Source organism: Pseudomonas sp. MBLB4136, from assembly GCF_051904765.1.
Classification (GTDB): domain Bacteria; phylum Pseudomonadota; class Gammaproteobacteria; order Pseudomonadales; family Pseudomonadaceae; genus Aquipseudomonas.
On the sequence record NZ_CP196713.1, the window covers coordinates 4,620,368 to 4,815,009 of the forward strand.

The following is a 194,642-nucleotide window of genomic DNA, read 5'->3' on the forward strand; positions in this document are numbered from 1 at the left end:
TTTCGGCGTTACGGGTTGCGGACCTTGTCCAGCACCGCGAGCTGGCGGGTGGCGCCGAGGACCAGGCCATAACTGAGCTTGTCGTAGGTGCGGAACACCATCAGCAGGCCGGCGCGCTCATCGGGAATCTTCACCGATTCGCCGGTCACCCGGTCGCGCACGGTTTCGCCGGTCTTGTACACGGCCAACACGTTGCCCACTTCCAGGCCGTCGCGGGCGCCCTTGTTCAGGGTAACCACATCGAACTGACCGATCTGGGTGACGCCACGCGGCACGTCGAGAATCAGGCCGCGAACTTCGCGGGACGGCTCGCTCGGCATGAAGGTGGAATTGATCGCCCGCTCCTCGGTGGGGAACAGGCGGTCGCCGAGGCGCACTTCCTGGGTCGAGCGGGTCAGGGTCATGGTGCCGATGTCGCCTTCCTCGGCGACGATCTCACCGCCGCCGATGTCGTCGGCGTTGATCCCGAGGAACTCCTGGGTCTCCGGGTCGATATAGGTCTTGCCCTGACGGAAGATGCCGTACACCGGGGCGTTTTCGTCGAACTGGCCACGGGCATAGACGCGATCGCCGGCGCCGCTGACCACGCGCTCGGCGTTGCCGGCGACCACATAGGGCGCGCTCTGGAACTGTTCCGGGTTATCGACGATGCGGTTGCTCAGCAGGAAGCTGTTGATCGCCTCCAGCGGAATGGTTGGAATGGCTTCGGCCATCGGCGTGACGCGCACCTTCGGCGACAGCTTGATGGTGCCGCGCGACTCGCCGCGGTTGAGCATCAGGCGCGGCTGACCGTCGACGTAGACCAGGCTGAGCTCGTCGCCAGGGTAGATCAGATGAGGGTTTTCCACCTGCGGGTTGGCGTGCCAGATTTCCGGCCACTTCCACGGCTGACTGAGGAATCGACCGGAAATATCCCAGAGGGTATCGCCTTTGACCACGGTGTAGCGGTCGGGGTGGCCCTCCTTGAGTTGCACTTCCGCCTGGGCCAAGCCACCTGCGGCCAGCAGCAGCAGGGCGAGTAGTGATTTCCTCATACAGTGAATCCCTTTATCATGTGTCTTCACGTGGAGCGCCCTGGCGCCGCGACTGAAACCCAGTGAAACAGCGGCTTGAAGCCGTTTTTCAATGCTGCTCATCATCTTAGCAGCGGATTTTGACTTTATTCCACAAGTGCATCACAAACGCATATGGCGATCCTAAACATCCTCGAATTTCCCGATCCGCGCCTGCGTACCATCGCCAAGCCGGTGGATGTGGTCGACGACGCCCTGCGTCAGCTGATCGACGACATGTTCGAAACCATGTACGAAGCCCCGGGCATCGGCCTCGCCGCGACCCAGGTCAACGTGCACAAGCGCGTGGTGGTGATAGACCTGTCCGAAGACAAGTCCGAGCCGCGGGTCTTCATCAACCCCGAGTTCGAGCCGCTGACCGACGAGATGGACCAGTACCAGGAAGGCTGCCTGTCGGTACCCGGCTTCTACGAGAACGTCGACCGCCCGCAGAAGGTCAAGATCAGGGCGCTGGACCGCGACGGCAAGCCCTACGAACTGATCGCCGAAGGCCTGCTGGCGGTGTGCATCCAGCACGAGTGCGACCACCTCAACGGCAAGCTGTTCGTCGACTACCTGTCTACCCTCAAGCGTGACCGCATCAAGAAGAAACTGGAAAAGCAACATCGCCAGCGGGCGTGAGCCTCCACCTGTATAAAGGCTTGCTGCGGCAAGCCTTTTTCTTTAGCGAGACCCCATGACTGAAGCACTGCGCATCGTCTTCGCCGGTACCCCGGAATTCGCCGCCGAGCACCTCAAGGCCCTGCTCGACACCCGCCACCAGATCATCGCGGTCTACAGCCAGCCCGACCGCCCGGCCGGTCGCGGACAGAAGCTCACGCCCAGTCCGGTCAAGCAGCTGGCGCTGCAGCATGAGATTCCCGTCTACCAGCCGCTGTCGCTGCGCGACCCGGCGGCCCAGGCCGAGCTGGCCGCGCTCGAGCCCGACCTGATGGTGGTGGTGGCCTACGGCCTGATCCTGCCCCAGGTGGTGCTCGACACACCACGCCTGGGCTGCATCAACAGCCATGCCTCGCTGCTGCCGCGCTGGCGCGGCGCGGCGCCGATCCAGCGCGCCATCGAGGCCGGCGACAGCGAGAGCGGGGTGACCGTGATGCAGATGGAGGCCGGCCTGGACACCGGGCCGATGCTGCTCAAGGTCAGCACCGCCATCGGCGCGGACGACAGCGGCGGCAGCCTGCACGACCGCCTAGCCGCCCTCGGCCCCCGGGCGGTGATCGAGGCCATCGACGGCCTGGCCGCCGGCACCCTGATTGGCGAGGTGCAGGACGATGGCCTGGCCACCTACGCGCACAAGCTGAACAAGGACGAGGCGCGCCTCGACTGGACGCGTCCGGCAGAGGAGCTGGAACGCCTTATCCGCGCCTTCAATCCCTGGCCGATCTGCCACAGCACCCTCGATGGTGCGCCGCTCAAGGTGCTCGCCGCACAGCGGGCAGACGGGCAGGGCGCAGCGGGGCAGGTGCTCGCCGCCGACAGGGACGGCCTGACGGTCGCCTGCGGCAGCGGCGCACTGCGCCTGACCCGCCTGCAGCTGCCGGGCGGCAAGGCCCTGGCCTTCGCCGACCTGTACAACAGCCGACGCGAGCAGTTCGCCCCCGGCAAGGTGCTGCTGTGATGAGGGCCGGGGCATGAACCCGCGCCTGGCCGCCGCCCGCGCCCTGGCCGCCGTGCTCAACGGCAAGGCCTCCCTGGGCAGCAGCCTGCCGCAGCAGCTGGACCGGGTCGAGCCGCGCGACCGCGGTCTGACCCAGGACCTGGCATTCGGCACCGCCCGCTGGCAGCCGCGCCTGGCCCTGCTGGCCGAGAAGCTGCTGCAGAAGCCCTTCAAGGCCGCCGATCGTGATGTCGAGGCGCTGCTGCTGATCGGCCTGTACCAGCTGTTCTACACGCGCATTCCGCCCCATGCGGCGATTGGCGAGACGGTGGCCTGCGTCGACAAGCTGAAGAAGTCCTCGCTCAAGGGCCTGCTCAATGCCGTGCTGCGCCGCGCCCAGCGCGAGGGCGAACAACTGCTGGCCGAGCTGGAACGCGATCCGGTGGTACGCACCGCCCACCCGCGCTGGTTGCAGAAAGCCCTCAAGGCCCACTGGCCGGAACACTGGGAAGCCATCTGCGCGGCCAACAACGCCCACCCGCCACTGATCCTGCGGGTCAACCGGCGCCATGGCCGCCGCGATGACTACCTGGCCGAATTGCGCGCGGCGGGGGTCGAAGCCGAGCCCTGCGCCTTCAGTCAGGACGGTATCCGCCTGCTGCAGGCCTGCGACGTGACCGGCCTTCCGGGCTTCGCCGAGGGCCGGGTCAGCGTGCAGGACGAAGCCGCCCAGCTGGCCGCAGAATTGCTCGAACTGGCCCCCGGCCAGCGCGTGCTGGACGCCTGCTGCGCCCCGGGCGGCAAGACCTGCCACCTGCTCGAGACCCAGCCGCAACTGGCCGCGGTGGTGGCGGTGGACCTCGAAGAGAAGCGTCTGGTGCGGGTGCGCGAGAACCTCGTCCGGCTCAGCCTGCAGGCCGAACTGATCGCCGCCGATGCGCGCGCGGTCGATGCCTGGTGGGACGGCCAGGCCTTCCAGCGCATCCTGCTGGATGCCCCCTGTTCGGCCACCGGGGTGATTCGCCGCCATCCGGACATCAAGCTGACCCGCCAGGCCGAGGACATCCCCGCCCTGGCCCAGCTGCAGGGCGATCTGCTGGACGCGCTGTGGCCGACCCTGGCGGTCGGCGGCATCCTGCTCTACGCCACCTGCTCGACACTGCCCACGGAGAACACCGAGGTGATCGCCGGCTTTCTCGCCCGCACGCCCGGTGCCCGCGAGCTGGATATCGCCGGGCCATTCGGCCTGAAACAACCCCATGGCCGCCAGCTGCTCGCCCAGGCAGAGGGTCATGACGGTTTCTACTATGCCAAGCTGATCAAGATCGCCGCCGATCGCGGCTGAGGAACAGAGCGGATGAAGATCATCATTCTCGGCGCCGGCCAGGTCGGTGGCACCCTGGCCGAACACCTCGCCAGCGAGGCCAACGACATCACCGTGGTGGACACCGACAGCGACCGCCTGCGTCAGCTCGGCGACCGCCTGGACATTCGCACCGTGCAGGGCCGCGGCTCCTTTCCCGCGGTGCTGCGCCAGGCCGGGGCGGAGGACGCCGACATGCTGGTGGCGGTGACCAACAGCGACGAAGTCAACATGATCGCCTGCCAGGTGGCCTACACCCTGTTCCACACCCCGACCAAGATCGCCCGGGTGCGCGAGGCCGCCTACCTGTCGCGCAGCGGCCTGTTCAACAACGAGTCGATCCCGGTCGACGTGCTGATCAGCCCGGAACAGGTGGTGACCAACTACATCAAGCGCCTGATCGAATACCCCGGTGCCCTGCAGGTGATCGACTTCGCCGAGGGCAAGGCCCAGCTGGTGGCGGTCAAGGCCTACTATGGAGGGCCGCTGGTCGGTCAGCAGCTGCGCCAGCTGCGCGAACACATGCCCAACGTGGATACCCGGGTGGCGGCGATCTTCCGCCGCAACCGGCCGATCATGCCCAAGGGCGACACGGTGATCGAGGCCGACGACGAGGTGTTCTTCATCGCCGCCAAGGCCCATATCCGCGCGGTGATGAGCGAGATGCGCCGCCTGGAGAACAGCTACAAGCGGGTGGTGATCGCCGGCGGTGGGCATATTGGCGAGCGCCTGGCCGAGGCCATCGAGAGCCGCTACCAGGTGAAGATCATCGAGATGAACCCGGCCCGCTGCCGCTACCTGTCGGAGAGCCTGGACAGCACCATCGTGCTGCAGGGCAGCGCCTCCGACCGCGACCTGCTGGTGGAGGAGAACATCAACGATGCCGACATCTTCCTCGCCCTGACCAACGACGACGAGGCCAATATCATGTCCTCGCTGCTGGCCAAGCGCCTCGGCGCGCGCAAGGTGATGACCATCATCAACAACCCGGCCTACGTCGACCTGGTCCAGGGCGGCGAGATCGACATCGCCATCAGCCCGCAGCTGGCCACCATCGGCACCCTGCTGACCCATGTGCGCCGCGGCGATATCGAGAGCGTGCACTCGCTGCGCCGCGGTGCGGCGGAGGCCATCGAGGCGATCGCCCATGGCGATGCCAAGTCGAGCAAGGTGGTCGGTCGCGCCATCGAGGAAATCGCCCTGCCGCCGGGCACTACCATCGGCGCGATCATCCGCGACGAAGAGGTGCTGATCGCCCACGACGACACGGTGATCGAGTCCGGCGACCACGTGATCCTGTTCCTGGTCGACAAGAAATACATCCGCGATGCCGAAAGCCTGTTCCAGGTCGGACTAACCTTTTTCTAAGAGCCACCGCTGGCACGGTCCTCGGTCCACCTGCAAACAGGAGTCACCATGCTGGAATCCCTGGAAAAGATGCTCGCGCAAGGCATGGACAACGCCCTGCTGCGTTTCGGCCTGGGCAAGGGCTACCTGGATGCGGGCGAATTTGCCCGCGCCGCCCAGCACTTCCAGCGCTGCGTGGAATTCGATGCGAACTATTCGGCGGCCTGGAAGCTGCTGGGCAAGGCGCACCTGGAACTGGGTGACCGGGCGGCCGCCGAGCACGCCTGGCAGCAGGGCATCGCCGCGGCCCAGAACCACGGCGACAAGCAGGCGGAGAAGGAGATGACGGTGTTCCTCAAGCGCTTGCAGCGCCAGGCTCCGTCGGACTGAGCCTCAGTCCTCGACGAAACGCAGGCCCACGCCCTCGCTGTCCACGCGCATCACTTCCATCTGCAGCACCGGCGCCTCGATCGGCAGGTCCTGGACCTGTCCGGTGACCCGGGTGCCCGCCTCCAGACTGGCCAGCTGCGGGTGCTTGACGTAGACCCCTCCGTCGGAGAGATCGCGGGTCTGCGCCACCAGCTCGCCGAAGCTCGGGTGACAGATCTTGATCCGGCATTTCATCGACGTACGAATATGTTGGCGCTGGCTGGGCATGGATGCGGCAATCCTAGGCAAGGGTTCTAAGGTTAATAGCGCAAGTTGCCGGCCAAGCCCAGTGGGGTCGAGAGAAAAACCGCCATCGCGGGTCGATTTCCGCCGCTTCCCAGGGATGACACGGCTAGTACCACTTCTGCTCGCCGTCCGGGCGCTTCTTGAAGCGCTTCATGCTCCACATGTACTGGCTCGGATAGGCGCGCACGTAGCGCTCGATCACCGCGCTCATGGCGGCCACGCCTTCCTCGACGTTCTCGCTGTACATGCCCTCGGGCGCAGCCTCGAGGATGACCTTGTAGCCGCTGCCATCGGCCAGGCGCAGCGCGTGCAGGAACACCCCCCGGGCCTTGCCGCCGGCGAGCATACCGGGCACGAACTTGCTGGTCAGGGTCGGCACGCCGAAGAAGGGTACGAATACACCGGATGACCGGCTCGGCTCCGGATCGGCGGGAATACCCACGGCACCGCCGCGGCGCACCTCCTTGATGACGCTGAGGATGCCCTCCTTGGTCGAGGGCGCCACGCGGTTGCCCATCTGGACCCGCTGCCGGGCCAGCAGCTCGTCCACCGCCTTGAGCTTGGGCGGGCGGTAGAAGATGACCGGCTTGCACTGCGCGCAGTAGAAGTGATTGAGCACTTCCCAGTTGCCCAGGTGACTGGTGATGCCGACCACGCCCTTGCCGGACGCCAGGGCCTGCTGCAGCACCTCCAGGCCCTCGACCTCGCGCACCAGGGCCAGGGACTTGTGCGCCGGCCAGACCCAGGCGCAGGCGCTTTCGGTGAGGGTCTTGCCGATGCCCGTCAGGGTGTCGCGCAACAGGCGCTGGTGGCCGGCCGCATCCAGCTCGGGAAAGCACTTGCTCAGGTTGAGGCTGGCGACGCGGCGTGAGCCGTTGGGCAGTTTCCACATCAGCCAGCCGATAGTGGCGCCCAGGCCTTGCACGGCGCGCCAGGGCAACAGTGCCAGCAGGTGCAGAAAGCCCACCACCAACGCTCCTTTGAGCTTCTCCACAGGCAACTCCCGAAAATCGCAAAGCGCCTATTGTAACCAGGCTGCGGTCCGCCTTGCAGGCGGCAGCTGCTGGGCGCGGCCACGTTGCCGCCTGAGCGCCGCTACCGAGGCGGTGAGTTGGCGATCAGCACCGGGTAGCGGTCGCAGTCGGTGGTGTGGTCCATGACCATGCCGGCGGCCTGCATATAGGCGTAGCAGATGGTCGGCCCGACGAAGGTGAAGCCGGCCTTCTTCAGCGCCCGGCTCATGGCCTCGGCCTCGGCGGTGACGGCCGGCACCTGACTGCGCGCACTGAAATGGTTGACCTTCGGTGCGCCGCCGACGAAGGACCAGAGCAGCCCCACCGGGTCCTCCAGCATCAGCCAGGCCTGGGCATTCTGCCGCACGGCCCTGAGCTTGAGGCGGTTGCGGATGATCCCCGGGTCCTGCATCAGGGCCTCGATCTCCTCGTCGCTCAGCTGCGCCAGGCGCTCGGCGTCGAAACCGAACAGCACCTGGCGGTAGCGGGCGCGCTTCTTCAGCACGGTGATCCACGACAGGCCGGCCTGGAAGCCTTCCAGCAGCAACAGCTCGAACAGGGCCTGGGGATCGCGTTGCGGCCCCCCCCATTCCTGGTCGTGATAGGCCTGGTAGAGGGGGTCTTCGGTGCACCAGAAGCAGCGTGGCATAGGGCCTTCCCGGGCGGCGGAGGCCGCCAGGATTGGGGTATACTCCCGCCCTTTCTGTCGCAGCCTCAACAGGTGAATTTTTCGTGAGCCAGACTACGCCTGCCGTGCGCACCTTCCAAGACCTGATCCTCACCCTGCAGCAGTACTGGGCCGAGCAGGGCTGCGTGGTGCTGCAGCCCTACGATATGGAAGTGGGCGCCGGCACCTTCCACACCGCCACCTTCCTGCGCGCCGTCGGCCCGGAAACCTGGAACGCCGCCTACGTGCAACCCAGCCGCCGCCCCACCGACGGCCGCTACGGCGAGAACCCCAACCGCCTGCAGCATTACTACCAGTTCCAGGTGGTCTTGAAGCCCAATCCGGAGAACTTCCAGGAGCTCTACCTGGGCTCGCTGGCAGCCATCGGCATCGACCCGCTGGTGCACGACATCCGCTTCGTCGAGGACAACTGGGAATCGCCGACCCTGGGCGCCTGGGGCCTGGGCTGGGAGATCTGGCTCAACGGCATGGAAGTTACCCAGTTCACCTACTTCCAGCAGGTCGGCGGCATCGAGTGCTACCCGGTGACCGGCGAGATCACCTACGGCCTGGAGCGCCTGGCCATGTACATCCAGGGCGTGGATTCGGTGTACGACCTGGTGTGGACCGACGGCCCGTTCGGCAAGGTCACTTACGGCGATGTGTTCCACCAGAACGAGGTGGAGCAGTCCACCTACAACTTCGAGCACGCCAACGTCGACAAGTTGTTCGAACTGTTCGACTTCTACGAAAGCGAAGCCAACCGCCTGATCGAGCTGGAGTTGCCGCTGCCGACCTACGAGATGGTGCTCAAGGCCTCGCACACCTTCAACCTGCTCGACGCCCGCCGCGCCATCTCGGTGACCGAACGCCAGCGCTACATCCTGCGCGTGCGCACCCTGGCCCGCTCCGTGGCCCAGAGCTACCTGCATGCGCGACGCAAACTCGGCTTCCCCATGGCCACCCCCGAACTGCGTGACGAAGTACTGGCCAAGCTGGAGGCTGCAGAATGAGTGCATTGGATTTCCTCGTCGAACTGGGCACCGAAGAGCTGCCGCCGAAAGCCCTGAAGAGCCTCGGCGAGGCTTTCCTCGCCGGCATCGAGAAAGGCCTCAAGGCCGCCGGCCTGGACTACCAGGCCAGCCGCTTCTACGCCGCGCCGCGCCGCCTGGCCGTGCAGATCGACCAGCTGGCGACCCAGCAGCCCGATCGCAGCAACACCCTCGACGGCCCGCCGCTGCAGGCCGCCTTCAACGCCGAAGGCCAGCCGACCCAGGCGGCCCTGGGCTTCGCCAAGAAGTGCGGGGTGGAGCTGGAGCAGATCGACCGCAGCGGCCCCAAGCTGCGCTATACCCAGCGCATTCCCGGGCAACCGGCCAGCGCCCTGCTGCCGGCGATCGTCGAAGCCTCGCTGAACGAGCTGCCGATTCCCAAGCGCATGCGCTGGGCGGCGCGCCGCGACGAGTTCGTGCGCCCGACCCAGTGGCTGGTGATGCTGTTCGGCGACAACGTGATCGATTGCGAAATCCTCGCCCAGAAGGCCGGCCGCGAATCCCGCGGCCATCGCTTCCACAGTCCAAGCAAGGTACGCATCAGCACGCCGGCCACCTATCTGGAAGACCTGCGCAGCGCCTACGTGCTGGCCGATTTCGCCGAGCGTCGCGAGCTGATCGCCCAGCGTATTGCCGAGCTGGCTGCTGAGCAGCAGGGTACGGCGATCGTCCCGGCGGGCCTGCTCGATGAAGTCAGCGCCCTGGTCGAATGGCCGGTGCCGCTGGTCTGCGCCTTCGAGGAACGCTTCCTCGAGGTGCCCCAGGAGGCGCTGATCACCACCATGCAGGACAACCAGAAGTACTTCTGCCTGCTGGACGCCAACGGCAAGTTGCTGCCGCGCTTCATCACCGTGGCCAACGTCGAGAGCAAGGACCCGGCGCAGATCATCAGCGGCAACGAGAAGGTGGTGCGCCCGCGCCTGACCGATGCCGAGTTCTTCTTCAAGCAGGACCAGAAGCACAAGCTGGAGCACTTCAACCATCGCCTGGCCGGCGTGGTGTTCCAGGCCCAGCTCGGCTCGGTCTACGATAAGGCCCAGCGGGTATCGAAGCTCGCCGCCTTCATCGCCGAGAGGGTCGGCGGCGACGCCGAGCGCGCGGCGCGCGCCGGCATCCTCTGCAAGTGCGACCTGGCCAGCGAGATGGTCGGCGAGTTCCCCGAGATGCAGGGCATCGCCGGCTACTACTACGCTAAGCATGACGGCGAGGCCGAAGACGTCGCCCTGGCGCTGAACGAGCAGTACATGCCGCGTGGCGCCGGCGCCGAGTTGCCGAGCACCCTCACCGGCGCCGCGGTGGCCCTGGCCGACAAGCTCGACACCCTGGTCGGCATCTTCGGCATCGGCATGCTGCCCACCGGTAGCAAGGACCCCTACGCCCTGCGTCGCGCGGCCTTGGGCGTGCTGCGTATCCTCATCGACAAGGGCCTGGACCTGGACCTGAACGAGGCCGTGACGTTCGCCATCGAGCAGTTCGGCGACAAGGTCAAGGCAGAAGGCCTGGCCGCCCAGGTGCAGGACTTCGTCTTCGACCGCCTGCGCGCGCGCTACGAGGACGAAGGCGTCGACGTCGCCGTGTACCAGTCGGTACGCGCCCTCAGCCCCAGCGCGCCGCTGGACTTCGACCAGCGCGTGCAGGCGGTCCAGGCCTTCCGCGCACGCAGCGAGGCCGAGGCCCTGGCCGCGGCGAACAAGCGCGTGTCCAACCTGCTGAGCAAGTTCGACGGCCAGGTTCCCGCCCAGGTCGACGCCACGCTGCTGCAGGAACCGGCCGAACAGGCGCTGGCCGCTGCCGTGGCGCAGGCCGAACAGGCGGTGCTGCCGATGGCCGCCGCGCGCTGCTACCGCGAAGCCCTGGAGCAGCTGGCCAGCCTGCGCGAGCCGGTGGACAGCTTCTTCGAGGCGGTGCTGGTGAATGCCGACGACACGGCCGTGCGGGCCAACCGCTACGCCCTGCTGGCGCGCCTGCGCGGGCTGTTCCTCGGCGTGGCCGATATCTCCGTGCTGGGCTGAAGCCCGGTCAAGACGGAACAGGGCGCCAGTCGGCAGGCCATGGGTCTGCCGACTGGCATCCGCGCTCATCAGCTCGAAGCGACCGATATGAAATTGCTGATTCTCGACCGCGACGGCGTCATCAATCACGACTCCGACGCCTACATCAAGAGCCTCGAGGAATGGATTCCCCTGCCCGGGGCCATAGAGGCGATCGCCCGCCTGTCCAAGGCCGGCTGGACCGTGGCCGTGGCCACCAACCAGTCCGGTCTGGCCCGCGGCTATTACGACCTGGCGACCCTGAACGCCATGCACGCGCGCCTGCGCCAGCTGGTGGCGGAGCAGGGCGGCGAGCTGGGCCTGGTCGTCCATTGCCCGCACGGTCCGGACGACGGCTGCGACTGCCGCAAGCCAAAGCCCGGTATGCTCCGTACCATTGCCGAGCATTACCAGGTTTCGCTGGCCGGCGTATGGTTCGTCGGCGACAGCAGCGGTGACCTCGACGCCGCCCGCGCCGTCGATTGTCAGCCCGTACTGGTCAAGACAGGCAAGGGCGAACGTACCCTGGCCAAGACCTTGCCAGCGGGAACTATGGTATTCGAGGATATTGCGGCGGTCGCCGAACACCTCCTCTCCTGATAACGCAGGCTCCGACCTGCCACGGTAAAAGCCTCTATGTCGCCAGTGCAGTCCGCTAGAACCGCCCTTTTTTACCTGCTGCTGGCGCTAAGCGCCTGCTTCTGGTGCATCCTCAGCATGTTCATCGCGCCATTCCTGCCGTTCCGCGCGCGCTACCGCTTCGTCAACCAGACCTGGTGCCGCTTTGCCGTCTGGCTGGCCAAGGTGCTGGTCGGCATTCGCTACGAGGTCAAAGGCCGGGAGAACATCCCGCAGCAGCCGTGCGTGATTCTGGCCAAGCACCAGAGCACCTGGGAGACCTTCTTCCTCTCCGCGTTGTTCGAGCCGCTCAGCCAGGTGCTCAAGCGGGAGTTGCTGCACATACCGTTCTTCGGCTGGGCCATGGCCATGCTCAGCCCCATTGCGATCGATCGAAGCAACCCCAAGGCGGCCCTCAAGCAGCTCGCCAAGCAGGGCCATGAGCGCCTGCAGCAGGGCGCCTGGGTGCTGATCTTCCCGGAAGGCACGCGCATTCCCGCCGGCCAGATCGGCAAGTTCTCACGGGGCGGCGCGGCGCTGGCGGTCAATGCCGAACTGCCGGTGCTGCCGGTTGCGCACAACGCCGGTGAGTTCTGGCCCAAGGAAGGCTGGAGCAAGACGCCAGGCACCATTCAGGTGGTGTTCGGGCCGCTGATGCACGCAGAAGGGAGCGGGCCACGGGCCATTGCCGAACTCAATGACCGCGCCTTCGCCTGGGTCGCCCAGACTCAACGCGAGATCGGCGCCCTGAGCACCGATACCACGCCAAGCGAGCCCGTCGAATCCGCCTGAGCGAAATGTGGATAAGCTGTGGGTAAATAACTCGACTGGTCACCAGATTGTTATGTAACAAGCTGATTAATAAGTAATTTATTCGATCAGGCGAATTTTCTATTTTGGTGAGTAAGTTTCCCAGGCGTAAAAAAACCGGCCAGTTTGGCCGGTTTTTTTTGCGTCGGTGCAACTGAAATACGCAGGCGCCAACAAAGCCGGAAGTTTGTTCCGGAAAACAAAGAACCCGCCGAAGCGGGTTCTTTCCTGACCATTCGACATCCTGTCGGCGCATCCTAGCGATGGTCAATCATCCTTGATTCCGAGCGAATCCTTCGCTCAGTGGATGGGTATAGATTAGTGGCGACCGCGGCGGGGAGATAGCGCCAAACGTCCCCCGTCCATGTAAGCCATTGGCTATTCAGCCGGGCGCAAGACACTCTGCAGTTGGTTTCGCCGGCCTCACTCTACGTTACGGCAATTCCAGGAGCTCCGGGGTAGGGGGATTCTCACGGGGGTCAGCATGTCGATGGCTGCTATCACCTTTAGGTCTACCACTTGCGATTTCAGTCGCGGGGATCACTCAGCCGGTGATAGTGCTTCTATCTCAATGGTGAAACCAGGGTATCCATACGGTCGGCATTGAGCCGGTGTCACGGCTGTAGTGACTTGAGGGCGGTTGAAGTGTTGCCCATAGCAAACCGAGGCGGACCTGGAGGCTGGGGAGCGGCGCTGAAGGACAGGCTCCACGAAATACTGGCGGCTACTCCCTCTCCCGTCAGAAAACGCTAGTGGCAGCTCCATAAAGAGCCGCGAGCTACTCGACCTGTAATCGGCGCTCACACTCGCCGAGGAACGGCTGAACCGGTACCTGTGCCTATCGGACACTTTCCAGCAGGAAAGCCATTCACGCAGCCTGCACTGCGGCTCTTAAACATGTATGGCCTACCCCCACGAAGTGGACTACTACGACCCAGCCGCCAGGTCCATGCGGGTTAATTTGGTCCACCCGGGTTGCGACGGTGCACTTATCGCTGTCTGTAACGGCACACACCTAAGTAGGCGCCTGACGGACCTGGCCGGTGACCTCGAAAGACGACGCTTGGACTAAATTGGCTCGAAGCGGCCTGGCTATGTAATCTGCCGCAGTCCGCCGGGCGGACTCGCCTGTCACTGTATTCCCCAACGAACATCGGCCCAGGCAAGCGATCTCGTCTCGCGGCGATCGCTAGAGCCCGGAGAAGCGCTCCCTGCGCACATCCGCGCGCTGCACGGTATTGCCGAGCAATAAAAAGGTTCTTCGCGGACTCTGGGGAAAGAGCGAGTTGACAGTCAGGGAAATGGGTAGATTGGCAGTCGCCAAACACACCAACTCCCAGTCCCTGCTGTCGCCGTGCATCCTATTGATCTTGCCGCTTTCTGGCCAGGCTACGAGGTCGTCGCCTGCCGCCCCGCCGCTGAAAACACCCTGCTGATTGAGCTGGAGCCCCAGGCCAACCGGCTACCCCAGTGTGGGCGCTGTGGCCAGCCCTGTCCGTTGATCCACGAACGGCGCATGCGCCAGGTGCGTGACCGTGACCTGCTGGATCGGCGTGTTGTTCTGCAGTTACCCGTGCGCCGCGTCGACTGCCTGACCTGTGGACGCGTGACCGAGCGGATCGACTGGTTGGGACCGGCCGCACGCCTGACTCGGCGCTTGCAGATCTGGCTCGAAGGCCTGTTGCAGCTCTTGCCGATAAGCCATGTCAGTCGCCTGACCGGCTTGCACTGGCACACCCTCAAGGCCATCGACAAGCGTCGATTGGAAGCCGCAGTGGGCGCCTTCGAGCCCGCTGACGTGCGGCGCTTGGTGATGGACGAGTTCGCCCTGCACAAGGGCCATCGCTACGCCACGGTGATCATGGATGCCGAGCGAACCCGCGTGCTGTGGGTCGGGCACGGCAACAGCCGCGAGGCTGTTCGGCCGTTCTTCGAGCTGCTTGGCGAGCGCTGCCAGCAGATCGAGGCGGTGGCGATGGACATGAACACGGCCTTCGACCTGGAGGTGAAGCGCCATTGCCCGCGGGCCGAGGTGGTGTACGACCTGTTCCATGTGGTGGCGCGCTACGGCCGCGAGGTGATCGACCGTATCCGCGTCGACCAGGCCAACCTGCTACGGCATGACAAACCGGCGCGCCAAGTGGTCAAGAGCAGTCGCTGGTTGCTGCTGCGCAACCGGGCCAACCTCAAGAGCGAGCAGGCGGTGCAGTTGCAGGAGCTGCTGCAAGCCAATCAATCACTGGCCACCGTCTACCTGCTCAAGGATGCGCTCAAGGACATCTGGTACGCGCCCGGCGTCTGGGAGGGCTGGCGGCGCTGGCGGGACTGGCAACGGCACGTCCGGGACAGTAGCCTGGCGCCGCTGCAGCGCTTCGCCAAGAACCTCAGGCGTTACCTCCGCGGCATCCTCGCCAGTGCCCGCTTCCCGATGCACACCAGCGTGCTGGAGGGGGTGAACAACCGCATCAAGGTCATCAAGCGCATGGCCTATGGCTTCCGCGACTCGGACTACTTCTTCCTGAAAATCAAGGCCGCCTTCCCCGGGAAAGTGCGATGAACCAATAAAAACCCGGCTCAAGGCCGGGTTTTTATACTCATCGCACGAGAACTAGTGCTCAGTGATAGGACTCAGACGTCGAGGTTGGACACCGCCAGGGCGTTGGTCTCGATGAAGTCGCGGCGCGGTTCGACTTCGTCGCCCATCAGGGTATTGAAGATCTGGTCCGCGGCAATCGCGTCCTCGATACGCACCTTGAGCATGCGCCGGACTTCCGGATCCATGGTGGTTTCCCACAACTGGTCAGGGTTCATCTCGCCGAGGCCCTTATAGCGCTGAATGCTGTGGCGCTTGGTGCTCTCGGTCATCAGCCAGCCCAACGCGTCCTTGAAGGTGCTCACCGGCTTCTTGCGCTCGCCACGCTGCACATAGGCGCCTTCCTCGAGCAGATTGTTCAGCTGCTCGCCCAGGCTGGTGACCGTCTTGTAGTCGTTGCTGGAGAAGAAGTCGCGGTTGAAGGTGATATAGCTCGAGTTGCCGTGGGAGATCAGCTCCACCTCCGGCAGCCACAGGTGGCGCTCGTGGTCTTCGCGCAGGCTGGTCTTGTAGACCAGACCGGATTTCTCCATGGTCTTCAGGCGTGCGGCGAACAGCTCCAGCCAGGCCTGCATCGCGTCCTTGTCGGCCAGTTGCTCCAGACTTACCGCCGGCAGGTAGACAAAATGCTCGGTCAGTTCCTGCGGGTACAGGCGCGACAGGCGCTTGAGAGTCTTCATCACGGTGCGGTAGTCGCTGACCAGGCGCTCCAGGGCCTCGCCGGACAGGCCGGGGGCGCTCTCATTGACGTGCAGGCTGGCGTCCTCCAGGGCCGACTGGGTCATGTATTCCTCCATGGCCTCGTCGTCCTTGATGTACTGCTCCTGCTTGCCCCGCTTGACCTTGTACAGCGGCGGCTGGGCGATGTAGATGTAGCCACGCTCGACCAGTTCCGGCAGCTGACGGAAGAAGAAGGTCAGAAGCAGGGTGCGGATGTGCGAACCATCGACGTCAGCATCGGTCATGATGATGATGTTGTGGTAGCGCAGCTTGTCGATGTTGTATTCCTCGCGGCCGATGCCACAGCCCAGGGCGGTGATCAGGGTGCCGACTTCCTGGGAGGAAATCATCTTGTCGAAGCGCGCCTTCTCGACGTTGAGGATCTTGCCCTTGAGCGGCAGGATCGCCTGGGTCTTGCGGTTGCGCCCCTGCTTGGCCGAGCCGCCCGCGGAGTCACCCTCCACTATGTAGAGTTCGGAGAGCGCCGGGTCCTTTTCCTGGCAGTCGGCCAGCTTGCCGGGCAGACCGGCGATGTCCAGGGCGCCCTTGCGGCGGGTCATTTCGCGGGCCTTGCGCGCCGCCTCACGGGCGCGGGCGGCGTCGATCATCTTGCCGACCACGGCCTTGGCTTCGTTGGGGTTCTCCAGGAGGAACTCGGAGAAGTACTTGCCCATTTCCTGTTCGACCGCGGTCTTCACCTCGGAGGAGACCAGCTTGTCCTTGGTCTGCGAACTGAACTTGGGGTCCGGGACCTTCACCGAGATGATCGCGGTGAGGCCTTCGCGGGCATCGTCACCGGTGGTGGAAATCTTGTGCTTCTTGGCCAAGCCTTCCTGCTCGATATAGGCATTCAGGTTGCGCGTCAGTGCCGAGCGGAAGCCGGCCAGGTGGGTACCGCCATCGCGCTGCGGAATGTTGTTGGTGAAGCACAACAGGTTCTCGTTGAAGCTGTCGTTCCACTGCAAGGCGACTTCGACACCGACCCCGTCATCGCGCTGCACGCTGAAGTGGAACACCTGGTTGACGGTGGACTTGTTGATGTTCAGGTACTCGACGAAGGCGCGCAGACCACCCTCGTACTTGAACAACTCCTCCTTGCCGGTGCGCTCGTCCTTGAGGACGATGCCCACCCCGGAGTTGAGGAAGGACAGTTCGCGCAGGCGCTTGGCGAGGATGTCCCAGCTGAAATGAATGTTGTGGAAGGTTTCTTCCGAAGGGCGGAAGTGGATCTGGGTGCCGGTGCCGTCGGTATCGCCCACGGCCGCGAGCGGAGCCTGGGGTACACCATGAACATAGGTCTGCTCCCAGATCTTGCCGTGACGGCGAATGGTCAGGATCAGTTCCTTGGACAGCGCGTTGACCACCGAGACCCCCACGCCGTGCAGGCCCCCGGAGACCTTGTAGCTGTTGTCGTCGAACTTACCACCGGCGTGCAGCACGGTCATGATCACTTCGGCGGCAGAGACCCCCTCATCCTTGTGGATGTCCACCGGAATGCCACGACCGTTGTCGCGCACACTGATGGATTCATCCGGGTGGATGGTGATGGTGATCTCGCTGCAATGGCCGGCGAGCGCTTCGTCGATCGAGTTGTCGACCACCTCGAAGACCATATGGTGCAGCCCACTGCCATCGTCGGTATCGCCGATGTACATACCAGGTCGCTTGCGTACGGCATCCAGGCCCTTCAGAACCTTGATGTTATTGGAGTCGTACGTTTGGTTTTCGCTCATGCCTTCACTCCCGGTGGTCGTGGGTCTGGGTGATGCCGCCATGTTCCACGTGGAACATGGCAACCGGCGTATCCGTGCGCCAGCCTTCCCTCAACAATTCATGGTCTACACAGGTGATGAACACCTGGCAGTACAAATCTTCCAATAAACGGCAAAGCGCGCGACGGTGCTGCTCGTCCAGTTCTGACGGCAAGTCATCCACCAGATAGATGCACTGGCCGCGCTTGGCCTGATCAACCAAATGGCCCTGAGCGATGCGCAGGGCGCAGACAACCAACTTCTGCTGGCCACGGGACAAGATATCCGCGGCATTATGGGCGCCCAGCCGCAACCTGAGATCGGCGCGCTGCGGGCCGGATTGCGTATGCCCGATCTGCTGATCGCGGGGCAGGGAAGTGGCCAGTACCCGACTCAGCTCACGCTCCTTGTCCCAGCCCCGGTAGTAGCTGAGTGTCAGTCCCTGTAGCTCGACTAACTCATTCAGCACTCGCTCGAACACCGGCTTGAGCAGTTGAATATAGGCTCGCCGATAGCCGTCGATCTCATCGCTGGCCAGGCACAGTTCGCGGTCCCAGGCCGCCTGCGAAGCGGCGTCAAGTGTACCATGCCGCAGCCATGAGTTCCGCTGCCGCAGGGCCTTCTGCAGCCTCTGCCAGGCCCCCAGGAAGCGAGGTTCCACGTGGAACACCCCCCAGTCGAGAAACTGTCGACGAACCTTGGGCGCCCCCTCCAGCAAGCGAAAACTGTCCGGATTAATCAGCTGCAGCGGCAGCGCATCGGCCAGTTGCGCGGCGCTGCGGGCACTCTCGCCGTCGATGCGTATCTGCAGCTCACCCTGACGATCACGGGACACGCCCAGGTTGCACAACCGGCCATCAGCCTGCTGGACCTGGCCGAACACGGTGCAGGTTGGTTGCTCGTACTGGATCAGCGGCAGCAGCCGATTGCTGCGGAAGGAACGGGCCAGGCCCAGCAGATGAATGGCCTCGAGCAAGCTGGTCTTGCCGCTGCCGTTGGCGCCGTGAAGGATATTGATGCGAGGGGAGGGGGAGAGGGTCACCGGGTGCAGGTTGCGCACCGCGGTGACCGTGACGCGGGTCAGGGACATTTAAGAGCTACAGGCGCATCGGCATCACGACGTAGGAGGAGTCGTCGTTGTCGGCCTCCTGAACCAGCGCACTGCTGTTGGCATCGGAGAGAATCAGGCGCACCTGCTCGGTGGTCATCACGCCGAGCACGTCCAGCAGATAGCTGACGTTGAAGCCGATCTCCAGGGCGCTGCCGTTATAGTCGACGGCGATTTCCTCCTCGGCCTCTTCCTGCTCCGGGTTGTTGGCCTGGATCTTCAGCAGGCCCGCGGCCAACTGCAGGCGGATGCCCCGATACTTCTCGTTGGACAGAATCGCAGTGCGGCTGAAGGCCTCACGCAGCCCCTGGCGGTCGGCCACCACCAGCTTGTCACCGCCGCGCGGCAACACGCGCTCGTAGTCCGGGAACTTGCCGTCTACCAGCTTGGAGGTGAAGGTGAACTCGCCGGTGGTGGCGCGGATATGGTTCTGCCCGAGCACCACGCTGACGCTGCCATCCTGCTCGGTGAGCAGACGCGCCAACTCCAGAATTCCCTTGCGCGGCACGATGACCTGGTGACGCTCGACCTGCTCGATCGCCGCCTCCATGGAGCACATCGCCAGACGATGACCGTCGGTTGCCACCGCGCGCAGCACGCCGCTCTGCACCTCCAGAAGCATGCCGTTGAGGTAATAGCGCACGTCCTGCTGGGCCATGGCGAAGCTGGTCCGCTCGATCAGGCGGCGCAGCTTGCTCTGCACCAGGCTGAAGGTCAGCGAACCCGGACCTTCCTCGACCGTGGGGAAATCGTTGGCCGGCAGGGTGGACAGGGTGAACCGGCTGCGGCCAGCCTTGACCAGCAGCTTCTGCTCGTCGACCCGAATGTCGATCAACGCATCGCTCGGCAGGCTCTTGCAGATATCCATCAGCTTGCGCGCCGGCACGGTGATCTCGCCCGGTTCGGCGGCATCTTCCAGGGTGACCCGGCCGACCAGTTCGACTTCCAGGTCGGTGCCGGTCAGCGAAAGCTGCTGGCCTTCGACGACCAGCAACACGTTGGACAATACCGGCAAGGTCTGGCGACGTTCCACGACGCCGGCGACCAGTTGCAGCGGTTTCAACAGGGCTTCTCGTTGAATGGTGAAATGCATGGTCTAGTCCCTTGCCTAGTGGAAATGCGTAATTAAGTGGTCAGTGTACGCAGCAGATTCTTGTAGTCCTCGCGGATATCCGCGTCGGATTCCCTAAGTTCAGCAATCTTACGGCATGCGTGCAATACAGTGGTGTGATCGCGGCCGCCGAAGGCATCGCCGATCTCCGGCAGGCTGTGGTTGGTCAGCTCCTTCGACAGCGCCATGGCCACCTGTCGTGGGCGTGCCACCGAACGCGAGCGGCGCTTGGACAGCAGGTCGGAAATCTTGATCTTGTAATACTCGGCCACCGTGCGCTGGATGTTGTCGATGCTGACCAGCTTGTCCTGCAGGGCCAGCAGATCCTTCAGCGATTCACGGATCAGCTCGATGGTGATGTCCCGGCCCATGAAGTGGGAATGGGCGATCACCCGCTTCAGCGCCCCTTCCAGTTCGCGCACATTGGAACGGATGCGCTGGGCGATGAAGAACGCGGCGTCATGCGGCAGGTCGACCTTGGCCTGGTCGGCCTTCTTCATCAGGATGGCCACCCGGGTTTCCAGCTCGGGCGGTTCCACCGCGACGGTCAGGCCCCAGCCGAAGCGCGACTTCAAACGTTCCTCGAGCCCTTCGATCTCCTTCGGGTAGCGATCGCTGGTGAGGATCACCTGCTGACCGCCTTCGAGCAGGGCGTTGAAGGTATGGAAGAACTCCTCCTGGGAGCGCTCCTTCTTGGCGAAGAACTGGATGTCATCGATCAGCAGGGCATCCACCGAGCGGTAGAAACGCTTGAACTCGTTGATCGCGTTGAGCTGCAACGCCTTGACCATGTCGGCGACGAAGCGCTCCGAGTGCAGGTAGACCACCTTGGCATTGGGGTTCTTGGCCAGCAAATGGTTACCCACCGCATGCATCAGGTGGGTCTTGCCCAGACCCACGCCGCCGTAAAGGAACAATGGGTTGTAGCCGTGCTTCGGATTATCGGCAACCTGCCAGGCCGCCGCTCGGGCCAGCTGGTTGGACTTGCCCTCGACGAAGTTATCGAAGGTGAAGGTGCGGTTCAGGTAGCTGGTGTGCTTGAGCGCCCCCTCGACCTGCACCGTGCGCTCGCTGCGTACCGGCTGCTGGACCGCCGTGGACTGCGCCATGCTATCGAACTTCGCCCGCGACGGCGGCTCGACTGCCGCTGGATTGACCGGCGGCGGATTGACCGGCACAGGGCTGGCCGCCACTGCGCTGGCTGGCTGCCGAATGCTGGCGCCGCCCGCCGCAACTCGTGGAGCCGCGGAGCGCTTGCTACCTATTAATAAGGAAAGCGCCGGCACCAGGCCGTTGGTCCGTTCTGCCAACAGCTCGAGCAGACGGCCCAGGTACTTCTCATTGACCCAATCGAGCACGAAACGGTTCGGTGCATAGACACGAAGCTCGTCGCCTTCGGCTTCGACCTGCAGTGGACGGATCCAGGTGTTGAATTGCTGAGCAGGCAGTTCATCGCGCAGAAGCTCCACGCACTGCTGCCAAAGTTCCACGGACACGGATATCCCCTAAGTCGTAAGGCGGTGAGGCAAAAACAGCGCCCATTGTAGCCGCCGGGGCACGAGTTATCCACATGAAAGCGTCGAGCGAGTCAACCAAATCAGGCGCTTGCGCCCGTTCCTGGAAAAGTAAAACACGCTCCTGAAGTCTGTGGATAACCGCAACGGAAACCAGCGGACAACCCCAGGGATAACCCATGGTATAAGTCGCCTGTGGATAACCAGGCATTCCACCCCCAGCTTATCCGCGCCAAACGCACAGGCCCAGCACCGTTTTCTGACAGACTTACTCCAGCGCGAAGCCCGCTAATCCAGGGGCTTAGAAGCGCTTATCCACAGATGACGGGTGTCCTAATCATTACAAACACTTCTAAACATCTTTAAATATTCTCTTCTTTATATTTCTTCTGATCGGAAGAAAGCCTGGTTGGAAATTGACCTGCCCCCCGGCTTTCTCTACAATCGCCGGTCTCTTAAAACCGGGGCCATTCCGGCCCGTCGACGACCACCAGGTACCGCACCATGAAACGCACTTTCCAACCCAGCACCATCAAGCGCGCTCGCACCCACGGCTTCCGTGCCCGTATGGCCACCAAGAACGGTCGCGCAGTCCTGTCGCGTCGTCGCGCCAAAGGCCGCAAGCGTCTGGCCGTCTAAGCATTCTGTCTTGTGGTGAGTCGAGGCTTCGGTCGGGAAAAGCGTCTGCTAACTCCCCGCCAGTTCAAGGCAGTCTTCGACTCCCCCAGCGGCAAGGCTCCGGGCAGAAATGTCCTGCTGCTCGCGCGCAACAACGAGCTCGATCATCCCCGTCTGGGTCTGGTGATCGGCAAGAAGAGCGTCAAGCTCGCGGTTGAGCGCAATCGCCTGAAACGCCAGATCCGCGAATCGTTCCGCCTCAACCAGGACAACCTGGCAGGCTGGGACATCGTGGTGGTTGCGCGTAAAGGCTTGGGCGATCTGCAGAATGCCGAACTGGCTCAACAGTTCGGCAAGCTCTGGAAGCGTCTGGCACGCAACCAACCCGGCCAGCAGGCCAATGCCCAACCCGGGGTGAACGACGGTCCCCATGCGTAAACTGGCTTTAGCTTCAATCCAGTTCTACCGCTACGCCATTAGCCCGCTGATGGCCAACCACTGTCGTTTCTATCCCAGCTGTTCTTGCTACGCGCAGGAAGCCATCGAGCATCATGGTCTTCTGCGTGGTGGCTGGCTGACCCTGCGTCGGCTCGGTCGCTGTCACCCGTGGAATCCCGGTGGCTACGACCCGGTACCCCTCTCGAATACCTCCCGTTCCTCTTCGATGGCCGAATAATCATGGATATTCAACGCACGATCCTGATCGTCGCCCTGGCAATCGTGTCCTATATGATGGTTCTCCAGTGGAACCAGGACTACGGCCAAGCTGCCCTGCCGACTCAGACCGCCACATCCAGCAGCAGCGTACCGGGCCTGCCGGAAACGGCTGCGGCCACCAGCAGTGACGACGTGCCGACGGCTGGCACCGAGGTCAGCGAACCGAGCGTGATCAGCAGCCCGGTCAGCGAAGAGCTGATCCGGGTCAAGACCGACGTGCTGGACCTGTCCATCGACCCGCGCGGCGGTGACGTGGTGCAGCTGCATCTGCTGCAGTACCCGCGTCGCCAGGATCGCCCGGATGTCCCGTTTCAGCTGTTCGACAACGGCGGCGAGCGCCTGTACCTGGCCCAGAGCGGCCTGACCGGCGCCAACGGCCCCGATGCGCGCGCCAGCGGCCGACCGCTGTACAACAGCGAGCAGCGCGAGTACCGCATGGCGGAGGATCAGGACCAGCTGGTCGTAGAACTGCAGTTCAGCGAAGCCGGGGTCAACTACACCAAGCGCTTCACCTTTGAACGCGGCCAGTACGACCTGAACGTCAGCTATCTGATCGATAACCAGAGTGCCCAGGCCTGGACCGGCAACCTGTTCGCCCAGCTCAAGCGCGACGACAGCGGTGACCCATCCTCGAGCACCGCTACCGGCACCGCCACCTACCTGGGTGCCGCGCTCTGGACCAAGGAAAAGCCCTACACCAAGGTGTCGACGGGCGACATGGACGACAAGAACCTGCGCGAAACGGTGACCGGCGGCTGGATCGCCTGGCTGCAGCACTATTTCGTCACCGCCTGGGTCCCGGCGAAGGACAGCACCAACCTGGTGCAGACCCGCAAGGACAGTCAAGGTAACTACATCATCGGCTTCACCGGCCCGGCGTTGAACGTCCCGGCCGGCGCCAGTGCCGAGACCAGCGCGATCCTCTACGCCGGCCCGAAGACCCAGGAAAACCTCGAGGCGTTGTCGCCGGGCCTGGACCTGACCGTCGACTACGGCATCCTCTGGTTCCTCGCCAAGCCGATCTTCTGGCTGCTCGGCCATATCCATGACCTGCTGGGCAACTGGGGCTGGTCGATCATCGTCCTGACCATCATCATCAAGCTGGCGTTCTTCCCGCTGTCGGCCGCCAGCTACAAGTCGATGGCGCGCATGCGTGCGGTATCGCCCAAGCTGCAGGCGCTGAAGGAGCAGTTTGGCGACGACCGCCAGAAGATGTCCCAGGCGATGATGGAGCTGTACAAGAAGGAAAAGATCAATCCGCTGGGCGGCTGCCTGCCGATCCTGGTGCAGATGCCGGTTTTCCTGGCCCTCTACTGGGTGCTCCTGGAAAGCGTGGAAATGCGCCAGGCCCCTTGGATGCTGTGGATCACCGACCTGTCGATCAAGGACCCCTTCTTCATCCTGCCGATCATCATGGGCGCCACCATGTTCATCCAGCAGCAGCTCAACCCGACGCCGCCGGATCCGATGCAGGCCAGGGTGATGAAGATGATGCCGATCATCTTCACCTTCTTCTTCCTCTGGTTCCCCGCCGGTCTGGTGCTGTACTGGGTGGTCAACAACGTCCTGTCGATCGGCCAGCAGTGGTACATTACCCGCAAGATCGAAGCCGCGAGCAAGGCCGCTGCCGCCTGACCGCCCCAGCTTCTGAGCGCTAAACAAGACGCCCCCGCAGTGGGGCGTCTTGCTATCCAGCATTCGGAGTCCAGCATGCAAACAGCCCGTGAAACCATTGCCGCCGTCGCCACCGCTCAAGGACGGGGCGGAGTCGGCATCGTGCGCGTCTCCGGCCCGCTGGCGGAGCAGATCGCCCTGACCATCTGCCAACGCCAGCTGCAGCCGCGCTATGCCCACTACGGCGCGTTCTACGCCGGCCCCGAGCAACTGATCGACGAAGGCCTGGCGCTGTACTTTCCGGGCCCGAACTCCTTTACCGGTGAGGATGTACTCGAACTGCAGGGACATGGCGGCCCCGTGGTGCTGGACCTGCTGCTGCGTCGCTGCGTGGAACTCGGCGCGCGCCTGGCCCGGCCCGGCGAGTTCAGCGAACGGGCCTTCCTCAACGACAAACTCGACCTGGCCCAGGCCGAGGCCATCGCCGATCTGATCGAGGCCAGCTCCGAACAGGCCGCGCGCAACGCCCTGCGCTCGCTGCAAGGGGAGTTTTCCCGGCGCATCCACGCCCTCACCGAACGCCTGATCCAGCTGCGCATCTATGTCGAGGCCGCCATCGACTTCCCCGAGGAGGAAATCGACTTCCTCGCCGACGGTCATGTCCTGGCGCTGTTGCAGGGCGTGCGCGAAGACTTATCCACAGTACTGCGCGAGGCCGGTCAGGGTGCGTTGCTGCGCGACGGCATGACCGTGGTGATCGCCGGCCGGCCCAACGCCGGCAAGTCGAGCCTGCTCAACGCCCTGGCCGGCCGCGAGGCGGCCATCGTCACCGAGATCGCCGGCACCACCCGCGACGTGCTGCGCGAACACATCCACATCGACGGCATGCCCCTGCACGTGGTCGATACCGCCGGCCTGCGGGATACCGAGGACCAAGTCGAACGGATCGGCGTGGAGCGCGCGCTGAAGGCCATAGCCGAGGCCGACCGGATACTGCTGATGGTCGATGCCACCGCACCGGAGGCTGCCGACCCCTTCGCCCTCTGGCCGGAGTTTCTCGATCGCCGCCCGGATCCGGCCAGGGTCACCCTGATCCGCAACAAGGCCGACCTGTCTGGCGAACCGGTGGCGCTGGACGTCTGCGACGACGGCCATGTGACCCTCAGCCTGTCGGCCAAGTCCGGTACCGGCCTGGAACTGCTACGCGACCACCTGAAGGCCTGCATGGGCTATGAGCAGACCGCAGAGAGCGGCTTCAGTGCCCGCCGCCGCCACCTCGAGGCCCTGCGTCAGGCCGCCGCCAGTCTCGATCACGGCCACGCCCAACTGACCCTGGCCGGGGCCGGGGAACTGCTGGCCGAAGACCTGCGCCAGGCTCAGCACGCCCTTGGCGAGATCACCGGGGCCTTCAGCTCGGACGAGCTGCTCGGACGGATCTTCTCCAGCTTCTGCATCGGCAAATAGCGCCCCCAGCGCTTCGCCAGGCGTCACCATCCAATCCTTTTCCCCACTGCGGCGCTTTTGCGTCGCAGGGCTTTTGCCTGCGCGCGAGTCGCCGAAACGGCAATCCACAGGCCACCTAAGCCCTGTGGAAAACTGCCCTTGAGCCCGGTCGATAACCCGGTCACAAAACTGAGGACAAACCGGCCTGTGTATAACTATCACTTTGATCCACAGGTTGAGCCCAGCTCTCCCACCGCCTGCTGACCGGAATGGCACAGTCTTATACATCGCTCAATACAGCGTGCGACTAAGCCTGGCGCCATCTATCCACAGAAAAGCTCTTCATAAGTAATAAACATAAAAACAAAGCTTTATAAAAATTCATTCATATATTCTTTATTAACCGACCCGATTCCTCTCCCCCGCCGGGTTGGCTATTTTTTGTGCAAAAGGCTTCTTTCAGCCCGGCTAACTGCCTATACTTGCCGGCTTTCCAGCTTTTCGACCCAAAAGCCCCCCAAATTCTCAACAGGCACGAGGTGCGTGGTGGATTTCCCTTCCCGTTTTCAGGTGATAGTCATCGGCGGCGGCCATGCCGGTACCGAGGCGGCGCTGGCCGCGGCGCGCATGGGCGTGAAAACCCTGCTGCTGACCCACAACGTGGAAACCCTCGGGCAGATGAGCTGCAACCCGGCCATCGGCGGCATCGGCAAGAGCCACCTGGTCAAGGAAATCGACGCCCTCGGCGGGGCCATGGCCCAAGCCACCGACCGCGGTGGCATCCAGTTTCGCGTGCTCAACAGCCGCAAGGGCCCGGCGGTGCGCGCTACCCGTGCCCAAGCCGACCGCGTGCTGTACAAGGCGGCCATTCGCGAAACGCTGGAAAACCAGGCCAACCTGTGGATATTTCAACAGGCGGCGGACGACCTCATCGTCGAGCAGGATGAGGTCAAGGGCGTAGTTACCCAGATGGGCCTGCGTTTTCTCGCCGATTCGGTGGTTTTGACTACCGGAACCTTCCTCGGCGGACTTATCCACATCGGCATGCAGAACTATTCCGGCGGCCGCGCCGGCGATCCACCCTCGATCGCCCTGGCCCGACGCTTGCGCGAATTGCCGCTGCGGGTCGGTCGTCTGAAGACCGGCACCCCGCCGCGCATCGACGGCCGCAGCGTGGACTTCTCGGTGATGACCGAACAGCCCGGCGATACCCCGACGCCGCTGATGTCCTTCCTCGGCAAGGCGCAACAGCAGCCGCGGCAGATCAGCTGCTGGATCACCCATACCAATGCGCGCACCCACGAGATCATCGCCGCCAACCTCGATCGCTCGCCGATGTACTCCGGCATGATCGAAGGCATCGGGCCGCGCTACTGCCCGTCGATCGAAGACAAGATCCACCGCTTCGCCGACAAGGACAGCCACCAGGTGTTCATCGAGCCCGAGGGCCTGACCACCCACGAGCTGTACCCCAACGGTATCTCCACCTCGCTGCCGTTCGACGTGCAGCTGCAGGTGGTGCGCTCCATCCGCGGCATGGAGAACGCCCATATCGTCCGTCCTGGCTACGCCATCGAGTACGACTATTTCGATCCCCGCGACCTCAAGTACAGCCTGGAGACCAAGGTGATCGGCGGACTGTTCTTCGCCGGCCAGATCAACGGCACCACCGGCTACGAAGAAGCCGGTGCCCAGGGCCTGCTGGCCGGCGCCAACGCCGCGCTACGGGCCCAGGGCAAGGACAGCTGGTGTCCACGACGCGACGAGGCCTACCTCGGCGTGCTGGTCGACGACCTGATCACCCTGGGCACCCAGGAGCCCTACCGCATGTTCACCTCGCGCGCCGAGTACCGGCTGATCCTGCGCGAGGACAACGCCGACCTGCGCCTGACCGCCAAGGGCCGTGAGCTTGGCCTGGTGGACGACGAGCGCTGGGCCGCCTTCGACGCCAAGCGCGAAGGCATTGCCCGGGAAGAACAGCGCCTGAAGAGCACCTGGGTGCGGCCGAGCACCCCCCAGGGCGAGGCCATCGCCGCGCGCTTCGGTACCCCGCTGAGCCACGAATACAACCTGCTCAACCTGCTCAGCCGCCCGGAAATCGATTACGCCGGTCTGGTCGAGCTGACCGGCGGCGGCGCCGAAGATCCGCAGGTCGCCGAGCAGGTGGAGATCAAGACCAAGTACGCCGGCTATATCGACCGTCAGCAGGAAGAAATCGCCCGGCTGCGCGCCAGCGAAGACGTGCAACTGCCGGCCGACATCGACTACTCGAGCATTTCCGGCCTGTCCAAGGAGATCCAGCACAAGCTCGGTGAGACCCGGCCGCAGACCCTCGGTCAGGCTTCGCGGATCCCCGGGGTGACTCCGGCGGCGATCTCGTTGCTGCTGATCCACCTGAAGAAACGCAACGCCGGCCGCCAGTTGGAGCACAATGCCTGATGCAAGTGGTCACCCATCGCCATGCCGAAGAACTGGCCCAGGGCGCCCGCGAGCTAGGCGTCGAACTGTCCGCGGCGCAGCAGGAGCAACTGCTCGCCTACCTGGCCCTGCTGATCAAGTGGAACAAGGCCTACAACCTCACCGCCGTGCGCGATCCCGATGAAATGGTCTCGCGTCACCTGCTCGACAGCCTCAGCGTGGTGCCCTTCGTCGCCGAGGCCGGGGACAGCTGGCTGGATGTCGGCAGTGGCGGCGGCATGCCGGGCATTCCCCTGGCCATCCTGTTTCCTGAGCGCCGCTTCACCCTGCTCGACTCCAATGGCAAGAAGACCCGCTTCCTCACCCAGGTGAAGCTCGAGCTCAAGCTAGCCAACCTGGAAGTTATCCACAGCCGGGTGGAGGCCTACCGGCCGCAGCAGCCATTCGCCGGTATCTGTTCGCGGGCCTTCAGCGCTTTGGAAGATTTCGCCAACTGGACCCGCCACCTCGGCGACGAGCAGACCCGCTGGCTGGCGATGAAGGGCGTGCACCCGGACGACGAGTTGCAGGCATTGCCGCAGGACTTCCGTCTCGCCGCCACCGAGGTGCTCAAGGTTCCCGGTTGCCAAGGTCAGCGCCATCTGTTGATACTGCGGCGCTCGGTCTAGGGGGAACGGCAGATGGCTAAAGTATTCGCAATCGCTAACCAGAAAGGCGGCGTGGGCAAGACCACCACCTGCATCAATCTGGCCGCCTCGCTGGTGGCGACCAAGCGCCGCGTGCTGCTGATCGACCTCGACCCCCAGGGCAACGCCACCATGGGCAGCGGCGTGGACAAGCACGGTCTGGAGCACTCGATCTACGACGTGCTGATCGGCGAATGCGATGTGGCCGAGGCCATGCAGCTCTCCGAGCACGGCGGCTACCAGCTGCTGCCGGCCAACCGCGACCTGACCGCCGCCGAGGTTGCGCTGCTGGAAATGAAGATGAAGGAGAGTCGCCTGCGCTACGCCCTGGCGCCGATCCGCGAGAACTACGACTACATCCTCATCGACTGCCCGCCGGCGCTGTCCATGCTCACGGTCAACGCCCTGGTCGCCGCCGATGGGGTGATCATCCCCATGCAGTGCGAGTACTACGCCCTAGAGGGGCTCAGCGACCTGGTCAACAGTATCCAGCGCATCGCCCAGATGCTCAATCCGAGCCTGAAGATCGAAGGCCTGCTGCGCACCATGTACGACCCGCGCATCAGCCTGACCAACGACGTTTCGGCGCAGCTCAAGGATCACTTCGCCGACCAGCTGTACCAGACCGTGATCCCGCGCAATGTGCGCCTGGCCGAAGCGCCGAGCTTCGGCATGCCGGCGCTGGTATACGACAAGCAATCCCGTGGAGCCATCGCCTACCTGGCCTTGGCCGGCGAACTGGTTCGCCGTCAGCGCGCCAGCGCCCACACCGCAACCGCATAAGGAATTCCGCATGGCCGCCAAGAAACGAGGGCTAGGACGAGGCCTGGACGCCCTGCTGGGGGGGACCAGCGTCAACGCCTTGCAGGAGGAAGCCGTCCGGGCCGACAGCCAGGAGCTGCAGCACCTGCCGTTGGACCTGATCCAGCGCGGCAAGTACCAGCCGCGTCGCGACATGGACCCCACTGCCCTGGAGGAACTGGCCCAGTCGATCAAGGCCCAGGGTGTGATGCAGCCGATCGTGGTGCGGCCGATCGATGGCGGACGCTACGAGATTGTCGCCGGCGAACGCCGCTGGCGCGCCTGCCACCAGGCCGGGCTGGAGCGGATTCCGGCGATGGTCCGCGAGCTGCCGGACGAGGCCGCCATCGCCATGGCGCTGATCGAGAACATTCAGCGCGAAGACCTCAACCCGATCGAGGAAGCCGTGGCCCTGCAGCGCCTGCAGCAGGAGTTCCAACTGACCCAGCAGCAAGTGGCCGAGGCCGTCGGCAAGTCGCGCGTGACCATCACCAACCTGCTGCGCCTGATTGCCCTGCCGGAAGAGATCAAGACCCTGCTCGCCCACGGCGATCTGGAGATGGGCCACGCCCGTGCGTTGCTGGGCCTGCCCGCCGAGCAGCAGGTCGCCGGGGCGCGACATGTTGTCGCACGCGGACTCACCGTGCGCCAGACCGAGGCACTGGTCAGGCAGTGGCTGAACACCCAGGAAAAAACTGTCGAGAAGGTCAAGCCCGATCCGGACATCAGCCGCCTCGAACAGCGTCTGGCTGAACGCCTGGGCTCGCCGGTGCAGATCAAGCATGGGCAGAAGGGCAAGGGACAACTGGTTATCCGCTACAACTCGCTCGACGAGTTGCAAGGTGTGCTGGCCCACATTCGCTGAAACATTTGCAGGTGTAACGAGTAGTCGGAAATCACTGCCGAAGGTTGAATGGGGGGGGAACCACCCCTATACTCTGCGCGCATTTCGTCGGCACAAAGTATGCCAAGTCATTGATTGTTTTGGCGCTGACGCCAGAGGTCCGCTTCCAGGAACAGAACACGATGGATGCTCGCACGCCGAATCGCCTGCCCTTCCATCGTCTACCGGTAATCCCGGTGCTGGTGGCGCAACTGGTCGTCGCATCGCTCGCCGCTGCCGTGTTGTGGCAATGGCGTGGCCCGGTGGCCGGTTACTCTGGGCTGTTAGGTGGCCTGATTGCCTGGCTGCCGAACCTGTATTTTGCCCACAAGGCGTTCCGGTTTGCCGGGGCTCGGGCGGCTCAAGCCATCGTCCGGTCGTTTTATGCCGGTGAGGCGGGCAAATTGATTCTGACGGCAGTGCTGTTTGCGCTGACGTTCGCAGGCGTGAAGCCATTGGAAGCGCTGGCGGTATTCGGCGTGTTCCTCCTGACCCAGGTGGTCAACTGGTTCGCGCCCCTGCTGTTGAAAACAAGACTTTTTAGACCTTAGGGCGTTTGAGGCAAACATGGCAGAACAAACCGCTTCGGGCTATATCCAGCACCACCTGCAAAACCTGACCTTCGGTCAGCACCCGGTGAACGGCTGGAGCTTTGCCCACACCGCACAGGAAGCCAAAGAAATGGGTTTCTGGGCCTTCCACGTGGATACCCTCGGCTGGTCCGTCGTCTTGGGCCTGCTGTTTGTCCTGTTGTTCCGTATGGCGGCCAAGCGGGCGACCAGCGGTCAACCCGGCGGCCTGCAGAACTTCGTCGAAGTGCTGGTGGAGTTCGTCGACAACAGCGTCAAGGAAACCTTCCACGGGCGTAACCCGCTGATTGCCCCTCTGGCTCTGACCATCTTCGTCTGGGTCTTCCTGATGAACTTCATGGACTTGATCCCGGTCGACTGGCTGCCGATGGCCGCCGCCAAGATCTCGGGTGACAGCCACCTGTTCTTCCGCGTGGTGCCGACCACCGACCCGAATGCCACCCTGGGCCTGGCGTTCTCGGTGTTCGCCTTGATCATCTTTTACAGCATCAAGGTCAAGGGTATCGGCGGCTTCCTCGGCGAACTGACTCTGCACCCGTTCGGCAGCAAGAACGTGCTGGTCCAGGCTCTGCTGGTGCCGGTCAACTTCTTGCTCGAGTTCGTGACCCTGATCGCCAAGCCGATTTCCTTGGCCTTGCGTCTGTTCGGCAACCTCTACGCCGGCGAATTGATCTTCATCCTGATCGCCGTGGTGTTCAGCGCCGGCTGGCTGCTGGGTGCCTTCGGTATCGTCCTGCACTGGGCCTGGGCTGTGTTCCACATCCTGATCATCACCCTGCAGGCGTTCATCTTCATGATGCTGACCATCGTCTATCTGTCGATGGCGCACGAAGACAACCACTAATAGCGCTTAGGCCCCCGCAGCCAGCTCCCGAATGGGAGGCGGCTGCAGGGCCGGTGATGTCGGTGGAAGCCCGCGAGGGCATGCTGCAAACGATTTAGCTTTACCGCTCTACCTTAGAAACCTTAACCAATACGACATAAAAGTCGGGAGGAAAAATGGAAACTGTAGTTGGTCTGACCGCGATCGCTGTTGCTCTGCTGATTGGCCTGGGTGCCCTGGGTACCGCCATTGGCTTCGGCCTGCTGGGCGGCAAGTTCCTGGAAGGCGCTGCGCGTCAGCCGGAAATGGTTCCGATGCTGCAAGTGAAAATGTTCATCGTCGCCGGTCTGCTCGACGCCGTGACCATGATCGGTGTTGGTATCGCACTGTTCTTCACCTTCGCGAACCCCTTCGTTGGTCAAATTGCAGGCTAATCACTCGATCTCTCGAGTGATTTGGTTTGACGGACAACGAACGAGCGAGGTGTTGGCGTGAACATTAATGCAACCCTGATTGGCCAGTCCGTTGCCTTCTTCATCTTCGTGCTGTTCTGCATGAAGTACGTGTGGCCTCCGGTCATTACGGCTTTGCAGGAGCGTCAGAAGAAGATTGCAGATGGACTGGACGCTGCCAACCGTGCGGCTCGTGACCTGGAGTTGGCCCATGAAAAAGTGGCCCAACAACTGCGCGAAGCCAAAACCCAGGCAGCCGAGATCATCGAGCAGGCCAAGAAACGCGGTACCCAGATCGTCGACGAAGCCCGTGAACAGGCCCGTGTCGAAGCTGACCGCGTGAAGGCTCAGGCTCAGGCCGAGATCGAACAGGAACTGAACAGTGTCAAAGACGCCTTGCGCGCCCAAGTGGGCAGCCTGGCGGTCAGCGGCGCCGAGAAGATCCTGAGCGTATCCATCGACCAAAACGCGCATGCGGAGCTGGTTAACAAACTGGCAGCCGAAATTTAAGCGAGGGCGCGATCATGGCAGAACTGACCACGCTGGCCCGACCTTACGCTAAGGCTGCCTTCGAGTACGCCCAGGCCCACCTGCAGCTGGCCAATTGGTCAGCCATGCTCGGCCTGGCGTCTGCAGTGTCGCAAGACGACACCCTGCAGCGCGTGCTCAAGGCCCCGCGTCTGACGAGTACAGAAAAGGCCACCACCTTTATCGAGGTGTGTGGTGACAAGTTCGACGCCCAGGTACGCAATTTCATCCACGTCCTAGCCGAAAACGATCGCCTGGCCCTGTTGCCGGAGATCGTCGAGCTGTTCGAGCTTTACAAGGCCGAGCAGGAGAAGACGGTTGACGTGGATGTCACCAGTGCCTTCGCATTGAGCGATGAACAGCAAGACAAACTCGCCAAGGTTCTCAGTGCACGGCTCGGCCGAGAAGTGCGTCTGCACGCCGCGGAGGACGCCGCCCTGATCGGTGGTGTCGTCATTCGCGCCGGCGACCTGGTTATCGATGGCTCAGTTCGCGGCAAGATCGCGAAGCTGGCCGAAGCATTGAAATCTTGAGTTTGAAGGGGCAGCAGAGCTATGCAGCAACTCAATCCTTCCGAAATTAGTGAAATCATCAAGGGACGTATCGAGAAACTCGACGTCTCTTCCCAAGCCCGCAACGAAGGCACCGTCGTCAGCGTTTCCGACGGCATCGTGCGCATTCACGGTCTCGCCGATGTGATGTACGGCGAAATGATCGAGTTCCCGGGCGGCGTCTTCGGCATGGCACTGAACCTGGAGCAGGACTCCGTCGGTGCCGTTGTGTTGGGTGCTTACACCAGCCTGGCCGAAGGCATGAGCGCCAAGTGCACCGGTCGCATCCTGGAAGTTCCGGTTGGTCCGGAACTGCTGGGCCGTGTGGTCGATGCCCTGGGCAACCCGATCGACGGCAAAGGCCCGCTCAACAACGTCGCCACCGACGCGGTTGAAAAGGTTGCACCGGGCGTGATCTGGCGTAAGTCGGTCGACCAGCCGGTACAGACCGGTTACAAGTCGGTTGACGCCATGATCCCGGTAGGCCGTGGCCAGCGTGAGCTGATCATCGGTGACCGTCAGATCGGTAAGACCGCCCTGGCCGTCGACGCCATCATCAACCAGAAAGACAGCGGCATCCGCTGCGTCTATGTGGCCATCGGTCAGAAGCAGTCGACCATCGCCAACGTGGTACGCAAGCTGGAAGAGAACGGCGCCCTGGCCAACACCATCGTCGTGGCCGCCTCCGCTTCCGAATCCGCTGCACTGCAGTTCATCGCACCGTACGCCGGTTGCACCATGGGCGAGTACTTCCGCGACCGCGGCGAAGACGCGCTGATCGTGTATGACGATCTGTCCAAGCAGGCCGTGGCCTACCGCCAGATCTCCCTGCTGCTGCGTCGTCCGCCAGGCCGTGAAGCCTACCCGGGTGACGTGTTCTATCTCCACAGCCGTCTGCTGGAGCGCGCCTCGCGCGTTTCCGAAGAGTATGTCGAGAAGTTCACCAACGGCGAAGTGAAAGGCAAGACCGGTTCCCTGACCGCCCTGCCGATCATCGAAACCCAGGCTGGCGACGTTTCCGCGTTCGTTCCGACCAACGTGATCTCGATCACCGACGGTCAGATCTTCCTGGAATCGGCCATGTTCAACTCGGGTATCCGTCCGGCCGTCAACGCCGGTATCTCGGTATCCCGCGTCGGTGGTGCAGCCCAGACCAAGATCATCAAGAAGCTCTCCGGTGGTATCCGTACCGCCCTGGCTCAGTACCGTGAACTGGCGGCCTTCGCCCAGTTCGCTTCTGACCTGGACGAAGCCACCCGCAAGCAGCTCGAGCATGGTCAGCGCGTCACCGAGCTGATGAAGCAGAAGCAGTACGCGCCGATGTCCATCGCTGACATGTCGCTGTCGCTGTATGCCGCCGACCGTGGTTTCCTGCGGGACATCGAAGTCGCCAAAGTCGGCGCTTTCGAGCAGGCCCTGATCGCTTACTTCAACCGGGATCACGCCGCTCTGCTGGCGAAGATCAACGAGAAGGGTGACTTCAACGACGACATCGATGCCCAGCTCAAAGCCGGTATCGAGAAGTTCAAGGCCACCCAAACCTGGTAAGCCGCAGCGGGGGCCTCGGGGCCCCCGCCTGCTAACCCGATAGGTGTCAAATGGCAGGCGCAAAAGAGATTCGCAGCAAGATTGCGAGCATCAAAAGCACGCAGAAGATCACCAGCGCCATGGAAAAGGTGGCGGTCAGCAAAATGCGCAGGGCTCAACAGCGCATGGCGTCGAGCCGTCCCTATGCGGAGCGTATCCGCCAGGTCATCGGTCATCTGGCCAACGCCAACCCGGAGTACCGGCACCCGTTCATGATCGACCGCGAAATCAAGCGCGTCGGTTATGTGGTGGTGAGTTCGGACCGGGGTCTGTGCGGTGGCCTGAATACCAACCTGTTCAAGGCTCTGGTCAAGGACATGGCGAGCAATCGCGAGCGCGGCGTGGAGATCGATCTCTGCGTGATTGGCAGCAAGGGTGCGGCTTTCTTCCGCAACTTTGGTGGCAACGTAGTCGCTGCGATCAGCCACCTGGGCGAAGAACCGTCGATCAATGATCTGATCGGCAGCGTCAAGGTGATGCTCGATGCGTACCTCGAGGGTCGCATCGACCGTTTGTCCGTGGTCTCGAACAAGTTCATCAATACCATGACGCAACAGCCGACAGTGGAGCAGTTGATTCCGCTGGTGGCGACTCCGGATGAAGAACTCAAGCACCACTGGGACTACCTGTACGAACCCGACGCCAAGGAGCTGCTGGACGGCTTGATGGTGCGTTACGTGGAGTCGCAGGTGTACCAGGCGGTGGTCGAGAACAACGCGGCCGAGCAGGCTGCGCGGATGATCGCGATGAAGAACGCCACCGACAACGCCGGTGACCTGATCAGCGATTTGCAGCTGATCTACAACAAGGCGCGTCAGGCAGCGATCACCCAAGAGATTTCGGAAATCGTCGGCGGCGCTGCCGCGGTTTAAGAACGGTTCAAATATTCAGAGGAACCAAAGATGAGTAGCGGACGTATCGTTCAAATCATCGGCGCCGTTATCGACGTGGAATTCCCGCGTGATCAGGTGCCGAGTGTTTATGAAGCGTTGAAAGTAGTCGGCGCTGAAACCACCCTGGAAGTTCAGCAGCAGCTGGGCGACGGCGTGGTACGTACCATTGCGATGGGTTCGACCGAAGGCCTCAAGCGTGGCCTGGACGTCGGCAGCACTGGCAAGGCCATCTCCGTACCGGTCGGTAAAGCGACCCTGGGCCGGATCATGGACGTGCTGGGCAACCCGATCGACGAAGCCGGTCCGATCGGCGAAGAAGAGCAGTGGGAAATCCACCGTCCTGCGCCGTCCTATGCCGAGCAGGCAGGCTCCAACGAGCTGCTGGAAACCGGCATCAAGGTTATCGACCTGGTTTGCCCGTTCGCCAAGGGTGGTAAGGTCGGTCTGTTCGGTGGTGCCGGTGTCGGCAAGACCGTAAACATGATGGAACTGATCCGTAACATCGCCATCGAGCACAGCGGTTATTCCGTGTTCGCTGGTGTGGGTGAGCGTACTCGTGAGGGTAACGACTTCTACCACGAGATGAAGGATTCCAACGTTCTCGACAAGGTAGCCCTGGTCTACGGTCAGATGAACGAGCCGCCAGGCAACCGTCTGCGCGTGGCACTGACCGGCCTGACCATGGCCGAGAAGTTCCGTGACGAAGGCCGTGACGTACTGTTGTTCGTCGACAACATCTACCGTTACACCCTGGCCGGTACCGAAGTATCCGCACTGCTCGGCCGTATGCCGTCGGCGGTGGGTTACCAGCCGACCCTGGCCGAGGAAATGGGCGTCCTGCAGGAGCGCATCACCTCCACCAAGAAGGGCTCGATCACCTCGATCCAGGCGGTATACGTACCGGCGGACGACCTGACCGACCCGAGCCCGGCGACCACCTTCGCCCACCTGGACGCCACCGTGGTACTGTCCCGTGACATCGCCTCGCTGGGTATCTACCCGGCCGTCGATCCGCTGGACTCCACCAGCCGTCAGCTCGACCCGCTGGTGATCGGCCAGGAGCACTACGACACCGCTCGCGGCGTGCAGTACGTGCTGCAGCGTTACAAGGAACTGAAGGACATCATCGCGATCCTCGGCATGGACGAACTGTCCGAAGCGGATAAGCAACTGGTATCCCGCGCCCGTAAGATCCAGCGCTTCCTGTCCCAGCCGTTCTTCGTGGCCGAGGTCTTCACCGGCTCGCCAGGCAAGTACGTCTCCCTGAAGGACACCATCGCTGGTTTCAGCGGTATCCTGAAAGGCGACTACGACCACCTGCCGGAGCAGGCGTTCTACATGGTCGGCGGCATCGAAGAAGCCATCGAGAAAGCGAAGAAACTGTAATCACCCCATGCGCCTGGCAACGGGCGCATCAGGCTGTGGATAAAGTGTTATCCACAGCCTGTAATGTGAGGCAAGCGTATGGCTATGACAGTCCATTGCGATATCGTCAGCGCAGAAGCGGAAATCTTCTCCGGTCTGGTGGAGATGGTGATCGCGCACGGCAACCTGGGTGATCTTGGTATCGCTCCGGGCCACGCGCCGCTGATCACCGACCTCAAGCCGGGCCCGATCCGTGTGGTAAAGCAGGGTGGCGAAGAGGAGGTGTATTACATCTCCGGCGGCTTCCTGGAAGTGCAGCCGAACATGGTCAAGGTTCTCGCCGACACCGTGCAGCGCGCCGCCGACCTGGACGAAGCCTCTGCCCTGGAAGCCGTCAAGGCGGCCGAGAAGGCTTTGCACGAACAGGGTGCCGAGTTCGACTACGGCTCCGCCGCAGCACGTCTGGCCGAGGCCGCAGCTCAGCTGCGCACCGTCCAGCAGCTGCGCAAGAAGTTCGGCGGCAGCTGATTCCGCCAGGCTTCATCGCAAGTCAGTAAAAGGGTAGCCTTGGCTACCCTTTTTCTTTTCCGTCATTCCTGGATCAGCCCCGCCCATGTCTCTCGATATCGTCATCCTCGCCGCTGGCCAAGGCACCCGCATGCGTTCCGCCTTGCCGAAAGTCCTGCATCCGGTCGCCGGCAAGTCCATGCTCGGCCACGTCATCGACACCGCGCGGGCGCTGTCGCCGCAGGGCATCCATGTGGTGATCGGCCATGGCGCCGAGACCGTGCGTGAGCGCCTGGCGGCGGACGACCTGAACTTCGTCCTGCAGCGCGAACAACTCGGCACCGGCCATGCGGTGGCCCAGGCGCTGCCGGCGTTGTCCGCCGAGCGGGTGCTGATCCTCTACGGCGACGTACCGCTGATCGAGCAGGCCACCCTGGAGCGTCTGCTGCAGAAGGTCGGCGACGATCAGTTGGCCCTGCTCACCGTCGACCTCAACGACCCCACCGGCTACGGCCGCATCGTTCGCGACGCCAGCGGCGCGGTGCAGGCGATCGTCGAGCACAAGGACGCCACGCCCGAGCAGCGGCAGATCTGCGAAGGCAACACCGGCATTGTCGCGGTCCCCGGTGCGCGCCTGGGCGAATGGCTGGGGCGGTTGTCCAACAGCAATGCCCAGGGCGAGTACTACCTGACCGACGTGATCGCCATGGCGGTCGCCGACGGTCTGCCGGTGGCCACCGAGCAGCCGTTGGACGCGATGGAGGTGCAGGGCGCCAACGACCGCATCCAGCTGGCCGAGCTGGAGCGTCACTACCAGCGGCGCGCCGCGCGCCAGCTGATGGCCCAGGGCGTGACCCTGCGCGACCCGGCGCGTTTCGACCTGCGCGGCGAGGTCACGGTCGGTCGCGACGTGCTAGTCGACATCAACGTGATTCTCGAAGGCCGGGTGGCGATCGAAGACGGTGTTGAGATTGGGCCGAACTGCGTGATCAAGGACAGCGTTCTGCGCAGGGGCTCGATCGTCAAGGCCAACAGCCACCTGGACGGCGCCGAGCTTGGCGAGGGTGCCGACTGCGGACCCTTCGCCCGCCTGCGTCCAGGCGCCATCCTCGGCGCCAGGGCCCATGTCGGCAACTTCGTCGAGCTGAAGAACGCCGTGCTGGGTGAGGGCGCCAAGGCCGGTCACCTGAGCTATCTGGGCGATGCGGAGATCGGCGCGCGCAGCAACATCGGCGCCGGCACCATCACCTGCAACTACGACGGCGCCAACAAGTTCCGCACCCTGATGGGCGAGGACGTGTTCATCGGTTCCAACAGCGCCCTGGTGGCCCCGGTTTCCCTCGGCGATCGTGCCACCACCGGCGCCGGTTCGGTGATCACCGGCGACGTGCCGGCCGACAGCCTCGCGGTGGGCCGGGCCAAGCAACGCAATATCGACGGCTGGAAGCGACCGACCAAGCGCAAGGGCTGAGTGCCGGAGGAGGCAAGGATGCCGTTACGCAAAGCATGGGTAGGGGTGGCGGCTGCGCTGCTGTGGGCTGGTCTGCCGGAATGGCCCCGAATTCCGGTGGAGGGTGCCGGCCCCCGGGACTGGAACGCGCAGACCTTCTGGTACGAACCCTGGGGCCGCTCCGGTGTGCACAAGGGCATCGATATCTTCGCCAAGCCCGGCACCGCGGTACGTTCTGCCAGCTATGGGGTGGTGCTGTACCGTGGTGAGCTCGAGCGCGGCGGCAAGGTGATCCTCGCCCTCGGGCCGAAGTGGCACATTCACTACTATGCGCATCTGCAAGCCTATGACGTCTATCCTGGGCAGCCGCTGCTTGGTGGCACTTACCTGGGCAGGGTCGGCGACAGCGGCAATGCGCGGGGTAAGCCTGCGCATCTGCACTATTCAGTGGTCAGCCTGCTGCCGTTGCCATGGCGAATGGACGATACGACCCAGGGTTGGAAGAAGATGTTCTACCTCGACCCCAACCAGGTCCTGTCGCGCGTCGAACGATGACCCGGCCCGGGATTCCGCCATTTGCCCATCTCGAGCTTGACGCAAAAGCTTCGTTAGGTTTTGATTCGCGCCATTAACTTTCGAATCGAAACTTATCCATGTCGAAGCGCAACACCCCGCAGCGTCGCCACGCCATCCTCGCCCTGCTCGCCGAGCAGGGCGAGGTCAGTGTCGACGAGCTGGCCAGAGCCTTCGCCACCTCGGAGGTGACCATCCGCAAGGATCTCGCCGCCCTGGAGAAGAACGGCCTGCTGCTGCGCCGCTATGGCGGTGCGGTGCCGATGCCCCAGGAGCTCATAGGCGAGGGCGGTCAGCCGGTCTCCCGCTACAAGCAGGCCATCGCCCGCGCCGGCGTGGCGCGTATTCGCGAGCACGCGCGGATCATCATCGACAGTGGCACCACCACCGCGGCGATGATTCCCGAGCTGGGACACAAGCCCGGTCTGGTGGTGATGACCAACTCGCTGAACGTGGCCAACGCCCTGCGCGATCTCGAGCATGAGCCGGTGCTGCTGATGACCGGGGGAACCTGGGACCCCCATTCCGAGTCCTTTCAGGGACAGGTCGCCGAGCAGGTGCTGCGCTCCTATGATTTCGACCAGCTGTTCATCGGCGCCGACGGCATCGACCTGGTACGGGGCACCACTACCTTCAACGAACTGCTGGGGCTTTCGCGGGTCATGGCCGAGGTCGCCCGCGAGGTCATCGTCATGGTCGAGAGCGACAAGATCGGCCGCAAGATTCCCAACCTGGAGCTGCCCTGGAGCAGCGTCCATACCCTGATCACCGACGAGCGCCTCGCTGCCGAGGCCCGTGAACAACTATTGGCGCGCGGGATCAAGCTGATCTGCGCAGCCGTGGAAGGCTAAGGAGAGAACACTATGTGTGGCATCGTAGGCGCCGTCGCCGAACGCAACATCACCGCCGTGCTGGTCGAGGGCCTCAAGCGCCTGGAATACCGTGGCTATGACAGCGCCGGCGTGGCGTTGCTCAACGATCAGGGCCAGCTCGAGCGCCGCCGCCGGGTGGGCAAGGTCAGCGAGCTGGAGCAGGCGCTGGCCGCCGAGCCCCTGGCCGGTCGCCTGGGCATCGCCCACACCCGCTGGGCCACTCATGGGGCGCCGAGCGAGAAGAATGCCCACCCGCACTTCTCCGGCAGCGAGCTGGCGGTGGTGCACAACGGTATCATCGAGAATCACGAGGAGCTGCGTGCCCAGCTCAAGGGCCTGGGCTATGTGTTCAGCTCGGACACCGACACCGAGGTCATCGTCCACCTGCTCGACCACAAGCTGAAGAGCCAGCCGGACCTCACCGCGGCGCTCAAGGACGCGGTCAAGGACCTGCACGGCGCCTACGGCCTGGCGGTCATCAGTGCCAAGCAGCCGGACCGCCTGCTCGCCGCCCGCAGTGGCAGCCCCCTGGTGATCGGCCTGGGCCTGGGCGAGAATTTCCTGGCCTCCGACCAGCTTGCGCTGCGCCAGGTGACCGACCGCTTCATGTACCTGGAAGAGGGCGACATCGCCGAGATCCGCCGCGATTCGGTGCAGATCTGGACGGTCGATGGCCAGCCGGTGCAGCGCGAGAGCGTGCAGTACCACGAGGGCGCCGAGGCGGCCGACAAGGGCGAATACCGCCACTTCATGCTCAAGGAAATCCACGAGCAGCCCAAGGTGGTGCAGCGCACCCTGGAAGGCCGCCTGGCCGCCGATCATGTGCTGACCCAGGCCTTCGGTCCCCAGGCCGCCGAGCTGTTCGCCAAGGTGCGCAATGTGCAGATCGTCGCCTGCGGCACCAGCTACCACGCCGGCATGGTCGCCCGTTACTGGCTCGAGGCGCTGGCCGGCGTGCCCTGCCAGATCGAGGTGGCCAGCGAGTTCCGCTACCGCAAGGTGGTGGTGCAGCCCGACACGCTGTTCGTCAGCATCTCCCAGTCCGGCGAGACGGCCGATACCCTGGCCGCGCTGCGCAACGCCAAGGGCCTGAGCCCGGAGCAGGGTGGCTACCTGGCCAGCCTGGCGATCTGCAACGTCGGCATCAGTTCCCTGGTGCGCGAGTCCGACCTGACCCTGCTGACCCAGGCCGGACCGGAGATCGGCGTGGCCTCGACCAAGGCCTTCACCACCCAGCTGGTGGCCCTGCTGCTGCTGACCCTGGCCCTGGGCCGGGTGCGTGGCACCCTCGATCCGCAGCTGGAGGCCGAGCTGGTCGAAGAGCTGCGTCGCCTGCCGACCCGGCTCGGCGAAGCCCTGGCCATGGACACGGTGGTGGAGAAGGTTTCCGAACACTTCGCCGAGAAGCACCACACGCTGTTCCTCGGCCGCGGCGCGCAGTACCCGGTGGCCATGGAGGGGGCGCTCAAGCTCAAGGAGATCAGCTACATCCACGCCGAAGCCTACCCGGCCGGCGAACTCAAGCACGGCCCGTTGGCGCTGGTCGACAGTGACATGCCGGTGGTCACGGTGGCGCCGAATGACGAACTGCTGGAGAAGCTCAAGTCCAACCTGCAGGAAGTGCGTGCGCGCGGCGGCGAGCTGATCGTCTTCGCCGATGAACAGGCGGGCATGAGCAATGGCGAGGGCACCCATGTGGTGAACATGCCGCACATCCACGAGGTGCTGGCGCCGATCCTCTACACCATTCCGCTGCAGCTGCTGTCGTACCACGTCGCCGTGCTCAAGGGCACCGACGTCGACCAGCCGCGCAACCTGGCGAAAAGCGTGACGGTGGAGTAGGGCGAGTCGACTGAGGGGCTGTCGAACGTCGAGGACGGCCAGCCGGCTGGAGTAGGAGAGTTATCGTTAGCACTGGCCGAGCACAGTCTTCCGCGGTTTCATTCCACCGGGATGCGCTCGGTTTGCTCAGGAAGGTTGTCGAACCCAGGTGATGGGCAACTCATCGGTCGTTTCAGACGTCATTCCGATGAGTTGCGCCGTCATCAGCGGTCGAAGCCGGCTTATTTGACTCCCATACGGCGCAGGGCCGCAGGTTGGAACTCGCTCTTGGACGTTCTGACACCAAACTGGATGGGATGCTGGGCATCTACCAGCAGTCCGTAGATCAGGTAGCGCGCGCTGTTCAGGTCGTAAATCGCCTCCCCGGCATACCAGGGCACGTCGGCGTAATGGAACTGCACGTGGAACCCCTCGGAGAATCGCCACAGCTCGCCGCGGTTGTCGTATTGCTCGGCCAGGGCGATCTGCCAGGTGTCCTCATCGAGGTAGAACACGCGCTTGCTGTAGATGTGGCGCATGCCGGGCTTGAGTTTGCCGACTACCTTCCACACCCGGTGCTTCTCGTAGCGGGTCAGGTTCTGGTTGACATGACCCTTGCCGGCGACATCGGCGACCGTAAGCGATTGGTCGGTCAGGCGGAAGTTGTTGTAGGGAATGTAGATTTCCTCTTTGCCTTCCAGCGTCCAGTCGTAGCGATCCGGCGAGCCGATATACATGTCGGCGTTATCCGAAGTGCGCAGACCGTCCGCCGCAGTGCCGGGGCCGTCGTAGGCAACCTGCGGTGCGCGCCGCACCCGGCGCTGACCGGCGTTGTACATCCAGGCCAGGCGCGGCTGTTCCACCTGATTGACGGTTTCATGAACCAGCAGGATGCTGCCGGCCAGGCGCGACGGGGCGAGTACGGCCTGGCGGGCGAAGAACAGGACGTTCTTGTCATCGACCTCGTCATAGCCATCGAGTTTTTCCGGCCAGGCGGCTTCCTCCTTGATCCTGACTTCGCTGAATCTGCCATTGGCCTGGGTGATGACCTGCAACTGATCGCGGACCAGGCTGCCCCCCCGGTAGCGCATGAAGTGGTTCCAGATGGCCTCGACACCACTCTTCGGCTCGGGGAAGGGGTAGTAGCCCCTGTAGCCCTCCACCCCGTTGCTGTCGGCGCTCAACTTTGCGTGGCGCGCGTTGTACCTGGCGGCCTCCAGCACGGACTCAGGTAGCGCAGCCGTACGGTGGGTCGGATAGACATCGATAAAGTAGCTGTCCGGGTAGCGCTGCAGCATGGCGATCTGGCCATCGGTCAGATGACCCTTATGCGCCTGGTAGTTTTCCGGGGTAATGCGCAGCAGCGAGGACTCGTTGGCAAACGGATCGGACAGTTCGGCGCCGGCTACTTTGAGTCCACCGTTCCAGGCGGGGATCGAGCCGTCGGCGTTAGCCGCTACTTCAGCGCCCAGCGCGGTCAGTTCCTGCCCATGAGCAGCCCCAGTGCCGAGCAACAGCAAAGCAAGCAAGATTGTATTTTTCATCTTATTTCACCTGCAGTTCATCAATCTTCGCCGTGGCCAGTTTCAGATAGCTCGGGCTAATCCCAGCGGATATCTGTTGGGCATAGGAAAACCAGCTGTAGGCAAATTGCGCGTGCTGCAAGGCAAGCTGCTTATCGCTGTTCGCCGCATGCAGGTGACACTCGCCGGCGGTAATGGCCATGCTGCTGCTGATCAGTTCCTTATCAATTTCATTGGTAAGGCAGAGGTGTTCGACTTGCTCTTGATTTGCTGAGGCGTAACCCACGAGGGACGCCGTGATGACGGCCACGAGGCCGAAAGGCCAGATTCTGCTCATGTCGATCGCTCCAAAATTTGACTTGCGGTGCGCTTGGTTTCATCATGAAACCATAAAGATCCTAGGTTCTGTAATAGAACCGGTCAAGGCATTTTTGTGCCTTGTAAAATTCCTTATATTTTTTAGGTAGTTAGGTGATTTTCCATGGAGCGAGTGAGCTTTGAGGGGCGGAATTGTTCGCTGGCAAGGTCGCTGGATGTGCTGGGCGACTGGTGGAATGTGCTGATCGTCAGGGAGGCGCTATGGGGCACCTGCAAGTTCGATGACTTCCAGCGCAACCTGGGCATGTCCAAGAGCATCCTATCCAAGCGCCTCAAGCTGCTGCTCGAGCATGAGGTTCTACGCAAAGACAACCGGGGCGGCAGCGTCGACTATTCCCTCACCGATAAAGGACGGGAAATCAACGCGATAATCGTCAGCATGCTGCAGTGGGGGGACCGCTGGTATCCACACGCCGAGGGGCCGCCAGTGGTGCTCGTCAACAAGAGGACCAGGTCACCGCTGTCTCCAGTCAAGTTCTATGACCAGGACGGCGAAGAAGTGGGCGTGAGCGACATCGGCATCTGCGCCGGCCCGGGCGCGGATGCAGAAACGCGGGAAAGAGTGCGGCAAATACACCAGAAACACGCACTTTGATAAAAACCTCTCAGGGCGATTGCCGCGAGTACACGCCGACTCGACGCGAGCGGCGACTGATCCCACCAAGGACGCAAGGCGCCCGGCCGCTCTGGTTTGGAGGCGGCTCATGGCGCGACCCCGGCGGCGTTTCGCTTCGCTGAATCGCCGGGAGTGAGCGCACGAGGACTGGTTTGCCCGAGCGCACCTTGTAACGCCGCAGCGTGAGCGAACTCTAGTCCTCTACCGGTGGCCAGTAGCCTGATCCACCGGCCAAACCAGTCCACTCGAGGATCACTTCATGAATACCAAGACCACCGCCACCGGCGCCGCCCTGGCTTTCGCCGCCGCTACTTTGTTCGCCGGTCTGACCAGCACCGTCGCCGTGGCCGAAGAGGCACAGATTCATTGCTACGGCGTCAATGCCTGCAAGGGCCAGAACGACTGCAAGACCGCCAGCAACGCCTGCAAGGGCCAGGGTTCGTGCAAGGGCCAGGGCTTCAAGACCATGACCCTGGCCGAGTGCAACCTTGCCAAGGGCCGCGTAGGCGAGTGAGTGATGGGGCCGGCCGGGCGGCCGGCCCTTTTGCTCCGCACCACAGCCGCAAGGCCGATGAGCAACTAGGCTGTCTGAACGTTCTGCGCGGAGAGCCTGTAATGGGATTGCTGAGTTTCCTGGGGCGGGCCATGGGGCAGCCTGGCAACCCGGTGCCAGATGGCGAGGCCCGGGCGCAAGTGCTGGCCAGCCTGCTGGCGATGGCCTGGGTGGTGGAGGCCCGCGACCCCTATACCGGCGGGCACTTGTGGCGGGTGTCGCGGTTTGCCGAGCTGCTGGCGCGTCAGGCCGGCCTGGCCGAGGCCGAGACCGCGCGGGTCAGCCTCGGCGGCTTTCTTCATGACCTCGGTAAGATCGGGATTCCCGATGCGATCTTGAACAAGCGCGCGCGACTCAGCGAGGAGGAGTACGCGGTGATCAAGACCCACCCGGAGGTCGGCTTCCGCATGCTGCACGGCCACCCCTTGGCCGGGCTGGTCAGCGACGCGGTACGCCTGCACCACGAAACCCCGGATGGCCGTGGCTACCCGCTCGGCCTCAAGGGCAACGAGATTCCGCCGATGGCGCGCATCGTCGGCATTGGCGACGCCTTCGACGCCATGACCAGCAGCCGCCCCTATCGGGTCGGCATGCCGGTGGAACAGGCCCTGGGCATCATCGAGGCGAACCTTGGCCGGCAGTTCGACGCCGAACTGGGCGCCCGTTTCGTCCAGTTGGGCCGCGCCGGTGCGCTCGATCACATAGTCGGGCACAGCGACCTGGGCATTCCCCTGCAGACCTGCATCATGTGCGGACCGACCCTGGTCCAGCGCCGCGGGCAGCAGGCCGGCGAACACCTGTATTGCCGTTCCTGCGGCGGCGAGTATCGCCTCGAGGTCGGCGCCGATGAGCGCCTGCAGGCCAAGCCGACCGGTGCCCAGGGCGGCCCGGCCGAGCTCGCGCCGGTGGCCGACGAGCAATTGATCGGCGAGCTGGTGCAGGCTACAGCCCGGCAGGTGCTGAGCCTGGACTCCGGCGCGCCGTCTCGATAATTCCGTCGCCGGTTTGTAACGGTGCCGAGCGCGCCGACTCTAAAAAATGTCGGCCCGGATCCCGTCGTACCGGGCCGAGCTATCCCACCACCGGAGGATCACCAGCATGTCCATCAAGACCACCGCCGCCGGCGCCGCCCTGGCGCTCGCCGCCGCCGGCCTGTTCGCCAGTCTGCCGACCCTGGTCATGGCCGAGGAGGCCATGGTCAACTGCTACGGTGTCAACGCCTGCAAGGGCCAGAACGACTGCAAGACCGCCAACAACGCGTGCAAGGGCCAAGGTTCGTGCAAGGGACAGGGTTTCAAGAGCATGACCCTGGCCGAGTGCACCCAGGCCGGTGGTACAGTCGGCGAGTGAATGGGATAGGGCGGCCCCGGCCGGGTCGCCCGGATCCTGCCAGCAAAGGAGTTCGGCATGTCCACTGATGCAGCTTGCCTGGGCTTCGGCCTGGGTCTGCGCCCCCCCTATTACCAGCAGATCGTCGAGCAGCGTCCGCCGGTCGACTGGTTCGAGATCGTCACCGAGAATTTCCTGGTCGAGGGTGGCAAGCCGCTCTATTACCTGGACGCCATCGGCGAGCACTACCCGCTGGTCATGCACGGCGTATCGCTGTCGATCGGCGGCCCCCACCCGCTGGATCGTGACTACCTGCAACGCCTCAAGCAGCTGGCGCAGCGGGTCAATCCCGCCTGGATCTCCGATCACCTGTGCTGGAGCCGTGGCAGCGCCCACCAGCTGCATGACCTGCTGCCGCTGCCCTTTACCGAGGAGAGCCTGCAGCACGTCGCCGCGCGGGTGCGCCAGGTGCAGGACGTGATCGAACGGCCGCTGGTGCTGGAGAACGTCTCCAGCTACCTGCGCAGCGCCGACGACCAGTTCAGCGAATGGCAGTTCCTCGCCGCGCTGAGCGAGCTGAGCGGCTGCGAACTGCTGCTCGACGTCAACAACGTCTACGTCAGCGCGCGTAACCATGGTTTCGAGCCCTGGGACTTCATCAGCGGCCTGCCGCCGCAGCGCATTCGCCAGCTGCACCTGGCCGGGCACAGCGACTATGGCAGCTACCTGATCGACACCCATGACCAGCCGGTGGCCGACCCGGTCTGGCAGTTGTACCAGCGCGCCCTGCGCCATCTCGGGCCGGTCGCGACCCTGCTCGAGCGCGACGATCACTACCCACCGCTGGCGGAGTTGCTCGACGAACTGGGCAAGGCCCGCGTCGTCGCCGCCGAGGCCCTGGAGGCTGCGCCGTTATGCGACTGAACGACTGGCAGCGGGAAATCGAGGGCTACCTGCTCGGCGCCGATCCCAGGCCCGGCCCGGCCTTGCGCGCCAGCCTGCGTGGCAGTCCGGCGTTGGACGCCGAGCAAGGCCTGGCGATCTATCACAACGCCTATCGGGCCCGCCTGCTCGAAGCCCTGCGCGGGGACTACGGCGCCCTGCACGGCTGGCTCGGCGACGAGGAATTCGACGCCCTGGCCCAGGCCTACATAGACCGTCATCCCTCCCGGCACTTCAGCCTGCGCTGGCTGGGCGAGCGCCTGGGCGAGTTTATCGACGGCCACCTGGTGCCGGAGCAGGCCGCGCCGCTCGGCGAACTGGCGCGCCTGGAGTGGGCCTTCACCCTGGCCTTCGATGCGCCGGCAGGCGAGCCCCTGACCCTGGAGCAGATGGCCGGGCTGGCGCCCGAGGACTGGCCCGCCCTGCAGGTGCGCCTGCTGCCCAGCGTGCAATGGCGGGTCTGTCGCTTCAACAGCCTGGCGATCTGGCGCGCGCACAAGGAGCAGGCCGATTTCCCCGGCAGCCTGGAGTTGCCCCAGGCCCAGGTCTGCCTGATCTGGCGGCACGGCCTGATCAGCCACTACCGCAGCCTCGGCCCGGCCGAGGAGGCCGCCCTGCAGGGCATGGCGATCGAGGGCTGGAGCTTCGCCGAACTCTGCGAGCAGCTCGGCGAGTTCGGCGACAACGCGCCCCTGCAGGCCGCCAGCTGGCTGCGTCAGTGGCTGCAGGACGGGCTGCTGCGGCGGCATGGCCGATAGCCAGCTTTTGGGGAACCGATGGCCTGACTGGGCAGTCTTCTGAACTACTCTTTCCAGTGATCTGGAGAGGAGGAAGGTGTCCATGCTCGCCTATCTGCCGGCAACCCTGCGTGACCTGCAACTGCCCTTGCGCCTGCGCCTGTGGGACGGCAAGCAGATCGATCTGGGCCCCGAGCCACGGGTCACCCTGGTGGTCAAGGACCCGAGCCTGGTGACGCAGCTGGCCCATCCGAGCCTGGACGCCCTGGGTGGCGCCTACGTCGAGGGGCGCATCGACCTGGAAGGGCCGATCAGCGAGGTAATCGCCGTCGGCGATGCCCTCAGCCAGGCGCTGATCGGCGATGAGGCATCGGCCGAGCCGGAGTTCCAGCCCCACGACAAGGACACCGATGCCGCAGCGATCAGCTACCACTACGACCTGTCCAACGACTTCTACGGGCTCTGGCTGGACCGCGAACTGGTCTACTCCTGCGCCTATTTCGAGACCGGCACCGAAGACATCCACCAGGCGCAACAGGCCAAGTTGCGCCACCTGTGTCGCAAGCTGCGCCTGCGCCCGGGCGAGCGGCTGCTGGATGTCGGCTGCGGCTGGGGCGGCCTGGCGCGCTTCGCCGCCCGCGAGTTCGGCGTCGAGGTGTACGGCATCACCCTCAGCAAGGCGCAGCTGGAGCTGGCCCGCCAGCGGGTCGAGGCCGAGGGCCTGGGCAAGCAGGTGCAACTGGAACTGCTGGACTACCGCGACCTGCCCCAGGACGGCCGTTTCGACAAGGTGGTCAGCGTCGGCATGTTCGAACACGTCGGCCACGCCAACCTGGCGCTCTATTGCCAGCGCCTGTTCGGCGCGGTGAAGAGTGGCGGCCTGGTGATGAACCACGGCATCACGTCCCGCTACACCGACGGCCGGCCGGTGGCCCGCGGTGGCGGCGAGTTCATCGACCGCTACGTGTTCCCCGAGGGCGAACTGCCGCACCTGGCCACCATGACCGCGCGGATCAGCGAGGCGGGCCTGGAGGTGGTCGATGTGGAGAGCCTGCGCCTGCACTATGCGCGCACCCTGGATCACTGGAGCGCACGCCTGGAGGCGCAGTTGGACCAGGCGGCGCGGCTGGTGCCGGAACAGGCGCTGCGTATCTGGCGCCTGTACCTGGCCGGTTGCGCCTATGGCTTCGCCCACGGCTGGATGAACCTGCACCAGATCCTCGCGGTCAAGCCGCACGCCGATGGCAGTCACGATTTGCCCTGGACCCGCGCCGACCTGTATCGCTGACAGGTCGGGTTGTTGCCGGTCGCCGCCGGGGCCAGGTCTGGCTGGCGGCGAAAGCAACGGGTGCAGTACGGGCCCATGGCCCTGCACCGCTGCCGTGCGCTTTGCCTTACCATGCCGGCATTGCCCCGAACCGAGCCGTGCATGCCCGCCTTCCTCCTGCGTTATCGCGTCGTCCTGATCGTTGCGCTGATCCTCCTCGGCCTGTCCGCCAGCATCTGGCTGGCCGGGCGCTATGCCGAGCGGCGCGCCTGGGAGGAGCGCAGCGGCGAGGCCCGCGGCCAGCTGCAGCTGTATGCCCAGTCGATCCACACCCTGGTCGAGCGTTTCCGCTCGGTGCCCGAGGTGCTGGCCCTGGACAGCGACATCAAGTCGCTGCTGCGCGCGCCGAGCGACCGCCTGTTGCGCGGGCGTCTCAATCAGCGCCTGGAGCAGCTCAACGCCGCCGCCGGCTCCAACGTGCTGTACCTGCTCGACCAGCGCGGCGACACCCTGGCGGCGAGCAACTGGCGCGACTGGACCAGTTTCGTCGGCAACAACTACGCCTTTCGCCCCTATTTCCAGGATGCCCTGCGCCAGTCGGCCGGGCGCTATTTCGCGGTCGGCGTGACCACCGGGATTCCCGGCTATTTCCTCTCCCACGTGGTACGCGACGACGATGGCGGAGTGCTCGGGGTGCTGGTGGTCAAGCTGGAGCTGGAGGAGCTGCAGCGCGAGTGGGCCGCCCAGCCCGGGGTGCTGCTGGTCGCCGACAGCTATGGGGTGGTGATCCTCAGCAATCGTCCGGCCTGGCGCTTCCGTGCCCTGCAGGCCTTGAGCGATCAGGACCGAGCGGAGCTGGTGGAGGTGCGCAAGTACGCCGAGCAGGCGCTCCAGCCCTTGCCCAGCGAGCTGCGCCGGACGATCGACGCCGCCGCCGAGTGGCGCCGGGTGAGCGGGCCGGAGGGGCCTCGCGACTACCTCTGGCAGAGCCTGACGCTGGCCGAGGATGAGTGGACCCTGCACCTGCTGGTCGAGCCGCAGACCCTGGTCGACAGCGTGCGTAGCTATCGCCTGGCCGCCGCCGGGGTGTGGATGACCCTGGCCTTCCTCCTGCTCTATCTCGCCCAGCGCCGCAAGAACCAGCGTCTGCAGGCGGGCATCCGCGAGCGCCTGGAGCGCGAGGTGACGCTGCGCACCGCGGAGCTGCGCGAAGCCCAGGAAGGTCTGGTGCACGCGGCGAAGATGGCCGCCCTGGGGCAGATGTCGGCGGCCATGGCCCATGAGATTAACCAGCCGCTGACCGCCATGCAGATGCAGCTGGGCAGCCTGCGCCTGTTGCTCGACAGCGGCCGCCAGGCCGATGTGCGCGAGGGCCTGCAGCGCATCGACGGCCTGCTGCAGCGCATGGCCGGGCTCACCGGCCACCTGAAGACCTTCGCCCGCAAGAGCCCGGCCGGCCTCAGCGAGCGCCTGCGTCTGAGCGAGGTGCTCGAGCAGGCCCTGCAGCTGCTGGCGCCGCGTCTGCGTAACGAAGGCGTGGAGCTGCGCCGCGAGATCGACGCCAGCGTGCAGGTGCTGGGCGACGCCATCCGCCTCGAGCAGGTGCTGCTCAACCTGCTGCACAACGCCCTGGACGCCATGGCCGGTGTCGACAAGCGGGTGCTCAGCCTGGCGCTGCAGCGTGATGGCGAGCACTGCCTGTTGCGGGTCGCCGACAGCGGCGGTGGCATTGCCAGCGAGCACCTGGGCCATGTGTTCGAGCCGTTCTTCACCACCAAGCCGGTGGGCCAGGGCCTGGGCCTGGGGCTGGCGGTGTCCTATGGCATCGTCCGCGAACTGGGCGGCAGCCTGGAGGCGGCGAACCACGCCGAGGGCGCGCTGTTCACCCTGCGCCTGCCGCTGGCCCCCGCGCCTTAGCCGGGCCTTTGCGGCTGCGAGGCAACCGGCCTGCGCGATACACTGGAACCATGGACTGAGGAGGCGTGATGAGCGGTCAGGTAATAGTGGTCGATGACGAGGCGGCGATCCGCGAGGCGGTGCAGCAGTGGCTGGAGCTGTCCGGCTTTCGCGTGCAGAGCTGCGCCAGCGCGGAGCAGGCCCTGGCCCTGGTCGACCGCGACTTTCCCGGGGTGCTGGTCAGCGATGTGCGCATGCCCGGCAGCGACGGCCTGCAGCTGCTCGACAAGCTGGTGGCGCTGGACCGCGACCTGCCGGTGATCCTGGTCACCGGCCACGGCGATGTGCCGATGGCGGTGCAGGCCCTGCGCAACGGTGCCTACGATTTCATCGAGAAACCCTTTACCCCCGAGCGCCTGCTCGACAGCGTGCGCCGCGCCCTGGACAAGCGTCGCCTGGTCTGCGAGAACCGCCAGCTGCGCCAGCAGTTCGCCTTCAAGGACAGCATCGAGGGACAGTTGCTCGGCATGTCCAAGCCGATGGAAAACCTGCGCCGGCAGATTCTCGAGCTGGCCGCCACCTCGGTCAACATCCTCATTCGCGGCGATACCGGCAGCGGCAAGGAGCGGGTCGCCCGCTGCCTGCACGACTTCAGCGCGCGCGCCGGCAAGCCCTTCGTCGCCCTCAACTGCGCGGCCATTCCGGAGAACCTGTTCGAGAGCGAGCTGTTCGGCCACGAGAGTGGTGCCTTCACCGGCGCCCAGGGCAAGCGCATCGGCCGCATCGAGCATGCCGACGGCGGCACGTTGTTCCTCGACGAGATCGAGAGCCTGCCGCTGGCCCAGCAGGTCAAGCTGCTGCGCGTGCTGCAGGAGAAGACCCTGGAGCGCCTCGGCTCGAACAAGAGCATCCGCGTCGATTTGCGGGTGATCAGCGCGGTCAAGCCGGACCTGATGGACGAGGTGCGCGCGGGGCGGTTTCGCGAGGACCTGTACTACCGGCTGAACGTGGCGACCCTGCGCATCCCGCCGCTGCGCGAGCGGCGCGAGGACATCCCCCTGCTGTTCGAGCACTTCGCCCGCCAGGCGGCGCTGCGCAACGGCCGCGAGGCACCGGCGCTGGCGCCGGGCGAGCTGGCCAAGCTGCTCGGCCACGACTGGCCGGGCAACGTGCGCGAGCTGATCAACGCCGCCGAGCGCCACGCCCTGGGCCTCAGCACGGCGGAGGCGGAGGGCGGGGCGCAGTCCCTGGCCGAGCAGATGGAGGCCTTCGAGGCCCAGTGCCTGCACAACGCGCTGTTGCGCTGTCAGGGCAATATCACCCAGGTCATGGCCCTGCTGCAGCTGCCGCGGCGCACCCTCAACGAGAAGATGCAACGACACGGCCTGCAGCGCAGCAGCTATCGGCCAGCCGGCAGCCCCGACGACGAATAGGCAATTTTCCGCCTATTATCGGTTATGAATGGGCGGAAAGTTGCTTGTCTATCCCGCGTTGTTTGGGCTTGACCCCTCTATTACGGGGCTTTCCTGCCCTGGCACGCTACCTGCTATAGCTCTTGTCAGCCACGCGCCTCTGCAAGCGCGGGCGACCATAAGAAAGACAAGAGGTCAGCCAATGAACCGCCACTGCCGCTCCGCGAGCCTGTCTCGTCCCGCTGTTCCGCGCCTCCTCTTGTGCACCAGGCCCAGGCCCGGTGTCGGCGATTGCCGCTTTCGCGAAATCCGCTAGTCCCCGGACGGGCCCCGAAGCTGCGGCGGACGGGCATCGTCTACAGTGAAAACTCTGCACAAGTCATAACAACGACGGAGATTCTTCCATGCGATTGACCAAGCGTTTCAGCCTGTTCGCCGCTGCTGCGGCCCTGACTGCCAGCACCGCGGTGCTCGCCGCACCGACCTTCATCAACATCCTCACTGGCGGCACCAGCGGTGTGTACTACCCGATCGGCGTCGGCCTGTCGCAGCTGTACAGCAACGGCATCGAAGGCGCCAAGACCTCGGTGCAGGCGACCAAGGCCTCGGTGGAGAACCTCAACCTGCTGCAGCAAGGGCGTGGCGAGCTGGCCCTGGCCCTGGGCGACTCGGTCGCCGACGCCTGGACAGGTGTGGAGGACGCCGGCTTCAAGACGCCGCTGAAGAAGCTGCGGGCAATCGCCGCCACCTACCCGAACTACATCCAGATCGTCGCCAGCCAGGAGTCGGGCATCACCAGCCTGGAAGACCTCAAGGGCAAGCGCATCTCCGTCGGCGCGCCGAAGTCCGGCACCGAGCTGAACGCCCGCGCCATCTTCGAGGCCGCCGGCCTGAGCTATGAGGACATGGGCAAGGTCGAGTTCCTGCCCTACGCCGAGTCGGTCGAGCTGATCAAGAACCGCCAGCTGGATGCCACCCTGCAGTCCTCGGGCCTGGGCATGGCGGCGATCCGCGACCTGGCCGCGACCCTGCCGATCACCTTCGTCGCCATCCCGGGCGAAGTGACCGCGAAGATCGGCAACGCCGCCTACCAGGCCGCCGCCATTCCCGCCGGCACCTATGACGGCCAGGACGACGATGTCCCGACAGTGGCTATCACCAACATCCTGGTCAGCCACGAGGGCGTGTCCGACGAGGTTGCCTACCAGATGACCAAGCTGATGTTCGACAACCTCGAGCGCCTGGGCACCGCCCACTCCGCGGCCCAGGACATCAAGCTGGAAACTGCGGCGAAGAACCTGCCGATCCCGCTGCACCCGGGTGCCGAGCGCTTCTACAAGGAAGTCGGCGCGCTGTAAGCCACACCGGCGAACGAACGGTCGCCCTGGCGGCGGCCGTCCGTTCGCCCGCTGGTTCTCCACAGAGACGCTAGTAAAACCAGCGTGGCGGCCCGTTTCGCCGGCGGCCGCTTAGGCAGCTGCCGAGCGGCGGCGCGCCGCGTCCACGGCAGGTTTTGCTAGCGACTCTTCCGCTTTATCGATGTTGTATTGAGGGCGTGACCTCCATGAGTGAACACAACCAAGGCCTTGCTGCGCGTCCGGGCGACTGGCCGAAGGCGCTTTTTTACGTGGCGTTGCTGTTCTCCAGCTTCCAGATCATCACTGCCGCCTTCCACCCGGTATCCAGCCAGATCCTGCGCGCGGTGCACGTGGGCTTCCTGCTGCTGGTGGTGTTTCTCAGCTTTCCCGCCGATGGCAAGGACAAGCCCTGGCAACCCCTGGCCTGGCTGCTCGGCCTGGCCGGCATGGCCACCGCGGGCTATCAATGGTACTTCGAGGCCGATCTGATCCAGCGCTCCGGCGACCTGACCGACATGGACATGGTCATCGGCCTGACGCTGACGGTGCTGGTGTTCGAGGCGGCGCGCCGGGTGATGGGCATCGCCCTGCCGCTTATCTGCGGCCTGTTCCTCGCCTACGGCCTGTTCGGCCAGTACCTGCCGGGCGACCTGGCGCACCGCGGCTACGGCCTGGACCAGATCGTCAACCAGCTGTCCTTCGGCACCGAGGGCTTCTATGGCACCCCGACCTATGTGTCGGCCACCTACATCTTCCTGTTCATCCTGTTCGGCGCCTTCCTCGAGCAGGCCGGGATGATCAAGCTGTTCACCGACTTCGCCATGGGCCTGTTCGGCCACAAGCTCGGCGGCCCGGCCAAGGTCTCGGTGGTGTCGTCGGCGCTGATGGGCACCATCACCGGCTCCGGCGTGGCCAACGTGGTCACCACCGGCCAGTTCACCATTCCGCTGATGAAGCGTTTCGGCTACCGCGCGGCCTTCGCCGGCGGCGTCGAGGCCACCTCGAGCATGGGCAGCCAGATCATGCCGCCGATCATGGGCGCGGTGGCGTTCATCATGGCCGAGACCATCAACGTGCCATTCTTCGAGGTGGCCAAGGCCGCCCTGGTGCCGGCGCTGCTGTACTTCGGCTCGGTGTTCTGGATGGTTCACCTGGAGGCCAAGCGGGCCAACCTGCAGGGCCTGCCGAAAGCCGAGTGCCCCGATCCCTGGGCGGCGGTCAAGGCGCGCTGGTTCCTGCTGATCCCGCTGTTCATCCTGATCTACCTGCTGTTCACCGGGCGCACCCCGCTGTTCTCCGGGATGGTCGGCCTGTCGCTGACCGCCATCGTCATCCTCGGCTCGGCGATCATCCTGCGGGTGTCCTCGTTCGGCCTGCGCATGGCCTTCTGGATCGCCCTGGGCCTGCTCTGTGCCGGCTTCTTCCAGCTCGGCATCGGCGTGGTGTTCGCCGTGGTCGCGTTGCTGGTGGCGGTCTGCTGGTTCATCAAGGGCGGCCGCGACACCCTGGTCATCTGCCTGCACGCGCTGGTCGAAGGCGCACGCCATGCGGTGCCGGTGGGTATCGCCTGCGCCCTGGTGGGGGTGATCATCGGCGTGGTGTCGCTGACCGGGGTGGCCTCGACCTTCGCCGGCTATATCCTGGCCATCGGCCAGGACAACCTGTTCCTCTCGCTGATCCTCACCATGCTCACCTGCCTGGTGCTGGGCATGGGCATCCCGACCATCCCCAACTACATCATCACCAGCTCGATCGCCGCGCCGGCCCTGCTGGAGCTGGGCGTGCCGCTGATCGTCTCGCACATGTTCGTCTTCTACTTCGGCATCATGGCCGACCTCACCCCGCCGGTGGCCCTGGCCTGCTTCGCCGCCGCGCCGATTGCCAAGGAGAAGGGCCTGAAGATCAGCCTGTGGGCCATCCGCATCGCCATCGCCGGCTTCGTCGTGCCGTTCATGGCGGTCTACGACCCGGCGCTGATGCTGCAAGGCAGCGGCGGCTGGCTGGCGACCCTGTACATCCTGTTCAAGGCGGCCGTGGCGATCGGCCTGTGGGGCGCGGTGTTCACCGGCTTCCTGCAGTGCAAGATGCCCTGGTGGGAGCGCGCGCTGGGCTTCGCCGCCGGTGCCAGCCTGATCCTCGCCACGCCGATGAGCGATGAGATCGGCTTCGCCCTGGCCGTGCTGTTCCTCGCCGTGCATTTCTGGCGCGGTCGCCGCGTCCAGGCGGCCGCCGCGTGATCGGGCTGTGCATGGGCTTGGCCGGGGCGATCTGGGCCGAACTGCCGGTTCCGGCGTTCACCCTGGCCTGGCGGCACAGCATCGAGAAGATTCGCTGGGAAGAGGATTACCGCGTCGCCGCCGAGGGCTTGTTGCTCGGCGAGGCGCGGGTCAAGGGTTCGGGCGCCGGCATGGAGATTCCTGCCGATGCCGAACTGCATGAGGGCAGCTGGCACTACCGCCGCCAGTTACCGCCCCTGCAACCGCTGCGCCTGGGGCGAACCCCCGAGGCAGGGGATTACCAACTGTGTTTCGACCAGCGTTGTCACCCAATGAGTGACTGGCTCGGCCCGCCACAAGCGAGCCAGCCGGCGTTGGAACTCTGGAGCTGTGAGCTCGGCTCCCCCTTGTCCCCGATGGACAAGGGCCAGGGCAACGGCTGAGGCCGCGCCCGCTCCCCGCGCCACAAGCGCGGGCTGCTGCAAGAGGAGAACCCCCAGTTGGCCTGGCCACTGGGGGTTTTGTTCGTCTGCAGCTTGCTGAACGGCCCTGCCGGGGTGCTCAATCGATCTCGTACTTGGCCTTGAGCCGTTGCACCAGCTGCGGCTGCTGCTGCAGGAAGCGGTCGAAGGCGGCGATCACCTCCGGGTGCAGGCGGCTGGACAGGTAATAGTCGCCGTCGACATGGGGCAGTCCGGGGTCGAACCGCAATGCGTCCTCCGCCAGGCCGGCGGCGCGCAGCGCCAGGCGCGCTACCCGTGGATTGAGGTAGATCGCATCGACCCGGCCGCTGGCCGCCATGCGCAGCAGCGAGTCGATGTGATTGCTCTGCGTCAGGCTCATGTGCCCGCCTTCGATGTCCGCCAGGTACGGCCAGGGGGTGAAACCCAGCTGGGTGCCGAGCCGGCGTATCCGCGCCTTGCCCAGGCCGACGTGGGCGGACAGCACCATCACGCCGTCGGTATAAGGCGCCACGGCCTGGCTGTAGTGGACCCGGTGGCCCTGCTTCTGCCGGGATTTCCAGTGCGGGTGATCGGGGAACTTGAAGTCCAGTTTGCCGGCCAGGTAGTCGCCGAGCAGGCGCTTGACCGGCAGCGCCACGTAGGTGAACTGGTGGCCCTGGTCGGCGGCGAAGGCGTCCAGCAGTTCGCGGGCGTAGCCCCGGTACTGGCCGTCTTCGACGGTGAAGTAGGGCAGGTAGGGCTGGCGCTCGACGCCCACGCGGTATTGTTCGGCATGCAGCGCAGTGGCGCCGGCCAACAGACTGAAGCAGAAGATGACCGGCAGGCGGAAGTTCATCGGCAGCGACTCGTTGAGACTCCGTAATGCAAAGCTCGCGACTCAGCACTAACCATAGCCAGTGACGCCGGCCTTCGGGTTTTTTCTGTCGGCCTAGAGTATCGGCGAGATCAGCCGCGCCACGCGCATGGCCAGGCGCTGCAGGTGGCGCACCTTGTGGCGGTCGGCCCGGACCAGCTCGCGCGAGCGGGAGAAATCCGCCTCGAGCATCTGCGCGACCTGGCTGGCGAAGGCGTCGTCGACGGTGAGCAGGGTGATCTCGAAGTTCAGGCGGAACGAGCGGTTGTCCAGGTTGGCGCTGCCGATGGCGCAGGCGCCCTGGTCGATCAGCATGACCTTCTGGTGGAGGAACCCTGGCAGGTAGCGGAACACCCGGACCCCGGCGCGCAGCGCCTCGAAGGCGTACAGGCTGGAGGCGGCATAGACCACCCGGTGGTCGGGGCGCGCCGGCAACAGGATGCGCACGTCGACGCCGCGCAGCACGGCCAGGCGCAGGGCGCTGAACAGGGCCTCGTCGGGCACGAAGTAGGGGCTGGTGATCCAGATCCGTTCGCGCGCGGCGTGGATCGCCTCGACGAACAGCAGCGAGCCGGTTTCCTGGGGGTCGGCCGGGCCGCTGGTGATCAGCTGGCAGAGCATGCCGCTGCTCGGGTAGGCCTCGGGCAGCAGCAGTGGCGGAATCTGCCGGGTGGCCCAGAACCAGTCCTCGGCGAAGGACTCCTGCAGGCAGGCGACTACCGGGCCGCGCACCTCGACGTGGGTATCGCGCCAGGGAGCCAGTGGTGGCTTGCATCCAAGGTATTCGTCGCCGACATTGAGGCCGCCGAGAAAGCCGCGCTCGCCGTCCACCACCACCACCTTGCGGTGATTGCGGAAGTTCAGCTGAAAGCGGTTGAACAGCCCGCCGCGGGTGGGGAAGGCATGGATCTGCACGCCGGCGCTGCGCAGGCTGTCGATGTAGTGGCGGGGCAGGGCGTGGCTGCCGATGCCGTCATACAGGATGTACACCCGCACCCCGGCGTGCGCGCGCTCCAGCAATCGCTCATGCAGGCGCCGGCCGAGGGCGTCGTCGCGGACGATGAAGAACTGCAGGAGGATCACCTGGCGGGCCTCGGCCAGGGCGGCGAAGATCGCCGTGAAGGTCGCCTCGCCGTCGATCAGCAGCTGCACCTGGTTGTTCGCCAGGCAGGGCATTGAGCCCAGGCGCGGCAGCGCACGCAGGCGGCGGAAGGCCTTGGAGGCGCGGGCGGTGATGGCCTCCTCGACCCAGGGCCGCCAGTTCAGCACGGCGATGGCGCTGTGCATCTCCTGGTCGGCCAGGCGCCGGGCCTTGATATAGGCATCGAAGCGGCTGCGGCCGAACACCAGATAGGGCAGCAGGGTCAGGTAGGGCATGAAGAACAGCGATACCGCCCAGGCGATGGCCCCCTGGGCGGTGCGCACGGTGAACACCGCGTGGATCGCAGCCAGTACGCCGAGCGTATGGATCGCGGCGAGCAGATAGGTTAGCAGGTGGGGGATGCCAAGGTCCGTGAGCATGCGCATTCCTGTGCGGCAGAAGCCGCGGTAAAGCAGGCCAGTCACAGCGTGCAGTGTCGCATCAACCGGGGGCCAGGCGGCAAGATCTGACGCCTGCGCCTAGGGGCGTGCCGCGTTCGGACCGGCAGGGTGTCGGCTGGGCTGTTACGCTTATGGGCAGCCGAGCTGAAAATCGGTCGAAACGTGCAGGGCGCAGGTCAGTGTTTGCGTCTATCTGCGAGTCAAACAAAAAAGGAGCACGTCACATGGCAAAAGATCCTGCGCAGGGTAAAGCCCCGCCAGCAGAGAGCCTGGATAGCATTCCAGCCCCGACCGGGGCGGCGAACCTGATCGACACCGACTATGTCATCGGCCAGGACAACATCAAGGGTCGCTTCCTCTTCAACCTGGACATCCATGGCAAGGTGTTCACCATCTCGGCGCTGCTCAGCGTGCTGTTCGTGGTCCTGACCCTGGCCCTGCAGAGCGAGGTCGAGCCGCTGTTCACCGCCCTGCGCAACTGGCTGACCAGCAACCTGGCCTGGTTCTTCCTCGGTTCGGCGAACATCTTCGTGCTGCTGTGCGTCGGCCTGATCCTCTCGCCGCTGGGCCGGGTGCGCCTGGGTGGCAAGGAAGCCACCCCGGACTACTCCTACAGTGGCTGGTTCGCCATGTTGTTCGCCGCCGGCATGGGCATCGGCCTGATGTTCTATGGCGTGGCCGAGCCGATGTCGCACTACGGCTCGGCCCTGGGCGGTGTCAGCGTCGGCGAGGACGGTGTCCGCACCGACTGGGCGCCCCTGGGTGCCGCGGCCGGCGATGAGCAGGCCGCCGCCAGCCTGAGCATGGCCGCCACCATCTTCCACTGGGGCCTGCATCCCTGGGCGATCTACGCCATCGTCGCCTTGTCGCTGGCCCTGTTCTCCTTCAACAAGGGCCTGCCGCTGAGCATCCGTTCGATCTTCTATCCGCTGCTCGGCGAGCGGGTCTGGGGCTGGCCGGGGCACCTCATCGACATTCTGGCCGTGCTGGCCACGCTGTTCGGTCTGGCCACCTCCCTCGGCATCGGCGCGCAGCAGGCATCGGCCGGGCTGGAGTATCTGTTCGGCATCCAGTCCAACGACACCAGCATGGTGTTGCTGGTGGTGGGTATCACCGCGATCGCCCTGGTCTCGGTGATGGCCGGCCTGGACAAGGGGGTCAAGCGCCTGTCGGAAATCAACATGGTGCTGGCGGCGCTGCTGCTGCTGTTCATCATCGTGGTCGGTCCGACCCTGGCGATCCTCACCGGCTTCTTCAGCAACCTGGGCAGCTACCTGGTCAACCTGCCAGCCCTGTCCAACCCGATCGGCCGCGAAGACGCCAACTTCAGCCAGGGCTGGACCGCCTTCTACTGGGCCTGGTGGATCAGCTGGTCGCCGTTCGTTGGCATGTTCATCGCCCGCGTCAGTCGCGGCCGCAGCGTGCGCGAATTCCTCATCGCGGTGCTGCTGGTGCCTTCGCTGGTGTCGGTGCTGTGGATGACCGCCTTCGGCGGCACGGCGCTCAGCCAGCTGCTCGGTGACGGCTTCACCGGGGTGCAGGACGCGGCGCTGGAGCTGAAGATGTTCGCCATGTTCGGCGAGCTGCCGCTGACCGAGATCAGCTCCTTCGTCGGTATCGTCCTGGTGATCGTGTTCTTCGTCACCTCGTCGGACTCCGGCTCCCTGGTGATCGATACCATCACAGCCGGCGGCAAGGTCAATGCGCCGGTGCCGCAGCGCGCCTTCTGGGCGATTCTGGAGGGTGTGGTGGCCATCGCCCTGCTGCTCGGCGGTGGCCTGGTGGCCCTGCAGGCGATGGCGGTCTCCGCCGGATTCCCCTTCACCATCGTGCTGCTGGTCGGCTGTATCTCCATCGTCAAGGGACTGATGTCCGAGCCGCGCTAAGCGCGTCGTTCAGACCGGCTGTAGTGAAGAAGGCGTGCCCGTTCGCGGGCACGCCTTTTTTCATTGCCAGAGTTCGCCGACCGCGATGCGCTCTGCATCCATTCGCGCCACCTGGGCCTGCAGCAGCTCGGCGGTGGCCAGGGCATCGGTCAGCGCATGGTGCGCCTGGTACAGCGGCAGGCCGTAGCGCAGGCGGCTGTCGGCCAGACGGATCGACACGGGCTTGCGGCCCATCATCCGGTCCAGCCAGCCGGGCCGATGCTTGCCGCGGTGCAGCCGGGCCTCCAGCTGCATGGTGTCGATCAGCGGAAAATGCAGGCCTTCGCCGACCAGCTGGCGCATGGCCTGATCGAGAAAGCCGCGTTCGATAGGTTGGTAGTGCACCACCATCACCTTGCCGGCCATGACGGCCAGCAGTTCGTCGAACACGCTGGCCAGCGGCGGTGCGTCGCGGATGTCCGAATGGGTGATGTGATGGAAGGTCACCGACTGGCTGCTCAGCTCGCACGCCGGCTTGACCACCCAGTAGCGCGCCTGGCCGCAGCGGATGCGCCGCAGGTTGAACGGCACCAGGCCGAGGCTGACAATCGAATCGCGCTGGCTGTCCAGGCCGGTGGTTTCCACGTCCAGGGCCAGCAGAGGTACATCTTCCAGCGGCGTATCCGCGCTTACGGTGCCTGCCTTATAGAAGCGCGATAGCCGTTCATCACGGGTTTTGGCCGCGAGTTCGCCGAGGATGTTCTGCCAGTCGGGGATGCTCGATTTGCCGTCCCTGAGCAGGGTGCCTGGCAGGCTCACAGTGGCCGCCCCGATTCCTGTCCCGGATAGCGGAAGCGCAGGAACTTCTGCGCATTGCTCAGCACCTGGAAGGCCGACTTGAGGCTGTGCCGGTCGGCGGCGGAGATGTGCTCCGGCTCGATGTAGTTGTCCGGCTCGCGGCCTTCCTGAATGTCCATGGCCTGGTGGCGAATGCGCACGATGGAGAGAAACTCCAGGGCATAGCGCAGCTGGGTGATGGCCTCTTCGGTCAGCAGCTTGGTTTCCCCGATGGCATCCAGACGTTCCAACGAGTTCTGCGCCTTGGAGCCGCAGGCCAGGGCATGCACGCGGATCAGGTCGGTCAACGGCGCGGTGCCGCGGCCCTTGAGGTTGATGATGTTGTTCTGCTGGCCGTCCTTTTCCATCACGAAGGTGCGGAAGAAACCCAGCGGCGGCGTGCGGTTGAGGGCGTTGCGCGCCAGGCTGGCGAGGAACAGCGGGTTGTTGCTGGCCTTCTCCGCCAGCAGCGTCTTCAGGCTTTCGGCCAGCGCGGCCTCGCCAAAAACGCTGTCCAGGTCGAAGAAGATGCAGGCATTGAGCAGGGTTTCCGGGTTGGGGCGTTCGATCCACTGGGTGAAATAGCCCTTCCACACCCGCAGCGGCTGACGCCATTTCGGGTTGGTGGCCATGATCCCGCCCTTGCAATAGCTGTGGCCGCAGGCCGCCAGGCCGTCGCTGACGAAGGTCGCCAGCTTGAGGAAATACTCGTCGTGCACCCGCGGGTCGAAGCGGTTGTCCAGCACCAGGGCGTTGTCCTGGTCGGTGACGATCAGCTGCTCATCCCGGGCCATCGAGCCCAGCGCCAGGAAGCAATAGGGCACCGGAGGCGGGCCGAACTCCTGCTCGGCCAGTTCCAGCAGGCGCTGGGTCAGGCTGCGGCCGATGCCGGACATGGCGCTGCCGATCATATGGGCGTTGGCCTGCTCGTTGACCAGGCGCAGGAAGGTTGCGCGCAGATCCGGCAGCAGTCCCTGCAGCTCCGCCACCGACTGCCGGTTGAAGATGTTGTTGACCAGGTACAGGCTGCTCTGGGATTCGTAGCGGATGATGTCGGAGAGGTTGATCACCCCGACCGGTCGCTGGCGGTGCACCACCGGCAGGTGATGGATGTTGTTGCGCAGCATGCACAGCATCGCCTCGAACACCGAATCCTCGGCCTGGATGGTGATCGGGTCGGGTGACATCACCTGGTCCACCGGCGTGTCCAGGGCCAGGCCCTCGGCCAGTACCCGGGTGCGCAGGTCGCGGTCGGTGGTGATGCCGGCCATGACCTGGGGCGGGCCGCTGTCGCCGGCGGCCTTGGTGCCGAAGATCACCAGGGAGGAGACGCCGTGCTCTGTCATCATCCGCGCGGCGTCCTGCACCGAGGTGCCCAGGGGCACGCTGACGGTGCGCCGGGTGATCAGTTTGCGCACCTCCGTACTCATCAGCTCGGTGGCGTTGCCCTGGGGCGCCTCGCGCGGCTTCAGGCGTGACACGCCCTCGGCTTCGACGAAGTCGGCGAAGGCGTCATTGGCCTCGCAGAGCTGTTCGAACATGGCGCCGGGGATGAAGTAGATCAGGCTGTCTTCGATGGCGCGGGCCGGCAGGCGCACCTTGTGCCCGCGCAGCAGGCCGAACTGGCCGAACACTTCGCCCTCGGCCAGGCGGTTGTACAGTTCGCCGTTGCGCCGGTAGATCTCCACCGCGCCGCTGCGGATGTAGTGCAGATCCTCGATCGGCGCACCGTAGCTGAGGATGTCGCTGCCGGCCTTGAAGTAGCCGACCTCCACCTGGCGGGCGATCTCGTCGAGGGTTTCCTCCGGCAGCGCATCGAAGGGCGCATGGCGGCTCAGGTGGTCGCGGATATCGATCAGTTCGACCTGCATGTCGTCCTCATGGCGGTGGCCTGCGGGTACGGATTGATGGCCGATTAACGGATCGACCCGCGGGGCGCGTCTGTGGGTGTCTCCTGGCGCGGTTTTCCGGTGGCCGGGGGCACCAGCCTATCGCAGAACGCCGGACCCTGCGCGCGTCTCAGGCCTGGGAGCGACAAGAGTGGCGCATCGCCAGCAGTTCCACGTGAAACCCACCCGGATGCTGAGGTCGCTGAGTGCTGGATCGGACTGCCGTGCGTCGTGAGCGTGGGTTGATCACGGCGCAAGCCTAGGCTGCACGCATTGTCAGTCGATAACGTCTCATTCAAGATAATGTTATGTTATAACTTTTGTTTCTTCGTTGGCCGATTCGCTGTGCGGGTCGTTCGTCATCGTCACTGAACAGGAGTCCCCGCTATGCCTCAACGGCTACCCGTAACCGTGCTGTCCGGCTTTCTCGGTGCCGGCAAGAGCACCCTGCTCAACCATGTGTTGAGGAACCGCGAGGGGCTCAAGGTCGCGGTGATCGTCAACGATATGAGTGAGATCAATATCGATGGCCGCGAGGTCCAGCGCGATGTCAGCCTGAGCCGCGCCGAGGAGCGGCTGGTGGAGATGAGCAACGGCTGCATCTGCTGCACGTTGCGTGAAGACCTGCTCGAGGAAGTCGCGCGGCTGGCGGCTGAGGGACGCTTCGACTATCTGCTGATCGAATCCACCGGCATCTCCGAGCCCTTGCCGGTGGCCGAGACCTTCATCTTCCGCGACGAGCAGGGTCGCAGCCTGGCCGACCAGGCGCGTCTGGACACCCTGGTCACCGTGGTCGACGGGATGAATTTTCTGCGCGACTACCATGAGGCCGAAGACCTGGCCAGCCGTGGCGAAACCCTCGGCGAGGAGGACCAGCGTTCGATCACCGACCTGCTGATCGAGCAGGTGGAGTTCGCCGATGTCATCCTGATCAGCAAGATCGACCTGATCAGCCAGGCCGAACGTGAAGAGCTGACGGCCATCCTGCGCAGCCTCAATGCCCATGCCGAGGTGCATGCGATGAGCATGGGCGCGGTGCCCTTGGACAAGGTCCTCAACACCGGGCGCTTCGATTTCGAGCGCGCGGCCCAGGCGCCTGGCTGGCTCAAGGAACTGCGCGGCGAGCACGTGCCGGAAAGCCAGGAGTACGGCATCGTCTCCAGCGCCTACCGTGCGCGTCGTCCGTTCCACCCGCAGCGCTTCTTCGACTTCATCGGCCGCGAGTGGAGCAATGGCCGGCTGTTGCGCTCCAAGGGCTTCTTCTGGCTGGCCAGCAAGCCGCGCGAGGCCGGCAGCTGGTCCCAGGCCGGCGGCCTGATGCGCCACGGTTTTGCCGGGCGCTGGTGGCGCTTCGTGCCGAAAAGCCAGTGGCCGGAGGATGAACAGGGGCTGCAGGCGATCATGCAGAACTGGCAGGCGGATGTCGGCGATTGTCGCCAGGAGCTGGTGTTCATCGGCCAGCACATCGACTTCGCCCGGCTGCATGCCGAGCTGGACGCCTGCCTGCTCGACGACACGGAAATGGCCCAGGGCGAGCAGGCCTGGACCAGCCTAGCGGACCCCTTCGGTCCCTGGGTCGAGGAGGACGCCGCCTGATGCATGCGCTCCTGTATCGACAGCCGCCCACCCAGATGCTCGGCGAGCAGCTGGAGGTGCTCACCGAAGTGCTGCGCGACGAGGTCAACCTGGCGATCTGGCAGCGTCGCCTGCCGGCGCAGATCGCCGACTTCGCCGGCCTGCTGCTGGCCCAGGGGCATGCCCTGGGGCAGACCTTGGTCCTCGACCTGGCGACCAGCGAGAGCCAGCCCGAGCTGACCGGCCTGCTTGCCGAGTACAGCGACCTGCCGGGCCAGGCCGCCTGTCTGGCCGATATTGCCTGGCTGGTCGGCGCCTTCGCCTGCCTGTTCGATGCCAGGCGCATCGGCCTGCGCCTGCGTGCGCTGGATCGGGCGATGTGCCCGCGCTTTCACGTCGACCATGTGCCCGTACGGCTGATTACCAGCTATGCGGGGCCGGGCAGTCAGTGGCTGGCGGAAGGGGCAATGCTGCGCCAGCGGCTGGGCGATCCCAACGCGGAGCCGCAGGACCCGGCGCTGATCAACGGCAGCCAGGCCGGGCATGTGCTGTTGGCCAAGGGCGAGAAATGGTCGGGTAACGAGGGCCGTGGCCTGATCCACCGCTCGCCGCAGCCGCTCGGTGGCGAGCGTCGGCTGCTGCTGACCCTGGACTGGCTGGCGTAGTCGGGCCGGCCTTTAGCGGGCCATCCATACGCCCTTGTTCTGCCCTTCGCAGAAGGGCTTGAGGTAGGTGGCGTCGCTGCTCACGCCGTAGTAGTGGATATCCTGCTGGTAGGGGGTGCCGCCGACCCTGGCGTTGCGGCAGACGCCGAAGGCGCCCATTGGGCACTGCTCGACGAAGGCCACTTCGACCTTCTGCCCCTTGAGCTGGGGCTGGCAGAAGCCGTTGCGAAACAGCTGCGGCGGGATGCTGCGGTTCTGCTGGCAAACCTTGACGTCCAGGCGCTCGGCCTGGCTGTGGATGACGCAGGCCTCGCCCCAGGCCAGGGTGGACAGGGCGCAGAGGCTCAGCAGCGCTAGACGACGCATCGAATGAACTCCCGGTGAAGATGCCGGCGACTCTAGCACGACGTCTTTTGCGCGTCTGCGCAGCACGCCGGGGCTTCTCCTCCCGGCCCTTTGACCGCACCATAGGCCCATGCTGAAGCACATCCCCACGCACCTGATCGGCGGCCCCCTGGGGGCCGGCAAGACCAGCCTGATTCGCCAGCTGCTGGCGCAGCGGCCGGCCCATGAACGCTGGGCGGTGCTGATCAATGAATTCGGCCAGATCGGCCTGGATGCCGCCCTGCTGGAAACCGACGCCCTGGGCGTGGCCCTCGGCGAGGTGGCCGGCGGCTGCCTGTGCTGCGTCAACGGCGTGCCCTTCCAGGTCGGCCTGGGGCGCCTGCTGCGCAAGGCCCGGCCGCAGCGCCTGCTGATCGAGCCCTCCGGCCTCGGCCATCCGGTGCAACTCCTCGAACAACTGCGCCAGCCGCCCTGGGCCGGCGTCCTGGCCGTGCAGCCGCCGGTGCTGGTGCTGGACGCAGCGGCGCTGGCCGCCGGTCAGGCCCTGGCGGACAGCCAGCAGGCGGCGCTGGCCAGTACCGGGCTGTTGCTGCTGAACAAGGCCGAGGGCCTGGACGAGGCGGCCAGGGCGCGGGTGCTCGCCGGGCTACCCGCTTGCGCGTTGCACTGGACCAGCCAGGCGGCGCTGGACCTGGCGCAGTTGCCCGGATATGCCCGCGAGGTGTCGGATGGCGGCGATCTGGCGGGATTGCCGGAAGCGTCTGCGCCGCTGCCCCGCATCTGGCGCACGCCTGCCGAGCCGATCTGCCAGGTCCAGGCGCTGCCCGAGGGTTGGAGTATCGGCTGGTCCTGGCACCCGAGCCAGCGCTTCGCTCAGCGCGCCGTGCAACAGTGGCTGGCGACCCTGTCCTGGCGCCGCGCCAAGCTGGTGCTGCACAGCGACGCCGGCTGGTGCTCGGCCAACGCCCTGGACGGTCAGCCGCTGCGCTGGCAGGCCAGCGCCTGGCGCAAGGACTCGCGCCTGGAGCTGATCTTCGCCGCGGCCCAGGACGCCGACGCGCTGCGTCAGGCCATGGCCGCCTGCAGGCGCTAGTGTCCCTCGGCCTGCCCTTTGAGCAGAACCAATTGGTCATTCGCGCCGGCCTGATAAGCTTGCCCGTCGTTCCCACAGCCGAATACCGCCATGCATCTAGAGTCCTGGTCCCACGCCTGTTCCGCCGGTTTCACCCTGCGTGGCTGGAACAGCCCGCCCTCGGGCAAGCCGCTGCTGCACTTCCTGCATGGCAACGGCTATTGCGGGCGGGTCTATGAGCCGCTGCTGGAACGCCTGGCCGAGGATTTCGACCTGTGGCTGTGCGATGTGCAGGGGCATGGCGACAGCGACCACGGTGGCCGCTTCCACGGCTGGAACCGCAGCGCCGAGCTGGCCCTGGAGGCTTTCGCCGCCGGGCGTGAGCAGTTTGCCGATGTGCCGGCCTTCGCCGCCGGGCACAGCTTCGGCGGCGTGCTGACCGGCCTGATGCTGGCCCAGCAGCCACAGCTGTTCCAGCGCGCCGTGCTGCTCGATCCGGTGCTGTTCACCCCGGCGATGATCGGCGTCATGGCGCTGTCCGATGTGGTCGGCCTGAGTCAGCGCAACACCCTGGCCAGCAAGGCGCGCAAGCGGCGCCAAAAGTGGCCGGATCGTCTCGCCGCCCATGCCGCCCTGCACGGCCGCGGCATGTTTCGCGGCTGGACCGAGGCGGCGTTCGAGGCCTATATCAACCATGCCCTGCGCGACACCGAGGACGGCGTCGAGTTGAAATGCCGGTCGAGCCGCGAGGCGGACATCTTCGCCTCCTTCCCCAAGCGCCTGTGGCCGTCGCTGGCCAGGGTGGTGACGCCGACCCAGGTGCTCTATGGCCAGGACAGCTATCCCTTCGTCGCCAAGTCGGTGGCGCGCTGGTGCGCCAGCAATGCCCATGTCCACGCCCAGGTGGTCCAGGGCGGCCACTGCTTCATGCAGGAGCAGCCCGATGACAGCGCCGAGCGGATGCGGGCGTTTCTCCAGGCGGCGGGATAGGCGTTGCACGGAACCGGGCCGATCTGGTGCTGTCCAGGCTGGACCCAAACGAAAGGAAGCGATGATGAAACGGATACTGTGCGGCCTCCTACTGGCGCTTGCCGGCCAGGTCCAGGCCATGGATTGGCGGGACAGCCCGGCGGTCGCCGAGGCCTTTGCCCGTGCCGGGGTGACCGGCACCTTCGTGCTCCATGAGGTCGGCAGCGAGCGCTGGCGGGGGCACAACCGACAGCGTGCGCTGACCCGCTACAGTCCGGCCTCGACCTTCAAGATTGCCCATACCCTGATCGGTCTCGACACCGGCGTGGTCAGCGGTTTGGAGGAGGTCTTTCCTTTCGACGGCAAACCCAAGTTCCTCAAGAGCTGGGAGAAGGACATGGGCCTGCGCGAGGCGCTCAAGGTCTCCAATGTGTCGGTCTACCAGGCACTGGCGCGGCGTATCGGTCTGGCGCGCATGCGCAGTCGGGTCGCAGCGCTGGACTATGGCAACGGCGAGATCGGCAACCAGGTCGATCAGTTCTGGCTGCGCGGGCCGCTGGCCATCAGCGCGGTGGAGCAGGCCCGCTTTCTAGCCCGCCTGGTTCAGGACCAGCTGCCCGTTACCCCAGCCATCCAGGCCCAGGTGCGGGACATCAGCCTGCTCGAGCAGGGTCCGGATTGGCGGCTGTACGGCAAGACCGGCTGGGCCACGTCGGGCGATCCCGACATCGGCTGGTGGGTCGGCTGGGTGGAGCAGCAGGGCCGGCGCTACAGCTTTGCCCTGAATATCGACACCCATTGCGACGCTGATCTGCCCACGCGGATCGAGCTGGGCAAGGCCAGCCTGCGGCTGTTCAAGCTGCTCTAGAGCCCTGGGCCCCTGTCAGTGCTCGCGCTCGCGGCGCCAGCGCTCCAGGTCGATCACCTGCGGATTGTCGGTCGGCGGTGCGCTGAACGGATGGGGTTCCAGTTCGATGCGCCCCAGGTGCTGGCCGAACATGACGATGCTGCCGACATGGCGCTGTTCGCCGGTGACGGTGAACTCGAAGCCATAGACCCGTGCCAGGCGCTTGCGACCGCGGGCATCGGCCAGCAGGGTGATTTTGCGCAGGGCGACATTGTCGTCGAGTAGCTCGACCTCGACCTTCGCGCAGTGCTGCTTGACCAGCGCCAGGGCGCGCTCGCGCAGGCCGTGGGCGTGCCACAGCCAGGCGCCGGCCGTGGCCAGCAGCATCAGGACGAAGATATTGCCGAGGGTCAGCATGGTGAACTCCAGGTAGCCGCGGGCTTCGGCCGCGGTTAGCCCGCATTCTGCCAGGGTGCCGGGGTGGCTGTCTTGGCCGTGGCCTCAGTCCTCGTCCTTCAGCTCCTGGTAGCGCTGCTCCAGCTCCTGGCGAATCGCCCGGCGCTGCCGGCCCTGGGCGAAGCGCCGCTGTTCCTCGGCACCCTGGGGCTGGCGTGGCGGCACAGGGGTGGGTTTGCCCTTGTCGTCGACGGCGACCATGGTGAAGAAGCAGCTGTTGGTGTGGCGTACCGAGCGCTGGCGAATATTCTCGGTGACCACCTTGATGCCGATTTCCATGGAGCTGCGCCCGGTGTAGTTGACCGAGGCGAGGAAGGTCACCAGCTCGCCGACGTGGATCGGCTCGCGGAAGGTCACCTGGTCCACCGACAGGGTCACCACGTAGCAGCCGGCATAGCGGCTGGCGCAGGCGTAGGCGACCTCGTCGAGGTACTTGAGCAGGGTGCCGCCGTGCACGTTGCCGGAAAAATTGGCCATGTCCGGGGTCATCAGTACGGTCATCGACAGCTGGGCGTTTCCGGCTTCCATGGTTGGGCTCTGTGTGGCGGAGGGGATACCCTTCTGAACGAATCAGGTGGGCCGCGGGTCACGCTCGAGCCGGGCAAGCCCGGGCACGGCCGAGCCGCCTGCGCCTACTTGCCGGCGGAAAGCCCGAAGTCGATGGCCAGGTCGGCGCCGGTGATCGCCTCGGCATGGGGCTGGCACAGGTACCAGACCATCTCGGCGACTTCCTCCGGGCGCAGGAAGCGCGCCCCGCGACCCTGCGGGTAGAGGCTCAGCAGCTCGCGCTTGTAGGCCGTGGGGTTGCCGTTGCCGTAGCGCTCGGCCTGGTAGTCGAGCATCGGCGTGGCGATATCGCCGGGCGACACCGCATTGACCCGCACCCCGTGCTCGGCCAGTTCCAGGGCCAGGGTCTTGCTCAGCATCACCAGCGCCGCCTTGCTCGCGCAGTAGGCCGCCGAACCGCGATAGGCCTGGCGCCCGGCGTCGCTGGCGATATTTACGATGCAGCCGCGAAATTCCTTGAGGTGCGGGATGGCCGCCTGGCTGAGGTAGAAGGCGGCCTTGAGGTTGACGCCCATGACCAGGTCGAAATCCTCTTCGCCGAACTGCGCCACCGGCCCCTCGCGCCAGACCCCGGCGGCATTGATCACCGCGTCCAGGCGCCCGCTGCTGGCCATCACCTTGGCGATCAGTTCATGGCAGTTGTCGGCGCTGCGCAGGTCGGCGGTGCTGCTGAAATCCAGCGGCACCTGGCCATTGAGCGCATGCAGGCCGCCCTTGTCGACATCGGTGGCCGTGACCCGCCAGTGACTCTGCGAGAAGCGCTTGGCGATGGCGCGGCCGAGGCCGCCGGCGGCGCCGGTGATGAGGATAACGGGCGTGCTCATGGGGTGTTCCTCCAGGGGCGGTGGTCAATCCAGTGTAGGTAACGGCTGCGACCTTGCCGCCCGAGGGGCGGATGCCTCGCGCCTCGCCGAGCGCTGGACCGGGGCCACAGCGGGATACTGGAAGGTGGTGGTGATTATTGAACGAAATGTTCGATTTTCAACACATCATCCGCAGGCTGGCGCCAGCCTGTCAAGGCTGCCGCTCACTGGCGGCCGGGGGTGAGAGCTGAGCGCCTTCGGGGCGCCGCTCAGCTCTCCAGCCAGACGTCGCGGACCCAGTGCCACACGGACTCCCAGGATTCGTCCTCGTTGATCTCGCCGGTGTCGGCTTCCCACAGCAGTACGGTGCCGTCCTCTTCCACTACGTAGTAGTTGCCCTGGTCTTCACACAGCGGCACGTACTCTCGCGGAACCCCGAGGGACCAGGCGGTGGCGGCGACTTCCGGCAGGTAGGTGTGCGACTGCGGGTCGGCGGCGGTCACCGGCTCCAGGCGGCCATAGACCACGTCGCTGACGGTGAGGAGGAATTCGCGCAGGGCATAGGGCAGGTGGATGAGGATCTGCTCCTGGATCTCCACCAGGGTTTCCTCGTCCGGCAGCTCCAGCGGCACCGGCACCGGCTCGTTCAATTCGCGCAGCTGATCGATCACTTCTTCCACGACAACGGGTCCTCATGCATGGGGATGGGCTTTATACAGCAGCCGATGCCGCGAGGATAAAGCACAGTCGAAGTCCGTGCTCACCCCCGGCCCGGACGGCGGGCCAATGCCTTCGCGCGTATAGGTCCGGAACTGCTGTTGGCGGCCGCTGCTAGCATCAAGTGTTTCTGCCGGACAGGGCCCCGGCAACTAGAATTCAAGCATGAGCCGGTCGCTCATGTGCAGCCCGCAGGGCGGGCGTGAACCGGAGGTGCATCATGCATATGGCAGCAACAGTACAGCGCAGCCTGGAGCGAGCGCAGATTCAGTTCGATATCGTCCCTCACCCGCATTCGGAGAGCAGCCTGGAATCGGCGCGAGTCGCCAGTGTGCCGGCCGAGCGTCTGGCCAAGCCGGTGATTCTCGATGACCGCAAGGGGCATTACCTGATGGCCGTGGTGCCGGCCAACCGCCACCTGGACATGAGCATGGTCTGCAAGGGCGACGAGCAATGGCAGCTGAGCAGCGAGTCGGCTATCGCCGGCCTGTTCAAGGACTGCGAACTCGGGGCGGTGCCGGCGGTCGGCGAGCCCTATGGGATGAACATGCGGGTCGACCCGCTGCTTACCCGCCAGCAGGACATCTATTTCGAGGCCGGCGATCACGAGAGCCTGGTGCACATGAGCACCGAGCAGTTTCTCAAGCTGGTGCCCCGTGCCGAAGTCTGCGAGCTGTGCCCGCAGGCCTGAGGCGCCGCGGCCGCCGATCTACTATCGGCGCCGCTCCATCGCCTGTCGGCGCTGTCATGGAAAAGGGCAGAAGCACGGTGGCCGGCGCTGACGCCCGGACATAAAAAACCCCAGGCAGGCCTGGGGTTCGCGCTGTACCGGGGAATCGGTCAGTTCTGGCGGATGCCCGCCACCAGCCAGGGCTGGTTGTCGCCGACGGCACGCTCCAGGCGCCAGCTTTCGCTGAAGGCCTCGCCTTGGTCGAAGCGCGAAGTCTTCGACACGCCGCTGAAGGTCAGGGTGGCCACGGTCTTGTCGCTCATGTCATCGACGCCATCCAGCTGCACATCGAGATTGTCGATGTAGGTCGACTGGAAACCGTCGCCCAGTTCGGCGCGCTCGCGCTTGAGGAACTCCAGCAGCTGTGGGGTGACGAACTCGGCGATCTTGTCCATCTCGTTGGCGTCCCAGTGCTGCTGCAGGCTGAGGAAGTGCTCGCGGCCGGCGCTGACGAAGCTCTGCTCATTGAACCAGGCCGGGGCGTTGATCACCGGCTTGATCGCGGCGCTGCCGCCGCCGAACACCGGGTTGGCGGCGGCCGGCATTTCCCGCTGGTAGGGCGCGCCACCGGCCATGGCCGGCTGGGCCTGACGGCGGCGGGCGGCGAGGAAGCGGAACAGCAGGAAGGCGATCAGGCCGAAGATCAGCATGTCCATGATCTGCAAGCCTTCGAAGCCGTCACCCATGAACATCGAGGCCAGCAGGCCACCGGCGGCCAGGCCGGCCAGTGGGCCGAGCCAGCGCGAGGCGCCGCTGGCGGCGGCAGGTTGACGACCGGCGGTCGGTGCGGTGGCGGCCGGCTGGCTTTGCGGCGCAGTCTGGCGAGTCTGGTGGCTCGGCGCGGAGCCGAACGACTTGCCGCCGCCCAGGCGCTTGGCTTCGGCTTCGAAACTCATGGTAAGGCCCAGGCTCAGGCACATGGCCAGGGCGATGCTGAGGAAACGCTGCATGATCGGTCGTCTCTTGGTGGTTGGAACGCTGCACGGCATCTTGCACGGCCAGGGCGACTAAGGCCAGCCGCAGAGTGTTTCGGACTTTTGCCTGTTGTCGGTTTCGCTTCCGCTGACCATCACGCCAGTCGCCGTCGTTGACCCTGTTTCGGTCTCGCACAGAGGCGACGAAGTCCAGGTTCAGCGGCGCAACAGCATCAGCAAGGGGCCGCTGCGTAGCTGCCGGCGCAGGTAGGCGCGCAGGTCGGCCGGCTCCTCGTCGGGGTGGCGCAGCCAGTGCAGCACCGTGCGCAGGTACGCGCCGCTGAGCAGGCTCTCCTCGGCGATCCGATGCAGGTGAATGGCCTCGCGTTGCGCCGCCTCGCGCCACCACTGCACGGTGCGGCTGACGCGCAGCAGGCCGAGTACCTGCAGGTGGATATGCCCGGGTTCCAGCTTGTACAGCAGCATCTGCCCGGTCACCTCACGGTGGGCGGCGAGGCAGTCGAGCCAGGCAATCAGCAGTTCCTCCAGGCGCCTGGCCGGGTCCAGGGTGATCAGGTCGGCGGCCTTCGCCCGGGTCAGCAAGGCGTGGTCGGCGCGGTCGAACCAGGCTTCGACCAGCTGATCCTTCTCCCGGTAGTGCAGGGCGATGCTGTCCAGGCCGACACCCAGCTGGGTGGCCACGTCGAACAGGTGCAGGCGCTCCCAACCGCAGACATCGGCCAGTTCCAGTGCGGCGTCGAGGATCTTCGGCGCGGTGATGGTGGTTTTCTTCATCGGCTCACCTCGTTTCCGAGTATGGGCCGGGCGCGCACAGGGGCAGGGTGGAAACGACAGACGGAGCCCGAAGGCTCCGTCTGTGCGGCGGGGCGGGCGCCGGGCGCTCAGCGCCAGTTGTACAGCTCTTGCTCGGACAGCTGGTGCATCTGACCGACCTGGGCCTGGAAGGCCTTCATCGAGGCCCAGATGCGTCCGTTCAGTTCGCTCTGTGCGGCCAGTTCGCCGAGTACTTCCTCGGACTGGAACTGCATGGCCTGCAGCACCTCGTCGGGGAAGCGCTTGAGCAGGGTGCCCTGCTGCTTGAGCTGATCCAGGGCCATGGCGTTGTGGTAGACGTAGTCGTCCAGCATGTCCTGGTTGGCGGCGCGGGTGGCCTCGGTGAGGATCGCCTGCAGATCGGCCGGCAGGCTGTCGAGGGCCTTCTGGTTGATCAGCAGCTCGAGCACCGCCTGGGGTTCCTGCCAGCCCGGGTAGTAGTAGAACTTGGCCGCCTTGTGCAGGCCGAAGGCCAGGTCGTTGTAGGGGCTGACCCAGTCGGTGGCGTCGATCGCGTTGGTCTGCAGGGCGGTGAATATCTCGCCGCCCGGCAGGTTCACGGTGGTCGCGCCGAGGCGGCTGAGCACCTCGCCGCCGAGACCCGGCATGCGGATCTTCAGGCCCTTGAGGTCATCCAGGGAGTTGATCTCCTTGTTGTACCAGCCGCCCATCTGCATGCCGGTATTGCCCACCGCCAGTGGCTTCACGCCAAAGGGTGCGTAGGCCTCGTCCCACAGCTGCTGGCCGCCGCCCTTGCTCAGCCAGGCATTCATCTCCGGGGTGGACAGGCCGAACGGCACGGCGGTGAAGAACTGCGCCGCCGGCACCTTGCCCTTCCAGTAGTAGGCGGCGCCGTGGCCGAGCTCGGCGGTGCCGCGCGACACCGCATCGAACACCTCCAGCGGCGGCACCAGTTCGCCACCGGCGTAGACCTTGATGGTCAGGCGCCTGTTGCTCATGGTCGCGACCCGCTCGGCCAGGCGCTCGGCGGCGGTGCCCAGGCCGGGGAAGTTCTTCGGCCAGGCGGTGACCATCTTCCATTGATAGGTCTGTGCTTGCTCGGTCGCGGCTTGCTCAGTGCTGGCTTTCTCGTCATTGCAGCCGGCCAGACCGATGGCGGCGAGCAGCGCCGCAGCGGCGCCGAACAGGAAACGGCGGTTCATCGAAAATCTCCCCAATTGCGCGGTGGTGTGGTTGTTGGTCTTGTTAAAGCGCTTGCAGCTTGGCGTAGCTGAGCATCAGCCACTTGCTGCCTTCGTTCTCGAAGTTCACCTGGACCCGGGCCTGGGCCCCGGCGCCCTCGAAGTTGAGGATGGTGCCCTCGCCGAACAGCGAGTGCTGCACGCGCTGGCCGAGGCTGAAGGCGGTGTCCGGTACGGCGCTGCCGGCGAACATGCTGGCGCCGCTCATGTTGCGGCTGCTCGCGCCCAGGGGGCGGCTGACGCTGTTGGACAGGCGCACTTCCTGGATCAGTTGCGGCGGGATCTCGCGGACGAAGCGCGACACCTTGTTGTAGGTCTCGCTGCCGTACAGGCGGCGGGTCTCGGCGTAGGTGATCACCAGCTTGTGCATGGCGCGGGTGATGCCGACGTAGGCCAGGCGCCGTTCTTCCTCGAGGCGCCCCGGTTCTTCCAGGCTCATCTTGTGCGGGAATAGGCCCTCTTCCATGCCGACCAGGAACACCTGGGGGAATTCCAGGCCCTTGGCGCTGTGCAGGGTCATCAGCTGGATGCTGTCTTCGTTCTCCGCGGCCTGGGTGTCGCCGGCCTCCAGCGAGGCGTGGCTGAGGAAGGCCTGCAACGGCGACAGCTCGTCGTCTTCGTCGTTGTCGAAGGCCCGCGCGGCGCTGACCAGTTCCTCGAGGTTCTCGATGCGTGCCTGGGCCTTCTCGCCCTTTTCCGCCTTGTGGTAGGCGATCAGCCCGCTCTGCTCGATGACCGTCTGGGTCATCAGGTGCAGGGGCATGCTCAGGACCTTGGCGGCCAGGTTCTCGATCAACTCGATAAAGCCGGCCAACGCGCCAGAGGCTCGCCCCGGCAGGGCCTTGGCGGCGACCATCAGGCGGATCGCCTCCCACATCGAGACCTCGTGGGCGCGGGCGTATTCGCGGATCGCCTCGACGGTCTTCTCGCCGATGCCGCGCGCCGGCACGTTGATCACCCGTTCGAGCGCCGCGTCGTTGCCGCGGCCGTCGAGCAGACGCAGGTAGGCCATGGCGTTCTTGATCTCGGCGCGCTCGAAGAAGCGCTGGCCGCCGTAGATGCGGTAGGGGATCTTCTCGCGCAGCAGGGCCTCTTCCAACACCCGTGACTGGGCGTTGGAGCGGTAGAGGATGGCGATCTCGCTGCGCTTGAGGCCGTCCTTGCGCAGGGCGTCCTCGATGGTCTCGACCACGTAGCGGGCTTCGTCGTGTTCGTTGAACGCCGCGTACAGGCTGATCGGTTCGCCGTCGCCGCCCTCGGTCCAGAGTTCCTTGCCCAGGCGTCCCTGGTTGTTGGCGATCAGGGCGTTGGCGGCCTTGAGGATGCCGGCGCTGGAGCGGTAGTTCTGCTCCAGGCGGATCACCTCGGCGTCCTTGAAGTCGTCGGAGAACTGCTGGATGTTCTCGATCCGCGCGCCGCGCCAGCCGTAGATCGACTGGTCGTCGTCGCCCACCACCATCAGGCTGTCGCCGCCCTTGGCCAGCAGGCGCAGCCAGGCGTACTGCACGGCGTTGGTGTCCTGGAATTCGTCGACCAGGATGTGGCGGAAGCGCCGCTGGTAGTGCTCCAGCAGGCCGGGCTTGTCGCGCCACAGGTCGAGGGCGCGCAGCAGCAGCTCGGAGAAGTCGATGACCCCGGCGCGGGCGCAGGCGGCCTCGTAGGCCTCGTAGATCTTCAGCATGGTGGCGAGGAACAGGTCGCCGCCGGGCTGGATGTTGTTCGGCCGCAGGCCCTCGTCCTTCTGCCCGTTGATGAACCACTGGGCCTGGCGCGCCGGCCAGCGCTGCTCGTCCAGGCCCAGCTCGCGGATCACCCGCTTGACCAGGCGCTGCTGGTCGTCGGAATCGAGGATCTGGAAGTTCTCGGCCAGCCCGGCTTCCTGCCAGTGCGCTCGCAGCAGGCGGTGGGCCAGGCCGTGGAAGGTGCCGACCCACATGCCGGCCGGATTCATCCCGAGCATCTGTTCGATGCGCGCGCGCATCTCGGCGGCGGCCTTGTTGGTGAAGGTCACCGACAGGATGCTGTGCGGCGAGGCGCGCTCGACCTGGATCAACCAGGCGATGCGGTGCACCAGCACGCGGGTCTTGCCGGAGCCGGCGCCGGCCAGGACCAACTGACGGCCCAGGCCGGCGGCTACGGCCTGGCGTTGGGCATCGTTGAGGGAATTGAGGAGAAGCGAGAGGTCATCATGCATCGCGGCATTCTAGGGGGCGGGGCGAGGCAGGGCAAACCGCGGCGCATGCCAGGCTGGCGCGGACGACCGGCGGGTCGGCAGGGCGGGCGCCGTGCCACGATGAAAGTCGCTCGTGCAACCGACGAAATGGCTGCACTGGACGGTTGGGCCAGGCGCCTGCCTCGGGTATGCTCCGCCGACGCCTAGGCAACCACTACAAGAACATCGCCTATGACTGCCACCGCTCATGCCGTCGTCACGCAGCCTCAGCTGGACGAGGGCAACCCTAGCCATCGTCCGTTCGCCACCGACATCGCCGTGGAGCGCACCCGTCTGCTCTATCACGGCTCACGGGTGCCGACCCTGTTGATGCTGCTTACCGGGCTGGCCTGTGCCTACCTGCTGTGGGCGCCGCACAACCGCCTGTTGCTGTGCCTCTGGCTGGTCTGGCTGGTGCTGCTGGCGCTGCTGCGCCTGGTCCAGGTAACCGCCTTCAATGCCGCGCCGGCCGAGGCCCAGGCCCAGTCGCACTGGCGCTGGCGCTTTCTCGTCGGCGCCGGGGTCTCCGGCCTGACCCTGGCCTTCGCCGCCATCGTCCTGGTGCCGCCCGACGAGTTCTTCCAGCAGGCCCTGCTCCTGGGGCTGCTGTCCGCGGCGATCCTCTCCGCCAGTGTCGCCTATGCGGTCAGCCTGCCGGCCTTCCTGACCTTCGTCCTGCCCTGCCTGGTGCCGACCCTGGGCTACCTGCTGCTGAGCGATCACCAGTTGCTGCGTGGCTGGGGCCTGGTCGGCTCGATCCTGGCCCTGGCGTTGCTGGTGGTGGCCTGGCAGGTCAACCGCCTGTTGCAGCGCAGCCTGTTGCAGCGCTTTCAGAACCTGGCGCTGATCGACAATCTCGAGGACGCCATGCGCCAGGCCGAGGGGCTGAATGCCGAGCTGGGGCGGGAGGTCGAGCAACGTCGGCGCGCCGAGCACGAGCTGCGCGAGGCCCACGGCGCGCTGGAAGTGCGCGTGGCCGAGCGCACCCTGGAGCTGGACGCCGCCACCCAGGCCCTGGGCAAGAGCCAGGCGCGCCTGGCCCTGGCCCTGGAGGCCAGCGAGCTGGGCCTGTGGGACTGGAACCTGGAGAGCGACGAGGTGCACCACTCGCAACTCAAGGAGATCTTCGGCTTGGAGCCGGAGGCCGTGCAGATCATGCTGCGCGACCTCAAGCCACGGCTGCATCCGGACGACCTGCCGCTGCTGCGCCGCGCCCTGGTCGAGCACTTCAAGGGCCGCAGCGACGGCTACCAGATCGAGTACCGCATCCAGCACGCCCGCGGTCACTGGGTGTGGATCGAGGACCGTGGCCGCGCGGTGGAGCGCGACGCCAGGGGCCGGGTCCTGCGCATGCTCGGCACCCGCCGCGACATCAGCGCGCGCAAGCTCCAGGAAGAACAGCAGCGCCTGGCCGCCACGGTGTTCGAGGCGGCCAGCGAAGGCATCGTCATCCTCGATCCGGACTACCGCCTGCTGGCCGCCAACCAGGCCTTTCGCCAGGTCACCGGCTATCGCCAGGACGAGCTGGTCGGCCAGAGCGTGGCGACCCTGATCGGCAGCCGCGAGTCGCGGCGCCAGTACCAGATGATCCGCCTGGAGCTGGAGGCGGTCGGCAGCTGGCAGGGCGAGTTGATCGAGACCCGCAAGAACGGCGAGCTGTATCCGCAGTGGCTGCAGCTCAAGGTGGTGCGCGACGGCAGGGGCCAGGCCAGCCATATCGTCGGCTTCTTCGCCGACCTGTCGGCGCGGCGCGAGACCGAGGAGCGTTTGCGCTACCTGTCGCATTACGACGAGCTGACCGGCCTGGCCAATCGCAGCCTGTTCAAGCAGCGCCTGCACGAGGCCAGCCAGCGCGCGCGACAGAGCGGCCGCAGCCTGGCCCTGCTGCACATCGACCTGGACCGCTTCAAGTTGCTCAACGACAGCCTTGGTCACGAGCTGGCCGACCAGCTGCTGCGCCAGATGAGTCGCCGTCTGACCCAGGCCGTGCCCGAGGCGGACACCATCGCCCGCTTGTCCAGCGACGAGTTCGCCGTGCTGCTCGACTCCTACGGCAGCCTGTCGAGCCTGGCGCGCATGGCCAGCCGCCTGCTGGCCAAGCTGCGCCTGCCGCTGCTGGTCGGCGGCGAGGAACTGGTGGTCAGCGCCTCGGTCGGCATCAGCCTGCTGCCGGACAACGCGCGGGAGATCTCCGCGCTGATCAGTCAGGCCAACATGGCCATGCAGCATGCCAAACATCTGGGCGGCAACACCTTCCAGTTCTATACCGACAACCTGCAGGCCTGCACCCTGGAGCGCCTGCAGCTGGAGAACCAGCTGCGCAAGGCGATCGAGGAAGGTCAGCTGGAGGTGTTCTATCAACCCAAGCTGTGCCTGGCCGACGACAGCGTGAAGGCCGCCGAGGCGCTGGTGCGCTGGCGCCACCCGAGCCTGGGCCTGGTGCCGCCTGGCGAGTTCATCGGCCTGGCCGAGGAAACCGGCCTGATTGCGCCGATCGGCGAGTTCGTCCTGCGCCAGGCCTGCCAGCAGGCGCGCGAGTGGCAGCGGCAGGGCCTGGCCGACCTGCGCGTGTCGGTCAACCTGTCGGTGCACCAGCTGCGCAAGGGCAACCTGACCAGCCTGGTGCGCCAGGTGCTGGAGGACACCGGACTGGCGCCGCACCTGCTGGAGTTGGAGCTGACCGAGAGCCAGCTGCTGGACAACGTCGAGAGCGTCATCGCCACCTTCCAGCAGTTGCGCGAGTTGGGGGTCAAGCTGGCGATCGACGACTTCGGCACCGGTTACTCCTCGCTCAGCTACCTCAAACGCTTCCCGGTGGATTACGTGAAGATCGACCAGAGCTTCATCCGCGACCTGGCGATCGGCGGCGAAGACGCGGCGATCACCCGGGCGATCATCGCCATGGCCCACGGCCTGGAGCTCAAGGTGGTCGCCGAAGGCGTGGAGACCCAGGCGCAGATGGACTTCCTCAAGGCCCAGCATTGCGACGAGATCCAGGGCTACCTGATTAGCAAGCCGGTACCCGCCGAGGCGTTCGCGCGCCTGTTGAGCGAGCAGGCGGCGGTCACATTGCAGGCTTGAGCCGCGCCGAGGTCACGGCCGGCAGCCGACAGTCAGTTCCAGGGGGGCATCGGGGTAACGTCCGTTATCCTGCACCGCCGTGCACATCACCGGCGGCAGGGTTGCCAAGTGCGCGGGGGTGGGGCGTGCGTCGACGCGGCCACGAATCGCAAGGTTGAGCCCTTGGGTGGCCCGGGCCGGCAAGATCAGGGGCGTCGGGGTCAGACCGCTGACCTCCACCGCGAAGCTGTTGGGGTTGCGCACCGCGACCACTCGCAGCCTGTCCGAGGCGCCGGCGAACAGTTCTTCCAGCACGGTGCCGACCCAGAACGGCGCTCCGCGGCACTCGTAAGGGTGGGCAGAGGTGCGGGTGAGACTGGGGTCGACCACCTCCACGGTGGCGCCGGCATCGAAGCGGCCGAGCGAACCGGGTATTCCGGCGCGCTGGCCGTCGATGTCGATCACCTCGCTGAAGAAGCCGATGCGGGTGGTCTGCTCGACCACGAACTGGCGTTCGCCGCGGTGCTCGTTCCAGATATCGCTGGCCCGCTCCAGCGGCGGAGTCGGCTCGGGGGTCAGTTCGAGGCGCGCGTTCATGTTGGGCAGGCAGCCGGCGTTGCTGGGTGTTGCGCAATCGGTGGTGCGGTTACGCACATTGACGATAGCCGCGCAGGCATTGCACTGGCCGTCCACGCAGGAGGCGCCGCTGGCGCAATCGGATGAGCTGCTGCAGCTCTGCAGGCTGGGGGTGTTGCCGTTGGCGAAGCGACAGAAACCGGGGTCGGCGCGGACCTGCAGGTCCCAGTCGATCAGCACGCTGTCGCCCGGGCAGGCCAGGGTCGGGCGCACGCCGAACGCGCCCGGTGCGCCGCCGAGGCCGGAACGGTCCAGCATGCAGCCGGAAGTGAGCAGGAGCAGGGCGAGGAGCGCGATCAGGGGGTATTTGAACATGGCGAAGTCCCTTCGCTGGGTGAGTCCTTCTCTTAGCGATAGCAGCTGCTCGGGATGATGCAAGCCGTGGCGACCGAAGGCGGCCCGGCCGCAGGTTGGGCGCGGTTACAGCTATTGTCCGGACGGGTCGCGGCCCGCTACTGTCGCGTGCTTCGCACCGCGAGACGCACCCATGTCGACACCCGATAGTCGCCCCGCCAACGCCACCCTGCTGTTGCTGGCCTCGCTTTATTGCGCCCAGGGCCTGCCCTCGGGGCTGATCGCCCATTCCCTGCCGGTGCTGCTGCGCCAGCACGGCGTCGACCTGGCGCTGATCGGTCTGCTCAAGCTGCTGGCCCTGCCCTGGTTGCTCAAGGTGCTCTGGGCGCCCTGGGTCGACCGCCTGTCATCCCCGCGCCTGGGCCATCATCGCGGCTGGATACTGCCGCTGCAAGGCGGCATCGCCCTGGTCGTCGCCGGGCTCGCCCTGCTGGCGCCGGGCGAGCTGTTCGGCAGCCAGCTGCCGCTGCTGCTGGGCCTGCTGCTGCTGGTCAACCTGGCGGCGGCGACCCAGGACGTCGCCACCGACGGCCTCACCGTGCGCCTGCTGCCGGAGCGTTGGCGTGGTCTGGGCAACAGCCTGCAGGTGGGTGGCTACAAGGTCGGCATGCTGGTCAGCGGCAGCGGCCTGCTGCTGATCTATGACAGCCTCGGTTGGAGCCTGTCGATGGGCCTGCTGATGCTGTTGCTGCTGCTCACCCTGGTGCCGGTCTGGCGCTTCGCCGAGCGCCAGCAGCTGCCCTTTCGCCCGGCGCTGGCCGAGCCGTCCGGGCCCGGCCTGCTGCTGCGACACTACCGCGGCCTGCTGATGCAGCCAGGCATGCTGCTGTGGCTGGCGGTGCTGCTGAGTTTCAAGCTGGGCGACGCCCTCGGCTCGCCGATGATCAAGCCGATGCTGGTGGACCAGGGCTGGAGCACGGCCGAGCTGGGCCGGCTGACCCTGATCAGCAGCCTGGTGGGCATCGCCGGGGCGTTGCTCGGCGGCCTGCTCTACGCGCGCCTCGGCGCGTTGCGGGCGCTGCTGCTGTTTGGCACCCTGCAGGCCCTGGGCATCGGCGCCATGGCCGCGCTGGCGCAGGCCGGTGGCGATCACGCGCTGGTCTATCTGCTGGCGCTGTTCGAGCAGGCGGCCGACGGCATGTCCACGGTGGCGCTGTTCGCCGCGATGATGCGCCAGTGCCGCGCCGAGCACGAAGGCGCCGACTTCACCCTGCAGGCCTCGGCGCAGCTGCTGCTCGGCGGCCTGGTCGGCGCCACCAGCGGGCTGCTGGCCGCCTGGCTGGGTTATGCCGGACTGTTCTTGTGCGCCGGCGCGCTGGGCCTGCTGGTGCTGGGGCTGCTGCCGCTGTATTTCCGGCGGGCGCAGGCGGCTACGTGCTGATGATGGCCGCCGCCCCGGCGCCCGGGCTCAGTCCGCCCACTGCCGGCCATGCCGCTCCAGCAGGCTCTGCGCTTGCTCCGGGCCGTTGCTGCCGGCCGGGTAGGGGCGCGGGCTCTGGTAGTGCTGGTGCCAGCCCTTGATGATCGGATCGATCCACTCCCAGGCGGCTTCCACCTCGTCGCGGCGCATGAACAGCGTCGAGTCGCCCTCGATCACGTCCAGCAGCAGGCGCTCGTAGGCATCCCAGCGGCGCTGCTTGCTGAATGCCGCGGCCAGGTTGAGGTCCAGCTCCACCGGTTTCAGGCGCATGCCCTTGCCGGGGTGCTTGGCCATCAGCTGCAGGCTGATGCGTTCCTCCGGCTGCAGGCGGATCAGCAGGCGGTTGGCTTCGCCGTCGCCGAACAGGCGGTGCGGCACCGGCTTGAACTGGATGAGGATCTCCGAGGCCTTGCGCGCCATGCGCTTGCCGGTGCGCAGGAAGAACGGCACGCCGGCCCAGCGCCAGTTGTCGATTTCCGCCTGGAGGGCGACGAAGGTCTCGGTATCGCTGTCGTTGTCGACATTTTTCTCGAAGTAGTACGCCGGCACGTCATGCCCGCCGAGGACCCCGGCGCTGTACTGGCCGCGCACGGTCTTGTCCTGCACGTCGAGGCCGCCGATGGGTTTGAGCGCCTCGAGGATCTTCACCTTCTCGTTGCGCACCGCCTCGGCGTCGAAGCGCACCGGCGCCTCCATGGCCACCAGGCAGAGCAACTGCAGCAGGTGGTTCTGCACCATGTCGCGCATGGCCCCGGCATGGTCGTAGTAGGCGCCGCGATTCTCCACGCCGAGGGTCTCGCAGACGCTGATCTGCACGTGGTCGATATGCCCGGCGCGCCACACCGGCTCGAACAGGGCATTGGCGAAGCGCAGCGCCATCAGGTTCTGCACGGTCTCCTTGCCCAGGTAGTGATCGATGCGGAACACCCGCGACTCGTCGAACACCGCGCCGATGGCGGCGTTGATCGCCTGGGCCGACTGCAGCGAGTGGCCGATCGGTTTCTCCAGCACGATGCGCGCCTTGGGCCCGGCCAGGCCGGCGATCTGCAGGTGCGCGGCGATGTCCTCGAACAGGTCCGGTGCGGTGGCCAGGTAGTGCACCCGCACGCGCGCCTCGTCACCCCCCAGGTACTTGGCCAGGCGGCCGAAGTCGGCGCTCTGCCCAGCGTCCATGGCGAAGTAGTCGAGGCGCTCGGCGAAGCGCTGCCAGGTGTCGTTGTCGAAATCGGCCCGCGCCACCTGGGCGCGGCAACGGCGCTCGGCGAGGGCCTGGTAGGCGGCGCGACTGTGCTGGCTGCGGGCCAGGGCGACGATGCGCACCCCGGCGTGCAGGCGGCCTTCGCGATGCAGGTGGTAGAGGGCGGGCAGCAGCTTGTGCAGGGCGAGGTCGCCGGTGCCGCCAAAGACCAGCATGTCACAGGGAATGCTCAAAGTAGGAACTCCGACTCGGTTTGGCCGTGCGGGGGAGGCGGTCATGTAGTATAACTACAAGCTCACTACAACCCGGCTGTCCCGATCATAACCGAGTCGCCACTCGGATGAGGGCCAGTCGACGGATACGCCATCCTTCAAGCCGAGCCTAATCTTGTGAATTTGTTGCAGCACATCGCCCAGTCCCGCCACCTGTTACGCAAGTCGGAGCTCAAGGTCGCCGACCACGTACTGCTCGACCCGGCTGCGGTGATGCACAGCTCCATGGCCGAGCTGGCGCACAACGTCGGCATCAGCGAACCGACCATCGTGCGCTTCTGCCGGGCCATCGGCTGCGGCGGCTTCCAGGACCTCAAGCTCAAGCTGGCGCAGAGCCTGGCCGCCGGTGCCAGCTTCGGCCAGTTCGCGATCCATGAGGACGATTCGGTCGCCGACTTCAGCCTGAAGATCTTCGACACCACCCTGCACACCCTGATGGAGGTGCGCGAGCACCTCGACCCCCAGGCCCTGCAGCAGGCCATCGCCGCCTGTGCCCAGGCCCAGCGCGTGGAGTTCTACGGCTTCGGCGCCTCCGGCGCGGTGGCGGCCGATGCCCAGCACAAGTTCTTCCGCCTGCTGCTGAACGCCGCGGCCTATTCCGACCCGCACATGCAGGCGATGAGCGCGGTGACCCTGAAGCCCACCGACGTGGCCATCTGCATCTCCCAATCCGGCCGCTCCAAGGACCTGCTGATCACCGCCAACCTGGTCCGCGAGACCGGCGCCACCCTGATCACCCTGTGCCCGAGCCAGACCCCGCTGGCCGACCTGGCCTCGGTGGTGCTGGCGATCGATGTGCAGGAGGACACCGAGATCTACACCCCGCTGACCTCGCGCATCGCCCACCTGGTGGTGATCGACGTGCTGGCCATGGGCGTGGCCATGGCCCGTGGGCCGAGCCTGGTCAACCACCTCAAGAGCGTCAAGCGCAGTCTGCGCAGCCTGCGCCTGTCGCCCAAGTCGGTGAAGGTGGTCGAGGAGCACTAGGGCGGCAGCGGCGGCCATGACGCAACGACTCCTGCAGTAGGGTGCGCCGCGCGCACCTTAAACAATCCAGGGCCTCGGTGCGCGGGGCGCACCCTAACGGCATCGGTCATCGCAGCTTCATCGCGCTGCCGTCATCGCGTCATCAAGCCAAAGCAGGCTGGAACTCCCGCTACTCGGTCTGGGAGTCAAAGCATGTCTGGTTATGTAGATCAGTCGCCACCCTGCGCCAAGCTCGATGCCAAGGCCCGCCGCAAGGCACTGGACCAGCGCCGCATGGCCTATCGCCGGGCCATCGAGAGCTATGCCGAGCAACGCCGCTTGCAGGCGCTGCTGGCCGACTATCCCGAGCTGATCGCCGCTAGCTACCCGGCGTCGCGTCAGGCCCTGGAGCCGCGAAGCGCTCGGCCAGGGCGCTGATCTGGCTGCGCTGGTTGCGCACATAGGCGAAGAAGGCCTGGGCCACCGGCGACAGGTACTTGCCCCGCGGGTGCACCACGCACCAGCTGCGCATCAGCGGCAGCTCGGCGACCGGCAGCTCGCGCAGCACGCCCTGGGCCAGCTCGCGGCGCACCGCGTGGCGTGGCAGCAGGGCCAGGCCGAGGCCGGCGATCACCCCTTCCGCCTGACCCTCCAGGGAGCCGACCTCCAGGGTGTGGGCGAAGTGCGCGCGCTTCTGGTGGCAGTATTCCTCGCAGGCCTTGCGCGTGCCCGAGCCGGGCTCGCGCACCAGCAGCGGCCAGCCGGTCAGGTCCTGCAGGCGCAGTTGCTCGGCGCCGCACAGCGGGTGCTCGGGCGGCGCCACGGCGACTATGGGGTTGTTGAGGAACGGCAGGAACTCCAGGGCCATGTCCGACGGCACCAGCGACATGATCAGCAGGTCGTCGCGGTTGGCACTCAGGCGCTTGAGCGCCTGGGCGTGATTGACCACCACCAGTTGCAGGCTGACTTCGGGGTAATCCCGGCGAAAAGCGGCGAACAGGTGAGGAACGAAGTACTTCGCGCTGGATTCCACCGCCAGGCTCAACTGCCCCTGCAGGGAGCCCTGCAGGTCGGTCAGCTGCATGTCGAGGCTTTCCAGGCGGCCGAAGATGTCGGCGCTGGCCAGTTGCAGGGCCTCGGCCGCGTCGGTCAGGTGCAGCTTCTTGCCGACGTAGTCGAACAGCGGCTGGCCGAGCAGTTCCTCCAGCTGGCGAATCTGCAGGCTGACCGCTGGCTGGGTCAGTGACATCTCTTCCGCGGCGCGACTGTAGGAGCGCTGTTGGCACACCGAGCGGAACACCTGGAGCTGGCGCAATGTCATGCGCATCAAGGACTTACGCACTTTGTACCTCGTTTTCGAGCGATTCGGGCGGGCGGCCAGGCAGAGTGTATTAGCTATTACTTATAGCCAAGCAAATTATTATTGATTTTGGGTAATTGGTTGTTCGGCGTAGGGTGTTTACCCGACCGCTAGCTGGATAGCGGTCGCGCGCAGACCGGCTGATGCCGGCGCGCCAGCAACGATCTATCTGAGCCTGGCCGAGGAAAACGCTTGTGATCAAGAAAATCCTGATTGCCAACCGCGGTGAGATTGCCGTCCGCATCGTGCGTGCCTGCGCCGAGATGGGCATCCGCTCGGTGGCCATCTACTCCGACGCCGACCGCATGGCGCTGCACGTCAAGCGCGCGGACGAGGCCCACGGCATCGGCGACGACCCGTTGGCCGGCTACCTGAACCCGCGCAAGCTGGTGAACCTGGCGGTGGAGACCGGTTGCGACGCCTTGCACCCGGGCTACGGCTTCCTCTCGGAAAACGCTGAACTGGCAGAGATCTGCGCAGAACGCGGGATCAAGTTCATCGGCCCGAGCGCCGAGGTGATCCGCCGCATGGGCGACAAGACCGAGGCCCGGCGCAGCATGATCAAGGCCGGCGTGCCGGTCACCCCCGGCACCGAAGGCAACGTCGCCGACCTGGAAGAGGCGCTGCGCGAAGGCGAGCGCATCGGTTACCCGGTGATGCTCAAGGCCACCTCCGGCGGCGGCGGCCGCGGCATCCGCCGCTGCAACAGCCGCGAGGAACTGGAGCAGGCCTACCCGCGGGTGATCTCCGAGGCGACCAAGGCCTTTGGCAGCGCCGAGGTATTCCTCGAGAAGTGCATCGTCAACCCCAAGCACATCGAGGCGCAGATCCTCGCCGACAGTTTCGGCAACACCGTGCACCTGTACGAGCGCGACTGCTCGATCCAGCGGCGCAACCAGAAGCTCATCGAGATCGCCCCGAGCCCGCAGCTGACCCCCGAGCAGCGCGCCTATATCGGCGACCTGGCGGTGCGCGCGGCCCAGGCGGTGGGCTACGAGAACGCCGGTACCGTGGAGTTCCTGCTCGCCGAGGGCGAGGTGTACTTCATGGAGATGAACACCCGGGTGCAGGTGGAGCACACCATCACCGAGGAGATCACCGGCCTGGACATCGTCCGCGAGCAGATCCGCATCGCCAGCGGCCTGCCGCTGTCGGTCAAGCAGGAAGACATCGTCCACCGTGGCTTCGCCCTGCAGTTCCGTATCAACGCCGAGGACCCGAAGAACAACTTCCTGCCCAGCTTCGGCAAGATCACCCGCTACTACGCCCCCGGCGGCCCCGGTGTGCGCACCGACACGGCGATCTACACCGGCTACACCATTCCGCCCTACTACGACTCGATGTGCCTGAAGCTGATCGTCTGGGCGCTGACCTGGGAAGAGGCGATGGACCGTGGCCTGCGCGCCCTGGACGACATGCGCGTGCAGGGGGTCAAGACCACCGCCGCCTACTACCAGGAAATCCTGCGTAATCCGGAATTCCGCAGCGGCCAGTTCAACACCAGCTTCGTCGAGAGCCATCCGGAACTGACCGAGTACTCGATCAAACGCAACCCGTCGCACCTGGCCATCGCCATCGCCACTGCCATCGCGGCCCACGCTGGCCTGTAAGGGAAGGATCAGAACATGAGCAAGAAGATCACCGTCACCGATACCGTCCTGCGCGACGCCCATCAGTCGCTGCTCGCCACGCGCATGCGCACCGAGGACATGCTGCCGATCTGCGACAAGCTGGATCAGGTCGGTTACTGGTCGCTGGAAGTCTGGGGTGGCGCCACCTTCGACGCCTGCATCCGCTTCCTCAAGGAAGATCCCTGGGAGCGCCTGCGCAAGCTCAAGGCCGCGCTGCCCAACACCCGCCTGCAGATGCTCCTGCGCGGGCAGAACCTGCTCGGCTACCGCCATTACAGCGACGACGTGGTCAAGGCCTTCGTGGCCAAGGCCGCGGTCAACGGCATCGACGTGTTCCGCATCTTCGACGCGATGAACGACGTGCGTAACCTGCGCGTGGCCATCGAGGCGACCAAGGCCGCCGGCAAGCACGCCCAGGGCACCCTGGCCTACACGGTCAGCCCGGTGCACACGGTCGAGGCCTTCGTGAAGCAGGCCAAGGCCATGCAGGCCATGGGCATCGACTCGGTGGCGATCAAGGACATGGCCGGCCTGATGACCCCCTATGCGGCCTTCGATCTGGTCAAGGCGCTGAAGGAAGAGGTCGACCTGCCGGTGTTCGTGCACAGCCACGACACCGCCGGGCTCGGCGCCATGTGCCAGCTCAAGGCGATCGAGGCCGGCGCCGACCATATCGACACCGCCATCTCCAGCATGGCCTGGGGCACCAGCCACCCGGGCACCGAGTCGATGGTCGCCGCGCTCAAGGGCAGCGAGTACGACACCGGCCTGGACCTGGAGCTGCTGCAGGAGATCGGCCTGTACTTCTACGCGGTGCGCAAGAAGTACCACCAGTTCGAGAGCGAATTCACCGCCGTGGATACCCGCGTGCAGGTCAACCAGGTGCCGGGCGGGATGATGTCCAACCTGGCCAACCAGCTCAAGGAGCAGGGCGCCCTGGACCGCATCAACGAGGTGTTCGAGGAGATCCCGCGGGTGCGCGAGGACCTCGGCTTCCCGCCGCTGGTCACCCCGACCTCGCAGATCGTCGGCACCCAGGCGGTGTTCAACGTGCTCGCCGGCGAGCGCTACAAGACCATCACCAACGAGGTGAAACTCTACCTGCAGGGCCGCTACGGCCTGGCCCCGGGCAAGATCAACGAGCAGCTGCGCAAGCAGGCGATCGGCAGCGAAGAGGTGATCGACGTGCGCCCGGCCGATCTGCTCAAGCCGGAGATGGTCAAGCTGCGCGGCGAGATCGGCGCCCTGGCCAAGTCCGAGGAAGACGTGCTGACCTACGCCATGTTCCCGGACATCGGCCGCAAGTTCCTCGAGGAACGCGAAGCCGGCACCCTGACCCCCGAAGTGCTGCTGCCGATCCCCGAGGCGGGCGGCGTGGCGGCGGCCGGCGGTGAAGGGGTACCGACCGAGTTCATCGTCGACGTGCACGGCGAGAGCTACCGAGTGGATATCACCGGGGTCGGCGTCAAGGGTGACGGCAAGCGCCACTTCTACCTGTCGATCGACGGCATGCCGGAAGAGGTGGTGTTCGAGCCGCTCAACGAATTCGTCGCCGGTGCCGGCGGCAAGCGCAAGGCCGCCGCGGCGCCGGGCGATGTCAGCACCAGCATGCCGGGCAACATCGTCGAGGTGCTGGTCAAGGAAGGCGATGCGGTCAAGGCCGGCCAGGCGGTGCTGATCACCGAGGCGATGAAGATGGAAACCGAGGTGCAGGCGCCAATCGCCGGCACCGTCAAGGCCGTGCATGTGGCCAAGGGCGACCGGGTCAACCCGGGCGAAGTATTGATCGAGATCGAGTGAAGGCCGCGACATGTATCGCCAGCTAGGCTTTCCAACGTCTTGTAACGAGTGAGTCCTCTGGGAGCCGCAAGGCTCCCTTTTTTTGCCCGGTCGATGGGTGTCGGCCGATTCAGGAGCTTGAGATGGGTATCGATCCCGTAGTGTTGTTCTTCGTCTTTGGTCTGACCGCCGGCCTGCTGAAGAGCGAGCTGAAATTGCCACCGGCGCTCTACGAGACGCTGTCGATCATCCTGCTGCTGGCCATCGGCCTGCACGGCGGGGTGGAGCTGGCCGAGCAGGCCAGCGCGCAACTGCTCGGCCAGTCGGCGCTGGTGCTGCTGCTGGGTATCGGCTTGCCGCTGCTGGCCTTCGTGATGCTGCGCGGCCTGCGCTTCGACCGCATCAACGCGGCGGCGGTGGCGGCGCACTACGGCTCGGTCAGTGCCGGTACCTTCGCGGTGGTGGTCGCCTATATGGTCTCGCGGGAGATTGCCTTCGAGAGCTACATGCCGCTGTTCGTCGCCATCCTCGAGGTCCCGGCGATCCTGGTCGGCATCATCCTGGCCAAGGGCATCAGCCGTGACACCCACTGGGGCGACTTGGGCCGGGAGATCTTCCTCGGCAAGAGCATCATGCTGCTGCTCGGTGGCCTGATCATCGGCGCGGTGGCCGGCAAGGAGGCGATCAAGCCGCTGGAGCCGCTGTACACCAGCATGTTCAAGCCGGTGCTGGCGTTCTTCCTGCTGGAGATGGGCCTGATCGCCTCCGGCCAGCTGGGCTCGCTCAAGCAGTTCGGCCTGCGCCTGGTGAGTTTCGCCCTGCTGATGCCGCTGCTCGGCGCGCTGATCGGCGCCCTGCTGGCACGCTTCATGGGCCTGTCGCTCGGCGGCACGGCCATGCTCGCCACCCTGGCCGCCAGCGCCTCGTACATCGCCGTACCGGCGGCCCTGCGCCTGGCCTTGCCCCAGGCCAATCCCTCGCTATCCTTGACCGCCTCGCTGGGGATCACCTTCCCGTTCAACATCCTGATCGGCATCCCCCTCTATCATGGGCTGGCCGAAAAACTCATCGCCTGGGGGCTCTGACATGAACGCATCGACCCGTACCCTGCTCACCGTGATCTGCGAGGCGGCCCTGGAGAAGAAGCTGGTGGCCGACCTGGAGCAGCTGGGCGCGCCCGGCTGGACCGTCACCGATGCGCGCGGCCGCGGTGCCCACGGCGTGCGCAGCGCCGGCTGGGACACCGAGGGCAATATCCGCGTGGAGATCATCTGCACCCGCGAGCGGGCCGAGCAGCTGGCCGAGCACCTGCAGCAGCGCTACTACGCCGACTACGCGATGATCTGCTACCTGGCCGAGGTCGAGGTGCTGCGCCCGCAGAAGTTCTGATCCGCGGCCACCGCGGGCCGGCGCTGTGATCAGCGCCGGCCCGCGAGCGTCTAGCAGCCATAGCCCGGGCGTCGTCCGGGGATGGCTGCGAACCCGACCATGCAAGCACTGTTGAACGAGATACTCGACGAAGTCCGCCCATTGATCGGCCAGGGCAAGGTGGCCGATTACATCCCCGCCCTGGCCGATGTCGCGCCGAATCAGCTGGGCATCGCCGTGTACGGCAACGACGGCGAGCTGCACATGGCCGGCGATGCGCGTACGGCCTTCTCGATCCAGAGCATTTCCAAGGTGTTCAGCCTGGTCCAGGCCATCGGCCATTCCGGCGAGGCGATCTGGCAGCGCCTCGGCCACGAACCCTCCGGGCAACCGTTCAACTCCCTGGTGCAGCTGGAATTCGAGCGTGGCCGGCCGCGCAATCCGTTCATCAACGCCGGTGCCCTGGTGATCTGCGACATCAACCAGTCGCGCTTCGCCGCCCCGGCCCTGTCGATGCGCGACTTCGTCCGCCGTCTGGCCGGCAACCCCGAGCTGGTGATCGACAACCGGGTCGCCGAATCGGAGTACCAGCACCGCGCGCGCAACGCCGCCATGGCCTACCTGATGCAGGCCTTCGGCAATTTCCACAACGACGTCGAGGCGGTGCTGCGCAGCTACTTCAGCCACTGCGCCCTGCGCATGAGCTGCGTCGACCTGGCGCGGGCCTTTTCCTTCCTGGCCAACGACGGCTTCTGCCCGCACAGCGGCGAGCAGGTGCTCAGCGCCCGCCAGGCCAAGCAGGTCAACGCGATCATGGCCACCAGCGGGCTGTACGACGAGGCCGGCAACTTCGCCTACCGGGTCGGCCTGCCGGGCAAGAGCGGGGTCGGCGGCGGCATCGTCGCGGTGGTGCCGGGGCGCTTCAGCGTCTGCGTCTGGTCGCCGGAGCTGAACGCCGCCGGCAACTCCCTGGTCGGCATGGCGGCGCTCGAGCTGCTCAGCCAGCGCATCGGCTGGTCGGTGTTCTGAGGCGCTCACCGCCCGGCGACTGAGCCCTGGGGTGGCGATCGCCGTTTACCGCCACCATGGGGCCTGGTCGATCGAGAACGGGCGACCCGCGCTACAGTAGCTTGCGAAACTGGACGAAGCCCGAGCGTTCGGCGATGCGCTCATACAGCAGCATGGCGCGGCTGTTGCTCTCATGGGTCAGCCAGTAGACCCGCGCGCAGTCGGCCCGGCGCGCCTGGTCGTAGACATGCTCGATCAGCTGGCGGCCGACGCCGCTGCTGCGCAGGTCCTTGGCGATGAACAGATCCTGCAGGTAGCAGTAGTCGCCGGCGGTCCAGGTCGAACGGTGGTAGATCCAGTGCACCAGGCCCACGGCCTGGCCGTCGTGCCAGGCCAGGGCGGCGTGCATGGGCTCGCCGGGGTCGAGGAAGCGCTGCCAGGCCTGGTCGCTGGCGGCGCTGGGGATTTCGGTCATGTAGAAGCGTTGATAGCCCTGCCACAGCGGCAGCCAGGCGGCATGGTCGTCGGCGCCGACCGGGCGGATCTCAACGTCGATACGGATGGGCATGGGAGCGGGCTCCTGGAGGGCTGAACTGTCATCCTGAAACCCTTGGGCCCAGGCTGCAAGCCCGCAGTTGGCGGGGCGCCCCGAACCGGCGGTGCGCCGGCGCAGGGCACGGTCGGCCTCAGTCGGCGTTTTCCCCGCACAGGTCGACGGCGAACCACTGCTCCACCTGCGCCTGGTCCAGGCCGGCGCCGAGCAGGGCGAACAGCTTGCCCAGGGCCGCTTCGCGGGTCATGCCACCGGCCGAGACCAGGCCGGCGCTGGCCAGCTGGCTGCCGGCGGCATAGACGCCGAACTCGACATGGCCGTGGGGGCACTGGCTGATCGCCGCCAGCACCACGCCGCGGTCGTGGGCGGCCTTGAGCGCGGCGAGCAGGGCCGCATCGTCCGCTGGGCCGGTGCCACTGCCGTAGCACTCGAGCAGCAGGCCGCGCACGTCGCCGGCCAGCAGCGCCTCGACCTGGGCGGCCTGGATGCCCGGGTAGAAGGGCAGCACGGCGAGGCTTACCGGCTGGCGCGGCTTACGGTAGTCGAGCTCGGCGGGAATCACCCCGGCCCGGGCGGCGCTACGCCGGCGTGGCAGCTCGCTGAAGGCGTCGAACACCGCGCTGCCCAGCTTGCTGACCCGGTTGCCCTGCATCAGCCGACCGTTGAAATACAGGTGCACGCCGGCGGCGACGCCCTGGTGCAGCGCCTGCATGGCGCCGAACAGGTTGTTCCAGGCGTCGCTGTCCGGGGCGCCGGCCGGCAGCATGGAGCCGGTCAGCACCACCGGCACCGGCAGGCCCAGCAGCAGGAAGCTCAAGGCCGCGGCGCTGTAGGCCAGGGTGTCGGTGCCGTGCAGCAGCAGCACCGCGTCGCAGCCGTCCTGCTCGACGCCGGCGCGGATCGCCGCGACCATCGCCAGCCAGTTGGCCTGGCTCATGTTGGCGCTGTCGATCGGCGGCAGCAGTTCGCGGAATAGCCAGTCGGGCAGCTGGCGGGCGGTTTCCAGGGCCTGCTGCGAGCGCAGGCGCGACTCGAAACCGGAGGCCGGCGCCAGGCCGGCGGCGGTCTGCTGCATGCCGATGGTGCCGCCGGTGTAGAGCACCAGAATTTTTGTCGAAGGCATTGGCGTCTCCTCAATAAGCAACAGGGGCCATTTCGGCCCCTGTTGTATCACTGCGCTGACCGATCAGCGCTGGTGCGCGGCGTGGGCGATCTCGGCATCCGCCGCCGGGGCAGCGCTCGGCGGGTTGGCGGGCCAGGCTGCCGGGTCCAGATCCAGGTCGGCGAACCGCTTGGGGTCGAATACCGGCGACTCGACGCCGGCCTTGACCTGGCTGTCGTAGTCGCGCATCAGGCGCAGGCCGACCTTGAACAGAAGCGCCAGGGCCACCAGGTTGGCCACCGCCAGCAGGCCCATGGTCACGTCGGCGAAGGCGAACACGGTGCCCAGGTCCTGCACCGAGCCCCACAGTACCAGGGCCACCACCAGGGCGCGGTAGACCATCACCGGCCCACGCTTGCCGCTGAAGAAGCCCAGGGCGTTCTCACCCAGGTAGTAGTTGTAGATCAGGGTGGTGAAGACGAACAGCAGCAGGGCGACGCTGACGAACACCCGGCCCCACTCGCCCACCACGCTGGCCGCGGCGGTCTGGGTCAGGACCACGCCGGCCATTTCCATGCCCGGCTGGTAGACGCCGGAGAGCAGGATGATCAGCGCGGTGCAGCTGCACAGGATGATGGTGTCGATGAACACGCTGAGCGACTGCACGATGCCCTGGGCCACCGGGTGCTTGACCTCGGCCACGGCGGCGACGTTGGGCGCGCTGCCCAGGCCGGCCTCGTTGGAGAACAGGCCGCGCTTGACGCCCATGATGATCGCCGCGCCGATGCCGCCGGCGAAGGCCGGCTCCAGGCCGAAGGCGCTCTTGACGATCAGTGCCAGGGTTTCCGGAACCTGAGCGACGTTGCTGCCGATCACGAACAGCGCCAGGGCGAGGTAGGCGAAGGCCATCACCGGCACCAGCACGTCGGCGATCTTGGCGATGCGCTTGATGCCACCGAAGATGATCAGGCCGATGACGGCAGTCAGGACCAGGCCGCTGATATGGGTCGGCACGCCGAAGGTGTCATGCAGCGAGCTGGCCACGGTGAAGGACTGCACGGCGTTGAAGCCGAAGCCGAAGGTCACCAGCAGCAGGATCGAAACGACGATGCCCAGCCAGCGCTGGCCGAGGCCGTGCTGGATATAGAAGGCCGGGCCGCCACGGTAGCTGCCGTCGGCCTCGCGGCGCTTGTACAGCTGGGCCAGGGCGCACTCGAAGTAGCTGGTGGCCATGCCGACCAGGGCGACTATCCACATCCAGAAGATCGCGCCCGGGCCACCGAGCATGATGGCCACGGAGACCCCGGCGATGTTGCCGGCGCCGACGCGCCCGGCGACGCTGAGCATCAGGGCCTGGAACGAGCTGAGCTGGCCCGGCTGACGCTGGAAGGCTTCGGCGAGGATGCGGAACATGCGGCCGAAGTAGCGGAACTGCACGAAGCGCGACAGCACCGTGAAATACAGGCCAAGGCCGATCAGCATGACGATCAGCAGCTTGCTCCAGAGCAGGTCGTTCAGAAGGTCGAGCATGAGAGTGTCTCTCTTGTAGTTGTCCGGGGAGGCCACGCCAGCGGGTGACGGCGGCATGGTTGGGTAAAGCCGGGCGCCAGGCAATTTCGCGGGTTGCGGCGATCTGATGCGCGTTGATGCTATAGTCGCGTCGCTCGCATCACCCCTCGCAGGTCCCATGTCCGATTACTTCAGTCACAACCTCAAGTTGCTGTGCAGCCACTACCGCTCGATCGCCGAGGTCTGTCGCCAGCTGGCGATCAACCGCGGCCAGTTCAACAAGTACCTGAGCGGCCAGAGCCGGCCGACGCCCTACAACCTCAAGCGCATCTGCGACTTCTTCGGCGTCGAGGACTACGAACTGGGCCTGCCGGCGGAGCAGTTCGCCGGCCTGATCGGCGCCCGCAGCGGCGGCCAGGAGCGCGTGGCGGCCGGCGATCCGCTGCTCGAGCTGCTGCAGCCGTTGCGCGAGCACGCCAGCAGTCTGGCGCGCTACTGCGGCTACTACCTGGAGTACGCCAACTGTATGTCGGTGCCGGGGCAGATCCTGGTGTCGCTGGTGCAGCTGCGCGAGGAACGCGGCAGCTACCTGTTCGAGCGCCAGGAGCGTCAGGGCCGTCCCCACGGCCCCGGCCCGGAGGCCGACGACTCGGTGCGCTGTCGCTACCTGGGCGCGGCCTTTTACCTGCAGGACCGCTTGTTCCTGATCGACTACGAGTCGCTGACCGGCAACGAGATGAGTCAGACCATCCTGATTCCCAGCTTCAAGAGCCGCATCACCCGCCTCAACGGCCTGAAGACCGGGGTCTCCAGCGGCGACCGGCGCACCCCGGCCTGCACCCGGGTCGTCTGGGACTTCCTCGGCACCGAGGTCAACCGGGTCAACGCCTACCGCCAGGTGATGCTGTATGGCCCGGACGATCCGCGCATCGATGCCGAGGTGCGCCGGCGTCTGGCCGCCGCTCATCTTCGCGACGGCCTGTTCGAGATCGAGTGAGCCGCCTCAGGCCTGGCCACTGCCTGTGCGCAGGCGTTCCAGGCGCTCTATCTGCCGGCCTTGGGCGTCGAAATTGGCAGGCGCCAGCCAGCGCTCGAACGCCGTGCGGCAGGCCGGCCATTCGCTGTCGATGATGGAGAACCAGGCGCTGTCGCGATTGCGCCCCTTGACCACCATGTGCTGGCGGAAGGTGCCTTCGTAAGTGAAGCCCAGGCGCTCGGCGGCACGCACGGAGCGGGCGTTGAGGGCGTTGCACTTCCACTCCAGGCGGCGATAGCCGAGCGCCCCCATGGCCAGCTCGGCCAGCAGGTAGACCGCCTCGGTGGAGGCCGGGCTGCGCTGCATGGCGCGGCCGAAGGCGATATGGCCGATCTCGATGCAGCCATCCTTCGGCGCCATGCGCAGGAAGCTCAGCAGGCCGGCGGCGCGCTGGCTGGCCTGATCGATGACGGCGAAGAACAGCGGGTCGAGGCTGGCGGCGTTGTGCGCCAGCCAGGCATCGAAGGCCGTACGCTCGGCGAAGGGGCCGTAGGGCAGGTAGTCCCATAGCAGTGGGTCGGCGCCCGCACCCTGCAGGGCCTGCCACAGGTCTTCGCCATGGAGCGCGAGCTCAAGCGGTTCGAGACGCACGTAGCGGCCCTGCAAGGGGGCGCGCTGCGGCGCCGGGCGGGGTTGCCAGTCGGTCAGCTTGGTGCGGGTCATGGCGCGGCTCCCTTCACAGGCTCTTGCGGTACTGGATAAAGCCGGAGCGTTCGGCGACGCGATCGTACAGCTGCCGGGCCGTGTTGTTGCCTTCCTGGGTCAGCCAGTGCACCCGGGTGGCGCCTGCGGCCTGGGCCTGGGCATAAACGTGTTCGATCAGCCGTCGGCCGATGCCGGCGCCGCGGGTGTCCGCGGCGACGAACAGATCCTGCAGGTAGCAGCTGTTTTCCAGCGACCAGTTGGAGCGGTGGTAGACCCACTGCACCAAGCCCAGGGCCCGACCCTCCTGCCAGGCGAGGGCGGCATGGGTCGGCTCGGCGGGGTCGAGAAAGCGCTGCCAGGTCGAGGCGCTGATCTCGGCGTCCAGGGCCGTCTGATAGTAGCCCAGGTAGCTCTGCCACAACGCGAGCCAGGCGGCGTGGTCGGCGCTGCAGACTGGGCGGATTCGCAGGCTCATGGGGTTTCCTCGCGGTTAGCGGCTTCGCTGAGGGCGGTCATGCGCCGGGCCATTTCCCGGTCGCGGTCGCCAAGGCTGGCCGCCAGGCCCTCGCGTACCCCGGCCTGGTCGGCGGCGTCGCGGTTCTGGCTGAGCTTCCACTGGCCGTCGAGGCGCCGGATCGGCAGGGCGAAGCCGACGATGGCGCGCAGCATGGCGTCGATGTAGTCGCGCGGCGCATCGCTCACCGCCCAGGGCTTGGCGCGGCCGGCCTCATGCCGGTCACTGAGGCGGCTGACCAGTTGCAGCAGGCGTTCGCCATCGTCGAACACTTCGGCGCGACCCTGGGCATGCACGGCGATGTAGTTCCAGGTCGGCACCGACTTGTGGTGCTCGGCCTTGCTCGGGTACCAGTCGGGGCTGACGTAGGCGTCCGGGCCCTGGAAGATTGCCAGTACCTCAGCGCCGCCTGCGAGGTCGCGCCACTGTGGGTTGGCCCGGGCGAAGTGGCCGTAGAGGGTGCCGAACTCGCCTTCGCCGGGTTCCAGCAGCAGCGGCAGGTGGCTGGCCTGCAGGGCGTTCGGGCCCTGGCTGACCATTGTGGCCAGGCCGCTGGCGGCTATCTGCTGGTGCAGGGTGGGAAGATCGTTCTGGCGATGGATGGACGGCGTGAACATGGCGGCTCTCCAGATGGGTTGCAACCATGCTAGGCAGGATATTGGTCTGTTGTAAGATCCACTTCTTGCGAATTTGATTGGGCCAATCATGTCAGTGTCCGCAGCGCTTCCCGTCGATCTCTCCGGCATCCGTCTCGACCCGGCCCAGGGCCTGGCGCGCCAGCTGTACCAGGCGTTGCGCGAACGTATTCTCGACGGACGCCTGGCGCCCGGCACCCGCCTGCCGGCCAGCCGCGACCTCGCCAGGCTGCTGGGCATCGCCCGCAACACCGTGACCCGTGCCTTCGACCAGCTGTACGCCGAGGGCTATGTCGAGGGCCGGATAGGTGCGGGCACCTATGTCGTCGAGCTGGCCACCGTGCCGGGTCCGCCGCCCGCGCCCAGCAGTGTCGCCGCGCCCAGCCAGGCCCAGCAGCGCCTGCTGCAGAATCATCTGCCGGGGCCACTGGACGGCGCGCCGCGTGCCTTTCGTGTCGGCGTGCCGGCCTTCGACCTGTTTCCCTTCCACACCTGGGCGCGGCTCTCGGCGCGCTTCTGGCGCAAGCCGGACCCGGCGCGCCTGGGCTATGGCGATCCGGCCGGCGACGGGCAACTGCGCGAGCTGATCGCCGCCTACCTGCGCAACAGCCGTGGCCTGCACTGCGACCCGGCGCAGATCCTGGTCACCTGTGGTGCGCAACAGGCCATCAGCCTGTGCGCCCAGCTGCTGGTCGAACCGGGTGACCGGGTGGCCGTCGAGAACCCCGGCTATCGCGCGGCCGGCAAGGCCTTCGCCGTGGCCGGGGCGAGCCTGCTGGGCATCCCGGTGGATGAAGAGGGGCTGGACACCGCGGCGCTGGAGTGCGCCGGCGGCTGCCGCCTGAGCTACGTCACGCCGTCGCACCAATACCCCAGCGGGGTCACCCTGTCGCTGGCGCGGCGCCTGGAGCTGCTCGACTGGGCCGAGCGCCACGACGCCTGGATAGTCGAGGACGACTACGATGGCGAGTACCGCTACAGCGGCACGCCGCTGGCGCCCCTGGCCGCCCTCGATCGTCAGGGGCGGGTGCTGTACGTCGGCACCTTCTGCAAGATCGCCTTTCCCGCGTTGCGTCTGGGCTACCTGGTGCTGCCGCCGGCTCTGGTCGAGCCCTTCGCCCGCCGCCGCGCCCTGGACATGCGCCATTCGGAGATCGGCACCCAGGCGGTGATGGCCGAGTTCATCGCCGCTGGCCACTTCCAGCGGCATATCAGGCGCATGCGCGCTGCCGCACGGAGCCGCCGCGACGCCCTGCTGGCCGGCTGGCCGCGGCAGGTGCCGGGCTGCGCGCCGTTGCCCGTGGTGGAAGCCGGCCTGCACCTGTGCGTGCGGGTCGACAGCCTGGCGCGCGAGCGCGAGCTGGTCGCCGCGGCGGCAGCGGTGGGGGTGGAGGTGAACGCCCTGAGTGACTACTGGCTGGCGAACAGCGAAGTGCCGGAGGACCGGCGCGCCGGACTGGTGCTGGGTTTCGCCGCGGTGCCGGAGGCGCGGATCGCCGAGGCTTTGCAGGCGCTGCGCAGGGCCTGGAAGCTGTAGCGGAGCGCGCCACCTTGCACGAGGTGCTGCAGCGCCTGGGCGCGGTTGATCTTCACAGTGAGGTGTTGCTACGCGAGGAGCCCGGGGTGGGCGAGGGCAGGGTAAGCGAGGCGGGGAGGAGGCCCAGTCGGGGCCATCAGGCGAACGCCTGCCACCCAGGGCAGGCGTCCGTGTGCAACGGCGTATCAGTTAGTGGCGGGCTGCGCCTTGGCCATGACGCTGGCCGGGGCCGCATCCGCTGCCGCTGCGGCGTTGAGCTGGTCCACCACTTCATGGCTACCGTTGCTCAGGCGCAGGCTGCAGACCTTGGTATCCAGGGCCGCGCCGAAGTCCTCGCGGGCCCAGCGCACCAGGGAAATGGCCATGATCAGCATCACCGGCAACATCGGCAGGGCCACCACCAGGGTGGAGGTCTGCACGGCCTTGAGGCCACCGACCACCAGCAGGCCGACGCCAAACAGGGCCAGCAGCACCGCCCAGAGGATGCGGTTGGCACGTGCCGGCTCTTCATAGCCGGTCAGCTCGCGGGTGCTGATCGAGGCCAGGGTGTAGGCCGAGGAGTCGACGGTGGTGGCCAGGAACACGAAGCACAGCACGGTGAAGGCCGGGATGATCAGGCCGGAGAACGGCAGGGTTTTCATCACCGCCACCACCATGGCCGGCATGCCCTGGTTGTTGAGGATGCTCAGCAGATCGACCACGCCGGTGGTCTGCAGGTGCACGGCGTAGCCACCCCAGATGGCGAAGAACGCCCAGCAGCCGACGCTGCCCCAGATCACCCCGTTGAGGACCAGGTCCTTGATGGTGCGGCCGCGGGAGATACGGGCGACGAACAGGCCCATCATCGGTGCGTAGGCCACCCACCAGGCCCAGTAGAACACGGTCCAGCCTTCCGGGAAGCCGCCCTTGTCGATCGGATCGGTCCAGGTGGAGATGTGGAAGAAGTTGTCCAGGTACAGGCCCATGCTGTTGGTCCACAGGCCCATCAGGTAGAGGGTCGGGCCGGCGACCAGGACGAACACCAGCATCAGGATGGCCAGCACACCGTTGATGTTGGACAGGGTCTGGATGCCCTTGCTCAGGCCGTTCCACACGCTCCAGGCGATCATCAGGGTCCACAGGGCGAGGACGCCGAGCTGCAGCCCGAAGGACTGCTCGAGGCCGAACATCTCCTGGAACAGGGCGGACACCAGCGGTACCGACAGGCCCAGGGAGGTGCCCACTGCGCCGATGATGGAGAACATCACGATGACGTCGATCAGCTTGCCCAGGGGGCCGTCGACCAGGCCGCCGAACACGCCGCGGCAGGCTTCCGACAGGCGCAGTACCTTGCCCTTGCGCACGTACAGGTAGTAGGCCATCGGCACGGCCGGCAGCAGGTAGATGGCCCAGGGGATCAGGCCCCAGTGGAACATCGGGTACATCGCCGCCCACTCGGTGGCGGTGGTGGTGCCTTTGACCAGGTGCAGGGGCGGGCCGTCGAGCAGGTAGATCGGCTCGGCGAACGACCAGGCACAGATGGAGATGCCGATGCCGGCGCAGAACAGCATGGTGATCCAGGCGCCGGTGCTGAACTCCGGTGCATCCTCCGGCGCTCCGAGCTTGATACGGCCGAGGGGGCCGAAGGCCAGCCAGCCCATGAAGGCGAAGGAGGCGACGCCGGTCACCAGGAACAGCCAGCTGAAGGTGCCGGTGATCCAGGCGAACAGGTTATTGACGATCTGTGATCCGGCTTCCGGAAACAGCATGAGGGGAACGCTGGTACAGAGCACGGCGGCCACGGCGGGCCAGAAGATTGTCTGCTCGATACCTTTGCCGGCAAGGCTGTTGTTGTTGTTCATGGGCTTGTTACCTCGCGAACAGGCCAGGCGAGCCTGCTCGTGGTCGTTTTTTATAATGCACGGCCTCACTGCGGTGCGGTGGACCAGGAAGCTGCGCACAGCGCACTTCGACCGTCAGGCAACGGTGCCGAAGAACGCGCAGCTGTGTCTGGGCCACAGCAACAAGAGACCGCCCGTCTGCGCCGCAGTCCAGTGCGAAAGAAGTTTCCAATTAGTGCGTTAACTAAAAGTTAACATCTACTAATAGTTAACATTATGGGTATGAGGCAGCTAAAGCGCAATAGCCGCCAGGCGGACTTTCGTCGTCGAAATCAGGAGGTTGGCGCTAGGTGCGGGAGGCCGGAAAGGCCGGAGTGTGGCGTCTCGAGTTTGAAGGGGGCGACCCGCGGGCCGCCTGGCAGCGCAAGGTTGCCACTTGGGGGGGGGTTCGGCCGCGGCTGTGCAGGATTTGCTACGAGGCGGTCTGGCTGCTGCCGGTCAGCGCCGCCAGTTGCTCGCGGCAGCGCGCCAGTTCGGCCGCTTGCTGTTCGCGCTGGGCGCGCTGCTCGGTGACGTCCTCGAGGAAGGTGATCAGGTGCTCGGCCTCGCCGCTGCGCGGATTGCGCTGCAGCGAGGTGCGCGCGCGAACCCAGATGAAGTGGCCGTCGCGATGGCGCATGCGCTTCTCGATCTCGTACATGTCCACTTCGCCGGCCTTGAGGCGCGCCAGCAGGTCCAGGTTGTGGGGCAGCTCGTCCTCGTGGCTGAGCAGTTGGAAGCGTTGACCGCAGAGCTCCTCGCTGTTGTAGCCGAGCAGGCTGCACAGGCGCTGGTTGACCTTCAGCCAGGTGCCGTCGAGGTCGATATAGGCCATGGCGCCGCAGGCCTGTTCGAAGATGGTGCGAAAGCGCTGCTCGCTGTCGCGCAGCGCCTCTTCGGCGATCTTGCGCTCGGTGCTGTCGGTACTCACCCCGGTCATGCGCAGCACGCGGCCCTGGCCGTCGCGGATCGGCGTGGCGCGCGAGGAGATCCAGCGCACCTCGCCGCTGCCGGTGACGATGCGAAAGTCGATGTCATAGGGCTCGCCGGTGGCGATGGCCTGGTCGATAGCCGATTGCAATGCCTCGGCATCCTCGGGCAGCACATGGGGCCAGAAGTCGTCGTTGCGGTTCACCGGCCAGCCGTAGATCTTCTCCACGTTGTGCGAGTAGGTGACCTCGTCGCTGAGCAGGTTCCACTCCCAGATGACCACGTTGGCGTTCTGCAGGGCCAGGCGCATGCGCGCTTCGCTTTCCATGATCTCGGCGGCGTACTGGCGACGCACGTCGGTCATCGGCAGTTCGACGGCTTCGGCGCTGTCGGCCTCCTGCTGGCCCTGCTCGCCGTAGCGCAGCCAGATCCAGTTGACCTCGAGGAACTCGGCCAGGCTGCGCAGGCGATCCTCGTCGATCGCGCCGCCGCGGGTCCACTTGTGCACCGCGGTGCGGGAAATGCCCAGGGCAGTGGCCACGGCCTGCAGGCTCAGCTTCTTGAGCTCGAGCAGTTCCTTGAGGCGAAAGGCAAAGCTGTCAGGTTCCATCGCACGACCTTCTCGGGGGCGCCACGATTGCACGGCGCTGGGCCAGGAAAGCACCCGGACCGGCGGCTGCGGCAGGCCGCCAGCCCCGGGGCTACTGTGGTCGGCGATTATACACAGTGGCCCCGGGCCCCTGGCGGCGCTACAGGTCCAGTACCAGGCGCGGCGTGCGTGCCCGGGAGACGCAGACCATCAGGGTCTTCTGCAGGGCCTTCTCGTCATCGCTGAGGTACTGGTCGCGGTGCTCGACCTGGCCTTCGAGAATGGCGGTTTCGCAGGTGCCGCACACGCCTTCGCGGCACAGGCACTCGATCTCGGCGGCGTTGGATTTCTCGATGGCCTGGAGAATGCTCACGCCTTCCTCGACGCGGATTTCCGTGCCGGAACGCGCCAGCACGAGGGTGAAGGCGGCGCCTTCGGCCGGGGCCACGGCGAACTGCTCCCAATGCACGCGCGCATCGGCGATGCCCTGGGCCTTGGCCGTGTTGATCACCGCATCGATCAGCGGCTTGGGCCCGCAGACATAGAGGTGGGCGTCGGCCTCCAGGCCGGCGATCAGCGCGGCGAGGTCGAGGCCCTGCTGCAGGCTGTCGATATAGAAACGGGTGCGCTCGGCATGGGGACCATCGCGCAGTTCGTCGGCGAAGGCGCCATGCTCGGGCGCGCGGAAGGCGTAGTGCAGTTCGTACTCGGCGCCCTGCTCCTGCAGCTCATAGAGCTGCGAGAGGAACGGGGTGATGCCGATGCCGCCGGCGATCAGCACATGGCGGCCGGCCGCCGGGTCGATGGCGAACAGGTTGTTCGGTGCGGCGATGGTCAGCTGGCTGCCCACCTCGACCTTGTCGTGCATGAACGCCGAGCCGCCCTTGGACTGCTCCTCGCGGCGCACGCCGATCTGGTAGGACGCGGTGTCGCGCGGCGAACTCATCAGCGAGTAGGCGTTGCTGTACAGCTTATCGCCATCGTGCATCTGCACGATGATGTGGCTGCCGCCGGTGAAGGCGGGCAGCGCGCTGCCATCCAGGGCACACAGGGTGAAGCGCTTGATCAGCGGAGTCACCTGCTCCACGGCGGTCACCCGCACGTCGATCATCTGATACTTGTTGGACATGGTTTCCTCCACTGCGCGCTCAGCCGCGCATTACACCGCTAGACACAGGTATTTGATTTCCAGGTAGTCGTCGATGCCGTACCTGGAGCCCTCGCGACCGAGGCCGGACTGCTTGAGGCCGCCGAATGGCGCCACCTCGTTGGAGATCAGCCCGGTGTTGACGCCGACCATGCCGTACTCCAGCTGCTCGGCGATGCGCCAGACGCGGGCGATGTCGCGGCTGTAGAAGTAGGCGGCCAGGCCGTAGGGCGTGTCGTTGGCCATGCGCACCACTTCCTCGTCGCTGGAAAAGCGCACGATCGGCGCCACCGGCCCGAAGATCTCCTCGTCGAGGATCTGCATGCCCGGCTGGACGTCGGCCAGCACGGTGGGCGCGAAGAACTGCTCGCCGAGCTCGAGGCCCTCACCGCCGGTGACCAGGCGGGCGCCCTTGTCCAGGGCGTCGTCGATCAGGCTGCGCACCTTGGCCACAGCCTTGGTGCTGATCAGCGGGCCGACCTGGGTGCCCGGCTCGAAGCCGTTGCCCACCTGCAGGTCGCGGACCCGGGCGGCGAAGGCCTGGGCGAAGGCGTCGTGCACCTTGTCGTGGACGAAGATGCGGTTGGCGCAGACGCAGGTCTGCCCGGCGTTGCGGTACTTGGAGACCATGGCGCCTTCGACGGCGGCATCGATGTCGGCGTCGTCGAAGACGATGAACGGCGCGTTGCCGCCCAGTTCCAGGGAGACCTTCTTTACCGTGCTGGCGCACTGGCTCATCAGCAGGCGGCCGACCGGGGTCGAACCGGTGAAGCTGAACTTGCGCACCTGCGGGTGCTCGGTGAGCTGCTTGCCGATGGCCACGGCGTCGCCGGTGACGATGTTGATCACCCCGGCCGGCAGACCGGCGCGCTCGGCCAGTTCGGCCAGGGCCAGGGCGGAGAACGGCGTCTCGTTGGCCGGCTTGACCACGATGGTGCAGCCGGCGGCCAGGGCCGGGGCGACCTTGCGGGTGATCATCGCCGCCGGGAAGTTCCACGGGGTGATGGCGGCGCACACGCCGATGCCCTGCTTGATCACCAGCAGGCGCTTGTCGGCGCTGGGCGATGGAATGATGTCGCCATAGGCGCGCTTGCCTTCCTCGGCGAACCACTCGATGAAGGAGGCGGCGTAGCGGATCTCGCCGAGGGCTTCGTTGAGCGGCTTGCCCTGTTCCCAGGTCATCAGCGCGGCGAGGTCCTGCTCATGCTCCTGGACCAGGTCGAACCAGCGGCGCAGCAGGCGTGCCCGCTCCTTGGCCGGCAGCGCGCGCCAGGCCGGCAGGGCGGCGTCGGCCGCCTCGATGGCGCGTAGGGCCTCGTCGCCGGCCATCTGCGGGACATGGCCGATCAGTTCGCCGGTGGCCGGGTCGGTGACTTCGACGCGCTCGGCGCTGTCGGCGTCGCACCAGCTGCCGTTGATGTAGCACTGCTGGCGGAACAGTTGTGGGTCTTGGAGTTTCACGTAGGGCATCCCCATTCAGGTGCGAAGGCCGGGCGATGCTGCCCGGCCGCGGACAATCAGGCGTGCTGGGCTTTGGCCAGCAGGCTGTGGAAGTGGGAGATGCCGTGCTCGCTGATGCCGCTGCGCTGCCTGTCCACCATGATCCGGCCCTGGCCGCGGTAGCCGCGGGACTTCAGGCCCTTCTGCACGCTTTCAACCAGATCCAGGTCTTCTGGACGGAACACGTCGCGGTACCACTCGATCAGGCGCTTCTGCTCCTCGGTCAACTCCTTGTTGAGGAAGTAGATGTCGTAGTGCTGCAGGGTCTCGTTGGCGCTGACCGGAAATTCGTAGATCACGGTCATGAAGTTGCCGCCTGGCGGTACGTTGAACATGGAACACGGCCACTGCCAGAAGCCTTTGTAGCTGGCGCCGCCCTGGCTTTCGTCGAACTTGAACGATTTTTCCGAGGACTTGGCTTCGCTCTCCTGCAGGCTCCAGTTCGGGTACAGCTTGTGCCAGTAGGTATCGATCTTCACCGAGTCGGAGAAGCCGGGGTGGGCCGGACCGCAGTGGTAGCACTCCTGGTAGTTGTCGACGATGGACTTCCAGTTGGCCTGGGTATGGGACACGAAGCGGGCGGCCAGCTGCAGCTCGTCGATCACCGCGCAGGCTTCGCGCAGCTTGGCGCCCAGGCCCGGCAGCTGGTCTTCGACGCTGCCGGCGTTCGGGTCCATGTTGATGTAGATGAAACCGGCGTACTCCTCGACCTTCAGCGGCACCAGGCTGGAGTTTTCCTTGTCGAAGTTGACCACGTTGTCGCAGTTGCGCGCGTGGGCCAGTTCGCCGTCGAGCTTGAAGGCCCAGGCGTGGTAGGGGCAGGTGATGACGTTCTTGGCCTTGCCTTCGCCGCTCAGCAGCTGGTGGCCGCGGTGCGGGCAGACGTTGTAGAAGGCACGCAGGACCATGTCGCGGCCGCGCACGACGATGATGCTCTCGCCGATGATCTCGCGAGTGATGTAGGCGTTGGCTTCGCGTACTTCGCTGCCATGGCCGACGCAGATCCAGCTCTTGGCGAAGATGCGTTCCTTCTCATCCTCGAACACGGCGGGCGAGGTGTAGTAGTAGGCCGGGATGGTGTAGGCCTCTTCCAGATTGGCGCAGAAGTCGACCGGCAGTCTTTCGAAAGTATCCTTCGCCCGCAGGTGGCTCGGCGGGATGATGTAAGCCTGTTCCTGGTTGTTACCGAGGTCGGCTGGCAGCTGTTCGAAATCACTCATCACTAGGCCCTACGTTGGAATGCATATTTATTGTGGGGGTGGCTTGGTTAACTAATAGTTAACGATCACCTAGGGTTAACAGTATGCGTAAAGTCCGAACGCTGTGCAAGAGCTCCTGGCCCGACTGGGAAGGCCTGCGCCGGGACTTTTTGATGAACGGTCGGGGCGCAGGTTGCCGCCCGGTATAAGGACGAAGGGCGCATCGACTGATGCGCCCTTCGGTAGGAGGCCTGGCTCGAGCGCTTCGGCGCCTGGGACTCGAGCGCGGCGGGCAAGCTTTCGTCGCCGTTGCCGAGGAAGTCGCGCATCAGCACCGGAGCAGATCATGGCGATGGGGTTGGCGATGTTCTGGCCGAGAGGGGGGGGGCCGGGCTTCTGTGCGGAAGGTCATAGCGACCACTACGCCGAGCACCGGTCCGGTGACGATCTGTTGCCACAGCGGCAGGCGCGCCCACGGGCGTTGGGGCAGGGAGGAGGTCGCCGCTATCGGGTTGCCCGTCTTGTTGTTGTCGTGGCCGCACAGGCTTACCAGCGCGCCCTCGTGAATAGGCCGTCAGGCCGGCGTAGGCGAATATAAAAGCCCCGATGCCGCTGGGCGGCGTCGGGGCTTGGCCCGGGTTATCAGGCCTTCAGCGGTACTAGGCGCGGGGCGATCATGTTCTCCGGGCGGAGGATGTCGTCCAGCTCGGCGTCGCCCAGCAGCTTCTCCTCACGCACCAGTTCCAGCACGCCGCGGCCGCTGTCCAGCGCCTGCTTGGCGATGCGCGTGGCGTTCTCGTAGCCGATGTAGGGATTGAGGGCGGTGATCAGGCCGATGGAGTTTTCCATCAGTTCGCGGCAGCGTGCCTCGTTGGCGGTGATGCCGTCGATGCACAGCTCGCGCAGCATATCCATGGCGCGGGTCAGCAGGCGGATCGAGTCGAAGATCTTGTAGGCGATCAGCGGCTCCATGACGTTGAGCTGCAACTGCCCGCCCTCGGCCGCCATGGTCAGCGCCAGGTCGTTGCCGATCACCTCGAAGGCCACCTGGTTGACCGCCTCGGGGATCACCGGGTTGACCTTGCCCGGCATGATCGAGCTGCCCGGCTGGCGCGCCGGCAGGTTGATCTCGTTGATCCCGGTGCGCGGGCCGCTGGACAGCAGGCGCAGGTCGTTGCAGATCTTCGACAGCTTGACCGCGGTACGCTTGAGCATGCCGGAGAACAGCACGAAGGCGCCCATGTCGCTGGTGGCCTCGATCAGGTCGGCGGCTGGGGTCAGCGGGTGGCCGCTGATCACGGCCAGGCGCTGCACCGCCAGGGCCTGGTAGGCCGGGTCGGCGTTGATCCCGGTGCCGATCGCGGTGCCGCCCAGGTTGACCTCGGTGAGCAGGGTCGGGGCGAGCAGCTTGAGGTGCTGCAGGTCTTCGCCGAGGGTGGTGGCGTAGGCGCGGAACTCCTGGCCCAGGGTCATGGGCACGGCGTCTTGCAGCTGGGTGCGGCCCATCTTCAGCACATGGCCGAACGCCAGGCCCTTGGCCGCCAGCGACTGGATCAGCTTGTCCAGGGCGGTGAGCAGGCTGTCGTGGCCGAGCAGCAGGCCCAGGCGGATGGCTGTCGGATACGCGTCATTCGTGGACTGCGCCATATTCACGTCGTTGTTCGGGTGCAGGTACTGGTACTGGCCCTTCTCGTGACCCATGGCCTCCAGCGCAATATTCGCAATGACTTCATTGGCGTTCATATTGGTCGAGGTGCCGGCGCCGCCCTGGATCATGTCGACCACGAACTGCTCGTGGAACTCGCCCTGGATGATGCGCGCGCAGGCGGTGCTGATCGCCGTGTGCTTGGCCGCCGAGAGGTGACCCAGGGCGCGGTTGGCGTCGGCCGAGGCCTGCTTGACCATGGCCAGGCCGACCACCAGCTTCGGGTAGTGGGCCAGCGGCACCCCGGACAGGCGGAAGTTGTTGACGGCGCGCAGGGTCTGGATGCCGTAGTAGGCATCGGCGGGGACTTCGAGGGTACCGAGCAGGTCTTTTTCGACGCGAAAGGATGCAGCAGCGGACATGATGACGTGAGTCTCTGGGATAGGCGGCGCAGGCCGCGATGCCGTTTAGACTAAGAGCTACGTCCCTGCGCCGGCCAATGCTGTTAAGCGCTGGGGTATGCGTAATCGGCATAATGTCGGCGTGACGCCGAAGTGTCGGCGGGCGTAGGGTGGATGACCCTGTAGCCAGCCAGCAGAGCCGAGGGTGGCCGATTCGGTGGATGAAAAGGGCGTCATCCACCCTACCCATGGCGCGCAATAGCAAGGGATACCCCATGAATCTGGAAACCAAATGGCTGGAGGACTTCGTCGCCCTGGCCGCCACCCGCAGCTTCTCCCAGGCGGCCTCGAGACGCCACGTCACCCAGCCGGCGTTCAGCCGGCGGATCAAGGCGCTGGAGCAGATGCTCGGCCTGGTCCTGGTCAACCGCGCCTGCACGCCGGTGGAGCTGACCGAGGCCGGCCAACTGTTCCTGGTCACCGCGCGCAGCCTGGTCGAGCAGCTCGGCGAGGTGGTGCGCCACCTGCACAACCTCGAGGGCCAGCAGGGCGAGGTGCTGCAGATCGCCGCGGCGCACTCGCTGACCCTGGGCTTCTTCCCCGAGTGGATCGCCCGCCTTCGCCGCGAGGGCCTGCCGCTCAACACCCGGCTGGTGGCGAGCAACGTCGGCGAGGCGGTGCATGCCCTGCGCGAGGGCGCCTGCGACCTGATTCTCGCCTACTACGACCCGGACGCGGCGCTGCAGATGGACCCGGAGATCTTCCCCTCGCTGCACCTGGGGCGCACCGAAATGCTCCCGGTTTGCGCGGTGGACGAGGGTGGCCGGCCGCTGTTCGACCTGGCCAGCGGCCAGAGCGTGCCGCTGCTGGCGTACACCGCCGGAGCCTTCCTCGGCCGTTCGGTCAACCTGCTGCTGCGCCAGCGCGCCCTGCGCTCGACCACGGTGTACGAGACGGCGATGGCCGACAGCCTCAAGAGCATGGCTCTGCAGGGCATGGGCGTGGCCTGGGTGCCACGCCTGTCGGTGACCGCCGAGCTGGCCCGCGGCGAGCTGGCGGTGTGCGGCGACGAGCAGTGGCAGACGCCACTGGAGATCCGCCTGTACCGCTGCGCCCTGGTGCGCAAGGCGGCGGTGCGCCTGCTCTGGCGCAAGCTGGACAGTGGTGCTCCGGGGCGCTGAGGCCTCTTCAGCTGGCCTGGCGGGTGGTGACCCGCGGGGCGACTCGACCATCTCGCTGGCTCCCAGGCACAGGTCGAGGCGCTAGCGGGGCCTGCGCAGGCTCTTCCAGGACGCCAGGTAGGTGAGGCATCAGGGCATGATCTGCGCGGGCGGCAGGTGCAGGATGTCGCGCAACCTGTTGTTGAGGCGCGCCTCGATGACCTGGTCGATGTCGTCGAGAGGGATCACCGTGGCGCGCACTACCAGGTCGGCTTCCTCGTCGACGAAGCGGCAGTCGATGGGTGTTTGCGCCAGCAGTTGGAAGGCTGTCGGGGCCTGTTGGCACCGGGCCTCGGCCCGGCGCCATTCAGCCGGTTACTTCTGCAAGTAGCTCATGACCGCGGCCTTGCCATCCTGGCCGTCGTAGGTCGTCACGCCCTCCAGCCAGGTGTCCAGCCATTGCGGATTCTTCGCGATCCATTGCTTGGCGGCCTGTACCGCCGGCTCCTTGTCCATGATGCGCTCCATCATGTGCGACTCCATCTGGATGTCGAACTTCATGTTGCTCACCATTTTGGCGGCGTTCGGGCAGCGCGCCTGGTAGTCGTTGGCCATCACCGTGTGCACCTTGGCCGCGCCACCGTCCGGCCCCCAGAGGTCGTCGGCGCCGCTGAGGTAGGTCATGTCGAACTGCAGGTTCATCGGGTGCGGCGCCCAGCCGAGGAAGACGATCGGCTCCTGCTTGCGAATGGCCCGCGCGACCTGCAGGCGCATGGCCGTCTCGCTGGACTCGACCAGTTCGAAGTCGCCGAGATCGTAGCGGTTCTCCTTGATCATGGTCTTGATCAGCTGGTTGCCGCCGGCGCCCGACTCGATGCCGTAGATCTTGCCGTTGAGCTGGTCCTTGAAGCGGGCGATGTCGCTCATGTCCTTGAGGCCGGCGGCGGCCAGGTAGCTCGGCACCGCCAGGGTGAACTTGGCGCCGACCAGGTTGGGCTCCTCCACCAGGGTGACGCTCTTGTCGGCGACCGCCGGCTGGAACAGCGGGTCGGAGGCCGGCGACCAGTAGTCGAGGAAGAAGTCGACATCCTTCTTCTGCACCGAGACCAGGATGATCGGCAGGCTCAGGGTGGAGACCTTCGCCTGGTAGCCCAGACCCTCGGCCACCGCCATGGTCAGGCCGTTGATCGCGCCGTTGTCCACCCAGCCGACGTCGGCCATGCGCATGGTCTGGCACGACGCGGCTTCCTGGGCCCAGGACGGGGAGGTGGTGAGTGTCAGTGCAAGGGCCACCAAAGCAGTACGATTCGTTTTATTCATGTTGTTCGTCTCGTCAGGTTCAGGTTGTGGCAGGGGCGAGCGGCGTCATTGGCGCGGCTGCCGTATGGTCGCTGGCGTCCGCGCAGCCCGGGCTGGCGGCGGCGACAGCGGGGTTTGTAGTCTTCGGGGCATTCCGTTCAGGTGCCTGGGTGGAAATGCGGCCCGGCCGTCCGTGCAGGGCACTCGGCCGGGACCGGGCGCAGACCAAGACTGCGACCTGGCGGAATGGCTGACAAACGATCTATTCGACCGCTAAGGCCAAGCTCAGCTTATGGCTGGCTTTTTCATCTGCCGCCGCCGAAGCCGCACCCTCCCTGTGCGGCTTCGGCCTGCGCGTGGTTGCGGCATGCTCAGAGGAGGACGTAGAGGTCCTCGCCCTCGACGCTGACCGGGTAGGTCTTGGCCTTGATGCTGCGGTCGACGAGAAACTCGCCGGTCTTGATCTCGAATTCCCAGCCGTGCCAGGCGCAGCGCACCAGGTCATCGCGTTGGCCGTAGATGAATTCGTAGTGCGCGGTGTCCTGGGTGGTGCCGCACTGCGGTCCCTCGCACAGCGCCGCGCCGCGGTGCGGGCAGACGTTGAGCATGGCGTGGTACTCCTCGCCGACCTTGAAGATGCCGATCGGCAGGTTGCCGAGCTTGACGATCTTCTGCCGGCCGCTGGCGACCTCGTAGGCCTTGCAGGCCAGAACCTTCTTCGCATTCATGGTCTTCTCCTCTCGATCAGGCGGTCTTGGCCAGGGGTTGGGTCAGGCGCGAGTAGACCTTCAGGGCGTTGCCGCCGAGGATGCTGTCGCGCCACTGCGGCGGTATGTGCAGGGATTCGACGCTGTCGTAGTCCCAGTGCGGGTAGTCGGAGGCGAACAGCAGGGTGTTCTCGCCGTCCATCGCCTCGAGGATCGCCCACAGGTGCTCGACCTTGGTGCCCGGCTGCTCCAGCGGCTGGGTGGTGAAGCGTATGTTGCGCTTGAAATACTCGCTGGGCAGCAGCTTCAGCCAGGGCGTCTCCTTGCGCAGCGCCTTGTAGTTGGCGTCCAGGCGCCAGAGCACGCTGGGCACCCAGGCCACGCCGCACTCGATGACCACGAAGTACAGGTCCGGCCATTTCTCGAACACGCCCTGGGCGATCATGCTGGCCACGTGGGTCATGGCCGACTGCGGTAGCAGGGCATGGGTCTCCCAGAAATAGGTTGTTGGGCCGGCGCCGATCGGGTTGCTGTTGACCCCGCCCTGGCCGCCCAGGTGGATGGCGAAGGGCAGGCCCATCTCCGCGCAGGCCTCGTAGATGGGGTGGTAGAAGGGGTCGCCATAGGGCCGCTGGGCGCCATGGGAAGCCAGCACCTGGACAATGTCCGGGTGGCCGCCGAGGCGGCGGATTTCCGCGGCGGCGCCGTGCGGGTCGGTCGGGCTGATCAGCAGCGAGCCCTTGAAGCGCCGGTCCTTGGGCAGCCAGTAGTCGACCATCCAGTCGTTGTAGGCGCGCACCAGCGCCGCGGCATAGTGCGGGTTGGCCAGGGTCGAGGCCTCCAGGGCCTCGTCGCCGGTGAGGATGGCATAGTCGATGTTGTAACGGTCGAGATGCTTCTCCTTCATGATGCTGTAGTGCTCCTCCTGGGTCGCCGGGTTGATGTCGGCGCGCTTGAAGCCCTCCGGGTGCAGCCAGGGCCGGTGGCCGTGGGGGAAGGCGCCGACCGGACCGGGCTGTTCGCCGCGGATGAAGAAGTCCTTGAAGATCCCGTCCATGTAGGGGAGCAGCACCTCCGCCGACATCCAGTAGTTGTGGCAATCGCAGTCGATGATCGTGGTCATCTTTCAGGCTCCTGTGGTGAGGCGTGGCGCTGGGTCGAGGCCGACCCCTGCCACCACGGCTGGGTGATGGCTGCCATCCTATGGGCCTGAATTTGATTTTTATAATGAATTAAAAATGCCGTATAAAAGCAAAATTACGATTGATTGCCTGGCCTGGGAGGCCGCGAATGAAGATCGAGTTTCTGGACACCTTCGCCGACCTGGTGGAGACGCGTAACTTCAATCGCACGGCCGAGCGCCTGTGCGTCACCCAGTCGACGGTGAGCATGCGCATCCGCAGTCTGGAGGAGGCGATCGGTGCCCAGCTGTTCATCCGCGGCCGCGCCGGCGCCGAGCTGACCGCCGAGGGCCGGCGCTTCGAGAGCTACGCGGCCAACCTGCGCCTGTGCTGGAACCAGGCGCGTCAGGACATCAGCATGCCGCGCGACTACCACGGGCGCCTGCGCATCGCCACCCAGGTCAGCCTGTGGCAACGGCTGATCAGCAAATGGGTGTTCTGGCTGCGCCAGGAGTTCCCCAAGACGGCCATCCATGTCGAGGCCGACTACTCCAAGACCATGATCGACGAGCTGAGCTTCGGCAACCTGGACATCGCGGTGATCTACACCCCGCAGTACCGCCCGGAGCTGGAGATCCAGCACCTGTTCAACGAGCGTTTCGTGATGGTCGCCTCGCAGCCGCGGTCGCTCGCCGAGGTCAGCGTGGAAAGCTACGTGCTGGTCGCCATCTGCCCGCACTTCGTGGCCCGTCACGGCGAGCTGCTGCCGCAGCTGCAGCTGGCGCCGGTGTCCATGGGCCTGGGGGTGATGAGCGTGGAGTACCTGCGCGGCCGCGGGGGCGCGGCCTACCTGCCGGCCGACCTGGCGCAGCAGTACATCGACAGCGGCGACTTCTTCGCGGTGGCCGACGCACCGCAGATCGAGCAGCCGGTGTTCGTCTCCTTCCTCAGTAAGAACCGCCATCGCCCGCAGATCGGCAAGGCGCTCAAGGCCCTTCGTCTGATCGCCCTCGATTGAAGGCGGCGCGCGGCGGCGATATTGATCGTAAATAGCGATTAATATCGCCAAAACAACCGATCGCCATGATTGGTAGGCTCTTCTCTACCCACTGCCGGCCAGCCGCCGCACGGCAGACGCAGAAGAGGCCCGTCCACCATGAAGAGCCTGTCGATCGACCCCCTCCAGCTTGCCGCGCTGCCGTTGTGGCCCGCCAGCGAACTGGAGGTGCGCTGTATCCAGATCACCCAGGAGACCCACGACGTCGCCTCTTTCTGCTTCGCCGCGACCGCACCGCGGCTGTTCACCTTCAAGCCGGGCCAGTACGTCAGCCTCAAGGTGGAGATCGACGGCCGCCAGGAAGTGCGCTGCTATTCCATTTCCACGCCGCCGTCGCGGCCCTACAACTTCTCCATCACGGTGAAGAAGGTGCCCGGCGGCCTGGTTTCCAACTGGTTGCACGAGCACTTGCATGAGGGCGACTGGCTCCGGGTGCAGGGGCCCCAGGGCGCCTTCAACCTCATCGACCAGCCCTGTGACAAGGCCCTGCTGCTCTCCGGTGGCAGCGGCATCACCCCGCTGATGTCGATGACCCGCTGGCTGTTCGACACCGCCGCCGATGTCGATGTGCATTTCGTCCACAGCGCCCGTACCCCGGACGACATCATCTATCACCAGGAACTGCAGGCCATCGATGCGCGCACCCCGAACTTCCGCCTGTCGCTGGTCTGCGAGGGCAGCCTGAGCGGGGCGACCTGGTCGGGCTACCGCGGTTTCCTCGACGCCGCCATGTTGCAGCAGATGGTCCCCGATCTGTTCGAGCGCACCGTCTATGTGTGTGGCCCGGAAGGCTACATGCGCGCCGTGCGCGGCATTCTCCAGGCCCTGGACTTTCCCATGCAGCGCTATTTCGAGGAGAGCTTCGGCGGCTCCGTAGCGAACGCCCCGGCCCCTTCTCCGGCCGGCGCGGGCGATTGCGCCGCGCACCAGGTGAGCTTCAGCCGCGCCGGCAAGTGCGTCAGTGGCGTCGCCGAAGAAACCATCCTCGACATCGCCGGCAGGCACGGCCTGTGGATTCCCTCGGCCTGCCGCATGGGTTTCTGCGGTGCCTGCAAGCTGCGTCGGCTCAGCGGCGAGGTCCTGATGAACCATAGCGGCGGCATCAGCGACGCCGAGATCGACGACGGCTATGTCCTGGCCTGCTGCAGCTATGCGCAAGGCGACGTGGCGTTCGACTACTGAGAGCCCGGGCGGGCGTCGCGAACGCCCGCCCCTGTGAGAGGAATGCAGATATGAATCAGGCCCTGCGGGTTGAACATCTAAGCGTCTCCTATGCCGGCCGCTGCGCCGTCGAGGATGCCTGTCTGAGCATCGGCCAAGGCCTGCTGGTCGGCATCATCGGCCCCAATGGCGCCGGCAAGTCGAGCCTGCTCAAGGCCATGCTCGAGCTGATTCCCCGGGAGCGCGGCCGGGTCGAGATCTTCGGCCGGCCGCTGCAGCAGGCACGGCGCAACGTCGCCTATGTGCCGCAACGCAGCGAGATCGACTGGCAATTCCCGATCAGCGTGCTGGACACCGTGGTGCTCGGCACCTACCCGAACCTGGGCTGGTTCAACAAGCCCGGGCGCCAGGAGCGCCAGCGGGCCCTCGAGTGCCTGCGGCGGGTCGGCCTGCAGGATTTGGCTCAGCGCCAGATCGGCGAGCTGTCCGGCGGCCAGCAGCAACGGGTGTTCCTGGCCCGGGCCCTGGCCCAGCAAGCCGACCTGTATCTGTTGGACGAGCCCTTCGTCGGCATCGATGCGCTCAGCGAGCGCACCATCATCGGCATCCTCGAGTCGCTGCGTGATGCGGGCAAGACGGTGCTGGTGGTGCATCACGATCTGAGCAAGGCCCGCGAGTATTTCGACCGACTGGTTCTGATCAACCAACGCATCCTCACCTACGGCGCCGCCGCCGAGGTGTGTACCCCCGAGGTGTTGGCCCGGGCCTACCTGGGCGACCTGCCGTTCACCCATCAACCGGGAGTGGCCTGCCGATGACCTTCCTTCAAGCCGTTGTGGAATATGACTTCCTGCAGAAGGCCCTGATGACCTCGGCCATGGTCGGCATCATCTGCGGGGTGATCGGCTGCTTCATCATCCTGCGCGGCATGGCGCTGATGGGCGATGCCATCTCCCACGCGGTGCTGCCCGGGGTGGCCCTGTCGTTCATGCTGGGGGTCAACTTGCTGATCGGTGCGGTGCTGTCCGGTCTGCTCACGGCCATCGCCATCGGCTACGTCAGCCAGCACAGCCGGATCAAGCATGACGTGTCGATCGGCGTGATGTTCACCGCCGCGTTCGCCTTGGGCATCATCCTGATTACCCTGCAGAAGAGCAGCACCGACCTCTACCACATCCTCTTCGGCAACGTCCTGGCGGTGCGTCCCGAAGACATGTGGATCACCCTGATCATCGGCACCCTGGTGCTGGTCTCGGTGTACCTGTTCTACAAGGAACTGTTGGTCAGTACCTTCGATGCCACCATGGCCGCCGCCTACGGCCTGCCGGTCAAGCTGATCCACTACTTCCTCATGACCCTGCTGACCCTGGTCACAGTGGCCTCGTTGCAGACGGTCGGCATCGTGCTGGTGGTGGCCATGCTGATCACCCCGGCGGCCACCGCCTACCTGCTGACCAGTCGCCTGTCGCTGATGATCGCCTGGGCCGCCGGTCTGGGGCTGCTCTCGGCCTTCTGCGGCATCTACCTGAGCTTCACCTACAACCTGGCCTCGGGCGCGACCATCGTCATGACCTCGACCCTGCTGTTCGTCGCCGCGCTGCTCCTGTCCCCCAGCCAGGGCCTGCTCTGGCGCGCCCTGCAGGCCCGGCGCCGGCGGCTCAACAATCCCGAACGCTCCCTGCTCAAGCATGAGGTGTCGCCATGATCAGAACCCTGTTACTGCTCGCCCTCGGCCTCTGGCTGCCCTCGGTCTGGGCCGATAGCGGCGCCAAGCTCAAGGTGGTCACCACCTATTCGATCCTCTACGACATCGTCAAGAACGTCGGTGGCGAGCGGGTGGCGATCCACAGCCTGGCGCCGCTGGGCTCCAATCCTCACGAATACGACCCGTTGCCGCTGGACGTGCAGCAGACCAGCGATGCCGACCTGGTGTTCTACAACGGCCTCAACCTGGAGGCCGGCAATGCCTGGTTCGACAAGCTGCTGCGCACCGCCGGCAAGGCCGGCGCAGACGCCCCGGTGTTCCGCCTGAGCGAGGGGGTCACGCCGCAGTACCTGACCTCCAGCGGCCAGGCCGGCAGCGAAGACCCCCACGCCTGGCTGGATGTGCGCAACGGCATCCAGTACGCGCGCAATGCCCGGGAAGCCCTGATCCGGGTCGATCCGGCCCACGCCGCCAGCTACCGACGCAATGCCGCGGCCTATATCGGCCGGCTGGAGCAGCTGCACGCCCGGGCGCTGACGGCCTTCGCCGAGATTCCGGCCGAGCGCCGTTACCTGGTCACGAGCGAGGGGGCGTTCAAGTATTTCTGCGCCGCCTACGGTTTCGAGGCCGGCTATATCTGGGAGATCAACGCGGAGAACCAGGGCACGCCGCAACAGGTCATCGCCCTGCTCGAACAGCTCAAGCAGCGCCGGGTGCCGGCCCTGTTCGTCGAGACCAGCATCGACCCGCGCAGCATGCAGATGGTCGCGCGCGAGAGCGGCATCGCCATCGCCGGCAGCCTGTACACCGACTCCCTGGGCCTGCCCGGCGAGCCCGGGGACAGCTATGCCGGCATGCTCGAGGCGAATATCCGCACCATCCTCGCCGCCCTGCGTTAGCCGTGCGAGGCCGCGGCGGCCGTGATGGCCGCCGCGGTCAGGGGCGCCGCGCGGATCAGGTCCCCGACTTGATCCGGGTCCAGGCGCGGGTGCGCAGGCGCTCGACTTTCTGCGGCAGCGGCTTGAGCACGTACAGGGTCTTCTGCGCCTCGGCATTCGGGGTCAGGTCGGCGTTGTCGCGGATTTCCGCGCTGACCAGTGGCATGGCGTCCTTGTTCGGGTTCGGGTAACCGAGGAAGGTGCTGATCGGCGCCACCACCTGCGGGTCGAGCAGGTTGTTGAGGAACTCGTGGGCTTCGTCGACGTTCTGCGCGCTGGCCGGGATGGCGAAGGAGTCGAACCACAGCGGCGCGCCTTCCCTGGGCAGGCGCCAGTCGATGACCACGCCGTTGCCGGCTTCCTTGGCGCGGTTGGCAAACTGGTAGAAGCTGCCCGAGTATCCGACTGCCACGCAGATGTTGCCGTTGGCGATGTCGGTCATGTACTTGGCCGAGTGGAAGTAGCGCACGTGCGGGCGGATCTTCAGCAACAGCTCGGTGGCCTTGTCGTAGTCCTCGCGCTTGCTGCTGGCCGGGTCCAGACCCAGGTAGTGCAGGGCGATCGGCAGCATCTCGCTCGGCGAGTCGAGCATGGTCACCCCGCACTGGGCCAGCTTGGCGGCGTTCTCCTCCTTGAAGATCAGATCCCAGCTGTTCACCGGGGCGTCTTCGCCGAGGGCGGCCTTGACCTTGTCCGGATTGAATCCGATCAGCACGGTGCCATACATGTAAGGCACCGCGTGCTCGTTACCCGGGTCGTTGGCTGTCATCAGCTGCAGCAGCGCCGGGTCGAGGTGTTGCCAGTTGGGCAGCTTGCTCTTGTCCAGCTTCCGGAACACGCCGGCGCGGATCTGGGTGTCGAGGAAAGTATTGGACGGCACCACCAGGTCGTAGCCCGAGTTGCCGGTGAGCAGCTTGGCCTCCAGGGCCTCGTTGGTGTCGAACAGGTCCCAGGTCAGCTGGATGCCGGATTTCTCCTGAAACTCCTTGGGTACCGAGGGCAGCATGTAGTCGGCCCAGTTGTACACGCGCAGCTCGCGCGGCTTGTCGGCGGCCAGGGCCTGGCCGAGGCCGCCGAGCAGGGCGCCGGCGCAGAGGCCGGCGGTCAGGGTGCGGGTGAGTCTGTTCATCGAGGTCACTCCATTCTTCTTGTGATTCAATCACCGCGCCCGGGAGCGCGGGATTGTCGTAGGGTGGATGACGTTCTATCCATCCACCTGGGGAGATCCGGTGGACGAAAAGAGCGTCGTCCACCCTACGAAGCGCATCGTCGAGAGGCTCAGGCGCCTTCGAAACCTTCCAGCACATTCACCGCATTGACCCCGATGGCTTCCACCGCGTAGCCGCCTTCCATGACGAACAGGGTCGGCAAACCGAGGGCCTCGATGCGCTGGCCCATGCGCAGGTAGTCCGGGCTGTCGAGCTTGAACTGGGAAATCGGGTCGTCCTTGAAGGTGTCCACCCCCAGCGACACCACCAGCACCTCGGCGCCCGATTCGGCGATGCGCTGGCAGGCCTGTTCCAGCGCCGCGCTCCAGCTTGTCCAGTCGCTGCCGGCCGGCAGCGGGTAGTTGAAGTTGCAGCCCTCGCCGGTCCCCTCGCCGCACTCGTCGGCATGGCCGAGGAAGAACGGAAACTCGGCCGCCGGGTCGCCGTGGATCGAGGCCACCACCACGTCGCTGCGCTGGTAGAAGATCGACTGGGTGCCGTTGCCGTGGTGGTAGTCGACGTCGAGGATCGCCACCTTGGCCCGGCCCTGGTCGAGGAAGGCCTGGGCGGCGATGGCGGCGTTGTTCAGGTAGCAGTAGCCGCCCATCACCTCGGCGGCGGCATGGTGACCCGGCGGCCGGCACAGGGCGAACACGCTGTGGGCGCCGGCGGCGATCTGCGCCTGGGCGCTGAGGGCCACCTGGGCGGCGCTGTAGGCGGCCTGCCAGGTGCCGGCGGTGATCGGCGCGCCGGCGTCGAAGCTGTAGTAGCCGAGCTGGCCGTGCAGGCTGCTGGGCAGCTGCTGGCGGAGGGTGCGTGCCGGCCAGGTGTAGGGCAGCAGGTCGCCCTTGCCGCCCTGAGCCTGCCAGCGCGCCCAGGCGCCTTCGAGGAAGTCCAGGTAGGCCGGCGAGTGGATGCGCGCCAGTGGCGCGCGGCCGAAGTCCTGGGGCGCGCGCACCTCGCCGAGGTCGCGTTCCCTTACCCGCGCGAGGATATGGTCGGCGCGCTGCGGCTTCTCGAAACAGGGCAGCAACTGGCCGTCGATCAGCTCGCAGCTGCCGTGGTGCAGGTGATGGTCGTCGCTGTAGTAGGTCAGCATCTGTGGGAGCTCCCAGGCTTGTTGTTGTGGCAGCCATCGTTGTGGCAGCCATGGCTGTGGCAAGCAGTCTTGTGGGAGTCATTGTTCGCCGCAGCGGGCGATGGGAAAACGCTGGCAACGGCCAATAGGGGATCGAAGTGGCCAAATTCAGCGGCCGCCGCAGTCGGGGTAGGGTGGGTTAGCGGCACTGAACGCCTGATACACAGCCGGCAACGCCAATCGGGTGCCGCGTAACCCACCGGATCGCCGCTCGCCTCGCTGCCCATGGTGGGTTACGGCGCAGCAAAGCTTGGTGTGACGGCAAGCAACCTGGACAGGCGCCTAACCCACCCTACGCACTGCCTATTGGGCGGTGGGTTACTTACGCACGAAAACGGCTCGGCGCGACTCCGCTCCAGCGCTGGAAGGCATGGCGGAAGCTGGCGCTCTCGCTGTAACCCAGCGCCTCGGCGATGCGGCAGATCGGCAGGTCGCCCTGGCCGAGCAGGGCCTTGGCCCGCGCGAAGCGTAGCTCGTCGAGCAGTTCCTGGTAGTGGGTGCCGAGCTCCTGCAGGTGGCGGCGCAGGGTGCGCGGCGAGCAATGCAGCTGCTGTGCCAGGGTCTCCAGTCCCGGTGGCTCGGCCAGCTGGCTGGCGAGCAGCTGGCGGACCCGGCTCAGCCAGGCCTGGCGCGTGGTGAACTCGACGTTCTGCTTGCGGCAGCGTTCGAGCATGTCCTGGTGGGTGACCGGGTCGGCCAGGGGCAGGCGCCGCTGCAGCCATTCGACGGGGAAGGCGAAGGCATTGCGCGGGGCGTCGAATTGCAGCGGGCAGGGAAAGCTGGCCGCGTAGCGCGCGACGTAGTCGGGCCGGGCATGCTGGAACTGGGCCGCGGCCAGGGGCAGCGGGCGACCGAGCAGCTCGTCGCAGACCAGCCTGAGCGAGGCCAGGCACATCTCCACGTTGAAGCGCTCCAGCGCCGCGTCATGCTGGTAGTCGGCGGCGCCGACCCAGGCCAGTCCGCCTTCGACGCTCAGCTCCAGCTTGAAATAGGTGCCGAGCAGCGCCGGGTACTGCAGCAGCAGGCGCCAGGCGTCACCAAAGGTGGCAGCCGACAGCGCGGCGTAACCGAGCAGGCCGTAGGACGACACGTGCAGACGCCGGCCCAGTTCCAGGCCGAGGTCGGCGCGCCGCGCAAGGGCGTTGGCGCACACCTGCAGTTCCTGGGTGCGGGTGATGCGCCGCTCGCCGCTGGCCAGCTCGCCGGGCTGGATGCCGCTGCCGGCCAGCAGGGCCTCGGCCTGCGCGGGCCGCTCGGCGAGCAGCTCGAGGATCAGGGCGACCACGTGCAGGGTGGTCAGGTGGGCATGCAGCATCGGTGGCGTCCGCGGTCTTCAGGTGGCCGACTATCGGCAAAAAGCGAGCAAGAAGCATACCGCGAATGTCGACGACCCCATGGCCGGGCGTGCCGTTAGGCGAAGACGCTGACGGTCTGGCGGCTGACCAGCGCCGTGTGGCCGTGGCGGTCCCACAGGGTGGCATCGATATGGCTGTAGCCGTTGGCGGCATGCTGGATGTCGGCCAGGTACTGCCACCAGTCGCCGCCCGTGCAGGCCTCGGGGCGCTCGACGAAGCCGAGGCTCCAGGTCAGGGTGCTGCCGGCGGTCGGGGCCTTGAGCAGGCTGAACACCGCCGGCGGCCAGGCATCCAGCAGGCACAGCAGTTCGGCCACCCCGGCCGCCTGGTCGCCCGGCTCGCGCAGGCGGATCCAGCCGCCCAGGTGGGGTTCCCGGCCGCCCATAAAGGGCATCGTGCCGACCGCATAACGGTAGTCGAAGTGCTGGGTGAAGTCCGGCGTCAGGCCGGGGATAAAGGGAAACTGCGTTGCGGCTTCGGGGCTCTTGGTGGTCGGCGCGTTCATGGCCGCCACGCTCACGGCCGAGGCGCGGTCGCCGCCGAAGCTGGCCAGCATCACCACGCAGGGCCGATCGTCTTGATAGGCCGTGGCCTGCACCTGGGTCGCCGCCTTGCCTTCGCGCAGCACCCTGACCGGTACATCCAGGGCGCCGGGAGCCACCGGGGCGACGAATGAAACCATCAGCGAGCGCAGCGCCCGCTCGGTGGCCACCCGTGGGCGGATCTTCTCGAACAGGCAGGCGGCCAGCAGGCCGCCGAAGGTGGCCCGGCCCTGGCCCCAGTGCTCGGGAATCTGCACCTGGCTGGGGGATGAGGCGCAGGCGGCGTGCAGCATCTCGGCAAAGTTCATGGACATTCCTCTGGTTAGGCGATGGCGTGGTTATGGGGGTGGCCCTGACCGGCCAGGTGGCTGTCGAGGAAGGCGCTCACCCGCTGCGCGTAGGCCTCGGGCTGCGCCGCATAGGCCAGGGTGTGCCGGGCCCCCGGCACCTGCCAGAACTCGCTATGGGTGGCCTGGGCCAGGGCCTGGTGCAGCTGCCGGCCGTCCCGCACCGGGGTGTAGGGGTCATCCTCGCCGTAGATCAGCAGCAGGGGCGGCTGGCCCACCAGCCGGGTAGCGGCCTGGAGCGGGCGCAGGCGCCGCTCGCCAGCCGGATAGAGCAGCCTGGACAGCTGGATGCCGAGCCGGGGGATGGGGTAGCGGCGCCAGAAGTGCAGCAGGGTCGGAAAGGCCGACTCGAGCACCGCGGCCTTGAACGGATGTCCGGCCTGGGCCAGGGCGCAGACGCTCATGGCCGCGCCCATGGAGGCGCCGAGCAGCCCCAGCGGCAGTCGCGGATAGCGGGTCTGCAGGGCCTGGCCGGCGGCCAGCACGTCCAGGGGGTAGTCCATGGTGGTGGAGCTGCTCTCGCCGAAGCCGTTGAGGTCGAACAGCATCACGTGATAACCGGACCGGCGCAGCAGCTCGGCGTGGCCCTGTTTCAGCCAGAAGCCCTTGGCCGCCGTGCCCATGGGGTGGGCCAATAGCACCGCGCCCTTGGCCTCGGGCGTATGGGCCTCGGCCAGCAGGGCGGCCAGGCGGGCACCCGAGCCGCTGGCGATGCTCAGGCGTTGCCAGGGCCCCTGGTCGATACCGTCCGGCCAGCGCCAGGGCCGCATGAAGCGACCGAAGAAGGGTTTTTTGAACAGTCGATAGGCTGTATGTTTCATCGCCGTGCTCCTCTTGGACCATGGTGCTAAGTCGCCCGTGGTGGCGCCTCCCATCCCCTGGTGGGGCGCAATGCTAGGCAGCGGGCGACGGGCTCACCATGGGTGAAAATGACGAAAAACGTGCGAAAAGCGCGGCTAACGGGCCGTTGGAAAACCTAGGCGAGGCAGGGAAGTGAGGACATTGCGATGAAGGTGACGGTTCTGATGGCCGATCGTTGCTCGGCCACCAGCGTATCGGCGGCCCTGGAGTTCCTCGAGTGCGCCAACGTGTTGCACCGGTTCGCCAGCGGAGGTGCCGGCGCCGCCCCCTTCGAGGTGCAGAGCGTGTCCATCGACGGCGCGCCGGTGACCTGCACCGGCGGCCTGCGCCTGACGCCGCACAAGGCCCTGGCCGAGGTCGAGGATAGCGAGCTGGTCATAGTGCCGGGCTTCATGTTCAACATCCTCGCGGTACTGCCCGAGATGGGCCCGGTGTGCGCCTGGCTGCGCCATCACAATGGTCGCAACGGCTATATCGCCAGCATGTGTACCGGCACCTTCGTCACCGCCCAGGCCGGCCTGCTGGACGGCAAGCGCGCCACCACCCACTGGATCTTCGCCGAGCAGTTCGCCCGGCACTTCCCGCGGGTGCGGCTGCAGGCCGAGCGCACGGTGACCGACGACGGCCTGCTGCTCTGTTCGGCCGGCTCGACCACCGGCAGCGACCTGCTGCTGCACATCATCCGTCGCTTCGCCTCGCCCCAGCTGGCCGCCGAGTGCTCGAAGAAACTGTTGGTCGACAGCGCCGAGCGCAGCCAGACGCCCTACATGAGCGGCCCGTTCGGCAAGAGCCACCAGGACCAGGCAGTGCTGAAGGTGCAGATCTGGCTGGAGAAGCACCTGGCCGAGCCCATCGCCCTGGAGCAGGTCGCCGAGCGCTTCGCCCTGACCCCGCGCAGCCTGATCCGGCGCTTCAAGGACGCCACCGGGCAGACCCCCGGGCAGTACCTGCAGAACCTGCGCATCGAGCGGGCCAAGCACCTGCTGGAGGGCGGGCAGGAGAACTTCGAGCGCATCACCCAGCAGGTGGGCTACGAGGACGGCAGCTCCTTCCGCCGCCTGTTCAAGCAGCGGGTCGGCATCGCGCCGGGCGCCTACCGGCGGCGCTTCAACAACGCCTGCGCGGGCGTCTAGGCATCAGCCCGGTAGGGTGGAAAACGCCCCAGGCTTTGCCGCCCTACAGGCCGTACTTCTTCACCTTGTCGAACAGCGTGGTCTTGGCCATGCCCAGGGCCTGGCTGGCCTGGCTGAGGTTGCCGCCGTGGCGGGCCAGGGCGTCGCCCAGCAGGCTGCGCTCGAAGGCTTCCACCGCCTCGGCGAAGCTCGGTCCGCCGGCGTCCGCGCTCGGGCCGCTGTGTTTGAAGGCCGGCAGGCCGAGGGCGAAGCGCTCGGCGACGTTGCGCAGCTCGCGCACGTTGCCCGGCCAGTCGTGGGCCAGCAGCGCGGCCAGGGTGTGGCGATCCGGCTCGGGCGCCGGGCGGTCGAAGCGCAGCGCGGCCAGTTGCAGGAAGTGCTCGAACAGCAGGGCGATGTCCTCGCGCCGCTCGCGCAGCGGCGGCAGCTCCAGGCTGACCACGTTGAGCCGGTAGTAGAGGTCGCTGCGGAACTGCCCGGCGCGGCCCAGGGCGTCGAGGTCGGCCTTGGTCGCGGCGATCACCCGGCAGTCCACGGCGATCGGCTGGTTCGAGCCGAGGCGCTCCAGGCTGTGCTCCTGCAGCACCCGCAGCAGCTTGATCTGCAGGTTCAGCGGCATGCTCTCGATCTCGTCGAGGAACAGGCTGCCGCCGTCGGCGTGTTCGATCTTGCCGATGCGCCGCTTGCCGGCGCCGGTGAAGGCATGGGCCTCGTGGCCGAAGATCTCGCTCTCGAACAGGTTCTCCGGCAGGCCGCCGCAGTTGAGGGCGACGAACTGTTTGCGCGAGCGCCGGCTGAAATCGTGCAGGCAGCGCGCCACCAGCTCCTTGCCGGTGCCGGTCTCGCCCTCGATCAGCACGTTGGCGCCGGTATCGGCGACGTTGGCGATCAACTCGCGCAGGCGCTGCATGGCCGGCGAGCGGCCGATCAGGCGTTGCTCCAGGGCCTGGCGTCCGGCCAGCTGGCGGCGCAGCTCGCCCACCTCGCGGGCCAGGCCGCGCTGGGCCAGGGCGCGGCGGCACACCTCGACCAGGCGCTCGGGGGAGAAGGGCTTCTCGATGAAGTCGTAGGCGCCGTCGCGCATGGCGCCCACCGCCATGGCGATGTCGCCGTGGCCGGTGATCAGCACCACCGGCAGGCTCGGATCGCGGCGCTTGAGCGCGCTCAGCAGCTGCAGGCCGTCCAGCCCCGGCAGGCGGATGTCGCTGACCACTATGCCGGGAAAATTCGCGCCGACCCGCGCCAGGGCCTGCTCGGCGCTGCCCAGGCCCTCGCTGGGGATGTCTTCCAGGGCCAGGGCCTGCTGGCAGCCGAGCAGGACATGGGGGTCGTCTTCGACGATCAGGACGCTGAGGGCTTCAGCCATGGTGTGGATGCTCCAGGGGCATGCCGGCGTGCAGCGCCAGGCTGAGGATAAAGGCCGTGCCGCCTTCGTCCGGGTGGCGCACGCCGAGGCTGCCGCCGGCGGCGGCGGCCAGGCTGGCGGACAGGGTCAGGCCCAGGCCCAGGCCTTGCTCGCCGGGCTTGGTGGTGAAGAAGGGCTCGAACAGGTGGCCGCGCAGCGCCGGGTCGATGCCCGGGCCGTTGTCGCGCACTTCCAGCTGGTAGCGGGCGCCGTCCAGGGCGCCGCTGAGCCACAGGCGCCGGTCACCCTGCCGGGCCATGGCGTCCAGGGCGTTGCCGATCAGGTTGACCAGGATCTGTTCCAGGCGGGTCTGGTCGATGGCCAGGCGCAGCGGCTCCTGGCCGTAGTCGCGTTCGACGATCAGGGGCGTGCGCTGCAGGCGCGGGTGCAACAGCATCAGCGCCGCTTCCACCGCCTTGTCCAGGTCGGCCTGGCCGTGGTCGTCCGAGCGGCGGGCGAAGGCGCGCAGGCTGGCGGTGATCTTGCCCATGCGGTCGACCAGCTCGCCGATGGTCTGCAGGTTGCTGCCGGCCACGTCCAGGGCGCCGCGCTGGAGGAAGCGCACGGTGTTGCCGGACAGGGTGCGCAGGGCCGCCAGCGGCTGGTTGAGTTCGTGGGCGATGCTGGTGGACATCTGCCCGATCACCGCCAGCTTGCCGGCCTGGACCAGCTCGTCCTGGGTCTTGCGCAGGTTGGCCTCGGTCTGTCGGCGTTCGCCGATCTCGGCTTTGAGCCGCTCGTTGCTGGCGCGCAGGGAGCGGGTGCGGTCGGCGATGCGTCGTTCCAGCTGGCTGTTGGCCTGCTCCAGGGCCTCGCGGGCGGCCAGGCGGGTGGCGATCACCTTGCGCCGCTGGTTCAGCGCCAGGCCGAGGAAGATCAGCAGGGCGCAGGCCACCCCCGCCAGCAGGGCGTGGCCGATGGCCGTGCGGCGCTGCTCGCGCAGCGGGGTGAGCAGGGTCAGGTGCCAGGGGGTGTCGTCCAGGGCGCGGCTCTGCTGCAGGTAGTTGACCGCCCCGGCGGCCTGGCCGGGGTCGGCGGCGGCGAAGCTGACCTGCTCGATACCCTCGCCCAGACTCTGGCGCGCCAGGGGCTGCAACTCCTCCAGGGCCACCCAGTGGTACTGCAGGCTGCGCGCCAGGCGCTCGCGGGTGCTCGGGCCCAGGGGGTAGACGGCCTTGAGCCGGCGCGCCGGGGCGCTTGCGAGGATGATGATGCCGTTCTCGTCGCTGACGTAGGCCTCCAGGCGGGCGCGCTGCCAGCGCTGCTCCAGGGCATCCAGGCGCACCTTGACCACCGCCACGCCGATGATCCGCTCGCCCTGCTTGAGGCCGTGGGCCAGGTAGTAGCCGGGCTCGCCGGTGGTGCTGCCGATGCCGTAGAAGCGCCCGGGGCGGCCGGCCATGGCGTCCTGGAAGTAGGCGCGGAACGACAGGTCCTCGCCGAGGAAGCTGCTCGGCGTACGCCAGTTGCTGGTGGCCAGCACCCGGCCCTCGGTGTCCAGCACATAGGTGGCCAGGCTGCCGCTGCGCTGGTTGAGCCCCTCGAGGAAGTCGTTGACCCGCTGGCGGCGGTAGTGGCTGGGCGTCTGCAGCAGGCGACGGACGTCGTCGTTGAGCTCCAGCAGGCTGGGCAGGTAGGTGTACTTGGTGATCTCGCTTTCCACCGCCCGGGCGTTGAGCTCCAGCTGGCGTTCGCCGTTCTCGGCCAGGGCGCGGATGCCCACCCCCGCGCTGATGCGGTAGCCGGCGTAGCCACAGGCGAGCACCAGGGCCAGCAGCAGGAGCGGCAGCAGCAGATGGCGGGTCAGACGCGGCTTCACGGTCAGGGCGGGCGGCATGGCGCCAAGGCAGGCGGGAGGGCATTGCATCACAGTCGTCCGGGGCTGACCAGTTGCGGCGGGCGAGCGGTGAACCGCCCGCCCCATCCTAGGCCTCAGTGCTGAAGGATCTTGGCGAGGAACTGCTGGGCCCGCTCGGAACGGGCATCGATGTCGCCGAAGAACTCGTCCTTCGGGCAGTCCTCGACGATCTTGCCGGCGTCCATGAAGATCACCCGGTCGGCGACCTTGCGGGCGAAGCCCATCTCGTGGGTCACGCACATCATGGTCATGCCCTCGTTGGCCAGTTGCACCATCACGTCGAGCACCTCGTTGACCATCTCCGGATCCAGGGCCGAGGTCGGCTCGTCGAACAGCATCACCACCGGGTCCATGGCCAGGGCGCGGGCGATGGCCACGCGCTGCTGCTGGCCGCCGGACAGCTGGCCGGGGTGCTTGTGGGCATGGGCGCCCAGGCCGACCCGCTCGAGCAGGGCCAGGCCCTTCTCGGTGGCCTCGGCCTTGCTGCGGCCGAGCACCTTGACCTGGGCGATGGTCAGGTTCTCGGTGATCGACAGGTGGGGGAACAGCTCGAAGTGCTGGAACACCATGCCGACCCGCGAGCGCAGCCTGGGCAGGTCGGTCTTGCGGTCGGCGACCGAGGTGGCGTCGACCACGATGTCGCCCTGCTGGAAGGCCTCCAGGGCGTTGACGCACTTGATCAGGGTCGACTTGCCGGAGCCGGACGGCCCGCACACCACCACCACCTCGCCCTTCCTCACCTCGGTGCTGCAGTCGCTGAGCACCTGGAAGTCCCCGTACCACTTGTTGACGTTCTGGATAGAGATCATACGGCTAACCTTTTTTGCAGATGCTTGACCAGCAGCGAGGCGGAGAAGCTGACGATGAAGTAGACCAGGCCGGCGAAGATCAGGAACTCATGGGCCTGGCCGATGATGTCGCCGCGCGAGCGGGCGGCGTTGAGGAAGTCCATCAGGCCCACGGTGTAGACCAGCGAGGTGTCCTGGAACAGGATGATGCTCTGCTGCAGCAGCAGCGGGGTCATCTTGCGGAACGCCTGGGGCAGGATGATTAGGCGCATGCTCTGGGCGTAGCTCATGCCCAGGGCGCTGGCCGCGCCCATCTGGCCCTTGGGAATGGCCTGGATGCCGGCGCGCACGATCTCGCAGAAGTAGGCCGCCTCGAACATGATGAAGGCCACCAGGCAGGAGCTGAAGGCGCCCACCGGGGTGTCTTCGCCGGTGATCCAGCGCAGGATGAAGGGCACCGCGAAGTAGAACCAGGTGATCACCAGCAGCAGCGGGATGGAGCGGAAGTAGTTGACGTAGGTGGCGGCGAAGTTGGCCAGCAGGCGGTTCGGCGACAGCCGCAGCAGCGCCAGCAGGGTGCCCAGCAGCACGCCGCCGAGCACGCCGAGGACCATCAGCTTGAGGGTCATCCACATGCCGTCGGCCAGGCCCGGCAGGGCCGGGATGATTGCGGAAAAGTCCATCACTTGCCTCCTACGGCGATCAGCCCGGGGACCGCGACCTTCTTCTCCACCACCCGCATCAGCTGCATCAGCGTCATGTTCAGGGTGAAGTAGATCAGCGTGGCCAGGGTGAAGGCCTCGAACAGGTTGGCGCTGAACTCGGCGGTCTGCTTGGTCTGCGCCAGCAGCTCCATCAGGCCGATCAGCGAGGCCACCGAGGAGTTCTTGAAGATGTTGAGAAATTCCGAGGTCAGCGGCGGGATGACGATGCGCAGCGCCTGCGGCAGCAGCACGTTGGCGTAGATCTGCGGCAGGCGCAGGCCCATGGCGTAGCCGGCGGCGGTCTGGCCCTTGGGCAGCGCCTGGATGCCGGTGCGCACCTGCTCGCAGACCCGTGCGGCGGTGAACAGGCCCAGGCACAGCACCACGCTCAGGTAGGCCGAGGTGGCCGGTGCCAGGTCCTGCTTGAACCACAGTTCCAGCGGCTCGGGCAGCAGGTCCGGCACCAGGAAGTACCAGAGGAACAGCTGCACCAGCAGCGGCACGTTACGGAACACCTCCACGTAGGCGGTGGCGATGCCGGCCAGCACGCGGTTCGGCACGGTGCGCAGCACGCCCAGCAGGGTGCCGAGCAGCAGGGCGATGACCCAGCCGACCAGGGCGATGGCGATGGTCCAGCCCAGGCCGGTGAAGAACCAGTCCAGGTAGATCTCGCTGCCGATGCCGGTGGACTTGAAGAAGATGCCCCAGTCCCAGTTGTAATTCATGCGGGTAAACCCTCGGGTGTCGCCAGATGCAGCGGCCAGGTCGCCGGCCTTTGCCGGCATTGGCGGCTGCATCCAAAACAGTCGGTTGGAGGGGGCGGGGCAGGCGCGTGCCGGCCCCGTCCGCGGTTGGCGGACGTGCCCCCGGTCCATTCGGGTGGTAGCTGGGAGCGAGCCCCGCAGGGGCTCGGGCTCCCGGTTCCCCGCCGGCGCGCCCCTCGTGAGGGCGCGTCGGCGTCACCGTCACAGCTGCTCGGCAGACTTGTCGGTGGGGTTGGCGATGAGCTTCTTCAGCTCCGCGCTCATGGGGAAGTTCAGGTTCAGGCCCTTCGGCGGGATGGGCTGCATGAACCACTTGTCGTAGATGGCGCTGACTTCGCCGGACTGGTAGGTGGCGGTGATGGCGCCGTCGACCAGCGCCTTGAACGCCGGGTCGCCCTTGCGCACCATGCAGCCGTAGATCTCGTAGGACTGCGGGGTGCCGACCACGGCCCAGTCGGCCGGCTGCTTGGCCTTGGCCATCTCGCCGAACAGCAGCGCGTCGTCCATCATGAAGGCCACCGCGCGGCCGGACTCGAGCATCAGGAAGGACTCGCCATGGTCCTTGGCCGAGATGATGTTCATGCCCATCTGCTTCTCGGCGTTCATGCTCTTGAGCAGGCGCTCGGAGGTGGTGCCGGCGGTGGTCACCACGTTCTTGCCGGTCAGGTCGGCGAAGTCGCTGATGCCCGAGCTCTTCTTGGTCAGCAGGCGGGTGCCCACCTCGAAGATGCCCACGGAGAAGTCCACCTGCTGCTGGCGCTCGACGTTGTTGGTGGTGGAGCCGCACTCCAGGTCGACGGTGCCGTTCTGCACCAGCGGGATGCGGGTCTGCGAGGTCACCAGGTTGTAGCGCACCTTGAGCTCCGGCAGCTCCAGCTTCTGCTTGATCGCCTCGACCACCTTCAGCTGCAGGTCATGGGAGAAGCCTACCGGCTGCTGCGGGCTGTCGCCGAAGTAGGAGAAGGGAATGGAGGCGTCGCGGTGGCCCAGGACGATGGTGCCGGACTCCTTGATCTTCTTCAGGGTGCCGGTCAGTTCCTCGGCCAGCGCCGGGGCGCTGAGCAGGCCGGCGGTCAGGGCGAGGGCGACGGTGCGGGAAAGCGTGCTCTTGGTCATGCGGATTCTCACTGTTGTTGTTATCGGGCGGCCGGCCAGGTGGGTGTCGGTCGGCCGGAAGGCGTTGGCGTGCCTGCCGTGAGCTAGAGCAGGGAGCGTGCCAGCTGCGTTTTCAATTTGTCGAGTTGCTTAACTATCTGAAAATAAAGGGAAAATACATTTATTGGGTGGGTGTGGCCGAGACGCTGCGTTCGCCACGGCGAACGCGGGCGCCTTGTGCATTCGGAAAACCGAACGGTGTGGGTGGGAATACTGAGGTGCAGGCCGCCTAGGGTGGAAAATGGCGAAGCCTTTTCGGGGGCATCGAGGCCACTCGCAGGTGGCCGGTGATCCGGTTTCGGCGCTTGCCGCGCGAAACCCGACCCTATGAGCGACGCAGTGAATCGGCAAACAGGGGGGAAGGGGTGGAGCGCTATTCGGCTTCACCCATCAGATGAGCAGAGCAACGTCAGGCGTCGATATCGCTCCACACCGCGAACTCATTGCCGCCGGGCTCGATGAAGTGAAAACGCCGGCCCCCGGGGAAGGCGAAGATGGCCTTGCTGATCCGTCCGCCGGCCCGCTCGACCTTGGCCTGGGTTTCCTCCAGAGCGGCGCTGTAGAACACCAGCAGGGCGCTGCCCTGGTCCTGCTCCGCGCACAAGTCTGCTTTGAAGAACCCGCCATCCAGGCCCTGGTCGGCAAATGCCGTGTACTCCGGGCCGTAATCGGTGAAGGCCCAGGCGAACGCCGCCTCGAAGAAGGCCTTGGTCGCGGCCAGGTCCTTGGCCGGGAATTCGACGTAGTTGAGTTTTTCGTGCTGCTTCATCGTGCTGTTCTCCCTTGGCTCACCGGGGCAGGCCTATAGGTTCAGCATAATTGAGCTTGTCTGCCCTTTCGCTTCGCCCATGGAACTGCTGGGCAAGCAACGCGTTGCCCACCCTACGCCCCCGGCGCCTCCTCCCCCCAGCGAAGCGGCCGTAGGGAGGAAGACGGCGAAGCCTTTTCCACCGTGAGTTGCAGGCTACTCGTTGCGCCGCGTCCTCATAGCGGAAAGGCCACACAGCCCGCGCCCGGCGTCTGGCGACGGACGGTCATGCAGGGGGGGCGCTATTTGTGTCGTTACGCTATACTGCGCCGCCTTCAAATCCGCCGGCTCGCGGGTTTGACCCAAACATGACAAGCCACGCCCCTGTGCGTGGCTTGTTGGTTTTTGACGCGCCGACAGGCGCCAGATGAAGAGGCACGACGATGAGCGCACTGGTTGGCGTGATCATGGGCTCCAAGTCCGACTGGTCCACCCTTAGCCACACCGCCGAGATGCTGGACAAGCTGGGCATTCCCCATGAGGTCAAGGTGGTTTCCGCCCACCGCACCCCGGACCTGCTGTTCCAGTACGCCGAAGAGGCCGAAGGCCGTGGCATCCAGGTGATCATCGCCGGTGCCGGCGGCGCCGCCCACCTGCCGGGCATGTGCGCGGCCAAGACCCACCTGCCGGTGCTCGGCGTGCCGGTGCAGTCGTCGATGCTTTCGGGTGTCGATTCGCTGCTGTCGATCGTGCAGATGCCGGCTGGCATCCCGGTCGCCACCCTGGCCATCGGCAAGGCCGGTGCGGTCAACGCGGCGCTGCTGGCGGCGAGCATCCTCGGCCACCAGCACCCGGAGTTCCACGCGGCGCTGAAGAAGTTCCGCCAGGAACAGACCGAGACCGTGCTGGACAATCCGGACCCGCGTCAGGCCTGAGTGGCTGCGGCACGGCGCCTCCGCGCGCCGTGCCTGGCTCGGCATGCCCGGGGGCTGGGTGTAGAATCCGCGTGCTGGGCGGCGCGCGACGCACACCTGCTTGCTCTCGCCACCCATTGAAAGGGGCTTTCTAGATGAAAATCGGTGTAATCGGTGGCGGTCAGCTGGGCCGCATGCTGGCCCTGGCGGGCACTCCGCTGGGCATGAACTTCGCTTTCCTCGACCCGGCGCCGGACGCCTGTGCCCAGGCCCTGGGCGAGCACATCCGCGCCGACTACGGCGACCAGGACCACCTGCGCCAGCTGGCCGACGAGGTCGATCTGGTGACCTTCGAGTTCGAGAGCGTGCCGGCCGAGACCGTGGCCTTCCTCTCGCAGTTCGTGCCGGTCTACCCCTGCGCCGAATCGCTGCGCATCGCCCGCGACCGCTGGTTCGAGAAGTCGATGTTCAAGGATCTGGGCATTCCCACCCCGGAATTCGCCAACGTGCTGAGCCAGGCCGACCTGGACGCCGCGGCCCTGAGCATCGGCTTGCCGGCGGTGCTCAAGACCCGCACCCTGGGCTATGACGGCAAGGGCCAGAAGGTCCTGCGCAAGCCGGAAGACGTGGTCGATGCCTTCGCCGAGCTGGGCAGCGTGCCGTGCATCCTCGAAGGTTTCGTGCCGTTCAGTGGCGAAGTGTCGCTGGTCGCCGTGCGCGGCCGCGATGGCGAGACGCGCTTCTACCCGCTGGTGCACAACACCCACGACAACGGCATACTCAGCCTGTCGATCGCCAGCACGGACCACCCGCTGCAGGCCCTGGCCGAGGACTACGTCGGCCGCGTGCTGAGCAAGCTCGACTACGTCGGCGTGCTGGCCTTCGAGTTCTTCGAGGTCGACGGCGGCCTCAAGGCCAACGAGATCGCCCCGCGGGTGCACAACTCCGGGCACTGGACCATCGAGGGCTCGGAGTGCAGCCAGTTCGAGAACCACCTGCGCGCCGTTGCCGGCCTGCCGCTGGGCTCGACCGCCAAGCTCGGCGAGAGCGCCATGCTCAACTTCATCGGCGAAGTGCCGGCGGTGGACAAGGTGATCGCCATCGACGACTGCCACCTGCACCACTACGGCAAGGCCTTCAAGATCGGCCGCAAGGTCGGTCACGCCACCCTGCGCTGCGCCGACCGGGCGACCCTGGATGCGCGCATCGGCGAAGTCCAGGCGCTGATCGCCGGGGCCTGATGCGGCCTGCCCCGGCGCCGTCCAGCGACGGCGCCGGGGCGCTCATGCGGAACCTCTGGGGCGCCTGCCCGTCTGATGGCCTAGCGCCACGGTCATCTGGACCGTGGCTTTCCATCTGTCCGGAGGGCACGCCATGGGCATCATCGGTATCATCTTCATCGGCCTGATCGTTGGCCTGATCGCACGTTTCCTCAAGCCCGGCAACGACGGCATGGGCTGGATCATGACCATCCTGCTGGGCATCGGCGGCTCCATCGCCGCGACCTACGGAGGCCAGGCCCTGGGCATCTACGAGGTCGGCCAGACGGCGGGTTTCATCGGCGCGGTGGTCGGCGCCGTGGTCCTGCTGATCATCTATGGCGCGATCAAGAAGGGCTGAGCCAGGCCCCTGACGGCATCTGCGAGTATTCCCTATGCGTTATCTGCTGCTGATTCTGCTTGTACTGAGCCATCTGGCGCTGGCCGAGCCGGCCGAAACCGACTGGCTGGAGCTGATGCCGGAGGAGGACCGCCTGGCCCTCGAGGCGATGCCGGAGATCAGCCACGACGGCGCGGAGCAGGACAGCGCCTTCTATGCTCCCGGCGGCCTCAAGCAGCAGGACAAGGACCTGCCGGCGGTGATGTATTCGACCAAGACTGTGGCGGCGCTAGACGGCAAGCCGATTCGCCTCGGTGGCTACCCGGTGCCCCTGGAAAACGACGCCGAGGGCCGCAGCACCCTGTTCTTCCTGGTGCCCTATCCCGGCGCCTGCATCCACGTGCCGCCGCCGCCGCCCAATCAGCTGGTGCTGGTGCGCTACCCCCAGGGCATCGAGCTGCAAGACATCTACGCGCCGCTGTGGGTCAGCGGCACGCTCAAGGTCGAGCCGGTAAGCAACGAACTGGCCGATGCGGCCTACGCCCTGGATGCCGGCTCGGTGCGCCTGGTGGAGGAGGCGGACCTCTAAGGGGCGGCGATCCGCGCGCGTAGGGTGCGCCGCGCGCACCAAGCATATGGTTGCCGGTGGTGCACATGGTGCACCCTACGGGATGCCCGGTCGTCAGACTCGTAGGGTGCGCTGCGCGCACCAAATGCCTGGTTGCCGGTGGTGCACATGGTGCACATGGTGCACCCTACGGGATGCCTGGTCGTCAGTCGCGTAGGGTGCGCCGCGCGCACCAAGCACATGGCTGCCGGTGGTGCGCATGGCGCACCCTACTGGTCCGTGCGTCGGGCCGGACGGGCCGCAAGATCCTCCCTTTGCCTATGCTTGAAGCCAGGTGTCCCTTTCGTGCCGGCTGCCTGGCTCCTGAGCACGGATCGGCCAGCGCCTGCCCGGACACGGGGAGCGAGCCATGACACAAGGTCTGGCGATTCTGCTGTTCACGGTATTCGCCCTGCTCAGCGGCGCCCTGCTGCGTTTCTTCCTGCACGGCAGCAAGGTGCCCTATTCGGTGGCCCTGCTGCTGCTCGGCCTGCTCCTGGGCGCGCTCGCTCAGCAGGCCTGGCTGCCGTCCTGGGCGGCGGAGTTCGGCCAGAGCATCGAGCAGGTGGCCGGCATCGAGCCGCAACTGATCCTGTTTCTGTTCCTGCCGGCGCTGATCTTCGAATCGGCCTTCGCCATGGAAGTGCACCTGTTCCGCCGCATGCTGGTGCAGATCGCCCTGCTGGCGGTGCCCGGCCTGCTGATCGCGACCCTGCTCACCGCGCTGCTGGTGCGCCTGGCCCTGCCCCTGGACTGGAGCTGGCCGGTGGCGCTGATGTTCGGCGCCCTGGTCAGCGCCACCGACCCGGTGGCCGTGGTGTCGCTGCTCAAGGAGCAAAGCTCGCGCAAGCGCCTGGAGACCCTGATCGAGGGCGAATCCCTGCTCAACGACGGCACCGCCATCGTTTTCTTCGTGCTGTTCTACAGCATGCTGGTGGGCGGCGCGGTCGATACGGGGATCGGCTCGGTCAGCCTGGAGTTCCTGCGGGTGGTCTGCGTGGGCGCCCTGGTCGGCCTGCTGGTGGCGGCCGCGGTGGTGTACTGGGTCGGCAAGGTGTTCAACGATGCGGTGCTGGAAACCGTGGTGACCATCGCTGCGGCCTACCTCGGTTTCATCGTCGCCGAGCACGGCTTCCATTCCTCGGGGGTGGTGGCGGTGGTGACCACCGCGGTGCTGCTGGCCGGCGTCGGTCGCACGCGCTTCAGCCCCGAGGTGATGCACTACCTGCGGCATTTCTGGGAAATGCTCGCCTATATCTTCAACACCCTGATCTTCCTGCTGGTCGGCATCATCATCGCCCGCCTGGTGGCGCCGCCGTCGCTGGGCATGTGGCTGAGCCTGCTGCTGCTCTATCTCGGGGTGAACCTGATCCGCGGCACCACCATCGCGCTGCTCTCGCCGCTGCTGGCGCGCCTGGGCATCGGCCTGACCCGCGACAAGGCCATCGTCCTCACCTGGGGCGGCCTGCGCGGCGCGGTGGCCCTGGCCCTGGCGCTGTCGGTGGCGCAGCAGAGCCAGATCGACGCCGAGATCCGCGAACAGGTGCTGTTCCTCACCGCCGGCCTGGTGGTGCTGACCATCGTGATCAACGGCGGCACCATCAGCGCCCTGCTGCGCTACCTCGGCCTGGCCCAGCTGCCGGCGGCCAAGCGCGCCACGGTACTCAAGGCCGAGGGGCTGATTCACAGCGAGGTGGCCGACCTGCTCAGCTTCCTGCGCCGGGACGAGCTGCTCGCCGACGCCGACTGGGCGAGCATCGAGCGCAGCCTGCAGGGGCTGCGCCTGAGCCCGCAATTCCAGGCCAGCGAGCCGGGGCCGGAGGAGGACCTGGAGATCTTCTACAAGCGCCAGCTATTGGAGAGCGAGCGGCAGAACTACTGGAACCAGTTCGGCCTGGGGCTGCTCGACCATGGCGCCGCGGGGCGCCTGGTCGAGGCGGTGGAGGCGGCGCTCGACGGCACGCCCGACCTGGGGCCGCGGCGCAAGCTGCAGACGCTCTGGTCCGATCCGCCCTGGCTCGAGCGCCTGGCCCGCTGGGGCTGGCTGCATCGCACGCGCTTTCGTCACCTGGCCGCCGTCTACGGCACCCTGCGCGGCTACCTGCAGGCCCAGCAGGCGCTGCTGAGCCTGGCCGCCGACCTGGCCCCGGATTCAGCCATGGCGGCGGCCGCGCAGCGGCAGATCGCCGCCAACCTGGAGCAGGCCCGGCAATGCCTGGGGCAACTGCGTCGTGAACATGGCGCCGCGGTCGGCCAGTTGGAGACCTATACGGCGCTGCGCCTGCTGCTCAACCGCCAGCGCGAGGCGGTGCAGCACCTGGCGGACGAGGGCGTGCTGGAGCCGGCGGAGAGTCGCAAGCTGATCGAGCGGGTGGAGCAGCAGATGTTCGAGCTGGCCCGTGGTCGCGCCGACGCGCTGGATCGAAAAGGCTAGGGCGCTGGCCACTGCGCAGTGGGCCGGGTGTTGCTGAGGGGGCGTTCGGGGGCTGTTCGGGCGAGGCCGGTGGCCCAGGTGAAGGCGGCGCGCGCCATCACCCGGGCCCGTCCAGTGGAAGGGGCGGGACCGGTAGAGGAGCCCCGGTCCCGCGGGCGCTTTACGGAATGAGCACGCTGTAGTCCTCCACTTCGCCGTAGTCGAAGGTGCCGCAGGCGTTGGGCGCGGTGTTGTAGCGCATGGCCACGCGCATGCGGGTCTTGCCGCTGGTGGCGCCGGCCGGGATGTTCAGGGTGCCGTTGATCACCGTGGTCTTGGCGCTGCCGGAGCTGTACACCTGCTCGCCGGCGTCGCTGAAATCACCGTCCCGGTTGAGGTCGATCCACACCTTCCAGTACTGCTTGTAGGCGGTGCCGGCGAACTGCGGGGTGAGGGTCAGGCTGTTGTTGCCACGCAGCACATTGATCTGCTGACCGGTAAAGTCGCTGTAGCTGCTGGCGCCCGAGCTGTTGCTGAAGCTGCCGAGCTGCACCTTGCCGATCCACTCGTGGCTGGCGCTGCCGCTGGCGGCACTGCAGTACTGCGCCGGCGGCGTGCCGCCATCCTTGTTGATCACCAGGAAGCTGGCACTGACCGCGCCCCAGGCGCCGGAGCTGTCGCGGCTGCGCACATAGACCAGGTGCTTGCCTTCGCTCAGTCCCGCGGTGACCAGGCTGCCGGTGAAGCCCTCGGTGGCGCTGTTGAAGCTGCCGTCGCTGGCCTGCAGGGCCGCCGGCGTGGCGCCGGATTCCCAGGGCGCCTTGTCGATGTAGACCTCCACCGCGTCGATCGCCTGGGTGCTTTCGCTGCCGTTGCTGTTGTTGAAGCGGGCGTCGCTGGCCGTGCCGCTGATGGTCACCGCGGTGCCGGCCGGTACGCCGGTGGTGGCGGCGCTGCCGCTGAGGCTGAGGGCGGTCACGTCCGGCCCGGAGGGCGTGAGGTAGGGGGTGCGCACCACCTTGGCGGCGTAGACCAGCGCCGGCAGGTTGTTCGGCTTGATGGTGTTGGTGTAGGTGCTGCAGTTCTGGAAGAACTGGGTGCCCAGCTCGAAGGTGTAGGCCGCCACGCCGAGTTCGCCATAGCTGATGCCGTCGCTGGTGCCGTCGGTGGGGTAGAGACCGATGGACTGCTGCGGGCTGTAGCCGTTGAAGAAGGCGAACTTGCGACCCAGGGTCTGCAGGGCTGTGCCGTTGGGCGCCGGGGTGCTGGTGTCGCCCCAGGGCCAGAGCACCAGTTCGCTGTAGCTGTGGATATCCAGGTGGATGCCGCTGGTGTCACTGGGCGCCGCGTCGTTCTTGCCCGGGCCGCGACGGTCCGGCCACAGGCCGCGCACGTAGTTCTCCAGGGCCTGGATTTCCGGCTCGGAACCGGCGCTGGGGCCACGGTAGGTGTCGTTGCACTGGCTGCCGCTGGAGCCCTGGCCGTTGGTGCTGTTCCAGCCGAAGGTGAAGTTGCGGTTGAGGTCGGCGCCGCGGCTGTTGCTGGTGGCGCCGCAGTAGTTCTGGTTGGTGTTCTTGCGCCAGGACAGCCCGGTCTCGGCCTTCTTGCGGCCGTCCGGGTTGGCCATCAGCATGATGTGCACCTCGTGGTGGTCGAGAATCCAGGTGGCATCGGCATCCTGGCCATAGCCGTCGACCAGCCAGCGGGCGAAGTCCAGGGTCAGCGCCGCGGTGGTGTACTCGCGGGCATGGATGGCGCTGTTGATGAACAGCTTGGGCTTGTTGCCGGTCTTGGCCTGGTTGGTCAGCTTGAGCACGCGCATGTCGTGGCCGCCCAGGCTGTTGCTTTTCTCCCAGGAGTCGCCGACATCCAGCCACTGCGCCAGGGTCGGCTTGCTGCTGGCCATGCCGGCGGCCACCGCGAAGGTTTCCTCCACCGTGGCGTAGCAGGAGTAGCCGGGAATACCGCTGGCGGCGGCGCTGCTGGTGCTCATGCTGTCGCTCGACTTCGCCTGCTGTTTCAGCAGCAGGCGGTTCTGCATGTTGGTCAGCACCTGATTGCGCTTCTCGATGAACTCGCTGGCCGGGGCGAAGGTGAAGCCGAACACCTGCAGCTTCTGCATCTCTTCGTCGTTCAACTCCATCACCAGGTAGCCGTCGTTGTAATGCGATTCGAGCATCTGGCCGTGGAAACTGATGGCCGCCTTGCGGGCCACCTCCTTGTTGGGGAAGAACGCCTTGTAGATCTTGTTGGAGGCCTTCTCCTGCTCGAGCAGGAGAAAGTCGTCCTGCGAGGCGTTGGGGGCAGCCAACGCCAGGCCGGTATTGACACTGGCCACCAGCAGGGCGATGGCAGAGAAGGTGTGTAGAGCTGTCTTCATTATTCATTTCCTTCGAATAAAGTTGCTCGGCGAAGCGGGATGGGCTTCGCGATGGGAAGAGTTCTTGTGGAACTCAGGACGGCTAGGGCATGCATTCCGCTGCCAGCCGGGAACGGGGTCAGTACTTCCTCAACTGACCCCGATCGGCTACTGGTGCCAGCGCGGGCAGGGAACCGTTGCAAAGTAGAAGTGCTCTAATTTGCTGTCAATTTCCGGCTAAGTCCGCAGAAAACACGGCTTTTTGGGCATTCAGTAGGCTATAAGCGACAGCCTGCGCGTGGCGCAGAGAAACCGCGGCGCGGTCCAGCGCATTGCCTGGTTTTTTGAATCAATCGGTTAGCGCCGCCGATGGATGGCGAAGGATTTCGCGGCGTTGGCAGCCAGATAAATGACGGCCGCGCCGGCGCCTTAAATTGCCGTTACTTCGCGCGCGGGAAGTGTCGAATCGATCACGGAGATATAAGGATATGTCGCATTCACGAAGATCAGTGCTGGGCAGCCTGCTCGACAAGCTGGCGGCCTGTGGCTTGGCCGCCCTGCTGACGGCCTGCGCCGTCGCCGAACCCGCGCCGCAGCTGTCGACCGAAGCCCAGCGCCTGGCCCACGAGTGGCAAGCGATGCGCGCCAAACCGGGGCATTTCACCGGCGGCGCGTGGGACGACCAGGTCGACAAATGGCAGGGCGCCAAGCACCTACTGATGCAGCAGCTGCTCGACCTGGCCTGGGCCGAGCACTACGACGCGGCGCAGCTACAGGCTCTGCTCGGCACCCCGGACCGAGTCTGGACGCCGGCGTCGAAAGGATATGCCGACGGGCTGCGCCAGACCGAATGGCGCGGCCAACCCACCGGCGAACTCTGGGCCTACGACTGGCGCGGCCAGCACGACCAGCTGCTGTTCGCGGTGGAGGGGGAGCAGCTAAAGGCGGCGGGGTGGTTGTTGATGTATGAGTAAGGGGCGTTTGGGGGGTTGATGAGGGGCTGGTCTATTTTTTGGAAATAAACTTGTCCCCTTTCTCTAGAAACTATTGGGTTTGCGGTATGAATTTCTTCTGTTTTTTATCGAAAGAGTAAATAACAAAATCTCCGCCTTGAGGGGTTCCACAGTTTAGAATTACCTCCTCGCGATTCGTTGAGTGGAGGCTGTCAATGTTCATAAATATAGGGGTCATGAAAAATCCAAAATCACAACTTTCTTGTGGGTTGAACTCCTGAACAAGTTTTTCTGAATTTCTATTTATGACTTTTATCTTGGTTATTTTTACTCCTGAGTTGCTAGGCTCATAAACTCCAATGAAGCTGTGTTGTAGTGTTTGCCCCCAGAATGGCACTTCCATGGTGCCATTCAAGTTCCCGTTTTCAGTGTTGTCAAGACTGCCGATCATGCTCAAATTGACTGTGAGCTTCTTATTGCCTCTGCGCCACTCGCCGACTGCGCCACTTGTGGTGAGAGTTAATAAAAAATGGCATGCACTTGTATTAATATTTTCTTGTGTGCCTTGTATAAATATCGAATTGAAGTCGGAAGAGCTGTGGGTCTCGCAAAGCTCTATATTGCCATCTTTGTTTTGCTTGCCATATAGTGGGATGGGCTTTAATTGCTTGTTGTAATAGTAGCTGCCGTTGAACTCAAGGCCGCTGCCAAAATTTTTATAGTGCTGCAGTGAAATGGTTACAGGGTATTTGCCTATGTGACCGCTATAATTTTTCACCTGATACCAGCCGGCTCCATTTGCATGAGATACAAACAGTAGAAGGCTGATGTGTAGGCTATACATCAGAAAATATTTTCTCAACATGGTAAATCCTTTTGAAGTGATTCTGGCGCTCTTTATAGCTTTTGGTTTTCAAGTTTATTATCTTTGTAATGTTGTCTACTTGTGTGTCTGTATCGCCTTTGTCGGCAAGTTCGTGCAGTCTATTTGAGAGCCAAAAATATACGCCCGCTCTGACGGTGTATTTGTCTTGTTCGGATATTAAATCAGGGCTTTCTTCGAATTTCGTATCTTCATTCCAGAATGCTCTGTGGAATTTTTCAAATGCTCTATAGTTGGATCGTCCAGTCAAGTGCTTAAGGCCCCGACCTCTATATGACCAGCCGTCACCAGTAGCCACATTTCCATTTCCATTTTTATTGGCGTAAGCCCGGTTGGCGATAGCTATCTGGTTTTCTGGTGATACATACTTAGTATCACTGTATCCATATAGGTCTGCTTCGGCATGATTGTTTATAAAATATCCAAAAAGCCCTTTTAGGGCTGTGGCGCTATATGTGAAATCATTTTCTATAATTTTGCAGCTCGCCCCCACCTCTTGCCTGACTTGCGCAAAGAAATGGCTCAGGCGTAACACTGTGTCCAGCTTATATTTGTCCGAGTTTTGGTTTAACTGACTTGCCATTTCTGCGAGCAAAGTATCTTTCGTCGTTGTTCCCTCTAATCCTTCGAAAACTTTCTTGAGCATTTCGATAGTTATATTAATTTTATTACCTTTAATAAGATTGCCAGCCAGCGTAGCCGGCTGAAAATGCCACGCCTTCCCATCCCCCCTAATCCCATGCCTGCCTGCCAGATCGCTCCACCAGCTCAGTTTCTCGATCCGCTGTTTTTCCACTTCCCATATAGGATTTGGCTTGCCGGGTTGTTCTGCCAGCAACGGGTCGAGTTCGTCCCATTTGCTCTTGTCCCAGTACCACTCGCTCTCGTACTTGGTGATGAGTTGACCCAGCACTTGGGCGTGCCAGGGTTTGCCGAGGGCTGCGCGAATTTCGTCGCTGGTTAGTACGCCGTCTTTGTCGCTGTCGACGATGTCGAAGAGACGGGCAATGGCCAGGACAGGGCCGCCGTCGGCCTTGTTGATCTGGGTGCGATAGTTTTGCTTTTCCTCCTCACTCAGCATGCCTTTGGCGTTGAAGGTATAGGCGAGCTTTTCGACCGGTGTGCCAGTGTCTTCGATGCATTGGAAACCTGGCCATTCCCATGGGCTATGGCGCGTGGTGATGAGGTCCTGTTCAGCAAGCCAGCCGTTGATGAGGTTGCCATCCTTGTCGGCGAACAGCCCGTCCAGACGCCACCAGTTGGTTGTGTTGGTCGTACTGCTGCCGGAGGCCGCGTTGCTGACCTTGATTTTGTGGGTGGCCGGCAATCCGTCCAGCAAGGCTTGTGGAATGATCAGGTCTACACCGATCCGGTTGCCCGGATCGCCTTGTTTGGGTGGGTTGTCGGGCTTGATATCGTCACGGTGCGAGATCAGCCGACTGGCATCCTTGTGGACCTTGAGCAGGGTTTTATCGGCATCTGGCAGGGTACGGGCCCAGGCTTGGCTTTTGCTGATAAAGCCAGGCACGTCTTCGCAGCTGAACACTTCCAGATGCAGCAGAGGTTGTGCTGCGCCGTTGTGGTTTTGATAGGTGCCTAGATGACCGATCAGGTCGCCGGCCTTGATCGCGATGCCTGTGTCCAGCACCACCACACTGTCCTTGGCTTTGGGTTCGAGCTGGGCCTTGAGCAATTTGAAGGCGACAAAGCCGGGTAGCTTGCCTTCGCTGTCTGGCGTCAGGGCCGGTTCGGCTGCACCGCTGACGATGCTGAGCAACTTACAGAAATCGCCCCCTGAATGGCTGACGGTAACCTGCGCACCTTTGCTCAGCACCGCCAATTTCGCCCCGTTGGTGTTGGGCTCGGCACGGACATTGAGGCCTTGATCCTTGGTGTCGACTATATACGTGTCCGCCCCCCAGAATGTTGGCCGGGGGAGGCTTGATTTGGCCTGATAGGCGGCCCAATCCTGCAGGTGCATATACAGGCTGTAAAAGGTCAGCGCGGGGGGGGACTGTTCGCTGGTTGTTGCGCCTCCGTTGCTCGGTCGGGGGGGCTGAAGCCTATGTTTGACCAGGACGAACCCCGAAGAAAATGGTGCGCGCTTGACCATGGGAACATCGTCGCGGTACTCGCTGATCGGGTAGCTGTCATTAATTCGGTAGGCGATCACCTCGCCGTCGGCGATGCAGCGCACGCTGGATTGATCGAAGACTGCGGCGGTGCCTTTGTCGAAATGCACGCCGCCATGCCATAGACCGTTTTCGCCTGTCGGGTAGTAGCCACCACTGGCCTTGGCCATATTGGTCAGATACTGCAGAGGGTTGATCGCCGTCCCCGTGTTTGGAAACGGATACGCCCAGTTGATCGGTTTGCTGTCTGCCATGATTTTTCCAAATCCCTAATCCTTGTGTGCAAGCCATGCGGTGGCTTGCGTCTATCCCTGTCAGCCGGAGAAATTGAGCATGCGCTTGGGCTTTTTCTTCTTCTGCGCCAGCGAGTTCAGCAGCGCCTCGTCCAGCAGGTTGCCCGCCTTGTCGCTGTCCGCTGCCCCCGGCAGTACCGGCGGTTTGATCTTGATGCCCGAGCCCTTGCCCGGCGCGCCGCCGGCGTTGATCTTGGCCAGGGGGCCGGAAATCGTGATGCCGCCGGGGTGGAGTTTGATGAAGCTGCCGCCGGCCTTGAGGGTCAGTTCGGTGCCGGCTTCGATCACCATCTTCTGCCCGGCCTTGAGGTGGATCTCCCGGCCGGCCTTGGTCAGTTGGGCGCTGCCGAGCTTGATGTGCTGGTTCTGCCCGACCGTGAGGTGGTCGTCGGGTTTGACCTGGACCCTGCGGTCGCCGTGCACCGTCAGGTGCTCCTCGGCCTGCAGCTCGGTGTAGCTGTTGGCCTCGACCGTATCGTGGCGCTCGTGGCCGACGCGGATGCGCTGGTCGTGTTCGATGTTCTCGTCCCAGTCGCGCTGCGCGTGCAGGTAGATCTGCTCGGCGCCCTTGCGGTCCTCGATACGCAGTTCGTTGTAGCCGCCGCCACCCGGGCTGCTGAGGGTCTTGAAGACCGTGCGGGTCTTGTTCGCCGGCAGGTCGTAGGGCACCACGTGTTCCTTGTGATACAGGCAGCCGGTGACCAGGGGCTGGTCGGGGTCGCCTTCGAGGAAGGTCACCAGCACTTCCATGCCGATGCGCGGGATGGCGATGGCGCCATAGCCGTCACCGGCCCAGCTGTTGGACACGCGCAGCCAGCAGCTGGTCTTGTCGTCGGCCTGGCCGTGGCGGTCCCAGTGGAACTGCACCTTGACCCGGCCGTACTGGTCGCAGTGGATCTCCTCGCCGGCCGGGCCGGTGACCACCGCGCTCTGGCTGCCTAGCACGCGCGGTTTCGGATGGGCCAGCGGCGGGCGGAAGGGCACGTCCCAGGGGGTGGCGCGGAAGCGGTTGCGGTAGCCCTGAGTGAAACCATCAGCGATCTGCACGTCGTGGGTCACCGACTCTTCCAGCACCTGGGGCTGCTTGCCCTCATGGACGACCTCGGTGAGCAGCCACAGGTCGTTCCACTCGCGGCGCGGATGCTCGGAGATTTCCAGCAGGTGGCCGCTGACCAGCCTGGGCTGGTCGCTGCGACCTTCGGCCAGACGGTAGTCGGCGCGATGTCGCTCCAGCTGGCGCTGGCTGAGGTGCTTGCCGCGCTTGCGGTCCACAAAGCGCCCGGGGTAGTCGTAGTCCTCCAGGTCCGGCAGCGGCGCGGCCTCGGGGGGGCGCTCGGCCTTGTGCGCCGCCTGCATCAGCAGGCGTGGCTGCTCGAAGTCGTAGTCGCGGCGGGTGGTGTGGCTGGTGCGGGTTTCCAGGCGTACCCGCAGGCGCTTGATCACCGGCTCATCGGCGGTCATGCCGTTGTCCTGCAGGTAGGCGGTGGGCTGGCCGAGCCTGGCGAAGGCGCTCTGCTCGTCGCCAAACACCAGTACATGGCCGTCCGTGCTGTGCCGGAAGTGGTAGTGAATGCCTTCCTCCTCGCACAGGCGCTGGACGAAGTGCAGGTCGCTCTCGTCGTACTGCACGCAGTAGTCGCGCTCGGGGTAGGCAGTGGGGCCGAGTTGGAAGCGGTAGGCGTCGGCGAGGATGCCGTGCTCCTCCAGCACCGTGGCGACGATCTGCGGCACCGTCAGGTGCTGGAAGATGCGCTGGTTGTGACGATGGGCCAGGTAGGCCAGCTGCGGCACGATACGCAGGCTGTAGCGGGTCAGGCGCTTGCCGGATTCGCCCTGGGCCACTCGATGGATCAGCCCATGGATGCCCGGGCCATCCGGGCTGAAGGCGAGGAAGGCGCGCTGGTGCAGCAGGCTCTGCAGGTCGAGGTCGGGGCGTTCGCTGACCAGCTCCAGCTCGAAGGCGTAGGGCTGGCTGATCGCCTCGCGACCGTTGAAGGCGAGCACCTGCAGGTCGTGCTCGACGCCCTCGATGCTCAGGCTGAAATGGCTTTCATTGGCCGGGTTGAACATTGCGATTTCCTTGTGCAGAACTCATCCATGGGGGCCGTCAGCGCGCCGGGCGCAGCCAGCGTTGCAGCCGCGTTGGCGGCGGCGTGCGAAATGCTTCGAGCAGCTCGGCGCAGCCGATGTTGCGTTGCGCCGGATCGAACGCCAGGGCCGTGCGCAGGGCGTGCCAGCAGTGGGGCGGCAGCTGGGGCGGCCGTTGCAGGTCGTTGTCCAGCTGCATGGCCTTGGCCTGCTTGGCGCTGAGGCGGCGAAACGGGTGGCGACCGCTGCTCAGCTCGTACAGCACGCAGGCCAGGGCATAGACATCGGCGGCGGCGGACAGCGGCGCGCCGTCGAGCAGTTCCAGCGCGGCGTAGCGCGGCGTCCAGGCGGCGAAGCGGCTGCGGCACAGGCGCGGCAGACCGGGCAGCAGCCCCTCCAGCGGCTGGCCGAGACCATAGTCGAACAGGCGCAGGCCGTCGGCGGCGAGCATCACATTGCTGGGCTTGAGGTCGCCGTGCAGCACGCCCTGGTCGTGCGAGTAGCTCAGGGCCTCGAGCAGGGCGATGGCGATCTCGTGCAGTTCGGGCCAGTTCAGGCCCTCGGGACGCTCGCCCAGCAGCTGATCGAGGGTCGGACCCTTGAGCAGTTCCAGGGTGAGGAAGGCGCGCTGGCTCGGCAGGTCCACCTCGAAGCCAAACAGGCGCACCACATGGCGGTGGCTGAGCCGCGCGGTGAGGGCGAACTCGCTGTACAGCAGGGTATTGGCGTCCGGGTACTCGGCGAAGTCGTCGCTCAGGGTCTTGACCGCGACATAGGGCTCGGGGTCGCCGAACTGTTCGCGCAGCAGGTCGCGGGCACGGTACACCGCGCCCATGCCGCCGACGCCGAGCAGGCGTTCGATGCGGTAGCGGCCGCCGAGTACCTCCGGCAGCTCGCCGAGTCGCACCGGCTCGTGGGCGGGCGCCGCCTGCGCCGGGGCCGCGGTGGCGGCCAGGGCGAAGTAGGTCAGGTCGCTGGCTTCGCCGCCGAGTGCCGGCGTGCCGTCGAGCAAGGCTTCACTCATTCCTCGGTCCTCATTGGCGAATCACCACGGCGCTCAGGTTGTCCCGCGCCGGGCCGTCGAGGGCCTGTTGGAACAGCCGGTTCATCGCCAGTTGCGGCGAGGGCAGGTTGAGGGCGGCGCTCAGTTCGTCGACCGACAGGCCCTGGTACAGGCCGTCGCTGCACAGCAGGAAGGCATCGCCGGGCAGCACGTCCAGCTCGAGGATGTCCAGCTGCAACGTCTCGCTGGCGCCGATGGCGCGGGTCAGGGCATGGGCCGCCGGATGCCGCGCGGCTTCCTGGGGCGCCAGGCCCTGTTCGTCGATCAGCTGCTGGCGCAGCGAGTGGTCGCGGCTGAGCTGATACAGGCGGCCGCCGCGCCACAGGTAGCAGCGGCTGTCGCCGGCCCAGATGCAGGCGGCGCGTGCGCCCTCCACCAGCAGCGCGACCACGGTGCTGCCGATCACCGTGTCCGGGCGTTCGGCGGTGACCGTGAGGGCCTGGCTGAGGTGCCGGTTGAGCCCGTGCAGGCACTGGCGCAGCCGTCCCAGGCGCTGCTGCAGGCCGCCCTCGGCGGGCAGCTCGGCCAGCTGCTCGACGATCAGGCGGCTGGCCAGGGCGCCGTTCTGGTGGCCGCCCATGCCGTCGGCGACCGCCCACAGGCCCTGCTCCGGCAGGGCCAGGAAGGCGTCCTCGTTGCGCGCGCGGACCTTGCCGGTATCGGTGCGCGCGGCGCTGCGCCAGGTGTTCACGGCGACTGCCGGCATCAGAGCGTCGCCGGCAGCTTGAAGCTGCGCAGCAGGCCGAGGTCGAAGGGGTTCGGCGAGCGCTGGCTGTGCAGCAGGTAGTTGGCGCGCAGGCCGCCGAGGTCGGCCTTGAGCATCAGCACGTCGCGGCCGCTGTGGTAGTCGACCTTCATCAGGTCGAGCAGGCGGAACAGCGACCAGGGCCCGGTGTTCTTCTCGATGCCCACGCGGCGCCCGCCGAGCTCTTCGACCACCAGGCTGGTGCGGCCCTCGTCGGCTTCGGCCGGCCAGTTGAAGGCGGTCTGCACGATCGGTCCGTGGCGGTACTCCAGTTGCTGGCTGCCGAAGCGGAAGTCGGCGCGGCTGAGGCTGGAGTCCAGCGAGTAGGGCTCGAGCTTGAACAGCACCTTGGGTTCGTTCGGGTCCTCGGCGAAGAAGCTGCGGCGGATGGTCTGCGCGTGGCTCATCTGCAGCAGGAACTCGCGCGACAGCGGCAGGCCGCGGCCATCGACCTGGCGCAGGCGGTACTGGCCGGCGCTGCCGCTGACGAAGGGCTTGAGGTAGCCGTCGAAAAAGCGCTGGGCGATGCCCTGGCCCTTGAAGAACTCGCGGAAGTCGGCGATCGCCACCTCGCTCTCGCTGTGCGCGCTGAACGGGTAGCGCTGCTTCAGCGCGCCGTCGTAGGCGGCGTACAGCTCGCTCTGGTAGCGCTGGTTGAGGTAGTGGTAGGCGTCGCCCAGCACCAGCATCCAGCTGTCCTCGGCGAGCAAAGCGAGCCAGTTGCCGATCGGCTGGGGCAGCCGGGCGGCGCTGCCGCGCAGCTGGTTGATGGCGTCGCGGCGGCCGCTCATGCGTGCCTTGGCCAGCTCGAAGGCGGCCTGTTCCGGGGCGCTGGAGTGGGCCAGGCCGGCCAGTTGCAGCTGCAGGGCGTCGAGCGCCTGCAGGCTGCCGGCCAGTTCGGCGCCGGCACCGCCGTTGTCGTCGAGCAGGCGGTGCAGCGGCTCGAAGCGCCGTTCCAGGGTCTTGCGCGCGGTGTCCGGCAGGTTCTTGACCAGGGCGGCCTGGGCCTGCTGCGCCGCGGCGCTGGCCAGCTTGGCGGCCTTGCCCAGCTTGCCCTTGGCGCCCTGCAACGCCTCGGCGGCGGCGCCGGCGTCATCGGCGGCCTCGGCCAGGCCCTTGAAGCGGGTGTTGTCGCGCACCTCCACCAGCAGTTGCAGCAGCGGCGAGTTGGCGGCGGTCAGGCCGGCCAGCTGCAGGGCGCCCTGGTTGGCGCTGGCGATCGGCTCCAGGCTCAGCTGGGCCAGGGCCTCGCCCCAGTAGTTGGCGTAGTCGCGGAAGTACAGCTGCTCCATCTCCACCAGCAGGCGGCCGAGGTCGTTGCTGCTCAGGCTGTCGCCTTCGCCGAGTACCCAGTTGTCACGCAGGATGTCGCGCACCAGGTCGCCGCCCTGGGCGACGAACAGTTTCTGGTAGCCGGCCTGGGTGTAGAAGCCGGGGATGGCGTAGTCGCTGCCGACAAACAGTCCGGCTTGGGGGCCGAGCTTCTGGCTCAGGCGGTAGTCCGGCAGGCTGCGCGCCTGCTCGCGGAGCATGCGGTAGACCACCGCCGCCAGCGACTCGCTGCGCAGCACCTGGCGCGCCTGGGCCACCAGCGGTGCGTTCAGCGCGTAGGGCGCGAAGGGCTCGGCCAGCAGGCGCTCGAAGTGCTGGTTGAGGCCGCGCTGGGCGGCGCTGTTGCCGCTGTAGCGCAGCGACCAGTCGGCCGCCAGCCATTCCTGCAGGAAGGCCACGTCGCGACGCTCTTCCAGGCTGAGCATCAGGTAGGCGCGCAGGCTGTTGAGCAGACGCTCGCGGTCGCCGAGGTTGGCGCGGATCTGCGCCTCCAGCTGGCGCGCGACCCTCGGCAGCAGTAGGTTCTCCAGTTCGCCGCGGTAGGCGCGCTGCAGGGTCGGTGCGAGCGCCTCGCCCTGGTACAGGCCGCCGCGCTGCAGGTAGGACAGCTGCTCGACCGGTGGGAACACGCGGGTGGCGGCATAGCTGCTGTCCAGCGCCTCGAGGGTGCGCAGGGCGTCGTCCTGGGCGGCCACCGCGTCATGCTGGCGGGTCAGCTGCTGGGCGATCTCGCGCAGCTGTTCCAGGCGCCCGTGGTTGCTCGAGAAACCGCTGGCCCAGAGGGCGCCGAACAGCGCCAGCACGGCGAGGGCGCCGGCGTACATGGCGCGCTGGCCCCAGTCGATGCGCTGCACCTCCTTCTGGTCCAGGCCGGCCAGCTCGGCCTCGGGGAAGATCACCCGGTCGAGCAGCTGGTGGATGAAGCGTGCGCGGCCGCTGCGGAAGGTCGGCAGGGTGCTGCTGGCCAGGCCGAGGTTGCGGCCGATGCCGCTGGTGCTCGGGTCGAGCTGGTCGCCGAGCTGCGGGGCGCTGGTCAGGTAGAAGCCGCGCAACTGGCTGGCGCGCTGGTAGCGGTTGCCGCTGAAGGCCAGCTCGATGAACAGGCACAGGCGCTCGCCGATCTGCCCGAGCTGGTGCGGGAAGTCGAGGATACGGCCGCGGCGCTGGGTGTCGCGCTCCTGATGCATGCGCAGGATCACCTGGCTGTTGAGGCGGCGCAGCAGTTCCTCGAACTCCTGGCGCACCACGGCGACGTCGGTGGCGTCCTGCTCCTTGCGGAAGCTGGCGCCGAGCACCTGTTCGCTTTCCTCGCGCGACAGCTGGTCGAAGAACTCGTCGAAGCCCAGCACCTTGTCGGCTTTGCTCAGCACCAGGTAGACCGGCACGCTGGCGCCCAGGCGCTGGTGGATCTCGTGCAGGCGCTGGCGGGTCTGCCGCGCCAGGTTCTCCAGCTCGACTTCGCTGCCGCCCTGCAGCTGCTCGACCGGGATATTCACCAGCACGCCATTCAGTGGCCGCGCGCGGCGTTTGCGCAGCAGGCCGAGCAGGAAGTCCCAGGCGCGCCCGTCGACCAGCGGGTCGGGCTGGCTCAGGTAACGGCCGCAGGTGTCGATCAGCACCGCGTGGTCGGCGAAGTACCAGTCGGCGTAGCGGGTGCCGGACACATCCTTGGTCAGCCGCTGGTTGTCGCCGCGGTTGAGCGGGAAGTCCAGGCCGGAGAAGTCCAGCAGGCTGGTCTTGCCGCTGCCCTGGGGGCCGAGCAGCAGGTACCAGGGCAGCTCGTTGCGCCATTTCTCGCTGCGCCCGCGGTACAGGCTGGAGCGCTTGAGGGTGCGCAGGGCGTCATTGAAGCGGTTGCGCAGCTCGAGCTGCTCCTCGTCGATCAGGCCCTCGCGGCGCAGGCGCTCCTGGGCGTCGGCGTCGTCTTGCGCGGCCTTCTTGCGTGCCGTGGCCTTCCAGCTGGCGAAGACCATGGCCAGGCCCCACAGCAGGAACAGCGCGCTGATGCTCAGCAGGCGGCTGGTGGCGGGTTCCCAGAACTTGTAGTCGTCGACCGCCAGCAGCGGACCGACGAACCACACCAGCAGGGCCAGGAGCAGCACCAGGCACAGGCTCCAGACCCAGGTCTTGCGGAAAAATGCGGCTAACTTGCCGAAAAAGCTCTTCATTTCAGATCATCCATGAGTGCACCCGCGGACGGGTCGAGTTGCTCGTACGGCTGCAGAACGGTCGCGCGTTGCTCGCCCAGGACCCAGGCGAAACCGCTATAGATCACCCCGAGGCTGACCAGGGTCAGCAGCGCCACCAGCCACCAGGGGACGATGCGCACCAGGCGCCGGCGGTTGTCCTTGAGGCCCTGCCAGTGCGGCGAGATCTCCCGCGGCACGTCGCCGCGCATCTGGCGGATCTGCCGGTACAGGCTGTCGCGCACCGCCTCCAGCTCGAGCATGCCGCGTGGCAGCACGCGGTACTTGCCTTCGAAGCCGAGCGACAGGCACAGGTACATCAGCTCGAGCATCGGCAGGTGCTTGACCGGGTTGCGCGACAGGCGCTCGAGCAGTTGGAAGAACTTCTCGCCACCGAAGGTCTCGTTGTGGAAGGAGGACAGCAGGCTCATCTGCGACCATTCGCTCTCGTTGCCCCAGGGGGTGGTCACCACCGCCTCGTCGACCACGGTGCACAGCACGTAGCGCGCGGCCATCACCTGGCTGCTCTCGGCGCCGTCGTGCAGGGCGCGGTGCTCGAACAGCTTGATCGCGCCGGACAGGCGCTGGTGCAGGCTGTGCAGGTCCTCGCTGTCGAAGCTGTGCTTGAGCCGCACCACCTCCGAGAGCAGCGCGGAGGCCGCGGCCACCAGCGGGTTGAGGCTGATGTTGAAGCTTTCCGCCGGGCGCAGGCGCGCGGCGTAGATCATCCGCTCCTCCAGCTGCTCGAATTTCGGCGCCGCGGCGAAGTCGGTCAGCGGGCTGTGGGCCGGGGCATCGCCCTGGCGGTTGAGGATGACGGTCTTGTCGTCCTGGCCGTATTCCATGTCCTTGGTCGTCATATCAGTTCCTGATCGCCCAGAATTTCAGCTCAAGCCCGGAGAACTCGCCGGACACGTGGAAGGCGAAGCCGCCGGAGCTTTCCAGCTGCGCCAGGTCCTCGGAGCCGAGTTCCAAGGCGAAGTAGGTCTTGCCGGAGTGGAAGGGGATCTGCCGTGGCGCCACCGGCAGCGGTTTGACCTTGATCCCCGGCAGGTGCAGGTTGACCAGCTGGCGGATGCGCTCCACCGGACCGATCTTCAGGTGCGCCGGCAGGCGCTGGCGCAGCTCCTCCGAATCGCATTGGGCGCTGGCGGCGAGGACGAAGGCGGAGGTGCCGAGCAGCTTGTGGTCGTGCAGCGGCGACACCTGGATGCCGTACTGGCGCTGCTGCAGCAGCAGCTCGATGGCATGCTGCTCCAGGACCATCGACAGCACCTGGCGGATCGCGTCCATCAGCTTGCGGAAGCTCAAACCCTGGTCGCTGTGCTGGTAGCGGCTGTCCAGGCGGGGGCGCTTGGTCTCGCTGGAGAAGGTCGCCAGCTCGCCGAGCAGGCCCAGCAGCTCGCGGTAGATCTGTTCCGGGTGCACCTGCTCGATGCCCAGGTAGTGGCGCAGCACCGGTTCGAAGCGGTTGATCAGCTGCAGCATCATGAAGTCGCCGACCTCGGCGCCGCCGACCTTGCCGGTGGCGCGGATGCGCTCGGCGAGGATGTCGCCGCGGTGGCCGAGCATGCTGATCACCTCCTTGAGGCAGGACAGCAGGTAGCCGGAGGCCTGGAAATTGACGTAGGTGGGGATGAACTCCGGGTCGAGGCTGATGACCCCGTCCGGGGTGGTGTCCAGCACCTCGCACAGCTGCAGCTTGACGTAGGCCTGGTCGCTCTGCTGCTCGCCGAGCAGCAGGCGGAAGTCCGGACGGCCGCAGCTGACCTGGCTGGAGGCGCTATCGCCGGCGTTGGAGTCGGCCACTTCCTCGTCGAAGGCGGTGTAGCGCGCCAGCACGTCCTGCTGCTCGGGGCGGCGGCTCTCGATATGGTTGCCGGTGACCAGCGGCAGGGCCAGGTACACCGGGGTATTGCCGGTATTCGGCGGCACGTCCAGGGCCAGCGGCTCGCGCTCGGCGCCGATGTCGAACAGGCTGCCATCGGGCAGCACGCCACTGGCCTTGCTCACCACCAGCTTGCCCATGTTGAGGAACTGGCGGTCGATCTCCAGCTCGAAGAAGCCCCAGGCGTAGCTGGCCAGCTTCTGCGTGCGGGTCTTGAGCTGGTGCTCGTAGTAACGGTCGCTCTGCTGGAAGTGCTGCGGGCGCAGCAGCATGCCTTCCTGCCAGACCACCTTGTGCATGGTCATGGCTCAGTCCTCGTCCTGGTTGTCGTCGAGCGCCTGGATGCCCTGGGCATCCAGGGTCAGGGCGATCTGGTTGCGCGCCTGCGCCTGCAGCGGGATGACGTAGCGCCAGCTGGTTTCCGGCAGGTCGCGGTAGGCGGCGAGCACGCCGACGTAGCGGCTGCCATCCTGAACGGAGAGCCTCAGGCGGCGGGTTTCGCCCGGCCGCAACTCAAGCTCTTCCTGGGTCACCAGGTCCGGCGCCAGGGCCTTCTTCGGCCGCTGGTAGAGGGAGAAGAAGTCGGCGTTCTCGAAGGCCACCGGGTGCTTGAGCTCGATCAGGCGCAGGACGATGGGCGAGGGTCGGCCATTGAGGTCCGGGTTGAGCTGCTCGCTGCCGCTGAGCTCGAGATCGAGCTTGGTCATCTTCGAGTAGGGCGACAGCGCCGAGCAGCCGGCCAGGGCCAGCAGGCTGGCGAGCAGGGCGAAAAGGGGTAAGCGGAACATGGGGATCATCCTTGAGCGTCGGTGTTGAGGGTGGCTATCAGGCGCACCTGTTCTTCGTAGGCCTGGGCGAAATCACGGGCGAACAGGCGCTCGCTCCAGTCGTCGTTCTGTTGCAGCGCGCCGTGCAGGCGCCGGTAGGCGCGCCAGCGGCTGCCGGCGGTGGCGATCAGCGGCTTGCGCCCCTCGCGCTCGAAACGCAGCGCCAGTTGTTCCGGTGACAGCTGCTCGAACAGGCCCTTGACCGCCGCGCGGCTGGCCGCCAGCAGCGCCACCTGGTGCGCCTGCAGGTCGCGGAAGCCGCGGTTGATCGCCTGTTCGGCCGGCAGCTGGCCGGCCTTGCCGCCACGCAGCAGGGCGCTTAGCGCCTCGCCGGCATCGCCGCTGTGCTTGAGCGGGTTGTTGCCGGCGCTCTGCACCGTGGTCAGGGCCAGGCGCATCTCGTTCTTCAGCTCGCTGCGGGTGCGCAGGCTCTGCTGCAGGCTGCCGACGCTCTGCTTGAGCAGCTTGGCGGCGTTCAGCGCCAGGGCTTCGCGGGCGTCGTCGTCGAGGTCGTCGAGGCGCACCCCCAGGGCCTCGCCGAACTTCTCCCAGAAGCTCGGCGGCAGGCGCTGCGGCTCGGGGGCGGGCTTGGGCTGCGGCGCCGGGGTGGGCATCACCAGTTCCGGCACCCGCAGGTTCTCCTCGTCGATCTGCGCGTAGTCGCGCTGCTGCGCCGGCACCGAACGCGGGCGGATGATCGCGGTGAGGTCGTCGACCTCGGCGTACACCCGCTCCTGCTGCTCCAGGGCGGTGAGCGGGTCGAGGTCGAGGAAGGCATCGTCGGGGATGATGCTGCCGGCCGGCTGCGGGCGACCGATATCGCCCTCGAACAGCGCCGGGTCGCGGATCAGCCGCGCGCGGATCTCGAAGTCGCCGAGGCAGTACACGCTGCCATGCTCGACGCGCTGCGGCTCGCCCTTGCGCAGGCTGGCGCCGCTGTCCTTGAGCTGCACGCCGTTGCTGCTGGTGTCGGTCAGGTAGAAGGCGCCGTCGCGGTAGCTCACCTCGGCATGCCGCCCGGACAGCACACGCTTGCGATCGGGGATCACCCAGTCGCAGTCCTGGGCCCGGCCGATGACGCCGCCGGCCTGCTTGAAGGTTTTGGTGGTCATTAGACCTGGCACGAACTGCTGTGCACTGACCACATCGAAGACCAGTTCCATGGTGTTTTGCTCCTGGCGGTCAGTTGCCGCGGGTTTCGGCTTGCGGATCGCCCAGGGGGCGGTAGGCGTCGTCGCTGTACTTGTAGTTGCCGCTGCAGCCGGCCAGACACAGGGCCAGGGCGAGCAGGGCGGAGGAGTAGGTGCGGTGCAACATCGAAGGGGCTCCTTGCGGTTCGAATGGGGGCGGGGCGGATGGCAGGCGCGGCATCAGCTGGCCTTCTCCGGCTGGTTGGGGAAGATGCGCCGCGTGCCGGACTTTTCCGGGGTGTGCGGCAGCTGCTCGACACCCAGCGGGTAGCGGAAGGCCGAGGTGTGGATATAGGGCGGATCGAGCGCCTCGATCGCCGCCAAGGCACGGGCATGCCCCGCCGGGTCGAAGGACTGCTCGGCATAGGGCTTGAGGTCGTCGGGAATGCGATGCAGCTCGTTGTCAGGCAGTTCGTCGAAGGGAACCTGGCGCGACAGCGCCTCCCGATGCATGCGGTGCAGGCCCAGGTGCGCCAGTTGCGGGCGGGTATGGCGCTCTTCGACCAGGTAGACGGTGTTGCCGCGCACCTCGCACGTCCAGCCATTGGCGTCAGCCTTGGCGCGGGCATGGGCGATGACCGCATGCTTCTGCGCCCGCTCCTTGGGCTCGAAGCCGCTGAGGCTGTAGCGCTCGCGAACCACGCGCTCGATATTCGCCGGGTCGCGGGCGGGGTCGGCATAGCCGCCGCCGATATCCGAATGCACGCCCACGCCCGTCAGTTCGACGAAATGCGCGGGTGCCGAGGGGCCATTTTTCACCGAGGTCAGCGGGAACTTCTCGCGCACCTCCTGGCCGGCGACCAGGTGGTAGACGTACTGGGCGGACTCGGCCTTCAGGTTGAGGTTGAAGTTGCCCTCATCATCGTTTCCCGGCCAGTAGAAGGAGCCGACGCTGTCGTACAGGCCGACGAAGCGCACCCGGGCTCTGACCGTGCTGCGCGGGTACATATCCACCACGCGCCGCGTTGGACCTTTGCCGCTGCCCCGGTGTTGGCTATATGGCTTGCGAGCCATCAATAGATTGGGGTTGAGCTGGACGTCCCACAGCGAAACGGTTTCTTTCTTGCCGTTAAAATCAGGCAGGCCATGATTGATCATATTGACGAAATGGCGAGCCAGAGCGGCGCCTCGACTAAAGCCGAAGACATCGAAAACAATTTCGCCAGGGTGCTCCGGTATTTTTTCGATTAATTCGTGCAACTGCTTGCGGGCGCTATGCAGTCTTGCTTCACCACCTGTTGCACCCATCGCAAAAGCAAGGCCAACAACGCTATCGTCACCATCGTTAACCGTTCCGATGCCTTCAATATATATCCTGTATTGATGGTTGCTGGGGATTTCATCATAGATCTCGGAGAGTTTTGCGATATTTGTCATAGCTCTGGTTGAGCTACCGCGGTCGTTGTCTTTGTTATTTCCAGTGCCGTCAAAGAATACGCCAATGACTATTTGCGGTATTTCACAGCAAAGCGAGCCGTTATCTATCCCGGCAGAGATTTTTTTACTCGTTTCGTAGGCTTTTAGGATGTCCATAGTGTTATTGCTCGATCCCGGGTATTGGTTGTATTCTTCCTTCTTTTATTCTTTTTATAGTGCCCTTGAGGTATACCTTGGGATCGCCGGCTGTTTCCTCCCCAGTTCCATATCCAATAACGGTGACTTTTTCATTTCTCCCGCAAACGTATCTGTAGGAACAGGACGACTTTAGAGCCGATTTCATTTCACCCCTGGGGCCGAGAACGAATATTAATGCAGGTTCAGTAGTGTTCTCTCCAAAGGCTTTTGCGTGGGCCTTGATAAGGTCGGGCAGGTCAGGTGATAGCGCAATTTGCGCTGTGTAGTACTTCTGTGTCTGATACGAAAACCAATTCGCTTGTGCTGTCCTTGGAACTATGTTTTTGCCAGACAGTGCGATGCGCGTTCCGTCAAAGGTTTCCTCCAGTGTTCCTGGGTTTTCCCAGCCGCCGGACAGGGCACCACCGCCAACTGGGCTGTGAAATACCTGGGCTCCGTTTCGGAGCGTAAGAGCCTGCCCATGGACCGGCGCGCTAGAACCTATCTGTATATTGTATTGAGCCTGGTCCACGTCACTTGCTGGGCTCTTGCTGGCGCATCCGGTATTCGAGACAAGCGAAAAGAATGCAAGTAGCACGCCTGTCAATTTGAAGTTGATTCTCAATATGCTCATCTAGATTTGCTCTTTAAGGCCTGTTTGCACTGTCGGGGGGGCAGGCCAGCAGTAGTTCGCTCAACGCGATATCTGGGGTTGATTGCTTACGCTCCAGTGCCGCTTGTATCTGAGGCTTCAACCAAAGTTGCTCACCTTGCTCGAGCGCCAGCACGGCGAGAAACAGCCGGTCCTGGCGGTCGCTGATGCCGTGCTGTTGCAGGCGCTTATCCAACTGCGCTGCCCACTGGTATTGATCCTGGGCTGTCCACTGCGCCAGGGGCTCGGGGCAGTGCTGGTGCAGTTGGCCGAGCAGGCGCGGAATAGCACTGGCGCGGGCCAGGGCCTGTTGCATGTCCGCGTCTATGGCGATTTCGGCGGGTGCCAAGGGCAGCGGCGCGGCGTCGCGGGCGGGGCCTTGCAGGTGGCAGTCGCGAGCCTCCAGCGGCAGCCAGGCGGCCCAAGCCTCGCCGGCGCGGATGGCCTGGGCGCGCCAGTAGGCGCAGGCAGGGTCTTGCAGGCCGGCCATCACCTGCGGGTCGTAGTAGCGCATCAGCGCCAGCTCGCCATCGGCCAGGCGAGCGTCGAGCAGATGGCGCAGGTGCTCGGCCAGTTCGGCCAGCGGGGCCGGGCTGGCGACCAGGATGCCCAGCGGGCGCTGTTCCAGTTGGGCCAGCAACTCCTGCCACAGTGCCGGTTCTCCATCCAGATGCAGCAGCCAGGGGCCCTGTTCGCTCAGTTCGGCGCGTGGGGTGTGCAGGAACAGGCTCTCCGCCTGCGGGTCGGGGTGCGCGGTCCAGATGTGCTGCAGCAGCTTGGCGTCCTGGGCACCGTCGAGCAGGGCGTAGACCGCCTGCCGTTCGTCAGCCGCGCATTGCTGCCAGTCGGTCAGCCAGTCCTGAAACGGCTTCATGACGCACTACCTGCCATGGCGTGGGCGCGCTTTTCCGCGCATTCCTTGCAGAAGGGCACGGCCTGCTCGGCGGCGGTGATCAGGCGCAGTGGGTTCAGGCTGGTGCGCTTCGGCGCGGGCGGCACGCTGTTGAGCAGGGCCCGCTGGGTGCGCTCGCCGGCCTTGTCCTGGTCCGCCGCATTGGGGATGACCGGCGGCTTGATCTTGATGCCCGAGCCTTTGCCCGGGCTACCGCCCGAGTTCATCTTGATATTGGCGCCGCTCAGGGTGACGCCGCCGGGGTCGAGTTTGAGGAAGCTGCCGCCGCCGGCCGCGGTGAGTTCCATGCCGGCGTCGATCACCACCTTGCTGCCGGCGTAGTAGTGGATCTCGTTGCCGGCCTCGACGTACTGGCCGCTGCCGACCTTCACGTGCTGCTTCTGGCCGACCGTCAGGTGGTCGTCGCTGCGGGCCTCGACCTTGCGGTCGAGGTGGGTGGTGCGGTGTTCCTCGGCCTTGAACTCGCTGTGGCTGTTGGCCTCGACGCTGTCGTGGCGCTGGTGGCCGACGCGGACCTTCTGGTCGTGCTCGATGTTCTCGTCCCAGTCGCGCTGGGCGTGGACGTAGATCTGCTCGGCGCCCTTGCGGTCCTCGATACGCAGCTCGTTATAGCCGCCACCACCGGGAGAGCTGAGGGTCTTGAACAGGCTGCGGGTCTTGTTCGCCGGCAGGTCGTAGGGCACCACGTGTTCCTTGTGGTAGAGGCAGCCGGTGACCAGCGGCTGGTCGGGGTCGCCTTCGAGGAAGGTCACCAGCACCTCCATACCCACGCGCGGGATGGCGATGGCGCCGTAGCGGTCGCCGGCCCAGCTGCTGGACACGCGCAGCCAGCAGCTGGTCTTGTCGTCGGCCTGGCCGTGGCGGTCCCAGTGGAACTGCACCTTGATCCGGCCGTACTGGTCGCAGTGGATCTCCTCGCCCGCAGGGCCGGTGACCACGGCGCTCTGGCTGCCCAGCACCTGGGGCTTGGGATGGCGCAGGGGCGGGCGGAAGGCCACGTCCCAGGGCGTGGCGCTGAAGCGGTTGCGGTAGCCCTGGGTAAAGCCGTCAGCGGATTCGACGTCGCTGGTCACCGACTCTTCCAGCACCTGGGGTTGTTTGCCCTCGTGCTCGATCTCGGTGAGCAGCCACAGCTGGTTCCAGTCCGCGCGCGGATGGCCGCTGAGGTCGAGGAAGTGGCCGCTGACCAGCAGCGGCTGGTCGCCTTCGCCCCGGGCCAGTTCGTAGTCATGGCGGTGGCGTTCCAGGGCGCGTCTGCTGAGGTGCTTGCCGCGCTCGCGCTCGACGAAACGACCGGGGTAGTCGTAGTCCTCCAGGTCCGGGCTGAACTCGCTGGTGAAGGCGGCCTCCATCAGCAGGCGCGGCTTCTCGAAGTCGTAGTCGCGGCGGCTGACCCGGCTGCTGCGGGTTTCCAGGCGCAGGCCGAAACGCTTGATCACCGGCTCGTCGGCCACCAGGCCGCTGTCCTGCTGGTAGGCGATAGGCGCCAGCCGAGGGAACACCGTCTGGTCGTCGCCGAACACCAGCACATGGCCGTCGGCGCTGTGCTGGAAGTGGTAGTGGATGCCCTCTTCCTCGCACAGGCGCTGGATGAAGTGCAGGTCGCTCTCGTCGTACTGCACGCAGTACTCGCGCTCGGGATAGACCGAGCCGAGCTGGAAGCGGTAGGCATTGGCCTGGATGCCGTGCTCCTCGAGCACCTGGCCGATGATCTTCGCGACCGGCAGGTGCTGGAAGATGCGCTGGTTGAGGCGGTGGGCCAGGTACGCCAGTTGCGGGCGCAGGCTGAGGTGGTAGCGGGTCAGGCGCTGGCCGGAGTCGCCCTGGGCGACGCGGTAGACCAGCCCGTGAATGCCGCCGCCGCCCGGCGCGAAGGCGAGGAAGGCGGGCTGGTGCAGGAGGCATTCCAGGTCGAGATCGGGGCGCTCGCTGACCAGCTCCACCTCGAACTCGAAGGGCTGGTTGAGCGCCTCGCGGCCGCTGAACGCGAGCACCTGCAGGTCCTGCTCGGCACTGGCGAGGTTGAGGCTGAAGTGGGTCTGGTTGGCTGCATTGAACATGCTCGTCTCCTTGAGCCTTATACGTCCGCCGGGCTGATGCTCAGCCGGTCCATGCGGTACAGCAGGGTGCGCCGTGGCAGGCCCAGTTCACGGGCGGCCTGGCTCTGGTTGCCGCGGTTCTTGCGCAGGCAGTCGAGCAGCAGGTTGCGCTCGACCCGCTCCAGGCGTTCGCGCAGGTTCATGCAGGCGTCGTCGGCCTGGCTGTCGTGCTGCAGGTTGAAGTGCTCGGGCAGCAGTTCGCCGCCTTCGCACAGCAGCACGGCGCGCTCGACCAGGCCCTTGAGCTCGCGCACGTTGCCGGGAAAGGCGTAGCTGGCCAGTTGCGCCAGGGCGGCGTCGGACCAGCGGCACGGGTCGCGCTGGAGGAAGGCGCTGGCCTTGTCGGCGAAATGCCGGGCCAGGCGCAGGATGTCTTCGTCGCGCTCGCGCAGCGGCGGCAGCTCGATGGGGAAGTGCGACAGCCGATAGAACAGGTCCTCGCGGAAGCGCCCCTGCTCGACCTGGCTGCGCAGGTCGCGGTGGGTGGCGGCGACGATGCGCACGTCGACCTTGTGCGTCGAGGTCGAGCCCAGCGGGCGTACCTCACCCTCCTGCAGCACGCGCAGCAGCTTGGCCTGCAGGCTCAGGGGCATGTCGCCGATCTCGTCGAGGAACAGGGTGCCGCCATCGGCCGCATCGAACAGGCCCTTGCGGTCGCGTTCGGCACCGGTGAAGGCGCCCTTGCGGTAGCCGAACAGCTCGCTTTCCAGCAGGTTCTCCGGCAGCGAGGCGCAGTTCTGCACGATGAAGGCCTTGCTGCGGCGCAGGCCGCAGTCGTGGATGGCGCGGGCCACCAGTTCCTTGCCGGTGCCGGTCTCGCCGGTCAGCAGCACGCTGACCGGGTTGTGCAGCACCTTGCCGATCAGCCGATAGACGTCGCGCATGCGCGGGCTGTCGCCGATCAGGCCATAGCCGCTGGCACAGGGGCCGGGCTGGGTGACCGGCGGCTTGTCACCGCTGGGCGCGCGCAGGCGTTGCAGCAGGTGCAGCTGGGCGATCGCGAAGGCGCCGAGCTGGCCCAGGGCGCCGGCGAACCCGAGCAGCTCGCGGGGGGCGTGGTCGGCGCACAGCAGCAGGCCGCTGACGCGCTTGCGCTCGTCCAGCAGCGGCAGGCACAGCAGGCTGCGCCAGGGCCGTGCGGCATCCGGCAGAAAGCCGCTCTGGTGCAGGCTGGCGTCCAGCTCGGCGAGGCTGAGCACCTGGTTCTGGCACAGGCAGAACTGCAGCAGCTGTTCGCCGTCGTAGTCGCTGGGCAGGCTGTCGGCCTGGCGTGGCTGCAGCAGGCCGTCCAGCCATTCGGCGCACAGGGTCAGGCGCGTGTGGGTGCTGTCGAGCAGGTACAGCTGGCTCAGTTGGCAGTCGGCCAGCTGTGCCGCCGCTTCGACCAGGCCACCGAGCAGGCTGTCGACATCGGCCGTGCGCACCAGCCCGGCGTAGCGCTGCAGCAGGGCCTCGGCGAAGTGCAGCGGCCGCGGGACCTGATGAAACAGCGGCGGCAGTTCAGGCGAATTCACAGACCAGCGCTCCTTCGCCATCGAGGGTGGCGTGTACCCGCTGCAGCGCCTCGCCGCCGGCCATGGCGGCGAGCAGACGGTCGACCACCAGGGGCTGCAGGTGCTGGTCGAGCAGGTGGTCGATCAGACGCGCGCCGCTGTCGCCCTGGCTGCAGCGCTCGGCCAGGTGCGTCACCAGGGCCGGGCAGTGGCTGAACTGCAGCTGGCGGCGCGCCAGGCGCTCGCCGAAGCGCGTCAGCTTGAGGGTGACCAGCTCGTTCAGCACCTCGCCGCCCACCGGGTAGTAGGGCACCACGCGCATGCGCGCCAGCAGCGCCGGCTTGAAGTGCTGGCTCAGGGTCGGGCGGATGGCCAGCTCCAGGTCCTCGCTGGCCGGGCGCTGGCCGGCCTGGCAAAGCGCATCGATGCGCTCGCTGGCGAGGTTGCTGGTCATCAGGATCAGGCAGTTGCGGAAGTTGATCTCGCGCCCTTCGCCGTCGTTGGCCACACCCTTGTCGAAGATCTGATAGAAGACGTTCATCACGTCCGGGTCGGCCTTCTCCACCTCGTCGAGGAGGATCACCGAGTACGGCTTCTGGCGCACCGCCTCGGTGAGCATGCCGCCCTCGCCGTAGCCGACGTAGCCGGGGGGGGCGCCGATCAGCCGCGATACCGTGTGCTTCTCCTGGAACTCGGACATGTTGATGGTGGTGAGGAAGCGCTCGCCGCCGTACAGCAGGTCGGCCAGGGCCAGGGCGGTTTCGGTCTTGCCGACGCCGCTGGGGCCGACCAGCAGGAACACCCCGACCGGCGCGTCGGGCTTGTTCAGGCCGGCGGCGGTGGCGCGCATGGCGCGGTCCAGGGCTGCGATCGCCTGGGGCTGGCCGCGCACCCGTTGGGCCAGGTCGCTGGCGAAGCTGAGCACCTTGCTGTTGTGCTCGCGAGCCAGTTGGCTCAGCGGCACGCCGGTCCAATGGCTGATTACTTCGGCCACCAGGCGCGGGCAGACTTCATGGCTGACCAGGCGTTCGGCTGCCTGGGCGGCGGCCAGCTGCGCCTGGGTCTCGCGCAGCTCGGCTTCCAGTTGCTGCAGGTCGGCTGCCGGTTCGGCGTCGGCTTGCTCGTCGCCGGAGCCCTGGCGTGCAGTTGCACACAGCTTGCGCAGTTCCAGCAGGCGCTCGGCGAGGGCACGCTGCGTGGCCCAGCGGGTTTCCAGCTGCTCCAGTTCGGCGCGCGCTTCGCCCAGGCGCCTCTGCAACTGGGCCAGGGCGTCTGCGTCGATCGCCAGGCCGGCGTCGCGGTCGCGGCGCAGGGCGAGGTCCTGGCGCTGGCCTTCGGCGATCTCGCCGCGCAGGCGTTCCAGCGCCTCCGGCGCGGCGGCCAGGCTGATGCGCACGCGGGCGCAGGCGGTGTCGAGCACGTCCACCGCCTTGTCCGGCAGCTGGCGACCGGCCAGGTAGCGGGCGGACAGTTCGGCGGCGGCGGCCACCGCATCGTCGCGCAGGTAGATGCCGTGGCTCTTCTCGTAGACCGGAGCCAGGCCACGGAGAATGGTCAGCGCCTCGGCGACTGTCGGCTCGTGCAGTTGCACCGGCTGGAAGCGCCGGGCCAGGGCCGGGTCCTTCTCGAAGTACTTCTTGTACTCGCTCCAGGTGGTGGCGGCGATGGTGCGCAGCTCGCCGCGCGCCAGGGCCGGCTTGAGCAGGTTGGCGGCGTCGCCGCTGCCGGCCTGGCCACCGGCGCCGATCAGGGTGTGGGCTTCGTCGATGAACAGGATGATCGGCTTGGGCGAAGCCTTGACCTCGTCGATCACCCCTTGCAGGCGGCGCTCGAACTCGCCCTTGACGCTGGCGCCGGCCTGCAGCAGGCCGAGGTCCAGGCTCAGCAGTTCGACGCCCCTGAGCGCCTCCGGCACCTCGCCGCTGGCGATGCGCAGGGCCAGCCCCTCGACGATGGCGGTCTTGCCGACGCCGGCTTCGCCGACCACGATCGGGTTGTTCTTGCGCCGGCGGGCGAGGATGTCGACCATCTGGCGGATCGCCGCGTCGCGGCACAGCACCGGGTCGAGCTTGCCGTCGCGGGCCTGCTGGGTGAAGTTGTGGGTAAAGCGCTTGAGGTTGGACTCCCCCGCGGCGACCGGCTTGGCGCCGCCGGTTTCAGGCTGCTGGGCCAGGGCGAAGTCGCGCAGCCGCTCGGCGTTCAGCTTGGCCAGCAGCGGCTGATAGTGGCTGCCGGCATAGCGCATCGGGTTGCGCAGCAGGGCGAGGACCAGCGCGGCCTGCGCCACCTGGCTCTGGCCGAGCTCCAGGCTGGCCACCAGCAGGGCGTCCTGCAGCCATTGCACCAGTTCGGTGGAGAACACCGGGTTGCGCGACTCGCTGTGCTCGCCGCGAGGTTGCAGGGCGCGGGCCAGTTCGCCGGGGTCCACCTCGGCGTCCTGCAGGGCCCGTCCGAGCAGGCCATCGGGGCGCTCGAGCAGGCCGAGCAGCAGGTCCTCGACCAGGATCTTGCTGCCGCCGCGGATCACGCAGCGCTCGGCGGCGGCCTCGAGGTCGCGGCGGGTCTCGGCGTCCAGGGCCTGTACCAGTTGTTGCAAGTCGACGTTGATCATTGTCTCTCTGTCCTTAGTGAGCTTTGCTGCCGAGGGTGACCAGGCCGTCGGCCCGGTCGCGGCCGAGCCAGCTGGTCCAGCCGAGGCGGCAGGGGTTGTCGGCGCCGATGCACAGTTCGCGGATCTCGTCCTGGCGCAGCTCCAGGCGGATGTCGTAGTCCAGCGGGTCGCGCAGGGTGAAGCGCACCAGCGCGCACAGGGGCTGGTAGCCGCTGCCGATCGGCAGGAATTCGTGGAAGCGCTGCCAGCCGAGCTGGCGGATATGGATGCGGAACTTGCCGCCGCGGTCGCGCACGAACTCGCCCAGCACCAGGCTCTCGCCCAGTTGGCTGTTGGCCAGGCCGAGGCGGTTGCGTTGTTCGCCGAGGATCTCCACCTGGCGCTCCAGGCATTGCTCGATATGCAACTCGGCGTGCTTGAAGTAGTAACGCAGCACCGACTCGATCAGCGCCGCCGAATGGGCGCGCAGGCTGAGCAGGCCGAGGTAGGGCAGCAGGCGCTTCCAGTTCAGTTCGGTGGCGGCGCGAATCTGCGCGCCACCCAGGCCGATCAGGGCGAACAGCTGCTCGGAGAAGGGGTCCAGGGCGCCGCTGTGGAATCGCGCGTGGTAGCGGTACTTCTGCCAGATCGGCAGCAGCAGGCGCTGCAGGCGGTTGTTGAACAGGTCGAGGAAGTCGCGCGTCGGGTTGCCGTCTTCGCTGTCGCCCAGGGCCTGCTCGCCATAGAAGGCCGGCAGCGGTGAGCCGGCACCGAACAGGCTGACCAGGTTGATGCGCAGACGCGCGCGCAGCTCGCCGTGCTCCTCGAAGAACTGCACGCGATCGATATCGCTGCCGGGAAAGCCCAGGCTGGGGTTGGCCTGGAATTCCAGGCGTTGCTGCAGGGCCTCCTCATCCAACTGGGGATGGGCGGCCCGCAGGCGATCCAGCACCAGCTGTACACCCTGGAACAGGCTGTACTCGCGGATGCCCCGACTCAAGCGGCTTAGAGCAGGGGCTGTTGCCCCATGCGCGGCGTCCATTGGTACACCTCTCCCTGTGTGCTCTGCACGCGCAGCTCGTGGTACGAGTTGAGGCTGGCGTAGAGGGCGAAAAATTCATTGAGCACCGAGGCGAAGAGGAACAGGTCGCCCTCGCCCACGTAGCCTTCGGGGTTCATCGTCAGCTCGGTGCGCACCCCGCGCACCGGCAGTCCGCGGTGCAGACGGTCGACGTGCTGGTGGCGGATGCCTTGCAGACCGCCGAGCAGGCGTTTGCTGACCTTTTCGGCGTGCTGGTCGTAGTAGCGCGGCAGGTCGTAGGTCTCGAGGATCACCTTGAGCGCCTCGACGTTGGCAAGCGACAGGTAGTTCAGCGACATGTTGCTGATCAGCTTCCAGAGGAAGTCGCGGTGCAGCGGCGACGCGTAGCTGGGCGTCACCGCGCTGATATTGCGGAAGGTCAGGAACTCCGGGGTGTCCTCGCTGGGCATGCAGATATCGCCCAGGCCCAGTTGCCGGGGCAGGTTCTGGTTGGTGCAGGTCAGCTCGATCGACAGCGTCTCGTGCTGGTCGAGGTTGCGCAGGCCGAAGCTCAGGTAGGTTTCCAGGCCGTCGCCGAGCAGCGACGGTTGCTGGCGCACGCTGTAGTGCGGCCGTGCCAGGGGTACGTCGAAGCTGGGGTCATGCTCGAAGGACTCGAACGGCACGTATTCCTCGTAGCCCTGGCCGCCGGGTTTCCAACCGGTGACCCGGTCCACCGAGAACACCCCGCAGTGCTGCGAATCGAACTCGGCCGGCAGCAGCAGGTACTGGTCCTGCTTGCCGTCCAGGCGGATCGGGATGGCGTCGTGGGCGAACAGGTTGACCACCGGCGTGCAGTACAGGCGCACGTTGTCCAGGGTTGGGCGAATGCGCTGCACCCCGGCCTTGACGATGTCGAAGCGCAGTTCCAGGCCGCGGGCCTGCTCGAGCAGCTCCGCGGGCAGGCGCTTGAGCGCATCCAGGCCCTTGAGGTCGACGAACAGGAACTTGTCCTGGAAGGCGAAGTATTCCTGCAGGTAGCGGTAGCCACGGAAGGTGTTCAGCGGGTAGGGGATCAGCGCCTGATCTTCGTCGAAACCCACCGGCTGCAACTGTTCGGCGCCCAGGCGCAGGTTGGCCACCGCCTGGCCGCCCGCGTCCTTGATCAGGGCCTGGCCGTCGGCGCCGAGCAGCACCAGCTGGATGCCGCTCAGATGGCGCAGCAGGCCGAGGTAGAGCAGCTGGCTGATATAGCGTTCGCCGGCCAGGTGCAGGCGCAGCTGCTTGAGGTTCAGCTCGCCGAGGTGGCCGTCGGCGCTCATGCCCAGACGCAGGCTGAGCAGCGCGCCGTCGCCCTTGACCGAATAATCCAGGCCGTTGAGCGCCAGCGGCAGCACCTCGGTGGCGAAGGCGGTGCGGAAGCGACAGGTCACGCCCTGGATCGGCCTGGACTCCACCGGCGTGTGGCGCGGCACCGGCAGGGCCGGACCGGAGCGCTTGAGCGGGTCGAACTGCAACATGCTGAAGGCCGGCAGCGGACGCATGTAGTTCGGCCACAGCAGGTGCATCAGCGAGTGGGTCAGCTCCGGCAACTCGTCGTCGAGCTTCTGCCGCAGGCGCCCGGTGAGAAAGGCGAAACCCTCCAGCAGCCGCTCGACATCCGGGTCGCGCCCGCTCTGCCCGAGAAACGGCGCCAACGCCGGACTGCGCTCGGCAAAGCGCTTGCCCAGTTGGCGCAGGGCGGTGAGTTCGCTCTGGTAGTAGTGGTTGAAGGACATTAGACGCTTGGCTCCGTGCCGTTTCCGTTGAGGGTGTTCTGCAGCCTCAGGTACTCGCGCCAGCCTTGCGGGTAAGTCGGTTCGTTGAGCCAGCGCTCACGCTGTTGGTGATCAAGGCTCAGCCAGTATGGCCACCAGTAGCTCCTCCACCAGCATTCGAGGCTGCCTTGCAGGCTGCCGAGCCCGTCTGCATCGATATTCGGGAACACCCTCCAGGGTGCAGGCGGCGCCAGCTCTGGAAGCGCTTCGAGAAGGGCGAGGCTATTGCTGATCAGCAGCAGGGTTGTTCCGTTGCCGAGAGTAAACGGGGACAGACCACGGTTTGCGTGATAAAGGCCCGCCGAGAAACTGTGGTCTGTCCCCGGATATTCCCAAACGCCTCGTCGACTGAGGATGTCGGCAGGTTTGCCCGGCAGATTGGGCATTGTTCTGGTGTTCGTTTTCATCCGTTGTTTGACCATTCTTCCTTGGGGTGGGCTGATCCGAGCATCAGAAAATCCTGCTGAAAACCCAATCGTTCAGCCGATAGAGCGCTGCCATCGAGACCAGGGAGAAAAACGCCAGGTTGAATGCATTGCGTCCGGATCTGTTTCGTAGGAGGGCTGTCAGATCCACCACAGCCAACAGTGCAGTGCTGATTAGGAGTGGGACGTAAAGAGCCAGCGATAGCATGAAGAGCCAGTGGAACAGATTGGCGTCGATGGATCGCCCGGCGATGTCGATGTGAACATTCCATTGCGTTCCCGGTGGAAAGGCGGAGATGGCCAGCATGGGAATGGCTATGAACAGGTTGACGAATCTCCACATAGTCAGCGCAGCCCTCTTGCGTAAAGAGTTTTGGCCAGCTCCCGGCGGCGCTGGCGGCCTATCTCGGAGTCTGCCGAGTAATAAAAGTGGCCGCTGCCATTCAGCATTTGTTGGCCAAGTAATGCCGCCGAATCGACGATTTCCTTGTCGCCCATGCCGGCATAGATGGGATCACCCTCCGTACTCAAATCCATAACGTGTGTTTTGATGATTTTCGGATGGCTGCTGGCAGCTTCCCTGAGACTCTTGTTGATCGGGGCCCCGATGAGAACCAGGTGGTCTACTTGCACCCCTTGGCGGGCGTGAAAAAGAGCAGTTCTTGCAGCAATCACCGCTCCCCATGAGTAGCCGATCAGATTCAACTGTCCGTTCTTGGGGAGCCGCTTCTGTATGCCGACCTCGGCGAGAGAGAACTTATTCTTCTTCACCGCCGCTACATCGCGGCTGATCCTTGCGAGAAAGGGACCGCTGGGTGGTTCACAACTCACCTCGGCGTATTTCCTGATGGTGATGGCGCCAAAGAGGTATTTCTTCTCGACGTACTCTTCTCCGTACTTGCACTTGGCAGGTTCGCCATACTGAAAGACCACAGGATCGAGCTCGTCCTGGTTGTAGAGGACAACGGCGGATGCGTCTCCGAGCATACCTACTAGGTCGGGTACGTACCGTTTGGGGCCTTCGACGTAGGCTGCATAGTTACCATGCACGGCGTTCCTGATTCCTGCCTCTGCGAGTGCCACCACCATGTCCTGGTTGTACGCTCCAGCCATGCCCGCGCCGCCAAGGAACACCGTCAACCCTCCTTCTACGATTACAGTTTTGGGGGTTGGTTCTTCGGAGGGGGTGCTCTTGATCGTGGCGACCTTTTTGTAAGTGCCGCTGGATGTCTGAATTTCGCTCATCAGCTATTCCGCCTGCCCCACGTAAATTTGAATTTCTTCGGATCGAGCGTGGCGGGCAACGCGGTGTGTCAGACCATTGGAGTCGGTGATTCCTTGTTCATGTGAGCCGTTCTCTCTGACCAATAAATAACGGTGGTTGTTAAGTGGAGTGCCCACTTCATCGGTCAGTACGAACTGCTCGTCAAACCCGCCAGGAATGGGAAGGGGAGACTGGAAGGGGGCCGGCGAATGCGCCGTCCCAATCAACACAGTCCCGGAACCCGCCGTCACCACATTGCCATGGCTGCCCACGGTACCGATGGTGGTCGCCGGCTTGCCGTTGATCAGTACGGTGGGAATCACCGCGCTGGCCAGGGCGCCGCCGCAGGCCGAGGGGTCGCCTTGGCGGGCGGCGGGCAGGCCGTCGAACAGCACGTCGGGGGAGCCGGCGGCGATCGGGTTGTTGCCGTGACCGGGAATCGGGCAGGCGGTGGGGTCGTTCAAGCGGGCGGCGGGTTTACCGGACATCCTTGTCGCTCCTCAATGGACCTTCACTTGTCCGCTGCCATCCAGGCGCGCGGAGAAACTGACCTGGCGTTTGATGCCGTCGACCTGCAGCAGGCCCTCGATGGAAAAGGACAGGCTCAGCGGGTCGTGGCTGCGGGGCAGGGAGATCACCCGCACCTGACGCAAACGCGGTTCGTACGCCTCGATGAAGCGTTCGATGGCGATACGCGCCTGCTGCAGCGAGTCGTGCAGCGACAGGCGCATATCGTTCAAATCGGGCAACCCGTAGTCGGGCAGCGTCTGCACGCTGCCCGCCCGGGTGCTGAGCATCTTGGCCAGGTGGGCAGCCACCGATGCCATGGCGGCGACCTCGCGGTCCCAGCCGGCGCGCTGGCCGGCCTCGCCACCGAGGCGTTCGAACAGGCTGCCGTACCCGGTCATGGCTGCTTACTCCTTGTCCAGCTTGCCGACCAGCGACAGGGTGAAGTCGGCACCCATGTACTTGAAGTGCGGGCGCACGTTGAGGCTGACGCGGTACCAGCCCGGCTCGCCTTCGACGTCGCTGACGATCACCTGGGCGGCGCGCAGTGGGCGGCGGCTACGTACTTCGGAGCTGGGGTTTTCCTGGTCGGCGACGAACTGGCGGATCCACTTGTTGAGTTCCAGTTCCAGGTCGGTGCGCTCCTTCCAGGCGCCGATCTGCTCGCGCTGCAGCACCTTGAGGTAGTGGGCCAGGCGGTTGACGATGAACAGGTACGGCAGCTGGGTGCCGAGCTTGTAGTTCAGTTCGGCGGTCTTGCCTTCCTCGCTGATGCCGAAGAACTTCGGTTTCTGCGCCGAGTTGGCGGAGAAGAACGCGGCGTTGTCGCTGCCCTTGCGCATGGTCAGGGCGATGAAGCCTTCCTCGGCCAGTTCGTATTCGCGGCGGTCGGAGACCAGCACTTCGGTGGGGATCTTGGTCTCGATTTCGCCCATGCTCTCGAAGTGGTGCAGCGGCAGGTCTTCCACCGCGCCGCCGCACTGCGGGCCGATGATGTTCGGGCACCAGCGGAACTTGGCGAAGCTGTCGGTCAGGCGGCTGGCGAAGGTGTAGGCGGTGTTGCCCCACAGGTAGTGCTCGTGGCTGCCGGCGACGTTTTCCTTGTAGACGAAGCTCTTCACCGGGTTGTCTTCCGGGTCATAGGGATTGCGCAGCAGGAAGCGCGGCACGGTGAGGCCGACGTAGCGAGCGTCTTCCTGCTCGCGGAAGCTCTGCCACTTGGCGAACTGCGGGCCTTCGAAGTGGTCCTTGAGGTCCTTGAGGTCCGGCAGGCCGGTGAAGCTTTCCAGGCCGAAGAACTTCGGCCCGGCGGCGGCGATGAACGGCGCGTGGGACATGGTGGCGACGCTGGCCACGTACTGCAGGGTCTTGATGTCCGGGGCGCTCGGGTCGAAGAAGTAGTTGGCGATCAGGGCGCCGACCGGCTGGCCGCCGAACTGGCCGTACTCGGCGGTGTAGATGTGCTTGTACAGGCCGGACTGGACGACCTCCGGGCTGTCTTCGAAGTCATCGAGCAGGTCTTGCTTGGAGGCGTTGAGGATCTCCAGCTTGATGTTCTCGCGGAAGTTGGTGCGATCCACCAGCAGCTTGAGGCCGCGCCAGGAGGATTCCAGGGCCTGGAACTGCGGGTGGTGGAGGATCTCGTCCATCTGCCGGCTGAGCTTGGCGTCGATCTGGGCGATCATGCGGTCGACCATGGCCTTCTTCACCGGCTCGTGCTCGTTGTGCGGCTTGAGCAGTTCTTCGATGAAGGCCGATACGCCGCGCTTGGCGATGTCGTAGGCCTCGTCGTCGGGGGTCAGCTTGGTCTCGGCGATGATGCGGTCGAGAATGCCGAGGTCCGCGGCGCTGTGGCCGCTCTCTAGTGCTGCGCTAGTGCTCATTGATCAGCGTCCTTGTCTGTGGAAATCAGGAGTCCAGGGTGGCTTGGGCGGCCAGGCCGAGTTCGCCGAGCACGCGGTCGCGCGAGTCGTCGTCGGCGAGCACGCTCTCGATGGCTTTGCGGAAGGCCGGGGCGTTGCCCAGCGGGCCCTTCAGGGCGACCAGGGCGTCGCGCAGCTCCATCAGCTTCTTCAGCTCGGGCACCTGTTCGACCAGGTTGGCGGGGTTGAAGTCCTTCATCGAGTTGATGCGCAACTGCACGGCCAGCTCGTCGTCGCTCGGCTCGTCCTGCAGGCGGTTGGCGACGCCGAAGGTCAGGTTGAGCTCCTGCTTGGCCAGCACCTCGTCGAAGCTGTTCTTGTCGATGCTGATCGGCTTGCGATCCTCGATCTTGCGTTCGTCGGCGCGCTGGGTGAAATCGCCGAGCACCATCAGCTTCAGTGGCAGTTCGATCTCTTCCTGGGCGCCGCCGGTGGCGGGCTTGAAGGTGACGTTGATGCGTTCCTTGGGGGCTACCGAGCCTTCTTTGGCCATGGTCATTCTCCGTTGCGGTTATGGCCCGTGGGCCTAGTCCAGTACCACTTCGAGGTCGAGGTGGCACAACCTGCGGTAGATCTCGTCCTTGTGCTCGCGCACGGCATGGTTTTGCGGCAGCAGTTCGCAGCAGCTGTGCAGCATGCGCAGCACCTCGAGGCTGAGATCGGGCTCCCAGTCGCCCAGACCGGAGGTCTGCAGCAACTGGTCGAGCGAGTCGAGTTGGGTCTTGGCCAGTTCGTATTTCTTCGCGGCGAAGCACAGGCGCGCCAGGCTCAGCTGCCAATAGAAGCGCTCGCGGCCGCCGCGGGCTTTTGCCAGGCCCTGTTTGAGTTGCTGCACCGAGGCCTTCAGGCCTTGCTTGCGCAGTTGCGGCAGGGTCTCCTGCAGGGCCAGCTCCCAGGCCGGCTGGTCGCTGCCCTGGTCATGGGCGGGAGCGCTCTCGCTCGCCGGTGCCTGCAGGTGTGGCAGCACATGGGAGCTGATCCAGGCGCAGGTCTGGGCGTCGGCGAAGGCGCTGCCGTCATGGAAGCGCAGCTCCTCCAGGCCGGTCATGCGCTGCAGGAACAGCGCCAGCTGGATCTCCACCTCGCGCATCGCCGGCTCGGCGTCGAGGCCCTGCAGGCATTGCCAGGCCAGGTGCTGGCCATCCAGCCAGAAGGGCGCGCGGGCGATGCTGGCCTCCAGGTCGACCAGCAGGTCGGCGTACTGGCCCTGCTGGTAGCGTTCCCGATAGCTGGCCAGCTTGTCGGCCGGCAGGCCGCGCAGGGCGGTGACCTGCTCGGCGTTGCGCTCCGGCAGGCTGTCGATCGGCAGCCACAGCAGGGTGCGCGCCAGGCGCAGGGCGCGCAGGTCGCTGGCCTTCTGCTTGAGCCAGTAGGCGCACAGAGGGCGGGCCTGGTCCTGCAGGCTGCGCAGGCTCTTGTGCGCATCCTTCTCGCTGTCCACCGGTGCGCCGGGGGTGAGTATCTGGGAGGCGGCCTGCTTGACCTGGGCCAGTGCCGCGCCGACGCTGCCGGGCTCCGGTTGGCCCTGGCTGGCGCGGCTCACCAGCTCGTCCAGGCGCCGGCACAACGGCAGCAGCAGCGGGGCGTGCTCGCCGAGGTGCCCGGACAGGCAGACTTCGAGGGCGCGCAATTGTTCGGCGAGGCTGCGGAACAGCGCCAGTTGCTCGCCGATCGGCACATGTTCGGCCAGTGCCTGCTCCAGGCGCGGCAGCAGCCAGCCGATGGCGGCGGCACGGGTGCGTGGCTTGCGCGGGTGCAGGTCCGCCCAGTGGTTCAGGCACAGGTAATGCAGCAGGCTCAGGCCCGCCTGCAGCCCGGTGAAGGATTCGCGCTGGTACAGGCCCCAGATCAGCCAGGCGGCGACACGCAGGTCCTTGGAGTGGGCGCTGAGCAGCGTCTCGCTGCCTTCGCGGACTTTCTGCCAGTCGATGGCGCCGGCGTCATGCAGCGCACTGGCCTTGCCCAGTTCGTTTTCCAGGCTTTCGTATTCGCTGGAATAACGGACATCGCTGCCGGCGAAATCGCCCTGATCAATAGGGAGTTTTGCCAGCGCCAAATAGTGGGCGGTGAGCTTGCTTGAATAGGTCATTCCATGACTCGAGTATATGTCCGTGCAACTCAGGTGCGCGTCTCTTTAATAGCGAGGTGCGGATTAACCGACTTCCTGAGTTGTGCAACTTTTTGCGCACATCAATGTGCAACAAGTTGCGCAAAGTCCTTATGGGGTGGGCATCCTAGTCCGATGAGTAGGGATGGGCAACCGGCAAAAGTGTGAAGCCTGTACCAGCTGTAAACAAAGACCGAACCAATAAGCGGCAAATAGTTCCTGTGAATTCCGCGCAGCACTTGGCAATTAAGGATGCCAAGTAATGGCTGTAAGTCGTTTCGCTACCGGTGCTGTAAGTAAATACTTACTGGCGAACTAGTGGCGCATCACAAAGTGCGCAGAAGTTCGTCCGGCGCTGTGAGCGGGCGCCGGGATCGATTGTCGTGTTTGCTGTGGCCAGGCGCTTTCGGCCCATTCGGGGAAGGCCTGTCAGCCTCCCCCCCCCGGGTGCTCTCAACCCGCCAGTGGCTCGCTCCACAGGCTGACGCTGAGGCGATGCTCGGCGCCTGGCGCCAGCACCACGAGGTCTTCCATGACATTGGCGTGTTCGATGCACAGCATGCCTTGCCAGGCATCGCTGGCGAACTGCGAGAGCCGTTGCGCCTTGTCGGTCCAGGGATTCCACAGTACCGCCGAGCGCGAGCCGCTGCTGCGCAATTGGATGCGCCGCTGCCAGACGGGGTCGAGGATGCTCAGCTGGGTGGGGGTGTCGAGGTAGATGCGGTCGGTTTCGCCGGCAAAGCGCAGCGGGTCGAGTTGCTGACGTTCCGCCCAGTCGTCCAGGGTGTCGATGTAGCGACAGCCCTGCAGGCCTTCGACCTGGGACTGGCGCACGTCGCCGACGGCGAAGTAGCTGTGCAGGGCCTGGCTCAGTGCCAGGGGGGTGTCACCGAGGTTGCGGCTGAGCAGGTCCAGATGCAGGTGCTGGTCGAGGCGGATGCGCAGCTTCAGTTCGGCGGCCTGTGGCCAGTTCGGCAGCGGCTGCTCGGCGCTGTTGAAGGCGAAGTCCAGGTTGACCCCGTCGTCGCGCTTGTCGATGCCCAGCAGGTTCCACTCGAGGTCGCGTACTAGGCCGTGGGATGGCAGCAGGTTGCCACCCGTGTGCATCGCCTGCACTGCCTGCGGGTTGCGCCGCAGGTCACCGAACCAGGGCCAGCACACCGGCACGCCACCGCGCACGCTGCGCCCGCTTTCGTAGGCCGCCTGCTCGCTCAGCCAGATCAGCGGCCGTTCGCCGTCGCGCTGGTAGCTCAGCAGCTGGGCTCCTTGCTGAGCGACCAGCAGCTCGGCGTCGGCATGACGGATGCGCCAGCAGGTCAGGGCGCCCATTTCGATCCGTTCAACGTTGGAAGTGGCCATTGCTATGCCTTGTCGCCAGTGAAGATGACCCTATTGGAACGCAGCTTGCCCGGCAGTCCAAGGGGCAGATAGCAAAACGCCCGTCAGGGTGACGGGCGTTTTGCCGGTTGCGTTGCCTGTTACTTGCCGTAGACCTGCTCCGGCAGCCAGGTGATCAGTCCCGGGAACTGATAGGCGATGACCAGTAGCAGCATCTGGATCAGGATGAACGGAATGACGCCGCGGTAGATGGTGCTGGTCGGTATCGAAGCGGGGGTGACCCCGCGCAGGTAGAACAGCGCGAAACCGAATGGCGGGGTGAGGAAGGAGGTCTGCAGGTTCAGCGCGATCATCACCCCCAGCCAGACCGGGTCCAGACCCATGGCCAGTAGCACCGGGCCGACGATCGGCACCACCACAAAGGTGATCTCGATGAAATCGAGTATGAAGCCGAGCAGGAAGATCACCAGCATCACCACGAAGAAGGCGCCGAGCACGCCGCCGGGCAGCTGGGCGAACACCTCCTCGATCATCGTCTCGCCGCCGAAGCCGCGAAACACCAGGGAGAACAGCGAGGCGCCGATCAGGATCATGAACACCATGGCGCTGATCTCGGTGGTGCCGTAGGCCACTTCGCGCAGCTGGCCGAAGTTCAGCTTGCCCTTGGCGAAGGCCAGCAGCATGGCGCCGAGGGCACCGAGGGCCGCCGCTTCGGTGGGCGTGGCATAGCCGGCGAGGATCGAGCCCAGGACTGCGGCGATCAGCGCCAGCGGCGGTAGCAGGGCGGCGGTCAGCTTGCCCCACTCGATCGGGCCGAGCTCCTCCTGGGGCAGGGCCGGCAGTTTCTTCGGCTGGAAGATCGCCGTGCCGACGATGTAAAGGATGTACAGGCCCACCAGCAGCAGGCCGGGGATGAAGGCGCCGACGAACAGGTCGCCGACCGACACGGTCTTCGGCGAGAAGATGCCCATCTTCAGTTGCGCCTGCTGGTAGGCGCTGGACATCACGTCACCCAGCAGCACCAGGACGATCGATGGCGGGATGATCTGCCCCAGGGTGCCGGTCGCCGCCAGGGTGCCGGTGGAGATTGCCGGATCGTAGCCGCGGCGCAGCATGGTTGGCAGGGCCAGCAGGCCCATGGTCACCACGGTGGCGCCGACGATGCCGGTGCTGGCGGCGAGCAGCGCGCCGACCACGCAGACGGAAATCGCCAGGCCACCGCGCAGGGTGCCGAACAGCCGCGACATGGACTCCAGCAGGTCTTCGGCGACCCGCGACTTCTCCAGCATCACGCCCATGAACACGAACAGCGGCACCGCCAGCATGGTCTGGTTGTTCATGATGCCGAACAGACGATTGGGCAGGGCGCTCAGGTAACCGGCGTCGAAGGTGCCAGTCAGCGCGCCGATGCCGGCGAAGATCAGCGAAACACCGCCGAGGGTAAAGGCCACGGGGAAGCCGGCCATCAGGGCCAGGCAGATGCAGACGAACAGCAGAATCGCCATCAACTCAACCATTTTTCACCTCGGACTCGGGCAGGCGGCCGGCCAGACCGTAGGCCGCCTTGATCAGATCGGCAACGCCTTGCAGGGCGAGGCTGAAGACCAGCACCAGGATGATGCTCTTCTGCAGGTAGACGAATTTCAGGCCACCGGACTCGCTGGAGGCTTCCAGGGTCGACCAGGAATTGGCGACGTAGTCCCAGCTGGCCCAGCCGAGGTACAGGCACAGCGGCAGCAGCAGCAACAGGTTGCCGCAGACCTCCACCAGGGCTTGGCGGCGGCCGCTGAACTTCTGATAGAAGATGTCCACGCGTACGTGGGCGCCGCGAATCAGGGTCCAGGCGGCAGCCCCCATGAACACCAGGGCATGGGCATACAGCACGGATTCCTGCAGGGCGATGGCGCCGATGCCGAAACCGTAACGCAGCACCACCACGATGGCGGTACCGACCACCAGGAACAGGGTCAGCCAGGCGCATCCCTGGCCAAGGCGGGTGTTGAACGCGTCGATCAATCGAGCAATGCGCAACGGCATGGGAGGGGTGTCGGACATGTGGAGTCCTTGTCGTTGTGGGTGAGGAGTGCAGGCAGCCGCGGATTCTAGGCGGGCCCGGGCGAAGGCGGCAATGACCCTACAACTTTAGTCGTATCTACTAGGCTTGAGGGTCACGAGGCCTTATGTTACTTGAGCACGGTCTAACTTCAGTGATCCTGTGGTCAGACCAATACAACAAAAAGGAGCATTGCATGAAACGTCGTCAGATTCTCGCAGCAGCGGGCGTAGGCCTGGCCGCCACCGCACTGGCAGGCTGCAACAAGGAGGCCGAAACCGCTGCCAAGCCCCAAGAGGGCGCGGGCGCAGAGACCTTCAACTGGAAAATGGTCACCTCCTGGCCGAAGAACTTCCCCGGGGTTGGCGTCGGTGCCGAGCGCTTCGCCAAGCTGGTCGAGGAAATGAGCAATGGCCGCCTGAAGGTCAAGATCTATGCCGCCGGCGAATTGGTGCCGGCGCTCGAGGTGTTCGACGCAGTCTCCCGCGGCACCGCGGAAATGGGTCACGGTGCGCCTTACTACTGGAAAGGCAAAGTGCCGGCCGCGCAGTTCTTCTGCGCCCTGCCGTTCGGCCCGAACGCCCAGGAAATGAACGCCTGGCTGCACAAGGGTGGTGGCATCGAACTGTGGGAAGAGGTCTACAAGCCGTTCGGCGTGCTGCCGATGGCCTGCGGTGCGACCGGCGTGCAGACTGCCGGCTGGTTCAACAAGGAAATCAACTCGGTCGATGACTTCAAGGGCCTGAAGATGCGTACCCCGGGACTGGGCGGCGAAGTGCTGACCAAGATGGGCGGTACCGTAGTCAACATGCCGGCCGGCGAGATCTTCACCGCGCTGCAGACCGGTGCGATCGACGCCACCGAGTGGATCGGCCCGTACAACGATCAGGCCCTGGGTCTGCACAAGGCGGCCAAGTACTACTACACCCCGGGCTGGCAGGAGCCGAACGTCACCTTCGAACTGGACGTCAACCTCAAGGCCTGGGAAACCCTGCCGGCCGACCTGCAGGCCATCGTCCGCGCCGCTGCCCGCGATGTGAACGCCGACATGCTCGACGACTACAACGCGCGCAACATGGAGGCCATGGAACAGCTCAAGGCCGAGGGCGTGGAGGTGCGCAGCCTGCCGGACGAAGTGCTGGCCAAGCTCAAGGAAGTGGCTGCCGAAGTGGTCGAAGCCAGCGCCGCCGCCGACCCTGCGGCAAGCAAGGTGTGGGCTCAGCAGAAGGCCTACCTGCAGCGTTTGAGCGAGTACGCGGAGTCCAACGAGAAGCTCATCTACAACATCCGCGGCTGATCTTCGCGCCACAGCAAAACGCCGGCTCTCGAGCCGGCGTTTTCATTTGTTCGCTCGCAGGGGCGCAGCGGATCAGCGGCGCGGCGGAACCGGGCGGGTGCGACCGCTGCCGTCGATGGCGACGAACACGAACACCGCTTCGGTGACCTTGCGCCACTCGCTGGACAGCGGATCGTCGCTCCACACCTCGACCAGCATCTGGATCGAGCTGCGGCCGACTTCCAGGGTCTGGGTGTAGAAGGACAGCTGGGCGCCGACGGCCACCGGCACGAGGAACGCCATGCGGTCGATCGCCACCGTGGCCACGCGGCCGCCGGCGACCTTGCTGGCCATGGCGGTGCCGGCCAGGTCCATCTGCGCTACCAGCCAGCCGCCGAAGATATCGCCGAAGCCGTTGGTCTCGCGCGGCAGCGCGGTGATCTGCAGGGCCAGGTCGCCCTGGGGAATCGGATCATCCTGTTCGAATTCGTTCATGTCGATTACGGCTCGCGGCGCGGTTGTTGTTGTGGGCGCGGAGTCCACAGGGGGTGCAGGTTCGCCGAGTATACCGACTGAGTGGTCGGCGGGCGACCATGGCGCGCCGGCGCCGTGCGTTCGTCCGCATTTGCCGGAGTTGTGCGCGAAATCGGCTACGGTCATCTAACTGTCACATTGGTTTCATAGATTGGTCACACGGCCTGCTGATACTTGGCCTCGACCCAACCCCACCCTAATTTGTTAGGAGCAAGGCATGAAACTTACGCGTTTGATGGCGGCCATGACTTTTGTTGCCGCTGGTGCTGCCACCGCTACCGCGGTCGCCGCTGTCGATCCGGCTCTGCCGACCTATGAGAAGACTTCGGGCGTATCCGGCAACCTGTCCAGCGTAGGTTCCGACACCCTGGCCAACCTGATGACCCTGTGGGCCGAGGACTACAAGAAGCTCTACCCGAACGTGAACATCCAGATCCAGGCGGCCGGTTCGTCCACCGCGCCACCGGCGCTGACCGAGGGTACCGCCAACCTCGGCCCGATGAGCCGCAAGATGAAGGATGCCGAGTTGCAGGCCTTCGAAGAGAAGTATGGCTACAAGCCGACCGCCATCCCGGTGGCCATCGATGCCCTCGCGGTGTTCGTGCACAAGGACAACCCGATCAAGAGCCTGACCATGCCGCAGGTCGACGCCATCTTCTCCAGCACTCGTCTGTGCGGTGAGCCCAAGGACGTCAAGACCTGGGGCGACCTCGGTCTGACCGGCGAGTGGGCGGTCAAGCCGGTGCAATTGTTCGGCCGTAACTCGGTTTCCGGTACCTACGGTTACTTCAAGGAAGAAGGCCTGTGCAAAGGCGACTTCAAGGCCAACGTCAACGAGCAGCCAGGTTCGGCTTCCGTGGTGCAGTCGATCTCCAGCACCCTGAACGCCATCGGCTATTCGGGCATCGGCTACAAGACTTCCAGCGTTCGCGCGGTACCGCTGGTGGACAAGAACGGCGTGGCTGAAGAGGCGTCCGAAACCAATGCCCTGGCCGGCAAGTATCCGCTGTCGCGCTTCCTGTTCGTCTACGTGAACAAGGCGCCTAACAAGGCCCTGAACCCGCTGGAGGCCGAGTTCATCAAGCTGGTGCTGTCCAAGCAGGGCCAGGAAGTGGTGGTCAAGGATGGCTACATTCCGGTGCCGTCCAAGGTTGCCGAGAAGACCTTGAAGGAACTTGGTCTGTAACTAGACTGACAAGTTTGCCGCGGCTGGGTGTCGCGGCAAGCGGCAAACGCGCCCGCCCCTCCCTGTGGAGTGGCGGGCGTCGTCACGTCACCGCGCTGTAACCTTTTTGTCATATAAGACAGTTAGATTAAGGTCCCGCTTAACCAGCGGCGCGCGTGCGTAACCGCCCAGAGATCTTCGTATGACCGACTTGGCCACTGACCCCATGACCGCACCTCAGAACAGCAGCCAACGGCTGGATTTCAATACTCCTGCACTGCAGCGCAAGCGCCGCAGACGGGCCATCAAGGACCGCCTGGCGCACTGGTACGTGTCGATCGGTGGCCTGGCCGTGCTGGGGGCGATCACCCTGATCTTCTTCTACCTGGCCCACGTGGTGCTGCCGATCTTCTCCGGCGCCGAGCTGGAAGCGCAGCCGGCGCAGCAGCCGGCCTGGCTGGCCGAGCGGGGCGACGCCCTGCTGCTGGCGGTGGAGGAGCAGAACAAGGTGGCCATGCGCCTCGATCGCGCGGGGCAGGTGCAGTTCTTCGCGACCAAGGATGGCGCGGCGCTGAGCAGCGTCGAGCTGCCGCTGCCGGCGGGTGTCGACATCGTCTCGCTCGGCGAGGACCAGCCGGGTAGCCGTCGTGTGGCCCTGGGCCTGTCCAACGGCCAGGTGCTGGTGTTCAAGCAGAACTACCGGGTGACCTACCCGGACAACGTCAAGACCATCACCCCGACCCTGGAGTATCCCTTCGGCGAAGCGCCGATCAGCCTGGACCCCCAGGGCCGCGCCCTGGAGCATGTGGCGATCAGCCAGAACGGCGATACCCTGCTGCTGAGCGCGTCTACCGGCGCCGAACTGCATGTGTTGTCGATGAGTCGGGAAGAGAATGACTTCACCGGCGAAGTGACCCAGGAGGAGCGGCGCATCGAGCTGCCGCAGATCGCCGAGCCGATCAGCGAGCTGCTGATCGACCCGCGCCACCAGTGGCTCTATGTGTTCAACGGCCGGGCCACGGCCGATGTCTTCGACCTGCGCAGCAAGAGCCTCAACGGCCGTTACAAGCTGCTCGAAGGCGACGCCAGGGTCAGCGTCGTGAGCCCGCTGCTCGGCGGCATTTCGCTGCTGGTCGGCGACAGCAAGGGCGGCATCCGCCAGTGGTTCATGGTGCGTGACGAGGACGGCCAGTCGGCGCTGACCCGTATCCGCGATTTCAAGCTGGGCGACAGCGCGATCACCCAGTTCCTCCCGGAGGAGCGGCGCAAGGGCTTCATCGCCCTGGACGCGGACGGCAAGCTGGGCATCTTCCACAGCACCGCGCACCGCACCCTGCTGGTCGAACAGGTCGCCGAGGGGCCGGCCATCGCCACCCTGTCGCCGCGCGCCAGCCGCGTACTGGTGGAGTCCAACGGGCAGATCCAGCCCTTCGTGGTCGACAACCCGCACCCGGAGGTGTCCTGGAGTTCGCTGTGGGGCAAGGTCTGGTACGAGAGTTATGACGAGCCCAAGTACGTCTGGCAGTCGACCTCGGCCAACGGCGACTTCGAACCCAAGATGAGTCTCTCGCCGCTGACCTTCGGTACCCTGAAGGCGGCCTTCTACGCCATGCTCCTGGCCGCGCCCTTGGCCATCTGCGCGGCGATCTACACCGCCTACTTCATGGCCCCGGCCCTGCGCGGCAAGGTCAAGCCGGTGATCGAACTGATGGAGGCGCTGCCGACGGTGATCCTCGGCTTCTTCGCCGGCCTGTTCCTCGCGCCCTATGTGGAGGGCCACCTGCCGGGCATCTTCAGCCTGCTGCTGCTCACCCCGCTGGGTATCCTGCTCGCCGCCTATGCCTGGAGCCGCCTGCCCGAGCGCATCCGCCTGCTGGTGCCGGATGGCTGGGAAGCGGCCCTGCTGATCCCGGTGATCCTGCTGGTGGCGGCCTTCTCCCTGAGCATGAGCGGTCACCTGGAGAACTGGTTCTTCGGCGGCGACATGCGCCTGTGGCTGAGCAACGACCTGGGCATTCCCTTCGACCAGCGCAACGCCCTGGTGGTGGGCCTGGCCATGGGCTTCGCGGTGATCCCGAACATCTACTCGATCGCCGAGGACGCCGTGTTCAGCGTGCCCAAGAGCCTGACCTTCGGCTCCCTGGCCCTCGGTGCGACGCCCTGGCAGACCCTGACCCGGGTGGTGATCCTCACCGCCAGCCCGGGCATCTTCTCGGCGCTGATGATCGGCATGGGCCGCGCGGTCGGCGAAACCATGATCGTGCTGATGGCCACCGGCAACACGCCGATCATGGAAATGAACATCTTCGAAGGCCTGCGCACCTTGGCCGCCAACGTGGCGGTGGAGATGCCGGAGTCGGAAGTCGGCAGTACCCACTACCGAGTGCTGTTCCTCGCCGCGCTGGTGCTGCTGTCCTTCACCTTCGTGATGAATACCCTGGCCGAGGTCATCCGTACCCGCCTGCGCAAGAAATATGCGTCGCTCTGAGAATTGGGAAGGTAGATGTCCGTGAAAACCAAAGAGCAAAACCTCAAGTCCTGGTTCAAGAGCGGCGCGCCTTGGGTCTGGATGACCGCCGGCGGCGTGGCCATCGCGGTGATCATGACCCTCGGCCTGCTGTCGGTGATCGCTACCCGCGGCCTGGCGCATTTCTGGCCGGCCGACGTGATCGAGTCCAGCTACCAGGTGCCGGGCGAAGCCCCGCGACTGCTGGCGGGCGAGCTGGTGCAGTCGGAAGAGGTGCCGCGCGCCCGCCTGGCGGCGGCCGGCTTGCCGGTGGCGGCCGAAGGCGCCGAGTTCATGACTCGCCAGTTGCTCAAGGTGGGCAACCGCGAGACGTTCGGCGCCGACTTCAGCTGGGTGGTCGCCGAATGGCTGCACGATTCCGCCACCCCGGCCAACCTGCTGGTGATGGAGCGCCGCGAGTGGGGCAACTTCTACGGCTACCTGGTCAACGTCAAGCAGGGCGGCCAGCTGGTCGCCGAGGGTGATGGCGCCTGGAGCGAGCTGCAGCAGCGCATCGCGCGTATCGACGACCTGCACCAGCAGATCGCCCGGCTGGAAAAGAAGGACATCGGCCGCATCAACTACGGCCTCGAGCGCCTGCGCCTGAAGACCCGTCGCCTGGAGCTGGAAGGCACGCTGGACGCCGCCGCCCAGGCCGACCTGGACGCCGAGCGGGCCCAGTGGGACGCCGAGTACAAGGTCCTCGAAGCCCAGCTGATCGAACTCAACCAGCAGTTCAACCGCGACAGCGTCACGGTCCGCACGGTCGATGGCCGCGAGCAGGAGATCAGCCTGGGCAAGGTGGTACGCGCCTATCAGCCGAATGCCATGGGCGTCATGGACAAGCTCGGTTTCTACTTCGCCAAGGTGTGGGAGTTCGTCAGCGAGGACCCGCGTGAGGCCAACACCGAGGGCGGCATCTTCCCGGCCATCTTCGGTACGGTGATGATGACCCTGATCATGGCGGTGATCGTCACTCCGTTCGGCGTCGTGGCGGCGATCTACCTGCGCGAGTACGCCAAGCAGGGGGCGATGACCCGGATCATCCGCATCGCGGTGAACAACCTGGCCGGGGTGCCGTCGATCGTCTACGGCGTGTTCGGCCTGGGGTTCTTCGTCTATGTGCTAGGCGGCTCGATCGACAGCCTGTTCTTCCCCGAGAGCGCACCGGCACCGACCTTCGGCACGCCGGGCCTGATGTGGGCCTCGCTGACCCTGGCGATCCTCGCCGTGCCGGTGGTCATCGTCGCCACCGAGGAAGGCCTGGCGCGTATTCCGCGGGCGCTGCGCGAGGGCTCCCTGGCCCTGGGCGCGACCAAGGCCGAGACGCTGTGGAAGGTGGTGCTGCCGATGGCCAGCCCGGCGATGATGACCGGTCTGATCCTCGCCGTGGCCCGCGCCGCCGGCGAAGTGGCGCCGCTGATGCTGGTGGGCGTGGTCAAGCTGGCCCCGGCCCTGCCGGTGGACGGCAACTACCCCTACCTGCACCTGGACCAGAAGATCATGCACCTGGGCTTCCACATCTACGACGTAGGCTTCCAGAGCCCCAACGTCGAGGCCGCGCGACCGTTGGTATACGCCACCGCGTTGCTGCTGGTGCTGGTGATCGCCCTGCTCAACCTCAGTGCCGTGTATATCCGCAACCACCTGCGCGAGAAGTACAAGGCGCTGGATCACTAAGACTCATATTCTGCCGCCGCCCGCCACTGCGTGGGCGCGGCCAACGATTTGATAGCGTAGGGAGCATCCCATGCAGCATCAACCACAGGCTCACGGCATCGATATGTCTGCACTGGGCCGCGACAAGCAGAGCCTCGATATCAGCAAGGAAACCGTGGCCATCGAAGTGCCCGGCCTGAACCTGTTCTACGGCGACAAGCAGGCGCTGTTCGACGTCAAGCTGAACATCCCGCGCGAGCGCGTGACCGCCTTCATCGGCCCGTCCGGCTGCGGCAAGTCGACCCTGCTGCGCACCTTCAACCGGATGAACGACCTGGTCGATGGCTGCCGCGTGGAAGGCGAGATCAACCTCGACGGGCGCAACATCTACCGCAAGGGCGAGGACGTGGCCGAGCTGCGCCGCCGGGTCGGCATGGTGTTCCAGAAGCCCAACCCCTTCCCCAAGAGCATCTACGAGAACGTGGTCTACGGCCTGCGCATCCAGGGCGTGAACCAGAAGCGCGTGCTCGACGAGACCGTGGAGTGGGCGCTGAAGAGCGCGGCGCTGTGGGACGAGGTCAAGGATCGCCTGCACGACTCGGCCCTGGGCCTGTCCGGCGGCCAGCAGCAGCGCCTGGTGATCGCCCGTACCGTGGCGGTGCAGCCGGAAGTACTGCTGCTCGACGAACCCTGCTCGGCGCTCGACCCGATCTCCACCCTCAAGGTCGAAGAGCTGATCTACGAACTGAAATCCAAGTACACCATCGTCATCGTTACCCACAACATGCAGCAGGCCGCGCGGGTTTCCGACTACACGGCGTTCATGTACATGGGCAAGCTGATCGAGTACGGCGACACCGACACCCTGTTCACCAACCCGGCGAAGAAGCAGACCGAAGACTACATCACCGGTCGTTACGGTTAAGCGGATTCCGTAGGGTGCGCCATGCGCACCACAGGGCCGGTGCGCATGGCGCACCCTACACGCAGCATTCGCGGAGTGAATCGGAATGATCAACAAAGACAGCCTCACCCACCACATCTCCCAGCAGTTCAACGCCGAGCTGGAGGAGGTGCGCAGCCACTTCCTGGCCATGGGCGGCCTGGTCGAGAAGCAGGTCAACGACGCGGTCACCGCGCTGATCGAGGCCGATTCCGGCCTGGCCCAGCAGGTGCGCGAGGTCGACGACCAGATCAACCTGATGGAGCGCAACATCGACGAGGAATGCGTACGCATTCTCGCCCGCCGTCAGCCGGCGGCCTCCGACCTGCGCCTGATCATCAGCATCTCCAAGTCGGTTATCGACCTGGAGCGCATCGGCGACGAGTCGACCAAGATCGCCAAGCGCGCGATCCTCCTGTGCGAGGAGGGCGAGTCGCCGCGCGGCTACGTGGAGATCCGCCATATTGGCGACCAGGTGCGCAAGATGGTGCAGCAGGCGCTGGACGCCTTCGCCCGCTTCGACGCCGAACTGGCCCTGTCGGTGGCGCAGTTCGACAAGACCGTCGACCGCGAGTACAAGACCGCCCTGCGCGAGCTGGTCACCTACATGATGGAAGATCCGCGTTCGATCTCCCGGGTACTCAACGTGATCTGGGCGTTGCGTTCGCTGGAGCGCATCGGTGACCACGCGCGCAACATCGCCGAGCTGGTGATCTACTTGGTGCGCGGCACCGATGTGAAGCACATGGGCCTGACCCGCATGAAGGAAGAGGTCGAGGGCACCGGCAAGAACGCCTGAGGCCGGCGCAGGCGGCGCCGTAGGCGGACCTGCGTCGCCGTTCGCCGCTTTAGGGTTGGCCAGCGGCCAGCTGCCGCGACTATGCTAGGGGCCATTCGAAGGGGAGTGGCCGATGAGTAAAGTCAACGTACTGGTGGTGGACGATGCGACCTTCATTCGCGACCTGGTGAAGAAGGGACTGCGCGATCACTTCCCGGGCGTGCAGATCCACGAAGCCATCAACGGGCGCAAGGCCCAGCAGTTGCTCGGCCGGGTCGCCATCGACCTGATCCTCTGCGACTGGGAAATGCCCGAGATGTCCGGGCTCGAGCTGCTCAGCTGGTGCCGCGAGGAAGAGGCCCTGAAGGCCATCCCCTTCATCATGGTCACCAGTCGCGGCGACAAGGAAAACGTGGTGCAGGCGATCCAGGCCGGGGTCTCGGACTTCATCGGCAAGCCCTTCTCCAACGAACAGCTGGTGACCAAGGTGAAGAAGGCCCTGAGTCGTGCCGGCAAGCTGCAGGCCCTCCAGGCCCAGGCGCCGAAGGCCCTGGCCAGTGGCTTCGCCAACGACTCGCTGGCCGCCCTGACCGGTGGCAAGGCCGAGGTGATCAAGCCCGTCGCGGGCGATGAGGCGAAACCCGCCGCCAGCGCCCAGCCCGTGCCGCCGAAGCCCGCGGCGCGGGCGATCAGCGCCGGCCGCGGCCAGGGGCAGCTGCGCCTGCCGGGCGGCACCATGGCCTGCGTGATCAAGGCGCTGAGCCTCAAGGAGGCGCTGCTGCTGGTCAAGCGCGGCGGCGTGCTGCCCCAGGTGCTGGAGAGCGTGGTGCTCGATCTGGAACAGGGCGAGGGCGGCGAAGTGGCCCGGCTCAATGGCTACCTGCATGCGGTCGCCGCCTTCGAGCCGAAGCCCGACAGCGAGTGGCTGCAGCTGACCCTGCGCTTCGTCGACCAGGATCCGCAGAAGCTCGACTACCTGTCGCGGCTGATCGCCCGCGGCACCGCGCAGAAGCATTTCAGCCCCGGCGCCTGAGTGCGCCGCCGGTCGCCGCGCGGCGCGGTGGCGGGAGCTGGCTCACAACGCCGGGTCGCTCGCCTCGCGCCACAGATGGGGGACTGCTAGTCTCCAAACTCCGGATATCAAAAAAGCCATAAGATCCGAGTTCGTTATGCTAGGGCGTCTGATTCTACTCTGCAGTCTTTTGTCCGCAGCCGGCCAGGTTGCGGCCTTGACCATCTACAAGTACACCGATGCCAACGGCGTGGTCACCTATTCCGACCAGGCCGCGCCGGGGGCCCAGGTGTTCGTGTTCCGCGACCGCATGGTCGAGCGCCTGGACAACCAGGTGAAGCTGGAGACCCGCAAGCACGCCGCCGGCGAAACCCTGCTGGTGCGCAACGACCTCTATGCCCCGGTGCAGGTCGAGCTGAAGCTGGTGGATGTCGCCAATGCGGTCGGCGCGCCGGATGAGCCGATCAACTGGGTGCTGCCGCCGCGCAGCAAGATCCGCCTGGCCACCCTGGCCCCGCGCGATGCCAGCCAGCCGCTGCGTTACACCCCCAAGCTGCGCTATGCCCTCGGCGATCCGCGCCTGGTGCCGAGCGAGCAGCGCTATCCGCTGCCCTGGCGCGGCGGGCCGTTCCGCCTGACCCAGGGCGCCAACGGCAAGTACAGCCACTTCACGCCCAAGGGCCGCTACGCCCTGGACATCGCCATGCCAGAGGGCACGCCAATCGTCGCGGCGCGCAGCGGCGTGGTGGTGAAGACCGAGAACCAGCAGAGCGGGCGGGGCAACAACCCGTCCGGCAACTACGTGCGCATCCTCCATGACGACGGCACCATGGGCGTCTACCTGCACCTGATGAAGGGTTCGGTCAGGGTCCACGAAGGCGTCCGGGTGAACGCCGGCCAGCAGATCGCCCGCTCCGGCAACACCGGCAACAGCACCGGGCCGCACCTGCACTTCGTGGTGCAGCGCAATGTCGGCCTGGCCCTAGAGTCGATCCCCTTCCGCTTCGCCCAGCCGGTCGACAGCCTGCCCAACTTCGCCGTCGGCGGCGAATGAAAAACCCCGTTGCCGCCTCGATTGCGCTCGAGCCGGCAACGGGGTTTTCCTGTGTCTGTGGGTAATTGCCTTAACGGAACGCCAGGTCGCGCAGGAACAGGGTGATCGGCGGGAACATGATCAGCAGCACCGACATCAGCAGCAGGATGATGAAGAACGGCAGGCTGCCGCGCACCACGTCCACGTAGGGGCGGCGGAAGACCGCGATGGCGGTGAAGATGTCGCAGCCGAAGGGCGGCGTGGCCGAGCCGATCGCCGCCTGCAGGGTGATGATGGTGCCGACCAGCACCGGGTCGAGGCCGGACAGGCGCACCGCCGGGGCGAAGATCGGCACCAGGATCAGCATCACCACGATCGGGTCGACGAACATGCAGCCGAGGAAGAAGGCGATCGAGATGATGATCAGCAGTTCGGTCGGCGAGGCGCTCATGATGCCGATGCCGCTGAGGATCGCCTGGGGAATCTGGGCGAAGGAGATCACCCAGGAGAACGCCGAGCCGGCCGCCACCAGGATGAACACCACGGCGGTGATCAGCCCGGTGGACAGGGCGATGGACGACAGATCGCCGAACTTCACCCGACGGTAGATCAGCACCTCCAGAATCAGCGCGTAGAGCACCGATACCGCGGCCGCCTCCGTGGGGCTGAACACCCCGGAGTAGATGCCGCCGATGGTCAGCACCGGCAACAGCAGCGGGAGGATCGCGCGGCGGCAGGTGACCAGCCGCTCCATCCAGCTGAACTTCTCGCCGCTGGGGATGCCGGTGACGCGCGCGTAGATGTAGCAGTAGCCGGCCAGCAGGGTCATCAGCAGCAGGCCCGGGCCGATGCCGGCGATGAACAGCTCGGCCACCGAGGTGCCGGACACCACGCCGTAGATGATCATGCCGATGCTCGGCGGAATCAGCAGGGCGATGTCCGAGGCGTTGATGATCAGCGAGATGGCGAAGCTGTCCTTGTAGCCCTGTTGCAGCATCTTCGGCCGCATGATGCTGCCGACACCGACCACCGTGGCCTGGGTCGAGCCGGAGAGGGCGCCGAACAGCGCGCAGCTCAGCGCCGTGGTCACCGCCATGCCGCCACGCACGTGGCCGACGAAGGCCATGGCCACGTCCAGCAGGCGATTGGCGGTGGCGCCGCGGGTGATGATGTCGGCGGCGAGGATGAACATCGGCACCGCCACCAGGGCGGCCGGGCGGATGCCGGCGATCATCTGCTGGATGATGAACTCCGGGCCCATGGTGAAGAAGAACGTGAAGCCGGCGGCGGCGGCGGCCAGCAGCGTGGTCATCATGGGGAAGCCGGCCAGCAGCAGGACCAGCATGATGAGCAGCAGGGCGGTGGTCATATCCATGGCGACGGCACTCAGGGTTGCGGCGGAAGGGGGGTGTCGACGTGGCGTGGCGGCGCCTCGCGCCGGCCGAGCAGGACCAGCAACTGGGTGAAGGCGTGGCGCAGGAACTGCAGGCCGGTCATGCCCAGCCCCAGGGGGATCACCAGGTAGATGTAGTGCAGCGGCATCTGCAGCGCCGAGGAGGCGCGGCCGACGCGGGCGGCCGACTCCACGTAGCCGATCGCCGCCCAGGTCAGCCAGAGCATCAGCGCGGCGGTGAGCAGGTTGATCAGCAGCAGGCTGGCGGCGGCCGGCTTGCCGGTCAGCTGCTCGACGAAGGCGCTCATGCTGATGTGCCGGCTATGCCGGGCGGCATAGCTGCAGCCGACGAAGGTGACGAAGATGATGAGGAACTGGTTGAGTTCCTCGGAGAAGTAGATGCTCTGGTTGAACAGGTAGCGGCCGAACACGTTGCCGACCGAGTTCAGCGCCATCAGCAGGATGGCGCTGGCGAGGATGAAGGCCTCGAGCTTCTCCAGCAGCCAATCCAACTTGTGCAACCAAGACATAGCCACCTCCAGCCCGTCGTCGAGTCGTCGAGTCGTCGAATCGACGGACATTGTTCTTGTTGTGGAAGCCAGACCTTATCCCCGGTCAAAAATCATGTCAATTAATATTTGAATCAGTACATGTGTGCCATATTTGTGCGAATGTAATGATTCTGCCCTGTTTTAGAACACGAAATGCATGGGCGGCGGCGTCTCGCCGAACAGCCCGTTGAGCGTAGCCAGCCCGGCCTGCAGGCGCGAGCGGCTCTGCTCGGCGCCCAGGCTGATGCGCACGTGCTGGTTGCTGCGGTCGGCAGTGGCCAGGAAGGGTTCGGCGGGGAAGATCATCACCCCTTCCTGGCGTGCGCGGCGGGCGAACTTCTCCGGCTGCCAGTGGGAGGGCAGCTCGGCCCAGATGTGCATGCCGTTGGGATGGGCCCTGAAGCGGCAGCCGTCGAGCAGCTCGCGGGCGATCTGCTGGCGTGCCGCGAACTCCTGCTGCTGGAAGGCGACCATGCGCTCCAGGGTGCCGTCCTGCATCCACCAGCTGGCGATCTCGAAGGGCATCAAGGTGGCCATCCAGGTGGTGCTGCGCAGGCGGCCGATGGCCTGCTGCACCAGGTGCGGCGGGGTGATCAGGTAACCGGCGCGCATTCCCGGCAGGGTGATCTTGGTCAGGCTGGTGGCGTAGAAGCTGCGCTCCGGGATCAGCGCCGACAGCGGCGGGTGGCGGTCCGGTTGCAGGGCGCCGTAGACATCGTCCTCGACCACGGTCAGGTCATAGCGGCGGGCCAGTTCGGCGATCGCCTGGCGGCGCTCCAGGCCCATGGTGTCGGTGGTCGGGTTGTTCATGGTCGGGGTGCAGAACAGCACCCGCGCGCCGCCCTGCTTGCAGGCCGCCTCCAGGGCATCCGGGAGCAGGCCCTGGTCGTCGGTGGCGATGCCCTTGAGGTTGAAGTGCAGGGTCTGCGCCAGCGCCAGCAGCAGCATGCAGGTCTCCCGCTCGCACAGCACCGTGTCGCCGGGCTTGAGCACGGTGGCCATGGCGATCGTCAGGGCGTGGGCGGCGCCGTTGCAGAACAGCATGTGGTCGGGGTTGGCCGGCATCTTCTGCTGCGCCAGCCAGGTGCAGACCACCTCGCGGTGCTGGGTCAGGCCCTGGGTCGGGTGGAAGGAGGTGATGAAGTCGTCGCGCCCCTCCCGGGCCAGGCGCTCCAGGCCCTCGCGGTACAGCCTGACGTGGCGCTGGGTGCACACCGGATGGGCGGTGGACAGGTCGATGCCACGGTGCGGGTCCTCATGCTCGTCGGTGGACAGGTAGTCCGACTCGTGGCTGACGTGGCGGCTGCGCACGAAGGTGCCGCTGCCGACCTGGGCGTAGATGGCGCCCTGCTTCTCCGCATGGGCATAGGCGTTGCTCACCGTCTGCACGCTGACGCCCAGGGTCTCGGCCAGCTCGCGGTGGGTCGGCAGCTTGCTGCCGGGCAGCAGCGCGCCGCTGTTGATCGCCTCGGTCAGGGCGTTGCCGATGGCCAGGTATTTCGGTTGGCCGGAGCGGATAAAGGGCTTCAGATCAATTGTCATAGAACAATAAATTCCTTGACGATGATTGTAATGATAATAATATGGGTCTCGAGCGCTATTGACCTGTACTTGTAGCGGTAACTTTAGCAGGTTTCAGTACAATTTCTCCAGGCTGGTCGATCGACCGCGGTGCCGGAACGGCATGGCTCCTGGAGGGTGCGGGGAAGGGCTGTCATGGCCGCCGCGCATTGCAGCGATGTCGTCCGCCCGGTTGTTGCCCGGCGGGCTGATAGAGGCCTGAACGCCACGGCGTTCGTTATCGAGATGCTGTCATGAGTGAAATCGCGTTGAATTTCAGCCGTGAAGAGTACGCCCAGCGACTGGCCAAGGTGCGCGCCGCCATGGTCGAGCGGGGGATCGCCACGCTGATCGTCCACGACCCGTCGAACATGGCCTGGCTGACCGGCTATGACGGCTGGTCCTTCTATACACCGCAGTGCGTGGTGGTCGGCCAGAGCGGCAATCCGCTGTGGTACGGCCGCGGCATCGACGCCAACGGCGCCCGCCGCACCGTCTACCTGCCGGAGGAGGACATCGCCTCCTACAGCGACCGCTATGTGATGAACCCGCCGCACCATGCCCTCGACTACCTGTGCGAGCAGGTGCTGCCGGCCCGGGGCTGGACCGCCGGGGTGATCGGCGTGGAGATGGACAACTACTACTACAGCGCCACCTCGCACCAGGCGCTGCAGCGTGGCCTGCCGAAGGCCCAGCTGGTGGACGCCACCGGCCTGGTCAACTGGTGCCGGGCGATCAAGTCGACGCAGGAAGTCGAGTACATGCGGGTCGCCGCGCGTATCGTCGAGAACATGCACCGGGCGATCATCGAGATGATCGAGCCGGGCCTGCCGAAGAACGTGCTGGTCGGCGAGATCTACCGGGTCGCCTGCGTCGGGCACGACGGCAAGTTCGGCGACTACCCGGCCATCGTGCCCATGCTGCCCTCGGGCAAGGACGCCTCGGCGCCGCACCTGACCTGGGACGACCGGCCGTTCAAGAAGGGCGAAGGCACCTTCTTCGAGATCGCCGGCTGCCACAAGCGCTACCACTGCCCGCTGTCGCGCACTGTCTACCTGGGCGAGCCCTCGGCGGCGTTCCGCAAGGCCGAGGAGGCGATCAACGCCGGGCTCGAAGCCGGTCTGGCGGTGGCCAAGCCGGGCAACACCTGCGGCGACATCGCCCGCGAACTGAACAGCACCCTGCGCCGTTACGGCTACGACCGCGGCGACAACCGCTGCGGCTACCCGATCGGTCTGAGCTACCCGCCGGATTGGGGCGAGCGCACCATGAGCCTGCGCGAAAGCGACACCACGGTGTTGCAACCGGGCATGACCTTCCACTTCATGCCGGGCCTGTGGCTGGACGACTGGGGGCTGGAGACCACCGAAAGCATCCTGATCACCGAAAGCGGCGTGGAAACCCTTTGCGACTTCCCGCGCCAACTGTTCGTGAAGGCTTGAGATGAGTGCAGCACAGATGAATATTTCTCCCGAATCCGACCTGCAGGCGACCAGTCTCTCGACTATCGCCGAGGTCGGCGAAAGCACCATCAGCAGCACCGTCGACTTCGAGCGCGACGGTGTGCAGCACGGCTTCCTCAAGCTGCCGTACTCCCACGACCAGTCGGCCTGGGGCTGCATCATGATCCCCATCAGCGTGGTGAAGAACGGCGCGGGTCCCACCGCGCTGCTCACTGGCGGCAACCACGGCGACGAGTACGAGGGCATCACCGCGCTGCTCAAGCTGGCCGGCGAGCTGCGTGCCGAGGACGTCCAGGGCCGGGTGATCATCGTCCCGGCGATGAACTACCCGGCGGTGCAGAACGGCAGTCGCACCTCGCCGATCGACAAGGGCAACATGAACCGCTCGTTCCCCGGCAACCCCCACGGGGCCATGACCGAGCGCATCGCCGACTACTTCCAGCGCTACCTGATCCCGCTGTGTGACTACGCTTTGGATATCCACTCCGGTGGCAAGACCCTGGACATCCTGCCCTTCGCCGCGGCCCACCGGCTGCCCGACCCCGCGCAGGAAGCCAAGTGCATCGAGGGCGCCCGGCTGTTCGGCACCGCCGCCAGCATGATCCTCTTCGAGCTGGATGCGGCCTCGTTGTACGACACCGCCGTGGAAGCCCAGGGCAAGGTGTTCGTCACCACCGAGCTGCGCGGTGGCGGCACCAGTACGCCGCAGACCATGG

General features: G+C 65.8%; 172 protein-coding genes and 1 pseudogene. 85 read left to right on the plus strand and 88 right to left on the minus strand.

The window, feature by feature from the left end; translation table 11 throughout:
• Positions 1 to 8: 8 nt before the first annotated feature.
• A complete protein-coding gene (locus ACSX1D_RS21155) occupies positions 9 to 1,034 on the minus strand; it encodes a LysM peptidoglycan-binding domain-containing protein (RefSeq protein WP_439860316.1) in 1,026 nt (341 codons plus the stop codon).
• Between the two features lie 153 nt (positions 1,035 to 1,187).
• Between ACSX1D_RS21155 and def the strand changes: the two genes are divergently transcribed.
• The 5 genes from def to ACSX1D_RS21180 are packed head-to-tail and all read left to right on the plus strand — an operon-like array spanning position 1,188 to position 5,770.
• Positions 1,188 to 1,694, plus strand: a complete 507-nt coding sequence (gene def / locus ACSX1D_RS21160) for a peptide deformylase (protein ID WP_439860317.1) — start codon at positions 1,188 to 1,190, stop codon at positions 1,692 to 1,694.
• A gap of 55 nt (positions 1,695 to 1,749) precedes the next feature.
• Complete coding sequence (gene fmt / locus ACSX1D_RS21165; protein WP_439860318.1) at positions 1,750 to 2,691, plus strand: methionyl-tRNA formyltransferase; 942 nt, start codon at positions 1,750 to 1,752, stop codon at positions 2,689 to 2,691.
• Between the two features lie 13 nt (positions 2,692 to 2,704).
• Entirely contained in the window at positions 2,705 to 4,015 is a 1,311-nt protein-coding gene (gene rsmB, locus ACSX1D_RS21170; protein ID WP_439860319.1) for a 16S rRNA (cytosine(967)-C(5))-methyltransferase RsmB, read from the plus strand.
• Between the two features lie 12 nt (positions 4,016 to 4,027).
• A complete protein-coding gene (gene trkA / locus ACSX1D_RS21175; RefSeq protein ID WP_208707639.1) occupies positions 4,028 to 5,401 on the plus strand; it encodes a Trk system potassium transporter TrkA in 1,374 nt (457 codons plus the stop codon).
• 48 nt (positions 5,402 to 5,449) lie between these two features.
• Positions 5,450 to 5,770 (plus strand): tetratricopeptide repeat protein, encoded by a 321-nt coding sequence (locus tag ACSX1D_RS21180; RefSeq protein WP_439860320.1) that lies wholly within the window; start codon positions 5,450 to 5,452, stop codon positions 5,768 to 5,770.
• 3 nt (positions 5,771 to 5,773) lie between these two features.
• Here ACSX1D_RS21180 and ACSX1D_RS21185 read toward each other — a convergent pair whose 3' ends face one another.
• From ACSX1D_RS21185 to ACSX1D_RS21195, 3 genes are all read right to left on the minus strand, one after another.
• Positions 5,774 to 6,037, minus strand: coding sequence for a PilZ domain-containing protein (locus tag ACSX1D_RS21185; RefSeq protein WP_439860321.1), 264 nt, complete (start codon positions 6,035 to 6,037; stop codon positions 5,774 to 5,776).
• A gap of 124 nt (positions 6,038 to 6,161) precedes the next feature.
• On the minus strand, positions 6,162 to 7,049 hold the full coding sequence (locus ACSX1D_RS21190) for a lysophospholipid acyltransferase (RefSeq protein ID WP_439860322.1): 888 nt from the start codon (positions 7,047 to 7,049) through the stop codon (positions 6,162 to 6,164).
• Positions 7,050 to 7,150: 101 nt separating this feature from the next.
• Positions 7,151 to 7,717, minus strand: coding sequence for a DNA-3-methyladenine glycosylase I (locus tag ACSX1D_RS21195; RefSeq protein ID WP_439860323.1), 567 nt, complete (start codon positions 7,715 to 7,717; stop codon positions 7,151 to 7,153).
• 83 nt (positions 7,718 to 7,800) lie between these two features.
• On the opposite strand from ACSX1D_RS21195, the gene glyQ reads away from it, so the two are divergent.
• From glyQ to ACSX1D_RS21220, 5 genes are all read left to right on the plus strand, one after another.
• The gene (gene glyQ / locus ACSX1D_RS21200; protein WP_439860324.1) at positions 7,801 to 8,748 is read left to right on the plus strand and encodes a glycine--tRNA ligase subunit alpha; all 948 of its coding nucleotides are present in this window, start codon (positions 7,801 to 7,803) and stop codon (positions 8,746 to 8,748) included.
• Entirely contained in the window at positions 8,745 to 10,799 is a 2,055-nt protein-coding gene (glyS, locus tag ACSX1D_RS21205) for a glycine--tRNA ligase subunit beta (RefSeq protein WP_439860325.1), read from the plus strand. Before glyQ ends, glyS begins: the two co-directional genes overlap by 4 nt.
• An 87-nt stretch (positions 10,800 to 10,886) precedes the next feature.
• The gene (gene gmhB, locus ACSX1D_RS21210; RefSeq protein WP_439860326.1) at positions 10,887 to 11,417 is read left to right on the plus strand and encodes a D-glycero-beta-D-manno-heptose 1,7-bisphosphate 7-phosphatase; all 531 of its coding nucleotides are present in this window, start codon (positions 10,887 to 10,889) and stop codon (positions 11,415 to 11,417) included.
• Positions 11,418 to 11,453: 36 nt separating this feature from the next.
• Complete coding sequence (locus ACSX1D_RS21215; RefSeq protein WP_439860327.1) at positions 11,454 to 12,227, plus strand: lysophospholipid acyltransferase family protein; 774 nt, start codon at positions 11,454 to 11,456, stop codon at positions 12,225 to 12,227.
• 1,372 nt (positions 12,228 to 13,599) lie between these two features.
• The gene (locus tag ACSX1D_RS21220; RefSeq protein ID WP_439860086.1) at positions 13,600 to 14,802 is read left to right on the plus strand and encodes an ISL3 family transposase; all 1,203 of its coding nucleotides are present in this window, start codon (positions 13,600 to 13,602) and stop codon (positions 14,800 to 14,802) included.
• A gap of 71 nt (positions 14,803 to 14,873) precedes the next feature.
• On the opposite strand, the gene gyrB is transcribed toward ACSX1D_RS21220, so the two are convergent.
• Genes gyrB through dnaA form a run of 4 tightly spaced genes read right to left on the minus strand, consistent with a single transcriptional unit; the run spans position 14,874 to position 21,024 of the window.
• Positions 14,874 to 17,291 carry a DNA topoisomerase (ATP-hydrolyzing) subunit B gene (gene gyrB, locus ACSX1D_RS21225; protein ID WP_439860328.1) on the minus strand — a complete coding sequence of 806 codons (2,418 nt, stop codon included), beginning with the start codon at positions 17,289 to 17,291 and terminating at the stop codon, positions 14,874 to 14,876.
• 4 nt (positions 17,292 to 17,295) lie between these two features.
• Positions 17,296 to 18,399 carry a DNA replication/repair protein RecF gene (recF, locus tag ACSX1D_RS21230; protein WP_439860329.1) on the minus strand — a complete coding sequence of 368 codons (1,104 nt, stop codon included), beginning with the start codon at positions 18,397 to 18,399 and terminating at the stop codon, positions 17,296 to 17,298.
• A gap of 7 nt (positions 18,400 to 18,406) precedes the next feature.
• Complete coding sequence (dnaN, locus tag ACSX1D_RS21235; protein ID WP_208707650.1) at positions 18,407 to 19,510, minus strand: DNA polymerase III subunit beta; 1,104 nt, start codon at positions 19,508 to 19,510, stop codon at positions 18,407 to 18,409.
• Positions 19,511 to 19,542: 32 nt separating this feature from the next.
• Positions 19,543 to 21,024, minus strand: a complete 1,482-nt coding sequence (dnaA, locus tag ACSX1D_RS21240) for a chromosomal replication initiator protein DnaA (protein ID WP_208707651.1) — start codon at positions 21,022 to 21,024, stop codon at positions 19,543 to 19,545.
• A gap of 522 nt (positions 21,025 to 21,546) precedes the next feature.
• Here dnaA and rpmH point away from each other — a divergent pair.
• From rpmH to glmS, 22 genes are all read left to right on the plus strand, one after another.
• The gene (gene rpmH, locus ACSX1D_RS21245) at positions 21,547 to 21,681 is read left to right on the plus strand and encodes a 50S ribosomal protein L34 (protein ID WP_002551315.1); all 135 of its coding nucleotides are present in this window, start codon (positions 21,547 to 21,549) and stop codon (positions 21,679 to 21,681) included.
• A 12-nt stretch (positions 21,682 to 21,693) separates the two neighbouring features.
• Positions 21,694 to 22,098: a ribonuclease P protein component gene (gene rnpA, locus ACSX1D_RS21250; protein ID WP_218281506.1), complete on the plus strand. Its 405-nt coding sequence runs from the start codon at positions 21,694 to 21,696 to the stop codon at positions 22,096 to 22,098.
• A complete protein-coding gene (gene yidD, locus ACSX1D_RS21255; RefSeq protein WP_208707653.1) occupies positions 22,091 to 22,336 on the plus strand; it encodes a membrane protein insertion efficiency factor YidD in 246 nt (81 codons plus the stop codon). The genes rnpA and yidD overlap by 8 nt, the downstream gene beginning before the upstream one ends.
• Before the next feature lie 2 nt (positions 22,337 to 22,338).
• The gene (gene yidC, locus ACSX1D_RS21260; RefSeq protein ID WP_439860330.1) at positions 22,339 to 24,012 is read left to right on the plus strand and encodes a membrane protein insertase YidC; all 1,674 of its coding nucleotides are present in this window, start codon (positions 22,339 to 22,341) and stop codon (positions 24,010 to 24,012) included.
• A gap of 75 nt (positions 24,013 to 24,087) precedes the next feature.
• The gene (gene mnmE, locus ACSX1D_RS21265) at positions 24,088 to 25,455 is read left to right on the plus strand and encodes a tRNA uridine-5-carboxymethylaminomethyl(34) synthesis GTPase MnmE (RefSeq protein ID WP_439860331.1); all 1,368 of its coding nucleotides are present in this window, start codon (positions 24,088 to 24,090) and stop codon (positions 25,453 to 25,455) included.
• 525 nt (positions 25,456 to 25,980) lie between these two features.
• Positions 25,981 to 27,873, plus strand: a complete 1,893-nt coding sequence (gene mnmG, locus ACSX1D_RS21270) for a tRNA uridine-5-carboxymethylaminomethyl(34) synthesis enzyme MnmG (protein WP_439860332.1) — start codon at positions 25,981 to 25,983, stop codon at positions 27,871 to 27,873.
• Positions 27,873 to 28,520, plus strand: coding sequence for a 16S rRNA (guanine(527)-N(7))-methyltransferase RsmG (rsmG, locus tag ACSX1D_RS21275; protein WP_439860333.1), 648 nt, complete (start codon positions 27,873 to 27,875; stop codon positions 28,518 to 28,520). The genes mnmG and rsmG overlap by 1 nt, the downstream gene beginning before the upstream one ends.
• A 12-nt stretch (positions 28,521 to 28,532) precedes the next feature.
• On the plus strand, positions 28,533 to 29,321 hold the full coding sequence (locus ACSX1D_RS21280) for a ParA family protein (RefSeq protein WP_208707658.1): 789 nt from the start codon (positions 28,533 to 28,535) through the stop codon (positions 29,319 to 29,321).
• Positions 29,322 to 29,331: 10 nt separating this feature from the next.
• Complete coding sequence (locus tag ACSX1D_RS21285) at positions 29,332 to 30,204, plus strand: ParB/RepB/Spo0J family partition protein (RefSeq protein WP_208707659.1); 873 nt, start codon at positions 29,332 to 29,334, stop codon at positions 30,202 to 30,204.
• 161 nt (positions 30,205 to 30,365) lie between these two features.
• A complete protein-coding gene (locus ACSX1D_RS21290) occupies positions 30,366 to 30,773 on the plus strand; it encodes a F0F1 ATP synthase subunit I (RefSeq protein ID WP_439860334.1) in 408 nt (135 codons plus the stop codon).
• A gap of 16 nt (positions 30,774 to 30,789) precedes the next feature.
• On the plus strand, positions 30,790 to 31,656 hold the full coding sequence (atpB, locus tag ACSX1D_RS21295; RefSeq protein WP_439860335.1) for a F0F1 ATP synthase subunit A: 867 nt from the start codon (positions 30,790 to 30,792) through the stop codon (positions 31,654 to 31,656).
• A gap of 155 nt (positions 31,657 to 31,811) precedes the next feature.
• Positions 31,812 to 32,069, plus strand: coding sequence for a F0F1 ATP synthase subunit C (gene atpE, locus ACSX1D_RS21300; RefSeq protein ID WP_003097235.1), 258 nt, complete (start codon positions 31,812 to 31,814; stop codon positions 32,067 to 32,069).
• Positions 32,070 to 32,126: 57 nt separating this feature from the next.
• Positions 32,127 to 32,597: a F0F1 ATP synthase subunit B gene (locus tag ACSX1D_RS21305; protein WP_439860336.1), complete on the plus strand. Its 471-nt coding sequence runs from the start codon at positions 32,127 to 32,129 to the stop codon at positions 32,595 to 32,597.
• A gap of 14 nt (positions 32,598 to 32,611) precedes the next feature.
• Positions 32,612 to 33,148, plus strand: a complete 537-nt coding sequence (locus tag ACSX1D_RS21310; protein WP_439860337.1) for a F0F1 ATP synthase subunit delta — start codon at positions 32,612 to 32,614, stop codon at positions 33,146 to 33,148.
• A gap of 21 nt (positions 33,149 to 33,169) precedes the next feature.
• Positions 33,170 to 34,714, plus strand: coding sequence for a F0F1 ATP synthase subunit alpha (gene atpA, locus ACSX1D_RS21315; RefSeq protein WP_208707664.1), 1,545 nt, complete (start codon positions 33,170 to 33,172; stop codon positions 34,712 to 34,714).
• Positions 34,715 to 34,764: 50 nt separating this feature from the next.
• Positions 34,765 to 35,625 (plus strand): F0F1 ATP synthase subunit gamma, encoded by an 861-nt coding sequence (gene atpG / locus ACSX1D_RS21320; protein WP_208707665.1) that lies wholly within the window; start codon positions 34,765 to 34,767, stop codon positions 35,623 to 35,625.
• A 30-nt stretch (positions 35,626 to 35,655) separates the two neighbouring features.
• A complete protein-coding gene (atpD, locus tag ACSX1D_RS21325) occupies positions 35,656 to 37,032 on the plus strand; it encodes a F0F1 ATP synthase subunit beta (RefSeq protein WP_208707666.1) in 1,377 nt (458 codons plus the stop codon).
• Between the two features lie 78 nt (positions 37,033 to 37,110).
• Positions 37,111 to 37,539, plus strand: a complete 429-nt coding sequence (locus ACSX1D_RS21330) for a F0F1 ATP synthase subunit epsilon (RefSeq protein ID WP_208707667.1) — start codon at positions 37,111 to 37,113, stop codon at positions 37,537 to 37,539.
• 85 nt (positions 37,540 to 37,624) lie between these two features.
• Positions 37,625 to 38,989 carry a bifunctional UDP-N-acetylglucosamine diphosphorylase/glucosamine-1-phosphate N-acetyltransferase GlmU gene (gene glmU, locus ACSX1D_RS21335; protein WP_439860338.1) on the plus strand — a complete coding sequence of 455 codons (1,365 nt, stop codon included), beginning with the start codon at positions 37,625 to 37,627 and terminating at the stop codon, positions 38,987 to 38,989.
• A gap of 18 nt (positions 38,990 to 39,007) precedes the next feature.
• On the plus strand, positions 39,008 to 39,523 hold the full coding sequence (locus ACSX1D_RS21340) for a M23 family metallopeptidase (RefSeq protein ID WP_439860339.1): 516 nt from the start codon (positions 39,008 to 39,010) through the stop codon (positions 39,521 to 39,523).
• Between the two features lie 98 nt (positions 39,524 to 39,621).
• Positions 39,622 to 40,392: a DeoR/GlpR family DNA-binding transcription regulator gene (locus ACSX1D_RS21345; RefSeq protein WP_439860340.1), complete on the plus strand. Its 771-nt coding sequence runs from the start codon at positions 39,622 to 39,624 to the stop codon at positions 40,390 to 40,392.
• Between the two features lie 12 nt (positions 40,393 to 40,404).
• Positions 40,405 to 42,255: a glutamine--fructose-6-phosphate transaminase (isomerizing) gene (gene glmS, locus ACSX1D_RS21350; protein ID WP_439860341.1), complete on the plus strand. Its 1,851-nt coding sequence runs from the start codon at positions 40,405 to 40,407 to the stop codon at positions 42,253 to 42,255.
• A 221-nt stretch (positions 42,256 to 42,476) separates the two neighbouring features.
• Here the strand turns inward: glmS and ACSX1D_RS21355 are convergent, their stop codons facing one another.
• Together ACSX1D_RS21355 and ACSX1D_RS21360 are read right to left on the minus strand one after the other, a co-directional pair.
• Positions 42,477 to 43,778 carry a DUF1329 domain-containing protein gene (locus ACSX1D_RS21355; protein ID WP_439860342.1) on the minus strand — a complete coding sequence of 434 codons (1,302 nt, stop codon included), beginning with the start codon at positions 43,776 to 43,778 and terminating at the stop codon, positions 42,477 to 42,479.
• A gap of 1 nt (position 43,779) precedes the next feature.
• Complete coding sequence (locus ACSX1D_RS21360; protein ID WP_439860343.1) at positions 43,780 to 44,094, minus strand: hypothetical protein; 315 nt, start codon at positions 44,092 to 44,094, stop codon at positions 43,780 to 43,782.
• Between the two features lie 144 nt (positions 44,095 to 44,238).
• On the opposite strand from ACSX1D_RS21360, the gene ACSX1D_RS21365 reads away from it, so the two are divergent.
• From ACSX1D_RS21365 to ACSX1D_RS21420, 12 genes are all read left to right on the plus strand, one after another.
• Complete coding sequence (locus ACSX1D_RS21365) at positions 44,239 to 44,730, plus strand: winged helix-turn-helix transcriptional regulator (RefSeq protein ID WP_439860344.1); 492 nt, start codon at positions 44,239 to 44,241, stop codon at positions 44,728 to 44,730.
• A 280-nt stretch (positions 44,731 to 45,010) separates the two neighbouring features.
• The gene (bufA2, locus tag ACSX1D_RS21370) at positions 45,011 to 45,265 is read left to right on the plus strand and encodes a BufA2 family periplasmic bufferin-type metallophore (RefSeq protein WP_439860345.1); all 255 of its coding nucleotides are present in this window, start codon (positions 45,011 to 45,013) and stop codon (positions 45,263 to 45,265) included.
• A 101-nt stretch (positions 45,266 to 45,366) separates the two neighbouring features.
• Positions 45,367 to 46,296 (plus strand): HD-GYP domain-containing protein, encoded by a 930-nt coding sequence (locus tag ACSX1D_RS21375; RefSeq protein WP_439860346.1) that lies wholly within the window; start codon positions 45,367 to 45,369, stop codon positions 46,294 to 46,296.
• A gap of 106 nt (positions 46,297 to 46,402) precedes the next feature.
• The gene (gene bufA2, locus ACSX1D_RS21380; RefSeq protein WP_439860347.1) at positions 46,403 to 46,654 is read left to right on the plus strand and encodes a BufA2 family periplasmic bufferin-type metallophore; all 252 of its coding nucleotides are present in this window, start codon (positions 46,403 to 46,405) and stop codon (positions 46,652 to 46,654) included.
• Positions 46,655 to 46,711: 57 nt separating this feature from the next.
• Positions 46,712 to 47,557, plus strand: coding sequence for an MNIO family bufferin maturase (bufB, locus tag ACSX1D_RS21385; protein ID WP_439860348.1), 846 nt, complete (start codon positions 46,712 to 46,714; stop codon positions 47,555 to 47,557).
• Complete coding sequence (locus ACSX1D_RS21390; protein WP_439860349.1) at positions 47,548 to 48,333, plus strand: HvfC/BufC family peptide modification chaperone; 786 nt, start codon at positions 47,548 to 47,550, stop codon at positions 48,331 to 48,333. Before bufB ends, ACSX1D_RS21390 begins: the two co-directional genes overlap by 10 nt.
• Before the next feature lie 82 nt (positions 48,334 to 48,415).
• Positions 48,416 to 49,600, plus strand: coding sequence for a C17 cyclopropane fatty acid synthase CfaB (gene cfaB, locus ACSX1D_RS21395; protein WP_439860350.1), 1,185 nt, complete (start codon positions 48,416 to 48,418; stop codon positions 49,598 to 49,600).
• Between the two features lie 141 nt (positions 49,601 to 49,741).
• On the plus strand, positions 49,742 to 51,496 hold the full coding sequence (locus ACSX1D_RS21400) for a sensor histidine kinase (protein WP_439860351.1): 1,755 nt from the start codon (positions 49,742 to 49,744) through the stop codon (positions 51,494 to 51,496).
• Between the two features lie 68 nt (positions 51,497 to 51,564).
• Positions 51,565 to 52,908 (plus strand): sigma-54-dependent transcriptional regulator, encoded by a 1,344-nt coding sequence (locus ACSX1D_RS21405; protein ID WP_208707692.1) that lies wholly within the window; start codon positions 51,565 to 51,567, stop codon positions 52,906 to 52,908.
• 383 nt (positions 52,909 to 53,291) lie between these two features.
• Complete coding sequence (locus tag ACSX1D_RS21410) at positions 53,292 to 54,245, plus strand: TAXI family TRAP transporter solute-binding subunit (protein WP_439860352.1); 954 nt, start codon at positions 53,292 to 53,294, stop codon at positions 54,243 to 54,245.
• A 206-nt stretch (positions 54,246 to 54,451) separates the two neighbouring features.
• Positions 54,452 to 56,482: a TRAP transporter permease gene (locus ACSX1D_RS21415; RefSeq protein WP_439860353.1), complete on the plus strand. Its 2,031-nt coding sequence runs from the start codon at positions 54,452 to 54,454 to the stop codon at positions 56,480 to 56,482.
• Entirely contained in the window at positions 56,479 to 56,904 is a 426-nt protein-coding gene (locus tag ACSX1D_RS21420) for a DUF1850 domain-containing protein (protein WP_439860354.1), read from the plus strand. Before ACSX1D_RS21415 ends, ACSX1D_RS21420 begins: the two co-directional genes overlap by 4 nt.
• Positions 56,905 to 57,022: 118 nt before the next feature.
• Here the strand turns inward: ACSX1D_RS21420 and ACSX1D_RS21425 are convergent, their stop codons facing one another.
• Both ACSX1D_RS21425 and cls read right to left on the minus strand, forming a co-directional pair.
• Positions 57,023 to 57,760: a substrate-binding periplasmic protein gene (locus ACSX1D_RS21425; RefSeq protein WP_439860355.1), complete on the minus strand. Its 738-nt coding sequence runs from the start codon at positions 57,758 to 57,760 to the stop codon at positions 57,023 to 57,025.
• Positions 57,761 to 57,853: 93 nt separating this feature from the next.
• Entirely contained in the window at positions 57,854 to 59,299 is a 1,446-nt protein-coding gene (gene cls, locus ACSX1D_RS21430; RefSeq protein WP_439860356.1) for a cardiolipin synthase, read from the minus strand.
• Between the two features lie 245 nt (positions 59,300 to 59,544).
• Here cls and ACSX1D_RS21435 point away from each other — a divergent pair, with 245 nt between their 5' ends.
• A complete protein-coding gene (locus tag ACSX1D_RS21435; protein WP_439860357.1) occupies positions 59,545 to 61,206 on the plus strand; it encodes a BCCT family transporter in 1,662 nt (553 codons plus the stop codon).
• A gap of 60 nt (positions 61,207 to 61,266) precedes the next feature.
• Here the strand turns inward: ACSX1D_RS21435 and ACSX1D_RS21440 are convergent, their stop codons facing one another.
• Both ACSX1D_RS21440 and ACSX1D_RS21445 read right to left on the minus strand, forming a co-directional pair.
• Positions 61,267 to 62,004 (minus strand): 3'-5' exonuclease, encoded by a 738-nt coding sequence (locus ACSX1D_RS21440; protein ID WP_439860358.1) that lies wholly within the window; start codon positions 62,002 to 62,004, stop codon positions 61,267 to 61,269.
• A complete protein-coding gene (locus ACSX1D_RS21445) occupies positions 62,001 to 63,893 on the minus strand; it encodes a DUF294 nucleotidyltransferase-like domain-containing protein (protein ID WP_439860359.1) in 1,893 nt (630 codons plus the stop codon). The genes ACSX1D_RS21440 and ACSX1D_RS21445 overlap by 4 nt, the downstream gene beginning before the upstream one ends.
• 405 nt (positions 63,894 to 64,298) lie before the next feature.
• Here ACSX1D_RS21445 and zigA point away from each other — a divergent pair, with 405 nt between their 5' ends.
• Positions 64,299 to 65,507: a zinc metallochaperone GTPase ZigA gene (zigA, locus tag ACSX1D_RS21450; protein ID WP_439860360.1), complete on the plus strand. Its 1,209-nt coding sequence runs from the start codon at positions 64,299 to 64,301 to the stop codon at positions 65,505 to 65,507.
• The gene (locus ACSX1D_RS21455; protein WP_439860361.1) at positions 65,507 to 66,151 is read left to right on the plus strand and encodes a DUF1826 domain-containing protein; all 645 of its coding nucleotides are present in this window, start codon (positions 65,507 to 65,509) and stop codon (positions 66,149 to 66,151) included. Before zigA ends, ACSX1D_RS21455 begins: the two co-directional genes overlap by 1 nt.
• 12 nt (positions 66,152 to 66,163) lie before the next feature.
• Here the strand turns inward: ACSX1D_RS21455 and ACSX1D_RS21460 are convergent, their stop codons facing one another.
• Positions 66,164 to 66,517: an NADH:ubiquinone oxidoreductase gene (locus ACSX1D_RS21460; RefSeq protein WP_208707703.1), complete on the minus strand. Its 354-nt coding sequence runs from the start codon at positions 66,515 to 66,517 to the stop codon at positions 66,164 to 66,166.
• A gap of 109 nt (positions 66,518 to 66,626) precedes the next feature.
• Here ACSX1D_RS21460 and ACSX1D_RS21465 point away from each other — a divergent pair, with 109 nt between their 5' ends.
• From ACSX1D_RS21465 to blaOXA, 3 genes are all read left to right on the plus strand, one after another.
• On the plus strand, positions 66,627 to 67,589 hold the full coding sequence (locus ACSX1D_RS21465) for a CobW family GTP-binding protein (RefSeq protein ID WP_439860362.1): 963 nt from the start codon (positions 66,627 to 66,629) through the stop codon (positions 67,587 to 67,589).
• Between the two features lie 90 nt (positions 67,590 to 67,679).
• Positions 67,680 to 68,558, plus strand: a complete 879-nt coding sequence (locus tag ACSX1D_RS21470; protein ID WP_439860363.1) for an alpha/beta fold hydrolase — start codon at positions 67,680 to 67,682, stop codon at positions 68,556 to 68,558.
• Between the two features lie 64 nt (positions 68,559 to 68,622).
• Positions 68,623 to 69,405 (plus strand): class D beta-lactamase, encoded by a 783-nt coding sequence (blaOXA, locus tag ACSX1D_RS21475; RefSeq protein WP_439860364.1) that lies wholly within the window; start codon positions 68,623 to 68,625, stop codon positions 69,403 to 69,405.
• Positions 69,406 to 69,420: 15 nt separating this feature from the next.
• Here blaOXA and ACSX1D_RS21480 read toward each other — a convergent pair whose 3' ends face one another.
• The 4 genes from ACSX1D_RS21480 to ACSX1D_RS21495 form a co-directional block, all read right to left on the minus strand.
• Positions 69,421 to 69,801 (minus strand): DUF3301 domain-containing protein, encoded by a 381-nt coding sequence (locus tag ACSX1D_RS21480; RefSeq protein WP_439860365.1) that lies wholly within the window; start codon positions 69,799 to 69,801, stop codon positions 69,421 to 69,423.
• An 84-nt stretch (positions 69,802 to 69,885) separates the two neighbouring features.
• Complete coding sequence (locus ACSX1D_RS21485; protein WP_439860366.1) at positions 69,886 to 70,368, minus strand: acyl-CoA thioesterase; 483 nt, start codon at positions 70,366 to 70,368, stop codon at positions 69,886 to 69,888.
• Positions 70,369 to 70,472: 104 nt separating this feature from the next.
• Entirely contained in the window at positions 70,473 to 71,231 is a 759-nt protein-coding gene (locus tag ACSX1D_RS21490) for an SDR family NAD(P)-dependent oxidoreductase (RefSeq protein WP_439860367.1), read from the minus strand.
• Positions 71,232 to 71,479: 248 nt separating this feature from the next.
• Positions 71,480 to 71,890: an SMI1/KNR4 family protein gene (locus ACSX1D_RS21495; protein WP_439860368.1), complete on the minus strand. Its 411-nt coding sequence runs from the start codon at positions 71,888 to 71,890 to the stop codon at positions 71,480 to 71,482.
• Positions 71,891 to 72,147: 257 nt separating this feature from the next.
• Here ACSX1D_RS21495 and ACSX1D_RS21500 point away from each other — a divergent pair, with 257 nt between their 5' ends.
• Positions 72,148 to 72,618, plus strand: coding sequence for an aminoacyl-tRNA deacylase (locus ACSX1D_RS21500; protein ID WP_439860369.1), 471 nt, complete (start codon positions 72,148 to 72,150; stop codon positions 72,616 to 72,618).
• 149 nt (positions 72,619 to 72,767) lie between these two features.
• Here the strand turns inward: ACSX1D_RS21500 and ACSX1D_RS21505 are convergent, their stop codons facing one another.
• The 4 genes from ACSX1D_RS21505 to uvrD form a co-directional block, all read right to left on the minus strand.
• The gene (locus ACSX1D_RS21505) at positions 72,768 to 73,607 is read right to left on the minus strand and encodes a Tim44 domain-containing protein (protein WP_439860370.1); all 840 of its coding nucleotides are present in this window, start codon (positions 73,605 to 73,607) and stop codon (positions 72,768 to 72,770) included.
• Positions 73,608 to 73,787: 180 nt separating this feature from the next.
• Positions 73,788 to 74,366 carry a TetR/AcrR family transcriptional regulator gene (locus ACSX1D_RS21510; RefSeq protein ID WP_439860371.1) on the minus strand — a complete coding sequence of 193 codons (579 nt, stop codon included), beginning with the start codon at positions 74,364 to 74,366 and terminating at the stop codon, positions 73,788 to 73,790.
• A gap of 107 nt (positions 74,367 to 74,473) precedes the next feature.
• A complete protein-coding gene (locus ACSX1D_RS21515; protein ID WP_439860372.1) occupies positions 74,474 to 75,568 on the minus strand; it encodes a TRAP transporter substrate-binding protein in 1,095 nt (364 codons plus the stop codon).
• Positions 75,569 to 75,611: 43 nt separating this feature from the next.
• The gene (gene uvrD / locus ACSX1D_RS21520; protein ID WP_439860373.1) at positions 75,612 to 77,801 is read right to left on the minus strand and encodes a DNA helicase II; all 2,190 of its coding nucleotides are present in this window, start codon (positions 77,799 to 77,801) and stop codon (positions 75,612 to 75,614) included.
• Positions 77,802 to 78,011: 210 nt separating this feature from the next.
• Between uvrD and ACSX1D_RS21525 the strand changes: the two genes are divergently transcribed.
• Entirely contained in the window at positions 78,012 to 80,900 is a 2,889-nt protein-coding gene (locus tag ACSX1D_RS21525) for an EAL domain-containing protein (RefSeq protein ID WP_439860374.1), read from the plus strand.
• A 12-nt stretch (positions 80,901 to 80,912) separates the two neighbouring features.
• Here ACSX1D_RS21525 and ACSX1D_RS21530 read toward each other — a convergent pair whose 3' ends face one another.
• On the minus strand, positions 80,913 to 81,830 hold the full coding sequence (locus ACSX1D_RS21530; RefSeq protein WP_439860375.1) for a hypothetical protein: 918 nt from the start codon (positions 81,828 to 81,830) through the stop codon (positions 80,913 to 80,915).
• Positions 81,831 to 82,002: 172 nt separating this feature from the next.
• On the opposite strand from ACSX1D_RS21530, the gene ACSX1D_RS21535 reads away from it, so the two are divergent.
• On the plus strand, positions 82,003 to 83,250 hold the full coding sequence (locus tag ACSX1D_RS21535; RefSeq protein WP_439860376.1) for an MFS transporter: 1,248 nt from the start codon (positions 82,003 to 82,005) through the stop codon (positions 83,248 to 83,250).
• Positions 83,251 to 83,277: 27 nt separating this feature from the next.
• On the opposite strand, the gene zwf is transcribed toward ACSX1D_RS21535, so the two are convergent.
• Entirely contained in the window at positions 83,278 to 84,765 is a 1,488-nt protein-coding gene (gene zwf, locus ACSX1D_RS21540; RefSeq protein ID WP_439860377.1) for a glucose-6-phosphate dehydrogenase, read from the minus strand.
• A gap of 111 nt (positions 84,766 to 84,876) precedes the next feature.
• On the opposite strand from zwf, the gene hexR reads away from it, so the two are divergent.
• Complete coding sequence (hexR, locus tag ACSX1D_RS21545; protein ID WP_208707720.1) at positions 84,877 to 85,746, plus strand: transcriptional regulator HexR; 870 nt, start codon at positions 84,877 to 84,879, stop codon at positions 85,744 to 85,746.
• A gap of 192 nt (positions 85,747 to 85,938) precedes the next feature.
• Entirely contained in the window at positions 85,939 to 86,163 is a 225-nt protein-coding gene (locus ACSX1D_RS21550) for a PA3496 family putative envelope integrity protein (protein WP_439860378.1), read from the plus strand.
• Here the strand turns inward: ACSX1D_RS21550 and ACSX1D_RS21555 are convergent.
• Complete coding sequence (locus ACSX1D_RS21555; RefSeq protein ID WP_218281540.1) at positions 86,105 to 87,052, minus strand: LysR family transcriptional regulator; 948 nt, start codon at positions 87,050 to 87,052, stop codon at positions 86,105 to 86,107. The genes ACSX1D_RS21550 and ACSX1D_RS21555 overlap by 59 nt on opposite strands.
• Before the next feature lie 227 nt (positions 87,053 to 87,279).
• Here ACSX1D_RS21555 and ACSX1D_RS21560 point away from each other — a divergent pair, with 227 nt between their 5' ends.
• The 5 genes from ACSX1D_RS21560 (at position 87,280) to glsB (ending at position 92,892) form a co-directional block, all read left to right on the plus strand.
• The gene (locus ACSX1D_RS21560; RefSeq protein WP_439860379.1) at positions 87,280 to 88,695 is read left to right on the plus strand and encodes an acetyl-CoA carboxylase biotin carboxylase subunit; all 1,416 of its coding nucleotides are present in this window, start codon (positions 87,280 to 87,282) and stop codon (positions 88,693 to 88,695) included.
• Positions 88,696 to 88,710: 15 nt separating this feature from the next.
• On the plus strand, positions 88,711 to 90,516 hold the full coding sequence (oadA, locus tag ACSX1D_RS21565) for a sodium-extruding oxaloacetate decarboxylase subunit alpha (RefSeq protein ID WP_439860380.1): 1,806 nt from the start codon (positions 88,711 to 88,713) through the stop codon (positions 90,514 to 90,516).
• Between the two features lie 122 nt (positions 90,517 to 90,638).
• Positions 90,639 to 91,580: a sodium-dependent bicarbonate transport family permease gene (locus ACSX1D_RS21570; RefSeq protein ID WP_439860381.1), complete on the plus strand. Its 942-nt coding sequence runs from the start codon at positions 90,639 to 90,641 to the stop codon at positions 91,578 to 91,580.
• Between the two features lies 1 nt (position 91,581).
• Positions 91,582 to 91,884, plus strand: coding sequence for a DUF3240 family protein (locus tag ACSX1D_RS21575; RefSeq protein ID WP_439860382.1), 303 nt, complete (start codon positions 91,582 to 91,584; stop codon positions 91,882 to 91,884).
• 99 nt (positions 91,885 to 91,983) lie between these two features.
• Positions 91,984 to 92,892, plus strand: coding sequence for a glutaminase B (gene glsB, locus ACSX1D_RS21580; protein WP_439860383.1), 909 nt, complete (start codon positions 91,984 to 91,986; stop codon positions 92,890 to 92,892).
• Between the two features lie 91 nt (positions 92,893 to 92,983).
• On the opposite strand, the gene ACSX1D_RS21585 is transcribed toward glsB, so the two are convergent.
• The 3 genes from ACSX1D_RS21585 to ACSX1D_RS21595 all read right to left on the minus strand — a co-directional run bounded on the left by ACSX1D_RS21585 (position 92,984) and on the right by ACSX1D_RS21595 (position 96,056).
• A complete protein-coding gene (locus ACSX1D_RS21585) occupies positions 92,984 to 93,439 on the minus strand; it encodes a GNAT family N-acetyltransferase (protein WP_439860384.1) in 456 nt (151 codons plus the stop codon).
• A gap of 118 nt (positions 93,440 to 93,557) precedes the next feature.
• On the minus strand, positions 93,558 to 94,547 hold the full coding sequence (locus tag ACSX1D_RS21590) for an asparaginase (RefSeq protein WP_439860385.1): 990 nt from the start codon (positions 94,545 to 94,547) through the stop codon (positions 93,558 to 93,560).
• A gap of 63 nt (positions 94,548 to 94,610) precedes the next feature.
• On the minus strand, positions 94,611 to 96,056 hold the full coding sequence (locus tag ACSX1D_RS21595) for an alanine/glycine:cation symporter family protein (protein WP_439860386.1): 1,446 nt from the start codon (positions 96,054 to 96,056) through the stop codon (positions 94,611 to 94,613).
• Positions 96,057 to 96,213: 157 nt separating this feature from the next.
• Here ACSX1D_RS21595 and ACSX1D_RS21600 point away from each other — a divergent pair, with 157 nt between their 5' ends.
• The gene (locus ACSX1D_RS21600) at positions 96,214 to 97,032 is read left to right on the plus strand and encodes a helix-turn-helix domain-containing protein (protein ID WP_439860387.1); all 819 of its coding nucleotides are present in this window, start codon (positions 96,214 to 96,216) and stop codon (positions 97,030 to 97,032) included.
• A 6-nt stretch (positions 97,033 to 97,038) separates the two neighbouring features.
• Here ACSX1D_RS21600 and ACSX1D_RS21605 read toward each other — a convergent pair whose 3' ends face one another.
• Genes ACSX1D_RS21605 through ACSX1D_RS21615 form a run of 3 tightly spaced genes read right to left on the minus strand, consistent with a single transcriptional unit; the run spans position 97,039 to position 98,847 of the window.
• On the minus strand, positions 97,039 to 97,734 hold the full coding sequence (locus ACSX1D_RS21605; RefSeq protein WP_439860388.1) for a GNAT family N-acetyltransferase: 696 nt from the start codon (positions 97,732 to 97,734) through the stop codon (positions 97,039 to 97,041).
• Between the two features lie 13 nt (positions 97,735 to 97,747).
• Positions 97,748 to 98,191, minus strand: a complete 444-nt coding sequence (locus ACSX1D_RS21610; RefSeq protein ID WP_439860389.1) for a GNAT family N-acetyltransferase — start codon at positions 98,189 to 98,191, stop codon at positions 97,748 to 97,750.
• Positions 98,188 to 98,847, minus strand: a complete 660-nt coding sequence (locus ACSX1D_RS21615) for an FMN-binding negative transcriptional regulator (protein ID WP_439860390.1) — start codon at positions 98,845 to 98,847, stop codon at positions 98,188 to 98,190. The genes ACSX1D_RS21610 and ACSX1D_RS21615 overlap by 4 nt, the downstream gene beginning before the upstream one ends.
• Before the next feature lie 88 nt (positions 98,848 to 98,935).
• Here ACSX1D_RS21615 and ACSX1D_RS21620 point away from each other — a divergent pair, with 88 nt between their 5' ends.
• A complete protein-coding gene (locus ACSX1D_RS21620; protein ID WP_439860391.1) occupies positions 98,936 to 100,402 on the plus strand; it encodes a PLP-dependent aminotransferase family protein in 1,467 nt (488 codons plus the stop codon).
• 185 nt (positions 100,403 to 100,587) lie between these two features.
• Here ACSX1D_RS21620 and ACSX1D_RS21625 read toward each other — a convergent pair whose 3' ends face one another.
• The 6 genes from ACSX1D_RS21625 to ACSX1D_RS21650 all read right to left on the minus strand — a co-directional run bounded on the left by ACSX1D_RS21625 (position 100,588) and on the right by ACSX1D_RS21650 (position 109,693).
• Entirely contained in the window at positions 100,588 to 102,243 is a 1,656-nt protein-coding gene (locus tag ACSX1D_RS21625; protein ID WP_439860392.1) for a BCCT family transporter, read from the minus strand.
• A 451-nt stretch (positions 102,244 to 102,694) separates the two neighbouring features.
• Entirely contained in the window at positions 102,695 to 103,801 is a 1,107-nt protein-coding gene (locus tag ACSX1D_RS21630) for a PAS domain S-box protein (RefSeq protein WP_439860393.1), read from the minus strand.
• 139 nt (positions 103,802 to 103,940) lie between these two features.
• Entirely contained in the window at positions 103,941 to 104,909 is a 969-nt protein-coding gene (locus tag ACSX1D_RS21635) for a PDR/VanB family oxidoreductase (RefSeq protein ID WP_439860394.1), read from the minus strand.
• A gap of 30 nt (positions 104,910 to 104,939) precedes the next feature.
• The gene (locus ACSX1D_RS21640; RefSeq protein ID WP_439860395.1) at positions 104,940 to 106,388 is read right to left on the minus strand and encodes an NAD-dependent succinate-semialdehyde dehydrogenase; all 1,449 of its coding nucleotides are present in this window, start codon (positions 106,386 to 106,388) and stop codon (positions 104,940 to 104,942) included.
• Between the two features lie 56 nt (positions 106,389 to 106,444).
• Complete coding sequence (locus ACSX1D_RS21645; RefSeq protein ID WP_439860396.1) at positions 106,445 to 107,647, minus strand: aromatic ring-hydroxylating oxygenase subunit alpha; 1,203 nt, start codon at positions 107,645 to 107,647, stop codon at positions 106,445 to 106,447.
• A 621-nt stretch (positions 107,648 to 108,268) separates the two neighbouring features.
• Entirely contained in the window at positions 108,269 to 109,693 is a 1,425-nt protein-coding gene (locus tag ACSX1D_RS21650; protein ID WP_439860397.1) for an aspartate ammonia-lyase, read from the minus strand.
• Positions 109,694 to 109,947: 254 nt separating this feature from the next.
• Between ACSX1D_RS21650 and ACSX1D_RS21655 the strand changes: the two genes are divergently transcribed.
• Entirely contained in the window at positions 109,948 to 110,853 is a 906-nt protein-coding gene (locus ACSX1D_RS21655; RefSeq protein WP_439860398.1) for a LysR substrate-binding domain-containing protein, read from the plus strand.
• 354 nt (positions 110,854 to 111,207) lie between these two features.
• Here the strand turns inward: ACSX1D_RS21655 and choX are convergent, their stop codons facing one another.
• The 3 genes from choX to ACSX1D_RS21670 all read right to left on the minus strand — a co-directional run bounded on the left by choX (position 111,208) and on the right by ACSX1D_RS21670 (position 113,961).
• Positions 111,208 to 112,152 (minus strand): choline ABC transporter substrate-binding protein, encoded by a 945-nt coding sequence (gene choX, locus ACSX1D_RS21660; RefSeq protein WP_439860399.1) that lies wholly within the window; start codon positions 112,150 to 112,152, stop codon positions 111,208 to 111,210.
• Between the two features lie 350 nt (positions 112,153 to 112,502).
• Positions 112,503 to 112,859, minus strand: a complete 357-nt coding sequence (locus ACSX1D_RS21665; RefSeq protein ID WP_439860400.1) for a Rieske (2Fe-2S) protein — start codon at positions 112,857 to 112,859, stop codon at positions 112,503 to 112,505.
• Positions 112,860 to 112,875: 16 nt separating this feature from the next.
• Positions 112,876 to 113,961 carry an amidohydrolase family protein gene (locus tag ACSX1D_RS21670; protein WP_439860401.1) on the minus strand — a complete coding sequence of 362 codons (1,086 nt, stop codon included), beginning with the start codon at positions 113,959 to 113,961 and terminating at the stop codon, positions 112,876 to 112,878.
• Between the two features lie 167 nt (positions 113,962 to 114,128).
• Here ACSX1D_RS21670 and ACSX1D_RS21675 point away from each other — a divergent pair, with 167 nt between their 5' ends.
• The 5 genes from ACSX1D_RS21675 to ACSX1D_RS21695 all read left to right on the plus strand — a co-directional run bounded on the left by ACSX1D_RS21675 (position 114,129) and on the right by ACSX1D_RS21695 (position 118,781).
• Positions 114,129 to 114,977 (plus strand): LysR family transcriptional regulator, encoded by an 849-nt coding sequence (locus ACSX1D_RS21675; RefSeq protein WP_439860402.1) that lies wholly within the window; start codon positions 114,129 to 114,131, stop codon positions 114,975 to 114,977.
• Between the two features lie 138 nt (positions 114,978 to 115,115).
• On the plus strand, positions 115,116 to 116,198 hold the full coding sequence (locus tag ACSX1D_RS21680) for an FAD-binding oxidoreductase (RefSeq protein ID WP_439860403.1): 1,083 nt from the start codon (positions 115,116 to 115,118) through the stop codon (positions 116,196 to 116,198).
• Positions 116,199 to 116,248: 50 nt separating this feature from the next.
• Complete coding sequence (locus tag ACSX1D_RS21685; protein WP_439860404.1) at positions 116,249 to 116,995, plus strand: metal ABC transporter ATP-binding protein; 747 nt, start codon at positions 116,249 to 116,251, stop codon at positions 116,993 to 116,995.
• Positions 116,992 to 117,882 (plus strand): metal ABC transporter permease, encoded by an 891-nt coding sequence (locus ACSX1D_RS21690; protein ID WP_439860405.1) that lies wholly within the window; start codon positions 116,992 to 116,994, stop codon positions 117,880 to 117,882. The genes ACSX1D_RS21685 and ACSX1D_RS21690 overlap by 4 nt, the downstream gene beginning before the upstream one ends.
• On the plus strand, positions 117,879 to 118,781 hold the full coding sequence (locus ACSX1D_RS21695) for a metal ABC transporter substrate-binding protein (protein WP_439860406.1): 903 nt from the start codon (positions 117,879 to 117,881) through the stop codon (positions 118,779 to 118,781). Before ACSX1D_RS21690 ends, ACSX1D_RS21695 begins: the two co-directional genes overlap by 4 nt.
• A 55-nt stretch (positions 118,782 to 118,836) precedes the next feature.
• Here the strand turns inward: ACSX1D_RS21695 and ACSX1D_RS21700 are convergent, their stop codons facing one another.
• The 5 genes from ACSX1D_RS21700 to ACSX1D_RS21720 all read right to left on the minus strand — a co-directional run bounded on the left by ACSX1D_RS21700 (position 118,837) and on the right by ACSX1D_RS21720 (position 124,231).
• Positions 118,837 to 119,949 (minus strand): polyamine ABC transporter substrate-binding protein, encoded by a 1,113-nt coding sequence (locus ACSX1D_RS21700; RefSeq protein ID WP_439860407.1) that lies wholly within the window; start codon positions 119,947 to 119,949, stop codon positions 118,837 to 118,839.
• Positions 119,950 to 120,098: 149 nt separating this feature from the next.
• Positions 120,099 to 121,127, minus strand: coding sequence for a histone deacetylase family protein (locus ACSX1D_RS21705; protein WP_439860408.1), 1,029 nt, complete (start codon positions 121,125 to 121,127; stop codon positions 120,099 to 120,101).
• Between the two features lie 361 nt (positions 121,128 to 121,488).
• Complete coding sequence (locus ACSX1D_RS21710) at positions 121,489 to 122,481, minus strand: AraC family transcriptional regulator (protein ID WP_439860409.1); 993 nt, start codon at positions 122,479 to 122,481, stop codon at positions 121,489 to 121,491.
• Positions 122,482 to 122,576: 95 nt separating this feature from the next.
• Complete coding sequence (locus ACSX1D_RS21715) at positions 122,577 to 123,371, minus strand: acyl-CoA thioesterase (protein WP_439860410.1); 795 nt, start codon at positions 123,369 to 123,371, stop codon at positions 122,577 to 122,579.
• Positions 123,372 to 123,385: 14 nt separating this feature from the next.
• Positions 123,386 to 124,231, minus strand: a complete 846-nt coding sequence (locus tag ACSX1D_RS21720) for an alpha/beta hydrolase family protein (protein WP_439860411.1) — start codon at positions 124,229 to 124,231, stop codon at positions 123,386 to 123,388.
• 186 nt (positions 124,232 to 124,417) lie between these two features.
• On the opposite strand from ACSX1D_RS21720, the gene ACSX1D_RS21725 reads away from it, so the two are divergent.
• Positions 124,418 to 125,404: a GlxA family transcriptional regulator gene (locus tag ACSX1D_RS21725; protein WP_439860412.1), complete on the plus strand. Its 987-nt coding sequence runs from the start codon at positions 124,418 to 124,420 to the stop codon at positions 125,402 to 125,404.
• 43 nt (positions 125,405 to 125,447) lie between these two features.
• Here ACSX1D_RS21725 and ACSX1D_RS21730 read toward each other — a convergent pair whose 3' ends face one another.
• From ACSX1D_RS21730 to ACSX1D_RS21760, 7 genes are all read right to left on the minus strand, one after another.
• Positions 125,448 to 126,770 (minus strand): sigma-54-dependent transcriptional regulator, encoded by a 1,323-nt coding sequence (locus ACSX1D_RS21730; RefSeq protein ID WP_439860413.1) that lies wholly within the window; start codon positions 126,768 to 126,770, stop codon positions 125,448 to 125,450.
• Entirely contained in the window at positions 126,763 to 128,676 is a 1,914-nt protein-coding gene (locus ACSX1D_RS21735; protein ID WP_439860414.1) for a sensor histidine kinase, read from the minus strand. Before ACSX1D_RS21735 ends, ACSX1D_RS21730 begins: the two co-directional genes overlap by 8 nt.
• 65 nt (positions 128,677 to 128,741) lie before the next feature.
• On the minus strand, positions 128,742 to 129,476 hold the full coding sequence (locus tag ACSX1D_RS21740; protein WP_439860415.1) for an amino acid ABC transporter ATP-binding protein: 735 nt from the start codon (positions 129,474 to 129,476) through the stop codon (positions 128,742 to 128,744).
• The gene (locus tag ACSX1D_RS21745) at positions 129,473 to 130,141 is read right to left on the minus strand and encodes an amino acid ABC transporter permease (protein WP_439860416.1); all 669 of its coding nucleotides are present in this window, start codon (positions 130,139 to 130,141) and stop codon (positions 129,473 to 129,475) included. The genes ACSX1D_RS21740 and ACSX1D_RS21745 overlap by 4 nt, the downstream gene beginning before the upstream one ends.
• On the minus strand, positions 130,138 to 130,884 hold the full coding sequence (locus tag ACSX1D_RS21750; protein ID WP_369958380.1) for an amino acid ABC transporter permease: 747 nt from the start codon (positions 130,882 to 130,884) through the stop codon (positions 130,138 to 130,140). Before ACSX1D_RS21750 ends, ACSX1D_RS21745 begins: the two co-directional genes overlap by 4 nt.
• A 240-nt stretch (positions 130,885 to 131,124) precedes the next feature.
• Positions 131,125 to 132,039, minus strand: a complete 915-nt coding sequence (locus ACSX1D_RS21755) for a glutamate/aspartate ABC transporter substrate-binding protein (protein ID WP_439860417.1) — start codon at positions 132,037 to 132,039, stop codon at positions 131,125 to 131,127.
• Positions 132,040 to 132,487: 448 nt separating this feature from the next.
• The gene (locus ACSX1D_RS21760) at positions 132,488 to 132,847 is read right to left on the minus strand and encodes a VOC family protein (protein ID WP_439860418.1); all 360 of its coding nucleotides are present in this window, start codon (positions 132,845 to 132,847) and stop codon (positions 132,488 to 132,490) included.
• Between the two features lie 422 nt (positions 132,848 to 133,269).
• Between ACSX1D_RS21760 and purE the strand changes: the two genes are divergently transcribed.
• The 5 genes from purE to ACSX1D_RS21785 all read left to right on the plus strand — a co-directional run bounded on the left by purE (position 133,270) and on the right by ACSX1D_RS21785 (position 138,380).
• On the plus strand, positions 133,270 to 133,761 hold the full coding sequence (gene purE, locus ACSX1D_RS21765; RefSeq protein WP_208707751.1) for a 5-(carboxyamino)imidazole ribonucleotide mutase: 492 nt from the start codon (positions 133,270 to 133,272) through the stop codon (positions 133,759 to 133,761).
• A gap of 134 nt (positions 133,762 to 133,895) precedes the next feature.
• Positions 133,896 to 134,981 carry a 5-(carboxyamino)imidazole ribonucleotide synthase gene (locus tag ACSX1D_RS21770; RefSeq protein WP_208707752.1) on the plus strand — a complete coding sequence of 362 codons (1,086 nt, stop codon included), beginning with the start codon at positions 133,896 to 133,898 and terminating at the stop codon, positions 134,979 to 134,981.
• 133 nt (positions 134,982 to 135,114) lie between these two features.
• Positions 135,115 to 135,360 (plus strand): GlsB/YeaQ/YmgE family stress response membrane protein, encoded by a 246-nt coding sequence (locus ACSX1D_RS21775; RefSeq protein WP_208707753.1) that lies wholly within the window; start codon positions 135,115 to 135,117, stop codon positions 135,358 to 135,360.
• Positions 135,361 to 135,394: 34 nt separating this feature from the next.
• Positions 135,395 to 135,928, plus strand: a complete 534-nt coding sequence (locus ACSX1D_RS21780) for a DUF3299 domain-containing protein (protein WP_439860419.1) — start codon at positions 135,395 to 135,397, stop codon at positions 135,926 to 135,928.
• 388 nt (positions 135,929 to 136,316) lie between these two features.
• Positions 136,317 to 138,380 carry a cation:proton antiporter gene (locus tag ACSX1D_RS21785; protein WP_439860420.1) on the plus strand — a complete coding sequence of 688 codons (2,064 nt, stop codon included), beginning with the start codon at positions 136,317 to 136,319 and terminating at the stop codon, positions 138,378 to 138,380.
• Between the two features lie 160 nt (positions 138,381 to 138,540).
• On the opposite strand, the gene ACSX1D_RS21790 is transcribed toward ACSX1D_RS21785, so the two are convergent.
• Positions 138,541 to 140,739 (minus strand): M14 family zinc carboxypeptidase, encoded by a 2,199-nt coding sequence (locus ACSX1D_RS21790; protein ID WP_439860421.1) that lies wholly within the window; start codon positions 140,737 to 140,739, stop codon positions 138,541 to 138,543.
• Between the two features lie 467 nt (positions 140,740 to 141,206).
• On the opposite strand from ACSX1D_RS21790, the gene ACSX1D_RS21795 reads away from it, so the two are divergent.
• Complete coding sequence (locus ACSX1D_RS21795; RefSeq protein WP_439860422.1) at positions 141,207 to 141,692, plus strand: hypothetical protein; 486 nt, start codon at positions 141,207 to 141,209, stop codon at positions 141,690 to 141,692.
• A 70-nt stretch (positions 141,693 to 141,762) separates the two neighbouring features.
• On the opposite strand, the gene ACSX1D_RS21800 is transcribed toward ACSX1D_RS21795, so the two are convergent.
• The 30 genes from ACSX1D_RS21800 to ACSX1D_RS21945 all read right to left on the minus strand — a co-directional run bounded on the left by ACSX1D_RS21800 (position 141,763) and on the right by ACSX1D_RS21945 (position 178,055).
• A complete protein-coding gene (locus ACSX1D_RS21800) occupies positions 141,763 to 142,536 on the minus strand; it encodes a hypothetical protein (protein ID WP_439860423.1) in 774 nt (257 codons plus the stop codon).
• Positions 142,508 to 144,940 (minus strand): hypothetical protein, encoded by a 2,433-nt coding sequence (locus ACSX1D_RS21805; RefSeq protein ID WP_439860424.1) that lies wholly within the window; start codon positions 144,938 to 144,940, stop codon positions 142,508 to 142,510. The genes ACSX1D_RS21800 and ACSX1D_RS21805 overlap by 29 nt, the downstream gene beginning before the upstream one ends.
• Before the next feature lie 60 nt (positions 144,941 to 145,000).
• On the minus strand, positions 145,001 to 147,049 hold the full coding sequence (gene tssI, locus ACSX1D_RS21810; RefSeq protein ID WP_439860425.1) for a type VI secretion system tip protein TssI/VgrG: 2,049 nt from the start codon (positions 147,047 to 147,049) through the stop codon (positions 145,001 to 145,003).
• Positions 147,050 to 147,086: 37 nt separating this feature from the next.
• Positions 147,087 to 148,091 carry a serine/threonine-protein kinase gene (locus ACSX1D_RS21815; protein ID WP_439860426.1) on the minus strand — a complete coding sequence of 335 codons (1,005 nt, stop codon included), beginning with the start codon at positions 148,089 to 148,091 and terminating at the stop codon, positions 147,087 to 147,089.
• A 10-nt stretch (positions 148,092 to 148,101) separates the two neighbouring features.
• Complete coding sequence (locus tag ACSX1D_RS21820; RefSeq protein WP_439860427.1) at positions 148,102 to 148,836, minus strand: PP2C family protein-serine/threonine phosphatase; 735 nt, start codon at positions 148,834 to 148,836, stop codon at positions 148,102 to 148,104.
• Complete coding sequence (tssM, locus tag ACSX1D_RS21825) at positions 148,836 to 152,375, minus strand: type VI secretion system membrane subunit TssM (protein WP_439860428.1); 3,540 nt, start codon at positions 152,373 to 152,375, stop codon at positions 148,836 to 148,838. Before tssM ends, ACSX1D_RS21820 begins: the two co-directional genes overlap by 1 nt.
• On the minus strand, positions 152,372 to 153,253 hold the full coding sequence (gene icmH, locus ACSX1D_RS21830; protein ID WP_439860429.1) for a type IVB secretion system protein IcmH/DotU: 882 nt from the start codon (positions 153,251 to 153,253) through the stop codon (positions 152,372 to 152,374). The genes tssM and icmH overlap by 4 nt, the downstream gene beginning before the upstream one ends.
• 1 nt (position 153,254) lies before the next feature.
• Entirely contained in the window at positions 153,255 to 154,586 is a 1,332-nt protein-coding gene (gene tssK, locus ACSX1D_RS21835) for a type VI secretion system baseplate subunit TssK (protein WP_208707766.1), read from the minus strand.
• 3 nt (positions 154,587 to 154,589) lie between these two features.
• On the minus strand, positions 154,590 to 155,069 hold the full coding sequence (gene tssJ / locus ACSX1D_RS21840) for a type VI secretion system lipoprotein TssJ (RefSeq protein ID WP_208707767.1): 480 nt from the start codon (positions 155,067 to 155,069) through the stop codon (positions 154,590 to 154,592).
• Between the two features lie 5 nt (positions 155,070 to 155,074).
• Positions 155,075 to 156,271 carry a type VI secretion system-associated FHA domain protein TagH gene (gene tagH / locus ACSX1D_RS21845; RefSeq protein WP_439860430.1) on the minus strand — a complete coding sequence of 399 codons (1,197 nt, stop codon included), beginning with the start codon at positions 156,269 to 156,271 and terminating at the stop codon, positions 155,075 to 155,077.
• 19 nt (positions 156,272 to 156,290) lie between these two features.
• The gene (locus ACSX1D_RS21850; protein WP_208707769.1) at positions 156,291 to 156,425 is read right to left on the minus strand and encodes a type VI secretion protein; all 135 of its coding nucleotides are present in this window, start codon (positions 156,423 to 156,425) and stop codon (positions 156,291 to 156,293) included.
• A gap of 53 nt (positions 156,426 to 156,478) precedes the next feature.
• A complete protein-coding gene (locus ACSX1D_RS21855) occupies positions 156,479 to 157,831 on the minus strand; it encodes a T6SS phospholipase effector Tle1-like catalytic domain-containing protein (RefSeq protein WP_439860431.1) in 1,353 nt (450 codons plus the stop codon).
• Between the two features lie 4 nt (positions 157,832 to 157,835).
• A complete protein-coding gene (locus ACSX1D_RS21860) occupies positions 157,836 to 158,486 on the minus strand; it encodes a hypothetical protein (RefSeq protein WP_439860432.1) in 651 nt (216 codons plus the stop codon).
• A gap of 13 nt (positions 158,487 to 158,499) precedes the next feature.
• Positions 158,500 to 159,378, minus strand: a complete 879-nt coding sequence (locus ACSX1D_RS21865) for a DUF4123 domain-containing protein (RefSeq protein ID WP_439860433.1) — start codon at positions 159,376 to 159,378, stop codon at positions 158,500 to 158,502.
• Complete coding sequence (locus ACSX1D_RS21870) at positions 159,375 to 161,477, minus strand: type VI secretion system Vgr family protein (RefSeq protein WP_439860434.1); 2,103 nt, start codon at positions 161,475 to 161,477, stop codon at positions 159,375 to 159,377. The genes ACSX1D_RS21865 and ACSX1D_RS21870 overlap by 4 nt, the downstream gene beginning before the upstream one ends.
• 17 nt (positions 161,478 to 161,494) lie before the next feature.
• A complete protein-coding gene (locus tag ACSX1D_RS21875; protein ID WP_439862378.1) occupies positions 161,495 to 163,006 on the minus strand; it encodes a sigma 54-interacting transcriptional regulator in 1,512 nt (503 codons plus the stop codon).
• A gap of 10 nt (positions 163,007 to 163,016) precedes the next feature.
• Positions 163,017 to 165,620, minus strand: a complete 2,604-nt coding sequence (tssH, locus tag ACSX1D_RS21880; RefSeq protein WP_439860435.1) for a type VI secretion system ATPase TssH — start codon at positions 165,618 to 165,620, stop codon at positions 163,017 to 163,019.
• Between the two features lie 13 nt (positions 165,621 to 165,633).
• Positions 165,634 to 166,641: a type VI secretion system baseplate subunit TssG gene (tssG, locus tag ACSX1D_RS21885; protein WP_439860436.1), complete on the minus strand. Its 1,008-nt coding sequence runs from the start codon at positions 166,639 to 166,641 to the stop codon at positions 165,634 to 165,636.
• The gene (gene tssF, locus ACSX1D_RS21890) at positions 166,605 to 168,398 is read right to left on the minus strand and encodes a type VI secretion system baseplate subunit TssF (protein WP_439860437.1); all 1,794 of its coding nucleotides are present in this window, start codon (positions 168,396 to 168,398) and stop codon (positions 166,605 to 166,607) included. The genes tssG and tssF overlap by 37 nt, the downstream gene beginning before the upstream one ends.
• Positions 168,398 to 168,844, minus strand: a complete 447-nt coding sequence (locus ACSX1D_RS21895) for a hypothetical protein (protein WP_439860438.1) — start codon at positions 168,842 to 168,844, stop codon at positions 168,398 to 168,400. The genes tssF and ACSX1D_RS21895 overlap by 1 nt, the downstream gene beginning before the upstream one ends.
• Before the next feature lie 43 nt (positions 168,845 to 168,887).
• Positions 168,888 to 169,205 carry a hypothetical protein gene (locus tag ACSX1D_RS21900; protein ID WP_439860439.1) on the minus strand — a complete coding sequence of 106 codons (318 nt, stop codon included), beginning with the start codon at positions 169,203 to 169,205 and terminating at the stop codon, positions 168,888 to 168,890.
• A gap of 2 nt (positions 169,206 to 169,207) precedes the next feature.
• Positions 169,208 to 170,107 (minus strand): alpha/beta fold hydrolase, encoded by a 900-nt coding sequence (locus ACSX1D_RS21905; protein ID WP_439860440.1) that lies wholly within the window; start codon positions 170,105 to 170,107, stop codon positions 169,208 to 169,210.
• A gap of 3 nt (positions 170,108 to 170,110) precedes the next feature.
• The gene (locus tag ACSX1D_RS21910; protein ID WP_439860441.1) at positions 170,111 to 170,614 is read right to left on the minus strand and encodes a PAAR domain-containing protein; all 504 of its coding nucleotides are present in this window, start codon (positions 170,612 to 170,614) and stop codon (positions 170,111 to 170,113) included.
• A gap of 12 nt (positions 170,615 to 170,626) precedes the next feature.
• The gene (tssE, locus tag ACSX1D_RS21915; RefSeq protein ID WP_439860442.1) at positions 170,627 to 171,034 is read right to left on the minus strand and encodes a type VI secretion system baseplate subunit TssE; all 408 of its coding nucleotides are present in this window, start codon (positions 171,032 to 171,034) and stop codon (positions 170,627 to 170,629) included.
• A gap of 6 nt (positions 171,035 to 171,040) precedes the next feature.
• The gene (gene tssC, locus ACSX1D_RS21920) at positions 171,041 to 172,516 is read right to left on the minus strand and encodes a type VI secretion system contractile sheath large subunit (RefSeq protein ID WP_439860443.1); all 1,476 of its coding nucleotides are present in this window, start codon (positions 172,514 to 172,516) and stop codon (positions 171,041 to 171,043) included.
• A 25-nt stretch (positions 172,517 to 172,541) separates the two neighbouring features.
• Positions 172,542 to 173,048 (minus strand): type VI secretion system contractile sheath small subunit, encoded by a 507-nt coding sequence (gene tssB / locus ACSX1D_RS21925; protein WP_208707782.1) that lies wholly within the window; start codon positions 173,046 to 173,048, stop codon positions 172,542 to 172,544.
• A gap of 33 nt (positions 173,049 to 173,081) precedes the next feature.
• On the minus strand, positions 173,082 to 174,644 hold the full coding sequence (gene tssA, locus ACSX1D_RS21930) for a type VI secretion system protein TssA (protein ID WP_439860444.1): 1,563 nt from the start codon (positions 174,642 to 174,644) through the stop codon (positions 173,082 to 173,084).
• Between the two features lie 471 nt (positions 174,645 to 175,115).
• Complete coding sequence (locus ACSX1D_RS21935; RefSeq protein ID WP_439860445.1) at positions 175,116 to 176,021, minus strand: D-hexose-6-phosphate mutarotase; 906 nt, start codon at positions 176,019 to 176,021, stop codon at positions 175,116 to 175,118.
• Positions 176,022 to 176,140: 119 nt separating this feature from the next.
• On the minus strand, positions 176,141 to 177,517 hold the full coding sequence (locus tag ACSX1D_RS21940) for a TRAP transporter large permease (RefSeq protein WP_208707785.1): 1,377 nt from the start codon (positions 177,515 to 177,517) through the stop codon (positions 176,141 to 176,143).
• The gene (locus ACSX1D_RS21945; RefSeq protein WP_439860446.1) at positions 177,510 to 178,055 is read right to left on the minus strand and encodes a TRAP transporter small permease subunit; all 546 of its coding nucleotides are present in this window, start codon (positions 178,053 to 178,055) and stop codon (positions 177,510 to 177,512) included. Before ACSX1D_RS21945 ends, ACSX1D_RS21940 begins: the two co-directional genes overlap by 8 nt.
• A 194-nt stretch (positions 178,056 to 178,249) precedes the next feature.
• On the opposite strand from ACSX1D_RS21945, the gene ACSX1D_RS21950 reads away from it, so the two are divergent.
• Complete coding sequence (locus tag ACSX1D_RS21950; protein ID WP_439860447.1) at positions 178,250 to 179,350, plus strand: TRAP transporter substrate-binding protein; 1,101 nt, start codon at positions 178,250 to 178,252, stop codon at positions 179,348 to 179,350.
• Positions 179,351 to 179,422: 72 nt separating this feature from the next.
• Here ACSX1D_RS21950 and ACSX1D_RS21955 read toward each other — a convergent pair whose 3' ends face one another.
• Positions 179,423 to 179,824 (minus strand): acyl-CoA thioesterase, encoded by a 402-nt coding sequence (locus ACSX1D_RS21955; protein WP_208707788.1) that lies wholly within the window; start codon positions 179,822 to 179,824, stop codon positions 179,423 to 179,425.
• Between the two features lie 256 nt (positions 179,825 to 180,080).
• On the opposite strand from ACSX1D_RS21955, the gene ACSX1D_RS21960 reads away from it, so the two are divergent.
• From ACSX1D_RS21960 to ACSX1D_RS21990, 7 genes are all read left to right on the plus strand, one after another.
• On the plus strand, positions 180,081 to 181,049 hold the full coding sequence (locus tag ACSX1D_RS21960) for a PstS family phosphate ABC transporter substrate-binding protein (protein ID WP_439860448.1): 969 nt from the start codon (positions 180,081 to 180,083) through the stop codon (positions 181,047 to 181,049).
• A 181-nt stretch (positions 181,050 to 181,230) separates the two neighbouring features.
• Positions 181,231 to 183,516, plus strand: a complete 2,286-nt coding sequence (locus ACSX1D_RS21965) for an ABC transporter permease subunit (protein WP_439860449.1) — start codon at positions 181,231 to 181,233, stop codon at positions 183,514 to 183,516.
• 81 nt (positions 183,517 to 183,597) lie between these two features.
• Positions 183,598 to 185,214, plus strand: coding sequence for a phosphate ABC transporter permease PstA (pstA, locus tag ACSX1D_RS21970; RefSeq protein ID WP_439862379.1), 1,617 nt, complete (start codon positions 183,598 to 183,600; stop codon positions 185,212 to 185,214).
• Between the two features lie 70 nt (positions 185,215 to 185,284).
• Complete coding sequence (gene pstB, locus ACSX1D_RS21975) at positions 185,285 to 186,118, plus strand: phosphate ABC transporter ATP-binding protein PstB (protein ID WP_439860450.1); 834 nt, start codon at positions 185,285 to 185,287, stop codon at positions 186,116 to 186,118.
• Positions 186,119 to 186,203: 85 nt separating this feature from the next.
• Positions 186,204 to 186,935: a phosphate signaling complex protein PhoU gene (phoU, locus tag ACSX1D_RS21980; protein ID WP_439860451.1), complete on the plus strand. Its 732-nt coding sequence runs from the start codon at positions 186,204 to 186,206 to the stop codon at positions 186,933 to 186,935.
• Positions 186,936 to 187,047: 112 nt separating this feature from the next.
• Positions 187,048 to 187,947 carry a response regulator gene (locus ACSX1D_RS21985; protein ID WP_439860452.1) on the plus strand — a complete coding sequence of 300 codons (900 nt, stop codon included), beginning with the start codon at positions 187,048 to 187,050 and terminating at the stop codon, positions 187,945 to 187,947.
• A 136-nt stretch (positions 187,948 to 188,083) separates the two neighbouring features.
• Positions 188,084 to 188,980 carry a peptidoglycan DD-metalloendopeptidase family protein gene (locus ACSX1D_RS21990; RefSeq protein ID WP_439860453.1) on the plus strand — a complete coding sequence of 299 codons (897 nt, stop codon included), beginning with the start codon at positions 188,084 to 188,086 and terminating at the stop codon, positions 188,978 to 188,980.
• Between the two features lie 70 nt (positions 188,981 to 189,050).
• On the opposite strand, the gene ACSX1D_RS21995 is transcribed toward ACSX1D_RS21990, so the two are convergent.
• From ACSX1D_RS21995 to ACSX1D_RS22005, 3 genes are all read right to left on the minus strand, one after another.
• Entirely contained in the window at positions 189,051 to 190,328 is a 1,278-nt protein-coding gene (locus tag ACSX1D_RS21995; RefSeq protein WP_208710072.1) for a TRAP transporter large permease, read from the minus strand.
• 17 nt (positions 190,329 to 190,345) lie between these two features.
• A complete protein-coding gene (locus tag ACSX1D_RS22000) occupies positions 190,346 to 190,882 on the minus strand; it encodes a TRAP transporter small permease (protein ID WP_439860454.1) in 537 nt (178 codons plus the stop codon).
• A gap of 162 nt (positions 190,883 to 191,044) precedes the next feature.
• Complete coding sequence (locus ACSX1D_RS22005) at positions 191,045 to 192,445, minus strand: PLP-dependent aminotransferase family protein (protein WP_208707797.1); 1,401 nt, start codon at positions 192,443 to 192,445, stop codon at positions 191,045 to 191,047.
• A gap of 272 nt (positions 192,446 to 192,717) precedes the next feature.
• Here ACSX1D_RS22005 and doeA point away from each other — a divergent pair, with 272 nt between their 5' ends.
• Together doeA and ACSX1D_RS22015 are read left to right on the plus strand one after the other, a co-directional pair.
• Positions 192,718 to 193,905 (plus strand): ectoine hydrolase DoeA, encoded by a 1,188-nt coding sequence (gene doeA, locus ACSX1D_RS22010; protein ID WP_208707798.1) that lies wholly within the window; start codon positions 192,718 to 192,720, stop codon positions 193,903 to 193,905.
• Positions 193,906 to 193,969: 64 nt separating this feature from the next.
• Positions 193,970 to 194,641: pseudogene (locus tag ACSX1D_RS22015) on the plus strand (N-alpha-acetyl diaminobutyric acid deacetylase DoeB); the annotation flags it as partial.
• Position 194,642 lies beyond the last annotated feature (1 nt).

Excerpts from the sequence above, each read along its gene's own strand:
- ACSX1D_RS21735 (WP_439860414.1), bottom strand. The coding sequence starts at position 128,676 with ATGCAATGCCCTCCCGCCTGCCTTGGCGCCATGCCGCCCGCCCTGACC.
- tssM (WP_439860428.1), bottom strand. The coding sequence starts at position 152,375 with ATGAAGAGCTTTTTCGGCAAGTTAGCCGCATTTTTCCGCAAGACCTGG.
- ACSX1D_RS21855 (WP_439860431.1), bottom strand. The coding sequence starts at position 157,831 with ATGGACATCCTAAAAGCCTACGAAACGAGTAAAAAAATCTCTGCCGGG.
- ACSX1D_RS21535 (WP_439860376.1), top strand. The coding sequence starts at position 82,003 with ATGTCGACACCCGATAGTCGCCCCGCCAACGCCACCCTGCTGTTGCTG.
- ACSX1D_RS21645 (WP_439860396.1), bottom strand. The coding sequence starts at position 107,647 with ATGAGTGATTTCGAACAGCTGCCAGCCGACCTCGGTAACAACCAGGAA.
- tagH (WP_439860430.1), bottom strand. The coding sequence starts at position 156,271 with ATGGAACTGGTCTTCGATGTGGTCAGTGCACAGCAGTTCGTGCCAGGT.
- ACSX1D_RS21820 (WP_439860427.1), bottom strand. The coding sequence starts at position 148,836 with ATGCCGGCAGTCGCCGTGAACACCTGGCGCAGCGCCGCGCGCACCGAT.
- ACSX1D_RS21375 (WP_439860346.1), top strand. The coding sequence starts at position 45,367 with ATGGGATTGCTGAGTTTCCTGGGGCGGGCCATGGGGCAGCCTGGCAAC.
- ACSX1D_RS21525 (WP_439860374.1), top strand. The coding sequence starts at position 78,012 with ATGACTGCCACCGCTCATGCCGTCGTCACGCAGCCTCAGCTGGACGAG.
- ACSX1D_RS21445 (WP_439860359.1), bottom strand. The coding sequence starts at position 63,893 with ATGCAGGTCGAACTGATCGATATCCGCGACCACCTGAGCCGCCATGCG.
- ACSX1D_RS21910 (WP_439860441.1), bottom strand. The coding sequence starts at position 170,614 with ATGTCCGGTAAACCCGCCGCCCGCTTGAACGACCCCACCGCCTGCCCG.
- ACSX1D_RS21590 (WP_439860385.1), bottom strand. The coding sequence starts at position 94,547 with ATGCCTTCGACAAAAATTCTGGTGCTCTACACCGGCGGCACCATCGGC.
- ACSX1D_RS21585 (WP_439860384.1), bottom strand. The coding sequence starts at position 93,439 with ATGCCCATCCGTATCGACGTTGAGATCCGCCCGGTCGGCGCCGACGAC.
- gyrB (WP_439860328.1), bottom strand. The coding sequence starts at position 17,291 with ATGAGCGAAAACCAAACGTACGACTCCAATAACATCAAGGTTCTGAAG.
- ACSX1D_RS21690 (WP_439860405.1), top strand. The coding sequence starts at position 116,992 with ATGACCTTCCTTCAAGCCGTTGTGGAATATGACTTCCTGCAGAAGGCC.
- ACSX1D_RS21465 (WP_439860362.1), top strand. The coding sequence starts at position 66,627 with ATGCTGAAGCACATCCCCACGCACCTGATCGGCGGCCCCCTGGGGGCC.
- ACSX1D_RS21680 (WP_439860403.1), top strand. The coding sequence starts at position 115,116 with ATGAAGAGCCTGTCGATCGACCCCCTCCAGCTTGCCGCGCTGCCGTTG.
- zwf (WP_439860377.1), bottom strand. The coding sequence starts at position 84,765 with ATGACCGCCTCCCCCGCACGGCCAAACCGAGTCGGAGTTCCTACTTTG.
- rsmG (WP_439860333.1), top strand. The coding sequence starts at position 27,873 with ATGCAAGTGGTCACCCATCGCCATGCCGAAGAACTGGCCCAGGGCGCC.
- cls (WP_439860356.1), bottom strand. The coding sequence starts at position 59,299 with ATGCTCACGGACCTTGGCATCCCCCACCTGCTAACCTATCTGCTCGCC.
- ACSX1D_RS21730 (WP_439860413.1), bottom strand. The coding sequence starts at position 126,770 with ATGGCTGAAGCCCTCAGCGTCCTGATCGTCGAAGACGACCCCCATGTC.
- yidD (WP_208707653.1), top strand. The coding sequence starts at position 22,091 with ATGCGTAAACTGGCTTTAGCTTCAATCCAGTTCTACCGCTACGCCATT.
- ACSX1D_RS21695 (WP_439860406.1), top strand. The coding sequence starts at position 117,879 with ATGATCAGAACCCTGTTACTGCTCGCCCTCGGCCTCTGGCTGCCCTCG.
- ACSX1D_RS21595 (WP_439860386.1), bottom strand. The coding sequence starts at position 96,056 with ATGCTCGACCTTCTGAACGACCTGCTCTGGAGCAAGCTGCTGATCGTC.
- ACSX1D_RS21670 (WP_439860401.1), bottom strand. The coding sequence starts at position 113,961 with ATGACCACGATCATCGACTGCGATTGCCACAACTACTGGATGTCGGCG.
- ACSX1D_RS21685 (WP_439860404.1), top strand. The coding sequence starts at position 116,249 with ATGAATCAGGCCCTGCGGGTTGAACATCTAAGCGTCTCCTATGCCGGC.
- ACSX1D_RS21700 (WP_439860407.1), bottom strand. The coding sequence starts at position 119,949 with ATGAACAGACTCACCCGCACCCTGACCGCCGGCCTCTGCGCCGGCGCC.
- ACSX1D_RS21960 (WP_439860448.1), top strand. The coding sequence starts at position 180,081 with ATGAAACTTACGCGTTTGATGGCGGCCATGACTTTTGTTGCCGCTGGT.
- def (WP_439860317.1), top strand. The coding sequence starts at position 1,188 with ATGGCGATCCTAAACATCCTCGAATTTCCCGATCCGCGCCTGCGTACC.
- ACSX1D_RS21800 (WP_439860423.1), bottom strand. The coding sequence starts at position 142,536 with ATGTTGAGAAAATATTTTCTGATGTATAGCCTACACATCAGCCTTCTA.
- ACSX1D_RS21390 (WP_439860349.1), top strand. The coding sequence starts at position 47,548 with ATGCGACTGAACGACTGGCAGCGGGAAATCGAGGGCTACCTGCTCGGC.
- ACSX1D_RS21620 (WP_439860391.1), top strand. The coding sequence starts at position 98,936 with ATGTCAGTGTCCGCAGCGCTTCCCGTCGATCTCTCCGGCATCCGTCTC.
- ACSX1D_RS21470 (WP_439860363.1), top strand. The coding sequence starts at position 67,680 with ATGCATCTAGAGTCCTGGTCCCACGCCTGTTCCGCCGGTTTCACCCTG.
- bufB (WP_439860348.1), top strand. The coding sequence starts at position 46,712 with ATGTCCACTGATGCAGCTTGCCTGGGCTTCGGCCTGGGTCTGCGCCCC.
- ACSX1D_RS21400 (WP_439860351.1), top strand. The coding sequence starts at position 49,742 with ATGCCCGCCTTCCTCCTGCGTTATCGCGTCGTCCTGATCGTTGCGCTG.
- ACSX1D_RS21750 (WP_369958380.1), bottom strand. The coding sequence starts at position 130,884 with ATGAATTACAACTGGGACTGGGGCATCTTCTTCAAGTCCACCGGCATC.
- ACSX1D_RS21740 (WP_439860415.1), bottom strand. The coding sequence starts at position 129,476 with ATGATCTCTATCCAGAACGTCAACAAGTGGTACGGGGACTTCCAGGTG.
- tssK (WP_208707766.1), bottom strand. The coding sequence starts at position 154,586 with ATGACCATGCACAAGGTGGTCTGGCAGGAAGGCATGCTGCTGCGCCCG.
- mnmE (WP_439860331.1), top strand. The coding sequence starts at position 24,088 with ATGCAAACAGCCCGTGAAACCATTGCCGCCGTCGCCACCGCTCAAGGA.
- ACSX1D_RS21610 (WP_439860389.1), bottom strand. The coding sequence starts at position 98,191 with ATGAGCCTGCGAATCCGCCCAGTCTGCAGCGCCGACCACGCCGCCTGG.
- ACSX1D_RS21485 (WP_439860366.1), bottom strand. The coding sequence starts at position 70,368 with ATGGAAGCCGGAAACGCCCAGCTGTCGATGACCGTACTGATGACCCCG.
- atpA (WP_208707664.1), top strand. The coding sequence starts at position 33,170 with ATGCAGCAACTCAATCCTTCCGAAATTAGTGAAATCATCAAGGGACGT.
- ACSX1D_RS21715 (WP_439860410.1), bottom strand. The coding sequence starts at position 123,371 with ATGAACTTTGCCGAGATGCTGCACGCCGCCTGCGCCTCATCCCCCAGC.
- ACSX1D_RS22005 (WP_208707797.1), bottom strand. The coding sequence starts at position 192,445 with ATGACAATTGATCTGAAGCCCTTTATCCGCTCCGGCCAACCGAAATAC.
- ACSX1D_RS21530 (WP_439860375.1), bottom strand. The coding sequence starts at position 81,830 with ATGTTCAAATACCCCCTGATCGCGCTCCTCGCCCTGCTCCTGCTCACT.
- ACSX1D_RS21675 (WP_439860402.1), top strand. The coding sequence starts at position 114,129 with ATGAAGATCGAGTTTCTGGACACCTTCGCCGACCTGGTGGAGACGCGT.
- rsmB (WP_439860319.1), top strand. The coding sequence starts at position 2,705 with ATGAACCCGCGCCTGGCCGCCGCCCGCGCCCTGGCCGCCGTGCTCAAC.
- ACSX1D_RS21435 (WP_439860357.1), top strand. The coding sequence starts at position 59,545 with ATGGCAAAAGATCCTGCGCAGGGTAAAGCCCCGCCAGCAGAGAGCCTG.
- ACSX1D_RS21815 (WP_439860426.1), bottom strand. The coding sequence starts at position 148,091 with ATGAGTGAAGCCTTGCTCGACGGCACGCCGGCACTCGGCGGCGAAGCC.
- ACSX1D_RS21945 (WP_439860446.1), bottom strand. The coding sequence starts at position 178,055 with ATGTCCGACACCCCTCCCATGCCGTTGCGCATTGCTCGATTGATCGAC.
- bufA2 (WP_439860347.1), top strand. The coding sequence starts at position 46,403 with ATGTCCATCAAGACCACCGCCGCCGGCGCCGCCCTGGCGCTCGCCGCC.
- ACSX1D_RS21185 (WP_439860321.1), bottom strand. The coding sequence starts at position 6,037 with ATGCCCAGCCAGCGCCAACATATTCGTACGTCGATGAAATGCCGGATC.
- ACSX1D_RS21870 (WP_439860434.1), bottom strand. The coding sequence starts at position 161,477 with ATGTTCAATGCAGCCAACCAGACCCACTTCAGCCTCAACCTCGCCAGT.
- cfaB (WP_439860350.1), top strand. The coding sequence starts at position 48,416 with ATGCTCGCCTATCTGCCGGCAACCCTGCGTGACCTGCAACTGCCCTTG.
- ACSX1D_RS21290 (WP_439860334.1), top strand. The coding sequence starts at position 30,366 with ATGGATGCTCGCACGCCGAATCGCCTGCCCTTCCATCGTCTACCGGTA.
- ACSX1D_RS21720 (WP_439860411.1), bottom strand. The coding sequence starts at position 124,231 with ATGAAACATACAGCCTATCGACTGTTCAAAAAACCCTTCTTCGGTCGC.
- ACSX1D_RS21710 (WP_439860409.1), bottom strand. The coding sequence starts at position 122,481 with ATGCTGCATGCCCACCTGACCACCCTGCACGTGGTCGCCCTGATCCTC.
- tssH (WP_439860435.1), bottom strand. The coding sequence starts at position 165,620 with ATGATCAACGTCGACTTGCAACAACTGGTACAGGCCCTGGACGCCGAG.
- ACSX1D_RS21780 (WP_439860419.1), top strand. The coding sequence starts at position 135,395 with ATGCGTTATCTGCTGCTGATTCTGCTTGTACTGAGCCATCTGGCGCTG.
- recF (WP_439860329.1), bottom strand. The coding sequence starts at position 18,399 with ATGTCCCTGACCCGCGTCACGGTCACCGCGGTGCGCAACCTGCACCCG.
- ACSX1D_RS21865 (WP_439860433.1), bottom strand. The coding sequence starts at position 159,378 with ATGAAGCCGTTTCAGGACTGGCTGACCGACTGGCAGCAATGCGCGGCT.
- ACSX1D_RS21425 (WP_439860355.1), bottom strand. The coding sequence starts at position 57,760 with ATGAACTTCCGCCTGCCGGTCATCTTCTGCTTCAGTCTGTTGGCCGGC.
- ACSX1D_RS21775 (WP_208707753.1), top strand. The coding sequence starts at position 135,115 with ATGGGCATCATCGGTATCATCTTCATCGGCCTGATCGTTGGCCTGATC.
- ACSX1D_RS21600 (WP_439860387.1), top strand. The coding sequence starts at position 96,214 with ATGTCCGATTACTTCAGTCACAACCTCAAGTTGCTGTGCAGCCACTAC.
- ACSX1D_RS21195 (WP_439860323.1), bottom strand. The coding sequence starts at position 7,717 with ATGCCACGCTGCTTCTGGTGCACCGAAGACCCCCTCTACCAGGCCTAT.
- ACSX1D_RS21500 (WP_439860369.1), top strand. The coding sequence starts at position 72,148 with ATGCATATGGCAGCAACAGTACAGCGCAGCCTGGAGCGAGCGCAGATT.
- purE (WP_208707751.1), top strand. The coding sequence starts at position 133,270 with ATGAGCGCACTGGTTGGCGTGATCATGGGCTCCAAGTCCGACTGGTCC.
- ACSX1D_RS21940 (WP_208707785.1), bottom strand. The coding sequence starts at position 177,517 with ATGGTTGAGTTGATGGCGATTCTGCTGTTCGTCTGCATCTGCCTGGCC.
- ACSX1D_RS21965 (WP_439860449.1), top strand. The coding sequence starts at position 181,231 with ATGACCGACTTGGCCACTGACCCCATGACCGCACCTCAGAACAGCAGC.
- tssE (WP_439860442.1), bottom strand. The coding sequence starts at position 171,034 with ATGACCGGGTACGGCAGCCTGTTCGAACGCCTCGGTGGCGAGGCCGGC.
- ACSX1D_RS21550 (WP_439860378.1), top strand. The coding sequence starts at position 85,939 with ATGTCTGGTTATGTAGATCAGTCGCCACCCTGCGCCAAGCTCGATGCC.
- ACSX1D_RS21995 (WP_208710072.1), bottom strand. The coding sequence starts at position 190,328 with ATGACCACCGCCCTGCTGCTCATCATGCTGGTCCTGCTGCTGGCCGGC.
- ACSX1D_RS21785 (WP_439860420.1), top strand. The coding sequence starts at position 136,317 with ATGACACAAGGTCTGGCGATTCTGCTGTTCACGGTATTCGCCCTGCTC.
- tssC (WP_439860443.1), bottom strand. The coding sequence starts at position 172,516 with ATGAGCACTAGCGCAGCACTAGAGAGCGGCCACAGCGCCGCGGACCTC.
- ACSX1D_RS21555 (WP_218281540.1), bottom strand. The coding sequence starts at position 87,052 with ATGCGCATGACATTGCGCCAGCTCCAGGTGTTCCGCTCGGTGTGCCAA.
- zigA (WP_439860360.1), top strand. The coding sequence starts at position 64,299 with ATGCCTCAACGGCTACCCGTAACCGTGCTGTCCGGCTTTCTCGGTGCC.
- ACSX1D_RS21795 (WP_439860422.1), top strand. The coding sequence starts at position 141,207 with ATGTCGCATTCACGAAGATCAGTGCTGGGCAGCCTGCTCGACAAGCTG.
- fmt (WP_439860318.1), top strand. The coding sequence starts at position 1,750 with ATGACTGAAGCACTGCGCATCGTCTTCGCCGGTACCCCGGAATTCGCC.
- ACSX1D_RS21280 (WP_208707658.1), top strand. The coding sequence starts at position 28,533 with ATGGCTAAAGTATTCGCAATCGCTAACCAGAAAGGCGGCGTGGGCAAG.
- ACSX1D_RS21850 (WP_208707769.1), bottom strand. The coding sequence starts at position 156,425 with ATGTTGCACCGCACCTACTCCTCCGCCCTGCTCGCCCTGGCCCTGTGT.
- ACSX1D_RS21515 (WP_439860372.1), bottom strand. The coding sequence starts at position 75,568 with ATGAACCGCCGTTTCCTGTTCGGCGCCGCTGCGGCGCTGCTCGCCGCC.
- ACSX1D_RS21405 (WP_208707692.1), top strand. The coding sequence starts at position 51,565 with ATGAGCGGTCAGGTAATAGTGGTCGATGACGAGGCGGCGATCCGCGAG.
- oadA (WP_439860380.1), top strand. The coding sequence starts at position 88,711 with ATGAGCAAGAAGATCACCGTCACCGATACCGTCCTGCGCGACGCCCAT.
- ACSX1D_RS21355 (WP_439860342.1), bottom strand. The coding sequence starts at position 43,778 with ATGAAAAATACAATCTTGCTTGCTTTGCTGTTGCTCGGCACTGGGGCT.
- ACSX1D_RS21905 (WP_439860440.1), bottom strand. The coding sequence starts at position 170,107 with ATGAGCGAAATTCAGACATCCAGCGGCACTTACAAAAAGGTCGCCACG.
- dnaN (WP_208707650.1), bottom strand. The coding sequence starts at position 19,510 with ATGCATTTCACCATTCAACGAGAAGCCCTGTTGAAACCGCTGCAACTG.
- ACSX1D_RS21415 (WP_439860353.1), top strand. The coding sequence starts at position 54,452 with ATGAGTGAACACAACCAAGGCCTTGCTGCGCGTCCGGGCGACTGGCCG.
- ACSX1D_RS21790 (WP_439860421.1), bottom strand. The coding sequence starts at position 140,739 with ATGAAGACAGCTCTACACACCTTCTCTGCCATCGCCCTGCTGGTGGCC.
- icmH (WP_439860429.1), bottom strand. The coding sequence starts at position 153,253 with ATGACGACCAAGGACATGGAATACGGCCAGGACGACAAGACCGTCATC.
- atpB (WP_439860335.1), top strand. The coding sequence starts at position 30,790 with ATGGCAGAACAAACCGCTTCGGGCTATATCCAGCACCACCTGCAAAAC.
- glyS (WP_439860325.1), top strand. The coding sequence starts at position 8,745 with ATGAGTGCATTGGATTTCCTCGTCGAACTGGGCACCGAAGAGCTGCCG.
- ACSX1D_RS21655 (WP_439860398.1), top strand. The coding sequence starts at position 109,948 with ATGAATCTGGAAACCAAATGGCTGGAGGACTTCGTCGCCCTGGCCGCC.
- ACSX1D_RS21605 (WP_439860388.1), bottom strand. The coding sequence starts at position 97,734 with ATGACCCGCACCAAGCTGACCGACTGGCAACCCCGCCCGGCGCCGCAG.
- glsB (WP_439860383.1), top strand. The coding sequence starts at position 91,984 with ATGCAAGCACTGTTGAACGAGATACTCGACGAAGTCCGCCCATTGATC.
- ACSX1D_RS21490 (WP_439860367.1), bottom strand. The coding sequence starts at position 71,231 with ATGAGCACGCCCGTTATCCTCATCACCGGCGCCGCCGGCGGCCTCGGC.
- ACSX1D_RS21340 (WP_439860339.1), top strand. The coding sequence starts at position 39,008 with ATGCCGTTACGCAAAGCATGGGTAGGGGTGGCGGCTGCGCTGCTGTGG.
- ACSX1D_RS21635 (WP_439860394.1), bottom strand. The coding sequence starts at position 104,909 with ATGTCCAACAAGTATCAGATGATCGACGTGCGGGTGACCGCCGTGGAG.
- ACSX1D_RS21360 (WP_439860343.1), bottom strand. The coding sequence starts at position 44,094 with ATGAGCAGAATCTGGCCTTTCGGCCTCGTGGCCGTCATCACGGCGTCC.
- atpG (WP_208707665.1), top strand. The coding sequence starts at position 34,765 with ATGGCAGGCGCAAAAGAGATTCGCAGCAAGATTGCGAGCATCAAAAGC.
- ACSX1D_RS21615 (WP_439860390.1), bottom strand. The coding sequence starts at position 98,847 with ATGTTCACGCCGTCCATCCATCGCCAGAACGATCTTCCCACCCTGCAC.
- ACSX1D_RS21955 (WP_208707788.1), bottom strand. The coding sequence starts at position 179,824 with ATGAACGAATTCGAACAGGATGATCCGATTCCCCAGGGCGACCTGGCC.
- choX (WP_439860399.1), bottom strand. The coding sequence starts at position 112,152 with ATGAATAAAACGAATCGTACTGCTTTGGTGGCCCTTGCACTGACACTC.
- ACSX1D_RS21760 (WP_439860418.1), bottom strand. The coding sequence starts at position 132,847 with ATGAAGCAGCACGAAAAACTCAACTACGTCGAATTCCCGGCCAAGGAC.
- tssB (WP_208707782.1), bottom strand. The coding sequence starts at position 173,048 with ATGGCCAAAGAAGGCTCGGTAGCCCCCAAGGAACGCATCAACGTCACC.
- ACSX1D_RS21455 (WP_439860361.1), top strand. The coding sequence starts at position 65,507 with ATGCATGCGCTCCTGTATCGACAGCCGCCCACCCAGATGCTCGGCGAG.
- ACSX1D_RS21575 (WP_439860382.1), top strand. The coding sequence starts at position 91,582 with ATGAACGCATCGACCCGTACCCTGCTCACCGTGATCTGCGAGGCGGCC.
- ACSX1D_RS21460 (WP_208707703.1), bottom strand. The coding sequence starts at position 66,517 with ATGCGTCGTCTAGCGCTGCTGAGCCTCTGCGCCCTGTCCACCCTGGCC.
- ACSX1D_RS21285 (WP_208707659.1), top strand. The coding sequence starts at position 29,332 with ATGGCCGCCAAGAAACGAGGGCTAGGACGAGGCCTGGACGCCCTGCTG.
- ACSX1D_RS21805 (WP_439860424.1), bottom strand. The coding sequence starts at position 144,940 with ATGGCAGACAGCAAACCGATCAACTGGGCGTATCCGTTTCCAAACACG.
- ACSX1D_RS21410 (WP_439860352.1), top strand. The coding sequence starts at position 53,292 with ATGCGATTGACCAAGCGTTTCAGCCTGTTCGCCGCTGCTGCGGCCCTG.
- ACSX1D_RS21480 (WP_439860365.1), bottom strand. The coding sequence starts at position 69,801 with ATGCTGACCCTCGGCAATATCTTCGTCCTGATGCTGCTGGCCACGGCC.
- bufA2 (WP_439860345.1), top strand. The coding sequence starts at position 45,011 with ATGAATACCAAGACCACCGCCACCGGCGCCGCCCTGGCTTTCGCCGCC.
- ACSX1D_RS21860 (WP_439860432.1), bottom strand. The coding sequence starts at position 158,486 with ATGAGCATATTGAGAATCAACTTCAAATTGACAGGCGTGCTACTTGCA.
- ACSX1D_RS21215 (WP_439860327.1), top strand. The coding sequence starts at position 11,454 with ATGTCGCCAGTGCAGTCCGCTAGAACCGCCCTTTTTTACCTGCTGCTG.
- ACSX1D_RS21985 (WP_439860452.1), top strand. The coding sequence starts at position 187,048 with ATGAGTAAAGTCAACGTACTGGTGGTGGACGATGCGACCTTCATTCGC.
- ACSX1D_RS21625 (WP_439860392.1), bottom strand. The coding sequence starts at position 102,243 with ATGAACAACAACAACAGCCTTGCCGGCAAAGGTATCGAGCAGACAATC.
- ACSX1D_RS22000 (WP_439860454.1), bottom strand. The coding sequence starts at position 190,882 with ATGTCTTGGTTGCACAAGTTGGATTGGCTGCTGGAGAAGCTCGAGGCC.
- rpmH (WP_002551315.1), top strand. The coding sequence starts at position 21,547 with ATGAAACGCACTTTCCAACCCAGCACCATCAAGCGCGCTCGCACCCAC.
- ACSX1D_RS21345 (WP_439860340.1), top strand. The coding sequence starts at position 39,622 with ATGTCGAAGCGCAACACCCCGCAGCGTCGCCACGCCATCCTCGCCCTG.
- doeA (WP_208707798.1), top strand. The coding sequence starts at position 192,718 with ATGAGTGAAATCGCGTTGAATTTCAGCCGTGAAGAGTACGCCCAGCGA.
- pstB (WP_439860450.1), top strand. The coding sequence starts at position 185,285 with ATGCAGCATCAACCACAGGCTCACGGCATCGATATGTCTGCACTGGGC.
- ACSX1D_RS21755 (WP_439860417.1), bottom strand. The coding sequence starts at position 132,039 with ATGACCAAGAGCACGCTTTCCCGCACCGTCGCCCTCGCCCTGACCGCC.
- ACSX1D_RS21665 (WP_439860400.1), bottom strand. The coding sequence starts at position 112,859 with ATGAATGCGAAGAAGGTTCTGGCCTGCAAGGCCTACGAGGTCGCCAGC.
- ACSX1D_RS21725 (WP_439860412.1), top strand. The coding sequence starts at position 124,418 with ATGAAGGTGACGGTTCTGATGGCCGATCGTTGCTCGGCCACCAGCGTA.
- ACSX1D_RS21155 (WP_439860316.1), bottom strand. The coding sequence starts at position 1,034 with ATGAGGAAATCACTACTCGCCCTGCTGCTGCTGGCCGCAGGTGGCTTG.
- atpE (WP_003097235.1), top strand. The coding sequence starts at position 31,812 with ATGGAAACTGTAGTTGGTCTGACCGCGATCGCTGTTGCTCTGCTGATT.
- ACSX1D_RS21180 (WP_439860320.1), top strand. The coding sequence starts at position 5,450 with ATGCTGGAATCCCTGGAAAAGATGCTCGCGCAAGGCATGGACAACGCC.
- uvrD (WP_439860373.1), bottom strand. The coding sequence starts at position 77,801 with ATGCATGATGACCTCTCGCTTCTCCTCAATTCCCTCAACGATGCCCAA.
- ACSX1D_RS21705 (WP_439860408.1), bottom strand. The coding sequence starts at position 121,127 with ATGCTGACCTACTACAGCGACGACCATCACCTGCACCACGGCAGCTGC.
- ACSX1D_RS21900 (WP_439860439.1), bottom strand. The coding sequence starts at position 169,205 with ATGTGGAGATTCGTCAACCTGTTCATAGCCATTCCCATGCTGGCCATC.
- atpD (WP_208707666.1), top strand. The coding sequence starts at position 35,656 with ATGAGTAGCGGACGTATCGTTCAAATCATCGGCGCCGTTATCGACGTG.
- ACSX1D_RS21510 (WP_439860371.1), bottom strand. The coding sequence starts at position 74,366 with ATGAAGAAAACCACCATCACCGCGCCGAAGATCCTCGACGCCGCACTG.
- tssG (WP_439860436.1), bottom strand. The coding sequence starts at position 166,641 with ATGGACGCCGCGCATGGGGCAACAGCCCCTGCTCTAAGCCGCTTGAGT.
- trkA (WP_208707639.1), top strand. The coding sequence starts at position 4,028 with ATGAAGATCATCATTCTCGGCGCCGGCCAGGTCGGTGGCACCCTGGCC.
- ACSX1D_RS21365 (WP_439860344.1), top strand. The coding sequence starts at position 44,239 with ATGGAGCGAGTGAGCTTTGAGGGGCGGAATTGTTCGCTGGCAAGGTCG.
- phoU (WP_439860451.1), top strand. The coding sequence starts at position 186,204 with ATGATCAACAAAGACAGCCTCACCCACCACATCTCCCAGCAGTTCAAC.
- ACSX1D_RS21935 (WP_439860445.1), bottom strand. The coding sequence starts at position 176,021 with ATGGCCACTTCCAACGTTGAACGGATCGAAATGGGCGCCCTGACCTGC.
- tssA (WP_439860444.1), bottom strand. The coding sequence starts at position 174,644 with ATGACCTATTCAAGCAAGCTCACCGCCCACTATTTGGCGCTGGCAAAA.
- ACSX1D_RS21950 (WP_439860447.1), top strand. The coding sequence starts at position 178,250 with ATGAAACGTCGTCAGATTCTCGCAGCAGCGGGCGTAGGCCTGGCCGCC.
- ACSX1D_RS21505 (WP_439860370.1), bottom strand. The coding sequence starts at position 73,607 with ATGCAGCGTTTCCTCAGCATCGCCCTGGCCATGTGCCTGAGCCTGGGC.
- blaOXA (WP_439860364.1), top strand. The coding sequence starts at position 68,623 with ATGAAACGGATACTGTGCGGCCTCCTACTGGCGCTTGCCGGCCAGGTC.
- yidC (WP_439860330.1), top strand. The coding sequence starts at position 22,339 with ATGGATATTCAACGCACGATCCTGATCGTCGCCCTGGCAATCGTGTCC.
- glmU (WP_439860338.1), top strand. The coding sequence starts at position 37,625 with ATGTCTCTCGATATCGTCATCCTCGCCGCTGGCCAAGGCACCCGCATG.
- ACSX1D_RS21570 (WP_439860381.1), top strand. The coding sequence starts at position 90,639 with ATGGGTATCGATCCCGTAGTGTTGTTCTTCGTCTTTGGTCTGACCGCC.
- ACSX1D_RS21310 (WP_439860337.1), top strand. The coding sequence starts at position 32,612 with ATGGCAGAACTGACCACGCTGGCCCGACCTTACGCTAAGGCTGCCTTC.
- tssF (WP_439860437.1), bottom strand. The coding sequence starts at position 168,398 with ATGTCCTTCAACCACTACTACCAGAGCGAACTCACCGCCCTGCGCCAA.
- gmhB (WP_439860326.1), top strand. The coding sequence starts at position 10,887 with ATGAAATTGCTGATTCTCGACCGCGACGGCGTCATCAATCACGACTCC.
- tssJ (WP_208707767.1), bottom strand. The coding sequence starts at position 155,069 with ATGTTCCGCTTACCCCTTTTCGCCCTGCTCGCCAGCCTGCTGGCCCTG.
- ACSX1D_RS21650 (WP_439860397.1), bottom strand. The coding sequence starts at position 109,693 with ATGTCCGCTGCTGCATCCTTTCGCGTCGAAAAAGACCTGCTCGGTACC.
- ACSX1D_RS21990 (WP_439860453.1), top strand. The coding sequence starts at position 188,084 with ATGCTAGGGCGTCTGATTCTACTCTGCAGTCTTTTGTCCGCAGCCGGC.
- pstA (WP_439862379.1), top strand. The coding sequence starts at position 183,598 with ATGACCGCCGGCGGCGTGGCCATCGCGGTGATCATGACCCTCGGCCTG.
- ACSX1D_RS21895 (WP_439860438.1), bottom strand. The coding sequence starts at position 168,844 with ATGAAAACGAACACCAGAACAATGCCCAATCTGCCGGGCAAACCTGCC.
- tssI (WP_439860425.1), bottom strand. The coding sequence starts at position 147,049 with ATGTTCAACCCGGCCAATGAAAGCCATTTCAGCCTGAGCATCGAGGGC.
- ACSX1D_RS21630 (WP_439860393.1), bottom strand. The coding sequence starts at position 103,801 with ATGGAACCTGACAGCTTTGCCTTTCGCCTCAAGGAACTGCTCGAGCTC.
- ACSX1D_RS21770 (WP_208707752.1), top strand. The coding sequence starts at position 133,896 with ATGAAAATCGGTGTAATCGGTGGCGGTCAGCTGGGCCGCATGCTGGCC.
- glmS (WP_439860341.1), top strand. The coding sequence starts at position 40,405 with ATGTGTGGCATCGTAGGCGCCGTCGCCGAACGCAACATCACCGCCGTG.
- ACSX1D_RS21330 (WP_208707667.1), top strand. The coding sequence starts at position 37,111 with ATGGCTATGACAGTCCATTGCGATATCGTCAGCGCAGAAGCGGAAATC.